This is a genomic window from Acinetobacter sp. Leaf130, assembly GCF_001423205.1.
Lineage (GTDB): Bacteria > Pseudomonadota > Gammaproteobacteria > Pseudomonadales > Moraxellaceae > Acinetobacter > Acinetobacter calcoaceticus.
The window spans coordinates 692056-922741 of record NZ_LMOE01000001.1; the positions used below are offsets into that span (position 1 = coordinate 692056).

At 38.5% G+C, this 230686-nt stretch carries 228 protein-coding genes, 1 tRNA gene and 3 pseudogenes (2 of these 232 running past the window's edge); 120 read left to right on the forward strand and 112 right to left on the reverse strand.

Annotated features, from left to right (window positions below; all coding sequences use genetic code 11):
* Window positions 1-2018: the 5' portion of an indolepyruvate ferredoxin oxidoreductase family protein gene (locus tag ASF86_RS02865; protein WP_056479266.1), read on the reverse strand. The gene continues 1465 nt to the left of window position 1, outside the view; only the first 2018 of its 3483 coding nucleotides appear in the window; its start codon is at window positions 2016-2018; its stop codon lies off the left edge, out of view.
* Window positions 2019-2223: 205 nt separating this feature from the next.
* Here ASF86_RS02865 and ASF86_RS02870 point away from each other — a divergent pair, with 205 nt between their 5' ends.
* Complete coding sequence (locus tag ASF86_RS02870; protein WP_045436204.1) at window positions 2224-3165, forward strand: LysR family transcriptional regulator; 942 nt, start codon at window positions 2224-2226, stop codon at window positions 3163-3165.
* Window positions 3166-3415: 250 nt separating this feature from the next.
* On the opposite strand, the gene ASF86_RS02875 is transcribed toward ASF86_RS02870, so the two are convergent.
* Genes ASF86_RS02875 through ASF86_RS02895 form a run of 5 tightly spaced genes read right to left on the reverse strand, consistent with a single transcriptional unit; the run spans window position 3416 to window position 9929 of the window.
* Entirely contained in the window at window positions 3416-4318 is a 903-nt protein-coding gene (locus ASF86_RS02875; RefSeq protein ID WP_056479269.1) for a hydroxymethylglutaryl-CoA lyase, read from the reverse strand.
* A complete protein-coding gene (locus ASF86_RS02880) occupies window positions 4315-6306 on the reverse strand; it encodes an acetyl/propionyl/methylcrotonyl-CoA carboxylase subunit alpha (protein ID WP_056479272.1) in 1992 nt (663 codons plus the stop codon). Before ASF86_RS02880 ends, ASF86_RS02875 begins: the two co-directional genes overlap by 4 nt.
* 11 nt (window positions 6307-6317) lie before the next feature.
* Window positions 6318-7121 (reverse strand): enoyl-CoA hydratase/isomerase family protein, encoded by an 804-nt coding sequence (locus ASF86_RS02885; RefSeq protein WP_056479275.1) that lies wholly within the window; start codon window positions 7119-7121, stop codon window positions 6318-6320.
* A 9-nt stretch (window positions 7122-7130) separates the two neighbouring features.
* Window positions 7131-8732, reverse strand: a complete 1602-nt coding sequence (locus tag ASF86_RS02890) for a carboxyl transferase domain-containing protein (RefSeq protein WP_004642417.1) — start codon at window positions 8730-8732, stop codon at window positions 7131-7133.
* A gap of 24 nt (window positions 8733-8756) precedes the next feature.
* Window positions 8757-9929: an isovaleryl-CoA dehydrogenase gene (locus tag ASF86_RS02895; protein ID WP_056479278.1), complete on the reverse strand. Its 1173-nt coding sequence runs from the start codon at window positions 9927-9929 to the stop codon at window positions 8757-8759.
* Window positions 9930-10073: 144 nt separating this feature from the next.
* On the opposite strand from ASF86_RS02895, the gene ASF86_RS02900 reads away from it, so the two are divergent.
* The 5 genes from ASF86_RS02900 (at window position 10074) to ASF86_RS02920 (ending at window position 16261) form a co-directional block, all read left to right on the forward strand.
* Window positions 10074-10691: a TetR/AcrR family transcriptional regulator gene (locus tag ASF86_RS02900; protein ID WP_003651165.1), complete on the forward strand. Its 618-nt coding sequence runs from the start codon at window positions 10074-10076 to the stop codon at window positions 10689-10691.
* 110 nt (window positions 10692-10801) lie between these two features.
* A complete protein-coding gene (locus ASF86_RS02905) occupies window positions 10802-12496 on the forward strand; it encodes an AMP-binding protein (protein WP_056479281.1) in 1695 nt (564 codons plus the stop codon).
* Window positions 12497-12569: 73 nt separating this feature from the next.
* Window positions 12570-13241, forward strand: coding sequence for an SAM-dependent methyltransferase (locus ASF86_RS02910; protein ID WP_056479284.1), 672 nt, complete (start codon window positions 12570-12572; stop codon window positions 13239-13241).
* A gap of 280 nt (window positions 13242-13521) precedes the next feature.
* Entirely contained in the window at window positions 13522-14805 is a 1284-nt protein-coding gene (locus ASF86_RS02915; protein ID WP_155860163.1) for a DcaP family trimeric outer membrane transporter, read from the forward strand.
* Window positions 14806-14905: 100 nt separating this feature from the next.
* A complete protein-coding gene (locus tag ASF86_RS02920) occupies window positions 14906-16261 on the forward strand; it encodes an MFS transporter (protein ID WP_056479290.1) in 1356 nt (451 codons plus the stop codon).
* Between the two features lie 47 nt (window positions 16262-16308).
* Here the strand turns inward: ASF86_RS02920 and ASF86_RS02925 are convergent, their stop codons facing one another.
* The gene (locus tag ASF86_RS02925; protein WP_056479292.1) at window positions 16309-17547 is read right to left on the reverse strand and encodes an SGNH/GDSL hydrolase family protein; all 1239 of its coding nucleotides are present in this window, start codon (window positions 17545-17547) and stop codon (window positions 16309-16311) included.
* A 110-nt stretch (window positions 17548-17657) separates the two neighbouring features.
* Between ASF86_RS02925 and ASF86_RS02930 the strand changes: the two genes are divergently transcribed.
* On the forward strand, window positions 17658-18563 hold the full coding sequence (locus ASF86_RS02930) for a LysR family transcriptional regulator (RefSeq protein ID WP_056479295.1): 906 nt from the start codon (window positions 17658-17660) through the stop codon (window positions 18561-18563).
* On the opposite strand, the gene ASF86_RS19975 is transcribed toward ASF86_RS02930, so the two are convergent.
* Window positions 18556-18858: a hypothetical protein gene (locus tag ASF86_RS19975; protein WP_005041466.1), complete on the reverse strand. Its 303-nt coding sequence runs from the start codon at window positions 18856-18858 to the stop codon at window positions 18556-18558. The genes ASF86_RS02930 and ASF86_RS19975 overlap by 8 nt on opposite strands.
* A 1313-nt stretch (window positions 18859-20171) precedes the next feature.
* Here ASF86_RS19975 and ASF86_RS02940 point away from each other — a divergent pair.
* The gene (locus tag ASF86_RS02940) at window positions 20172-20600 is read left to right on the forward strand and encodes a hypothetical protein (RefSeq protein ID WP_005041462.1); all 429 of its coding nucleotides are present in this window, start codon (window positions 20172-20174) and stop codon (window positions 20598-20600) included.
* A 94-nt stretch (window positions 20601-20694) separates the two neighbouring features.
* On the opposite strand, the gene ASF86_RS02945 is transcribed toward ASF86_RS02940, so the two are convergent.
* From ASF86_RS02945 to ASF86_RS02955, 3 genes are all read right to left on the reverse strand, one after another.
* Complete coding sequence (locus tag ASF86_RS02945; RefSeq protein WP_005041460.1) at window positions 20695-21012, reverse strand: hypothetical protein; 318 nt, start codon at window positions 21010-21012, stop codon at window positions 20695-20697.
* Between the two features lie 114 nt (window positions 21013-21126).
* On the reverse strand, window positions 21127-21357 hold the full coding sequence (locus tag ASF86_RS02950) for a hypothetical protein (protein ID WP_005047633.1): 231 nt from the start codon (window positions 21355-21357) through the stop codon (window positions 21127-21129).
* A gap of 280 nt (window positions 21358-21637) precedes the next feature.
* Entirely contained in the window at window positions 21638-22114 is a 477-nt protein-coding gene (locus ASF86_RS02955) for a CinA family protein (protein ID WP_056479298.1), read from the reverse strand.
* Between the two features lie 302 nt (window positions 22115-22416).
* Between ASF86_RS02955 and ASF86_RS02960 the strand changes: the two genes are divergently transcribed.
* Window positions 22417-23829 carry an iron-containing redox enzyme family protein gene (locus ASF86_RS02960; RefSeq protein ID WP_056479301.1) on the forward strand — a complete coding sequence of 471 codons (1413 nt, stop codon included), beginning with the start codon at window positions 22417-22419 and terminating at the stop codon, window positions 23827-23829.
* A 49-nt stretch (window positions 23830-23878) separates the two neighbouring features.
* Complete coding sequence (katE, locus tag ASF86_RS02965; RefSeq protein ID WP_081407529.1) at window positions 23879-26023, forward strand: catalase HPII; 2145 nt, start codon at window positions 23879-23881, stop codon at window positions 26021-26023.
* Window positions 26024-26083: 60 nt separating this feature from the next.
* Here the strand turns inward: katE and ASF86_RS02970 are convergent, their stop codons facing one another.
* Window positions 26084-26962 (reverse strand): SDR family oxidoreductase, encoded by an 879-nt coding sequence (locus ASF86_RS02970; RefSeq protein WP_017389382.1) that lies wholly within the window; start codon window positions 26960-26962, stop codon window positions 26084-26086.
* A gap of 145 nt (window positions 26963-27107) precedes the next feature.
* The gene (locus tag ASF86_RS02975) at window positions 27108-27506 is read right to left on the reverse strand and encodes a DUF6367 family protein (protein WP_035364343.1); all 399 of its coding nucleotides are present in this window, start codon (window positions 27504-27506) and stop codon (window positions 27108-27110) included.
* A 475-nt stretch (window positions 27507-27981) separates the two neighbouring features.
* Between ASF86_RS02975 and ASF86_RS02980 the strand changes: the two genes are divergently transcribed.
* Window positions 27982-29139 carry a KGG domain-containing protein gene (locus ASF86_RS02980; protein WP_056479307.1) on the forward strand — a complete coding sequence of 386 codons (1158 nt, stop codon included), beginning with the start codon at window positions 27982-27984 and terminating at the stop codon, window positions 29137-29139.
* A 59-nt stretch (window positions 29140-29198) separates the two neighbouring features.
* On the opposite strand, the gene ASF86_RS02985 is transcribed toward ASF86_RS02980, so the two are convergent.
* Window positions 29199-29432 (reverse strand): hypothetical protein, encoded by a 234-nt coding sequence (locus tag ASF86_RS02985; RefSeq protein WP_003651181.1) that lies wholly within the window; start codon window positions 29430-29432, stop codon window positions 29199-29201.
* A gap of 287 nt (window positions 29433-29719) precedes the next feature.
* Between ASF86_RS02985 and ASF86_RS02990 the strand changes: the two genes are divergently transcribed.
* Window positions 29720-30331: a LexA family protein gene (locus ASF86_RS02990; RefSeq protein WP_005041445.1), complete on the forward strand. Its 612-nt coding sequence runs from the start codon at window positions 29720-29722 to the stop codon at window positions 30329-30331.
* 76 nt (window positions 30332-30407) lie between these two features.
* Here the strand turns inward: ASF86_RS02990 and ASF86_RS02995 are convergent, their stop codons facing one another.
* Window positions 30408-31019, reverse strand: a complete 612-nt coding sequence (locus ASF86_RS02995; RefSeq protein WP_005041443.1) for a LysE family translocator — start codon at window positions 31017-31019, stop codon at window positions 30408-30410.
* Between the two features lie 156 nt (window positions 31020-31175).
* On the opposite strand from ASF86_RS02995, the gene ASF86_RS03000 reads away from it, so the two are divergent.
* Window positions 31176-31631: an Lrp/AsnC family transcriptional regulator gene (locus tag ASF86_RS03000; RefSeq protein WP_000376211.1), complete on the forward strand. Its 456-nt coding sequence runs from the start codon at window positions 31176-31178 to the stop codon at window positions 31629-31631.
* Between the two features lie 58 nt (window positions 31632-31689).
* Here the strand turns inward: ASF86_RS03000 and ASF86_RS03005 are convergent, their stop codons facing one another.
* Entirely contained in the window at window positions 31690-33306 is a 1617-nt protein-coding gene (locus tag ASF86_RS03005; protein ID WP_004642440.1) for a purine-cytosine permease family protein, read from the reverse strand.
* A gap of 196 nt (window positions 33307-33502) precedes the next feature.
* On the opposite strand from ASF86_RS03005, the gene ASF86_RS03010 reads away from it, so the two are divergent.
* Both ASF86_RS03010 and ASF86_RS03015 read left to right on the forward strand, forming a co-directional pair.
* Window positions 33503-36967 (forward strand): ATP-binding protein, encoded by a 3465-nt coding sequence (locus tag ASF86_RS03010; protein WP_056479310.1) that lies wholly within the window; start codon window positions 33503-33505, stop codon window positions 36965-36967.
* Window positions 36964-37923, forward strand: coding sequence for a response regulator transcription factor (locus ASF86_RS03015; RefSeq protein ID WP_056479313.1), 960 nt, complete (start codon window positions 36964-36966; stop codon window positions 37921-37923). Before ASF86_RS03010 ends, ASF86_RS03015 begins: the two co-directional genes overlap by 4 nt.
* A gap of 37 nt (window positions 37924-37960) precedes the next feature.
* Here the strand turns inward: ASF86_RS03015 and ASF86_RS03020 are convergent, their stop codons facing one another.
* On the reverse strand, window positions 37961-39031 hold the full coding sequence (locus ASF86_RS03020; protein ID WP_056479316.1) for an alpha/beta hydrolase: 1071 nt from the start codon (window positions 39029-39031) through the stop codon (window positions 37961-37963).
* Window positions 39032-39076: 45 nt separating this feature from the next.
* Window positions 39077-39553: a cyclophilin-like fold protein gene (locus ASF86_RS03025; protein WP_056479319.1), complete on the reverse strand. Its 477-nt coding sequence runs from the start codon at window positions 39551-39553 to the stop codon at window positions 39077-39079.
* A 285-nt stretch (window positions 39554-39838) separates the two neighbouring features.
* Between ASF86_RS03025 and ASF86_RS03030 the strand changes: the two genes are divergently transcribed.
* Window positions 39839-40729: a LysR family transcriptional regulator gene (locus ASF86_RS03030; protein ID WP_056479322.1), complete on the forward strand. Its 891-nt coding sequence runs from the start codon at window positions 39839-39841 to the stop codon at window positions 40727-40729.
* Here ASF86_RS03030 and ASF86_RS03035 read toward each other — a convergent pair.
* Entirely contained in the window at window positions 40707-41912 is a 1206-nt protein-coding gene (locus ASF86_RS03035) for an MFS transporter (protein ID WP_056479325.1), read from the reverse strand. The two genes, ASF86_RS03030 and ASF86_RS03035, sit on opposite strands and share 23 nt — an antisense overlap.
* A 261-nt stretch (window positions 41913-42173) precedes the next feature.
* Here ASF86_RS03035 and ASF86_RS03040 point away from each other — a divergent pair, with 261 nt between their 5' ends.
* The gene (locus ASF86_RS03040; protein WP_005047617.1) at window positions 42174-42458 is read left to right on the forward strand and encodes a GNAT family N-acetyltransferase; all 285 of its coding nucleotides are present in this window, start codon (window positions 42174-42176) and stop codon (window positions 42456-42458) included.
* A 95-nt stretch (window positions 42459-42553) separates the two neighbouring features.
* On the opposite strand, the gene ASF86_RS18980 is transcribed toward ASF86_RS03040, so the two are convergent.
* On the reverse strand, window positions 42554-42667 hold the full coding sequence (locus ASF86_RS18980; RefSeq protein WP_081407530.1) for a hypothetical protein: 114 nt from the start codon (window positions 42665-42667) through the stop codon (window positions 42554-42556).
* 64 nt (window positions 42668-42731) lie between these two features.
* On the opposite strand from ASF86_RS18980, the gene ASF86_RS03045 reads away from it, so the two are divergent.
* The 5 genes from ASF86_RS03045 to ASF86_RS03065 all read left to right on the forward strand — a co-directional run bounded on the left by ASF86_RS03045 (window position 42732) and on the right by ASF86_RS03065 (window position 46620).
* Window positions 42732-43391, forward strand: a complete 660-nt coding sequence (locus tag ASF86_RS03045; RefSeq protein WP_001104465.1) for an amino acid ABC transporter permease — start codon at window positions 42732-42734, stop codon at window positions 43389-43391.
* On the forward strand, window positions 43381-44046 hold the full coding sequence (locus ASF86_RS03050) for an amino acid ABC transporter permease (RefSeq protein WP_056479328.1): 666 nt from the start codon (window positions 43381-43383) through the stop codon (window positions 44044-44046). The genes ASF86_RS03045 and ASF86_RS03050 overlap by 11 nt, the downstream gene beginning before the upstream one ends.
* A gap of 2 nt (window positions 44047-44048) precedes the next feature.
* Window positions 44049-44780, forward strand: coding sequence for an amino acid ABC transporter ATP-binding protein (locus tag ASF86_RS03055; protein WP_004642454.1), 732 nt, complete (start codon window positions 44049-44051; stop codon window positions 44778-44780).
* 30 nt (window positions 44781-44810) lie between these two features.
* Window positions 44811-45671: a transporter substrate-binding domain-containing protein gene (locus ASF86_RS03060; protein WP_003651209.1), complete on the forward strand. Its 861-nt coding sequence runs from the start codon at window positions 44811-44813 to the stop codon at window positions 45669-45671.
* Window positions 45672-45753: 82 nt separating this feature from the next.
* Window positions 45754-46620, forward strand: a complete 867-nt coding sequence (locus ASF86_RS03065) for a cysteine ABC transporter substrate-binding protein (RefSeq protein WP_056479331.1) — start codon at window positions 45754-45756, stop codon at window positions 46618-46620.
* A gap of 37 nt (window positions 46621-46657) precedes the next feature.
* On the opposite strand, the gene ASF86_RS18985 is transcribed toward ASF86_RS03065, so the two are convergent.
* Together ASF86_RS18985 and ASF86_RS03070 are read right to left on the reverse strand one after the other, a co-directional pair.
* Complete coding sequence (locus tag ASF86_RS18985; protein WP_081407531.1) at window positions 46658-46777, reverse strand: hypothetical protein; 120 nt, start codon at window positions 46775-46777, stop codon at window positions 46658-46660.
* A gap of 76 nt (window positions 46778-46853) precedes the next feature.
* Window positions 46854-47789, reverse strand: coding sequence for a LysR family transcriptional regulator (locus ASF86_RS03070; RefSeq protein WP_005047612.1), 936 nt, complete (start codon window positions 47787-47789; stop codon window positions 46854-46856).
* Between the two features lie 90 nt (window positions 47790-47879).
* Here ASF86_RS03070 and ASF86_RS03075 point away from each other — a divergent pair, with 90 nt between their 5' ends.
* The 3 genes and pseudogenes from ASF86_RS03075 to ASF86_RS19560 all read left to right on the forward strand — a co-directional run bounded on the left by ASF86_RS03075 (window position 47880) and on the right by ASF86_RS19560 (window position 49396).
* Window positions 47880-48521 carry a hypothetical protein gene (locus tag ASF86_RS03075; protein WP_056479334.1) on the forward strand — a complete coding sequence of 214 codons (642 nt, stop codon included), beginning with the start codon at window positions 47880-47882 and terminating at the stop codon, window positions 48519-48521.
* The gene (locus ASF86_RS03080; RefSeq protein ID WP_005047610.1) at window positions 48522-49160 is read left to right on the forward strand and encodes a LysE family translocator; all 639 of its coding nucleotides are present in this window, start codon (window positions 48522-48524) and stop codon (window positions 49158-49160) included.
* Window positions 49161-49275: 115 nt separating this feature from the next.
* A pseudogene (locus tag ASF86_RS19560) lies at window positions 49276-49396 on the forward strand (hypothetical protein).
* A 160-nt stretch (window positions 49397-49556) separates the two neighbouring features.
* On the opposite strand, the gene ASF86_RS03085 reads toward ASF86_RS19560, so the two are convergent.
* From ASF86_RS03085 to ASF86_RS03100, 4 genes are all read right to left on the reverse strand, one after another.
* Window positions 49557-51518 (reverse strand): family 2A encapsulin nanocompartment cargo protein cysteine desulfurase, encoded by a 1962-nt coding sequence (locus ASF86_RS03085; protein ID WP_056479337.1) that lies wholly within the window; start codon window positions 51516-51518, stop codon window positions 49557-49559.
* Window positions 51493-52425 (reverse strand): family 2A encapsulin nanocompartment shell protein, encoded by a 933-nt coding sequence (locus tag ASF86_RS03090; protein WP_004642462.1) that lies wholly within the window; start codon window positions 52423-52425, stop codon window positions 51493-51495. The genes ASF86_RS03085 and ASF86_RS03090 overlap by 26 nt, the downstream gene beginning before the upstream one ends.
* Window positions 52426-52672: 247 nt before the next feature.
* The gene (gene epsC / locus ASF86_RS03095; RefSeq protein WP_080026793.1) at window positions 52673-53614 is read right to left on the reverse strand and encodes a serine O-acetyltransferase EpsC; all 942 of its coding nucleotides are present in this window, start codon (window positions 53612-53614) and stop codon (window positions 52673-52675) included.
* A gap of 18 nt (window positions 53615-53632) precedes the next feature.
* Entirely contained in the window at window positions 53633-54142 is a 510-nt protein-coding gene (locus tag ASF86_RS03100; RefSeq protein ID WP_004642463.1) for a rhodanese-like domain-containing protein, read from the reverse strand.
* Between the two features lie 339 nt (window positions 54143-54481).
* On the opposite strand from ASF86_RS03100, the gene ASF86_RS03105 reads away from it, so the two are divergent.
* Window positions 54482-55300 (forward strand): AraC family transcriptional regulator, encoded by an 819-nt coding sequence (locus tag ASF86_RS03105; protein ID WP_056479340.1) that lies wholly within the window; start codon window positions 54482-54484, stop codon window positions 55298-55300.
* A gap of 47 nt (window positions 55301-55347) precedes the next feature.
* Here the strand turns inward: ASF86_RS03105 and ASF86_RS03110 are convergent, their stop codons facing one another.
* Window positions 55348-55950, reverse strand: coding sequence for a LysE family translocator (locus ASF86_RS03110; protein WP_056479343.1), 603 nt, complete (start codon window positions 55948-55950; stop codon window positions 55348-55350).
* A gap of 155 nt (window positions 55951-56105) precedes the next feature.
* On the opposite strand from ASF86_RS03110, the gene ASF86_RS03115 reads away from it, so the two are divergent.
* Window positions 56106-56513: a DUF2000 domain-containing protein gene (locus ASF86_RS03115; protein WP_056479346.1), complete on the forward strand. Its 408-nt coding sequence runs from the start codon at window positions 56106-56108 to the stop codon at window positions 56511-56513.
* 77 nt (window positions 56514-56590) lie between these two features.
* Here ASF86_RS03115 and yghU read toward each other — a convergent pair whose 3' ends face one another.
* The 3 genes from yghU to ASF86_RS03130 all read right to left on the reverse strand — a co-directional run bounded on the left by yghU (window position 56591) and on the right by ASF86_RS03130 (window position 59123).
* Window positions 56591-57439 carry a glutathione-dependent disulfide-bond oxidoreductase gene (gene yghU / locus ASF86_RS03120; protein ID WP_056479349.1) on the reverse strand — a complete coding sequence of 283 codons (849 nt, stop codon included), beginning with the start codon at window positions 57437-57439 and terminating at the stop codon, window positions 56591-56593.
* 33 nt (window positions 57440-57472) lie between these two features.
* On the reverse strand, window positions 57473-58099 hold the full coding sequence (gene yfcF, locus ASF86_RS03125) for a glutathione transferase (RefSeq protein WP_056479352.1): 627 nt from the start codon (window positions 58097-58099) through the stop codon (window positions 57473-57475).
* Window positions 58100-58217: 118 nt separating this feature from the next.
* Window positions 58218-59123 carry a LysR family transcriptional regulator gene (locus ASF86_RS03130; protein ID WP_056479355.1) on the reverse strand — a complete coding sequence of 302 codons (906 nt, stop codon included), beginning with the start codon at window positions 59121-59123 and terminating at the stop codon, window positions 58218-58220.
* 110 nt (window positions 59124-59233) lie between these two features.
* On the opposite strand from ASF86_RS03130, the gene ASF86_RS03135 reads away from it, so the two are divergent.
* Both ASF86_RS03135 and ASF86_RS03140 read left to right on the forward strand, forming a co-directional pair.
* Entirely contained in the window at window positions 59234-59665 is a 432-nt protein-coding gene (locus ASF86_RS03135) for a CidA/LrgA family protein (protein WP_056479357.1), read from the forward strand.
* A gap of 12 nt (window positions 59666-59677) precedes the next feature.
* Complete coding sequence (locus ASF86_RS03140) at window positions 59678-60367, forward strand: LrgB family protein (protein WP_056479359.1); 690 nt, start codon at window positions 59678-59680, stop codon at window positions 60365-60367.
* 7 nt (window positions 60368-60374) lie between these two features.
* Here ASF86_RS03140 and ASF86_RS03145 read toward each other — a convergent pair whose 3' ends face one another.
* A complete protein-coding gene (locus ASF86_RS03145; protein ID WP_056479362.1) occupies window positions 60375-61865 on the reverse strand; it encodes a PLP-dependent aminotransferase family protein in 1491 nt (496 codons plus the stop codon).
* Between the two features lie 115 nt (window positions 61866-61980).
* Between ASF86_RS03145 and ASF86_RS03150 the strand changes: the two genes are divergently transcribed.
* From ASF86_RS03150 to ASF86_RS19985, 5 genes and pseudogenes are all read left to right on the forward strand, one after another.
* Window positions 61981-62616 carry an FMN-binding negative transcriptional regulator gene (locus tag ASF86_RS03150; protein ID WP_056479365.1) on the forward strand — a complete coding sequence of 212 codons (636 nt, stop codon included), beginning with the start codon at window positions 61981-61983 and terminating at the stop codon, window positions 62614-62616.
* Window positions 62617-62658: 42 nt separating this feature from the next.
* Window positions 62659-63258 (forward strand): GNAT family N-acetyltransferase, encoded by a 600-nt coding sequence (locus ASF86_RS03155; RefSeq protein WP_056479368.1) that lies wholly within the window; start codon window positions 62659-62661, stop codon window positions 63256-63258.
* A gap of 142 nt (window positions 63259-63400) precedes the next feature.
* A complete protein-coding gene (locus ASF86_RS03160; RefSeq protein ID WP_264753222.1) occupies window positions 63401-64216 on the forward strand; it encodes a helix-turn-helix transcriptional regulator in 816 nt (271 codons plus the stop codon).
* A 64-nt stretch (window positions 64217-64280) separates the two neighbouring features.
* Window positions 64281-64916, forward strand: coding sequence for a LysE family translocator (locus ASF86_RS03165; RefSeq protein ID WP_081407532.1), 636 nt, complete (start codon window positions 64281-64283; stop codon window positions 64914-64916).
* Window positions 64917-64949: 33 nt separating this feature from the next.
* Window positions 64950-65098, forward strand: a pseudogene (locus ASF86_RS19985) (hypothetical protein); the annotation flags it as partial.
* On the opposite strand, the gene ASF86_RS03170 reads toward ASF86_RS19985, so the two are convergent.
* On the reverse strand, window positions 65066-66253 hold the full coding sequence (locus ASF86_RS03170; RefSeq protein ID WP_056479371.1) for an MFS transporter: 1188 nt from the start codon (window positions 66251-66253) through the stop codon (window positions 65066-65068). The pseudogene ASF86_RS19985 and the gene ASF86_RS03170 overlap by 33 nt on opposite strands.
* Before the next feature lie 408 nt (window positions 66254-66661).
* Between ASF86_RS03170 and mdcA the strand changes: the two genes are divergently transcribed.
* Genes mdcA through madM form a run of 9 tightly spaced genes read left to right on the forward strand, consistent with a single transcriptional unit; the run spans window position 66662 to window position 73970 of the window.
* Window positions 66662-68341: a malonate decarboxylase subunit alpha gene (gene mdcA / locus ASF86_RS03175; RefSeq protein ID WP_056479374.1), complete on the forward strand. Its 1680-nt coding sequence runs from the start codon at window positions 66662-66664 to the stop codon at window positions 68339-68341.
* Window positions 68341-69225, forward strand: coding sequence for a triphosphoribosyl-dephospho-CoA synthase (locus ASF86_RS03180; protein WP_056479377.1), 885 nt, complete (start codon window positions 68341-68343; stop codon window positions 69223-69225). Before mdcA ends, ASF86_RS03180 begins: the two co-directional genes overlap by 1 nt.
* Window positions 69226-69227: 2 nt before the next feature.
* Window positions 69228-69527, forward strand: coding sequence for a malonate decarboxylase subunit delta (locus ASF86_RS03185; protein ID WP_056479380.1), 300 nt, complete (start codon window positions 69228-69230; stop codon window positions 69525-69527).
* Window positions 69520-70371, forward strand: a complete 852-nt coding sequence (locus ASF86_RS03190) for a biotin-independent malonate decarboxylase subunit beta (protein ID WP_056479383.1) — start codon at window positions 69520-69522, stop codon at window positions 70369-70371. The genes ASF86_RS03185 and ASF86_RS03190 overlap by 8 nt, the downstream gene beginning before the upstream one ends.
* Window positions 70368-71195 (forward strand): biotin-independent malonate decarboxylase subunit gamma, encoded by an 828-nt coding sequence (gene mdcE, locus ASF86_RS03195; protein WP_056479386.1) that lies wholly within the window; start codon window positions 70368-70370, stop codon window positions 71193-71195. Before ASF86_RS03190 ends, mdcE begins: the two co-directional genes overlap by 4 nt.
* Window positions 71186-71794, forward strand: coding sequence for a malonate decarboxylase holo-ACP synthase (locus ASF86_RS03200; protein ID WP_081407533.1), 609 nt, complete (start codon window positions 71186-71188; stop codon window positions 71792-71794). The genes mdcE and ASF86_RS03200 overlap by 10 nt, the downstream gene beginning before the upstream one ends.
* 12 nt (window positions 71795-71806) lie before the next feature.
* Complete coding sequence (mdcH, locus tag ASF86_RS03205) at window positions 71807-72745, forward strand: malonate decarboxylase subunit epsilon (protein ID WP_056479388.1); 939 nt, start codon at window positions 71807-71809, stop codon at window positions 72743-72745.
* A gap of 48 nt (window positions 72746-72793) precedes the next feature.
* Window positions 72794-73210: a malonate transporter subunit MadL gene (gene madL / locus ASF86_RS03210; RefSeq protein WP_017390471.1), complete on the forward strand. Its 417-nt coding sequence runs from the start codon at window positions 72794-72796 to the stop codon at window positions 73208-73210.
* On the forward strand, window positions 73203-73970 hold the full coding sequence (gene madM / locus ASF86_RS03215) for a malonate transporter subunit MadM (protein WP_004642493.1): 768 nt from the start codon (window positions 73203-73205) through the stop codon (window positions 73968-73970). Before madL ends, madM begins: the two co-directional genes overlap by 8 nt.
* 56 nt (window positions 73971-74026) lie before the next feature.
* Here the strand turns inward: madM and ASF86_RS03220 are convergent, their stop codons facing one another.
* The 5 genes from ASF86_RS03220 to ASF86_RS03235 form a co-directional block, all read right to left on the reverse strand.
* On the reverse strand, window positions 74027-74944 hold the full coding sequence (locus ASF86_RS03220; protein WP_003651250.1) for a LysR family transcriptional regulator: 918 nt from the start codon (window positions 74942-74944) through the stop codon (window positions 74027-74029).
* A gap of 101 nt (window positions 74945-75045) precedes the next feature.
* Window positions 75046-76464, reverse strand: coding sequence for a PLP-dependent aminotransferase family protein (locus ASF86_RS03225; RefSeq protein WP_056479391.1), 1419 nt, complete (start codon window positions 76462-76464; stop codon window positions 75046-75048).
* Between the two features lie 98 nt (window positions 76465-76562).
* Window positions 76563-76697 (reverse strand): hypothetical protein, encoded by a 135-nt coding sequence (locus ASF86_RS18990; protein WP_003651253.1) that lies wholly within the window; start codon window positions 76695-76697, stop codon window positions 76563-76565.
* Between the two features lie 15 nt (window positions 76698-76712).
* Window positions 76713-77720, reverse strand: a complete 1008-nt coding sequence (gene cydB, locus ASF86_RS03230) for a cytochrome d ubiquinol oxidase subunit II (protein WP_056479392.1) — start codon at window positions 77718-77720, stop codon at window positions 76713-76715.
* The gene (locus ASF86_RS03235; protein WP_045436368.1) at window positions 77713-79158 is read right to left on the reverse strand and encodes a cytochrome ubiquinol oxidase subunit I; all 1446 of its coding nucleotides are present in this window, start codon (window positions 79156-79158) and stop codon (window positions 77713-77715) included. Before ASF86_RS03235 ends, cydB begins: the two co-directional genes overlap by 8 nt.
* A 655-nt stretch (window positions 79159-79813) precedes the next feature.
* On the opposite strand from ASF86_RS03235, the gene ASF86_RS03240 reads away from it, so the two are divergent.
* The 4 genes from ASF86_RS03240 (at window position 79814) to ASF86_RS03255 (ending at window position 85273) form a co-directional block, all read left to right on the forward strand.
* On the forward strand, window positions 79814-80632 hold the full coding sequence (locus ASF86_RS03240) for a hypothetical protein (RefSeq protein ID WP_056479395.1): 819 nt from the start codon (window positions 79814-79816) through the stop codon (window positions 80630-80632).
* 117 nt (window positions 80633-80749) lie between these two features.
* Window positions 80750-82045: an acyl-CoA dehydrogenase family protein gene (locus ASF86_RS03245; RefSeq protein WP_056479398.1), complete on the forward strand. Its 1296-nt coding sequence runs from the start codon at window positions 80750-80752 to the stop codon at window positions 82043-82045.
* Between the two features lie 175 nt (window positions 82046-82220).
* On the forward strand, window positions 82221-83612 hold the full coding sequence (locus tag ASF86_RS03250; RefSeq protein WP_056479401.1) for an LLM class flavin-dependent oxidoreductase: 1392 nt from the start codon (window positions 82221-82223) through the stop codon (window positions 83610-83612).
* Between the two features lie 194 nt (window positions 83613-83806).
* Window positions 83807-85273: an MFS transporter gene (locus ASF86_RS03255; protein ID WP_056479403.1), complete on the forward strand. Its 1467-nt coding sequence runs from the start codon at window positions 83807-83809 to the stop codon at window positions 85271-85273.
* A gap of 61 nt (window positions 85274-85334) precedes the next feature.
* Here ASF86_RS03255 and ASF86_RS03260 read toward each other — a convergent pair whose 3' ends face one another.
* A complete protein-coding gene (locus ASF86_RS03260) occupies window positions 85335-86519 on the reverse strand; it encodes a hypothetical protein (protein ID WP_056479405.1) in 1185 nt (394 codons plus the stop codon).
* Window positions 86520-86978: 459 nt separating this feature from the next.
* Here ASF86_RS03260 and tauA point away from each other — a divergent pair, with 459 nt between their 5' ends.
* The 4 genes from tauA to tauD are packed head-to-tail and all read left to right on the forward strand — an operon-like array spanning window position 86979 to window position 90579.
* On the forward strand, window positions 86979-88019 hold the full coding sequence (gene tauA / locus ASF86_RS03265) for a taurine ABC transporter substrate-binding protein (protein WP_081407534.1): 1041 nt from the start codon (window positions 86979-86981) through the stop codon (window positions 88017-88019).
* Between the two features lie 9 nt (window positions 88020-88028).
* On the forward strand, window positions 88029-88823 hold the full coding sequence (locus tag ASF86_RS03270) for a taurine ABC transporter ATP-binding protein (RefSeq protein ID WP_003651263.1): 795 nt from the start codon (window positions 88029-88031) through the stop codon (window positions 88821-88823).
* Window positions 88820-89689, forward strand: a complete 870-nt coding sequence (tauC, locus tag ASF86_RS03275; protein ID WP_056479411.1) for a taurine ABC transporter permease TauC — start codon at window positions 88820-88822, stop codon at window positions 89687-89689. The genes ASF86_RS03270 and tauC overlap by 4 nt, the downstream gene beginning before the upstream one ends.
* Window positions 89690-89697: 8 nt before the next feature.
* On the forward strand, window positions 89698-90579 hold the full coding sequence (tauD, locus tag ASF86_RS03280) for a taurine dioxygenase (protein ID WP_056479413.1): 882 nt from the start codon (window positions 89698-89700) through the stop codon (window positions 90577-90579).
* Window positions 90580-90646: 67 nt separating this feature from the next.
* Here the strand turns inward: tauD and ASF86_RS03285 are convergent, their stop codons facing one another.
* Window positions 90647-91381 carry an aspartate/glutamate racemase family protein gene (locus ASF86_RS03285; protein ID WP_056479415.1) on the reverse strand — a complete coding sequence of 245 codons (735 nt, stop codon included), beginning with the start codon at window positions 91379-91381 and terminating at the stop codon, window positions 90647-90649.
* A gap of 5 nt (window positions 91382-91386) precedes the next feature.
* Window positions 91387-92847 (reverse strand): NCS1 family nucleobase:cation symporter-1, encoded by a 1461-nt coding sequence (locus ASF86_RS03290; protein WP_056479417.1) that lies wholly within the window; start codon window positions 92845-92847, stop codon window positions 91387-91389.
* A 397-nt stretch (window positions 92848-93244) separates the two neighbouring features.
* Between ASF86_RS03290 and ASF86_RS03295 the strand changes: the two genes are divergently transcribed.
* Window positions 93245-93994: a GntR family transcriptional regulator gene (locus tag ASF86_RS03295; RefSeq protein WP_056479419.1), complete on the forward strand. Its 750-nt coding sequence runs from the start codon at window positions 93245-93247 to the stop codon at window positions 93992-93994.
* 38 nt (window positions 93995-94032) lie between these two features.
* On the opposite strand, the gene ASF86_RS03300 is transcribed toward ASF86_RS03295, so the two are convergent.
* Window positions 94033-94923, reverse strand: coding sequence for a LysR family transcriptional regulator (locus ASF86_RS03300; protein WP_056479422.1), 891 nt, complete (start codon window positions 94921-94923; stop codon window positions 94033-94035).
* A 197-nt stretch (window positions 94924-95120) separates the two neighbouring features.
* On the opposite strand from ASF86_RS03300, the gene ASF86_RS03305 reads away from it, so the two are divergent.
* The 3 genes from ASF86_RS03305 to ASF86_RS19000 all read left to right on the forward strand — a co-directional run bounded on the left by ASF86_RS03305 (window position 95121) and on the right by ASF86_RS19000 (window position 98214).
* The gene (locus ASF86_RS03305) at window positions 95121-95807 is read left to right on the forward strand and encodes a hydrolase (protein WP_003651277.1); all 687 of its coding nucleotides are present in this window, start codon (window positions 95121-95123) and stop codon (window positions 95805-95807) included.
* A gap of 313 nt (window positions 95808-96120) precedes the next feature.
* On the forward strand, window positions 96121-97995 hold the full coding sequence (locus tag ASF86_RS03310; RefSeq protein ID WP_056479424.1) for an amidohydrolase: 1875 nt from the start codon (window positions 96121-96123) through the stop codon (window positions 97993-97995).
* 57 nt (window positions 97996-98052) lie between these two features.
* Window positions 98053-98214 (forward strand): DUF1427 family protein, encoded by a 162-nt coding sequence (locus ASF86_RS19000; protein WP_081407535.1) that lies wholly within the window; start codon window positions 98053-98055, stop codon window positions 98212-98214.
* Between the two features lie 69 nt (window positions 98215-98283).
* Here the strand turns inward: ASF86_RS19000 and arsC are convergent, their stop codons facing one another.
* Window positions 98284-98712 (reverse strand): arsenate reductase (glutaredoxin), encoded by a 429-nt coding sequence (arsC, locus tag ASF86_RS03315; RefSeq protein ID WP_056479427.1) that lies wholly within the window; start codon window positions 98710-98712, stop codon window positions 98284-98286.
* An 84-nt stretch (window positions 98713-98796) separates the two neighbouring features.
* Here arsC and ASF86_RS03320 point away from each other — a divergent pair, with 84 nt between their 5' ends.
* Genes ASF86_RS03320 through arsH form a run of 4 tightly spaced genes read left to right on the forward strand, consistent with a single transcriptional unit; the run spans window position 98797 to window position 101361 of the window.
* Window positions 98797-99126 (forward strand): ArsR/SmtB family transcription factor, encoded by a 330-nt coding sequence (locus ASF86_RS03320; protein ID WP_017390488.1) that lies wholly within the window; start codon window positions 98797-98799, stop codon window positions 99124-99126.
* A 4-nt stretch (window positions 99127-99130) separates the two neighbouring features.
* Window positions 99131-99604 carry an arsenate reductase ArsC gene (locus tag ASF86_RS03325; RefSeq protein ID WP_003651285.1) on the forward strand — a complete coding sequence of 158 codons (474 nt, stop codon included), beginning with the start codon at window positions 99131-99133 and terminating at the stop codon, window positions 99602-99604.
* Window positions 99605-99614: 10 nt separating this feature from the next.
* On the forward strand, window positions 99615-100661 hold the full coding sequence (arsB, locus tag ASF86_RS03330; protein ID WP_056479430.1) for an ACR3 family arsenite efflux transporter: 1047 nt from the start codon (window positions 99615-99617) through the stop codon (window positions 100659-100661).
* Window positions 100648-101361 carry an arsenical resistance protein ArsH gene (gene arsH / locus ASF86_RS03335; RefSeq protein ID WP_056479433.1) on the forward strand — a complete coding sequence of 238 codons (714 nt, stop codon included), beginning with the start codon at window positions 100648-100650 and terminating at the stop codon, window positions 101359-101361. Before arsB ends, arsH begins: the two co-directional genes overlap by 14 nt.
* Before the next feature lie 60 nt (window positions 101362-101421).
* Here arsH and ASF86_RS03340 read toward each other — a convergent pair whose 3' ends face one another.
* Window positions 101422-102324: a LysR family transcriptional regulator gene (locus ASF86_RS03340; RefSeq protein WP_056479436.1), complete on the reverse strand. Its 903-nt coding sequence runs from the start codon at window positions 102322-102324 to the stop codon at window positions 101422-101424.
* 101 nt (window positions 102325-102425) lie between these two features.
* Here ASF86_RS03340 and ASF86_RS03345 point away from each other — a divergent pair, with 101 nt between their 5' ends.
* From ASF86_RS03345 to ASF86_RS19565, 4 genes and pseudogenes are all read left to right on the forward strand, one after another.
* On the forward strand, window positions 102426-102986 hold the full coding sequence (locus ASF86_RS03345; protein ID WP_005041294.1) for a chromate transporter: 561 nt from the start codon (window positions 102426-102428) through the stop codon (window positions 102984-102986).
* A complete protein-coding gene (locus ASF86_RS03350; protein ID WP_056479439.1) occupies window positions 102986-103507 on the forward strand; it encodes a chromate transporter in 522 nt (173 codons plus the stop codon). The genes ASF86_RS03345 and ASF86_RS03350 overlap by 1 nt, the downstream gene beginning before the upstream one ends.
* A gap of 179 nt (window positions 103508-103686) precedes the next feature.
* A partial coding sequence (gene ahpF, locus ASF86_RS20225) for an alkyl hydroperoxide reductase subunit F (protein WP_155860164.1) occupies window positions 103687-104930 on the forward strand: 1244 nt, incomplete at its 3' end.
* 1 nt (window position 104931) lies between these two features.
* Window positions 104932-105391 (forward strand): annotated as a pseudogene (locus ASF86_RS19565) (FAD-dependent oxidoreductase); the annotation flags it as partial.
* A 54-nt stretch (window positions 105392-105445) separates the two neighbouring features.
* Here the strand turns inward: ASF86_RS19565 and ASF86_RS03360 are convergent.
* The 8 genes from ASF86_RS03360 to ASF86_RS03395 all read right to left on the reverse strand — a co-directional run bounded on the left by ASF86_RS03360 (window position 105446) and on the right by ASF86_RS03395 (window position 119018).
* The gene (locus ASF86_RS03360) at window positions 105446-107452 is read right to left on the reverse strand and encodes an esterase/lipase family protein (RefSeq protein WP_056479442.1); all 2007 of its coding nucleotides are present in this window, start codon (window positions 107450-107452) and stop codon (window positions 105446-105448) included.
* Window positions 107453-107568: 116 nt separating this feature from the next.
* Window positions 107569-108525: an ABUW_2363 family tetratricopeptide repeat lipoprotein gene (locus tag ASF86_RS03365; RefSeq protein ID WP_056479445.1), complete on the reverse strand. Its 957-nt coding sequence runs from the start codon at window positions 108523-108525 to the stop codon at window positions 107569-107571.
* A gap of 105 nt (window positions 108526-108630) precedes the next feature.
* Window positions 108631-109440: a serine O-acetyltransferase gene (gene cysE / locus ASF86_RS03370; RefSeq protein WP_056479448.1), complete on the reverse strand. Its 810-nt coding sequence runs from the start codon at window positions 109438-109440 to the stop codon at window positions 108631-108633.
* Window positions 109433-110272: an RNA methyltransferase gene (locus tag ASF86_RS03375; RefSeq protein ID WP_056479451.1), complete on the reverse strand. Its 840-nt coding sequence runs from the start codon at window positions 110270-110272 to the stop codon at window positions 109433-109435. The genes cysE and ASF86_RS03375 overlap by 8 nt, the downstream gene beginning before the upstream one ends.
* A 14-nt stretch (window positions 110273-110286) precedes the next feature.
* Window positions 110287-113850 (reverse strand): DNA polymerase III subunit alpha, encoded by a 3564-nt coding sequence (dnaE, locus tag ASF86_RS03380; RefSeq protein ID WP_017390496.1) that lies wholly within the window; start codon window positions 113848-113850, stop codon window positions 110287-110289.
* 199 nt (window positions 113851-114049) lie between these two features.
* Window positions 114050-115117 carry a type II asparaginase gene (locus ASF86_RS03385; protein ID WP_056479455.1) on the reverse strand — a complete coding sequence of 356 codons (1068 nt, stop codon included), beginning with the start codon at window positions 115115-115117 and terminating at the stop codon, window positions 114050-114052.
* 686 nt (window positions 115118-115803) lie between these two features.
* Window positions 115804-117111: a dicarboxylate/amino acid:cation symporter gene (locus ASF86_RS03390; protein WP_017390497.1), complete on the reverse strand. Its 1308-nt coding sequence runs from the start codon at window positions 117109-117111 to the stop codon at window positions 115804-115806.
* Between the two features lie 476 nt (window positions 117112-117587).
* Window positions 117588-119018: a pyridoxal phosphate-dependent aminotransferase gene (locus ASF86_RS03395; protein WP_017390498.1), complete on the reverse strand. Its 1431-nt coding sequence runs from the start codon at window positions 119016-119018 to the stop codon at window positions 117588-117590.
* 239 nt (window positions 119019-119257) lie between these two features.
* On the opposite strand from ASF86_RS03395, the gene msrB reads away from it, so the two are divergent.
* The 4 genes from msrB (at window position 119258) to ASF86_RS03415 (ending at window position 121701) form a co-directional block, all read left to right on the forward strand.
* On the forward strand, window positions 119258-119677 hold the full coding sequence (msrB, locus tag ASF86_RS03400) for a peptide-methionine (R)-S-oxide reductase MsrB (protein WP_056479458.1): 420 nt from the start codon (window positions 119258-119260) through the stop codon (window positions 119675-119677).
* A complete protein-coding gene (locus ASF86_RS03405) occupies window positions 119674-120159 on the forward strand; it encodes a glutathione peroxidase (RefSeq protein WP_003651303.1) in 486 nt (161 codons plus the stop codon). The genes msrB and ASF86_RS03405 overlap by 4 nt, the downstream gene beginning before the upstream one ends.
* Window positions 120159-121004: an AraC family transcriptional regulator gene (locus tag ASF86_RS03410; RefSeq protein WP_056479463.1), complete on the forward strand. Its 846-nt coding sequence runs from the start codon at window positions 120159-120161 to the stop codon at window positions 121002-121004. The genes ASF86_RS03405 and ASF86_RS03410 overlap by 1 nt, the downstream gene beginning before the upstream one ends.
* 64 nt (window positions 121005-121068) lie before the next feature.
* On the forward strand, window positions 121069-121701 hold the full coding sequence (locus ASF86_RS03415; protein WP_056479466.1) for a LysE family translocator: 633 nt from the start codon (window positions 121069-121071) through the stop codon (window positions 121699-121701).
* Window positions 121702-121751: 50 nt separating this feature from the next.
* On the opposite strand, the gene dapC is transcribed toward ASF86_RS03415, so the two are convergent.
* The 6 genes from dapC to ASF86_RS03445 all read right to left on the reverse strand — a co-directional run bounded on the left by dapC (window position 121752) and on the right by ASF86_RS03445 (window position 128545).
* Complete coding sequence (gene dapC / locus ASF86_RS03420) at window positions 121752-122921, reverse strand: succinyldiaminopimelate transaminase (protein ID WP_056481726.1); 1170 nt, start codon at window positions 122919-122921, stop codon at window positions 121752-121754.
* A gap of 25 nt (window positions 122922-122946) precedes the next feature.
* Entirely contained in the window at window positions 122947-125610 is a 2664-nt protein-coding gene (glnD, locus tag ASF86_RS03425) for a [protein-PII] uridylyltransferase (protein WP_003651309.1), read from the reverse strand.
* A 27-nt stretch (window positions 125611-125637) separates the two neighbouring features.
* Entirely contained in the window at window positions 125638-126855 is a 1218-nt protein-coding gene (gene purT / locus ASF86_RS03430) for a formate-dependent phosphoribosylglycinamide formyltransferase (protein ID WP_081407536.1), read from the reverse strand.
* Window positions 126856-126958: 103 nt separating this feature from the next.
* The gene (locus tag ASF86_RS03435; RefSeq protein WP_056479469.1) at window positions 126959-127348 is read right to left on the reverse strand and encodes a tautomerase family protein; all 390 of its coding nucleotides are present in this window, start codon (window positions 127346-127348) and stop codon (window positions 126959-126961) included.
* A 131-nt stretch (window positions 127349-127479) separates the two neighbouring features.
* Window positions 127480-127821 carry an L-valine transporter subunit YgaH gene (ygaH, locus tag ASF86_RS03440; RefSeq protein WP_003651314.1) on the reverse strand — a complete coding sequence of 114 codons (342 nt, stop codon included), beginning with the start codon at window positions 127819-127821 and terminating at the stop codon, window positions 127480-127482.
* Window position 127822: 1 nt separating this feature from the next.
* Complete coding sequence (locus tag ASF86_RS03445; protein WP_017389928.1) at window positions 127823-128545, reverse strand: AzlC family ABC transporter permease; 723 nt, start codon at window positions 128543-128545, stop codon at window positions 127823-127825.
* A 121-nt stretch (window positions 128546-128666) separates the two neighbouring features.
* Between ASF86_RS03445 and ASF86_RS03450 the strand changes: the two genes are divergently transcribed.
* Window positions 128667-129137 (forward strand): hypothetical protein, encoded by a 471-nt coding sequence (locus tag ASF86_RS03450; protein ID WP_201784109.1) that lies wholly within the window; start codon window positions 128667-128669, stop codon window positions 129135-129137.
* Between the two features lie 72 nt (window positions 129138-129209).
* Here ASF86_RS03450 and ASF86_RS03455 read toward each other — a convergent pair whose 3' ends face one another.
* Together ASF86_RS03455 and ASF86_RS03460 are read right to left on the reverse strand one after the other, a co-directional pair.
* Entirely contained in the window at window positions 129210-129506 is a 297-nt protein-coding gene (locus ASF86_RS03455) for a hypothetical protein (RefSeq protein WP_003651320.1), read from the reverse strand.
* Between the two features lie 171 nt (window positions 129507-129677).
* Window positions 129678-130385, reverse strand: a complete 708-nt coding sequence (locus ASF86_RS03460; RefSeq protein ID WP_056479475.1) for a Crp/Fnr family transcriptional regulator — start codon at window positions 130383-130385, stop codon at window positions 129678-129680.
* Window positions 130386-130476: 91 nt separating this feature from the next.
* Here ASF86_RS03460 and ASF86_RS03465 point away from each other — a divergent pair, with 91 nt between their 5' ends.
* Entirely contained in the window at window positions 130477-131004 is a 528-nt protein-coding gene (locus ASF86_RS03465) for a DUF962 domain-containing protein (RefSeq protein ID WP_056479478.1), read from the forward strand.
* 45 nt (window positions 131005-131049) lie between these two features.
* Here ASF86_RS03465 and ychF read toward each other — a convergent pair whose 3' ends face one another.
* From ychF to ASF86_RS03505, 8 genes are all read right to left on the reverse strand, one after another.
* Window positions 131050-132141, reverse strand: coding sequence for a redox-regulated ATPase YchF (gene ychF / locus ASF86_RS03470; RefSeq protein ID WP_017390507.1), 1092 nt, complete (start codon window positions 132139-132141; stop codon window positions 131050-131052).
* A 93-nt stretch (window positions 132142-132234) separates the two neighbouring features.
* Window positions 132235-132894 (reverse strand): methionine ABC transporter permease, encoded by a 660-nt coding sequence (locus ASF86_RS03475; protein ID WP_056479479.1) that lies wholly within the window; start codon window positions 132892-132894, stop codon window positions 132235-132237.
* The gene (locus ASF86_RS03480) at window positions 132875-133951 is read right to left on the reverse strand and encodes a methionine ABC transporter ATP-binding protein (protein ID WP_081407537.1); all 1077 of its coding nucleotides are present in this window, start codon (window positions 133949-133951) and stop codon (window positions 132875-132877) included. Before ASF86_RS03480 ends, ASF86_RS03475 begins: the two co-directional genes overlap by 20 nt.
* A gap of 5 nt (window positions 133952-133956) precedes the next feature.
* Entirely contained in the window at window positions 133957-134790 is an 834-nt protein-coding gene (locus ASF86_RS03485; RefSeq protein WP_056479484.1) for a MetQ/NlpA family ABC transporter substrate-binding protein, read from the reverse strand.
* 13 nt (window positions 134791-134803) lie between these two features.
* Window positions 134804-135634 carry a MetQ/NlpA family ABC transporter substrate-binding protein gene (locus ASF86_RS03490; RefSeq protein WP_005041242.1) on the reverse strand — a complete coding sequence of 277 codons (831 nt, stop codon included), beginning with the start codon at window positions 135632-135634 and terminating at the stop codon, window positions 134804-134806.
* 14 nt (window positions 135635-135648) lie between these two features.
* Window positions 135649-137061, reverse strand: coding sequence for an LLM class flavin-dependent oxidoreductase (locus ASF86_RS03495; protein WP_056479487.1), 1413 nt, complete (start codon window positions 137059-137061; stop codon window positions 135649-135651).
* Complete coding sequence (locus ASF86_RS03500; RefSeq protein ID WP_056479493.1) at window positions 137061-138284, reverse strand: SfnB family sulfur acquisition oxidoreductase; 1224 nt, start codon at window positions 138282-138284, stop codon at window positions 137061-137063. Before ASF86_RS03500 ends, ASF86_RS03495 begins: the two co-directional genes overlap by 1 nt.
* A gap of 12 nt (window positions 138285-138296) precedes the next feature.
* Window positions 138297-139532 (reverse strand): SfnB family sulfur acquisition oxidoreductase, encoded by a 1236-nt coding sequence (locus ASF86_RS03505; protein ID WP_081407538.1) that lies wholly within the window; start codon window positions 139530-139532, stop codon window positions 138297-138299.
* Between the two features lie 344 nt (window positions 139533-139876).
* Between ASF86_RS03505 and ASF86_RS03510 the strand changes: the two genes are divergently transcribed.
* From ASF86_RS03510 to ASF86_RS03530, 5 genes are all read left to right on the forward strand, one after another.
* On the forward strand, window positions 139877-140641 hold the full coding sequence (locus ASF86_RS03510; RefSeq protein ID WP_005041237.1) for a glutathione S-transferase family protein: 765 nt from the start codon (window positions 139877-139879) through the stop codon (window positions 140639-140641).
* Between the two features lie 535 nt (window positions 140642-141176).
* Window positions 141177-142070, forward strand: coding sequence for an amino acid ABC transporter substrate-binding protein (locus ASF86_RS03515; protein WP_005041235.1), 894 nt, complete (start codon window positions 141177-141179; stop codon window positions 142068-142070).
* Window positions 142071-142164: 94 nt separating this feature from the next.
* Entirely contained in the window at window positions 142165-143007 is an 843-nt protein-coding gene (locus tag ASF86_RS03520) for an amino acid ABC transporter permease (protein WP_004642555.1), read from the forward strand.
* Between the two features lie 2 nt (window positions 143008-143009).
* Entirely contained in the window at window positions 143010-143687 is a 678-nt protein-coding gene (locus ASF86_RS03525) for an amino acid ABC transporter permease (protein WP_056479499.1), read from the forward strand.
* A gap of 13 nt (window positions 143688-143700) precedes the next feature.
* Window positions 143701-144444 (forward strand): amino acid ABC transporter ATP-binding protein, encoded by a 744-nt coding sequence (locus ASF86_RS03530; protein ID WP_056479502.1) that lies wholly within the window; start codon window positions 143701-143703, stop codon window positions 144442-144444.
* 52 nt (window positions 144445-144496) lie between these two features.
* Here ASF86_RS03530 and ASF86_RS03535 read toward each other — a convergent pair whose 3' ends face one another.
* Entirely contained in the window at window positions 144497-145807 is a 1311-nt protein-coding gene (locus ASF86_RS03535) for a DcaP family trimeric outer membrane transporter (protein WP_201784110.1), read from the reverse strand.
* Window positions 145808-146152: 345 nt separating this feature from the next.
* Here ASF86_RS03535 and ASF86_RS03540 point away from each other — a divergent pair, with 345 nt between their 5' ends.
* Window positions 146153-146623 carry an Lrp/AsnC family transcriptional regulator gene (locus tag ASF86_RS03540; RefSeq protein ID WP_004642558.1) on the forward strand — a complete coding sequence of 157 codons (471 nt, stop codon included), beginning with the start codon at window positions 146153-146155 and terminating at the stop codon, window positions 146621-146623.
* Between the two features lie 44 nt (window positions 146624-146667).
* On the opposite strand, the gene ASF86_RS03545 is transcribed toward ASF86_RS03540, so the two are convergent.
* From ASF86_RS03545 to ASF86_RS03555, 3 genes are all read right to left on the reverse strand, one after another.
* A complete protein-coding gene (locus ASF86_RS03545) occupies window positions 146668-147417 on the reverse strand; it encodes a YebC/PmpR family DNA-binding transcriptional regulator (protein ID WP_045432830.1) in 750 nt (249 codons plus the stop codon).
* 160 nt (window positions 147418-147577) lie between these two features.
* On the reverse strand, window positions 147578-148123 hold the full coding sequence (locus tag ASF86_RS03550; RefSeq protein WP_005041223.1) for a 1-acyl-sn-glycerol-3-phosphate acyltransferase: 546 nt from the start codon (window positions 148121-148123) through the stop codon (window positions 147578-147580).
* A gap of 187 nt (window positions 148124-148310) precedes the next feature.
* Window positions 148311-148883 carry a TetR/AcrR family transcriptional regulator gene (locus ASF86_RS03555; RefSeq protein WP_056479505.1) on the reverse strand — a complete coding sequence of 191 codons (573 nt, stop codon included), beginning with the start codon at window positions 148881-148883 and terminating at the stop codon, window positions 148311-148313.
* Window positions 148884-149161: 278 nt separating this feature from the next.
* On the opposite strand from ASF86_RS03555, the gene ASF86_RS03560 reads away from it, so the two are divergent.
* Entirely contained in the window at window positions 149162-150025 is an 864-nt protein-coding gene (locus ASF86_RS03560) for an iron-containing redox enzyme family protein (RefSeq protein ID WP_056479507.1), read from the forward strand.
* Between the two features lie 185 nt (window positions 150026-150210).
* Here the strand turns inward: ASF86_RS03560 and ASF86_RS03565 are convergent.
* Both ASF86_RS03565 and ASF86_RS03570 read right to left on the reverse strand, forming a co-directional pair.
* Window positions 150211-150287: transfer RNA gene (locus tag ASF86_RS03565), tRNA-Ile, on the reverse strand.
* A 1017-nt stretch (window positions 150288-151304) separates the two neighbouring features.
* On the reverse strand, window positions 151305-152189 hold the full coding sequence (locus tag ASF86_RS03570) for a LysR family transcriptional regulator (RefSeq protein WP_056479508.1): 885 nt from the start codon (window positions 152187-152189) through the stop codon (window positions 151305-151307).
* A gap of 89 nt (window positions 152190-152278) precedes the next feature.
* On the opposite strand from ASF86_RS03570, the gene ASF86_RS03575 reads away from it, so the two are divergent.
* Window positions 152279-152716 (forward strand): PACE efflux transporter, encoded by a 438-nt coding sequence (locus tag ASF86_RS03575; protein ID WP_056479512.1) that lies wholly within the window; start codon window positions 152279-152281, stop codon window positions 152714-152716.
* A 58-nt stretch (window positions 152717-152774) separates the two neighbouring features.
* On the opposite strand, the gene ASF86_RS03580 is transcribed toward ASF86_RS03575, so the two are convergent.
* The 3 genes from ASF86_RS03580 to ASF86_RS03590 form a co-directional block, all read right to left on the reverse strand.
* Window positions 152775-154190, reverse strand: coding sequence for a purine-cytosine permease family protein (locus ASF86_RS03580; RefSeq protein WP_056479513.1), 1416 nt, complete (start codon window positions 154188-154190; stop codon window positions 152775-152777).
* Window positions 154191-154435: 245 nt separating this feature from the next.
* On the reverse strand, window positions 154436-154900 hold the full coding sequence (locus ASF86_RS03585; protein ID WP_056479516.1) for a hypothetical protein: 465 nt from the start codon (window positions 154898-154900) through the stop codon (window positions 154436-154438).
* A 253-nt stretch (window positions 154901-155153) separates the two neighbouring features.
* Window positions 155154-156083, reverse strand: coding sequence for a DMT family transporter (locus ASF86_RS03590; protein ID WP_056479519.1), 930 nt, complete (start codon window positions 156081-156083; stop codon window positions 155154-155156).
* 94 nt (window positions 156084-156177) lie between these two features.
* Here ASF86_RS03590 and ASF86_RS03595 point away from each other — a divergent pair, with 94 nt between their 5' ends.
* On the forward strand, window positions 156178-157029 hold the full coding sequence (locus ASF86_RS03595; RefSeq protein ID WP_056479522.1) for a LysR family transcriptional regulator: 852 nt from the start codon (window positions 156178-156180) through the stop codon (window positions 157027-157029).
* Between the two features lie 91 nt (window positions 157030-157120).
* Here ASF86_RS03595 and ASF86_RS03600 read toward each other — a convergent pair whose 3' ends face one another.
* The 7 genes from ASF86_RS03600 to ASF86_RS03630 all read right to left on the reverse strand — a co-directional run bounded on the left by ASF86_RS03600 (window position 157121) and on the right by ASF86_RS03630 (window position 164677).
* Complete coding sequence (locus ASF86_RS03600; protein WP_005041207.1) at window positions 157121-157747, reverse strand: sterol desaturase family protein; 627 nt, start codon at window positions 157745-157747, stop codon at window positions 157121-157123.
* A gap of 97 nt (window positions 157748-157844) precedes the next feature.
* Window positions 157845-158849, reverse strand: a complete 1005-nt coding sequence (locus tag ASF86_RS03605) for an AraC family transcriptional regulator (protein WP_056479525.1) — start codon at window positions 158847-158849, stop codon at window positions 157845-157847.
* Between the two features lie 84 nt (window positions 158850-158933).
* Window positions 158934-159113: a hypothetical protein gene (locus tag ASF86_RS03610; RefSeq protein WP_017390526.1), complete on the reverse strand. Its 180-nt coding sequence runs from the start codon at window positions 159111-159113 to the stop codon at window positions 158934-158936.
* Between the two features lie 561 nt (window positions 159114-159674).
* The gene (locus tag ASF86_RS03615) at window positions 159675-160694 is read right to left on the reverse strand and encodes a fimbrial protein (RefSeq protein ID WP_056479526.1); all 1020 of its coding nucleotides are present in this window, start codon (window positions 160692-160694) and stop codon (window positions 159675-159677) included.
* Window positions 160691-163153 carry a fimbria/pilus outer membrane usher protein gene (locus ASF86_RS03620; RefSeq protein WP_081407540.1) on the reverse strand — a complete coding sequence of 821 codons (2463 nt, stop codon included), beginning with the start codon at window positions 163151-163153 and terminating at the stop codon, window positions 160691-160693. Before ASF86_RS03620 ends, ASF86_RS03615 begins: the two co-directional genes overlap by 4 nt.
* Before the next feature lie 134 nt (window positions 163154-163287).
* The gene (locus tag ASF86_RS03625) at window positions 163288-164031 is read right to left on the reverse strand and encodes a molecular chaperone (RefSeq protein WP_056479528.1); all 744 of its coding nucleotides are present in this window, start codon (window positions 164029-164031) and stop codon (window positions 163288-163290) included.
* A gap of 73 nt (window positions 164032-164104) precedes the next feature.
* A complete protein-coding gene (locus tag ASF86_RS03630; RefSeq protein ID WP_004642576.1) occupies window positions 164105-164677 on the reverse strand; it encodes a fimbrial protein in 573 nt (190 codons plus the stop codon).
* A gap of 409 nt (window positions 164678-165086) precedes the next feature.
* On the opposite strand from ASF86_RS03630, the gene ASF86_RS03635 reads away from it, so the two are divergent.
* The gene (locus ASF86_RS03635) at window positions 165087-165437 is read left to right on the forward strand and encodes a hypothetical protein (RefSeq protein ID WP_003651376.1); all 351 of its coding nucleotides are present in this window, start codon (window positions 165087-165089) and stop codon (window positions 165435-165437) included.
* Window positions 165438-165500: 63 nt separating this feature from the next.
* Window positions 165501-165713: a hypothetical protein gene (locus tag ASF86_RS03640; protein WP_003651378.1), complete on the forward strand. Its 213-nt coding sequence runs from the start codon at window positions 165501-165503 to the stop codon at window positions 165711-165713.
* A gap of 48 nt (window positions 165714-165761) precedes the next feature.
* On the opposite strand, the gene bioB is transcribed toward ASF86_RS03640, so the two are convergent.
* Together bioB and queG are read right to left on the reverse strand one after the other, a co-directional pair.
* On the reverse strand, window positions 165762-166751 hold the full coding sequence (bioB, locus tag ASF86_RS03645; RefSeq protein ID WP_056479531.1) for a biotin synthase BioB: 990 nt from the start codon (window positions 166749-166751) through the stop codon (window positions 165762-165764).
* A 93-nt stretch (window positions 166752-166844) separates the two neighbouring features.
* Entirely contained in the window at window positions 166845-167939 is a 1095-nt protein-coding gene (gene queG, locus ASF86_RS03650) for a tRNA epoxyqueuosine(34) reductase QueG (RefSeq protein ID WP_056481728.1), read from the reverse strand.
* 26 nt (window positions 167940-167965) lie between these two features.
* On the opposite strand from queG, the gene ASF86_RS03655 reads away from it, so the two are divergent.
* Complete coding sequence (locus tag ASF86_RS03655; RefSeq protein ID WP_056479538.1) at window positions 167966-169423, forward strand: bifunctional ADP-dependent NAD(P)H-hydrate dehydratase/NAD(P)H-hydrate epimerase; 1458 nt, start codon at window positions 167966-167968, stop codon at window positions 169421-169423.
* Between the two features lie 7 nt (window positions 169424-169430).
* Here the strand turns inward: ASF86_RS03655 and ruvC are convergent, their stop codons facing one another.
* On the reverse strand, window positions 169431-169976 hold the full coding sequence (gene ruvC, locus ASF86_RS03660) for a crossover junction endodeoxyribonuclease RuvC (RefSeq protein WP_003651385.1): 546 nt from the start codon (window positions 169974-169976) through the stop codon (window positions 169431-169433).
* Window positions 169977-170215: 239 nt separating this feature from the next.
* On the opposite strand from ruvC, the gene ASF86_RS03665 reads away from it, so the two are divergent.
* Together ASF86_RS03665 and ASF86_RS03670 are read left to right on the forward strand one after the other, a co-directional pair.
* Entirely contained in the window at window positions 170216-170809 is a 594-nt protein-coding gene (locus ASF86_RS03665) for a helix-turn-helix domain-containing protein (RefSeq protein WP_056479542.1), read from the forward strand.
* Window positions 170806-171351 (forward strand): GNAT family N-acetyltransferase, encoded by a 546-nt coding sequence (locus tag ASF86_RS03670; protein ID WP_056479543.1) that lies wholly within the window; start codon window positions 170806-170808, stop codon window positions 171349-171351. Before ASF86_RS03665 ends, ASF86_RS03670 begins: the two co-directional genes overlap by 4 nt.
* A gap of 77 nt (window positions 171352-171428) precedes the next feature.
* Here ASF86_RS03670 and blaOXA read toward each other — a convergent pair whose 3' ends face one another.
* On the reverse strand, window positions 171429-172250 hold the full coding sequence (blaOXA, locus tag ASF86_RS03675) for an OXA-213 family carbapenem-hydrolyzing class D beta-lactamase (protein WP_056479546.1): 822 nt from the start codon (window positions 172248-172250) through the stop codon (window positions 171429-171431).
* 496 nt (window positions 172251-172746) lie between these two features.
* Here blaOXA and ASF86_RS03680 point away from each other — a divergent pair, with 496 nt between their 5' ends.
* The gene (locus ASF86_RS03680; protein WP_056479553.1) at window positions 172747-173307 is read left to right on the forward strand and encodes an FxsA family protein; all 561 of its coding nucleotides are present in this window, start codon (window positions 172747-172749) and stop codon (window positions 173305-173307) included.
* Between the two features lie 64 nt (window positions 173308-173371).
* Here ASF86_RS03680 and ASF86_RS03685 read toward each other — a convergent pair whose 3' ends face one another.
* Window positions 173372-173566 (reverse strand): hypothetical protein, encoded by a 195-nt coding sequence (locus ASF86_RS03685; protein ID WP_056479554.1) that lies wholly within the window; start codon window positions 173564-173566, stop codon window positions 173372-173374.
* Between the two features lie 258 nt (window positions 173567-173824).
* Between ASF86_RS03685 and ASF86_RS19850 the strand changes: the two genes are divergently transcribed.
* Window positions 173825-174073 (forward strand): hypothetical protein, encoded by a 249-nt coding sequence (locus tag ASF86_RS19850; protein WP_005041172.1) that lies wholly within the window; start codon window positions 173825-173827, stop codon window positions 174071-174073.
* Between the two features lie 123 nt (window positions 174074-174196).
* Here ASF86_RS19850 and metK read toward each other — a convergent pair whose 3' ends face one another.
* Window positions 174197-175363, reverse strand: coding sequence for a methionine adenosyltransferase (metK, locus tag ASF86_RS03695; protein WP_004642588.1), 1167 nt, complete (start codon window positions 175361-175363; stop codon window positions 174197-174199).
* Window positions 175364-175900: 537 nt separating this feature from the next.
* Here metK and tkt point away from each other — a divergent pair.
* A complete protein-coding gene (tkt, locus tag ASF86_RS03700; RefSeq protein ID WP_056479555.1) occupies window positions 175901-177889 on the forward strand; it encodes a transketolase in 1989 nt (662 codons plus the stop codon).
* 58 nt (window positions 177890-177947) lie between these two features.
* Here tkt and ASF86_RS03705 read toward each other — a convergent pair whose 3' ends face one another.
* Window positions 177948-178355 (reverse strand): OsmC family protein, encoded by a 408-nt coding sequence (locus tag ASF86_RS03705; RefSeq protein ID WP_056479558.1) that lies wholly within the window; start codon window positions 178353-178355, stop codon window positions 177948-177950.
* Between the two features lie 218 nt (window positions 178356-178573).
* Between ASF86_RS03705 and ASF86_RS03710 the strand changes: the two genes are divergently transcribed.
* Window positions 178574-179155, forward strand: coding sequence for a YceI family protein (locus ASF86_RS03710; protein WP_005041161.1), 582 nt, complete (start codon window positions 178574-178576; stop codon window positions 179153-179155).
* A 43-nt stretch (window positions 179156-179198) separates the two neighbouring features.
* On the opposite strand, the gene ASF86_RS03715 is transcribed toward ASF86_RS03710, so the two are convergent.
* Window positions 179199-179789 carry a lecithin retinol acyltransferase family protein gene (locus tag ASF86_RS03715; RefSeq protein ID WP_056479561.1) on the reverse strand — a complete coding sequence of 197 codons (591 nt, stop codon included), beginning with the start codon at window positions 179787-179789 and terminating at the stop codon, window positions 179199-179201.
* A gap of 194 nt (window positions 179790-179983) precedes the next feature.
* Between ASF86_RS03715 and ASF86_RS03720 the strand changes: the two genes are divergently transcribed.
* Entirely contained in the window at window positions 179984-180730 is a 747-nt protein-coding gene (locus tag ASF86_RS03720) for a phosphodiester glycosidase family protein (RefSeq protein WP_056479564.1), read from the forward strand.
* 35 nt (window positions 180731-180765) lie between these two features.
* Here ASF86_RS03720 and ASF86_RS03725 read toward each other — a convergent pair whose 3' ends face one another.
* From ASF86_RS03725 to putA, 4 genes are all read right to left on the reverse strand, one after another.
* Complete coding sequence (locus ASF86_RS03725; protein ID WP_056479569.1) at window positions 180766-180996, reverse strand: hypothetical protein; 231 nt, start codon at window positions 180994-180996, stop codon at window positions 180766-180768.
* Window positions 180997-181245: 249 nt separating this feature from the next.
* Complete coding sequence (trmA, locus tag ASF86_RS03730) at window positions 181246-182331, reverse strand: tRNA (uridine(54)-C5)-methyltransferase TrmA (protein WP_056479571.1); 1086 nt, start codon at window positions 182329-182331, stop codon at window positions 181246-181248.
* A gap of 106 nt (window positions 182332-182437) precedes the next feature.
* Window positions 182438-182911, reverse strand: a complete 474-nt coding sequence (locus ASF86_RS03735; protein WP_056479572.1) for a GrpB family protein — start codon at window positions 182909-182911, stop codon at window positions 182438-182440.
* A gap of 104 nt (window positions 182912-183015) precedes the next feature.
* Window positions 183016-186768, reverse strand: a complete 3753-nt coding sequence (gene putA, locus ASF86_RS03740) for a trifunctional transcriptional regulator/proline dehydrogenase/L-glutamate gamma-semialdehyde dehydrogenase (RefSeq protein ID WP_056479575.1) — start codon at window positions 186766-186768, stop codon at window positions 183016-183018.
* 125 nt (window positions 186769-186893) lie between these two features.
* Here putA and ASF86_RS03745 point away from each other — a divergent pair, with 125 nt between their 5' ends.
* Window positions 186894-187382, forward strand: coding sequence for an Lrp/AsnC ligand binding domain-containing protein (locus ASF86_RS03745; protein WP_003651419.1), 489 nt, complete (start codon window positions 186894-186896; stop codon window positions 187380-187382).
* Window positions 187383-187415: 33 nt separating this feature from the next.
* On the opposite strand, the gene putP is transcribed toward ASF86_RS03745, so the two are convergent.
* The 14 genes from putP to ASF86_RS03815 form a co-directional block, all read right to left on the reverse strand.
* A complete protein-coding gene (gene putP, locus ASF86_RS03750; protein WP_056479578.1) occupies window positions 187416-188906 on the reverse strand; it encodes a sodium/proline symporter PutP in 1491 nt (496 codons plus the stop codon).
* A gap of 400 nt (window positions 188907-189306) precedes the next feature.
* Entirely contained in the window at window positions 189307-190014 is a 708-nt protein-coding gene (locus ASF86_RS03755) for an SIR2 family NAD-dependent protein deacylase (protein ID WP_081407542.1), read from the reverse strand.
* Window positions 190015-190113: 99 nt separating this feature from the next.
* A complete protein-coding gene (gene gcvH, locus ASF86_RS03760) occupies window positions 190114-190488 on the reverse strand; it encodes a glycine cleavage system protein GcvH (protein WP_003651425.1) in 375 nt (124 codons plus the stop codon).
* 37 nt (window positions 190489-190525) lie between these two features.
* The gene (locus ASF86_RS03765; RefSeq protein ID WP_056479584.1) at window positions 190526-191551 is read right to left on the reverse strand and encodes an AraC family transcriptional regulator; all 1026 of its coding nucleotides are present in this window, start codon (window positions 191549-191551) and stop codon (window positions 190526-190528) included.
* Between the two features lie 107 nt (window positions 191552-191658).
* The gene (locus tag ASF86_RS03770; RefSeq protein ID WP_003651428.1) at window positions 191659-192099 is read right to left on the reverse strand and encodes a MaoC family dehydratase; all 441 of its coding nucleotides are present in this window, start codon (window positions 192097-192099) and stop codon (window positions 191659-191661) included.
* Window positions 192099-193946: an ABC transporter ATP-binding protein gene (locus tag ASF86_RS03775; RefSeq protein ID WP_056479587.1), complete on the reverse strand. Its 1848-nt coding sequence runs from the start codon at window positions 193944-193946 to the stop codon at window positions 192099-192101. The genes ASF86_RS03770 and ASF86_RS03775 overlap by 1 nt, the downstream gene beginning before the upstream one ends.
* 367 nt (window positions 193947-194313) lie before the next feature.
* On the reverse strand, window positions 194314-194850 hold the full coding sequence (locus ASF86_RS03780) for a DUF2058 domain-containing protein (RefSeq protein WP_056479590.1): 537 nt from the start codon (window positions 194848-194850) through the stop codon (window positions 194314-194316).
* Window positions 194851-194853: 3 nt separating this feature from the next.
* Window positions 194854-195534, reverse strand: coding sequence for a YoaK family protein (locus tag ASF86_RS03785; RefSeq protein ID WP_005041137.1), 681 nt, complete (start codon window positions 195532-195534; stop codon window positions 194854-194856).
* Window positions 195535-195539: 5 nt separating this feature from the next.
* Window positions 195540-196742 (reverse strand): serine/threonine transporter SstT, encoded by a 1203-nt coding sequence (gene sstT / locus ASF86_RS03790; protein WP_017390551.1) that lies wholly within the window; start codon window positions 196740-196742, stop codon window positions 195540-195542.
* Window positions 196743-197154: 412 nt separating this feature from the next.
* On the reverse strand, window positions 197155-197466 hold the full coding sequence (locus tag ASF86_RS03795; protein ID WP_002121379.1) for an ArsR/SmtB family transcription factor: 312 nt from the start codon (window positions 197464-197466) through the stop codon (window positions 197155-197157).
* A gap of 466 nt (window positions 197467-197932) precedes the next feature.
* Complete coding sequence (locus ASF86_RS03800) at window positions 197933-198496, reverse strand: TetR/AcrR family transcriptional regulator (RefSeq protein ID WP_003651435.1); 564 nt, start codon at window positions 198494-198496, stop codon at window positions 197933-197935.
* Between the two features lie 372 nt (window positions 198497-198868).
* A complete protein-coding gene (locus ASF86_RS03805) occupies window positions 198869-200032 on the reverse strand; it encodes a cupin domain-containing protein (protein WP_056479591.1) in 1164 nt (387 codons plus the stop codon).
* 31 nt (window positions 200033-200063) lie between these two features.
* Window positions 200064-200657, reverse strand: coding sequence for a Maf family protein (locus ASF86_RS03810; protein WP_056479592.1), 594 nt, complete (start codon window positions 200655-200657; stop codon window positions 200064-200066).
* Complete coding sequence (locus ASF86_RS03815; protein WP_003651438.1) at window positions 200657-201040, reverse strand: DUF2237 family protein; 384 nt, start codon at window positions 201038-201040, stop codon at window positions 200657-200659. The genes ASF86_RS03810 and ASF86_RS03815 overlap by 1 nt, the downstream gene beginning before the upstream one ends.
* A 138-nt stretch (window positions 201041-201178) precedes the next feature.
* Between ASF86_RS03815 and ASF86_RS03820 the strand changes: the two genes are divergently transcribed.
* From ASF86_RS03820 to fba, 3 genes are all read left to right on the forward strand, one after another.
* Window positions 201179-202366, forward strand: coding sequence for a phosphoglycerate kinase (locus ASF86_RS03820; RefSeq protein ID WP_056479593.1), 1188 nt, complete (start codon window positions 201179-201181; stop codon window positions 202364-202366).
* A gap of 125 nt (window positions 202367-202491) precedes the next feature.
* Window positions 202492-202737, forward strand: coding sequence for a hypothetical protein (locus ASF86_RS03825; RefSeq protein ID WP_017390556.1), 246 nt, complete (start codon window positions 202492-202494; stop codon window positions 202735-202737).
* Between the two features lie 121 nt (window positions 202738-202858).
* A complete protein-coding gene (gene fba / locus ASF86_RS03830) occupies window positions 202859-203896 on the forward strand; it encodes a class II fructose-bisphosphate aldolase (protein WP_005304678.1) in 1038 nt (345 codons plus the stop codon).
* A gap of 119 nt (window positions 203897-204015) precedes the next feature.
* Here the strand turns inward: fba and ASF86_RS03835 are convergent, their stop codons facing one another.
* Both ASF86_RS03835 and ASF86_RS03840 read right to left on the reverse strand, forming a co-directional pair.
* Window positions 204016-205326 (reverse strand): peptidylprolyl isomerase, encoded by a 1311-nt coding sequence (locus tag ASF86_RS03835; protein ID WP_056479604.1) that lies wholly within the window; start codon window positions 205324-205326, stop codon window positions 204016-204018.
* Window positions 205326-207764, reverse strand: a complete 2439-nt coding sequence (locus ASF86_RS03840) for an LPS-assembly protein LptD (protein ID WP_056479605.1) — start codon at window positions 207762-207764, stop codon at window positions 205326-205328. The genes ASF86_RS03835 and ASF86_RS03840 overlap by 1 nt, the downstream gene beginning before the upstream one ends.
* 120 nt (window positions 207765-207884) lie before the next feature.
* Here ASF86_RS03840 and ASF86_RS03845 point away from each other — a divergent pair, with 120 nt between their 5' ends.
* The 28 genes from ASF86_RS03845 to pyrF all read left to right on the forward strand — a co-directional run bounded on the left by ASF86_RS03845 (window position 207885) and on the right by pyrF (window position 229948).
* A complete protein-coding gene (locus tag ASF86_RS03845) occupies window positions 207885-208898 on the forward strand; it encodes an aminoglycoside phosphotransferase family protein (RefSeq protein ID WP_056479607.1) in 1014 nt (337 codons plus the stop codon).
* A complete protein-coding gene (murU, locus tag ASF86_RS03850; protein WP_005047459.1) occupies window positions 208898-209587 on the forward strand; it encodes an N-acetylmuramate alpha-1-phosphate uridylyltransferase MurU in 690 nt (229 codons plus the stop codon). Before ASF86_RS03845 ends, murU begins: the two co-directional genes overlap by 1 nt.
* An 87-nt stretch (window positions 209588-209674) precedes the next feature.
* Window positions 209675-210307 (forward strand): 16S rRNA (guanine(527)-N(7))-methyltransferase RsmG, encoded by a 633-nt coding sequence (rsmG, locus tag ASF86_RS03855; RefSeq protein WP_005041118.1) that lies wholly within the window; start codon window positions 209675-209677, stop codon window positions 210305-210307.
* A 21-nt stretch (window positions 210308-210328) separates the two neighbouring features.
* On the forward strand, window positions 210329-211111 hold the full coding sequence (locus ASF86_RS03860; RefSeq protein WP_003651453.1) for a ParA family protein: 783 nt from the start codon (window positions 210329-210331) through the stop codon (window positions 211109-211111).
* Window positions 211108-211995 (forward strand): ParB/RepB/Spo0J family partition protein, encoded by an 888-nt coding sequence (locus tag ASF86_RS03865; RefSeq protein ID WP_056479611.1) that lies wholly within the window; start codon window positions 211108-211110, stop codon window positions 211993-211995. The genes ASF86_RS03860 and ASF86_RS03865 overlap by 4 nt, the downstream gene beginning before the upstream one ends.
* 50 nt (window positions 211996-212045) lie before the next feature.
* A complete protein-coding gene (locus ASF86_RS03870) occupies window positions 212046-212681 on the forward strand; it encodes a MotA/TolQ/ExbB proton channel family protein (RefSeq protein ID WP_005041113.1) in 636 nt (211 codons plus the stop codon).
* Window positions 212682-212695: 14 nt separating this feature from the next.
* Window positions 212696-213124 carry an ExbD/TolR family protein gene (locus tag ASF86_RS03875; RefSeq protein WP_004642621.1) on the forward strand — a complete coding sequence of 143 codons (429 nt, stop codon included), beginning with the start codon at window positions 212696-212698 and terminating at the stop codon, window positions 213122-213124.
* Window positions 213121-214848 carry a lipid A export permease/ATP-binding protein MsbA gene (gene msbA, locus ASF86_RS03880; RefSeq protein ID WP_056479614.1) on the forward strand — a complete coding sequence of 576 codons (1728 nt, stop codon included), beginning with the start codon at window positions 213121-213123 and terminating at the stop codon, window positions 214846-214848. Before ASF86_RS03875 ends, msbA begins: the two co-directional genes overlap by 4 nt.
* 2 nt (window positions 214849-214850) lie before the next feature.
* Entirely contained in the window at window positions 214851-215861 is a 1011-nt protein-coding gene (gene lpxK / locus ASF86_RS03885; protein ID WP_056479617.1) for a tetraacyldisaccharide 4'-kinase, read from the forward strand.
* A gap of 9 nt (window positions 215862-215870) precedes the next feature.
* Window positions 215871-216632: a 3-deoxy-manno-octulosonate cytidylyltransferase gene (gene kdsB, locus ASF86_RS03890; RefSeq protein ID WP_017390561.1), complete on the forward strand. Its 762-nt coding sequence runs from the start codon at window positions 215871-215873 to the stop codon at window positions 216630-216632.
* A 13-nt stretch (window positions 216633-216645) separates the two neighbouring features.
* Entirely contained in the window at window positions 216646-217626 is a 981-nt protein-coding gene (locus ASF86_RS03895; RefSeq protein WP_056479619.1) for a DNA polymerase III subunit delta', read from the forward strand.
* 10 nt (window positions 217627-217636) lie between these two features.
* Window positions 217637-217978 (forward strand): PilZ domain-containing protein, encoded by a 342-nt coding sequence (locus ASF86_RS03900; protein ID WP_003651467.1) that lies wholly within the window; start codon window positions 217637-217639, stop codon window positions 217976-217978.
* Window positions 217979-217995: 17 nt separating this feature from the next.
* Window positions 217996-218769: a TatD family hydrolase gene (locus ASF86_RS03905; RefSeq protein ID WP_056479620.1), complete on the forward strand. Its 774-nt coding sequence runs from the start codon at window positions 217996-217998 to the stop codon at window positions 218767-218769.
* Between the two features lie 36 nt (window positions 218770-218805).
* Entirely contained in the window at window positions 218806-219414 is a 609-nt protein-coding gene (locus ASF86_RS03910) for a TetR/AcrR family transcriptional regulator (RefSeq protein WP_004642629.1), read from the forward strand.
* Window positions 219415-219423: 9 nt separating this feature from the next.
* Window positions 219424-219978, forward strand: coding sequence for a type II secretion system protein (locus tag ASF86_RS03915; RefSeq protein WP_056479621.1), 555 nt, complete (start codon window positions 219424-219426; stop codon window positions 219976-219978).
* Complete coding sequence (gspI, locus tag ASF86_RS03920) at window positions 219968-220348, forward strand: type II secretion system minor pseudopilin GspI (RefSeq protein ID WP_004642631.1); 381 nt, start codon at window positions 219968-219970, stop codon at window positions 220346-220348. Before ASF86_RS03915 ends, gspI begins: the two co-directional genes overlap by 11 nt.
* A complete protein-coding gene (gene gspJ, locus ASF86_RS03925) occupies window positions 220348-221049 on the forward strand; it encodes a type II secretion system minor pseudopilin GspJ (RefSeq protein WP_056479623.1) in 702 nt (233 codons plus the stop codon). Before gspI ends, gspJ begins: the two co-directional genes overlap by 1 nt.
* Window positions 221049-222008 carry a type II secretion system minor pseudopilin GspK gene (gene gspK, locus ASF86_RS03930; RefSeq protein WP_056479625.1) on the forward strand — a complete coding sequence of 320 codons (960 nt, stop codon included), beginning with the start codon at window positions 221049-221051 and terminating at the stop codon, window positions 222006-222008. Before gspJ ends, gspK begins: the two co-directional genes overlap by 1 nt.
* A gap of 229 nt (window positions 222009-222237) precedes the next feature.
* Complete coding sequence (locus ASF86_RS03935; protein ID WP_003651480.1) at window positions 222238-222834, forward strand: 6-pyruvoyl trahydropterin synthase family protein; 597 nt, start codon at window positions 222238-222240, stop codon at window positions 222832-222834.
* Window positions 222835-222883: 49 nt separating this feature from the next.
* Window positions 222884-223597, forward strand: a complete 714-nt coding sequence (gene ung / locus ASF86_RS03940) for a uracil-DNA glycosylase (RefSeq protein WP_005041081.1) — start codon at window positions 222884-222886, stop codon at window positions 223595-223597.
* The gene (locus tag ASF86_RS03945; RefSeq protein WP_080026950.1) at window positions 223594-224718 is read left to right on the forward strand and encodes an enoyl-CoA hydratase/isomerase family protein; all 1125 of its coding nucleotides are present in this window, start codon (window positions 223594-223596) and stop codon (window positions 224716-224718) included. Before ung ends, ASF86_RS03945 begins: the two co-directional genes overlap by 4 nt.
* Before the next feature lie 5 nt (window positions 224719-224723).
* Window positions 224724-225227 (forward strand): tRNA adenosine(34) deaminase TadA, encoded by a 504-nt coding sequence (gene tadA, locus ASF86_RS03950; RefSeq protein WP_056479628.1) that lies wholly within the window; start codon window positions 224724-224726, stop codon window positions 225225-225227.
* Window positions 225228-225297: 70 nt separating this feature from the next.
* Entirely contained in the window at window positions 225298-225738 is a 441-nt protein-coding gene (locus ASF86_RS03955; RefSeq protein ID WP_056479630.1) for an SRPBCC family protein, read from the forward strand.
* Between the two features lie 10 nt (window positions 225739-225748).
* Window positions 225749-226429 carry a (d)CMP kinase gene (gene cmk / locus ASF86_RS03960; protein ID WP_056479633.1) on the forward strand — a complete coding sequence of 227 codons (681 nt, stop codon included), beginning with the start codon at window positions 225749-225751 and terminating at the stop codon, window positions 226427-226429.
* A gap of 111 nt (window positions 226430-226540) precedes the next feature.
* Window positions 226541-228214 carry a 30S ribosomal protein S1 gene (gene rpsA, locus ASF86_RS03965; RefSeq protein WP_005041073.1) on the forward strand — a complete coding sequence of 558 codons (1674 nt, stop codon included), beginning with the start codon at window positions 226541-226543 and terminating at the stop codon, window positions 228212-228214.
* 156 nt (window positions 228215-228370) lie between these two features.
* Window positions 228371-228673, forward strand: a complete 303-nt coding sequence (locus ASF86_RS03970; RefSeq protein WP_003651488.1) for an integration host factor subunit beta — start codon at window positions 228371-228373, stop codon at window positions 228671-228673.
* Between the two features lie 25 nt (window positions 228674-228698).
* Window positions 228699-229064, forward strand: coding sequence for a lipopolysaccharide assembly protein LapA domain-containing protein (locus ASF86_RS03975; protein WP_005041071.1), 366 nt, complete (start codon window positions 228699-228701; stop codon window positions 229062-229064).
* Between the two features lie 185 nt (window positions 229065-229249).
* Window positions 229250-229948 carry an orotidine-5'-phosphate decarboxylase gene (pyrF, locus tag ASF86_RS03980; RefSeq protein ID WP_005041069.1) on the forward strand — a complete coding sequence of 233 codons (699 nt, stop codon included), beginning with the start codon at window positions 229250-229252 and terminating at the stop codon, window positions 229946-229948.
* Here pyrF and ASF86_RS03985 read toward each other — a convergent pair.
* Window positions 229945-230686, reverse strand: partial view of a lysine exporter LysO family protein gene (locus tag ASF86_RS03985; RefSeq protein WP_056479636.1) — the 3' portion only. It continues 170 nt past the right edge of the window; only the last 742 of its 912 coding nucleotides appear in the window; the start codon falls outside the window, past its right edge; the stop codon is at window positions 229945-229947. The genes pyrF and ASF86_RS03985 overlap by 4 nt on opposite strands.

Genomic DNA, 230686 nt, shown 5'->3' on the forward strand with positions numbered 1-230686 from the left:
TCAATAGATAAACAGTTTGATTTTTTCGAACAGTCGCCACAGCCTTCGCAAATATCACTGTTAATGTATAAACGCTCAGCTGGGTCAGGGTAGGCATCACGTTTACGGCGACGGCGTTTTTCACTGGCACAGGTTTGTACATAAATTAAAGCGGTCACACCTGAAACTTCACGTAACTCACGTTGAACGGCGTCGAGTTCATTGCGGTGGCGAATTTCTACACCCGGTGCAATGCCGTCTTCTTCGTTTAATAGTTTAACTTCATCAGTGACAATAACTTGTTTTTTAATACCTTCAGCAGCAAGCTGGCGAGTTAATTGTGCAACGCTCAAATGCCCATCTACATGTTGACCACCTGTCATAGCGACCGCATCGTTGTAGAGGATTTTGTAGGTAATATTAGTTTTTGCAGCGATAGATTGACGAATTGCTAAGTAACCCGAGTGGAAGTAAGTTCCATCACCAAGGTTAGCAAAAATGTGTTTTTCATTGGTAAATGGCGATGCACCGACCCAGCTTACACCTTCACCGCCCATTTGAGAGAACGTTTCTGTACCACGGTCAAGTGAAACAGCAATATAGTGGCAACCGATACCGCCTAACGCACGGCTACCTTCAGGGACGACTGTTGAAGAGTTATGTGGGCAACCACTACAGAAATAGGGTTTACGCTCAGCAAGATCAATAACACGTTTTGATTCTTGCTCTGCTTTTAGTAATAAGTCGATTCTGCTTTGGATTTGTACTTTTAGGCTTTCTGGAATGTCTAGTTTTAAGAAGCGAGTAGCCAGCATTTTTGCAATAGGTTCAGGCTGAAACTCATAGTGACCAATGAGTGGTGCTTCCTCAATAGAGGTACTCCATTCACCTTTCCCATCGGTGGCTTTACCAATCACATGTGGGCGTTTGCCATCAGGAAGTGAATACAGCTCATCTTTAATTTGTGCTTCAATAATTGGACGTTTTTCTTCAATAACAATCAGTTCTTGCAAACCTTCTGCAAATTCACGAACGCCTTGAGGTTCTAAAGGCCAAATGAGACCAACTTGATAAACACGTAGCCCAAGCTGTTGGGCAGTTTCATCTTCAATACCTAAAATGCGTAGGGCTTCAATCGTATCTAAATAACCTTTACCACTTGCGGCAATACCGATACGGGCATTTTCACACGGCCATGTTACGGTGTTGATTTTATTCGCGCGGGCATAAGCCAAAACAGCAGGTAAGCGATATTTATAAAGACGTTCTTCTTGCTGAATGCCGTGATCTGGCCAACGGATATTAACGCCGCCCTCTGGGAAATTAACATCTTCAGGTATAACTGGAGTAACTCGGTCTAGATCAACATGAACTGAAGCGGAAGTTTCCACAATTTCACTGACCAGCTTCATTGAAGACCATAGGCCAGAAAAACGTGAAACGGCAATGGCGTGTACGCCAAAGTCTAAAATTTGTTGAACGGATGTTGGGTAGAAAATTGGAATACCACAACCAATCATGACATGTTCAGACTGGTGAGGGATTGTAGAAGATTTACAAGAGTGGTCATCACCAAATAAAGCAACGACACCACCACGTTCAGAGGTACCAGCTAAGTTAGCATGGCGGAGTACATCGCCTGAACGGTCAACACCCGGGCCTTTACCATACCACCATGAAGACACTCCATCATATTTCCCTTGGCCTGAAAGATTAACTTGTTGCGTACCCCAAATTGCGGTAGCAGCCAAGTCTTCATTTACACCAGGTTGAAATACAACATTATGGGATTTAAGTAATCCTTGAACTTGCCAAAGGAAACTATCATAGTTACCAACAGGAGAACCGCGATAACCAGAAATAAAACCAGCAGTATGATAACCATTAATCGCGTCACGGCGAGTCTGAGCAAGAGGCAATCGAACAAGTGCCTGAATGCCGGTCATATATGCTGTACCGTTATCACTTATATATTTATCTTCAAGTGACACATCCTTTGTTGCAATAATATTTGGAGTGACTTTTGTAGCTATGTTCATTTATATCTCCTTAGAATTTTTAGTAGCTCGGACTACTTTCTTTTTTCAACATCCAGTTGAATATTTGGAGCAAGTGACATACGAAATAAAAAAAGATCGGTTCCTCTTCTTAAAAAAGAATTAGTGCCAATGTATGTACATTTAGTCATTGTGGTTGATCTAAACTGGTGCAACAATCCGTAATTTAGGAAAACATATTTACGTTATGCGCAAAAATCTCGATGGTGGACTATTGCATGCAATGCATGCATTCCTGAAAGTGATTGATAGCGGGAGTTTCACAGCAGCAGCTGAGCAGATGGATCTGACCACAGCACAGGTTTCACGTCTTATCAGCGAGCTAGAAACACGCTTAGGTACAAAATTAATACAACGCTCAACGCGCCAGCAGGCTCTGACCGATATTGGTGCGACTTATGCAGAGCGCTGTCGCCAAGTCATTTCAATAGTGGATGAAGCAGAATCAGAAGTAACAGGAACGGCATCTAAACCGAAAGGGCGTTTACGTGTATTAAGCATGGGAAGCTTTGGGCATCACTATGTTTTTCCAGTCATGGCCGAGTTTTGCAAAAATTACCCCGAGTTAACGGTGGAATATACGACATCGCAGTACGTTCCGGACCTGTTGGCGAAAGGGGTAGATGTGAGTCTCTATCTCACTGAGTCTTTAACAGACTCCCGCTTTGTTGCACGCAGAATTGGCACTATTTTTTCTGTTTTATGTGCTTCACCTGCGTATTTAGAAAAACATGGTGTTCCTAAGTCACCAGAAGACTTAAAAAATCATGCCTGTTTACGCTTAGTAAACCCGTCGATTACAGCAGATTGGCACTTGTTAAATGCAAATGGTGAGTCTTACCAAATCGATATTGGTGGGCAACTCATTGCAGATAACCCAGAATTATTATTAGATGTTGTACAGCAGGACATGGGCGTGGCGTTATTGCCGATGTTTTCGGCTTTAGAGGCAGTTCAAAATGGAAGATTATGCCATATCTTGCCCGAATGGCGTTCGCCCGATATTGGAGTTTATACCTTACTGCCTTCACGCCATTTTATTGATGCCAAAACGCGTGCATGGTTGGATTGGGTGGAAGAATATATTTCACCAAGAATTGAAATGGATGCATCTTATTTTTATAAATAATGAGATAAATTTTTAAGGACTAAACTAGAAAAGGATGAACAATAATACGGATTAGAATAAAAATAGGGTAGAGAATGCTTCTGTTGAGAGGGGCATTTAATACAGAGATGAATGATAGATTTTAAATAAATTGCATGATGGATTTAGTCCCAATTTCTGAATGAAATGAGATAAAGATGAGATAGGATGATCTGGTACTTAACCTAATAGAGTAAGCCTTATACCAGATGCTGAGTTATTTTATTTATTACTACGCACACTTGGTTTGCCAATAGGCATTTGCATAATTCGACAAGCTTTTTCGGTTTAATACATTGCTAATATTCTGGCTGGCTTGCATCAGTTTTTCTAAGTCAATCCCAGTTTCAAATCCCATGTGTGACAGCAAATAAAACAGGTCTTCGGTTGATACATTACCAGAGGCGCCTTTGGCATACGGGCAGCCGCCAAGTCCAGCAAGGGACGAATCAAAAACACGAATGCCTTGCTGTAGGGACTGATAAATATTGGCAATTGCCATGCCATAGGTATTGTGGAAATGTCCTGCCAAAACCTTGCTATCTAGTTCAGTGAGGCAGGCTTGCCAAACCTTTTGAACTCGATCTGGTGTTGCGGTGCCAATGGTTTCACCTAAAGACACTTCATAGCAGCCCATGTCATAGAGCCGTTTAACAACTTTCACCACTTGCTCAGGTGCAATCGCGCCTTCATAAGGGCAATCGACAATACAAGAGACATAACCACGCACACGTATGTTCTGTGCTTTCGCTGCGCTCATGACATCGCTAAATTTTTCAAAGCTTTCATCGATAGAGCAGTTAATATTTTTACGCGTAAAGCTTTCAGAAGCTGCGGTAAAAACCGCAACCTCTTTGCATCCTACGGCTTGAGCTGTTTCAAAACCTTTGATATTGGGGGTGAGCAGGCTAAATTGTACATCTGTGGTCTGTGGTAACAGCTTAAATAGCTCGTCACTTTGAGCCATTTGCGGTACCCATTTTGCCGAAACGCATGAACCCACTTCAATAAATTTTAGGCCTGCATTTATCAAGTCATTAATAAAGTTTAAGCGTTGTTCAACCGTTAAAGCCTGCTTTTCATTTTGGAGGCCGTCTCTCGGACCGACCTCCACAATTTTGACAAACTCACTCATGCAACTTCCTCCTGTGCAGGTTGAAATTCCACAAGTTCATCGCCAGCTTTGACTTGATCGCCAACTTGGAAATAGGAGTCTACAATCAAGCCATCTTTAGGGGCACGGATGGTGTATTCCATTTTCATTGCTTCAAGCGTCATTAAAATATCGTCTTTCTTAACGCTATGATTTGCACTCACCAGCACTTGCGTGACTACACCCGGCATTGGGGCTTTCAGGTGACCTTCATCGGCTTGGCTATCTGCTTGATTAAAATCTTGACGAATATAAGCAAATTTATAGCTTTGCCCATTTTGGAATAAGGTAATGCCTTGCTGACTTTGATTAAAAGATAGCTTTTGCTGAGTACCAGCAATTTGAACAGAGGCAGTATGCGCATCAATTAATTGACCTGAAATCGGGTAGCTTTGTCCGTTATATTCTGCGGTGAAGCCATCCTCATGTGAGGCAAATTTGATTTGAATATTTTGGTTTAAATAATTCAGTTTAATGCTGTGCTGATAGGCAATATTTAAGCGCCAAAGTGGTTGAGCCTGCCAAAGCTGTTTTTGGCTTGAGCTGTTGTTATTAAGTTTACTTAGAAACTCAATAAATGCCGCTGCCACCACAAGTTCAGGTTTAATCTCTTCAGGACTAAACAAGAAGTTTTGTTCGCGTTGAATCAGGTTGGTATCAAGCTTGGCTTGTTTGAATGAGTCGCTGCGAACAATCTTTTCAAGAAAGGCAATGTTGTTGCCTAAGCCATCCACATGGAATTGGCTTAAAGCGTGTTGCATTTGAATGAGTGCAGCTTCACGGTTTTTACCCCATACAATGAGTTTGGCAATCATGGGGTCGTAATACGTCGTGATTTCATCGCCTTCAACAATGCCGCTATCTACACGCACATATTGGTTCTGAGTTGGGTAGTGCAGATAGTCAATTTTCCCAATCGCAGGTAAAAAGCCTTTTTCAGGTTCTTCGGCGTAAATACGTGCTTCGAGCGCATGCCCGTGAATTTGTAATTCGTTTTGTAGTTTAGGTAACGGTTCGCCATAAGCTACACGAAGTTGCCATTCAACCAAGTCTTCACCGGTAATCATTTCAGTCACTGGGTGTTCGACTTGTAAGCGGGTATTCATTTCCATGAAATACGCCGTGCCGTCTTGTTCCACAATAAACTCGACCGTACCGGCACCGACATAGTCTACTGCATGTGCAGCATCAATAGCAGCCTGACGCATCGCATCAAGCTTCTCACTCGGCATTTGTGGAGCAGGGGCTTCTTCTAACACTTTTTGGTGGCGACGTTGTACGGAGCAGTCGCGCTCAAATAAATGCACATAGTTGCCGTGTGTATCACCAAACACTTGTACTTCGATGTGACGCGGTTGAATCACATAGCGTTCAATTAAGACATCATCATTACCAAAGCTCGATTTAGCTTCGCGCTTACATGAGGCTAAGGCATGTAGAAAATCTTCACTGCGCTCAACCAAGCTCATGCCTTTACCGCCACCGCCAGCACTAGCTTTGATTAAAACTGGATAGCCAATTTTGTCTGCCTGTTGTTTTAAAAATTCAGCGTCTTGGTTGGTTCCGTGATAACCCGGTGTTAAAGGGACGCCTGCTTTTTCCATTAAAGCTTTAGACGTGGCTTTTAAACCCATAGCTAAAATGGCATCGACTGGCGGGCCAATAAAGCAAATATTGTGTTGTTGGCAAGCAAGTGCAAACTGGTCATTTTCGGATAAAAAACCATAGCCCGGATGGATCGCTTGGCTACCTGTGTCAATGGCAGCTTGAATAATGCGGTCAGCTTGTAAATAACTTTGAGTCGCAGGCGACTGGCCAATATAGATGGCTTCATCTGCAAGTTTGACATGTTGTGCATTTGCGTCTGCATCAGAGTAAACAGCAACCGTTGCAATACCTAATTTTTTAGCTGTACGAATCACACGGCAGGCAATTTCACCACGGTTCGCAATTAAAATCTTTTCAAACATGATGATCGTCCTTAATTGTTGTTATTCGAGTTAGAAACCCAAGCAGGCTGTTGTTTATTTAAAAAGGCACTCAGACCTTCTTTTGCCTCGCTACCTTGACGAACTTGAGCAATATGATGCGCTGTCTGTTGTAGCAAATCATTGCTCATGATCTGGTTACTCACCATTTGAATGAGTTGTTTTGATGCAGCCTGAGCGTGGGGGCCACCAAGTAATAGAGCATCAATAATTTCTTGAACTTTTCTGTCTAAGTCTTCCGCATCTGCGACTTCATGTGCCAAGCCAATTTGTTTGGCGTCACGTGCCGAAATACGCTCAGCAGTTAAAAAGTAACGAGAGGCTTGTCTGGCGCCAATCGCACGAATCACATATGGGCTAATGGTAGATGGCGCAAGACCTAAACGCACTTCAGAGGTTGCAAACTTGGCGTCAGTACTGGCAATACAAATATCACAAGCTGATGCCAAGCCCATACCACCACCAAAGGCAATGCCATGAACGCGGGCAATAGTCGGTTGTCTCAGCGTTGCAAGTGCATCTAACATTTGCGCGAGTTTTAGAGCATCTGCTTCATTTTCTGCTGAAGATGCCTGACCTGCCTGTTTCATCCAGTTGAGGTCGGCACCTGCTGAAAAGCTTTTGCCGCGACCAGCTAGAACCACAACACGAATATCATCACGTGTATTGATTTGCTTAAAGCAAGCATGCAACTCTTCAATGACTGTGGTATTGAAGGCATTGTGTAGTTCAGGGCGATTCAGCCAAACATAGGCAACTTGACCTTGTTGTTCGAGTTGTAAAAATTGATAGCTCATATACACCTCTTACATGCGGAACACGCCAAATTTGGTTGGCTGGATAGGGGCATTCATGGCAGCAGCAAGACTTAAACCGAGTACTTGACGGGTTTGCGCTGGGTCGATTACACCGTCATCCCAAAGTCGGGCAGAAGCATAGTACGGATGGCCTTGGCGCTCGTATTGCTCACGGATTGGTTGTTTAAACTCGTCTTCTTGTTGTGCTGACCACTCGGCACCTTTTTGCTCAATTTGGTCGCGTTTTAAAGTTGAAAGTACGCTGGCTGCTTGTTCGCCGCCCATCACTGAAATACGAGAGTTCGGCCAAGTCCATAAAAAGCGTGGTGAATAAGCGCGTCCGCACATACCGTAGTTACCCGCACCAAACGAACCACCAATAATCAAGGTGAGTTTTGGTACATTTGCGGTTGCAACTGCCATGACCAGTTTAGCGCCATTTTTTGCAATCCCTTCGTTTTCATACTGGCGACCGACCATAAAGCCCGTAATGTTTTGCAAAAATAACAATGGAATATTGCGCTGAGTACACAGTTCAATAAAGTGTGCACCTTTTTGTGCAGACTCTGAAAATAAAATCCCGTTATTGGCAATAATGCCGACTGGCATACCATAAAGCGAAGCAAAACCAGTAATGAGTGTTGAGCCAAAACGTGCTTTAAACTCATCAAAACGAGAACCATCTACAATGCGTGCAATCACTTCACGAATATCAAAAGGCTTACGTGCATCACTTGGCACCACGCCGTAGAGTTCAGATGCATCAAACAATGGTTCATCAACTTGTTTATTTAAATCATTTGGCTTTTTATTTAAGTTGGCAACAATGTTACGCGCTATGGCAATCGCATGTTCATCATTTTCGGCTAAATGGTCAGCCACGCCTGAAAGACGTGTGTGTACATCACCACCACCTAAGTCTTCGCTGCTCACGACTTCGCCAGTCGCAGCTTTTACCAGAGGAGGGCCGCCTAAGAAAATCGTACCTTGGTTACGAACAATAATGGTTTCATCAGACATGGCAGGTACATAAGCACCACCAGCGGTACAGCTTCCCATTACGACAGCAATTTGAGCGATACCTAGGCTCGACATGCGTGCTTGATTATAGAAAATACGCCCAAAGTGATCGCGGTCTGGGAAAACTTCATCTTGCATTGGTAAATAGGCACCGCCTGAGTCCACCAAATAAATACAAGGCAAGTGATTTTGTTCGGCAATTTCTTGTGCACGTAAATGCTTTTTAACTGTAAGTGGGTAATATGTTCCACCTTTAACCGTTGCATCGTTGGCAACGATCATGCAAGTGATGCCGTTAACTTGACCAATACCTGCAATCACACCCGCAGCAGGAACATCATCTTCATAAACGTTGTACGCTGCCAATTGACCAATTTCTAAAAATGCCGTTCCGACATCAATCAATTGATCAATACGTTCACGGGGTAAAAGTTTCCCTCTAGCCAAATGTTTTTGACGGGCATTTTCACCACCACCTAAAGCGATACGTTGGGCCACTTGTTTTAGATCTGTGACCAATGTTTGCATGGCTTGCTGGTTTGTTTTGAAGTCTTCACTTCGAACATTAATCTTGCTTTGTAATTGGTTCATAAGATGCGTCCTTATTTATAATTATTATTTGGTTTCATTGAAGAGTTCGCGGCCAATCAACATACGGCGAATTTCAGAAGTTCCGGCACCAATTTCATAAAGTTTTGCATCGCGCCATAAACGCCCAGCAGGGAATTCATTGATATAACCGTTGCCGCCTAGAGTTTGAATTGCTTCACCAGCCATCCATGTTGCTTTTTCAGCAGAATATAAAATGGCACTTGCAGCATCTTTACGTAGGCTGCGGTCATGGTCGGCTTTGTCACAAGCAGCACCAACCGCATAAACTAATGCTTTACAAGCCAACCATGTTGAATACATATCGGCAAGTTTGCCCTGCATGAGCTGGAATTCACCTAAAGCCTGACCAAACTGTTCGCGTTGATGTAAATAAGGAATCACCACATCTAAACAGGCATCCATAATCCCTAAAGGTCCGGCACTTAAAACTGCACGTTCATAGTCCAAACCGCTCATCAGTACTTTTGTTCCATTACCCACGCCACCAAGTACGTTTGCAGCAGGCACTTCCACATTGTCAAAAAATAGGGGATAAGTGTTAGAGCCACGCATACCAAGTTTGTCTAAATGGTTGCCATGACTGAAGCCTTTCATGCCTTTTTCAACTAAAAAAGCAGTCATGCCTTTTGCACCAGCTTTAGGGTCAGTTTTTGCATAAACGACAAGTACATCTGCATCACCGCCGTTGGTGATCCACATTTTTGATCCATTTAAAACGAAATGATCGCCTTTTTGCTCAGCACGTAATTTCATGCTGACCACATCAGAACCGGCATTTGGTTCAGACATGGCAAGGGCACCTACATATTCGCCAGAAATCAGTTTGGGTAAATATTTCTGCTTTTGTTGCTCGTTACCGTTTCGATTAATTTGGTTTACACATAAATTAGAATGAGCACCATAAGAAAGACCAATGGCTGCTGAAGCACGAGAAATTTCTTGCATGGCAATAATATGAGCCAGATAACCCATATTGGCACCACCATATTCTTCAGAAACGGTCATACCTAAAAGGCCCATATCTCCGAATTTTTTCCAGAGATGTGCAGGGAATTTGTTGTCTTGATCAACTTGTTGGGCAATTGGTGCAATTTCCTTTGCACAAAATGCGGCTACTGAATCTTGAAGTGCAATTAAAGTTTCATCTAGACCGAAATTCAAGCTGCGGAGGTTCATGATATTTTCATCCTATTGGTTATATTTGTTGTCCATAAAATATTTTGTGGGTATTTGATATGTACCATACAATGATTTTTTAAAAAAGTGAATACAGATTCATAAAATGATTTACAATTCATTTTATTTGTTAGAGAATAAATTATGAGCTATAAACGATCATCTTTAATGCAAGAGCGGATGGAGCAAAATCGTAAGTCGATTTTGAGTTCAGCCAGAAAATTAATTTCAGAGGGAGGGTTTAAAGACGCACAAATACAAACAATTGCAGAGCAAGCGGGTGTATCAAGTGGTCTGGTTTATCGTTACTTCGATAATAAAAGCCAAGTGCTCATTGAGGTTTTGTCTGAGGCCATTAACACAGAACTATTGGTGATTGATTCGATTACTGAAAGTGATTTATCGGCAAAACAGAAATTACATAAGGCTGTGGCAACCTTTGTAAAACGGGCACTCAATAGTCCCCAGCTTGCATATTCACTCATGTTTGAACCCGTCGATTCAACGGTTGAACATGAGCGTTTTCGTGTGAAGCAATTGATTAAACAAAGTATGAAAAAAATACTTGCGGATGGAAATGCAAGTGGTGAGTTTGTCTTGGATGATTTAAATACAGCAGCACTTTGTGTTGTTGGTGCCATGACCTATGTGGTCGTTGAACCTCTAGATCCAGCTCAAAATACAAAGTTTGATCAAGCACACAGAGACTATTTTTCAAAACAGATTGCTGACTTTTGTGTGGATGCTGTGCAGAAGAAATAGAGCATATAAAGGATAAACATTACAAAGTAGGCGGTTTGGAAAAGTAGTTGCAGTAACAACAATTAGATCAGGTACGAAGAGAATTACAAAGAATCAAGGAGAATGATTCAATGCAACAAGAACGGTTAAGCTACGCCTCGGGACCAAGCACGCAACCCTTATTGGGTATGACCATTGGTGAACAATTTGATCAGGCCTGTCGGCAATATGCAGAAAAGGAAGCAATCGTCAGTTTTCATCAAAACAGACGATTAACCTATAAAGCTTTACAGGATGAAGTAAATGCTTTTGCTTGTAGTTTGTTGAAATTGGGATTAAAAAAAGGCGACCGGTTAGCCATCTGGTCACCAAACTGTGTGGAATGGACGGTTACCCAGTTCGCAGCCTTTAAAGCAGGGATTATTTTAGTCAATCTAAATACAGCTTATAAAAGTCATGAACTTGAATATGTGTTGAATAAAGTCTCATGCAAAGGATTGATTATTGCTTCTCAATTCAAAACCACCGATTACCAAGAATTACTCACAAAAATTGCCCCTGAGTTAACCAACAGTCCTGATAACGTGCTCAGTTCAGAACGACTGCCACATTTAAAATTTGTGATTAAAATTGATGACCAGCAACACACCGGCATTCATCGTTTTAGTGATTTAGTTACAACACCAAACTCCGAGCAGCTTGAACAATTAAAACAGTTAACCAAGCAACATCAATTTGATGAAACCATTAATATCCAATTTACTTCTGGTACAACGGGTAACCCTAAAGGGACCATGTTGACCCACCATAATATTTTAAATAATGGCTATTTTGTTGGCGAAGGCATTCGTTTAACGCCTCAAGATAAAGTCTGTATTTCTGTGCCGTTGTTTCATTGTTTTGGCATGGTGATGGGGAATTTGGCATGTGTTACACATGGGGCAACGATGGTCTATCCATCGGCGGTATTTAATCCTTTAGAAACGTTAAAAGCCATTCATCAAGAACGTTGTACGGCAGCATATGGCGTACCAACCATGTTTATTGCAACTTTAGAACATGAACAATTTAATGAGTTTGATCTGTCGAGCTTAAGAACGGGCATCATGGCAGGCAGTCCTTGTCCGCGTGAAATTATGCAGCGGGTCATAGACCGAATGCATATGTCTGAAATCACGATTTGTTATGGCATGACTGAAACCTCACCAGTCAGTGTACAAAGCTCGGTAAATGATTCAATTGATAAACGAGTAAGTACAGTTGGTCATGTTCATCCTCATGTTGAAATTAAAATTGTCGATTTAGAAGGTCAGATTGTTCCGCAAGGAACTTTAGGCGAGCTATGTGTTCGTGGTTATTCAGTGATGGCTGGTTATTGGGGTGAAGAAGAAAAGACCCGTGAAGTGATTGATGCGGCTGGCTGGATGCATACGGGTGATATTGCAGAAATGGATCAAGACGGTTTTATTAAAATTAAAGGCCGTATTAAAGATGTCGTGATTCGTGGTGGGGAAAATCTCTTTCCAAAAGAAATTGAAGACTTTTTATATACCCATCCCGATGTGAGCGATGTGCAGGTAATAGGCTTGCCAGATGCGAGATATGGCGAGGAACTCTGTGCTTGTATTATTTTGCATGAACATCATCAAATTGATGAAAATAGCATTCGTCAATTCTGTAAAGAGCATATTTCCCATAATAAAGTGCCACGCTATGTTCGATTTTTTAATGAGTTTCCAATGACTGCTTCAGGCAAAGCACAAAAGTTTAAGTTACAAGAAATTATGCGAGCTGAGCTTAATTTAACAGGAAATGTCTTTGACTAAATAAAGCCAAAAGCCCAGTCAAAGTGCAGCAAACTATAAATTGAAAGGTAGTTTAAATAGAGGATAAAACAAAATGGCAAAAGACTTTAATAGCCCAAAAGTAGTCGATGGTTATGATGAACATATCCGTAAATTAATTCCGGGTTATGAAGTGATCCATCAACAGGTGGATGCCATTTTGCAATCAGTGTTGAAACCAAACTCTCACATATTAATTGTGGGATGTGGCACGGGTTATGAACTCGAATATTTACTTAAAAGACATCCGAACTGGAAATTTACAGCAGTTGATCCATCTTTGACCATGCTTCAAAAAGCCCAAGAACAGGTTGAACTTTTAGGTAAATCTTCACAAGTGACTTTTGTACATGGGGACACTTCAGCTTTGCCTCTTGAAAATTGCTTTGATGCTGCGCTGTCTATTCTTGTGGCGCATTTTATTGCTGATGATATAAAACCTACGTTCTTTAAAGATATTTATGATCGCTTAAAAGAAAATGCTGTCTTGCTCACCTACGATTTAATGACGTGTATAAACCCTCAGCAGCTTCAAGCTTTACGTTACTTATGCTTGGCACAAGGCTTAACTGAGGAGCAATGCCAGAAAATGTTAGAGCGTATGGCTCAAGACTTTTTTAGCCTAACCACAGAAGGTTATATAAAACTTTTGCAAAAGACTGGCTTTGAAAGCGTGCAGTCCTATGCACAGGTTCTGACTTATCAGGGTTTTATTGCAAAAAAATAATGCCAGTAGAGACATAGGAATGTTGTCTTAACACCTAAATATTCTCAATGAGGAAGAGAATATGAAAACTGAAAAAAATTAAAAGATTTAGCTTTACTTAAAACAAATTAAAAAGTGGCCCTAATGCCGCTTTAGGGAGGTTTTGTCTAAAAAATATGATGGAAGGTCTTTCTTGAGAAAGAAAGTCAGTTTTTTAAGGGCCTGTTTTAGATAGGCATATAACAAAAAGGATGTCGAGATCTTTAAGTCTATTTAAAGATCAAAAAAGGAAAGTTTTATGATAAATGCTTTAAATACAACGGTTCAAAAAAGCCTATTGGCGGTTTCTGTGGCCCTGTTTGTGTCTTCTGCTTTTGCAGGCAAAACAGATCCTGAAATAGAACAACTTCGCCAAGAAGTAAAAGAACTACGAGCTATGCTACAAGCAAATATACAAGCTCAAAAATCTTTATCGCAGGGAAGAGTGGAACTAGTAACTTCTGCAACTCCTCAAGCTGCGCAGCCAATACAACAAGGATTAACTAAGTCTGGTGCAGAATTTAACCTCTATGGATATATACGGGCAGATGCTTCTTATCAAATGAAGGGTGCATCTACGATGTATAACAACATTAGTGGGGTTCCACTCGAAAATACTCCTGAAGAATCTGCACAAAAAGATCAGTTGCACAGCACAGTTAATGTGACACGCTTTGGTTTGAATTTTAAAACTCCCACAGCTGCGGGTGATGTGGGGGGGAAGTTAGAAATGGACTTCTTTGGGGCAGCCACTCGTGATCAATTTCGAATACGCCATGCTTATTTAACTTTTGATAAATGGCTTATCGGTCAAACGTGGTCGACATTTATTGCACCAGAATATTACCCAGAAACGATTGATGCAGGCACATTTGTAGGTGGAGCATTATTAAGATCGCCGTTAGTTCGCTATAGCGACAACTTAAGTGCAAATACAAGCTTTGCAATATCGGTTGAAGATCCGAAATATACCGCTACATCAGACCCTGATAACAAAATGCGTTTACCAGCTTTGGTAGGGCGCTTAAATCATAAATTTACAAATGGCTCGATGCTATCAGGTCGTAGTTTTGTGGCTGAAAAGAGAACCAATAATGATGAAGAAGTGGCTTGGGGTGTAGGCCTAGGGGGGAAATATCAGATTACGCCAGATACATTACTCAAAGCTGATTATTACCATGTCAAAGGAGATGGACGTTTCCTACTATGGAGTAACAGCGGCTATGCAATAGATGATCAAAACAATATGCATAGCAATGAATTTGACACTGTTTCATTGGGCATAACCCATCAGTTTACGCCACAAATTCGTTCAACCTTGGGTTATGGCTATATGAAAGCCAAAGATGATAACCGTTTTGCCGAATTACAACGTAATAGCACAACCCAAAACAAAGAACTTTGGCAGGGCTGGGTAAATGCACTTTATAACCCTTATAAACCAATTACTTTGGGTGTCGAATATGTTTATGGCGAACGAGAAACTTTTGATGGGCGTAACGGGACCGATAACCGCTTCAACATGATGGCGAGTTACGATTTTTAATTAATTCAATAAGACCTTGAATAATCTGTTTTTTCTTTAGGGTGCAATATGTCGTTTTAAAAAATTGAATATGAATTTATCTCACAGAGGAGGTGGGTAAATGACAACATCTAAATTAAATGTAAATGAAATTATTGATCAGGCCAAATTTAGACCTTATCACTGGAGTATTTTACTTTGGTGTTTATTAATTATTATCTTTGATGGGTATGATCTGGTTATTTATGGTGTAGTGCTGCCTTTGTTGATGCAAGAGTGGTCGTTGACAGCTGTACAGGCGGGAATGTTAGCAAGTACAGCACTATGCGGAATGATGTTTGGGGCAATGTTCTTTGGAACTTTGGCAGACAAAATAGGCCGTAAAAATGTGATTTTAATTTGTGTCGCTCTTTTTAGTGGTTTTACTTTTTTAGGTGCTTTTGCATCAAGTCCACTTGAGTTTGGGGTGCTTCGATTCTTAGCGGGATTAGGTATTGGTGGGGTAATGCCAAATTTAGTTGCACTCACATCAGAATATGCGCCTAAACGTATACGCAGCACCTTAGTAGGTACTATGTTTAGTGGCTATGCGATTGGGGGGATTCTTTCAGCATTAATTGGTAGTTATTTGGTTGAAAGTCAGGGTTGGCAAATCATGTTCCTGATTGCAGGTATCCCTTTATTTTTGTTGCCTGTTATATGGAAGTTTTTACCTGAGTCTTTAACCTTTTTGGTTAAAACTGGTAAAACTGAGCAAGCACAGCGCATTATTCAAAAAATTTCACCTGAACAAAACCTAACGATCAATACGCAGTTAGTGCTTAATGACGATAATGTTCCAACAGGCAGCTCTGTAAAGGGATTATTTCAACAAGGCCGCGCTTTCAATACACTCATGTTCTGGTTAGTGTTCTTTATGTGCTTACTTATGGTGTATGCCTTAAGCAGCTGGTTACCAAAACTCATGCTGGCAGCAGGATATTCACTCGGAAAGAGTATTTTATTCTTGTTTGCCCTAAATGTCGGCGCAATGATCGGTTCAATCGGTGGCGGCATTCTTTCTGATAAATTCCATTTAAAACCTGTAATTATGGGAATGCTGCTGGCGGGTGTTATGGCATTAGTCGGTTTAGGCTTTAACTCACCAGCCTATGTTTTATATGGTTTGGTGACTGTGGCAGGAGCCGCAACCATTGGTACCTCAATTCTCCTTTATAGCTACGTTGCTCAATATTATCCATTAAGTGTGCGTTCTACTGGAATTGGCTGTGCTTCTGGAGTTGGCCGAATTGGGGCAATTGTGGGACCAATCTTAACCGGCATGTTATTAGGCCTACAGTTACCACATAAAATGAATTTTGTGATGATCGCAATTCCTGCAATTCTTGCTTTTTTAGCAGTCATGATGCTTCGACGACCTGCAGTTGAAAAACAGCCGATTGCACCGAAACTTACCGCTGAATTAGAAGGTAGTTAATCGATATTGATACAGGTAGGAGAAAAATTCCTACCTGTACCTACATTTTATTTCTTCAGTAACTGGTTTAAATGAACCAGATTTGCCATTTGTTGATTACCGCGATCATTGGGATGTAAATGATCACCTGAGTCATAAATCGGGTTTAATCGTTCGGGATGTTTTGAATCTTTTAAGCCTTGATCAAGATCAAGAACCCCATCAAATGTTTGACTGGTTCTTATCCAATCATTAATTTTTTTACGTAATTGATCTTTGTTCGGTTGGTAGTAGTTATCTAAAGGGGTATTGGGTAAAGCACCCGAAAATGGAGGTAAGGTTGCCCCAATCACTTGAATGCCTTGTTTATGTGCTTCATCTACGACGCGTTTATAACCTTGAGTTAAGGCTTCAAAAGACGGTATTTCTTGTTTAGGAGCAAAAGCAGTACCCGGCCATGAAATATCATTAATGCCCACCAGAACAATTAACGTTTTCACCCCAGAATATTGAAATACTTCTTTTTTCAAGCGCTCTAAAGCACTGTCGCCCATACCGTCTGTAAGTAGTCGATTTCCTGAAATTCCGCTATTAATCACCGCTACTTGATGCGGTGATAAACGCTTAGCTAAAAAGTCGGTCCATCTCGTGTTTGCATCTAGAGTTGCAGTTGCTCCATCAGTAATTGAGTCTCCAATAACCGCAACAACATGGGCTTTATGTTTTGGTTTTACCTCTATCGCAGAGAGTAATAATCTTGCAGTGGTTGTTTTGGCATCGCTAGGAGCATTTAAATTTGCGGTCTGGTTACCCGTAATCAGCCAACTGGTTTGTTTCGCATCCCAATGAAAAGTTTTAAATGTTGTTGGTTTTTGAATAAAACTATTTACCATTAACTGTGCATGATCAGGAACAGAGAGATGAATTGGGTCACTAATCAATTGTTTACCCGGTAAAATTTGTGCTTTGAGCTTACCCGAGAAGTAAACAGGATAAGCACTCTTAGATTTAAGAGTTTTTGAATTAACTAAGCCTACGGTGGTTTTATCAATGTAAAGCGGCTGTTCGCCATATTGATTGGTGAAAACGAGTCGAACTGCTTCACCACCCAAACTAATTTGACTAAATTGTCTGATCGTTTGATTGGATATTTGTTCGGGAATATGGGTTGGGAAAACAAAATCCTTATTCCAAACCTTTTGTGGGCTGGCTGACCAACTGGTAATCCATTGGCTTTTTTGTACTTCTGCTTGCGTTACGGTAGACAATAAAACTAAAGAGAAAAGGGTAGATTTATAAAGTTTCATCTCATGAATCCTTAAAACGAATTAGAGTTATCTTGAAACAAATTAGTGGCTTGTTATAGCGGTCTAAGCGGAATAAGATTTGTGAATTAGATTCATAAATAGATTTCGTTATGTCATATTTTGATATTAATCGATCTGGCGAGTTGGCAATTTTTATTCGGGTGGTCGAATTAGGAAGTTTTTCAGCAGTAGCGAGAGCATGCGACATGACGCCGTCTGCTGTCAGTAAATTAATTGCTCGGCTCGAAAAACGACTAGGAGTCCGGTTACTAAATCGTTCAACACGCCAGTTTCAGCTCACAAGTGAAGGCTGTCAGTTCTATGAGCAAGGTCTTCAAATACTCAGTGAGCTAGATGAACTGGAACAATCTGTTACTGCAAATCACACACCTAAAGGCCGAATCAGAATACATACCAGTCTTTCATATTGGACCCATTTTTTGTTGCCGTGTATTTCTTTATTTAATCAGCGCTATCCACAAATTGAATTAGAGGCTCATTTAAGTGATGAAGTCATTAATTTAGTTGAGCAAAGAATTGATGTCGCAATTCGGACAGGACCTTTAAAAAGCTCAAATTTGGTGGCTCGCTCATTGGGGAATACTCATAAACATTATGTATGTTCACCTAGATATATTACACAGTGTGGTTGTCCACAGCATCCAGATGAACTCTATGAACATCAGCTTTTAGATGTCAGCTATCAGCGCCAGAATAAGACATGGCTATTTAAAAAAGAGAATCAAGAAATCACGCTTGTACCTACTCAGGTTTTAAGAGTAAATCATGGGGAAGCGATTTTGCAGTTAGCACTTGCCGATGCAGGCATTGCACAACTCAATGAATTTCAAGTTCGAAAAGCGCTAGAACAAAAGCAGTTAATTAAAATTCTTGAAGACTGGAATATTAATGCTTCTGAAGAATTTCATGCTGTCTGGATCGGGCATGATAAATACGTTCCTAAACGTGTAAGAGTCTTTCTAGATTTCTTGGTGGAACATGCAAATATCAGTTAATTGGGTCTTTTCTTGCACTTAACTGACACTGGTGAATTGTTTCATTCATTGTTTCCACAAAGTTCATGTTCGCATCAATATTTTGTAAGCTTACTTTTTCTAGATCTTCTACAAATTGTGGCGAATAATGTTCTTCTAAAGCGTTATAAATACAATTGCATTGTGAGAGCGCATGGCCTGACCACACACAATGTGTATTGAATTCGTTTTTACTGATAGGTCTGCACCCTAATAAACTTATAGAAATTATTAATAGAGTGCACACTAAAACAATACGATATGAAAAAAACATCATTATTGCTCTTCGTTGGTTGTTGTTATCGTTAAGTTATGCTTATAGATGCGCTCATCTTTAACTGGCGTTAAATGTTGAGATCTTTTCCCTAAAAAGATAAAAGTAGGGATAGGTAAAAAGATGGGAGGAGTTCTTTAAACGTGTTTTAAGCTGAACAATAAGATAATGAAGAGTAATAAAAATAAAATGATATAAAATAATAGTCATTAGAGACTCCTTGATAAAAGAAGTTGTGCCCAATCACTGCTATTAATTATGGTGGTGAAACGAAAGAGGGTTAGCAGACTGATACCTAAGAAACCAGCACACCCGAAGGTGTCCCACTCCCGTTCCTCCGTCAAAGGCACGAGGGGCTCCACACCAAAAAACTTGTTTTTAGTGCACTTAGGTAGACGATCTGCTAAAACCGACTGACAAAATAGGTCAGCCGGAGCATCATAAGCTGAGCATTAAAGCGGGTCAATTGCAAAAATAAAAGATTGGTTTATATAAACAAATATTAATATTTTTAAATTTTCATTAATAAAATAACAAGTTATTTAGAATTTAAACAATTGAATAATTATTAAAGCTAATTGCTACAATTGAGTTTTAATGTTTATATATCAAAGATTTATTAATTGTTTATTTATATATTGTTTGCAATCATTGGCTTAATAAGACATAAACTCAGAAAGGATGAGCAATTTTACTTTTATGAGTATGGCAATCTTAAATAATTAGCTTATGCCAAAATTTAATTAAAATATCAATTGCAAGAATGGTATTTTTTAATCATTTGTTTAATTTTGATTTTACAAAAGCTTGCATAACCTACAAAAGTTAAGAGAACCACTGCGGTAGGCCAACATAAGATAATGTTATTCATAAGCCTACATCTTAAAATTTATAAGGGTGACCTCAATGTTAAGAATTTTTTGTGCAGTTAGCATGGTTGTTACAATCGCAATAGGTATGAGCGCTTGCCAAGATCGAGATTCAAGGGATGATGGAACTCATGGTGCTAATGATCCAACTACTCCTCACCAAATTGATAAAAATTCATAAGTATTTTTTCTAAGAAAGCTCACTTTTAGGTGAGTTTTCTTATCGTTATTTTCTATAAAATATGTAACATAATAAAAAAGATAATTATATGAAAATATAAAATTAATCAGTAAATTAGTAGGTTATTGTCTTTCTATAAATTTGTTGTTACTGAATTGTTTCTAGGGTGAGTTATAGTTTCAAAAAATTAATAAAATACACACAATAAATTACTTATATTCATCCAAAATTCATTATAGCGATGACAATTTTATAAAGGTAAGGATATGCCCCAGTATTTAAGAATAGCTGAGAAAATATATCAAAATGTTAAAGAAAAAAAAGGCTTTACAGATGAGCCTATGGAAGATCTTAACAATTTGATGATTGAACTCAGACATGAAATCAAGGGGACAAATCTGAAGCTTTTATACAATTATATTGATTTTGCTGAATTACTGATTAAACCTTTGCAGGAATCTAAAATTAAATTGGATTTAAGTATTATTCCTAAAAGTAAAAATACTCAAGAATTTGTATTATGGCTTGCAGGTTTTATTGAGCGAATTACCACGGGTGGACAAGAAAAATTACCACCAATCCGAGCTAAGGTTGCTTTACCTACCTATGCTTACGACGAAACCTTGCCTTCTTCAGCAACTCCTGTAAATAACGGAGAAGAAATTATTGAATATTTTAAGAAAAATGAAAGTTAAATAGGGGCGTATAAAAAGAGCTTATTTCCGAGGGCCAATAGGAAATAAGCTCATATTTTTTAAATTAATAAATAGAAGATATTACATACAAATACTATCTATCGTTCCATGCATCTTTAATTGCCTGTTTAGCATGTTCCCATTTTAAGCGGGATTCAGCTTTCAGCTCTTCCCATTTTTGTTGAAGGCTACCTTCGACATCTTCAAATTGAGCACCTTCTTCAGATTCGGTACGGGCACGATGACCTAATTCATAGGCTGTCGAGAAATCTCGATCATAATCTAGATCTGGAGTAGTAAGCTGAGCTTCTTGATAATAAGGACGAGTAACGTAACTTTCGCGCCAATAAGTATCAGAATAGTTATGGTCGCCAGCTGGCAGTCGTGCGTGATCGCTATTTTGATCTGTCATCAGTTTTTCCTCATCTATTATTAAATTTTATGCTTATGTTGAATTTAGGAAGGTGAAGGCACCTTCCTAAATAAAATGAAGACCGCATCAAATGACAATTAAATCGGCAATGAATTAACGTTGCTGATTATTGTTATTTGAGTTTTGTTGACTAGGATCTTTTTGATTAGAGCCTTGTTGTTGGCGGCGGTTGTCATTTTGCTGTTGTTGCTGATTGTTTTGTTGCTGTTGATCTTTTTGCTGTTGGTTGCCATTTGGCTGTTGCTGGTTATTACGGTTGTCATTTTGCTGCTGTTGTTGCTGCTGATTATTAGGTTGATTGCTTTGATTATTAGTAGTGCTCATCTTTAATTACCTCATATCATTTATGATGTGTGTTTTATCTGAGAGCTTCAGATAGGTTTATTTAAACATGAAAATTTTAAATGTGAAGTCTAAGGGTGTTACCCTATATTTAACTGTAACTTTAGAAACTAATTAAAACCTTGATTTTTATATAATGAAAATTTTATCGATAAACATAATTAATATGAAGATGGATAAAATTACATTTAAGTACATTGGTGTTAACGAAACACTATGATCATTTCTAAATATGTATTTGTTATTTTTTATTAGTGAGATTCTATTTTTTATTATCTAATATTATGAATTCTATATCTTGAGTAATGTAATAAACAAGTTGTCTTAGCTTAATGTAGGGGAGGCCTTTAAATATACGGCGGAAATTATAAAAATTATTTTTATAATAAATAGAATAAAAGAAAGTACCTACCGGTTTTTCTTTTGTTTCTGATCCACCTTTTTTTAATAATCCCGTGCAAGCAACATAAAGATCTGCCTTTATAAGGTCTTTACCTTTTTTGATCATCTCTACAGTGACTTGCATGGATTCAGGTGTATATTTTTCAATAAGTTCCGAAGAAATATGAAGGGTATTTTCTTTAACCCGTAAGTCATAGCTGACTAAGCTTCCAATAAGTATGTCGCCGGAATACGGGCTTAAAGAAAAGCGGTAAGCTAAATAACCCGCAGAAGCACTCTCAAAAAATGCAATTTTAACTTTTTCTTGTGCTAATAATTTACAGCATGAATTAAACATTTTTTTCTCCTTTCAATTGTTTTTAAATTAGTTATAAAATTATTTTTAATTACTTTATGTTAATTTTTTAATCTTTATAATTTTAAAGGTAACTTAATGTAATAAAAATTTAAAATTTATATATTTTTTATAGAAACAGGGAGTTAAATTATTCTAAAGATGAGAATGTAATTTTGTGTGAGAAGTTATGTTTTTGAATTTTAAAGATTTGTGGGAAAACAATTATTTTTAATAACGCAATATAACAAAGCGATACTTTGATTAAAGTATGGTAATTTATATCTCACAAAAGGAGAATGGAAATGCCTGTTGTAGTGAAAGAAAGATTATTAGACCTATTGCAAGATAATCAACAGAACTATTACGAATTATTTGTTTTTTTCCTTGATCCTGATATTTCTAGTTTTGAAAAAGAAAAGAAAGCAAGAGATTTTCTAACTAAAGAAATAGATAAAATAGATCAAAATGAAATTGATTTCCCTTCAAATATAAATATGGTTAAAGCATGGTGTGAGAACAATAATAAAGAAAATTGTGAGGTATTTCAGTCTTATTTAAACCGCAGACAAAGCGGAGGTGAGAGAGAGTACTTTAATAATGTCGGTCAGGCGTTTGAATTTTTAATTAAAGTTTCTCCAACCAAAAAAGTAGATGGTGCATGGCTATATAGTTGTGTTCACTATTGGAATGACCCAGTTTTCCACGATCTTATTATTACCTATTTGGAAGAGCTTGGGTTAGGTGAGCCTAAGGCAAATCATGTATGTATTTATGATGACTTGCTACGTAGTTTGGGACTCGATAGCTTTGAGCTGCTTTTAGCAGATGAATATTACCATAATGCTGTGATTCAGTTGGCGCTTGGTTATGCTCCACCTGAGTTTATTCCAGAGATTGTGGGCTTTAATTTAGGCTATGAGCAACTCCCACTTCATTTACTTATTAGCAATTATGAGCTTGCAGAGCTTGGCATCGATTCTAAGTACTTCAATCTGCACATTACCATTGATAACATTGATAATGGACATGCAAATAAAGCGATTAAAGTTATAGAAAATATTTATGATAAATATAGAGATAAAGAACTTTTTCTGAGTAAATTAAAACGTGGTTTTGCGCTAAACAATCATGGCGTAGGCTCTTCTAGCATTATAAAAAATTTAAATCTTGAAGATTTTGTTCTTAAAATTTTAAAGAGAAAGGCATTGGTTGGGCAGTTAATTCATAACGAAACCAGAGATTTCGGGTGCAAAACGATTAATCAATGGTTATCTAACCCAGATGATGTTGAGGGGCTGCTATCTCATTTAATTGAAAATAAGTGGATTAAATTTAATGCTGACCCTGAACAGAGTGTTTTCTGGAGATTAATTAATGATGAGAATGGAAAAATGTATGGGGTATTTAACCCTGTAGAGCGTCAGATCATTCATGACTGGATTGCGGGCAATGATCATTCTTCTAATTTCTTGGCATATAGCAGAGCATTAAATACTAGCCAGCGTATTCAAGATTATTTATTTAGCTATATCTCTGATGGCGAGCTTGATGCATTACAAGAGCGTGTGCAGAAATCACATGATCTTGCCATAAAAATATGCAAGCTGACTCCGTTTCTGGGGCCAGATTCACATCATAAAAGTATTGGGCTTTGGAGCACACGTAAATATGTTGAACTCCTTTTCCCATATTTAAATTCTTTTAACAAAAACTAGTTCTTTAATTTTTCTACTTCACCCAAAGTTTAACTTTAAAACATAGGTAATAAACATGACTGATAACGTTAAATTAACAAATAAAACAAGTGAAATGGCTGGTGCTGATGAGGCAAACAAAGCCAATACCACTCAAAAAACTGAACAGTTAGATACAGTAAGAGATGATGCTACAAATCAGGCTTTAACCACAAATCAGGGGGTTAAAATTGCTGATAACCAAAATAGTCTAAAAGCAGGAACGCGCGGATCAACGTTATTAGAAGATTTTATCTTACGAGAAAAGATTACCCATTTTGACCATGAACGAATTCCAGAGCGTATTGTGCATGCTCGTGGCGTAGGAGCTCATGGTTATTTTCAGGCTTATGAAGGTAATGAGCGTCTAACGAAAGCGGGTTTTTTGACGGATCCATCTATTCAAACTCCAATTTTTGTACGTTTCTCGACTGTACAAGGGCCACGTGGTTCAGCCGACACCGTTCGTGATATTCGTGGATTTGCTATTAAATTTTATACGCAAGAAGGCAACTTCGATTTGGTCGGCAATAATGCTCCGGTTTTCTTTGTACAAGATGGTATTAAGTTCCCTGATTTTGTACATGCGGTAAAACCTGAACCAGATACTGAAATGCCTACTGGAGCGAGTGCGCATGATACATTTTGGGACTTTGTGTCTTTAGTACCAGAGTCCGCGCATGCCGTGATTTGGGCCATGTCTGATCGGGCTATTCCTCGTAATTTACGTTCAATTCAAGGCTTTGGTGTGCATACCTTCCGTTTAATTAATGCTGAAGGTAAGGCTCATTTTGTTAAGTTTCACTGGACCCCTAAACAAGGCTTAAGCGCTCTGGTTTGGGATGAGGCACAAAAACTTGCAGGTAAAGATCCTGATTTTCATCGTCGAGATCTTTACGAAGCCATTGAGAAAGGCGTGTATCCTGAATGGGAATTAGGGGTGCAAATTGTTGCAGAAGAAGATGAAATGAAGTTCGATTTCGACTTACTTGACCCAACAAAAATTATTCCTGAAGAATTAGTTCCTGTCACACCTATTGGCCGTTTTGTTTTAAATCGAAATGTTGATAATTTCTTTGCTGAAACAGAGCAGGTTGCTTTCTGTCCGGGGCATATTGTACCGGGTATTGATTTTACAAATGATCCCTTATTACAGGCACGACTATTTTCATATACGGATACACAGTTAAGTCGTTTAGGCGGACCGAATTTCCATCAAATACCAATTAATAAACCTGTATGCCCATTCCATAACAATCAACGCGATGGTATTCATCAGCATACTATTCATAAAGGGCAAGCTTCTTATCAACCAAATTCAATTGATGGGAACTGGCCGGTTGAAACACCTCCAGCGGCAGAAAATGGTGGATTTGAAAGTTACTATGAAAGAGTGAGTGGTCAAAAGATTCGTGAAAGAAGTGAATCTTTTTCCGATCATTTTTCTCAGCCTCGTCTTTACTACAAGAGCCTTGCACCTCATGAGCAAAAACATGTGGTCGATGCGTATACCTTTGAGCTCAGTAAGGTAAAAAGAAAATATATTCGAGAACGTCAGGTTCAACAAATTTTGGCGAATATCGACCTCGATTTAGCACGTCAAGTGGGAGCCAATCTAGGTATAGAAGTACCTGATCTTAGCCTCGATTTTAAACCTCAATCTGTTGAAAAATCGGCTAAGTTATCCATGCTCGCTTTCCCGCCAGCCGATATTCAAGGCCGAAAAATAGCCGTACTCATCCATAATCTGGTGAAGTCTGATGCATTAGAAACCATTAAAAACTGGGCAATTAAGGAAGGGGCTGTTGTTCATTTATTAGCACCGAGCTTAGCACCAGTTAAAGATCATCAAGACAAAATTATTGCAGCTGATGGCATGCAAATGGCAGAACCATCAATTGCTTATGATGCAGTCATCATTCCTGATGGCGATAATTTAAATGCGGTGATACAAGATGGTGTAACTCGTCATTACATATTAGAAGCCTATAAACATTTAAAACCTGTCGTCTTTTTAGGTAATAAATCTGACCTACTTGAACCACTTAATTTGGTTGCAGATGAAGGAACACTAATAGAAGGTGAATTTAAGCATATTTCAGAGAAACTTAAAAACTTGCTTAAAGCTCATCGCGTTTGGTCGCGAGAGAAAATAGCTCAGCACGTTCCGGCTTAAAGTAAAAGCCCTGAAGGTTGTTAACTTTCAGGGCTTTTTTATGCAAATATTTTCTATCTTTTAACCATTTACAATTTGACCGCCATTTACATGAATAACCTGACCTGTAATGTAGCTTGCATCATCTGAAGCAAGGAAAAGATAGGCAGGGGCGACTTCACTTGGTTGACCCATTCTTCCCATCGGTGTGTCTTTACCAAACTTCTCGACAGTTTCAGCATCAAAACTACTTGGAATTAAAGGTGTCCAGATTGGACCCGGTGCTACACCATTTACGCGAATACCTTTTTTCTGTTTCATTAAATTGTTTGATAGGCTACGTGTAAAAGAAGTAATCGCGCCTTTAGTACTTGCATAATCAATGAGTTCATCATGCCCTTGATAGCTAGTAATACTGGTTGTATTAATAATGCTATCTCCCTCTTGCATATAAGGAATAGCTTCTTTTGTTAAGTAAAACATTGCAAAAATATTGGTTTTAAATGTTTTTTCTAATTGTTCATTGCTAATGTCTACAATATCTTTTTGCTGATATTGAACACCTGCATTATTGACCAAAATATTAATCTTGCCAAAATGCTTTAAAACTTCATCAATTTCTTGTTTTGCAATATCTGGATCTGAAATATCGCCTTTCAGTAAAAGACAACGTTGGCCTTCTTTTTCAATAAGTTCTTTAGTGATTTGGGCATCTTGTTCTTCTTCAAGATAAAGTATGGCAATATCCGCACCTTCTCGAGCAAATAATACAGCCACGGACCGACCAATACCGCTATCACCACCGCTGATTACGGCAACTTTACCTTGTAACTTATCGCTACCTTTATGCGATGCTTTTATGACTTCTGGTTCTGGATGCATTTTTTCCTGATCACCAGGTTGATGAGATTGGACTTGTGCAGGGGCGGATGTTGGATATTGATTTGTTGAATTTTCCATGTTTCAAATACCTCTGTTTAAAATCTAGTTTTACTATTCCTATAATGCTTAATTCCTACGTGAATATGAGTAAGTTGTCTTTTTTAAAAGGTTGCCTTTGTTATTTTATATATAGAGATGTAAAAAAATATTTATTATCTAAATATTAGGTAATCTCTAATATTTTAACCTTGTTTTTATCAACCATACTTTCAATAATAGATCTATGACCTGTATCATTTAACCAGTTCTCTATAGGTAAATTTTTAGATAAATCTAATATTTTCTTTATAATTATTTTTGCTGATTCTATCGCTTCTAAATTTTTATTTTCTTTATTTAAGTAGTTGTCTCTCATTAATTTTTCTTCTTCTTTAATCTTTTTTGATTTAATTACATATACATCTCTTTGAAAGGGATGGCTTGCGTAAGGCGGTTCTATTCTATAACTCCATTCCTGATCAAAGCTCTGCCATGTGTTATCAATATTAATATGGCCTAGTAGAATTTCAGGAATTGAAATATGAATGTATTGGGGAGTTGGCTTTTGATTTTTGAATGGCATGATTTCTTCTCATCATCAAATATCTTAAATTAATTTTTAAACATGAAATATTATTGTACAAGTAAATATTTTTTTGAAATGTAATAATATATGTTATTGTTTTTTATTAAAATTAAATGTTTTGCAACTGTTTCTTTAATTAACCCATTGTTTTGGTTTTTTACGATTTTGTTTATATTGAAAGTTTTTGTTATCTAGAGGGATATATAACATATATTTGTAAAAATATATTGTAGTGTTTGTTTGAGTAATAATAAGTATGCTGAGTATTTAAAAAGTAAAAATAATAAAAATTAAAATCTTTAAATTTTTGTGTAAGTAATAAATTTATAAGGTTTTTAACTCTTTTATTTTATATACATTTAAAAAGATTGATACATAGCATAGATAGGAAAATATTATAGATCTTTTATCTTTATTTAGTCCGTTAAATAAAAGCGGTAGTGATTATAATTAAATATAGGAAGATGTAACTATGGCTAATACAAGATATGAAGATCAAGATAATAACAGCACAGGTACTTCAAATCGTGGATTTGCAAGTATGGATCCTGAAAGAGTTAGAGAAATAGCCAGTAAAGGTGGACGAGCTGCGCATGCAAGCGGTAATGCGCATGAATTTACGTCTGAAGAAGCTCGTGAAGCTGGCCGAGCAGCACATGCAAGTGGAAATGCTCACGAATTTACCTCTGAAGAGGCTCGTGAAGCTGGTGCCTTAAGTCATAAAAATAGTGACCGTAACGGTCGAAGCCGCAGTCGTGATGATGAAGACGATGACGATGATCGCGGCCGTTCAAGTGGTCGAGGTCGTAGCCGCAGCCGTGATGATGACGATGATGATGATCGTGGCCGTTCAAGTGGCCGAGGTCGCAGCCGTGATGATGACGACGATGACGATGATGATCGCGGCTGTTCAAGTGGTCGAGGTCGAGGCCGCAACCGTGATGATGACGACGATGATGATCGTGGTCGCTCAGGTGGCCGAGGTCGTAGCCGCAGCCGTGATGACGATGATGATGACGATGATCGCGGCCGTTCAAGTGGTCGAGGCCGAGGTCGTAGCCGTGATGACGACGACGATGATGACGATCGTGGCCGCTCAGGTGGCCGAGGTCGTGGTCGTAGCCGTGACGACGATGATGATGACGATCGCGGTGGCCGCTCAGGTGGTCGAGGTCGTGGTCGCAGCCGTGATGATGACGACGATGATGATCGCGGAGGCCGCTCAGGTGGCCGAGGACGTGGTCGTAGCCGTGACGATGATGACGATCGCGGTGGCCGCTCAGGTGGCCGAGGTCGAGGCCGCAGYCGTGATGACGATGATGATGACGATCGCGGCCGTACAAGTGGTCGAGGACGTGGCCGCAGCCGTGATGACGATGATGATGACGATCGCGGTGGCCGTTTAAGTGGCCGAGGCCGCAGCCGTGACGACGATGATGATGACGATCGTGGCCGTTCAAGTGGTCGAGGCAGAGGTCGCAGTCGTGATGACGATGATGATGACGATCGCGGAGGCCGCTCAGGCGGACGAGGTCGAGGTCGCAGCCGTGATGACGACGATGATTATGATGGCCGTGGACAAAATTCACGAAATCAGAAACGCGATGCCTCTGGACGGTTTACGTCTTAAGCATAGTGCTTTAAAAACAAAGGAGGCTTTTGCCTCCTTTGTTTTTTAATTTATTTACTTTACTGTGGGAGTGGTTGTAGCCCTTTTACAATATCAAGATATTCAGAGCCATTTAACCAAAAAGATTTTTTTAAAAATAGGGTGGTCATAATACTTTCTGCTGCTTCACTTTCCGGATTTTCACAGAAAATTCCATAGCTTTCGCCTAATACCGCATCATTTTCAATGAGGCGGATATAGTAAGCATGTTGCTCATTTGCATAACCTAAAACTGCATCACGTTGATTTTTCATTTCGCATGTCTCCATACCAAAAAACTGAATTTAACCAGAATGTTAAATGTTCAGAATCTCATTTGATAAAAATCATAAAACAGTCAGTAATCAGGACTATCCCATAATAGGTTTTGATTTTCTTCAAATTGCCATTTTGATTTAAACATCCCTGTTAAAAGCAAAATGGATTAAAATCTGATCATGGGATTTATTGTTATGCAAAAAAAATATTTCGTCAACTTGAAAATGTAACTTTTTCAAGTTACATTGTCTGTGTAGGATTTGAACGGTGAAATGGAGGCGAGATGTCAAAGAAAAATGAGTTTGAGCATGGCGGTGCCCGTGAAAATGCCGGTCGTAAAGCACAGTTCAATGAACCCACAAAAGTGATTCGTGTTCCTGAGTCTCAAGTAAACTTTATCAAAAATTGGTTACTGAATAATGTCAAAACCGACAACCGGACAGATTTTAGCTCAAAATTGAAGGTTCAACAGGTCCATGCAAATAACGATAAAATTTACCATATTCCTTTAGCTACTGAACGTGTTGCTGCGGGTTTTCCTTCGCCAGCGCAAGATGATATTGAGCAAGCACTCGATTTAAATGAATATTTAATTCGAAATGAAAATGCCACCTTTATTGTCAAAGCCAATTCTTTATCAATGTTAGACGCTGGAATTGATATTGACGATCCGCTTATTGTGGACCGTAGTCTTCCTGCTAAATCTGGTGATATTGTAATTGCGCTCATTGACAATGATTTCACTGTTAAGCGCTTAATGATTGATAATAATTACCACCCACCTAAAATTTGGCTAAAAGCAGAAAACTCCGATTATCAGAATATTTATATTGAAGAAGGGCAAGAACTGGTCATTTGGGGAGTCGTGACTTATAACCTCAAACGAATGAGATAAGGCGTTGCTTTCATATTTTATGGTTTTAGTTACTGATCCGAGATAGGGACCAGTAACTCTAAGCTAAGTAATATTTTTAAATTTGCCCAATCAATAAACATGTAGCGATAATTACCATAAGACCACCTGAAAACCGTCCTACTAAGCGTGCTGCCTGTGGTCTGCTTTTTAGAATAGCTTGTGAACCGTAACCTACCATTAAGTAAATAATCGCGCAGCTAATCATGTGGACAACACCAAAAGCAACAATTTGCGTAGTCACCGTCCATGATGCAGTGGTGTCAATAAATTGAGGGAGCAAGGCTAAAAAGAGTAGAAAAACTTTCGGGTTTAAGCCACTCACATAAACGCCTTTTGTTGCCCAGCTCAACCATGATTGAGCTTTTTCAGACTCAGACTGATTTGGAGTAGGAGGGGTAAGTAATAAATTTATTCCCATCCATAACAAATAAGCAGAACCTGCAATTGTTAGGATCATGAGTGCAGTTGGATTATTTGCTACAAGCAGACCAACACCAGCCGCGACCAAAAGAATCGTAATAAAGTGCCCCAATAGCATACCTGCAACGGCAGGTACGACGACTTTGCCTTTAATTCCTGCCGAGATGGCATACGCCCAGTCTGCCCCTGGAGTAATAATAAAAAGAATGGAGACACTCCAAAATGCAATAAAAATGTTAAAAGCCATATGCTTATCTCGGCAAACTATTTTCCAAAGGTTTCGCTCGTGGTTTAGAAAAAATTCCTATTCATTCGAACTTGTTGAAAATAATATGCTCATGTATTTAGAATGTGCTTTTAAATGTTTGCTCATATCACACTCATTTGGGGTAAATTTTTCTAAATGGATCGCACAGATAAAAAGATTCTTGCTGAATTGCAGTTAAATGGCCGATTATCTATTACTGAATTGGCAGAAAAAGTAGGCTTAAGCATTTCACCATGTCATCGACGAGTGAAGGCTTTAGAGGAGTCAGGAGCCATCAAAGGCTATCGGGCAGAACTCGACCCAAACTTAGTGGGATTTGAGTTTTCAGCGATTGTTTTTATTACGCTTAAAGAAGGTGATAAGCAGGCAGTTGAGAAGTTTGAAAATGCCGTGATTGATATTCCGCAAATCATTCAGGCCCAGCGCTTATTTGGTGAGCCAGATTATTTGCTGCATGTGGTAGCAAAAGATTTACCCGCTTTTCAACGGCTATATGATGAAAAATTATCGGCTATTCCGAGTGTGCAACGGCTTATCTCAACCATTGTGATGAAAGATGTTGTGCCTGAACGTTTATTTCCGATTGGCTAAAATCTTTAGGGATAAAAAAAGAAGCTTTAAAAAGCTTCTTTTTTAGTCTTAAGGATATTTAGGTATCTAGTGTTTTACACAAAGAGCAGATCGTACCGTTATGTTTATGAGAGAACATAATATCTGGACGCTCGTAACCTTCTTCACATACACGGCAGTGGTAAACTGTTGCAACTGGTGTACCTTCAGCGTCAAAACGTGGTTCTTTAATGCCGTCATCATGTGACTTGATGTAGTATTTTCCTTTGGTTAATAAGCCCATGATTGGTGTTAATACGAAAGCAAGTACAAGCGCGATAAGCGGTGAGTAAGGAGCCAAGAAGCTACCAAGTAATCCGAAGAATGCGGCAATCGATAGTCCTGCTGATACAAGGAACGCAACCATACCGACAGGGTTTACGTTGTAGAGCATGTCGCGACGATATTCTGGTTCTTTTGGTGAAAGCTTTAAAACATATTTGTTGATTGAAATGTCTGTTGCAACGACCACAACCCATGCAATCGCAAAGTTTGAATAGAACCCTAAGATTTTACCCAGTACCGCAAACATGTTGCCTTCCATTAAAGCAAGTGCAATTGCCAAGTTCACCATCACAAAGACAATACGACCCGGATAATGTTTGCTAATACGAGTGTAGGCACTTGTCCAAGCAAGGGAACCAGAGTAAGCATTGGTCACGTTAATTTTAATTTGAGAAATGACCACCAAAATAACCGCAAGTGTTAGAGCAGCCCAACCCGGAAGCATGTCATGAAACGCTGCATTAAATTGTTGAACAGGTTCAGTACTGTTTACACCCGGTAATTTTGTTAATAAGTAGAAACCTAAAAATGCTCCAATAATTTGTTTGATTGCCCCTAAAATTACCCAACCTGGACCTGCTGAAATTACGGCTGCCCACCATGCTTTGCTATTTTCTTTTGTTTTAGCGGGCATGAAGCGCAAGTAGTCAATTTGCTCACCAATTTGCATAATCAAAGATAGGCATATACCAGCACCCAACATGATGGCAGCCATATCTACAGTCGCAAAACCTTCTTTACCTGTAAAAGTAGCAAACTGGCTGACTAAGGTTGGTTCTTGGTAAATAAGATAGGCCACAGGACCAATCATGAGAATGAGCCAAAGGGGAGTTGTCCATACTTGTAATTTACTTAAGGCTTTCATGCCGTAAATCACCAGCGGAATCACCATAACGGTCGAGATGAGGTAGCCTGCCCAAAGCGGAATACCTAAACCGAGTAATAAGCCTTGCGCCATGATTGAACCTTCAAGGGCAAAGAAAATAAATGTGAAACTGGCGAAAATGATACTGGTGAGGACTGAGCCGATATAACCGAAACCTGCACCGCGGGTAATCAAGTCGAGGTCGATGTTATAACGTGCTGCGTAGTAGGCAAGAGGAATACCAGTTAAGAAGATAATAATTGCTGCAAATAAAATGGAGAAAACCGCATTGGTTGTTCCATAAGACATACCAATACTGGCGCCAATAGAAAAGTCAGCAAGATAGGCAATACCACCAAGTGCAGTAATAGCAACAACTTTTGGGCTCCAGCGCCGAAAGCTATGTGGAGCATAACGTAAAGTATAATCTTCTAAGGTTTCATTCACTGCTTTTTGTGAATCTGTACCTTGCACAGTGTCCAGATTTGGATGTTCAGATACACTCATAACATCAATCTCCCAATCATTTTCGGTCAATCAACACAAATATTGATCATTGTTTTTTGATGAATTTGAGTGTGTGATTTTTGATGAAAATTGGAAATACGTTATTTTGCGTATATGTGCGTATTCGAGAAAATCGCGATGATAAATGACTTTTGGCATAAGGATTGCTGGGTTTAATACCAGCCACATGCCAAACATGAGTGTTATGCCAGATTCTTCACGCCCCCAACAAGCACCACAACGTGTGATCAAAACGCGCCGTGAATATAATATTTGGGTGGCAGATGAAAGTATCGAAGATTATGCGCTCCGTTATGCGCCCACATCAGTACGTAAATGGTCGCCTTGGACCGTTACCAATACCGCAATTTCGACCGTTAGCTTCTTGGCTATGGAAGCCATCGGGGCGACCATGCTTTGGCAGTATGGCTTTAGCAACGCGCTGTGGGCGGCAATAGTCGTATGTACCATCATATTTTTAACCAGTTGGCCGATTAGTTACTACGCTGCAAAATATAATGTAGATGTCGATCTGCTCACCCGTGGTGCAGGTTTTGGCTATATTGGCTCGACCATTACTTCTCTGATTTATGCCAGTTTTACCTTTATTTTGCTTGCGTTTGAAGCCGCAATTATGGCGATGGCACTTGAGCTTGCCCTTGGCATTCCACAAGTTGTTGGTTACTTAATTTCTGCATTGGTGATTTTGCCTTTAGTGGTCAAAGGTATTGGTTTTATTAATAAAGTTCAGGCAATCACTCAGCCAATCTGGCTCTTGTTGCTGTTGTTACCGTGGTTTTTTGTACTTTGGAAACAGCCACAAATTTTAAGTAGTAGTCTGCATTTTGTTGGTGCGGTTTCAAACTCGACCGATTTTAATCTGTATTACTTTGGTGCGGCGTGCACCCTTATTTTTTCATTTGTGATCCAAATTGGTGAGCAAGCTGACTATTTACGCTTTTTACCACAACAGGAAAAAAATAGAACTGCATGGCGTTTTGCTGTTTTTTTAGGTGGTCCATCTTGGATTATTTTTGGTTTTCTCAAAGTTTTGATGGGCATGCTGCTGATGGTTTTAGCCTTTCAGCTGTTAATTCCTGTCTCTGAACTAGACAATCCGACTTATCTGTATTGGGTTGCCTATCAACAATTTATTCCAAATCCTCAGATTGCTTTAATCCTGACTTTAGCACTGGTTTGCTTGGCACAGATTAAAATTAATATGACCAATGCCTACGCTGGTTCATTGGCATGGTCAAACTTTTTTGCCCGTTTAACTCATAGTCATCCAGGACGAATTGTCTGGCTTCTTTTTAACGTTTTCATTGCCATTGTTTTGATGGAAATGGGTATTAGCCATGCGGTCGAGCGCATTTTGGGGCTATATAGCAATGTCGCTTTGGCATGGATTGGTGCTGTTGTTGCCGATTTAATTATTTGTAAACCTTTGGGTTTAAGTCCGAAGGGAATTGAATTTCGCCGTGCTTATTTATATGACATCAACCCTGTAGGTGTGGGTGCCTTACTGATTGCTTCAGTTTTATCGATGCTTAGCTATTTGGGCTTTTTCGGATTAATGGCGAAAGGCTTGGCAAGTTTTATTGCGCTGGGAAGTGCGATGTTATGTGTTCCTATCATTGCTTACTTAACCAAAGGCAAATATTACATCGCACGCCAGCCTGAAAAAATTCAGGCGACGTCAGTTGCGAATTGTGTGGTTTGTGAACGGGACTATGAACTGGCTGATATGGCAGGTTGCCCAGCCTATAACGGTACGATTTGTTCTTTATGCTGTTCACTTGAAGCACGCTGCCACGATTTATGTAAACCCGATGCACGTTGGTCGGTACAGCTCAAAAAAGCCATCTGGCATTATTTACCAGAACGTTGGGCTAGTCGTTTAAATAGCAGGGTCAGTTTATATTTATTACTGACTTTAGGACTGTCTATTGTTTTGGCAGTGAGTTTAAGTCTGGTTTATATCCAAGAAAAAGCATATCTGGAAACGATTAATGCTGAAGGAGTTCCTCAGCTATTTACGCTATTTGTCAAAATTTACACCATCTTATTTTTATTAATGAGCGTTGCGGCATGGTGGTTAGTGCTAAACGATGAAAGCCGCCGTAATGCTGAAATTGAGACACATCAACAAACAGCTTTATTGATTGATGAAATTGCTGCGCATGAAGTTACTTCGAAAGACCTGCAAGATGCAAGAATTTCAGCAGAACGGGCAAATGACGCAAAAAGTCGTTATGTCATTGGAATTAGCCACGAACTACGAACACCTCTAAATAGTATTTTGGGCTATAGCCAATTGCTTCAAAAACAAGAGCAACTTTCGGAACAGGGCAAAATGGCGCTCGGGGTGATTAGCCGTAGTGGGCAGCATCTGACTTCACTCATTGACGGGTTACTGGATTTAGCACGAATTGAGACAGGCAAAATTTCTTTAAATGTGGTGGATGTTCATTTCCCAAATTTTATAGAACAAATTATTCAAATGTTTCAGCCACAGTTTGAACAGAAGAATTTACAGTTTATTTATGAAATTGGAGAGAACCTACCGCACTACGTCCGTACTGACAAAAAACGCTTAGAGCAAGTGCTCATCAATTTGCTGGGTAATGCTTTAAAATTTACGACGAGCGGCACAATTACTTTGAAAGTCGAATATCGTTTCCAAACGGCTTATTTTGAAATTAGAGATACGGGCTGTGGCATTGCCGAAGCAGATTTAGAGCGAATCTTTAACCCGTTTGAGCGTGGTAGTAATGTGGTTCAGGGTGGCTTTACTGGAACAGGGCTCGGACTACCGATTGTAAAATTATTGGTCGATTTACTTGGTGGGCAGCTATCTGTGAGTAGCCAACTCAATCAAGGTTCACAGTTTAAAATTAAGTTTTATTTGCCTTCAAAAGAGGTGGTTCATCCAATTTCTAATGTTTATTCCAACCAGATTACAGGCTATCAAGGCGAGCGAAAACGAATTTTGATTGTCGATAATGAAGCTGTAGATCGAGGTTTAGTTGCTAATTTTCTAAAACCTTTGGGTTTCATTATTGAAGAAGCCGAGTCGGGCATTGATTGTTTAAGACGTGTTCCTATTTTTCAGCCTAACCTGATTTTAATGGATTTGAATATGCCCTTGATGGGCGGGTGGGAAACTGCGCGGTTATTGCGCCAGAATAATATTACCAATGTGCCCATCTTAATTATTTCGGCCAATGCAGGCGAACGTGAAGTCAATCCACAAGATGCGGTGTTAAGTGAAGACTTTATGCTAAAACCAATCGATCTCAATTTGTTGCTCAGTAAAATTGGAGACAAGTTAGGGCTAGTGTGGATTGATTCCAAATCAGCTTCATTAGAAGAAAATAATGTGGTTCAAGCACTTCATGTAAAGACGTATAAGCAAGAAAAAGTCACTGTTTATACACCAACAAGACAACCAGAAAACAATGGCCCACAAGATTTAACTCAAGCTTTGCAGCAGTTAAATGATTTGATTGGACAAGGCTATATTCGAGGCATTCAACATGCTTTAACGCATTGTCGTCAAGATTTTCCGGAGCATGACGAGTTATGGGAACCGCTTGAACAGGCTATTCAAAAGTTTGATTTAAAACACGCGCAACGATTAATTCAGGATAAGCAATGAGTACGCAACATGTTTCTTTTCAGCAGGCTTCAACAACTGAGCAGGCTGTTATTCTGATTGTGGATGATGTGCCGGAAAATCTGGGCTTGTTACATGAAAGTCTGGATCAGGCAGGGTATCGTGTGCTTGTTACGACAGATGGATTAAGCGCAATTGAAATTGCACATCGGTGCTTACCAGATATGATTTTGCTCGATGGCAATATGCCACATATGGACGGCTTTGAAAGTTGTATACAGCTTAAAGCAAGTCCAATTACTCAGTTTATTCCCGTCATTTTTATGACAGGCTTATCCGAAACAGAGCATATTGTGCGTGGTTTTCAGGTCGGTGGGGTAGACTATGTAACAAAGCCACTGAATATTGAAGAAGTATTAGCAAGAGTAAAAACGCATTTGGCGCATGCCAAACTATTGCAGCAACAAAAACAGGTCATTGACGCAACTGAAACTGCCATTCTTGCTCTAGATGTTCAAGGTAAAATTGTTTGGAAAACCCAAAAAGCCAGCGATTTATTGAATCAATATTTGCCGGAAATAGAAGGCTTTGAGGCAGGTTTAAAAGCTTGGTTTTCAGACTTGGAACATGAAAAAGACCCAAAAAAATTAACCAGCTGTTCTTATTCAACGCCATCTCAGCAATTACAGCTTTTACTATTAACGCCGTGGCAATCTGAACCAAGTGTGGCGAAAAATTATCTTATACAGATTAAGACTTCTACTCCTGCATTAGACGTCGCTGATATCTTAAAATATTGCCCACAGTTGACTCAGCGTGAAGCAGAAGTCATGCACTGGTTATTGTTAGGTAAAACTAATAAAGATATTGCGGAAATTTTGGAGTTGAGCCCGCGGACGGTGAACAAACATTTAGAACATGTTTTTGAAAAGCTTTGTGTTGAAAATCGAACTGCTGCCGTGGCACATATTAATAGTCTGGTACAAGAGTTTCATTAAATAAATAGAGGCCCGTGTTGAGCCTCTATCATGCCTCTTATTTCAAGTTTTGTTTAAAGAAACTGACCAATTTATCAAATGGAATGAGATCGACACGATCGTATAAATCAACATGTCCCGCACCTTTAACATAGTAAAGTTCTTTAGGTTGGCCTGCGAGTTTATAAGCTTCTTCACTAAACTCTTTTGAATGAGCCTGATCACCTGTAATAAACAGCATTGGGCGTGGTGAGATGGTTTCGATATCGTTAAATGGATAGAAGTTTAAAAATTTGACATTACTTGTCAGTGTTGGATGCGTTGTAAGGTCTTTTGATGAACTTTTCGGCGTATATTCTCCGCGTGGGGTACGATAAAAGTCATAAAATTCACGTTGGATCGGATGTGTATCTGCCGTTAACTCATGCGTAGTCCCGCTAGTATATTTGGTTTCACCACCTTTAAATTCAACATAACGTTGTTCAGCGGCTTCAGCAATAATTTGCTTTCTTTGCTCTAGGGTTTGTGAGTGACGTAAGCCATTGCGGTTTGCTGCGCCCATATCATACATGCTGACAGTTGCTATCGCTTTCATACGCGGATCAATTTTTGCTGCACTAATGACAAAACTTCCACTTCCGCAAATGCCGAGTACCCCAATACGTTCACGGTTAATAAAAGATTGTGTTCCTAAATAATCTACAGCCGCACTAAATGCTTCTGCGTAAATGTCAGGTGCAACTACATTTCTTGGTTGACCCGCGCTTTCACCCCAAAATGATTGATCAATTGCTAATGTTACAAAACCTTGTTCAGCCAGTTTCTGTGCATAAAGCATAGAACTTTGTTCTTTCACGGCTCCCATTGGGTGACCAATTACAATAGCGGGGGCTTTTAGTTTTTTATTTAAGTTCTTGGGGATAACCAGATTACCGACTATATCCATGTTGTATTGATTTTTAAAAGTCACTTTTTGAATAGTCACTTGCTGACTTTGATAAAAATTATTCGCACCATTAGACATATCGGCCGCCATAGCTGAAGTTGAAGAAAATAATCCAATAGTTGCTGCACAAATTGCAGCCGCCGTATGGGTTTTAAGCTTTTTAAAGAAGGGAGATGTAGTCATGGATACCTCAATTTAAATAATTTGAATGGGTGAATTTGCTCATGCTTATTTCATTTGGGAAATTGAAATTTTGATGGGTTGTTTTTGCTTGAACTCTTGGGGAATAGCCTCAAGTTTCCCAAGCAAAATAAGACCATTTGCGTACCCAACAGTTGAGTCTTTATAGAAAAAAGCCAGATTACCCCAAGGGGCGTAATAGGTAAGATCACCAGCTTTTCCTGCATAGCCATTGGGTGCATTCTGTGTAGTTAGCTTGGTGGGTAGGTCGGCTATTTTTTCAGTAGAGTCATAATCTTTAAGGGTTAATGTCAACGGAAGCTGCTTGGCAAAATCTTGAATAGTCGGTGTCATGGGTAATGTTGCAAATAGTGGTTGCTTTGATCCCTCAATATCAATACGGATTTTCATCATCGATAACCTTTGTTGATTGTTGCCCGTAGGCCTTGTGGCATAAGAGATAGATATGGCTGAAAACGAGAAAAAGATGCTGAGTAAAGCGAGAAAAAACTTCTGATTAGCCATATCGAAGAACCTCATGTCTTTAAGAGAGCGCACTTAAATGCAGAGAAGTTATTCAATTTCTAGCGTAAAGGTATGAGCTGAATTTATTAATTTTTGATAATAATAAAATCAGGTACTTTTTATGCTTGAGATCATCTAAATCTTGATGCTCACTGCTTGATATAGAGTTTAATGAATCTTCTTTATAATAATTAGCCTAAAAAACAAACATGGACTTATGAGCAATATTCATAAATAGTTTTATCATTTATAATTAAATTAAACCGTGAAAAGAGACAAAAGCAGATGATAAACAAAGAAAACTATAATGATCTTTATGCTTTTTTAATGGTGGCTCGAGAAGGGAGTTTTACGAAGGCCGCAGGAAAAATGGGAATTTCGCAGTCTGCGCTCAGCCATACCATTCGCGGTTTAGAAGAGCGTTTAGGAATGCTACTTCTGACCCGAACCACACGAAGCGTTTCACCGACAGCCGCGGGTGAAAGATTAAAGCAAACCATTAGCGCCAGCTTTGACCAGATTGATAATGAATTATCGCTTTTAACATCATTTCGGGATCAGCCCGCTGGTACGGTTCGTATTAATGCCAGTAGCCATGCGATACGGGAAGTGCTGATTCCAAAACTTGAAAAGATTGCTGGTGACTACCCTGATGTGCAAGTTGAGCTAGCTGCCAATAGCGGCATGGTAGATATTGTTGCGGAGCGATTTGATGCAGGTGTTCGTTTTGGAAGTCGTGTAGCAGATGGCATGATTGCGGTACGTATTAGCGCAGATGTCAAAATGGCGGTGATTGCAACGCCACAATATTTTGAGAAATATGGGATCCCCACAACCCCCAAAGATCTGGTTAATCATCAATGTATTGGCTTTCGTTTAACCACCCAAGGCAGTGTGTATGCATGGGAGTTTTTGAAGGATGGACACGAAACAAAAATCAAAATTCAAGGACAATGGATATTTAATGAAAGCTACGACATTGTCGAGGCAGTTAGAGCTGGATTTGGATTGGCTTACATTCCGCAAGAGCTGATCCAACAAGATCTGGATCAAGGCAAACTTGTTCAGGTATTGAAAGAGTACAGTATCCAGTTTCCCGGATACCACCTGTACTATCCACATCGTAGACAGCTTTCGCCTGCATTAAGGTTGGTTATTGATGTGTTGCGTGAGTAGCACTTCGCCATGTAATAAAAGCAATGATAGCACCCAATAACAACACAATAGCGCTCATATAAAACGTAGCACTATAGCCTTGTGAATCATATAGCAAGCCTCCCAAAGTTGCACCTAAAGTAATTGCAAATTGGATAATCGCCACCATCAAACCGCCGCCAACCTCAGTATCTTGATGCAACGTCTGTGCAAGCCATGTGTTCCATGCGACAGGTGCCGAAGTTCCAATAAAGCCCCATAAACCCATTAATATTGCGACCAACCACAAATACTGACCACCAAGCACGAAGGCATAAGCAATGCTTGCCATCATTAAAGGAATAAGGATGAGGTAGCGATAGACATGTTGATGAAGAATAAAACTAATCACGAATGTGCCAGCTAAACCCGCGATACCTAATATGAGTAATAAAATGGATAACATGGCCGCATCGACATGACTAACGGTTTCTAGAAATGGGCGTAAGTAGGTAAATAGCGCAAATTGCCCCATAAATAACAATAAAATCCCTGTCATGCCATAAAACACAATCGGACGTTTCAGTAGTCCAAAGGGATTTTTTGACTTTTCAGCAGACATAACTGCTGGAAGAGCGGGCATACTTTTAAATTGCCATACAAGCGCAATAATCGCGATAGGAACGATACAGAAAAAAGCGCCACGCCAGCCAATAATTGAACCCAAAAAACTTCCTAAAGGTGCGGCTATTGTGGTTGCTAGCGCATTGCCACCATTTAACAGACCGAGTGCTTTAGGTACTGACAGAGGTGGAACAAGTCTCATCACAATCGAAGTCGACATGGCCCAAAAACCACCAATCACTACACCTAAAATTGCACGCCCCACCATGAATAAAGCCGCAGAGTGAGCAAATGTAATCAGCATGCCAGAAATGATCATGAGTAGGGTAAGTAACAGCATGATATGACGGCGATCCCATGTCTTAAATACACGGCTAATAGTTAAGCTGGTTACCACAGCAAAAATGCCTGAAATTGCGATTGCCTGACCGACTTGGCCTTCACTCATATTTAAATCTGAAGAGATTGGTGTGAGTAAACTTACGGGCATGAATTCTGAGGCAATTAATACTGCACAGCATAGTGACATTACAAATACAGCACCCCATGCAGGTGTGCTATTCTCATGTGTATCTTGCTCAATTTGATGAAAAGAAGACATAAAAGTTCCGACTTTAAAACCGTTAAATGTTCATAAAAGAAATAAACAAATCTGGTTGCAGAGCTTATCAGCAAGGGTTTGAAAGGATTAGGCCTAGAATTACGAATAGAATTATGAGTTTTATGCATGAATTGTCTTTAAAAAGCATACAGACTCGCTGCTAAAAACAGGCTATTTTTTTACACTTAAATTTGTTCTTATAGTTCAAGATATACAAAGTCATTTTTAAATAAATATGAGTCGTAAGAAGAGGAATTTATTGTGAATATTCAACAAAAAGATGATACAAAACACGGTAGCTTTAGTTTACTTGATGGTGAAACCGTTGCAGGTGAAATGACTTATACATGGGCAGGCGAAGGCATGCTGATTATTGATGCCACAGATGTGAATGAAAATTATCGGGGACAAGGCGTAGGTCGCCAAATACTTGATGCTTTAGTTGCTTTTGTTCGAGAAAAAGAAGTGAAAGTGATTCCGCTTTGCCCTTATGCAAAATCGGTATTTGATAAAGATCCAAGCATTGGCGATGTCCTTAGAAAATAAGCAATAGACTGAAAGTTGTTTCATAAAAATCGGGCGTTGGTGCCCGATTTTTTTATTGGTTTTATTATATATGAACATGTTTTAAGCGGTTATATTCAACTGATTTGAATGCTTTCGATTGCCAAATCAAATTTATCAAACTTATAGAAAAGCTTATCTAATAAAAATAGTTTTAGACCACTTGGGAAAAAAATAAACTCGGTACACAAATATTTGATCGCTGATTAGAGCTAAATATTTATAACGTTTTAATATTATTTTTTGGAATTTTCCTTGAACTGGCAGTATATCCATAGTGTGTTGCCGCAATTTTTCTCTGCAACTTTGACCACGCTGAAAATTTCAATTATCAGCATTATTCTGGCCATTATTGTAGGACTGATTTGCAGCATTTTAATCACATATCGCGTGCGGGTACTAAATAGAATTGCCCAGTTCTATATTGAGTTATCTCGAAATACCCCTTTATTAATTCAACTATTCTTTCTGTATTACGGTTTGCCAAAACTTGGTATCAAAATCGATGGTTTTGCTTGTGGTGTGATTGGACTCACATTTTTAGGTGGAAGCTATATGGCAGAAGCTTTTCGAGCAGGTTTGCAATCTGTTGCAAAAGGCCAGATTGATTCTGCAAAAAGTATTGGTCTGCAACCGACTCAAATTTTTAGATATGTCATTTTTCCTCAAGCGCTTGCTATTTCAATTCCAGCAATTGGAGCAAATTGTCTATTTTTAATTAAAGAAAGTTCTGTGGTGAGTGCGATTGCTGTCGTTGAGCTGCTTTTTGTCACCAAAGACTTAATTGGCATGGATTATAAAACCACGGAAGCTCTGTTCTTATTAATCATGGCTTATCTGATTATTTTATTGCCCGTGTCTATTTTAACCAGTTATTTGGAACACAGAAGTCGGAAGGTGAGCCATGGAACTTGATTATTTATTTCAGGCGAGTCATCTCGAACGTTTAATGTGGGGACTGTGGGCAACTGCAAAAATTGCGTTTATTTCGGTATTTTTTTCTGCAATTTTAGGCACGGTTTTAGGCGTCATTATGACTTCTAAAAACATAGTCGTTAAAGCGCTGTGCCGTCTATATTTAGAAGCGATTCGAATCATTCCAATTTTAGTTTTGCTTTTTGTTTTTTATTTCGGCTTTGCCACATGGTTTAACTGGCAGTTTTCCGCAATGTGGGTTTGCGTTGTTGTATTTGTTTTATGGGGTACGGCTGAAATGGGCGATTTGGTCCGTGCAGCCATTACCTCGATCGATCAGCATCAACGCGATTCGGCCTATGCGCTTGGACTGACTCATGTTCAAGCATTGGCCTATGTCATTTTTCCACAAAGTCTAAAACGTGTAACACCAGGCGCAATTAATTTATTTACCCGAATGGTGAAAACCAGCTCTTTAGCAGTACTGATTGGTGTGGTTGAGGTGATTAAAGTTGGCCAGCAAATTATTGAAAATTCGCTGCTGACTGTGCCGAGCGCCTCGCTTTGGATTTATGGCTTTATTTTTATTTTGTATTTTCTGATTTGCTATCCCTTATCTCGTTTGGCGGCACATCTAGAAAAGGTCTGGGAGTAATTATGCCTTTGTTATCGATACAACAATTACAGAAATCATTTGCACAAAGTCATATTTTACAGGGCATTGATCTGGATGTAGAACAAGGAGAGGTGGTTGTTATTTTAGGCCCTTCGGGCTGCGGTAAAAGTACCTTACTGCGTTGTATTAATGGCTTAGAACCGATTCAAGGTGGTGAAATCCGTTTAACTGGTTCGGGCGTGTTGGGTAAAGATGTTGACTGGACTAATGCTCGTCAAAAAATTGGCATGGTTTTTCAGAACTATGAGTTATTTGGGCATATGAATGTCATTGACAATATTTTACTTGGACCACTTAAAGTGCAAAAACGCCGCCGTGATGAAGCTGAACAAGTTGCAGATGAGTTGTTAAAGCGAGTAGGACTCTTTGAACGAAAACTCGATTATCCGCGACAACTTTCCGGTGGACAAAAGCAGCGTATCGCCATTGTCCGTTCACTGGTCATGCAACCTAAAGTCATTTTGCTCGATGAAATTACCGCTGCGCTTGACCCAGAAATGGTCAGGGAAGTGCTTGATGTAGTTTTGAAACTAGCCAATGAGGGAATGACCATGTTGATTGTGACACATGAAATGTCATTTGCCCGAAAGGTTGCCGACCGCATTATTTTTATGGATAAGGGCAAAATTATTGAACAGGCACCACCTGAAGAGTTTTTTGAACAGCCGAAAACAGAACGAGCTAAAACCTTTTTAAATATTTTGTCGTACTAAATTTTTATTATTTGAATCATGAGGAAGTGAATGTTTAAACGTAATTCAATAAAAATATTAAGCAGTATTGCTGTTGCTGGGGTGTTATTAACGGCATGTAGTAAAACGCCATCAACTGAGCAAGCAAGTAATACTCAAGAAGACCAGTCTTTAGAGCAAGTCAAAAAGAATGGGGTGTTGCGAGTTGCCGTTTTTGCTGATGATCCGCCGTTTGGTTATGTAGATAGTGCTGGCAATAATCAGGGCTTTGATGTGGCTTTAGCAAAACGAGTCACTAAAGATCTGCTCGGTGATGAAAAAAAAGTTGAGTTTATTGTGACGGAAGCTTCAAATCGGGTGGAGTTTTTAAAATCAAACCGTGCCGATGTTGTGTTTGCGACATTTACAGTAACGCCTGAACGTAAGGAAGTTGTAGATTTTGCCGAGCCTTATTTAAAAGGTGCTTTCGGGATCGTCTCTCCTAAAGCCAAGCCGATTACTGATATTGCTCAATTGGAAGGTAAGACCTTAATTGTAAATAAAGGCACCAGTTCAGATACTTATTTTACGAAGCACTATCCGAAAGTGAATTTACTGAAGTTTGAAAGAAATTCGGATGCGTTCAAAGCCTTGACTGATGGTCGTGGTGACGCAATTTCACAAGATAGTACTTATGCTTTAGCGTGGGCCGCGAAGAACCCAAGTTATGTGGCGGGTATCCAGTCTATTGGTGATCAAGAGTTTATTGCACCAGCAGTGAAAAAGGGCAATACCCAATTATTGAATTGGCTCAATACTGAAATTAAGCAGCTAAGAACAAGCGGTGAAATTAAGAAAATTTATGATGAAACCTTAAAACCAATTTATGGTGAATCGGTTAATCCTAATGTGTTTTTAGATGTAGGCCAGTAATTTTCGATATCGCTAGAGCAGTGTCTAAAAGTAGGCACTGTGATTTTAAATAAGACTTTTACAAGAACGATAGGGTGAAATAATGACAACACTAACTTTACAAAATATAAAGCATGTCCTCGCTGCATCTTTGCTGAGTTTAGGTTTGGTTGCATGCGATAAAGGCACGCAATCTAATGAAAAAACAGCTGACAGTACTCAAACTGTGTCGAGTATTGAGCAGATTAAAAAGAATGGTGTCGTGCGTATTGGTGTATTTAGCGATAAACCGCCGTTTGGATATTTAGATGCTCAAGGTAAAAATCAGGGCTTCGATGTAGAGATTGCCAAACATGTTGCTAAAGACTTGTTGGGTGATGAAAACAAGGTAGAGTTTGTTTTAACTGAAGCTGCAAATCGTGTCGAATATTTAAAAGCCAATAAAGTCGATATTATTTTTGCCAACTTTACGGTTACACCAGAACGTAAAGAAGTAGTCGATTTTGCTAAACCTTATTTAAAAGTTGCTTTGGGTGTGGTGTCTCCTAAAACTCATCCAATTACAGATATTGCTCAACTCAAAGACAAAACTTTGTTGGTGAACAAAGGCACTACGGCTGATTCATTCTTCACTAAGGCTCATCCTGAAATTAAACTGCAAAAATATGAGCAAAACACTGAAACCTTTGATGCTTTAAAAGATGGCCGTGGTGCTGCTTTAGCACATGACAACTTGCTGGTTTTAGCTTGGGCTAAAGAAAATCCAAATTACACCGTCGGTATTACCAGTTTAGGTGAGCAGGACTTAATCGCACCGGCAGTGAAAAAGGGTGATAAAGAACTATTGGACTGGTTGAATCAAGATTTAGAAAAATTGGCAAAAGAAGGTGTAATTCATCAAGCTTATGAAAAAACTTTAAAACCAGTCTATGGCGATACGATTAATCCAAAAGATTTATTGGTTGAATAATTCTAATAAAGAGGACTCTAGATAGTATTTGCTCGAGCTAGTATTCATCTACAGCCTGCCCATAATTTATAAAGATAATGTTTTTGCAATATTTTTTATAGATGGAAACAATGGTCAGGTTCTGTAGATGACAAAGTTTTTTGGTTACTTTTTTCAAAAAAAGTAACAGAATTAGCTGATTGCTTTAGAGATAGAAAGGTAGGATTCCATCGTGTTAATTCCTTGATTCTATATTATTTGAACTTAAATAAAGTCGGCTCTGCTGCCAATTTATCTGCCAAATATTGAATAAATACACTTAATTTAGGTGGTACGTGGCGTGTGGGCGGATAGAGTAGCCATAGCCCACCACTGTAATAGGTCTTAAAATCCCAGTCGGGTAAAACTTGAACCAAAGTCTGTTGTTGTAAAGCATGGCGCGCAACAAAGTAGGGTAAGCTGGCTACTCCTAAATGCTGTAGGGCTGCGCTTAAACGTACACCTGTATGATTTGCAGCATAACGACCCCGCACAGTAACACTAATCGACTTATTCCCTTGTTGAAATTTCCATTTTGAATCACTGATTTGTTCACCCAAATAGATACATTCATGCTGTTTTAAGTCATGAGGATGGGTTGGTATGCCATGTTTTTCTAAATATTCAGGAGTAGCACAAATCAAGTGATCGATATCAATGAGTTTTCTTCCCATCAGACCGCCAGAGGGTTGCTCGGTAATTCGAAGCGCTAAATCAACTTCATCATCAATTAAGTCAACGTAACGGTCTTCTAAAAGCATTTGAATATCAATTTTTGGATAACGTTCTAAAAACTCAGGTAAATGTGGATGAATCATAAAATGTCCAACGGCTTTTGGAACACTAAGACGAATGATTCCTTGCGGTTCAACATGAAATTGGCCTGAACTTTCCATCACTGCTTGCGCTGCATTGACCATATCTAAACAACGTTGATAGACCTGTTGACCACTTTCACTCAAGCGAAGCTTTCGTGTGGTTCGATAAAGTAAGCGGGTTCCTAAAGCACGTTCTAAGCGAGCAATCGCACGGCTTATCGCGGAGGGTGTAGTACCGAGTTGTCGAGCTGTTTCAGAAAAACTCCCTGACTCGACCACTTTAACGAAAGTCGCCATTTCATTTAATAGAACTAAACTTTGATTTGTGCTCATGAGGCAAAAGTTATTTGGATTTTGAGTGGATTATCGCGTTTAAGAAATCGCAATACAATCTTTTTCATCTTAACGTGTATGTAGAAAAGTATGACGCAAGCATTGTATTTAACAGGTGCTCTTGCCGCTGAGGTTGAAGTTCTAGCGTGTAATTCTTGTGAAGATGGGCGTTTTGCAGTGCATTTATCGGGAACCCCATTTCATCCTCAAGGCGGTGGTCAACCGAGTGATACGGGTAAAATCGCAGAAGTTGATGTAGTGCATGTAGCGATTGAACAAGGGGAAATTATTCATTACTGCACACAACCTGTTGAGTTGGGAGTGGCTTTTGCACAAGTGGATGAAGCAGTACGTCGTTATCATAGCCGCTTACATTCAGCAGGACATTTGCTTGGACATGTAATGCATCTATTTGGCTGGCAAGCTGTAAAAGCGCAGCACTGGCCACATGATGCACGAGTTCAGTTCATTGCTTTGGATACAGCTCAGCAGTTAGATGCTCAAATGCTTGAACAGCATTGTTTACAATATATTCAGGCTAATTTACCAGCCAATCTTCAGCAACATGCAGATGGTTTTCGTGAAATCGGTTTTGGTGAGTTTTCTGCATTTCCATGTGGCGGGACTCATGTTGCAGCGTTGGGGGATATTGGTTTTGTAGAAATTCAGTCCTATCAGATTAAGAAAGGAAAGCTCAGTGTTAGCTATAGCGTTGCCAAGGAGGCTGAATAAATGTGGCAGTTGTATGGGCATGAGTTTTTAACACTGGCACTCATTCACTTTTTGGCAGTGATTTTACCGGGACCAGATTTTGTGGTTACGGTAAGACAAAGTGTACGTTATGGCTACTTAATTGGATGTCTGACTGCGATTGGTATTGGTGTTGGAATTTCGGTCCATGTGTTTTATACGCTTGTTGGCATTGGCTTTTTGATTCAACAAAGCGAATGGCTCATGTCACTCATCCGAACAGCGGGAGCAGCTTATTTGCTTTATTTAGGATGGCAGTGTTTGCGTAGTCAGCCGAATACTAATATTGAGATTAATGACCAGGCAGATTCAGATGCTCCAAGTTTATTTAAAGCCTTTACGATGGGTTTTTTAACTAATGCTCTTAACCCGAAAGCCACGATATTTTTTCTGGCGATTTTCACTACGATTGTGAGTGTAACAACCCCCATGAAAGTTCAGATCTTTTATGGCGTATGGATGTGTATGGTTAATGCCATTTGGTTTATGGTCGTGAGTGTAATGTTTGCTCATCCGATAGTACGTAAACGATTTTTGGAGTTTGGGGTTTATTTTGAAAGGGTGATGGGGCTGTTGTTAATTGGAATTGCATTGAGATTGATTTGGGGATTGTTTGTTTAATTGCCGAGAGTATTTAGTGGGGTTGCAGAAGTACGATTTTAGATTGCTTATAGTGTTCAAGGCGGAGTCTTATCGTTTATACACCAATAGAAAGTAGCTAATTCTGTTACTTTTTTTGGAAAAAGTAACCAAAAAACTTTGTCATCTACAGAACCTGTTAACTGTTTTCATCTATCAGGAAATGTTGCGAAAACATTATTTTTATAAATGATGGGCAGGCTGTAGATGACTCTTAGCACGAGCCGAAGGTTAATCTAGGAGTCGAAATTAAAATAACAAGACTCCGCTGTGATAGCTACTTTGACTTGTTCCTATATATGAAGTTGAGCTCAAGAAGGTTCAGTAAATAATTTATAAAAAAGACCGCTCGAAAGCAGTCTTTTTTCAAAAATAGATTTAAACAGTACGCTTATTACGTGTTAACTGATGTAAAACAGACACCAATAAATCAATTTCTTCAGTCGTATTATAAAAAGCTAAAGACGGGCGCACGGTTTGTTCCACACCAAAACGACGTAAAATTGGCTGTGCACAATGGTGACCAGAACGTACGGCAATACCATGTTGGTTTAAAGCCTTACCGACCTGTTCGGTTGAATAGCCTTGTAAGGTAAACGACATGACACTGGCTTTGTGATGCGCAGTTCCAATCAAACGTAAACCAGACACACTGCTAAGCGCATTTTGACCATATTCAAGCAAATCATGTTCATAGCGTGCAATGTTATGAATGCCTAAACTTTCTACATATTCAAGTGCCGCACCTAAACCGACTGCATCGGCAATGTTTCCAGTTCCAGCTTCAAACTTGTTTGGTGCAGGTTGGTAAACTACTTGTTCGAAGGTAACATCCTGAATCATGTTACCGCCGCCTTCCCAAACCGGCATAGTTTCTAGCAACTCTGGTTTTGCATAGACCGCGCCAATACCCGTCGGCCCAAATACTTTATGTCCAGAAAACACAAAAAAGTCTGCATCGAGAGCTTGTACATCGGTAGGGATGTGCGAAACAGATTGAGCGCCATCAACCAATACACGTACACCTTTGGCATGGGCAATTTTAATCACTTCAGCAACAGGTGTGACTGTTCCTAAAGCATTAGACACTTGAGTAATAGACAGCAGTTTAGTGCGTTCATTAATCAGTTTTGGCAGCTCTTCTAAAATAATTTGACCCGTATCATCAACAGGAATGACTCGTAATTTTGCTCCAGTTTTTTTAGTGAGTTGATACCAAGGTACAATATTGGCATGGTGTTCTAAGTGAGAAACAATAATTTCATCACCTTCACCAATATTTTGTTCGCCCCATGTTTTTGCAATTAGGTTAATGCCTTCAGTGGTTCCTCGAACAAAGATAATTTCTTTGGAAGAGGGTGCACCAATAAAACGGGCAACCACATTTCTTGCATGTTCATAGGCGTCGGTTGCACGAGCTGCTAACTCATGTGCAGCACGATGAATGTTTGAGTTTTCATGCTGATAAAAATAAGCAATTCGATCAATCACACGCTGTGGTTTTTGCGTAGTAGCAGCATTATCCAACCAGACTAGCGGGCGACCATTGACGCGTTCCTGCAAAATTGGAAAATCACGACGAATGGCATGCACATCTAAGGGCTGAGCACTGCTTGCTACAAAGGTAGGTTGAGATGGTTGATAGTGACTATAACTTTGCCCACTTTGTGGTAAGTCTAAGAAATAAAATCCAGAGCTTGGTGAGGTTTTTGCTGGTGTATCAGCTGCAAAACGATCTTCAATGAGCAAAGACTTTAGCTGGTCGCCATGTGGTAACTGAAAAGACTGCGCAACCGAATAATTATCTTCAACACCAGTAACAGACGGTTCTGCTGCATTTGGGGCAGAAAAATCATTTAAAAAATAATAAGGTGATTCACCAGCACCCGTTGGTAAGTTTGGTTCAATGCGTGGCACGTTTGGTTCACTATGAGCAGCTTGTGGCAAATGTGGTTCAAATGGTGGGCGTGGCAAATTAGCTCCACCAACCACAGGCGCAGACGCTACAATTCGACGTTCAGGGTAGTCTGGCAAATTTGGAATATGCTCAGGATATTCTGGATTGAGACTTTTCTGAAAGGCGATATTGGGCGCACGACCACTCAGTGCAGAAAATGGTTCACCCGGTTGCGGTGGATGCGGTGGCGCTCCGACAGGTAAGTCCAAGTTAAGGCCTGATGGAGAAGCTGAACTGCTTGAGCTTGGCAATGCTGAAAAAAACTCATTAGCAAGTCGAGCAATGGTGGACTCATCAGGGAAGTTGGCTGGTGGGTTAACACCAGTCACTTCAGGCCCCGTTGGACTACCTTGCAGATTACTTGTAGTTAACTGGGTAGTCATGATATTTGTCCACCTCCACATCATCTAATACTGCTAAAGCATCATCAGTCAATACTGCAAGCGAGCAATATAAAGAGATTAGGTAAGATGCAATCGCGTTACGGTTAATGCCCATAAAACGTACTGAAAGCCCCGGTGACTGTTCACCGGCAAGCCCCGGTTGGAATAAGCCGACAATACCTTGACGTTTTTCACCGACACGAAGCAGCAAGATTTTAGTTTTGCCATCTTCTACTGGAATTTTATTAGATGGAATGAGTGGAATCCCGCGCCATGTAATAAATTGCGAACCGAATAAACTCACTGTTGGAGGCGGTACGCCACGACGTGTACATTCACGGCCAAATGCTGCAATTGCATCTGGATGTGCTAGGAAAAATCCTGGTTCTTTCCAGACTTTACGTAATAAATCATCTAAATCATCTGGAGTTGGTGGGCCATTTAAAGTTGGTATACGTTGGTCATCTGTCACACTCGCCAATAAGCCATATTCAGGGTTATTGATGAGCTCACTTTCTTGACGTTCTTTAATGGTTTCAATCGTTAAACGTAGCTGTTCCTTAATTTGATCGTGGGGGCTGCTGTAAAGGTCAGCAACACGTGTATGTACATCCAGAACAGTCGATACACCATTTAAAAAGTATTCGCGTGGCTCTGGGTCATAATCAACAAAAGTTTGAGGTAAAGTTGCTTCATCACGTTGTGTGCAAGCCACTTGAATATCATCGGTATTATTTACACGGTTTAGGCGATAAATACCTGCTTCAACAGGAAGCCATTGAAGTAAGTGAGTCAGCCATCGGGGAGTAATTGTAGAAAGTTGAGGAGCTGTCTTGGTTGCATTGGCCAGTTGGCGAGCCGCATGGTCCCCAAGCGCAAGTTGGGCTTTATCAGTATTTTTCGCCATGAATCATTTTTCCTTATTACAGTGGCTTGGTAAAATCAAAAAATTAAAAACTCTAGTATTGATATAAACTAGAATTAGTTCTGGTTTTAAAAAAATAAAAAGGTTTTATAAACTTTGAATAGGTGGCTTATTAATTAAAAATCTATCTTTAAAATAAAAATATATTTAAATGAGAAATAAGCATTAATTTAATTCAGCTCTTACTATTTATTTGTCTCCTTATCTATTTATTTCACATCTATAGTTTTTAACCGGGAATATGATTTTTTTGATAAGACTCATTTGGTGACTGTAAAATCTGGCTACCTGCGGCAATACTATGTGTCAGCCAGACATTTCCCCCAATAATGGACCCTCGACCAATCGTAATACGGCCTAAAATAGTGGCGCCTGCATAGATCACAACGTCATCTTCAACAATTGGATGGCGTGTATAATCTTTTTTCAAAGCACCATCATCATTGGTTTCAAAGCGTTTTGCTCCAAGCGTTACTGCCTGATAAATACGGACACGTTCCCCAATGACACTGGTTTCACCAATCACTACGCCAGTACCATGATCTATAAAAAATCCTTTACCAATTTGTGCACCCGGATGAATGTCAATTCCAGTTGCAGAGTGGGCTAACTCAGAAATAATGCGAGACAGTAGAGGTACTTGGGCATATAACTGATGCGCAATTCGGTGATGAATAATCGCAAATATGCCCGGATAGCAGAGTAGTACCTCATCCACACTATGTGCCGCCGGATCACCTTCGTAGGCCGCACGCACATCGCCATCTAAAAGACGACGTATAGAAGGCAAGGTATTAGCAAAATCCTGCACAATATTTTGAGCAAGCTCTTGTGGCTGTTGGGCTGTGCTTGAATGACCCAAATGACGCTTTGCCTCATAATTTAAAGCCAGTTGTACTTGAGCATGTAAGGCTGTGAGTACCCGATTTAAAGTATAGGCAATATAAGAATCTTCAGTTTCCTGACGTAAGTCGGCAGGGCCTAAGCGCATTGGAAATAGAATCCCGCAGAGATCATCTAAAATAGCTTTCAAAGCTTCTTTAGATGGAAGTTCACGGCCCCCAAATTCTTTGATTCTGTGCTGTTGCTGACGCCAGTCATGCCTTGCTTGTTGTAAACCCTGTACAACAGCATTAATGTTCCATTGAGTCACAAGCTTTCCTTGATTCACTGAAAATGTGTTGAAGTTTTAGTCTTGTTGCCAAGGGAGTTGATGAATACGCCAGCCGTTTTTTTGATTACGCTGCTGTTGATCATCTAAGTCACCTTCGAAGCCTTCAAGAACGTTATAAATGTGCTCGAAACCCGCATTAAATGCGGCTTCGGCTGCTAATGCTGAACGGTTTCCGCTACGACATAACAAAAGAATGGTTTTATCTTTACCCGTCTTGGTTTCGAGTTCTTTTAAAAAACGTGGGTTGCGATTGAAAGAGGTGCCCGTTGCCCATGCAACATGAATACTTTCAGGAACATATCCTACAAATTTGCGCTCTTCGTTAGTGCGTACATCAACTAAAACGGCCTGTCCTTGTTGTACGAGATGCCATGCATCAGTGGGTGATAAACTTCCACTAAAATTAAGCTCATGGTCTTGGGCATATTGTTGTGCTTTAGAAAGAATCTCTTCATTTGACAAGGATGTATTTGAACCCGATGAAATAAAACCAGAACGGTTTTCTGTATTTAATTTGGCATTCATTAAAAATATCCTTTATCTTCTATCTAGATTGTTATTGTTGAATTTACGCTGATTTGAATATAAGCAGAAATAACGAATATCTATTTATATATATTTTTTTATAAATAGAGCATGTGGGGATTTTTTAGAAATATTATTAATTAATCTTATTAACTATTATTAAAATTAGATAAGTATAAAAATTAAATAAACTTGTTGTTTAATGTCACATCATATTTAGCAATCAGAGAATTCACTGCTAAAGCGAATAACTGGTTGCTTTGTAAAATAAATGGTTAGCGTCTAAGCCATAACTTGTATACTCAATGTTGTCTAGAAATATAAGATTTTGGTGACTATGTGATTGAACTGCCCAATGCAAATGATTGGATTGTCAGAAATTCCGATCCAAATAGTCTGGAGCGAATCGAAGCATTTTTTAATAATCATGCTTATGAGTCGCATCGTCATGATACATTTGCAATCGGTCGGACATTAACTGGTGTTCAAAGTTTTCATTATCGGGGAGAGATGAAACATAGCTTGCCAGGAATGACCATGGTTTTACATCCTGATGAAAAACATGATGGAGAGTCCGGTACACGAGATGGTTTTAGATATCGGATGGTGTACGTAGAGCCTGCAACCCTACAGGAAATTATGAAGGGTAAGCCTCTACCATTTTTTGAGAATGGACTAAGCCAAGATATTCGATTATTTAAGGCAACAGATGTTTTATTGCAAGGGGTAGACCAGCATATAGACCCTTTAGAAAAGCAAGATGCTTTATATGATTTAGCCACGACACTTTACGAAATTTCAGATAAAAAACAGCGAACTTCTCATTCTTATGACTATGTCGCAGCGGAACGTGCCAGAGAGTTTATACATGCATCTTTATTTGAGAATATTTCTTTAGATGATATTGAAAAAAATATTGGGCGTGACCGTTGGAGTCTTTCACGCGACTTTCGACTGCTATTTGGTACAAGCCCACATCGATATATGACCATGCGTAGGTTAGAGGTTGTGAAGTCTTGTCTAATGTATGGAGAGTCATTGACTCAAGCTTCCTTAATTGCAGGATTTTTTGATCAGAGCCACATGACTCGTCATTTTCTAAAAGCATTTGGATTGACTCCAGCCAGATGGCGGATGATCAACAAGTTATCTTCCTAAACAGGTTATTTAAAAGTCAGCCTGTTTAGACTGACATAAACTTTATCTTAAATTAGATTTATACCTTTTAAGAAATCGTAAAGCATAAATATGCCAGAAATGATTAGCATCATTGCCATGGTTTTATTTAAGCGATTAAACCAAATTTTATTTTTAATTTTTTTGCCTAACACTGCACCAGCCCACGAATAAAGACAGGGTGCGCCTGCTGCACCAATCGAAATGAGCAACGATACTAAGAAGATTTGAATGCCGGTAATGTGTGCTGTTGGGTACATAATCGTTGTAACAGGCAAAATAACCAAAATCCCTTTTGGATTTAAAGTTTGTATCCAAAAGCCATTCCAGAAAGAAAGTGTCTGAATTTCAGTGGTTTCATCATTAATATCGATATCCGCCTTTAACATCTGAAACGCAAGATAAAATGTATAACATGCGCCGAGCAAGGCAATATAGTGCAGGGCATTTTGTGGAATGATAGCCGCACCTGCATATCCAAAAATCATGAATAACATCAGCATCGCACAGCCGACACCCATAAAAAAATAAATGGTTTTTTTAAACTGTCCTGTAAGTCCCGCATTCAAACCCATAAAATTTACTGGGCCAGGGCTATACATCACACTTAAGGTATAAAGAAAGATTTCCATAACGCATCTACTGAATCAAAAACAACCCAGCATACTGACTCGTAAATTTAGGGTCTTGTACGTTTGTGATTGCGCTTGCACAAACGTACAAGACGAGAAAAATCGGGATTAGGCATGATGACTAACTTGAGATAAATGATTCAGGATAGAGGTTTATGTTTGACACAAAAATTGCGTTGATTGTCCGTAATGATCTTGTGACTTGGCAAAGGCTAAATGTGGTGGCTTTTTTGGCAACGGGAGTTGCCTCGGCTGTACCTGAAATGTTGGGTAAACCTTATATCGATGCAAATGGTTATGAGTACGGCAATATGTTAGGGCAGCCGATGTTGGTATTTGAGGGTGATTTATCAGGACTACAAAAAGCGCATCGTAAAGCAATTGAGCAAGATCTAACGATTATTCCATATGTACATGCCATGTTTTCTACAGGCAATGATGAGGATAATCGAGCGGCTTTTTTGGCCGACGATGCAAATCAATTAAATTTGGTCGGGGTAGCGTTAAGAGGACCTAAAAAAGGTGTTGATAAGGCAATTAAAGGACTTTCGTTACATCAATAGATTAAATAATTTTTAATATTGAAGATTAATAAAACCCACTATTTGAGCAAAAGTGGGTTTTATTTAAAAAATAACAATTAAAGTTTATCTTGCGTTTTAGTCTCAAAATCACTTGCATCATGACGTTCATGTAACTGTGTTTCTAAATCGCCAAAAGTGCGATTAACCATACGACCACGTTGTACCGCAGGGCGCGCCAGAATCGCATCTGCCCAACGTTTTACATGTTTATATTCATCAACACCTAAAAACTCTGCGCCGTTATAGACCCAGTTTTTAACTAGACCACCATACCAAGGGAATGCGGCAATGTCGGCGATGGTATATTCAGAACCAGCTAAATATTCATTTTTTGCTAGATGCTGATCTAACACATCAAGTAAGCGTTTTGTTTCCATAGCAAAGCGGTTAACCGCATATTCAATTTTAACGGGCGCATAGGCATAAAAATGTCCAAAACCACCACCTAAATATGGCGCGCTGCCCATTTGCCAAAATAACCAATTAAGGCATTCAGTACGCGCAGCAATATCGGTCGGAATGAAAGCTTTAAACTTTTCAGCCAAATAAAGCAAAATTGAGCCAGACTCGAAAACTCTTAATGGTGGGTTTTGGCTATGATCAACCAATGCTGGAATTTTAGAGTTAGGATTAACTTCTACAAAACCACTGCCAAATTGCTGTCCTTCACCGATTTTAATGAGCCAAGCATCATATTCAGCATCTTGATGGCCTAATGCTAAAAGCTCTTCAAGCAAAATAGTGACTTTTTGACCATTAGGTGTTGCTAAAGAATAGAGCTGGAGCGGGTGTTTCCCAACAGGGAGTGTGTGTTCGTAGCGAGCACCTGAAGTGGGCTGGTTTAAATCGGTTTTTTCTCCAGTCCATTGCCAAACTTGTGGAGGAATATAGTTTGAATCACTCATTTTTTTATCTCATGTTTGGTTGAAATATAGGATTTAGTTATGTCGCAAGGCAAGCCATTTTTGAACGCTCGGGCGTTGCCATTGTTGCAGTGCATAATTTTTTAATCGCTCTGGTACAGCATCACCATTTTGGATGAGACGTTGTAACATCAGTGCGAATTCAGCATCCACAATGCTCCATGAACCAAAAAGAAATTCGGCATCAGGCGCTAGAAGTTTTTCTGCAACAAAAAACAGTTTCTCGGCTGCCTTTTGACCTTCTTCTGAAAGTGGGGTAGATGTGGGTTCAATAAAAATAACATCAGTTGGACGTTCAGTTCTTAATGCCACTAAGTCTGATCGGAGCCATGCTTGAATTTGTCGAGCTCTTGCACGTGCCTGAATATCTGTTGGATAAATTGGTGTATTTGGATAGAGCTCTTCTAAATATTCCAAAATGGCAGATGATTCTGATAGAGCAAAATCATTGTGTTCAAGTACAGGAACTTTTGCTGTTAATGACTTTTCGAGATAAGATTTTTCAAACTGGCCTTGTTGTGCCAGATTAATCCTATCTATTTCAAATGGAATTTCTTTTTCATGTAGCCCGACAAAAACTGTAAAAGCGTAAGGGCTTAAAAATTGTGAATCTGTGTACAGTTTAAAATGTTCATTATTCATTGTTATTGTCCATGTCATAAAACGGATGGCATCTAGTCTAAGTGAGCTGTTCCAAGATTGGGTAGCTTTTTTGTGGAAAAGCTTTATCGATTTCTGAATTAAGCAATTTCATTGTTCATTAGGGTTTAATGTGCTGAAAATGCTGACGAACAATGCTCAGCCACGCTTGTACCGCTGGTGAGACAGGAAGATTCTTTTTCCAAGCCATGACTAAGTGCCATTGAATATTTGGTTTTTCAAGCGGTACTGCTGCAAATAAAGTAGGGTCCAGCATATCGGTATAATATTGTGGCAGCAGAGCAATTCCCATACGTTGTAAAACCATATCTGCCAAGAGGTGCCATTGACTGGTACGACAAGCAATAGTTGGATAGAACCCACGCTGTTTACAAGCATCGAGAATAATACTATTTAGAGAGAAGTTTTCTGGAAACATTAAAAACGACTGATGTTGTAACTCTTCTAGATTTATTTTTTTGCGAGTTGCCCAAGTCGCATCGCGACGTAAAAGTACCATTAATGGGTAGTTACATAGCTCAATGCTATTGAAAATTTGTTCATCAAAGGGCTGCAGTAAAACGCCAACGTCTAGCTCGTTATTGAGTAAAGCTTGTTCAATACCGCGTGAACCAACCTCCATAAAAGCCAATTCAATATCTGGCCATTGTTGATGATAATCAAATAGGGCAGTCGTTAGGAGCTGCGAACCTAAAGGCGGAACGCCAAGTTTTAAAGTTCCTGTTTTTAATTGTTGGTAGTTTTCAATTTCAAGAAAGATGTTTTGTTCTGCCTGAAGAAGCTCAATCGCATGTTGATAAATGCGCTCTCCAATTTCGGTCAATTCAATTTGTCTTTTACGGCCGTGATCCGGTTTAACTAAAAGCTGTACCTGAAGCTGCTCTTCAAGTTGTTGTAATATTTTACTAATGGTGGGTTGAGTCAAATACAACTCTTCAGCGGTACGGGTAAAGCTTTTTGTTTTTACCAAGGTAACGAAACACTGTAATGATTTTAAAGAGAGCATAACGAAGAGTAGATTATTCCATTTTGGAATAATATTAACATGAATAATTCATATTTAGCGGTTTTAATCAAGATAGCATAATGGTGTAGTTAACCATTTAATTTCGCAAAATGAGTACTGAATCTGCTTCTGCAACACCCACACCACATCCACTTTTAGAGTTGGTTAAACAAATTCTAATTTTGGCTGGATTTTGGTGGGTGGGATATCTTTTACATCAAAAACTTGGCGTACCTGTTTCAGCAGGCATTTTAGGTATGTTTTTATTGCTTTTATGCCTGTTCTTTAAAGTTATAAAAATCGATCAGGTGGCAATGGGAGCAACCGTTGTTTTAGGTGAGCTGTTACTGTTTTTTGTGCCTGTGGTGGTTGCCGTAGTTCAATATAAAACCTTGTTTATGAGTGAAGGTTGGCAAATTGTTTTGAGCATTGCAGTTGGAACTATTTCAGTCATGCTCAGTACGTGTTTGACCATTCACTATTACAATCGTTTGAAGGCTTATTTACAGGCTCGAAAACGTCTTCAACATAAGCATATCTAAGAGCAAAGCGACATGAATATTTGGTCAATTCTTTGCCTCATCTGGACTTTGGTAGCTTATGTTGTGGCAAAGCGAATCTATCAAAAGCATCCAAAACTTTGGTTGTCACCCGCGATTAGTGTGCCTGTACTCACCATCATTTTGATGACGATTTTTGGAATTTCATATCAAACTTATTCAGAAGATACGCAGTGGATTGTTAATTTATTAGGTCCAGCTACGGTCGCGTTTGCTGTACCGATTTATCGTTATCGGGAAACAATCCGTAAAAATCTCGGTGTTTTATCGATTGCGATTATTGTGGGAATGAGTGTGGGTGTGATGTCTGCCTATGAAATGGCACAGTGGTTCCATTTTAGTCCTGAAGTCACCAATAGTTTGATGGCACGTTCGATTTCAACACCATTTGCCATGATTTTAGCTGAAGATATTCATGGTTCGGCGGCTTTGGTTTCATTATTCACCGTCATTACCGGTTTGGTTGGAATGATTTGTGGCGATGCAATTTTAGCGATTACTAAAATTCGTTCTAATGTGGCAAATGGAGCCGCCTTTGGGAACGCGGCCCATGGTTTTGGTACAGTCCGAGCTCAGCAGCGCAATAGTGAAGAGGGCGTGATTGCAAGTTTAACCATGGTAATTGCAGGTATTTTAATGGTACTGATTGGGCCATTTGCCATTCATCTATGGTTGCTGTTGTAGGTTTTGTTTATGTGGGCTTGTCATGTTGTTGAATGATTTTTGATAGTTTTTTTATGGCTTGTTCCATCAGTTCGGGCTCAAAGTCACCTAAGCCAACAATTAAACCCGAACGTTGCTGTTCTTTTGAAAATGTCGGTGAAATTGCCTTAATCGCAATGCCTGCATTGACTGCCGTGCTCGCGACTTCAACGTCATTAATGTGTTGAGTAAGCCATAACACCATATGCATGCCTTGATCGCCCGGTTGTAACCAAGCCAGCTCTTGAGGTATGTATTTTTCAATCAAACCAATAATGTGTTCTCGAACTTCTGAGTAAACATTCCGAATACGTCGAATATGTCGCTCTAAATAGCCTTCTTGAATAAAAGCAGCCAAAACATGTTGGTCGGCTGTAGGCGGGTGTCTATCAATTAACACCCTCAGTCCACAAAAAGGTGCCACCAGTTCCTTAGGTAACACTGCATAGCCAAGTCTAAGAGATGGAAATAATACTTTGCTGAAAGTACCGAGATAAATCACTTGATCGGGTGCCATGCCTTGTAAAGATGGGAAGGGTTGACCGTTATAACGAAGTTCACTGTCATAGTCATCTTCAATGATCCATGCTTTTTGCTGTTTTGCCCAAGCCAATAAAGCAGTACGTCTTGCCAGACTCATCGGCATGCCAAGAGGATATTGGTGAGATGGCGTTACAAACGCTGCACGGGCATTTGGAGAAAGCTTAACACCAGCTTCAACTTGAATGCCTTCTTCATCGACAGGAACACGCACCATACGGATGTTTTGTACGGCATGCTCAAAAATGGCTGTGGTACCCCGATATGCCGGATCTTCTATCCAGACTTCATCTTTTGCTTCAAATAAAATCTGGCTGCATATATACAGTGACTGCTGAATGCCGGGTGTAATCACAATTTGTTCAGGTTCGCAGTGGACAGAGCGGGATCGACGTACGTAGTCTGCTATAGCAATTCTTAGTGGTAACACACCTTGAGCTTCGCCATAACCCGAAGGAGCACCTGCACCTCGCGATCTAAATTTATTACCGAACTTACGCCAGATGTCACTCGGTTGGGTGCGAGCAATCGGGACAGACACCGCAAAAGGAGCATGAGGAAGCGGTTTAAATTCTTTAAGCACTTGGGCATAGGAGATTGCTGACTTAGTCAAAGGGATTGAGCTAAATATGGTTTCTTTTTGAGAATGTTGCGGCGTATTTTTTTTAACTAAAGCATGAGACACATAGGTGCCAGTTCTTGCTTGAGAATCAAAAACACCTTCAGCTAAAAGCTGATCATAAGCTTCAATAATGGTTCCGCGAGCGACCTCAAGGGTTTGGGCCAGTTCTCGGGAAGATGGCAAAGGGTCTCCTGGCTGCAAATCGCCACTTTGTACAGCTTCACGTAAAGCTTGGGTCAGTTGAGCACTAATCTTTCCTTGGCTTTTATCAATCTTTGCAATAGACGGAAGTTCAACAACTTTTGCCATTCTTGCCATAATTCTGGTCTACTTAAAAAAATACAAAGTGGTCCTTTTTAATAAACCACATAAACCAGAAAATTTACAACACAAAATATAAATAACCCTGATATTTACAACGAGGTTCTTAGCCATGTATATCCCTGATGATTTTGCAGAAAACCGTTTGGACGTATTGCATTCTCTTATTTTGGAGCATCCGTTTGGTGTGCTTTTTACTCATGGGGGCAATGGTTTAGATGCAAATCATCTTCCGTTTGAGTTACAGACAAATGAAGGGAACTTAGGGGTGTTGCATGCGCATGTATCTAGAATTAATCCTGTCTGGCAGGACGTTAAAAATGGAGATGAGGTACTCGTCGTGTTTCAGGCGGGTGATGCTTATATTTCCCCAAACTGGTATCCATCCAAACATGAACAGCACAAACAAGTGCCAACATGGAACTATAGAGTTGTACATGCTTACGGTAAAGTGACGATTCGAGATGATGAGCGTTATGTTCGAGGTGTTGTGGCTCGTTTAACCCGTACACATGAAGCATCTCAACCTGAACCATGGAAAATGTCTGATGCACCAAAAGACTATCTAGAACCCATGCTAAAAGCTATTGTCGGTATAGAAATTGAAATTACCAAGCTTCAAGGAAAATCAAAACTTGGGCAAAACAAAGAGCGTCGAGATATTTTAGGTGCGGCAGATGGTCTAGCGAAATCTGGTCATAAAACTATAGCGGATGCTATGTACAGTGTGGCTGAGTTAAACAAATAGTTTTGAAAATATAAAATTTTAGTATTCATTAAGGAGAAAAACATGTCTTGGACTACACCTGTTGAGTTGGTAGGCGAACACGTTATTTTAAAGCCACTAAATCTAACTCAAGCTGAATCTCTAGCAGAAGCAGTTTGCGATGGTGAGCTCTACAACCTTTGGTATACCCGTGTGCCAAGACCTGAACAGATGACTGCTGAAATTGAAAGACGTCTTGGTTTGCAACAATCTGGAAGCATGTTGCCATTTTATATTGAAGACCGAAAAACAGGGCAAGCGGTGGGTATGACGACCTTAATGCATATTGAAGCAGCTCATCGCCGTGCAGAGATTGGTTCGACTTGGTATCGTAAATCTGCACAGCGCACGCCTGTGAACACTGAGTGTAAAAAACTATTGTTGGCTCATGCATTTGAGTCTTTAGACTGCATTGCGGTTGAGTTACGAACATCTTCTTTAAATGTGCAAAGCCAAGCCGCAATTGTACGTTTAGGTGCAAAGCTCGATGGCGTGCTCAGAAGCCATCAAATTGTAAAAGATGATATTTTGCGGGACACCCATGTTTATAGCATTTTAAAACATGAATGGCCTGCGGTTCGTCAAAACTTGGAATGGTTACTATGTAAGCCAAGATTAAAATGATTTAACAATTCATTTCTTCTAAAAGTATCCTCTCTACCTGAGAGAGGATTGCTGAATGATATGAATTATGCAAAATTAATGCTTTGATCATAATTTCTACGGCTCTTGAAAAAGCATTAGAATAAATAACTATTATTACAGGATGAGTCCATTGTCTAGACCAGTCCATCAGGTTGATCCACTGTGTTCTCAAATTGTTGGAACTGAGGCTCTATCATTATTGACCGAGCATAGTTTTCCACGTCACTCACATGATCATCTCGGTATTGGAATCATTACCAGCGGTGCACAACGTTCATGGAGTTTGGTTGGTCATGTTGAGGCAGGACCGGGTGATGTCATTATTGTAAACCCTAGTGAAATTCATGATGGTATACCGCTTGATGGTCCTCGTGCGTGGCAAATGGTTTATATTCAGCCAGAAATATTAAAACAAGAATTGGCTGCCGAAGGGCGTAGTGCTGATGCCGTATTGCAGCCTTTGGTACGTGATAGGCTTTTAGGCCAGTGCTTATTGCGATTATTTAATGAAATGTCATTGCCCGTTGCTGAAAATACAGCATTGGAGGAAATGCTTTTATTTAGCTTGATGCATGTAAGTCGTTACCACATGCTATCTGAACGTTATCAACACGCCCGTTGTTCTTCTGCTCAACGTGCCAAAGAATATCTTGATGATATGTCGGAGCACGCGGTTACACTCGGTGAGTTGGCTAGTTTATGTGATCTGAGCCAGTTTCAGTTATTGCGAAGCTTTTCTCGTGAGATCGGTATTACGCCACATGCCTATTTACTACAACGACGAGTATGCCATGCACGCCGTTATCTGTTAGAGGGAAATACTCTAATTGAAGCAGCCTTGCGAGCAGGTTTTGCTGATCAAAGCCATATGACAAGAGCGTTTGTCCGCCAGTTAGGCATTACTCCGAGTCGTTATCAGAAAGCTATTTTATCTTAGAAAAACTTCTGCAATTTTGTTCAAGACCACTATTTTGTATCTCTGTAATACTCAGCCAAAATCCATGTTTGGAGTGGCTTATGCAATCAGTATCGAATTTTTAGTTACATCACTTATTGTGGTTATCTCGCCGGGTTCAGGCGCAATTTATACCATTGCCACAGGTTTAACCCGAGGGGGAAAAGCCAGTCTGTTTGCGGCGGTGGGTTGTACTCTTGGTATTATTCCACACATGGTGCTGGCGATTGCCGGTCTTGCTTTAGTGTTTGTCACTAGTCCATATCTATTTACTATTTTAAAATTTCTAGGAGTTTCCTATTTATTGTATATGGCTTGGTCATCACTTAAGGAGAAGGGAACATTTCATTTTGAACAAGAAAATAAAGAACATTCAGCCTTCGAAATTATAAATTATGCTGTATTTATAAATTTATTTAACCCCAAATTACCATTGTTTTTCTTGGCCTTTTTACCTCAGTTTGTTAGAACTGATACGACAACACCTACATGGGATATGTTGCTATTGGGTGCAAGCTTTATGCTCATTACGCTAGTGGTTTTTATGTTTTATGGCACTTTTGCGGCAATGATGCGTCAACATGTAGTAGGCAAACCTGTTGTATTAAAGTGGCTTAGGCGCAGTTTTGCTTTAGGCTTTATTGGATTGGGTATGAAATTATTATTTAGTTCTAAATCGTGAATGAAAAGATAAGGTTCTAAGGGCAGTTAATTTCAAATTGTCAAAGATGATATTTTGCGAGATACCCATGTTTATAGCATTTTAAAACATGAATGGCCTGCGGTTCGTCAAACTTGCAATGGCTGTTAAAAAACCGCGTTAGAAATCATTTAAACAAGCTGCTTTTCTCTTTTTGGGCTTAGCCAGAAAAGAGAAACTGCTGCAATGACTAACCACGGTATTAAAGCCGTATTCATTGCTTTCCAGCCAACTAAGTCGAGTAACGCACCTGCGCTAAAAGAACAGATTAAGCCGACAATAAAAACAGTCATGTCGTTAATGGCTTGGGCCTTGGCTTTTTCAACTGGCGTATACGTTCCTGTTAGTAAAGAAGTACTGCCAATAAATAAAAAGTTCCATCCCACGCCTAATAAAATTAAAGAGATAGCAAAAGATTCGAACTGAATACCAGAGAGGGAAAAACCAATATAGCAAGCAAATAACACAAGACCTGCAAACATGATTTTAAGCACACCAAATCGGGCGATTAAGTTTCCAGTAAAGAATGAAGGTAGGAACATACCGAGTACATGTAGTTGAATGACTGTTGTAATCGATTCAAGTTCATGATGTGAGTGTCGCATGGCGATCGGTGTGGCGGTCATACCTAAAATCATGATGCCATAGCCTGTTACTGCCCCAAACAAAGCAACTAAATAGGTAGGTTTAAATACAATCTCTTGCCATGGTCGACCAGCAGTGAAGTCAGATTTTTGTTCAACTGTATGAGCAATATTTAAGCTGGATAAAATGCCCATTGCCACGAGTGAGATGATGCTGATAATTAAAAATGAACCGATATATTCTAAATGTTGGAATAAAGGACCACCAAAACGTGCCAAAGTTGGGCCAATGAGTGCAGCAACAATACCACCAGCCATAACCCAAGAAATAGCACGTGAACGGAACGCGTCATTTGCAACTTCACTGGCAGCAAAACGATAAAACTGAGCAAAAGATTGATATGCTCCAACACATAGCGTGCCTAATGCAAGAAGGAGTAGTGAGCTATAAAAGATGCCAATTGAGGCAATAATACCACCAAGCACGCCTAAAGAAGCACCGAATAAAAAACCGTTACGTCGTCCTACATGCGCCATGAGCATTGAGGCAGGAAACATCATTAAAGCAGTACCCAAAAACATAGATGCAATGGGTAAAGTTGCAAGCGTAGGAGTATTTGCAATATTAGCCCCAGCCAAACCACCAATGGTCATGACGATCACTGATATCGTTTGAAAAAGTGACTGGGAGCTCGCCAAAATTAGAACTTGGCGATGCATGGTATTTTGAAGCATAAAGAGCCTTTAATTATAAGTATTAATTGATGAGTCTGGATGTTTTTGGTTTTTATATAGCGAAGTATCAACAGTCCAGCTTGAAAATGTTGAGGCGTCTTTGGCAGCAGGTATATGTATATTTCTTTAGCATAAACTATTTTTTATCAAGTAATTGCAGCTGAATAATTAGACTTAATATTCTATCATCTGATAGTTTGATACAAAACAGTTGAAGCACCAGTTTTTATAAATAAGCCTGTTTCTACAGGACATTTAATATGTCTATTCTCTCAAATTCCTTTTTAGCCACCTTAAAATAAATCATTAACCTGAGGTTAATAACTACCGATGTAGGTTGATTGATCAAAATTCCATAAAGCGCTTTTATAGATTCAGAACAAAACTGCGATCTATATAGGTAAGCACATGGAAGGATCAGTTCAGAATAAAGAACGGTTATGGACAAAGCGGCGTCATGCCAAACAACTAAAACTGGAGATGGCAAGCCAATATACCGACGGAGTTGTCATTCCAACTCAAGATATTATTAAAGTCTTAGAAACCTTGATTACACCGGGTGACAGAGTCGTACTCGAAGGGAATAACCAAAAGCAAGCAGATTTCTTATCTCGATCTTTGGCACAAACCAATCCAGATGTTTTGCATGATTTACATATGATTATGCCAAGCGTTGGACGCTCAGAACACCTCGATCTATTTGAAAAAGGCATTGCGCGTAAGCTCGATTTTTCTTTTGCTGGCCCACAAAGTTTACGTATTAGCCAGTTGATTGAAGATGGATTATTAGAAATTGGTGCCATCCATACCTATATCGAGTTGTATTCACGTCTTGTAGTCGATCTTATTCCAAATGTGGTGCTTTCTGCTGGTTTTATGGCAGACCGCCAAGGCAATATCTATACAGGTCCAAGTACTGAAGATTCTCCTGCACTCATTGAACCGGCGGCTTTTAGTGACGGCATTGTGATTGTTCAGGTTAATGAATTGGTCGATGACGTAACTGATTTACCACGTGTCGATATTCCTGCTTCTTGGGTTGATTTTGTGGTTGTGGCAGACCAGCCTTTTTATATTGAACCCTTATTTACCCGCGACCCGAAACATATCAAACCTGTTCATGTGCTTATGGCGATGATGGCAATTCGCGGAATTTATGAAAAGCATAATGTGCAATCGTTAAATCATGGGATTGGTTTTAACACTGCGGCAATTGAGTTGATTTTACCGACCTATGGCGAGTCTTTAGGTTTAAAAGGAAAAATTTGCCGAAACTGGACTCTTAACCCGCATCCAACCTTAATTCCTGCCATTGAAACAGGTTGGGTTGAAAGTGTGCATTGCTTTGGTACTGAACTCGGCATGGAAAAATATGTAGCCGCTCGTCCTGACGTTTTCTTTACAGGTCGTGATGGGGCGCTGCGTTCTAACCGCATGATGTGTCAGCTTGCAGGTCAATACGCCGTTGATCTATTTATCGGTGCAACTTTGCAAGTTGATGGCATGGGGCATTCTTCGACTGTCACTAAAGGTCGTTTAGCTGGTTTCGGTGGTGCACCGAACATGGGGCATGACCCGCGTGGTCGTCGTCACGATACGCCAGCATGGCTAGATATGCGCTTGCAAGGTGCCAATGAAACAGAAACCTATTTGGCCCGCGGTAAAAAGCTAGTTGTGCAAATGGTGGAAACCTTTCAAGAAGGTGGTAAGCCGACTTTTGTGGATCGTCTTGATGCGATTGATGTTGCTAAAACCGCAGGTCTGCCTTTAGCACCGATCATGATTTATGGCGATGATGTCACCCATTTACTGACCGAAGAAGGCATTGCTTATTTATATAAAGCAAGTAGTCAAGAAGAGCGTCAAGCCATGATTGCCGCAGTGGCAGGGGTAACCAGTATTGGTCTAAGCCAAGATCCTAAAACCACAGCACGTTTAAGACGTGAAGGTTTAGTGGTATTCCCTGAAGATTTAGGTATTCGCCGTACCGATGCAACACGTGAGCTTTTAGCTGCAAAAAATATTGCTGACTTGGTGACATGGTCAGATGGTTTATATCAACCCCCTGCAAAATTCAGGAGTTGGTAATGATGGCTCAAATTCAATATCAAACACTCAGCCATAGTCAGCTTTTAGCAGACATGGCGGTCGAGGCTTTAATTGATGAAGTGAATCTGACACCAAAGCCCGCCTTGGTCGACCGTCGTGGCAGTGGCGCACATGATGATCTGACTTTGAAATTAATGGAGCGTTCTGCGAAAAGTCTAGGCCCAATGTTTGATGCGATGGCGCAAGCAGCAATCCAGCACGGAACAGTGTGTCAGGCCTTGCGTGAAGACATTGGTGAAATTGGTCGCCAAGGTGAAAAGGTCATGATGTTGGCAACAGATGGAGTCAACACACACCGCGGTGCAATTTGGGCCTTGGGTTTAATGGTCACGGCAGCGGCACTTGCACGCGCAAATCAACAATATTTATCGGCTGTTGAGTTGTGTCAGCTGGCAGGTCAGATTGCCCAGCTAGAAGATCGTTTTATTCCCAAACAGGCTTTGAGTCATGGTCAGCAAGTACAGAAAAAAATAGCTGTCTTAGGTGCAAAAGAACAGGCGCAACAAGGTTTCCCAACCATTGTGAATTTTGGTTTAAAGCAGCTTTATCAAAGTCGCAGTAAACCGATGAAAGAAGAGTTCGCTCGTTTAGATGCTTTGCTTGCCTTGATGACGAACCTGACCGATACCTGCGTGCTTTATCGCTCTGGAACATCTGGTTTAAAGCGTATGCAACAAGGTGCTCAGCAAGTACTGGATTTGGGTGGCAGCTCAAGCTTAGAAGGCCGACGTGCTTTGCATTTGTTAGAGATTGACCTACTTAGGATGAAAGCATCCGCTGGCGGAGCAGCCGATTTGTTGGCAGCAACATTGTTTATAGATCGTGTTGAGCAGTCATCTTCAAAAAATAAAGAGGGATGTTGATTATGGAAACACTTCATTTTGAGTTTTTGGCGACAGAGCCACCTGTAAAAAAGGCATTAGTCGGATGTGTGGGTTCAGGTGATTTAGAAATTTTGATGGAACCTGGTGAGGCGGGAAAAACCACTATTCAGGTGGTGACTTCGGTGGATGGTAGTGTTGCACGTTGGAAAAATCTTTTTGAACGGATTTTTACAGCGCAGATGCCACCAGCCGTCAATATTGATATTCATGACTTTGGTGCAACCCCCGGTGTTGTTCGCTTACGTCTGGAACAGGCTTTGGAGGAGATTGCGCATGACTGATATCCAAAGTTTATTAAATAAACAAGATTTTATTGAACTCAGTGCAAGAGAACGTGCCAAGGCATTATTGGATGAAGGGACTTTTCGTGAGTTACTCGATCCATTTGCACGCGTCATGTCACCTTGGCTTGTTAAGCAAAATATTGTGCCACAAGCAGATGATGGCGTGGTGATTGCAAAAGGAACTATTGAAGAACGACCAGTAGTTTTGATTTCAATTGAAGGCTTATTTCAGGGTGGAAGCTTAGGCGAGGTTGGGGGTGCCAAAATTGCTGGTGCATTAGAGCTTGCGGTTGAAGACAATCTTAAAGGTATTCCAACGGCTGCAATCTTATTACTAGAAACGGGTGGGGTTCGCTTACAAGAAGCAAATCTGGGTTTGGCTGCAATTGCTGAAATTCAGGCTGCAATTGTGAACTTACGGCAGTATCAACCCGTGATTGTTGTAGTTGCAGGCAGTGTAGGGTGCTTTGGTGGCATGTCTATTGCGGCTGGACTTTGTAGCTATATTGTAATGACACAAGAAGGACGTTTAGGCTTAAATGGTCCGCAAGTGATTGAACAAGAAGCTGGCGTACAAGAATATAACGCCAAAGATCGCCCATTTATTTGGAGCATAACTGGGGGAAATCAGCGTTTTGCCAGTGGTCTGGCAGATGCCTATGTTGACGATGATCGCCAGAAAGTTCGCCAACAAGTAATTGATTATTTATCTCAAGGCGTGCCTCAGCAGCATCGTAGTTCAAACTACTCATTCTATTTAGCGAAGCTACAACAAGTCGATACTGCTGAGCAGATTACCCCAGCACAGGTTCAAGCTTTGTATCAAGGAGAACAAGCATGAATATCGCAGTTGATACATTAAAAGCATCTACGCGAGGTGCACAGTGGTTTAAAGCATTCACACAGGGTTTTAAGACAGTTGAAGGTTTTCCAGCTTCAGTTTGGGTGGCTGATGGTCAGATTGATCAGCAAGCAGTACGTGTGATTGCCGTTGTTCAAGACAGCAATAATTTGTTCCCGCGAGCTAGACAAGGTGAAGTTGGCCTTTTGGAAGGTTGGAGCTTGGCAAAAGCGGTTGATGATGTGATTCAAGCTGATGCGCATGCCGAGATTAAACGCGGCATTTTATGTCTGGTTGATGTACCTAGTCAGGCCTATGGTCGCCGTGAAGAATTATTGGGTATTCATCAAGCTTTAGCGGGTGCAGTAGACAGCTACGCTAGAGCTAGATTGGCAGGCCATCCTATTGTCAGTTTATTGGTTGGTAAGTCGATGTCAGGCGCTTTTTTAGCACATGGTTACCAAGCCAATCGTATTATTGCCTTAAAAGATTCAGGTGTTATGGTGCATGCAATGGGCAAAGAATCTGCTGCACGCGTTACCCAACGGTCGGTTGATGAGTTAGAACAATTAGCTGCAAGCATTCCTCCAATGGCTTATGACATCGAAAGTTATGCAACGCTTGGATTGTTGTCGGAACTATTATCGGTTGAAAATCCTGAACAACCGACAAACGATGATCTGTTGTTAGCGAAGCAGGTGGTTGCTCAAGCATTTAAAGAAATTAATGCTGATCAATCTAGAGGACTGGAACAAAGACTTCACGGCCAAAACCGTCAGATGTCTAAAAAGGTCCGTGAATTATTGCGTGAGCAATGGTCATGAAACTTGATCTCGAAGCCCATGATTTGTTGTGGGGCATGACAGCCGACTGCTTGGCTGATGATGCTCCGCTTTGGGTGAAAGAGGTTTTACTACGAGGCGATCCTGTTGTGGTTCGGCGGGCAATCACTCCTCTAGATCAGGTGGCTGTGGGCGTAAGAGGGCAATTCCGTCATCAACGATATGCAGCTCAAATGCCACGATCTGCTATTACCAAACAACTTAAACCCGAAGCACTAACTCACGTTAATACACAGCAGTTTGAGCATTTGGCAGAACGTTTGCAGAGCATTTCTAACATCATGAAAAGTTTTTCAGGATGTTGGGGCTATACAGGAAGTTTTGGGTTTGAGTTGGCAACTGGTATTGAAACAGTCACCCAACAAAGTGACATAGATTTGTTGATTCGAGCTGAACAGCCTTTTGCCAAAAAGCAAGCAGTCGAGCTACTCGAAAATTTTCAGCAAGCGGGGCTGAATGTGGATATACAGCTACAACTGCCACAGGGTGGTCTGGCGTTAAAAGAATGGGCTAGGAATAGCGGAAAAGTTCTATTAAAACGTGCAGATGGTGCTGTTTTAGTAGAAAACCCATGGAATTAGGGAATAGATATCATGGCTTCGATTTGGGTATATCCGGGACAAGGTGTGCAACGAAGCAATATGTTGCACGACTTACCTCAAAGCGCTCTGGTTAAAGAATACCTTGAGCGTGCATCGGATGCACTCAAGGAAGATGTTTTGATGTTAGACAGTTCGGCTGTGTTGCAATCGACAAGAGCCGTACAGCTTTGTTTGCTTATTTCAGGCGTGGTGAGCTCAGCATTATTAGCTGCTGAAGACTTAAGACCTGATTATGTAGCGGGTCTATCGATTGGTGCATGGTCGGCAGCAGTTGTCGCTGGGGTTTTAGACTATGAAGATGCTATTCGCTTAGTTGCGTATCGAGGGGAACTCATGCAAACCGCCTACCCAATTGGCTATGGCATGACTGCGCTAATTGGTACAGACCGTGCAGCTGTCGAAGCATGGGTGAAACAAATTTATCAAATAACGCCACAGGTTTTTGTCGCAAATATTAATGCACATAACCAAATCGTTATTTCAGGAAGTTTTGAAGCCATGAACCAAGTTGCTGTTTTGGCAAAGCAACAAGGCGTGGTGGCAAAAAAGTTAGATGTATCGGTGCCATCGCACTGTGAATTATTAAGTCAGCAAGCAGAGCAACTTGCAGCGTCTATGGAGGGAGTGACTTTTAAGCAGCCTAAAATTCGATATTTAAGTGGTACAACGGCTCGTACGCTTAGCAGGCCAGAACAAATTAGGGATGACTTGGCTTTTAATATGAGCCGAACTGTAGATTGGGAAAGTACCATCCAAGCTGCATGGGAGCGAGGTGTTAGGTTGCAGATCGAAGCGTTGCCGGGAACGGTGCTTACTACACTTGCACGTCGAACATTTAAAGAAGGAACCGTGTTGTCTTTTCAAGGAACACGCATAGACATCATTCAGATGGCAATGCAAAAAGAACAGGACAATAGTTTTTCTTTTTGAATCTGATTTTACAAAAGCATAAATGATCCAAGGATATGAGGGATTGTCATGATTATATATGGAGTTGGTTTACTCGCACTTTGCACCTTGGTGGGTGTGATTGTCGGTGATCTGTTGGGCATTTTATTGGGCGTAAAGTCCAACGTTGGTGGCGTGGGTATCGCCATGATTTTACTCATTTGCATACGGTTATGGATGGAAAAACGTGGTGTTATGACAGTTGAAACCGAAAAAGGCGTTTCATTCTGGGGCACCATGTATATCCCTGTTGTTGTTGCTATGGCAGCACAACAAAATGTCGTTTCAGCTTTATCTAGTGGACATATGGCACTCTTTGCCGCTGTGGTTTCAGTTATCGTTTGTACGCTCACGATTGCGGGTTTAAGTCGTTATAACAAAGCAACCCCTTTACCTAAGGAAGAAGACACCACATTAAACCGCATTGGAGGCAAAGTTCATGGTTGATCTATTATTAAAAGACTTAACCCATTTAGGTTTAATTACAGCTTTCGCCTTAATTGCTTTAATCATGTGGTTGTCGACCAAGTTATCTAAATATTTAACCAATGGACGCGTGCATGCTTCAGCAATTGCAATTGTGATTGGTTTAATCTTGGCGTGGTTTGGCGGAAAAATGACGGGTGGTGAAAAAGGCATAACTGATCTTGCACTCTTTACCGGTGTAGGGCTCATGGGCGGTGCAATGTTACGTGACTTTACAATTGTAGCAACGGCATTTGAAGTACAAGCCACTGAAGCGAAAAAAGCTGGGTTTATTGGCGCATTCTCTTTATTCCTAGGAACTATTCTGCCGTTTATTGTTGGTTGTATGTTTGCTTGGATTTTTGGTTATCGAGATGCGGTGAGTATTACCACAATCGGTGCAGGTGCTGTGACTTATATTGTGGGACCAGTTACAGGCGCTGCAATTGGTGCAAGTTCAGAAGTAATGGCATTGTCGATTGCAACAGGTTTAGTTAAAGCAATTTGTGTGATGGTCTCAACACCGCTCACTGCTAAATTTATGGGACTCGATAATCCACGTTCTGCCATGATTTTTGGTGGCTTGGCTGGAACTGTCAGTGGAGTGTCGGCGGGCTTGGCCGCGACAGATCGCCGTTTAGTACCTTATGGTGCACTCACAGCAACGTTCCATACGGGACTTGGCTGTTTAATGGGACCAACAGTTTTATTCTTTGCGGTTAAAGCATTGGTAGGTGGCTAAGCGTCCACGGCTTAAATAAAAAGGGCTGTTGTTATACAAAACAACGGCCCTTATTTTTATCTTTTAAAATTAGAAGCAAACATACGACACTCAGCAATCAGTGCGAGTAAGTTTGGATCTCGTTCTTTACTTTTCAAGAAAACCAAACCAATTTCTTGTTGCATATGATATTGCTGTTTTAGGGGAATAAGCTTAACTGAGCTTTCATAAACCGCAGAAATACGACCCGGTAAAAGGGCAAAACCAACGCCTGAACTGACCATACTAATTAAGGTAAAAATATCGTTCACTTGCAAAGCAACTTTAGGGGAAAAACCTGCTTTCTTAAAAATAATATCGCTATCGTTATGGGTTGCAAAGCCTTTGGTTAAAGTGAGGAAGGTCTCTTCTTTTAATAAACTTAAATCAATGTCTTTAAACTCTGCATATTTAGAATCTTTGTTTACCGCCAGAAAAATATCATCTGAAAACATCGGCAAAATTTCAAAGTCATCATCTTGAGTGGTTTCATTTAAAGCCACAATAATCGCATCAAGTTCCGTTGCTTTAAGCTTTTTAACTAAATCCTGATTTGAGCTGAGTAACAATTGAATATCTAGCTCACTACGTCTGAGTTTAAGACCACTAATCACATTTGGAATTGTTTTGACAGTTAAAGAATAAAGAGAGCCTAAATGTAAAACTTTTGCCGCAAAGCCAGCAGCTTCTCTGGTTTTATTAACAGTTATAAAAATGTCCTGTACGATTTTTTGTGCCCGTTCTTCAAATACATAGGCACTTTTTAAAGGAATTAGATTACGTCCTTCATTTTTAAAAAGTGGGCAACGCAAAGCACTTTCTAAAGAGTGCAATGCTTTGTGAACACTGACATTACTAAGCTCCATTTCTGTCGCTGTTTTTGATAAATTGCCACAGCGCATAAATGCTAAAAAAATCTGTATCTTTTTAAGGGTGAGTTCTTCATCAATTTCCATATTAATCCCTTGAACCTGTTTCCTTTAAAAATATAGATTTAAGCTATAAAGTTACCACAAAATCACCACTATAAAATTGTGCTTAGGTCGAAGTGCTTTATTTAAGAAACAGCTTCAACTCTTTGTTGAATTGTCTTAATGATTTGTTCTAATGCACTTTGAATTTTAGGTGTCGATTCAAAAGAACAGTTGATTCTTAAATAATGCTGCTGCGCGGGTAAAACACTAAACAAAGGGCTTGGAGCTACTCCAATGTTTTGTTGAATTAACTCTTCATAAATTTGCATACTATCTAAACTATTCGGCAGCTTAACCCAAAGAAAATAACCACTTGGGTAATAATACACTTCGCAAGATGGTGGTAGATTTTGCTTTAAATAATGATAAAACTGCTTTTTATAACGCTCAAGTGAAAGCCTGAGAATACGTAAGTGCTTTTCATAGTGATGATGAGACAAAAACTCGACTAATGCATTTTGAATGAGTGCATTTACTGAAATGGTACTCATAAGTTGTAAGTGTTGAATATGGTCTGAAAACTTCCCCGCATAGACCCAACCCACCCGAAAACCTGCACCTAACGTTTTAGAAAAAGACGAGCAGTGGAGCACCAGATTTTGTTGGTCAAAATACTTCATTGAAAGTGGTTTTTGTCCGCCATAAAACAGCTCTTCATAGACATCATCTTCAATCAAATAAATCTGGTGCTCATGAAGCAATTTGGCAATTTTATATTTAATGTCATCGCTGACTGTAAACCCAATTGGATTATGGCTATTGAGCATGAGCCAACATACTTTAATTGGATAATTGTTAATGACCTGTTCAAAAGCATCTAGATCAAAACCATGTTGAGGATGTTCAGGAATGGTAATAACTTTTAGCCCTAAACGTTCTGCTGCCTGCCAAGCGCCATAAAATACGTTTTGCTGTAATAAAATATAGTCGCCTGGTTGAGCAACTGCTTGTAAAGAAAGATTGAGCGCATCCAACCCACCAGATGTAATGACAATGTCATCTGGATCGGTCTGTATTCCTTGCATACAGTAGCGTTGAGCAATGAGTTTTCGTAAAGCTAAATTACCCGGAGGTAGGCTCGTAGTCTGGTCGTAACTTTGTTTCTGGCGGGCAAGCTGCCCCATAATTTGAATGAGTTTTGGTGCATATAAAAGCTGACTATCTGGAAAGGCCGAGCCAAAAGGGATGACAGACTCATGTTGAATCGATTTAAGATATTTAAAAACTAAAGAGTTAATTTCAATTTTAGAATTGAGTGAAACAACAGAATATTGTTCTAAAGGTTTAAGCGTAATTTGCTCAGCAACGAAGTATCCCGATTTTTCTTTGGAATAGATCAAACCTTGAGATTCAAGCTCTTGGTAAGCATTCATTACCGTCATTAAACTAAAACCAGAGCGTTGCACCTGATCTCTTAAAGAAGGTAACTTCTCGTGTGCATTTAAAGTGCCGCTCTCAATGAGTTGGCGAATGCTATGGGCAAGTTGTTCTGATTTATACATGTATTGGCTGCACGAAATGACAAAATGAAAGATGCACTTAATCAATAATAAATGCCGTTTGTAGAATCTACAAACGGCATTTGCTTATAAAAATAAGTTTACTTTAGGTAAGGGGCTGCATAAATCAATATCACTTTAAACAAACCAGCAATAACAGCTAATGCTAAAAAACCACCTAGCCATAGCAAAATAAACCATTGGGTTTGAGACAGTTTAGAAGATAAATTTTTCATAAAACCCTCCTAACTTTAATGATAGCCTTCATCACCTACACGTACTTTGTCACGGAATACCCAGTAAGACACAATAGTGTAAGCAATAATGATTGGAATCAGAATGAGCGCACCGACTAAAGCAAACATTTGGCTTGAATGTGGAGCTGCGGCTTGCCAGATAGTGACTGATGGCGGAATAATATAAGGCCACAAACTAATCACAAAACCTGTAAATGCAAGGAAAACGAGGGCTAGCGTATATACAAATGGTTTAAGGTCATGTTGCTGCTTTTTACACGCCGATAAAATCAGGCCAACAAACAATAAAACCAAAATAGGTACTGGGCTAAAATAGAACAGATTTGGTAAAGAGAACCACCGTTCTGCAATCTCTGGATGGGTCAATGGTGTATATAGACTTACACCACCAAAAATAATGAGCAGTGCAATAATGAGCTTTGGCATAAGCTCATACATGCGTTGCTGCAAGCCTTTTTCGGTTTTTAAAATAAGCCATCCACATCCTAAAGTGGCATACATGGCAACTACACCAATACCAGTAAAGAAGGTAAATGGTGTCAACCAATCAAGTGATCCGCCAGAAAAAATACCATTGGTGGTTTTAATACCTTGAATATAGGCACCCAAGATGATGCCTTGAAGGAAGCTAGTTAACACTGAACCCCAAATAAAAGCTAAGTCCCAAAGGTATTTGGTGCGATGAGCTTTAAAGCGGAATTCAAATGCGACTCCACGGAAAATTAAGGCAATTACCATAAAAATAATAGGTAAATACAGTGCCGATAAAACCGTTGAGTAAACTAGTGGAAATGCAGCATATAGACCAGCTCCACCGAGTACCATCCATGTTTCGTTGCCATCCCAGACAGGGGCTACGGTATTCATCATCACATCACGTTCTTGGCTGTTCTTAATGAAAGGGAACATGATCCCGATTCCTAAGTCAAAGCCATCCATGACGACATAAATCATGACACCTAAACCGATAATACCGACCCATATTAAAGAAAGATCAATCATGACGGTTCTCCCCAGAATTTTGTTTACTGTCAATGTTTTCATCGACAGCACTGAGTGGGCGCATTGGTGTTTTAAAGTGTCCAACACCGCCTGCTTCCATATTTGGCGTATCGATAAATACAGGGCCTTTATTAATCAATTTTAAGGTGTAGTAGATACCGCTGCCAAAAACGATGGTATATACCACTACAAAAATAAAGAGGCTAAGGCCGACTTGTTCTGCCGAAACAGTATGAGATAAACCATCTTTAGTTCGTAGGATGCCATATACCACCCATGGTTGACGGCCGACTTCAGTGGTTACCCAACCTGCAAGCATGGCGATATAACCAGATGGCCCCATCACTAAAGCAAACTTATGGAACCATGAAGTTTCATAAAGTTTTCCACGCTTACGTAACCAAAGAGCAATTAAAGACAGCGTGACCATGAGTACGCCAAGCCCGACCATCACACGGAAGCTCCAGAAAACGATGGTTGAGTTTGGTCGATCTTCAGGTGCGAAGTCTTTTAAACCTGTAACTTGGCCATCTAAACTGTGAGTTAAAATTAAACTACCTAAATATGGAACACCCACTTCAAAATGGTTTCGTTCTTCTTTCATATCTGGAATTGCAAAGAGTAACAGTGGCATAGGTTCATTGTGATTCGTTTCCCAATGACCTTCCATCGCTGCTAGTTTGGCAGGTTGATGCTCACGGGTATTTAAACCATGATTATCACCAATTACGACTTGCAAACATGAAGTCACAAGCACCATCCATAGACCCATCGAGAACGATTTTTTTACCAATTCATCACGACGGCCTTTCACTAAGTGCCATGCAGAAGTTCCTACGACTAATAAAGAAGAAACTAAAAAGGCTGCTGCACCCATATGGGCAAAGCGGTAAGGGAAGGATGGGTTAAAGACAATTGCAAACCAGTCTTTTGGCACAATAATGCCATTTTCTATAGCGAAGCCTTGAGGGGTCTGCATCCAGCTATTGGATGATAAAATCCAGAACATGGAAATACAGGTACCAATCGCAACCATAAGTGTGGCAAAGAAATGGGCTCTGGGACCGACACGTCCCCAACCAAACAACATAATGCCTAAGAAACCAGCTTCTAAAAAGAAGGCACTCAAGACTTCATAGGTAAGTAAAGGACCGGTAATACTTCCTGCAATACGAGAAAACTCACTCCAGTTGGTACCGAACTGATAACTCATGACCACACCCGAGACTACACCCATACCAAAGGCAACGGCAAAGATCTTGATCCAGTATTTAAATAGATCTTTATAAATCGGATTTTGAGTTCTTAACCACTTCCACTCTAAAACTGCTAAAAAGCAGGCAAGACCAATGGAGGTGGCTGGAAAAATAATATGAAAGGATACTGTGAAAGCAAATTGTATTCGTGCTAATTCTAAAGCGGTTAGACCGAGGCTCATATACATTCCCCCTGTGAACTAGCTGATGATGATTGATTGTGTTAAATACTTATTTTCAGGCAATAAAGTATTCTGACGATTGAACTTACTTCTGTGATAAATGTTCTTAGCAAGTAAAATGACAGAAGGACGGAGTAATATAATTGCTTGATATTTCAATAGAATAGAATAGATTGATTGTTCTCAATCTGTTAACAAAGCTCATGCTTGATGTTGCATTTGTAAAAATGCATGTTGCATTGAAACATTGATGAAATATCTGACGATGAACCATAGATCGTTTCATGAAAACTACCTACCTTAAGAAGTTTTCATAATCATGCACTCACTCATTTTGTATATGTAGATACAGAAATTTTTTATAAAACTATAACAGTCTGAAGTCATTATTATGGGTGCTATAGTTTTTTTTCAATTATCTGTAGCTATATATCCATTCATCAAAAGTCCAAAATAAAAATGAACAAGGTTTATGGCTGGTCAAAATCAATCTTCAAAAACACCATGAATGCGACTTTGGGTTTACAGATGAGCACCGGATAAATTTCTTCTTGTCTATTCCCTTGTTGTTTTGTATGAGTTCTGGTTGTTAAGTAGGTTATTAAAGACTTTGGTTTAAGTGTCAGCTCTTCTAAAATAGCTTGGATGTTAAAAAATGTTTATCACTTCTCAACTCAATATCCTACATAAAATTATTAAAAATCAAGCTATTCCAGTGCCTATAATGGCTCAATTAGAGCAGGCCTATGTTAATCTTGAAGCAACTTTATTAAGAGCAAAAGTCTTAAGAGACTTTTCTAAATCTCAAACCGTTTATTTAATTCAATCACATATTCATCCACAGCAAAGCAGTTTGGCTTATCTATTTTCACCTTTTGTTTTTGCTAACCTCAATAAGCCTGCTATTTATACAACACCAGCGACAAAGCCCGTTCTTGCTATTCTCAATAAATATTATCAAGCCGAAAAGAAAGTTTTGTTTAAAGCAGATGAAGTTCTTGAAAGTTTAAAAATATATCTAGATTTAGAATTATCAGAGTTGAGTGAGGTCGGGTTTATTTATTTAAGCTTAATCAAAGCACTGTGTCGAAGTGATATCTCCACAATTTTTTTAATTACAAATTTAGATATAGACCTAGAGCATTTAGAAGAGCTTGGGTTGTTTCTAAAAGTCAAAATTTATTGGATTAATCTCCAACAAAATACTGGTTTAAACGATCTAAATGATTTAGATATGCGTCAATTATTATTTAAAAATAAAGATGAAACCTATGTGAAATTGTGTGCCCAATTTGCCCAGCTAAATGCACAGCTTGTAGGCTTATGTGATACTTTTACCGCCTCTCAAATGACCCATTTAATTGATGATATGTTTTATTCGGAACATATTTTTGAGAAGTTATCTGTCTATTCAGAATATATGCAAACCTTATTGCAAAGTCAGCATAGCCTTCAAAAGAAAGAGATCGCTTAATGTTGGTAGGCATTTTCTGGCGTTATATGAAGAATGAATACTGTTATAAAAAAATAATCGTTTTCATGTGAAATAAATATTTTATGGTAAAAGCAAAGCAATATTGGTTTTACTTACATGACAAATCTAAATTTTGAGCATCATCTCGGTTCACTAACTCACGCTGCACTTAGTCAGGCCTCAATTATTTCTCGGGTATGGGGTGAAGGGCCTTCTGAACGTTATGATGAATTGGCAAAAAATTTCAGACCGACATTTGCACGCATTAAAGAAGGGGCTTTAATCCGTGAGCAACAGCACATTTTGCCGTATGAACAACTTCAGTGGCTCAAAGATATTGGTTTTACAAGATTACGACTTCCTAAGGCACATGGTGGCTTTGAGGCAACTATTCCTGAACTATTTGCATTGTTAATTGAACTTTCAGAAGCAGACTCAAATTTACCGCAAGCGTTGCGTGTGCACTTCGGTTTTACTGAAGATGTGCTGGTCAGCAAAAATAAAGAATTTCAACAGCGCTGGTTAAGTCGTATTGCAAATGGTGAAACGGTTGGCAGTGCATGGTCGGAGGGTGGTAAAGAGTCAATCGATCAATTCGAAACTCATTTACATCGGGATGCTGACGGAAAAATTCGAGTTAAAGGTCAAAAATACTACACTACAGGTAGCCTATATGCGGACTGGGTTGACGTTGGTGTAACAGATTTAAATGGGGAGTCTGGCTCAGTTGTTGTCCGCCGTGAAGATGAAGGCGTTGAAATTGTTGATGACTGGAATGGCTTTGGTCAGCAACTCACTGCAAGTGGCACGGCATATTTCCATGACGTATTGGTTGATGAAACCGAAATCTTACCTGATGATGATCGTTTTAAATATTCGGCTGCTTATTATCAACTTGTGCAACTGGCAATCATTACAGGTTTAGGACGAGCTGCAACCTATGAGGTTTCCCAAGCGGTGGCTAAACGTACCCGAAACTATACTCATGCGAATGCCCAATTTGTAAAACAGGACCCACAAATTTTACAAGTAGTGGGACAAATCCGTGGCGCTGCTTACAGTGCAGGGGCGATTGTTGAAAAAGTTGCACGCAGCTTACAGCGCGCTTACTTGGCAGCATTTCAAAATAATGAGCAGCTTGAAGAAGAGCAAAATGCACTTGCCGAGCTTGAAAGTGCGCAGTCTCAAACGGTCATTACCGATTTAATCTTAAACGCATCTACCATTTTATTTGATGCATTAGGTGCCTCGGCGACAGACAAAGATTTAGGTCTAGATCGATACTGGCGAAATGTACGAACTTTATCTTCACACAACCCAAGAGTGTTTAAAAATCGAATAGTAGGTGATTTTAGTGTGAATGGAACATTACCGCCTTATCAGTGGCGAATTGGTAACGTTGCTAAACAATAATTTAAAATTTTAGATATTAAGCTGCTATTTTAGCGGCTTAATATTGTTTTTGTTTTTTAAAATAAACTATAAAAATCTATTAGAATAAAATCATATTTTGTTTGGGATTTATATTATAAAGAATAGATAAAAATTGCTTTAGTATAAAAGTAATTAAAATGTTGGTTGATATTTTATGACTAAGAAGATTAGTTTTAATGCTTTTGAAATGAATTGTATTGCACATCAATCTCCCGGATTATGGCGACATCCTCAAGATCGATCCGTTGAATATAAAGATTTAGAATATTGGACAGATTTAGCACAAATTTTGGAGCGCGGTTTTTTTGACGGTATTTTTATTGCAGATGTGCTTGGGATTTATGACGTTTACCATCAGAGTGCTGAACATGCCTTAACAGGCGCAGTACAAGTTCCGGTCAATGATCCATTACAGATTGTGCCAGCCATGGCGGCAGTTACAAAGCACTTGGGCTTTGGTGTGACCACATCTATTTCCTTTGAGCATCCTTATCCTTTTGCTAGACGGATTAGCACGTTAGACCATTTAACTAAAGGGCGAGTTGGATGGAATATCGTGACGTCTTATTTGGAAAGTGGTTCAAAAAACTTAGGCCTAAAAACTCAGGTCAATCATGATAATCGTTATGATATTGCTGATGAATATTTAGAAGTGCTCTATAAACTTTGGGAAGGTTCTTGGGAAGAAGGTTCGGTCCTGCGTGACCGTGAAAGTGGTGTCTTTGCTGACCATAAAAAAGTACATCCTATTCAGCATGAAGGTAAATACTTTACTGTACCGGGCATCCATATTTGTGAGCCATCACCACAGCGGACGCCTGTACTTTATCAAGCAGGTGCTTCCTCACGTGGGCAGAAGTTTGCCAGCCAAAATGCCGAATGCGTATTCATTGCAGCACCGTCTAAAATTGCTACTAAAAAAGTCGTGCAAGGCATTCGCCAAAAACTGGCTCAAGAAGGCCGCGACCCGTACTCAGTTAAAATTTATGCACTTTTGTCGATTGTCACTGATGAAACCGATGCAAAAGCACAGGCTAAGTTTAAAGAATATCAAAGCTATGGAAGCTATGATGGGGCATTAACATTGCTGTCTGGCTGGTCAGGTGTGGACTTCTCACAATACCAGCCAACGGACAAAGTTGAATATATTCAAACTAACGCGATTCAATCTTTATTAGATTCTTATGTAAATGCAGATCCAGAGCGTGTTTGGACCATTGAAGAAATTGCAAATTGGAACAGCTTAGGTGGTAATGGGCCTGTGTTAGTGGGTTCGGCAGAAACAGTTTCAGATGCTCTACAGCAATGGGTTGAAGATACTGATATTGATGGCTTTAACCTTGCTTACATTTTGGCTCATCAAACCTTTGCTGATGTGGTTGAGTTTATTGTGCCAGAGTTGCAAAAACGTGGGGTATATCAAACTTCATATGCACAAGGAACATTAAGAGAAAAACTATTTGGTGCTGGGCCATATTTGCCTAAAAATCACCGCGGTGCAAAATATCGTAATCTAAAAGAGTTAAAACTTGCTGAAGCGAGTTAATATTTTGGAAAACCTTTAAATAAATAGCTGGTTAAATACCAGCTTTTATTTTGTCTTTTTATATCGGTTTTACTGCTGAGTTAATAATGAAAAGATAATTCTATAATTTAGATTAAAACATCAGATTAATTTGTTTTTGTATTATGTGAATAATCATTATTTTGTTTCTGTTATTAAAATTCAGGAATTATTAAGTGAGCACACAAGAACTCGATCATAACCACCGTTATGAAATTAAATCTCCCGATGATGTTTCACAATTAATTTCCAAATTTGCAGGGAAGGGTAAATCGAATAAAGTTATTTGGTTGGCACTGATTGGGGTATTTATTGATGCCTATGATTTAACAACGCTGTCCTTTGGTATTGAGCAAGTCATCTCAGAGTTTTCTTTAAGCCCTGTTATGACGGGTGTGGTGGCTTCAGCAATTGTCTGTGGAACCATTGTTGGTAACCTGATTGGTGGCTGGTTGACAGATAAAATTGGCCGTTATCGAGTATTTATGGCTGACATGGTGCTCTTTGTCATTGCGGCAATTGTCGCAGGCTTTGCACCAAATGTTTGGGTTTTAATTTTAGCCAGATTTATTATGGGAATTAGTGTCGGTATTGATTTGCCTGTGGCAATGTCCTACTTATCTGAATTTTCCAAGTTTAACGGAAGTAGTAATAAAGCTGCCCGTTTAGCGGCATGGTGCCCAATGTGGTATGCGGCTTCTTCTGTCTGCTTTGGTCTGGTTTTAGCGCTTTATTTTCTTTTACCGCCCGAGCATAGCAACTGGTTATGGCGAGCATCTTTAATTTTTGGAGCAGTACCTGCGCTACTCATTATTTTCATTCGTGGTAAATATTTAACTGAATCACCAATCTGGCTTGCAAACCAAGGTGATTTAAAAGGGGCGGCTAAAGTTTTACAAGAGTCCTATGCAATTAATGCAGTGGCTACAGTTGAAAAAGTAGAAAGAACTGCTGAAAAGAAAAAGCGTGAGGGTTTTGCAGTTTTATTCAATAAAACTTATTTGCCAAGAACCATAGTGGCCATTGTGATTCACATTTCGGTGGCATTTCAGTACACCACCATTGCCTTCTTTTTACCTTCGATTTTGACACGGTTCTTTCATACAGATGTTTTGACGACCATTACTACAACGCTCGGACTCAATTTACTGTTTGCATTTACGGGTGGGCTATTAGGTGTATTTGTCGCCAGCAGATTTAAATCTCGTCATGTATTGCTTTCAGGCTTTTTACTTCAGTTTATTGCCCTCATTGCATTGGCATTGATTGGTGAACCGGGTAATAGCTTTTTACTCTACACCGCTATTGGAATGCTCGGTTTATGGCTTTTTGCTGAAGGTTTTGGGCCAGGTGCGCAAATGATGGTTTATCCAACCATGGCTTATCCAGCTTCGATTCGTGGCGTTGGTGTCGGGTTTAACCGTGCCGTAACTGGAGTGGCTCAGGCGATTGCCTTGTTTGTTTTACCAATCTGGATGGCGGGTTATAAAACGGATGTTTATCTGATTATTTCTATCTTTGCATTTATTCCTCTAATTGTGATTGGACTACTTATTAAGTTTGAGCCTACCGCTCAAGATGTTGATGTGATTGATGAAAACAGTCGAGAACTTCCACTTAATAATTCACCTGTAATTGATTAGTTAAATCTAAATTTTTAGATAAAAAATAAAGGCCAACATGTGTTGGCCTTTATTTTTTGGGTTAGAAATAATAAGCAAAAATCACAAACGCTTTTTTATTCCATTTATCGTTAGTTCCACCAGCTGCAAGACCTTCGCTATCGCCTAAATATGGATCATGTTTGCCAATTAACAACTCGGCTTGTACCGTCAATTTTTGATAGTTAAAAGCAATGCCGGGAATAAAACGGGTGGAGTCTTTAAAGCCATCTTGTTCTTTTCGATAAGAACTATAGTTTAGGTACGGACGAACAGAGGTAATCGGGCCAAACTGCTGAGGAAATAAATAGCTCAGTTCGGCTGAATAAATCTGACCTTTGGTTGCCGAGTTAAATGAATAATCGAAACCACCCAAAGTTAGATGATCTTTATATTGGGTATCGGCATTATCAATGTCTTGATAACCAGCCAAAAGCTGAAAATTCCATTGGTTATAATTGGTATTGCTAAAAACTGAATACACTTGGCGGTCGCCATCTTTTCCTGAACGTTTGTTTTCAATGGTGGAATACCATGCAGAGGCACCAAGTTGGGTAGAGAAATTTTCTTGGCCTAGAACATTTGTAAAGGTGTGGGCACCGCGAACAACAATCGAGTTCTTTTCTTTGGTATTGGTGCCTTGCGGTACTGAGTCATCAGCATTGACAGGGTTGATACTAAATCGACTTGAGTCTTTGCTTTTACCTCTATAGGTGCCACCATCGGTCGGGTAAAAGGCGAGTTGTGCTTCATTGATTCCATCATTGAAGTCATATTTCACCCCAAGGTTGTGCACATCTTCCCAACCTGCACTATTGGCAATGCCTAAATAATAAGTATTTCCCCAAAAGCGACCCAAGCCAAAAGGAACTGGGTTTAAGCCCGCAATAATTTTACTGTTGTCATTAATTTTATAACCCATCCATGCATCGGTCAGCCAATTGGCATCGCCTAAACGCCCGTAATATTCATAAACCCGATAATCTAAACGACCAATCCATTTCGGAGAGTTGTAATCCAACCATAATACTGCGTCGTTAAAGGAGAATTTACTGGTAGTGGGATCCGAGTCAAAATCATAAACATATTTAGCCCGAACAGTACCACTTACTTTAAGTTGGCCTTCTTCAGCATTGCCAAAGGTAAGGGCTGCATAACTTGAGAGGCTGAATGTAATCAAAGTCGTCGCGATGAATATTTTTTTGAAAGTTTTGGGATGTTTAAGCAAAAGATTCTTTCTCCTCTTAAAAAATTAAAATTAAAATTAAAATTAAAATTAAATTTGCCTCATGTATAAACCAGAAAAAGATTTGTCCAAATCTCAATATTTGCAGAAGATTAAAGATAAAAAGATAATAAAATCTGTACTTTATATAAAATAATGAAAATTAATTAGATGCAAAACTCTGGTTGAGATAAGCAAAAACAAAAATGATTAAATGGGTAGGATAAAATAATTAGAGGGCGTGTGTCAGGTGTTCATCATCATGTATTTTTTGAATATCGTTTTTAATTATTGATATATAAGTATTTTAATTTTACCTCTAACCTGTAAGTTTGTTTGATATTTTCTTTTTACCAAAAGATAAAAACTTATAAGGAAAAGTTATTTATAAAAACCTGATAAGCAACTCATATTTTTTTATTTTTCATTATAAGGCCAGCTGCATACCATGAGCTTATATTATTGAAAGATCATGAAATTATGAGCACAAAGACCAAACCGTTGATTATCACGGCAATTGTGGTTGTAGCAATTGTTGCATTTATCGTATGGCAAAATAAGAAAGACAATAATACAAGTGCTTCAGTTCGCGACAGCAAACCCGTAATCATTGCTTATCAAACAGGGGTTGACCCAAGCAAAGTGGCGCAAGCAAATGGGGAATATGAAAAGCATAGTCAACGTACCATTCAATGGAAAAAATTTGATGCCGGCTCAGACGTTGTAAACGCTCTGGCTTCAGGCGATGTTGTGCTTGGCAATATTGGATCAAGTCCACTTGCTGCTGCTGCGAGTCGTGATTTACCGATAGAAGTATTTTTAATTACGTCAAAACTTGGTGCATCTGAAGCATTAGTGGTAAGTAATAAATCAGGCATTAAAAGCCCTCAAGATTTAATTGGTAAAACCATCGCAGTACCTTTTGTTTCAACTACGCATTACAGCCTATTGTCTGCGCTTAAACATTGGAACATTCCAGAAGACAAAGTAAAAATTATTAACCTGCGTCCACCTGAAATTTCAGCTGCTTGGGAACGTGGTGATATTGATGCTGCCTATGTATGGGAACCAGCTTTAAGTAAAGCTAAAGCATCTGGCACGGTTTTAACTGACTCAAAACAAGTGGGTGAATGGGGTGCTCCAACTTATGACTTATGGGTGGTACGTAAAGACTTTGCAGAGAAAAACCCTGATTTCTTAAAAGCTTTTGTCCAAACCACACTTGAGCAACTCGAAAAATATAATCAAGACCCAGCCGCTTACGTTAAAAATGCCGATAACGTTGAGAAAATTGCTCAGTTAACAGGTTCTGATCCAAAAGATATCCCGCTTTTATTAAGTGGAAATATTTACCTTGACCACGCTCAGCAAAAACAAACCTTAGATGGCGAGTTTGCGCAAAATATCTTTGATACTGCGAAATTCTTAAAAGGTCAGGGCAAAGTTGACCAACTTAAAGCCGATTATAAAGGCAATGTGAACTCTTCATTTTTGCAGCCTTAAGGAGTTGTCATGAGTGTATTAGAAGCCAAACATATTCATCTGACTTTTCCTAAACAGCAAAAGCCAGTTTTACAAGACATTAACCTAACGATTGAAGAAGGTTCTTTAACTGTCATTTTAGGTGAGTCGGGATGTGGCAAAACAACTTTGCTTAATATCTTGGCTGGTTTTCAAAAGCCAAGTTCCGGTGATGTGCTTGTAAATCATGAAGTGGTAAATGGACCAGATGTAACCCGCGCTGTGGTGTTTCAGGATCATGCATTACTTCCTTGGTTGAATGTTGCAGATAATGTTGGCTTCGCTTTGCAGTTAAAAGGTTTAAAGCGTGCGGATATCGAAGCGCAAGTGAGCGCAATTTTAAAAATTGTGGGTTTAAGTCACGTTGAAAAAGCCAATATATGGGAACTTTCTGGTGGTATGAAACAACGTGTTGGTATTGCCAGAGCTTTGATTAGTCACGCGCCATTTATTTTATTAGATGAACCTTTTGCAGCACTCGATGCTTTTACACGTGAAAACATGCAGCAGTTAGTGCTCGATTTATGGATTCAGCAAAATAAAAGCTTCTTTTTAATTACCCATGACATTGAAGAAGCATTGTTGCTCAGCAATCAGTTAGTTCTGATGACAGCCCATCCAGGCAAAATTGTAGAAACTCTACATCTCGATTTTGCTAAACGATATCGTCAGGGTGAGTCTATTCGCTCGATTAAATCTGACCCTCAATTTATTCAGCTTAGAGAACAGCTATTTGAAAGTTTAAGGGCACAAAAACAAAGCGGTAAGGAGGCGTTAACCACATGAGCACTAAAGATAACGTCTATGAATATGACAAAGCAGGGCTAAAACTTAAGCCAGATGTGCAAACAGAAAATGCTTCATTTTTATCGTCATTTTTTGAGAAACATCGAACTCTGGCGGTAAGCATAATCAGTGTGGGAAGTGTTATTGCGATCTGGTTTCTCATTACTGCTTTGCATGTGGTACATGAACTGTTTTTACCTAGCCCACAGGCAGTATGGCAAAAATTTATATCGGTAAGCCAAGAAGGCTTTATGAAGGCAACCTTGTGGCAACACTTAGCAGCCAGTATCTCTCGTGTATTTTTAGCTTTGATTGCTGCCGTGGTGATTGGTGTTCCCTTAGGTTTATGGATGGGGCTGAACAAATGGGTACGTGCAGTTTTAGATCCTTTGGTTGAGTTATTGCGTCCAATTCCGCCGTTAGCTTATTTGCCATTACTCGTAATTTGGTTCGGTATTGGCGAAACCACAAAAGTACTTTTGATTTTCTTCTCGATTTTGGCGCCTGTCATCATTAGCAGTGCGCATGGTGTGTTAAGCCATCAGCTTAATCGTGAACGTGCGGCATTGTCGCTAGGAGCAAGTCAGTCACAAGTATTTTGGCATGTCATTTTGCCAACAGCTTTACCTCATATTATTACCGGTATCCGTATTGGTCTTGGGGTAGGTTGGTCAACATTGGTTGCAGCGGAGTTGGTTGCAGCGGACCGTGGTATTGGGTTTATGGTGCAGTCGGCAGCACAGTTCTTAATTACCGATACGGTGATTCTGGGCATTATTGTGATTGCGATTGTCGCAGTTAGTTTTGAGCTGTTTTTACGTTGGTTACAAAAACAGTTTTCTCCTTGGTATGGTCAGCAGTTGTAGTAAAGAAGATGAATACAGTAGTAGCAAACTTAAATATTGAAGTGATCAAGCCTACCATTGGCGCAATTATTCACGATATTGATTTGAATGCGTTAAATGAACAGACAACGCAACAAATCCAGCAGGCTTTGCTTGATCATCAGGTTATTTTTTTTCGAAAGCAACAATTGGCACCGCAAGCACAAGCAGACTTGGCACGTAGTTTTGGCAGCTTACATGTGCACCCGATTTATCCTTCAATTGAAGATGTACCTGAAGTGATGGTGCTCGATAGTTGGAAACAAGATTTGCGTGACAATGAACTTTGGCACACAGACGTGACTTTTAGCAAAAATCCGCCATTGGGCTGTGTGTTGCAAGCCATTAAAATTCCACCTGTAGGTGGCGATACGTTATGGTCGAGTAATACAGCAGCTTTTAAAGGACTTCCGCTCGAGCTACAGGATAAATTACGTGGTTTAACGTCGACACATGATATTCGTAAGTCTTTTCCACTTGAGCGTTTTGCCCATAACGAAGAAGAACGTGAAAAGCTTTTGCAAACATTTAAACGTAACCCACCAGTGGTTCACCCAGTGGTGCGTACCCATCCGGTTACAGGTGAACCTTTGTTGTTTGTAAGTGAAGGCTTTACCACTCGAATTAATGAGTTATCCGAGCAAGAAAGTGAACGGTTGCTTAATTTCTTGTTTGAACATGCGACCCAAGAGCAGTTTCATTTGCGTTGGAAATGGCAAGATGGTGATGTAGCGATTTGGGATAACCGTTGCACGCAACATAAAGCATTATTTGATTATGGCGATGCACATCGCATTATGCACCGTGCAACTATTAACGGTGATGTGCCATTTTATAAAGAAGAACAACAGCCAGAGTTAGCCGAGGTTTAATTCTTTTAATTTCTCTTTGTTTCAATTCCAACGCAGTGTTTTGAGTTGGAATTGAAACAATAACTCTTTAGCGTATTCCAAAACCTGACAATATGCCTGTGTAGTTCTTTACAGGAGGTGAGGCCCAATCGCCAACTTTGCTGGTCTTTAAATTTAACTGAACCAACATTTCAGCTTGTTTAACGGCTGCTGCAACGCCGTCAATAACAATCACTCCCAACTCATTTTGTAGCTTTAGACACAAATCACTCATGCCTGCGCAGCCTAAAACAATCGCATCGCTTTTATCTTCTACTAGTGCTTTTTTGCACTCATCTCGTACAATTCGGTAGGCGTCTGCGTCAGGAAGCTCCAACTCTGCAACTGCGATATCACAAGCTCGAACATTTTTACAAAATGGCGTAGCGCCATAGCGATGAGCCAGATGCCAGCTCATATTCACTGTCCGCTGTAATGTTGTGACCACACTAAACCCAGTACTCACATAACTTGCAGTTCGCATGGCTGCTTCAGCAATCCCAATCACAGGTGCTGAAGTAATTTCACGGGCAGCATAAAGCGCAGGGTCACCAAAACAGGCAATAATATAGGCATCTACATTTAGCTGTTCACCTTGTCGGATTTCCTCCAGCACACCTACTGCACTTAATGCTTCATCATAATAACTTTCAATCGTTGCAGGACCCATTTGAGGACTCACTGCAATAATTTGACTACCAGAACCTGCCACTATCTTTGCAGAAGCAGCAATTTTGTCTGTCATGCTTTGAGTGGTATTAGGGTTAATAATTTTAATTTTCATTGTAGTTATACCTTGGTCATTACAGATTTTGCATGAGTAAGCGGTTGGTTAAGAAATCGGTAGATCACGAAACCAAATCCCATACCAATAAACCATGTGAAATTAGCAAGCCCAGACAGTTGTGGTAAAAGTACGCATAGAATAGGAATTAATGAAGCTGGAATTAAGGCATAGAAGGCAGAACGGTTATAACCATTTTTGTACCAATACAAACCCTTAGGGTCTAAGGTATATAAGTCATCTACTACGATTTTTTGTTTTTTCACGAAGTAAAAATCAGCTAGCAATACGCCAAAAAGTGGGCCGATAAATGCACCTAAAATATCAATGGTGTAGTGAATCACTTGAGGATTATTAAACAGATTCCATGGGGTGATGAAAATCGAACCTACTGCTGCGATCATTCCACCCATACGCCAGCTAATTTTGCTCGGTGAAACATTCGAAAAATCAAAGGCCGGCGAAACAAAGTTAGCGACAATATTAATCCCGATGGTCGCAATCATTAAGGTCAAGCTACCTAAAATGACTACAAAGGTATTATCCAATTTACCAACCATTTCGACTGGGTCGGTAATGAGTTTGCCGTAAACAGGTAGCGTTGCTGCAATACAAACCACGGTAAGTAAAGAAAAGCCTAGAAAGTTAATGGGTAAACCAAGAAAGTTGCCCATTTTAATGGCACTAAAACTTTTGCCGTAACGAGCGAAGTCGCCAAAGTTCAGCATAGGTCCTGAAAAATATGAAACAACAAGAGCAATAGCACCAATCATGACAGGTACAACCGCAAATCCGTCGTATTGAACACCGCTCAAGTTTAAATCAATATTTTGCCATCCAGCTTTCCAGATGAGCCATACTGCCATGGCAAACATCACAACGTAGACCGCGGGGCCAGCCCAGTCGATGAACTTACGAATGCTGTCCATGCCAGACCAAAAAACAATAGCTTGTAGTAGCCAAAGCAGCATGAAGCCGATCCATCCTAAAAAGGACAGTCCAAGAAATCCATAAGTTGAAACATCGGCATAGACCGACCATTCTGGAAAGAACTTTAAAATGACCAATAAGAAGGCACTTGATGCCAAATAGGTTTGAATGCCATACCACGCGACAGCAATAAGACCACGAATAACAGCAGGAATATTTGCACCAAGCACACCGAAGGTTGCGCGGCAAATAACAGGATAGGGTGTGCTAGTTTGTTGACTAGACTTGGCAATGAGGTTTGTAAAAAACTGAACAATTGCAATGCCGATGAGTAAAGATAAAAGTACCTGCCAGCTATTGAGCCCTAGTGCAAAAAGGCTCCCAGCCATGACATAACCGCCGACACTATGAACATCAGACATCCAGAAAGCAAAAATATTATAAGCGCCCCATGTTTGCTTTTTTAAAGGAGCCAAGTCTTGATTTGTCAGTTTTGCATCATAAGAAGGTTTAATTATTGCTTCGCTATTATTCATCTTGAACGCTCACTTCCCTAAGATGGTGGGTACTTTCAGCAGCTTTGGACTTCTGTCTAAAAGAATGAAATTAAGATTGTGCGCAATTTGATATTTAAATTGTGCACAATCTTAATTGAGCAAAAGTTATGCCAAATTCAGAAATCAAAGCTTGTGAGTTTTTCCGTTCAACTAATAGTTTGGGCATTTAGGGATAAATTAATGAAAGTTGGTCTGCTTAATCTGTTATAAAAAAATGAGTAAATTTAAAGGAATGGAAGAATTTTATAATGTTAAATCTTGAATAGATCTTCCAGCATAGATATTGTTCTTATGAGAGAAATATTTCCAACTGGTTAAGTTGGACTACACTGCTCAAATTAAATGATGTTTTAAAAAAGAGGGGGCGTTAATAAAAATGGAGAAATCAATGCCATCGAATGCACCAAAAAAAACCGTAGAAATGAGCAATGATGAAATTGATGACCATATATATAACGCAATTGTAGATGCCATTTTAAATAGGCAACTTACACCTGGAGCACGCTTGGTTGAAGCGCCATTATGCGAGGCATTTGGTGTGACTAGAGGAGTGTTAAGACGTGTTTTTGTCAAACTTGCACACGATAAGGTCATCGAAATTCAGCCCAATCGTGGAGCACTCATAGCAAAACATAGCCTTGATGAAACAAAAGAGGTCTTTGAAGCACGTAGCATGCTTGAAATTGCTACTGTGAAAAAACTAACACAAAAGTCTCAAAGCTTAGATTTTAGTGAGCTTAGAGCTTTAGTCGATCAAGAGTCTCATGAGCGTTTAGCTGGGAATTGGGCCGAGTGGATTAAGCTATCAGGTAAATTTCACCTAAAGCTTGTTGAAGCAAATCAGAATACGATTATGACCAGTTATTTGCAGACACTTATTGCGAGGACTTCGTTATTAATTGGGTTATATGAAATTCCAAAACATAATAATTGCTCGGCAGATGAACATCGTGCAATTTTAGATGCCATTGAACAAGGTGATGAAAAACGAGCAACTCAATTGATGGAAGAACATTTAGAACACTACGCGACGACATTTATTGAAGAAAACAGCACAACTTCAGCAGAACAAAATTTATTAAATTTATTTAAAAATAAGAAGATTGAAGCTACTCAAACAAACTAAAAAAGTGGGCCAATTCTTATGGAAAAGGCCCAGACCACTTATTTTATAGGAACGATTTGATGTGTTAAAAAATCGATAAATAGTTTTACTTTCTTCGACAAAATTTTACGGTTTGGCCATGTGACATATAAATGAAGTGGCTGACTGGTGTAGTCCTCCAAACATTTCTGTAATTTACCTTCTTTGTAGTAAGGCTCTGCAATAAACTCTGGAAGAAAGACAATACCGTGATCTTTTAGGCACATATCTAATAATAATTCACCATTATTACAGGTCATCACAGGGAAACAATTAAAGGACACTTCTTTTTGATCTTTTTGGAAAATCAACTTCTTATGACGGCTATCTTGATAATAAATTAAAAATTTATGATCTTTGAGTTCCTCTAAAGAGGCGGGTAATCCATGCTGATTAAAATACTCAGGCGTTGCGTATAAGTAACGTTGATAGGTATTTAATATTTTACTATTTGCCAAATTTGGAGGAGAGCCATCTACACGAATTGTTAAATCAAATTTATTATTATTCATGTCTAATAACTGATCGGTCATGAACAAATCAATTTTGATACTAGGGTATTTTTCAATAAAGTCTGAAATTATATTTTGAAGAAAAATATTGCTAAAAGACATTGGTGTATTGAGCTTGAGTTCTCCTTCAGGGTACTGCTGATTGTAGCTAATTTCATAGGCAGCCCATTCAAATTCACTTAAAATGACTTTACTATGTTGATAAAACTTTTCTCCACAAGAGGTGAGGTTCATCTGTCTTGTGGTTCTGGTTAATAGTGTGGTTTTTAGGTCATTTTCGAGGTAGCAAACGCGTTTGGCAACCAAGTCACGAGAGATATCGAGTGCTCTGGCTGCACTACTAAAATTACCATGTTCTACGACACTTACAAAAGTGGAAATACAGTCTAATCGATCCATGGATAAGCGAAAGTTAAAAAAATATATATCAATGATTAAACTATAAAAATTAAAAAGCAATCATTGTTTTTATTGTATTCGTGCAGAATACAGATTCGTGCTGATTTGCTGTCTATGCTTTTACATTTTTATCTGTTTTGATAGTGACCAGTAAGCAATTTTAATGCACTACTCATAAGGAATAATGGAGTTTACCCATGAATAAATCACTTTTAGAACAACTATCACCAACGAATTGTCAGGTTATTTTTATTGATCACCAGCCACAAATGGCTTTTGGGGTACAGTCAATAGACCGCCAAGTATTGAAAAATAATACGGTAGGTCTCGCAAAAGCAGCCAAAACTTTCAATATTCCTGTCACCATTACCACGGTTGAAACTGAAAGCTTCTCTGGTCATACCTATCCAGAACTTTTAGATGTATTTCCAGATGCCCCATTACTAGAACGTACTTCAATGAATTCATGGGATGACCAAAAAGTACGTGATTCACTTGCAAAAAATAACCGTAAGAAAGTGATTGTTTCAGGTTTATGGACTGAAGTGTGTAATAACACTTTTGCTTTTGGTGCCATGCTTGAAGGTGATTATGAAATTTATATGGTTGCGGATGCTTCAGGTGGTACATCGAAAGAAGCGCACGATTATTCTATGCAGCGCATGATTCAAGCAGGTGTCGTTCCTGTAACTTGGCAACAAGTGTTACTTGAATGGCAGCGTGATTGGGCACACCGTGATACTTATGATGCAGTAATGGCAATTGTACGTGAGCATTCTGGTGCTTATGGTATGGGCGTGGACTATGCTTATACAATGGTACATAAGGCACCTGAACGTACCACATCAAAACACGAAGTACTTGCACCAGTTCCCGCAAAATAAGAAATAGTTGAGTTAAGGGTATTTCGATATTTAAGTTGATTTATTCGATTTTTGACTATATTTGATAAGTGGAAAAGCCATCTGCAATTGTTCGAGGCAGGACAAAATCTGAAAAAGATTGTAATTGAACGAGTTTTGCAGATGGCAATGGTTTTGGTTACTTTTCCCGAAAGAAAAGTAACAGAATTAACTACCCATTATTGAATGTAAAAACGGTCAGACTCCGTCGTGTTAAATCAAAAAGAATAATGAAATATATATGTTGCTATACCTTTATTTTTTAGAACGATAATTCACAAGAATGGAGTTCAGAATGACCGAAATAAACCTCATACTCAAAAACGGTAAAATCACCACACTAGATCCTAAAAATCCAGAAGTACAAGCAATTGCCATAGCAGATGGTAAAGTCGTACGCACCGGCACAAATGATGAGCTCATGAAGCTGGCATCAGCGACGAGCAAAGTTGTAGATTTAAATGGTCGTCGCGTTATACCGGGTCTAAATGACAGTCATCTACATATTATTCGTGGTGGCCTGAACTACAATATGGAACTGCGCTGGGAAGGTGTGCCATCTGTAGCGGATGCACTACGCTTACTCAAGGAACAAGCCGATAATACACCAGCTCCTCAATGGGTACGTGTGGTTGGTGGTTGGACTGAATTCCAGTTTGCCGAAAAGCGTTTACCGACTTTAGAAGAAATTAATAAAGCCGCTCCTGATACTCCAGTCTTTGTTTTACATTTATATGCTAGCGCTTTGTTGAACCGAGCTGCGCTTGATGTATTGGGCTTTAATAAAGACACGCCAGACCCGCCCGGCGGTAAGATTGTACGAGATGAAAAGGGTGAGCCAACAGGGCTATTGCTCGCAACTCCATCGGCTATGATTTTATATTCGACCTTAGGTAAAGCGCCGAAATTGCCAGTTGAAGATCAAGTCAATTCAACTCGTCATTTCATGCGTGAATTGAACCGATTAGGTATTACTTCTGCAATTGATGCGGGTGGTGGTGGGCAAAACTATCCTGAAGATTATGATGTGATTAAGCAATTGCATGACCAAAATCAAATGACAGTGCGAATTGCATACAACTTATTTGCTCAAAAAGCTGGTCAAGAACTTGATGATTATCGTCGCTGGACAGAAATGACATTTCCTGGCGATGGTGATGAACTATTTAGAATGAATGGAGCGGGTGAGAACCTGACTTGGTCGGCGGGTGACTTCGAAGATTTCTATGAGCCACGTCCAGATTTACCAGAAAAAATGGAAGGTGAACTCGAAGCCATTGTAGAGCATTTATCTGAAAAGAAATGGCCATTTCGTATTCATGCAACCTATGATGAAAGTATTAATCGGTTACTCAATGTCTTTGAGCGAGTAAATGCCAAACAGCCATTTGCAACCCGATTTATTATTGACCATGCCGAAACTGTATCTGAGCGGAATATCGAACGTATTGGTGCATTGGGCGGTGGTATTGCTATTCAACACCGTATGGCATATCAAGGTGAGATTTTCGTAAAACGCTATGGCGCCGAGGCTGCTCAGGAAACGCCACCAGTTAAGAAAATGTTAGAACTCGGCGTACCTGTGGGCGCTGGAACAGACGCAACACGTGTTGCATCTTATAACCCTTGGGTGTGTTTATATTGGCTAAGTACCGGTAAAACAGTCGGCGGCTTACCTTTGTATGATGAAAAGAATCTCTTAGATCGCCAAACAGCGCTTATGCTCTGGACGAAAGGTTCTGCATGGTTTTCAGGTGAAAAAGATGTCAAAGGTTCACTAACAGCAGGGGAACTTGCTGACTTGGTCGTGCTGTCTGATGACTACTTCAAAGTTGAGGCAGATGATATTCAGTGGATTGAGTCTGTGCTCACTGTTTTAGGTGGCAAAGTGGTATATGCCGGAGCAGAGTTTAAGCAGGATGATCCTTCATTACCACCAGCATCACCAACATGGTCGCCAGTAAAACGCTTTGGTGGACAATGGCGTTTATCTGAAAACCGTAATGCACCTTCAAATCAGTCTTTACAGTCAGAAAGCGCGCTATGTGCATGTGCTAGCAGTTGTGGCATGCATGGACATAGCCACTCATGGATGCTTGATGTTCCAGTAAATGATAAAGATAAAAAATCTTTCTGGGGCGCACTAGGGTGTTCTTGTTTCGCATTTTAAATAAAACAGTATGGGAACCTGCCTTTTTAAATGGCTTGGTTCTCTAAGGTATGTACCATGAAAATGTACTTATTATCTTTGGCTGTAGGGTTGCTCGTTGGTGTCTTATATTATGTTTTAAATGTGAAGTCGCCAGCTCCACCTCTTGTTGCATTAATCGGTTTATTAGGCATGGTGATAGGAGAACAACTCCTTCCTTTTATTAAGTCCTACTTTTAACCTTTTTCATTTAACAAAAAAGCTAAATGGTATTGCGCCATTTAGCTTTTTATCTATGAGAATCTTAGATTATTTTATTCGTTGACCTTGTTCATTAATGATTACTTCACCATCTTCTTTTGCAAAATAGCCTAAGTTTTCTGAATCTAAAATATCAAGGACAATTTCAGAAGGGCGGCACAGACGTGTACCTTTTAACGTCACCACAAACGGGCGATTGATTAAAATTGGGTACTGAACCATAAAATCAATTAGCTGTTCATCTGTCCAGCGGTCTTGTTCCAAATCTAAATCTTTATATGGATCAACATTTTTACGAATTGCATCACGAACGGTTAATCCAGCTTGTGAAATGAGTTGAGTAAGCTCATCTTTACTAGGAGGTGTCTGTAAATATTCAATAACAATGGGTTCAATCCCAGCGTGATGAATAAGTGCTAGCGTATTACGTGAGGTTCCGCAAGCAGGGTTATGGTAAATCTTCACTAGCTCAGTCATGGTAAATTCAGGGTCGAATTAAGATATTGCATTTATATATGGATATCCGTATATTTGCAATAACGAATATGAATTGTTGCTGACATGATCACTCAAGTCGATTTTTTTAAGTGTCTTTCAGACCCTACTCGGTTAAGCATTCTTAAATTGGTTTTAAGCAAACAAAACATATGTGTTTGTGAACTGACCGAGCAACTTGATTTAAGCCAACCAAAAATTTCCCGACATTTAGCGCTATTACGTACTCATGGCATTTTACTTGACTCAAGACAAGGGCAATGGGTGTATTACAGCGTCAACCCAGATTTACCAATTTGGGCCGTTGAAGTTTTGAAAATTATAGGAAACCAAGATGAAAGTTTAGTGAATCAATCATCTTCACAGTTTTCTTCTATTTCAACTTATTGTGAGTAAGACCATGAAATTCTTATTTTTGTGTACAGGAAACAGTTGTCGTAGCATTTTGTCGGAAGTTTTATTTAATAGCCGTGCACCAGAAAGTTGGAAAGCGTATAGCGCAGGTAGTAAACCCTCAGGACAGGTACATCCATTAACCATTGAAACTCTTGAAAACTTAGGTCTTTCAACAGATGGGCTATGGAGCAAAACCATTGATGACTGCGAGCAGTATCAACCAGATGTTGTGATTACAGTCTGTGATTCTGCTGCACAAGAAGCATGCCCACTTTATTTAGGCGGTGCAATCAAAGCACACTGGGGCTTAAGTGATCCATCTCATTTGGACTTGCCAAAAGAAGAAAAATTAAAAGCTTTCCAAGAGACTGTAGATCATATTAACCGTCGTTTAGATGCATTGTTTGCACTTGATGTTGCGAACTTAAACCGTTCACATTTGATTGCTGAGATTAATAAAATCTCTCATATTGAGTAAGAGAGCCGAGATGACTAAGCAAAAGCTTTCTTTTTTAGACCGGAATCTGACGCTATGGATTTTTATTGCCATGGGCTTAGGGGTGGCAATAGGTGTTTTCTTTCCTCAAGCCTCGGTTTCTTTGAATCAACTTAGTGTAGATAACGTCAATATTCCGATTGCAATTGGTTTAATTTTAATGATGTATCCGCCTTTGGCAAAGGTAGATTACGCAGCTTTACCGGAAGTATTTAAAGATAAAAAAACGTTGGCTTTGTCTTTAGTACAAAACTGGTTAATTGCTCCAATTTTGATGTTTGCTTTAGCGATTATTTTTCTGCATAACTATCCGGAATATATGACAGGTCTAATCTTGATTGGCTTGGCACGTTGCATTGCAATGGTATTGGTATGGAACGGTTTAGCATGTGGGGATAACCAATATGTTGCTGCTTTAGTTGCTTTTAACAGTATCTTCCAAATTTTATTCTTTAGTACTTATGCATGGCTTTTCTTAACTTTCTTGCCGCCGTATTTTGGGGTGGCGGGCCAAGTCATTGATGTGAATTTCTGGACCATTACCCATGCTGTATTGGTGTATTTAGGTATTCCATTTTTAATGGGTTTTCTAACGCGACTCATTTTAGTGAAAGCAAAAGGATTAGATTGGTATCAAACTAAATTCTTGCCAAAAATTAGTCCAATGAGTTTGATTGCATTACTTTTTACCATTGTTGCGATGTTCAGCTTAAAAGGTGGTGAGGTGGTGAGCTTACCTTTAGATGTACTGCGAATTGCGATTCCACTGACGATTTACTTTGTGGTGATGTTCTTCATTAGCTTCTTTATGAGTAAACGTATGGGAAATAACTACCCACGTACCACTGCTATTTCATTTACCGCTGCGGGTAACAACTTTGAGCTCGCTTTAGCCGTTGCGATTGCAACATTTGGTTTAGCGTCACCTGTAGCATTTACTACAGTCATAGGACCATTGGTTGAGGTTCCGGTTTTAATTTCACTCGTTTCAGTTTCTCTTTGGCTAAAGAAAAAGTATTTCTCACATGAACAGTCTTAACAATGGTTTATCCAATGTGGCATTAAATCTTTTAGATAAGCCTACTTTGGAACAAGTGCAAGCACAGCAGCTTGAACATCCACCACGCATTTTACTGCTATATGGGTCTAATCGTGAGCGTTCTTATAGCCGTTTTGCTGTGTTGACGGCTGGACGAATTCTTGAATATTTAGGCGCCGAGGTTAAAATCTTTCATCCTAAAGGTTTACCTTTACCAGAGGATGCAGAAACAGATCATCCTAAAGTGCAAGAGTTGCATGAGCTTTTGGCTTGGGCAGAAGGTATGGTGTGGTGTTCACCAGAACGTCATGGTGCAATGAGTTCGATTTTAAAAGCTCAGATTGATTGGATTCCCTTAGCTGGTGGTGCAATTCGTGCAACACAAGGTAAAACCTTAGCAGTTATGCAAGTTAGTGGAGGTTCTCAATCTTTCAATGCTGTGAATCAAATGCGCATTTTAGGTCGCTGGATGCGTATGATTACGATCCCAAATCAGTCCTCAGTTGCTAAAGCTTTTTTAGAGTTTGAAGAAGATGGAAGTATGAAACCATCCTCTTACTATGACCGAATTGTCGATGTAATGGAGGAACTCTATAAGTTCACTTTATTAACACGTGGACAAAAACAATATCTGACAGATCGCTATTCGGAACGTAAAGAATCGGCAGAAGAGTTATCAAAACGAGTGAACCAGAAATAGACTGTTTTACTCAATAAAAAGTGCTCCGATAGGGGCATTTTTTATTGAGTAATTTTTTGGTTACGTAATTGTTGGTAATAATTTTTGTAATAAATCAATAAAGTTTGAAACTTTGGCTGAATTTTCATTTTCTCTTGTAATCAAGTAAAGAGGAGCATTAAGTTTTATTGAACTATCAAATTCGCGATAAACAATTTCATGGTCCCAGAAGTTATGCATTGAGGCAGGTACAATAGTTATACCAATTCCAGCAGCAACTAAATTTAATGTTGCTGTAGGACGAGGTGCTTCCTGAATAATACGTGGGCTAAAACCGGCTTGGTAGCAGCTATATAAAATGTTGTCATATAAACCTTGTCCTGAAGAACGACGATATAAAACAAAATTTTCATCTGATAAGTCACTTGAACTAATTTTTTCTTTTTGCGTAAGTGGATGTCCTATAGGTAATGCCACCATCATGGGCTCATCTAATATATGAAGATGTTTTAACCCAATATCACGACTAATCGGAGCTCTTAAAAAGGCGATATCAAGTTTTTCCGAGATTAACCGATCTAATTGCTTTTGGCTGCCTGCTTCTTCAAGTTTGGTTTGTACCCCTGGATATATTTCCCGATAGGAGCGCAATACTAATGAAATCAGTGGATGCAAGCCTGCCGAACTTGTAAAACCTATATTGAGTTGTCCTGTTTTACCTTGGCTGACATCTTGGACTAATTTAGGAATATGTTTGGCATGCTCTAATAAAATTTGTGCTTCTTTAAATAAGGCCAAACCTGCTTCAGTCGGTTCAATCCCTCGTGGTTGTCGAACAAGTAATTGTGTCCCGAGTTCTTCTTCCAGTTTTTTGAGTAAACGTGTTAATGGCGGCTGTTGAATAAATAATCGGTTTGCCGCGTGGGTAATATTTCTTTCTTCAACAACCACAACAAAGGCATGAAGCTTGTGCAAATCTAGCATAGGAATACCTTTAGGGTATGGTTAAAGAAAATAAAAGCATTTGTAGATATGTCATAAAAGTATCATTCTATCTTGGTCAGATAAAGTGAAAAGTAACGAAAATGAACCATGTTGAGATTGCCGTGCAGAAGGAGAGTGTGCCGAGCTGCACAGAACTATTTTTAGGTTTTTTAACATTAGGTTTAATTGGATTTGGCGGCGTGTTGCCTTTAGCACGAAAAGTCGTTGTAGAGCAGAGACAGTGGCTAAGTCCTGAAAAATTCACTGAGTTACTTGGTTTGTGTCAATTTTTACCGGGTGGCAATATTATTAATTTATCTGTTGCGATTGGCATGGAGTTTCGTGGCATTCGCGGTGCAGTAAGCTCACTGATTGGCTTAATCTTTGCACCGACGGTAATTGTTGTACTTTTACATTATGTCTATGAGCAGTTCCAAGACAACCTCATGGTTAAGCATCTTTTTGAAGGATTGGCAGCAGCAGCAGCTGGACTACTGGTTGCAACAGGGTTGAAAATGCTCAAGCCTTTATTACGTAATCCATTAGCGATGTGTGTAGTTGTAGTGGCAATTGTCAGCATCGCTTTTCTGAAAATCTCCTTGCTTTTGACCATGCTGGTTTTGTTGTCATTTTATTCAGCTGTTATTTGGAGACGTGTGTAATGGGCGCAATTCTACTTACTTTAGCCATCATTTTTACTCAGTTATCACTTATTGCTTTTGGTGGCGGCAATACAATTTTGCCTGAAATGCAACGTCAAGTGGTCGATATTCATCACTGGATGACTGCGCAAGAATTTAGTGCCTTATTCGCAATAGCCCAAGCTGCCCCTGGTCCAAACATGATGATTGTCCCGTTGGTGGGATGGCATGTAGCAGGGTTATCGGGGTTACTTGTGACATCAACCGCCAAATTTCTACCTTCATCTATTATTACTGTATTTGTGATGAGAGGTTGGTCAAAATTTAAAGATAAGAAATGGCGCCGTGTTTTACAGCTTGCTTTACAACCCGTCACTGTGGGAACTGTGCTTGCCAGTGCGTGGATTATTTCTGAGGCGGCTGCAATAAATACTTTACTTGTCATTATGGTAGTCATTGCAACTTTATTATCTTTAATTAAAAAGGTTCATCCCTTACATGTCTTGATTGCTGGGGCTGTATTTGGCGTGGTGTTACTCTAGTTTAACCAGTTTGCCGACCTGCGCTGGATGAGTTCAGGTTGGCTTTTTTTGATTGAAGTGAATAATAATTAAATCTAAAAAACCGATCAAATATATAAAAACATACTGTTTTACCTATTCTGTGTTTTAACGTACTATGCATTTATTGAAAGAATTTGGATGCATTGGAGTAAAAACAGATGTTAGATCAAAACATTAAAACTCAATTAAAAGCTTACTTAGAACGTTTAGAAAGTCCAATCGAATTAGTTGCTGCTTTGGATGAATCAGATAAAGCTGCTCAAATTAAAGAGCTGGTTACCGAAATTGCTGAACTTTCTGACAAGGTGACTGCCCGTTTTGATGGCAACAATACACGTCGTCCGAGCTTTGGTGTGGCTAAAGCAGGTGAACAACCTCGTGTGTTTTTTGCCGGCTTACCAATGGGACATGAGTTTACATCTTTGATCTTGGCGCTGTTACAGGTGTCTGGTTATGCACCTAAAGTGTCTGATGAGGTGCTCAACCAGATTAAAGGCTTAAACCTCAAAGCTGACTTTGATGTGTTTGTATCGCTAAGCTGTCATAACTGTCCGGACGTGGTACAGGCGCTTAACCTGATTGCGATTTATAACCCGAACACAACGGCAACCATGATTGATGGTTCATTCTTCCAAGACGAAGTTGAACAACGCAAAATCATGGCGGTTCCAATGGTGTTCCAGAACAATGAACACATTGGTCAGGGTCGTATGACACTTGAAGAAATTGTGGCAAAACTTGACACCAACTCAGCTGAAAAAGATGCAGCGGCATTGAATGCCAAAGATGCTTTTGATGTGTTAGTAATTGGTGGTGGACCTGCGGGTGCAACTGCTGCCATCTATGCAGCACGTAAAGGCATTAACACAGGTATCGTGGCTGAACGTTTTGGTGGTCAGGTGATGGACACCATGGACATTGAAAACTTCACGTCTGTTCAAAAAACTCAAGGTCCTAAGTTTGCTGCTGAAATGGAAGCACATGTTCGTGAATATGATGTTGATATCATGAACCTGCAACGTGTCAGCAAAATCGTTGGTGCAGATCAAACCACAAATGGTCTGGTTGAGGTTGAACTCGAAAACGGTGCAAAGCTTGAATCTAAAACAGTAATCCTTTCAACAGGTGCACGTTGGAGAGAAATGAATGTACCGGGTGAAGCTGAATACCGTACTCGTGGTGTCGCGTACTGCCCACATTGTGATGGTCCTTTGTTCAAAGGCAAACGTGTTGCCGTGATTGGTGGTGGTAACTCTGGTGTTGAAGCTGCAATTGACCTTGCAGGGATTGTTGAGCATGTCACTTTGGTTGAGTTCGACACTAAACTTCGTGCAGACCAAGTCTTGCAAAACAAATTGCATAGCTTGCCAAACACCACTGTGATTATGAATGCCTTAAGTACNAGCTGCAATTGACCTTGCAGGGATTGTTGAGCATGTCACTTTGGTTGAGTTCGACACTAAACTTCGTGCAGACCAAGTCTTGCAAAACAAATTGCATAGCTTGCCAAACACGACTGTGATCATGAATGCCTTAAGTACAGAAGTGTTAGGTGACGGTTCACAAGTGACAGGTCTTAAATATAAAGACCGTGCGACTGATGAAGAGCATGTAGTTGAGCTTGCAGGGATCTTTGTCCAGATTGGTTTATTGCCAAACACTGACTTCTTGAAAGACAGTGAGCTTGAGTTAACCAACCGTGGCGAGATCATTGTAAATGATCGCAACGAAACCAATGTGAAGGGTGTGTTTGCTGCGGGTGACTGTACAACTGTGCCTTACAAACAAATCATTATTGCTACAGGTGAAGGCGCTAAAGCATCACTCTCTGCATTTGATTACATCATCCGTTCTGGACAATAAGATTTAGATCAAGAAACAAAAGAGCCAAAGGTTATCCTTTGGCTCTTTTTATTTTTATGGTTTATATAAACCATGTTCGACTAAATGCTCTCGTAAAATACGACGCAGTTCTAAAACGGCTTGCGGCGTTAACTGAATTGAATGTCCACCTGGAAGAACCTTCTCAGATTTGGCACCCTCTAAGTGAGCACTTTTATAGGGAACAATACCATCTGTAATTACGTTTGGATCATCGCTCTTGGTGATATTTCCCATAATTGAGTGGAAAACCAAGCCCTTATGAGGATTAATATTTTCTGTGAGTTCCATAAATTTGGACTGATGGCTCAAATCACTCGGTCCATTTTGAATCAAACCACTATCAATATTACTCAAGAAATCTTTAACATCTAAATTTTCGGTTGTAAGTGAAGTTGCTACAGCTGATAAAAAAGCACCAGGTAGGCGAATAATTTTACGCGCTGCTAATGTAAACCAGCGATCTGCATAATCTGTACCTCGATGAGGAGAAGCCAAGAAAATTGCACGATCAAAATTATTGATTGAATGCATTTGCAATCGTTCAGTAACCATTGGATGTTTCTTAAAGCGGTTTTGCTGACGTGTCGTCATTAGCTCTAAAGCGGGCTTGGTAATATCGCCATCACTTACCAGTAAACGGCTAATAATACCTCCCATACTATGTCCAACCAGTACGGCATCATGTGCAGCAGGATCATTAGGGTTCAAAGAACCAAAAGCTTGCTTAAGAAGGGCATAAATTTGGAAACGGCTTTCCAGAATTGGCATATTAGTCGAATAGAAAACTTGCCAAACTTGATAATTGTCTCTTAAAACCGTGTCACCCATAACATCATTAGTCAAAGCAATCCATGCCTCAGGACTACTTGCGAGCCCATGGACTAATACAATAATTTTTTTATTTGGATTATAGGGTTCAAGCATGTAGAGATGTGGCATGGTTAAGTGCTGATCACGATCAATCAGACTTAAATAAGCCGCGACACCTAAATTATTCTCGGCTAACCATAGGCCGTAAGGCGCGGAAAAGTTGGCCGCTAGAGGATATTGTTTTCTTGCTACACTAATATTGTCGGTCCGGTATGGATCGTAAACCCGAATCACGAATTCAGGATTATTAATAATTTCTTCAACAGTGGTCGCATGTTTTGGTTCAGCTACAATCGTTGCAGCCAAATAACGTGCATGATGAATATTTGGATTAACGCCATTTTTATAATTGTATTTAAGTGGGTCTAAAATATATTCATTAATATCCTCTTTTCCTGAACTCGGAAAAACCGCTACAAATTCAGATCCAAAACCATCACGACGGTTAATTGTTCTTAAGCCCGAAAAATTTAAATTATAACTAGAAATTAACTTCTCTAATTTTTGCCCAGCAAGCTGCTGGTGAAATTCGAAATCAATCGAATAGACACTTTTACCAATATGTATTTGAGGTTCAACACCATTTTTTTTAGGGTAGCGTAAATCATAAACACTCACCATTTTGGCGATGGCTTGATTATAAAAGTCTCGAATTTGAACTTGTCTATTATCAAAAATACGGTCATTAGGCTGACGTTTTGTTGAGAATAGGTAGGCATAGCTATAACGAATACTTTTATCCAGTAAATTCAATTGCTGGTCTAAGCAATCATCATATTTACTTTGAATATTCGTTTGTTCTTCTTCGGACTTATGTTTAGTAAATCTACTAATTTTACAATTAGATGAATCTGACAAGGCCATTGCTTTTGCCAGATACATTTCACTTGCAGCTGATAAGAACTGTTCATCTAAAATTTGAGGTAAATTTTTGAGTTGATTTACACAGGTATCAGGTGTGTCAGTACAAACTTTAGCTTCCTGACCAGACATTGATAAAACGTTCAGACTGGCTTCACTGAGTTTATCTTGTGTAAGAATGCTATTACGTTCATTTGCAATAGTTACATTCAAAGCTTGCTGTTTAACATTGACGACCTGGCATCCACTCAGAATTGAACCGAGGAGTATGACCGTCAATACTGTTTTGCTTCTTTTTATTGAAAACATTATGGTCAAAATATAGTGGCTCAATGGTAGGTAGATCATACAAATTTTAAAATATTTTTCAAATGATCAAATAAAAAAAAGGGCTGTCAAAACAGCCCTTTTTTATAAAATTAAGCTTATTTTTTTGGTGTTGTACTAGGAGCTGTTGTAATAGGAGTAGTTGCAGACATGGCAGGGTTCGTTAAAACTTGCCATACGTTCCAACGGCCTTGTTTTTCAATTTCTTGAATTAAACGATCAGCAATTTCCGCTTCATCTGGATATTTAACTTTATAGTTTTTAAGCGTTTGGATCGCATTTTTCTTCTGCTCCATTGCAATATAGTTATTTGCAGCAGCTAGATATGCTTCTTGAACATTACCTTTAATTGCTTTATCTAAATATGGAATGGCTTCACGTTGACCACCACCTTCAGATAAGCCAAAACCGAACCAGAAGTTTGCTTCCGCATCATCTGGATTAATTTTTAAAAGTCTTTGAGCATAATCTAAAGATTTAGTGGTATGAACAGTACCTAAATCAAGGTTACGTGCAAGAACACTTGCTTTAAACGCGCGAAGTAAAATATCAAATGATGCATTTTCATTTGCAGCAAGTGTATCAAGCTGCTGTGTTACTTCTTTTAGTTTACTTTCAAAGCCCTTACGTTCTTGGCGGTCAGTAAAGCGAGGTGGGTAGTGACGTGCTTTGCCTTCCACTAACTGTAAGAAGTCATCAATGCTTGTAACATCAATTTCATTCTCACCAGCTAAAACTGCGTATTTCATTGAGCGCTGTGAATTATTTACAGTCGGAACAATCAGTTTATTGGTGTCGAGAGTAAGCTGTTTGGTTGGGTCATCTTGACGGTTAACCACCATTTTCGTTACCGGCTGTGCAGCAGCTTCTTTTAACGCAACTTCAAATGCTGGCGGTTGATCATAGTTAAAAGGATTTAGTGCATAAAAAGGAGGAGTAAGCTCTGGTTCCTTGAAAACAAAAGGCTCAATTTTTTGTTCTTTTACGGGTGCCATTGTACAAGCTGTTAAACTTGAGGTCGCAAGGATGATATATGCCAAAGGCTTAAAATTCATAGGATCTTCCGTTCATTTTAGTAAAGTCAGATTTGGTACTGGTAAGTCTAGGAAAAGCTAAACCGACATGCAAGGGTAAGCGTGTTACATTATGAATCAAGAATATTACGTTTTTGATATCTTGTTTTGTGCACCACATTCACGACGCACTTCTTCAAGAATTTTTAGCTCTTCATCACTAAAAGGTTGTTCATCTTGGCTTTCTTTTTTGAAACTAGGATCTAGCTCTGATAAACGCTGGCATAAATTATTCATACGCGTTTCATTGTGCTGAATACGATCAAGCAAAACGCGCATACCTTCTAAAATAGGGTCTGACTGATCAGCAGTTGTCGCATATGGGGCAAAACCAATACTTTGTGCATAATCACGGCGACGTTCTTCATCTTTATTTTTGTCGGCATCTTTATAAATATAGCGAGCAGGGTTTCCTACAGCAGTCACACCAGCTGGAACAGCTTTAGTCACTACAGCATTTGAACCGACTTTAGCACCTTTACCTACCGTAAATGGCCCCAAAATTTTCGCGCCAGCACCAACGACAACGCCATCTTCTAAAGTTGGGTGACGTTTGCCTGTCTTCCATGTTGTACCACCCAAGGTAACACCATGATAAAGCGTAACATCATCGCCAATTTCAGCAGTTTCACCAATCACAACACCCATGCCATGATCAATAAAAAAACGCTTACCGATTTTAGCACCCGGATGAATTTCGATTCCTGTGGCAAAACGGCTAAATGAAGAAAGTAGGCGAGCTGCACCTTTACAATCTTTTTGCCATAATTCATGTGCAACACGATGCATCATAATTGCATGAATGCCAGGATAAGTCGTAAGAACTTCGAGTGTATTGCGGGCAGCAGGATCTCGCGCAAATACAGCCTTTATATCTTCTTTAAGCTGCTTAAGCATTGGGTTGATCCTCCTTGTCAGATAATGCTTTTTTCCATTTACCACTTGTCAGAGCTTGTACACGACTAAAAATACCGCGAAGTAAATGATATTCCATACGATCTAATTGTATACGACCAAACAAACGACGCAAGCGTAAAGGCAATAAACGTGGATTCTCTGGATCTAAAAATTCAATTTCAGTCAGCATTTTTTCTAGATGAGGATAAAACTCTTCCATTTGTTGCTGAGTAACCAAAGGTTCATCCCATTGCATGCTTTGGCCTTGCACTAATGGCATTTCATCTACATTCTGATCGACGTTGTCTTGTTCCAGAGCAGACATGCGAAGCTCATAACATACGACTTGAATCGCTTGCGCAACATTTAGTACACCATAGTCCGGATTTACAGGAATCGTTAAATGGTAATTTGCCAGTGCTAATTCTTCGTTAGTTAAACCACGGTCTTCACGACCAAAAACAATCGCAATTTGTTGTCCTTGAGTGGTTGCTTTAATGGCTTCTTTAGCCGCAGGTCGCACATCAAGTAAAGGCCAAGGAATGGTGCGACTACGTGCACTTGTTCCAAAAACCAAATGGCAATCTTTAATCGCATCTTCTAAGGTGTCTACAATCTCAAGGTGCTCAAATAAATCTTGAGCACCAGCGGCAAGTGCTTGGATATCTGGATGAGGATATGTTTTGGGTGCTACGAGAACTAATTTAATTAGTCCCATTGTTTTCATGGCACGTAAAGCACTACCAATATTGGCAGGCAAAGTTGTATTTACCATGACAATACGCACTTGTGCTAATTGTTTTGACACGGTGGTGTGGTCAAACGAACTCATAAGATTTCCAGAAATTACGAATATTGAGAAACTTCGCTTTGGTATAAATCCAATGCATCGTCCATAGACATACCCGCAGGAGGAGAGGCAACAGCATGTGGACGAACAGGGTCTGCTGCTTTAGCCGCTTTCGACTTCACTTGATATTCAATATAAATATTATCTTTACCAAAATAATCTCTGAGCTTAGCAAGTAATTCATCTAGAGGAGCGACTTTCCATTGCGGACCAAACAGAAGCTCGGCTTGAGCATAGGGTTGATCAATCTGTAACTGTAGAGCGATATGTTGATGCATATCTACATTGCAAAATGGCAAGATCATGTTTTGCAGATCTTTTGCCAATGTTGGTTGCATGAACTCTTCTGTTAATTTGATTTGAATACTGTTAGCACGTTTTTGTCTTATTTCATTTAAGGTGAAAGCTTTGGTTAAACGTCCCATTGGGCGATCAAAGCCTTCTCGTTCATAGATTTCGCCTTCGAAAACTACAACACGTTCCACTTGAACGATATCTTTAAAACGTTGGAAGCGCTCATGGTTACAGCTGACTTCAATACGTGCCGTACCATCATCAAGTACAATAACAACTCGGTTCGGGAAGTTTGCGACATCAATGACCAAACCTGCATAAACCGTAGTAACGCCACGACGCGTAGCTGTAATTTCATTTAGTTTTACAGGAATAAATGCTTTGAGTTCTTGTCGGTAAACGTCAATTGGATGGCCTGTTAGATATAAACCAAGTGTATCTTTTTCGCCTTTTAAACGAACTTCATCGCTCCACGGTTTTACAGGTTTAGCTGGCTTACGCTGAACTTCTTCAACTTCACCAAATAAATCCATAATACCGCTTTCACGGTTACTTCGAGCTTGTTCAGCAGCTTGAACAGCTTCAGGCAATTGAGCCATTAAGCTTGCACGTTCAATACCTAGGCAATCGAGTGCACCCGCACGAATTAAAGCTTCAAGAGTACGCTTATTGATTTTCTTTAAATCAATACGGTGGCAAAAATCGAATAGATCTGTATAAGGGCCATATTGTCGACGAGAGTCAATAACTGACTGCATTGCTTGTTCGCCGACGCCTTTAATTGCACCTAAGCCGTAAACAATCGTTTTATCATTACTTGCATGGAAGTGATAAGTCGACATGTTGACCGATGGTGGTAAGACATCAAGATTATTATTTCGACAGTCATCAATCAAGAATACAACACTGTCCGTGTTTTGCATTTCCGATGTCATGACGGCTGCCATAAACTCAGCAGGGTAATGAGCTTTCAACCATGCTGTATGGTAGGCAACGAGTGCATAAGCAGCGGCGTGAGATTTGTTAAAACCATAGCCTGCAAACTTTTCCATATAGTCAAAGATATGGTTGGCTGTGCTTTCGTCAATACCTTTTTCAGCAGCACCTTCTAGGAAAATTTGGCGTTGCTTAACCATTTCCTCAGGTTTCTTTTTACCCATTGCACGGCGTAATAAGTCTGCGCCGCCTAACGTGTAACCTGCACAGATCTGTGCAGCCTGCATAACTTGTTCCTGATAAACCATAATCCCGTATGTTGGCTCTAATACACCTTCAAGAAGGGGATGGAGATATTCAAAATCTCCACCATGCATACGGTGAATAAAGTCAGGAATCAGGTCCATTGGACCTGGACGATACAATGATACGAACGCAATAATTTCTTCGAATTTACTTGGGCGTGCTTCTTTAAGCATCCGTTTCATGCCGACGGATTCAAACTGGAATACCGCTGTTGTATTTGCATCGGCAAAGACAGAATATGCTTTAGCATCGTCTAGAGGAACATGCAATATATTGAGCTGATCATTACTGTCGCGGTTTTTATTAATATTTTGGATCGCGTCTTCGATAACGGTTAAGTTACGTAAACCTAAGAAGTCGAACTTGACCAGACCTGCTGCTTCTACATCGTCTTTATCATATTGAGCAACACGGTTTGTTCCATCTGCATCACAAAGTACAGCCGAGAAATCGGTAATTTTACCTGGTGCAATGACTACACCACCGGCATGTTTACCAGTATTTCGGGTTACACCTTCTAATTTTAATGCCATTTCCCAGATTTCACTTGCATCGTCGTTATCTGGATTAGATGGGTTGGTCACAATATCTTTAAGCTGAGGTTCCATATCAATAGCGGTGGCTAAGTCCACACCGAGCGGTTTGGTAGGCACCATTTTTGAAATACGGTCAGCTAAACCGTAAGATTTACCTAATACACGCGCAACGTCACGGATTGCACCTTTTGCTGCCATGGTTCCGAAAGTTGCAATTTGTGAAACGGCTTCGCGACCATAAGTACGCGATACGTAATCAATGACGCGGTCACGTCCAGCAATACAGAAATCGACGTCAAAGTCAGGCATCGATACACGTTCTGGGTTCAAGAAACGTTCGAAGAGTAGATCGTAACGAAGTGGATCAAGGTCTGTAATTTTTAAGCTATATGCGACTAAAGAACCCGCACCTGAACCACGGCCTGGTCCTACAGGAACACCATTATTTTTTGCCCATTGAATAAAGTCCATGACGATGAGGAAGTATCCTGGGAAACCCATTTTTAGGATAATACCGACTTCATAATCAATTCGTTCATCGTAAGGCTTACGAATCTCTGCCCAGTCCTCGCCACGTTTTTCAACTGGGTAAAGATAATTTAAGCGCTCTTCCAAACCTACTTTTGATAAATGTTCAAAATAAGTGTCAATGGTAAAACCATCTGGAATTGGATAGTCAGGTAAAAAGTAAGTGCCGAGTTGTAATTTAACGTTGCAGCGTTTGGCAATATGATAGGTGTTCTCGATAGCACTAGGAATATCGGAAAACAACTCGATCATTTCATCTGAGGTTTTAAAGTGCTGCTCAGGGCTATATGTCCGTGGACGGCGATTATCTGCTAATACATAACCATCAGCGATACAAACACGTGCTTCGTGTGCCTCGAAATCTTCTTTTTCTACAAAGTGCACATCATTATGTGCAACTACACCAACATTATATTGTGCAGCAAGCTTAGCTGCTTCTTGAATAAAGTCTTCTTCACCGGGGCGGTCAGTACGTGTTAAAGCAAGATAAACACGGTTACCAAACTTTTCGAGCCATGCTTCTAAAAGGGGAGCAGCTTTTTGAGGGTTAGATGAGCAAAGCATCTGACCAACATCACTATGCTGGCCAAGTAAAACGATAATGTCTTGATGCTGTTCAAGTACCCATTCTTTTTGTACACATGGAATACTGAGCTGTTGTCCTTCAATAAAACCGCGTGAAACGATTTCGGTCAGACTTTTCCACCCAATATCACTCATTGCAAGTAAGGTGACACGATGTTGAGCATCATCAAGGCGAATTGTGCTACCTAAAAGCGGCTTAATTCCTTTTTTCAAACAAGAATTATAAAACTTTACCGCCGCATGGAGGTTAGAGAGATCAGTTAATGCCAATGCAGGCATTTGGTCTTTAACCGCAGCATTGACCAAGTCAGGTATGCGAACTATCGACTCTGTAATCGAAAATTCTGTATAAATACCTAGATGAACAAACTGCATAAACCAATCCTTAATGCGACCGCAGCATAGTTTAACACGCAAAGTTAAAAGGAAATGGTTAATATTTTGGCAAACTGTTAAGGATTTTATTATTTAAGAAGAATGAGTTGAACATCTATTGTACAGATTTAATATAAAAGACATTATTTTTATAAAATATGACCAGCCCAAACTTCTAGGTTTGAGCTGGTTGAAAAACTTAGTACTGCCAGAACATGCGTTGAATTTCTTTAGCATCGGTAGTCTTGGTAAGAGCTAATGCTGCAAGAAGACGCGCTTTCTGAGGATTTAAATCATGTGCTGCTACCCAGCCATATTTAGAGTCAGGTTGTTCTGCATCACGCACTACAAAACCTTGTTGAACACGTGATGAGCGGATAATTTGAATACCATTCTTGTCGTGAAGATTTTGTAAAGTTGGTACGATATAGTTCGCAACTGAACCGTTACCAGTACCTGCATGGATAATCGCTTTAGCGCCAGCTTTTGCATATGCTTCATAAGCATCTGGAAGCATAGAGTCTGAGCCATAAACGATCTGTACCATTGGAAGTGCATCACCTTTAATATTTTCAATATTAAATTCTGAAGCATTTGTAAAACGTTTTACAGACTGTCTGAACCAGTATGGCTTGCCTTCAACTAATGTACCTAAAGCGCCCCATTGGCTAACAAAAGCATTTGTGTGAATGTTAATGCCTTTAGTTACATCACGCGCAGCAAAAATAGAGTCGTTCATAAGAACCATAACGCCTTTATTTTTTGCATCATCAGAAGCTGCTAAAGCAACTGCACTATAAAGGTTAAGTGGGCCATCTGCTGAAAGAGCAGTTGAAGGGCGCATTGAACCAACAATAACAATCGGCTTATCAGTGTGAACAACCAGATTTAAGAAAAATGCTGTTTCTTCTAAAGTATCTGTACCGTGAGTAATTACAACACCATTAACAGATGGTTTTTTTACCAGCTCATTTACTTGACGAGCAATTTGTAATAATTCCTTGTCAGTAATACTTTCAGAAGCGACCTGTAATGCCTGAATACCAGTTACATTCGCCAAATCTTTGATTTGTGGAACTGCATTAATTAAGGCATCAACTGGAACTTTCGCAGCAGTGTAAGTTGCACTGTTTGTTGAATTTGCGCCAGCACCTGCGATAGTACCGCCAGTGGCAACAACAACTACATTGTTTTTTGCGTAAAGTGGGAGAGAGCAGGCCAATAAGCCCATCGCTAAACCTAAAGATTTAACAGTTTTAGTCAACATCGAAAATATCCTTATGAAGTGACGAAAGTAAAAAAGTTTGTCGAATATGTCTGCTTTTCCTAAGCAAAATACATACCATGTAAAACATATTCGTAACTTGCTGAATAAGAAGCATCCCTGAATAGCATTTTGTTTCACCAACAATTACTTAGTCATTGCTTTTATTCAGCGTTAATAAATATCATGAATAAAATAAAAAATCTATTAAGTTTTTCTAATTTATCTCGATTTTTTTGCTTTTTAATATAAAGAAAGCAAATGATTTTTTTATCTTTATAAAATTAAAAAATAATGGGTGTGACGGGGTTTTATTTACCATTTGGTATTTATATTATATTGATTATAAAAGTTTTTATTTGTAAGTGAAATTATATAATTTTTTTAGTAGGGAAACTAAATAATAATTACAATAGTTTAATATAATTAAGTTTTAATAAAATGAATTAAAATTTAATCACTTGATGTTTATTTCTAAGAATATAAATTCTATTTGGGTAATTTTTATTCTCTTTTTAAGGTTTACTTTAAGAAAATTTAATAGCGGTTAAAGTGCATTTTTTGGTTCATTATTTAATATGAAAATACAGATAAATTTTTATTGTTTAATTTTAGAATAAAAAGAAGAGCAATTTTATAAGGTCATATAAAATTGCTCTTAAGTTGGGAGAGTGGGAGAAAAGAGAAACTTAAGCGGTCGTTTGTTCTTGAGTTGATTTAATTAATACAGGCTCTGGTAGCTCTTCAGTGTCAGCTACTTTATCACCTTCAAGTTTAGCAACTACGGCAGTAGCAATACTGTTACCTACTACGTTTGTTGCAGTACGACCCATATCAAGGAACTGATCGATACCAAGCAATAAGAGAATGCCTGCTTCAGGTAAATGGAACATGGTAAGTGTTGCTGAAATAACCACGATAGAAGCTCGTGATACACCCGCAATACCTTTACTTGTTACCATAAGCGTTAACAGAATTAAGATTTGTTGAGTGAAGCTAAGATCGATGTTGTAAGCTTGAGCAATAAACAGTACTGCAAACGTGGTGTACATCATTGAACCATCTAGGTTGAATGAATAACCCAAAGGTAATACAAAGCTAGTCACTTTTTTAGGTACACCAAATTTATTTAGTGCATCCATTACTTTGGGGTAGGCAGATTCACTTGAAGCTGTAGCAAAAGCAAGCGTTACAGGTTCGCGAATTAATTTGCCTAAGCGGAAAATATCTTTTTTAAGTACGATTGCACCAACAGAGAACAAAATAATCCAAAGCAACAGAAGACCGAAGTAGAACTCTGCGATTAAAATACCGTAGTCAACAATCAAGCCTAAACCTTGTACCGTAATTGCTGAAGCGATTGCAGCAAATACTGCAAAAGGTGCAAACATCATGACGTAATCAGTAATACGGAACATGATTTTGCTAAGTTCTTCAGTCAAACGGATAATGACAGAGTCTTTTTCTTTACCTTGATTTACAAAAGCAAGAGCTGAACCAAAGAAGATTGAGAAAACGAGTACTTGTAGGATGTCATTGTTGGCCATTGCTTCTGCAATACTGCGTGGGAAAACATGGCTTAAGAATGATTGTAGTGTAAAGCCAGTGGTCGCTGGGAGAGAAGCGCCACTAAGTTGTTGAGCTGTTGGTAATGCTAAATCTAAAGCTGCACCAGGTTGGAAGAAGTTAGCTAAACCCATACCGATCGCAAGCGATACAAACGAAGCAGTAATAAACCAAGTCATTGACTTAAGTGTAATACTTCCAATTGATGTAGATTTCCCCATTGATACAATGCCTGCAACAATTGTGGCAAATACCAGTGGAGCAATAATCATTTTGATTAAGCGTAAAAAGATGTCTGAAATAATGCTGAAATAAGAAGCGATTTGCTTCAGTTGTTCACCTTCATTAAAGAAGTGGTGACAAATCCAACCTGTCAGTATGCCAAGTAAAATAGCAACAACAATATACTTGAGCAATTTCTTTTGCTTCATATGAACCTCTATCCATTTGATTCAATCATCCTTTGATGGGATTTGAATGATTGAAAGCTTTCCTTGTTAGTTCAGTCCGGTCGTTTTAACGATTTTATCTTCCTAGATATCTGTATCTGTTTAAACCGAATCGAATATGGTGATGTTGTTATGGAAGGGGATTGTTGCTCGATTTTGAAGCAGTGTGAAATGCAAAAATATATTGATCCATGCATTTTTTGCATAATGAAGATTGAGAAAAATGCGAAATTACACACAAATTTAAACGTATGGTAAAAAATATATAAATGAATTATTAAAGTGAATTTAAAGATAAAAAGAATTAAATTTCCAATGAAAAACATTTAACTTCAAAGTGTTGTTTTAAAATGGGTGGAAAGGTGAAAGTATTTGCGATAATTATTTTTTTTAAATAATAAAATAGAATTATCAAAAAAGGCATCCAATTTAAGATGCCTTTTTTGATATGCATTTTTTTAACGACGGTTGGCTAAGAAACGACCTAAGCGAGTAATTGCTTCTCGTAATTCATTTTCAGCAGGTAAGAAAACCACGCGGAAATGATCTGGAGTTGGCCAATTAAAGCCCGTACCTTGCACCAATAACACTTTTTCTGCACGTAACAAATCAAGCATTAACTTTTCATCATCTTCAATTGGATAGATGTTCGGATCGAGGCGAGGGAAACAGTACATTGCTCCCTCTGGTTTCACGCAGCTTACCCCTGGAATTTCATTTAGCATTTCCCAAGCAATATTACGCTGTTCGTATAAACGGCCACCCGGACGAATCAAGTCATTGATTGATTGATATCCTCCGAGGGCGGTTTGAATCGCATATTGAGCTTGAACGTTTGCACATAGGCGCATAGATGCCAACATATCTAAACCTTCGATATAGTCAGCAGCACGGCTTTTATCACCAGTAATTGCCATCCAGCCTGAACGGAAACCTGCAATACGATAAGCCTTTGATAAGCCATTAAAAGATACGCATAGCTGGTCACCAGCTAATGATGCTACTGAAACATGTTCAATGCCGTCATAAATAATTTTGTCGTAAATTTCATCAGCAAATAAAATTAAGTCATGTTTCTTTGCAAGTGCGACAATTTGTTCAAGCACATGACGTGGATATACTGAACCAGTCGGGTTGTTCGGGTTAATAATGACAATGCCGCGTGTGTTCGGCGTAATTTTACTTTCAATATCAGTAATATCTGGATACCAGCTATTTTCTTCATCACATTTATAGTGGATTGCTGTACCACCTGAAAGATTAACAGCTGCTGTCCAAAGTGGATAATCCGGCATTGGAATCAACATTTCGTCGCCATCATCAAGCAGGCCTTGCATCGCCATGACAATAAGTTCAGATACGCCATTACCGATATACACGTCATTGACATGCATATTTAGAATGCCTTTTTGTTGGTAATACTGACAAATTGCTTTACGTGCTGGAAAGATACCTTTTGAATCAACATAACCAATTGCATTTGGTAGGTTTAACGCAACGTCATTAATAATTTCTTGTGGGGCTTCAAAACCAAATGGAGCAGGGTTGCCGATATTTAGCTTAATGATTTTATGTCCTTGCTCTTCCATTTCATTGGCGGCTCGTAATACTGGTCCGCGAATGTCATAACAAACATGCTCAAGCTTCGATGATTTCTTTATTTCTCGAGAAGTTGGCATGGATTGGAGGGTAGCAGTATTTTTAGACATAGCTGGATTCACTTTTGCATATCGGTATAAATAACTTTTAAATGTTTTAACTGTTACCAAATTCAGATCGTGTTGATCTTTTAGTAATTCAACAATTTTTTCATGGGTAAAGCCCGATTGCTGATACTGTTTGATAACTGGTAATAGTTGCTGGAAAAGCACACTTTTTTTCTGAGACATGTTTTGTCCTATACAACCGTGCCAAACAAGAATAGCACCATCTTTGCTTCCTTGGAAGAAAATAAAACATAATTTTGCTTACTTTTGATTTTGAATTTTGCTTACTTTTTGCTTTCTATTGCTTAGATGATTAAATTCCAACAAATTTTACGTTCAGAGACTAGTGTTTTTGTGATGAATGGCGTAAATATAAAAACTCAATCATCAGAAATGTTTACATCAGAATAAAGGTGCATGTCATGGGAAAAGTCAATAAAACAGACCGGGAATGGCAAAGAGAGTTATCACCAGAAGAGTATCGGATTACACGACAAAAGGGCACTGAACCTGCATTTACGGGGCAATACTGGAATACTAAGCAACATGGTACCTATGTCTGCCGTTGCTGCGGCGCAGAATTGTTCTCATCAGATACTAAATATGACAGTGGTTGTGGTTGGCCTAGCTTCTTTAAACCGATTGAGCCAACTGCAATTGAAGAACATGACGATTCATCGCATGGTATGGTCAGAACAGAAATTGTTTGTCATGATTGCGAAGCCCATTTAGGGCATGTTTTTGAAGATGGACCACAGCCGACTGGTTTGCGCTATTGTGTAAACTCGGCATCATTACAACTGAAATCACAAGAAAAAAATGATGAGGAAACCTATCCATGAGTAATATTTATCAGTTTGAAGCTGAACTGTTAGAGGGTGAAGTTAAGCAATTAGCTGATTACAAAGGTAAAGTTTTACTAATTGTAAATACTGCGAGTAAATGTGGTTTTACACCACAATTTGCTGGCCTTGAAAAACTTTATGAGAAATATAAAGATCAAGGTTTGGAAGTTTTAGGTTTTCCCTGCAACCAGTTTGGGGGGCAAGATCCAGGTAACAATAAAGAAATCGGTACGTTCTGTCAGCGCAACTATGGGGTGAAATTCCCGATGTTTGCAAAAGTTGATGTAAAGGGACCGGAAGCTCATGTAATTTTTAGATATTTAACACGTGAAGCTAAAGGTATTTTAGGCAGTAGCACGATTAAATGGAACTTCACCAAATTTTTGGTGGGAAGAGATGGCGCTGTGTTAAATCGCTATGCTCCTACGACTAAACCAGAAGCTTTAGAAGCTGATATTGAAAAAGCATTAGCAAGTTAATGAATTCAACGAACGCTATTCCCCAAGATTTTGAGTTTTGGCAAGATGGGCGAATGCCTTATGTTGAAACCAGAAGATCTTGTTTTAGCCGAACATGCTATAAGTCTCATAGTCATCCAACATTTTCAATTGGAGCTATAGACGAAGGGAATAGCGTTTTTCAAAGCTCATTTGGTACAGCACAAAAGATTTCTGCCGGCACATTAGTCATTGTGCCTGCCCACATTGAACATTCTTGTAACCCGTTGCCTGATCAGGCTTGGAGTTACCAGATGCTGCATCTGGATATATCTTGGCTTAATCAATGGTACGCCGAATTTCAAAAAGAGGGCTTTGATTTAAATTTGCCCCAGCATAGACCTCTCATTATTAAAGATGAAAATTTATATCAGGCTTTTTCTGATATGAATGAAACTCTATTTGATTCTCAAAAATTAATTCTCGAAAAAGAACAGTCGCTGATCTATTGCCTTACACAGTTGTTATTACCTCATTTTATATTAGAAGAAATACAGAAAACTCAATATTTGTATGAAAGCTTTTTGGACTTAATTCATATTATTAAATCATCCGAACGATTTATTTCTTTAGAAGAGCTTGCCCAGCAGGTGGGCCTTAGTCGATATGCAATCATTCGCCTATTTAAAGTCAATGTGGGCTTAACACCCCATGCATTTCAAATTAATTTAAAGATTAATCAGGCCAGAGCACAATTAAAACAAGGCATTCCACTTGCAGAGCTGGCTGTAAATTTAGGCTTTAGTGATCAGAGCCATTTTCATAAAGCTTTCAAAGCCCATACAGGAATTACTCCTCGTCAGTTCCAACTCGTTGCCGCGCAATAATTTACAAGAAATTATTTTTCTCTATTTTTAAGCTATTCCATACTGTTTTACAGATGAAGCCGTTATGGAAGTTTTTTTAGTTATTGCCTTTACTCACTTTTTAGCTTTGTTATCTCCGGGACCTGATTTCTTTCTGACTCTCACCAGTCTTTTGCAAAAAGGTTCGCGTTATACGTATGGTGTCATTGTGGGAATTACTTTTGGTAATGCCTTGATTTTGATGGCGTGTATGTTTGGATTTATGTTGCTTGGAAATTTGAGTACGAACATTCTTTTAGTACTTAAATGGCTTGGCGCTGGGTATTTGGTTTATTTGAGTTACCTTTGTTTTAGTGCTGCTCGGTCTAGCACCTTAACTTTTGCTATTGAAAAAAATGGTTTGATAGATCAAGAGCATCAACAGCAGGATAAAGTTAAGAGCTTAATGTTAGGAATACAATCTAGTCTTCTTAATCCGAAAAATATTATGTTTTATAGCAGCTTAATGTTGCTCATTCAGCATGACTTTAGTGTGTTTCAAAAATTGCTGATGAGTACGTGGATGACTTGGGTTGTGCTTGGTTGGAACTTATTATTAGTTCGCTTATTGCTTCAAAATCGGGTTCTAGAACAGATTAAACGTTCTGCTAAGGGCCTATATTATTGCTCTAGTTTGGCTTTTATATTTTTCGCAGTACTGTTGGTTATTTATAGTTAATGTAGTGTACAGCCTTTAATATTACTAAAGGCTGTACAATTTACTTATGCTTAGAGAATTGCTTTTAACCGCTTAACCACTTCTTCGCATTGCGCTAAATCGGCAACTAAAGCCATACGCACATGATTTTCCCCAGGGTTACCTTGATCTGTGTCACGAGATAAATAACGGCCAGGTAAAACCTTAATATGTGCTTTTTCCATTAACATCTTGGCAAAAGTTTCATCGTTATCAACTTTTAACCAATAATAAAAACCAGCATCTGGCTTTTGCAGAGGTAATAAGTGACCTAATTCGTTTTGGAATAAATCAAATTTTGCACGATATTGCTTACGGTTTTCTTCAACATGGTTTTCATCATTCCATGCTGCAATTGATGCAAGCTGATGTTGAACAGGCATTGCTGCACCATGATAAGTACGATACTGCAAATATGGTTTTAATAATTCTTCATCACCAGCAACAAAACCTGAGCGTAAACCCGGTAAGTTTGAGCGTTTAGAAAGTGAATGGAATACGACACAGTTTTTATAATCATCGCGACCAAGTTCTGCACAAACTTCTAGCAAACCTGTAGGTGCTTGATCGAACCAAAGCTCTGAATAGCATTCGTCAGAAGCAATAACAAAATTATATTGATCAGACAAGGCAATTAACTTTTTGAATTGCTCTTTAGAAAGTACAGTACCTGTTGGGTTACCTGGTGTACATACAAAAAGAAGGGCTGTTTTTTCCCATACTTCTGCTGGTACAGCATCAAAATCACCTAAATAACCATTTTCTTCGGTGCAATTGATGAAATAAGGTTTTGCACCAGCGAGTAGCGCGGCACCTTCATAAATTTGATAAAACGGATTCGGCATTACTACATACGGCGCGTCTTCACGGTTAATGAGCGCCTGAACAAATGAGAAAATCCCTTCACGAGTACCTGATACGGGTAAAATATGATTTTCTGCACTAATGCTATTCAGTTTGAAGCGTTTGGTTAACCACTCTGCAATACTTTGGCGAAGCTCTGGCAAACCCTTACTATTCGGATAAGTTGATAGATGGTTAAAGTTGTCAATGATTGCCTGTTTAACAAACTCTGGTGCTGGGTGCTTAGGTTCACCAATTGATAGTGGAATCAATGGAAGATTAGCAGGAGTGATATCCTTAAAAAGCTGGTTTAACTTTTCAAATGGATACGGGTGCAATAACGACAAGCTAGAGTTCATTAAACAGTTACCAATTAGTTGAGTTTCAGTGCTGACAAATTTGATTAGATGCTTCATCTAATGCAGCTTTAAGCTTTTCCGAGAAGAGTTTGACCTCTTCGTTATTTAACGGTTTTCCATCTTTTTTCGTGACAAAGAAAATATCTTCGGCACGTTCACCTAAAGTTGCAATTCTAGCTGAATGGATGTCTAAACCTTGCATCATAAATAAGCCACCTACGCGTGCAAGTAGGCCAGGGTGATCAAGTGTTGAAATTTCGACCATGTTCTGTTGTAAGGCTTCATTCAATGTAACGTCGACTGTATTTTCAATATCAAAATGACGTAGTTGACGTGGAATTCGGCGTTGCATGAGTCCTGGATATTGGTCTGGCTGACTAAGCGCTTTTACTAATGCAGTTTTAACGGTTTCTTCGCGTTCAGGGTCGGTCAGCAATGTACCGAAACGATCAAGTACAACATAGGTGTCTAAGCTAAATGCCGTACTTGCCGTGATAATTTTTGCATCTTGAACGTCTAAATTCATTTTGTCCAAAACTGCAACAGTGGTGGCAAAAAGGTTGGGTTGGTCACGCGTATATATAAAGATTTGCACTGCATCTTGGGCAGCTTTACGGTGAGCACGCAACAGTACTAATGGCTCTGGATTATCACCGTGTTTCAAAATTGCTTGAGTGTGCCATGCAATTTCATCTGCTGATTCTTTAATGAAGTATTCATCACCAAGTTCTTGCCATACTTTTTCGACGTCTGCCAATGAGAAGTTATTTACCAGTAATTCACTCGCTGCAAATTTGGTGTCTTCAATCAGCATTTGATAGTCAACAGGACGACTTAAACCTGTACGAATTACATCACGGGCATGCGTATAAAGTTGACGCATAAGTGAGGCACGCCATGTGTTCCATAGTTTTGGATTCGTCGCATTAATGTCTGCAACCGTTAAGGTATATAGATAATCAAGATGTTCCATATCGCCAAGTTTTTCAGCAAAATCTTTAACAACATCCGGATCGGAAATATCCTTTTTCTGAGCAGTCAGTGACATGAGCAAATGGTTGTGGATGAGCCATGCAATTAATTTGCATTCACGCTCTGTAAAGCCGTGCGCACGTCCAAATTCGATTGCATCTTCTGCACCGAGTTCACTATGGTCTCCACCGCGGCCTTTAGCAATGTCATGAAATAATGCAGCGATAAATACAATATCTTGACGTGCGAGACGTTGGAAAACAGAGCTTACAACAGGAAATTCTTTAGCAAACTCGGGTTCTTTAAAACGGTTTAAGTTGCGCAGCAATAATAATGTGTGAGCATCGACTGTGTAGATATGGAATAGGTCATATTGCATAAGACCCATAATTTGGCCAAATGCTGGAATATAGTTTCCTAAAACACCATAGCGCTTCATCGCAACCAAAGTATCGTATAGACGATAGGGTGAGCGAATAATCGACATAAACAGTGCTTGATGTTCAGGATTATCTCGATAGTTTTGATTAATGCGTTTTGCAGCAAGAATAAGTAAGCGTAAAGTACGAGCGCGGATCCCTTCAATATCTGGTCGATTAGCCAAAATATAGAACAATTCTAAAATAGCACTTGGATGCTCTGCGAATATTTTGTGGTGCTGTACTGCAAGCTTGTTATCAACGATTTTAAAATGATTATTAACTTCTTCAATTTTACGTTCGTAATTTGGTAAGCGCGGAGTAATGACCGATTCGCTAAAATAGGCCAACAACATTTCATTCAGTGTTGAAACCTGTTGAGCAGTACGGTAGTAGCGTTTCATGAACTGCTCAACACCGTAATTTACAGGTTGGCCTTCTTGACGGACATAACCAAATTGAGCCGCAATTTCTCTTTGATGATCGAACAGAAGACGGTTTTCATCACGTTTCGCTAAGCGGTGTAAGTGGTGGCGAATTTCCCAAAGAAAACTTTCAGCTTCTTCTAAAACTGTTAATTCAAACTCTGAAATAAAACCTAAATGTACTAAGTCATAAATGCGGTTTACGCGGAAATGACGTTTGGCAATCCAGCCAATCTGGTTAATGTCACGAATGCCACCCGGTGCATTTTTAATATCGGGTTCTAAATTGCTTTCAGTATTGTTGTGTTGGTGGTAACGCTTAGCTTGTTCAGCCATTTTTGCATCAAAAAATGTTTTGTCTGTCCACGTTTGCGAAACAATACGACGCGGCCATTTCGCAAGTTGACTATTGCCTGTAATTAAACGAGCTTCAATGAGTGTAGTTGCAACGGTTAGATCTGTCGCAGCTTGTTCAACACAGCTTTGGATGGTACGAACACTAATGCCGGGCTTGAAATTGCCAACATCCCACAAAGAGGAAATAAATGTAGAAATACGCTTTTCGTTTTCTTCGTTAATTTCATGTTCTGACAAAATCATGATATCAACGTCAGAATAGGGCAACATTTCACGGCGCCCATAACCACCTACTGCAAAAAGACCTAATCCTGTCTGGTCGAGTTCGGCATGTTTCCATAAAAAGATCAGTGCTTCGTCTACAAGGTCTGAGCGCGCTTTAATGACTTCTCGAATAGATTGCCCATTTTCATATGAATCCTGCAATTGCTTTTCTACATCCGTTCGCCATTGATTAATGGCTTTAATATCATGATGGCTTGTAACGTAGTTCAGCAATGGCGATGTATTGATCATGAAAATGGGTCTACCAAAAAGTAAATATTAAGAGTTGGTTTTTACGCTTACTTGATCAGCGGTTTCTTTCGCTAAAATACGAGCAAGATCAGTATTTTCTGCACGAGCAGTTGCCACACCCATACGACGTCGTTTGAAACCTTCTGGTTTACCAAACAGGCGTAGGTCAGTATTTGGATTGGCTAACGCCGTATTTAAGCCACTGTAGCTTAAGTTGTTGGCATCTACCCCCGCATAAATGACTGCACTAGCGGCAACACTATGGCGAGTTGTGTTCACTGGTAATCCTAAAATTGCACGAGCATGCAGTTCAAATTCGCTTTGAAATTGCGATGCTAGAGTCACTAGACCTGTATCATGTGGGCGAGGTGATACTTCACTGAACCAGACTTTATCGCCTTTAATAAACAGTTCTACACCAAAAATACCACAGCCACCCAGTGCTGTTGTCACTTTATTTGCAATACGTTTTGCTTCTTCAAGTGCAGCAGGTGTCATTGGTTGAGGCTGCCAGCTTTCTACATAATCACCTGCATCTTGACGGTGACCAATTGGGTCACAGTAGTGAGTTTCGATTTCACCAGTTTCAGGGTTTTTAGCGCGAACGGTAAGTAATGTAATTTCAAAATCAAAATCAATTTGAGATTCAATGATGACCGTACCTTGGTTAACACGACCACCTTGCATCGCATATTCCCAAGCTGCATCGACTTCATCGAAACTTTTTACACGAGATTGGCCTTTACCTGAAGATGACATCACTGGTTTTACAAAATTTGGATAACCAATATCATCAGAAGCGGCGCGGAAGCTTTCTAGTGAGTCAGCAAAGCGGTAAGCAGAGGTAGGTAAACCAAGTTCTTCAGCAGCAAGACGACGAATACCTTCACGGTTCATTGTCAGGTTTACAGCTTTAGCTGAAGGAATGACAGTTGCAGTTTGGCTCGCTTCAATTTCAACAAGAACTTCTGTAGCGATGGCTTCAATTTCTGGAACAATTAAATTCGGTTTAATTTTTTCGATGAGTTGTTTTAATTGAGTAGGATCAGCCATATTTAGCACATAAGAAAAATGTGCAACTTGCATGGCTGGCGCATGATCATAACGGTCGGCTGCATGTACTTCTACACCAAGGCGTTGTAAGGAAATTACAACTTCTTTGCCAAGCTCTCCTGAACCTAACAATAAAACTTTAAATGCAGAAGATTGAAGTGGGGTACCGAGTGTCACGCTCATGTGAATCATCCTGACAAAATTATTTTTTTAAGCATAGCAGAACTTATGGTGGAGTTAAGCCTTATAACGCATAAAAAATGAATTTTGTCGGACAATTAAGAATGTAGTTTATTTAGACATTAACTTGATAGTTTAAAAGTAGTTCATCTGCATTTTTACCGCGAATACCCCAATTTTCTTTAGGTGTTTCAAAAATTGTAATTTCGATATCTTGAGGCGCTATTTTGCATTGTTCTTCAATATTGCGAAATAACGTTTGGATGAGTCTCTTTTTCGTTTCTGTACTGCGACCTATAAACATTGAAAGCTCAATGATGATGTAGTGTTGGCTACGGTCAGAAGGATAAATAAAGTTTCCCGGTTTAAGACTAATAAAACGTTGAAATCTTTTCTCAACAGGGTATTTCAATTCTTCAATGAGTGCCTGATGTATGGCATGAGAAAGTAATTCTCGATACTGCATAATCGTTTGTTCATTTGCGTAAATTTTAATTTGTGACATTTTTATCTCTAAATGGGTAGATGAAGTTATCTTTTTAATCAATTCAAAAAATTATTTTTTACGCCAGAAGTTTCAATCTTAAACGCTTCTGGCTAGGTTTTAGTTTATATAAGGAAGATGAATTTATCTATTTATAAAGGTAAATAAGTATAGATCAGGCCATAAACAATTGCGGCAGTTAAAGTTGCTGGAACAATTTTCTTAAATTTAAAATAAAGGCCCGCTAAAACCAGAAAACCGATAAGCATGGCGAAACTCTTGTCTGGATTTTCAAGAAGTGGTGGAAGGGTCGCAACCACAAGCATGGCGCTAATTGCAGATATACCAATGCTTCCCAAAGCAATTTTTAACCAGACTGAACCGCGTCTTTGCTGTGTACCTTGCAGCTTTTGTATAACAAAGAATGGTCCAAAACGTGAGGCGAAATTAGCAATACCCACAATTATGCCGACCAGAATAATCTCTAGGTTCATTTTAAACTTCGACCTCTTCTTGTTGTCTTAAAACATAATGTTTAAACAGGCCTGCTAAAATGCCTGAAAGAATGCCAATAAAAATGGCAGCAGATAAGTTAATCCAATAGCAGGCTAAAGCTGAAACGACTAAAGATACAGCGACTACAAGGCTATGTTTTCGCTCAAAAGCCGCTAACAAGAAACTCAAAAATAAAGCTGGAAGTAAAAAGTCTAATGCTGCTTGTAAAAATTTTGGAAGATGAGTGACCTGATCTGCAAATAATCCGCCTAGTAAAGAGCCAGTTGCCCAAGCCATCCAACTAAATAGGCTAAGTCCTAACATCCAAGACTCTGACCATTGCTGACGACGTTGTGAAAGTTGGATCATGCCACTTGCAAAAACTTCATCGGTTAATCCCCATGCCCAAACCGCCGTTTTTTTAAGATTTAACTTGTTGGGAATAAGGTTATATAGTGCTGGCCCATAAAGCACATGGCGAATATCAAGTGCAATCACTGTTAATGCCGTTAACCAGATAGATGAACCACTGGCCAAAAGTGCGACAACCAAGAACTGGCTGGCTCCTGCATACATTGAGCAAGATAGGAAAAAAGCTTCCCATGGTGTAAAACCAAACTGAGATGCAGAAACACCGAAGGCAAAAGAAACGGGTAAATAGGTGAGTACGATAGCTTGACTATCTTTGGCACCTTGCCAAAAAGTTGCCGTTTGATCAGCCATCAATTGTTGTTTGGACACAATGCACCTTGGCAATAAACCAAATGATAAAAATACTTGAAAGATTGAGTATTGTAGCCGAATTTAATAGCATAGTGCCGAAATGTTTAATCGGCAGTTTGATATGTTCAACGCAAAGATTCGTTTAGTTTATATCGCCATGTTGAGTGCAGGTATTTTTACATTGCAGGGCTGTGACAATGGTAATCAGGGTGCAGAAAAAAAAGTAGAAATTAAACCAGCACCGAAACTAACCAATGATGCAACTGTTTATGCTCAAAAAGCATGGACATTAATTAATACGGTTGAGCATTTGGTTTATGAAAAGCAACTGAGTCAAATCGATGACGAAGTTCGTAAACCTTTACGTCAATTGAGTACGGACTGGCGTATTAATGTGAAAATGACGGACTCAGTGACAGAAGGGAAATACGCGCTTTGTCGTAAAGCCCTAACGAGTCTAGATGTGTGGGCTCGTGAAACGCTTGAAAATAATGATTCAGTTGCTAAGAAGCAGGCAGATTATGAGCGAGATAAAGCTCAATGTAAGGATGCAATTGAGAAGCCAAGTCTTGGAAATACTTCTCCAAAATAAAGCAGACAAATATAAAAAGCGAGATGATCAATCTCGCTTTTTTGCTTTTAAACGATAATGAGTGAATGTTAATTAAGGTTTTGTTGCTGGTTTCATTGCGTCATGTTTCATTTGATTTGCATCATGCTGAGCATGCATAGATTTCGTCATGGCTTCATGCTTTTGTTCAGTCATATCTTTTTTAACATCTTGTTTTGCTTTTGCTACTTCTTTTTTAGCAGTTGCTTTGCCGTGTGCAGCAACACATTTTCCGCCTTTATGATTTGGTCCTGTACCGCCTTGTAATTGAGTTCCTTTTGGACATGCAAATGCCGAAACACTTAGCATAGCCAATACGCCTGCTGTAAGAATTGTTGATAATTTTTTCATGTTAATCAGCGCCTTGTTGAGTATTATTGCTCAGCCTGAGTGTAAAATGAAAATATCTGCTTTAAAACATTTATTTTGTGAAATAGAGTTTGAACAATGTTTTGTTTTGCAGCGTTATCTAATTTTTTAATTTAATTTTAAGTTTTTGTTATATAGCTGCCTTAGCAAGAATCACGAATGGGGATGAGCAATTACTTTCAATTTTTCAATATCTAAAATCTCAATTTTTTTAAAAGCAATTTTGATGATTTTTTGTTTTTCGAGCAGGCTTAATTCATGATTGATGGTCTGTCTGGAGGTAGTTAGCATATTTGCCAATTGTTCTTGAGAAATATGAATGTGATGATCTTGAATGAGAATATGATTGCCATAACCCTCTAAAATAAATAGAAGACGCTGGGCAAGCCTTTGAGAAATACTGCGTGTTTGTATAGCAATCTGTTCTAAGAAGACATACCTGAGTTTTTGACTGGTTAAACGAGCAAAATAGTACCAGTAATAGGGATTTTCTTTGAGTAGCTCATTTAAGGGCTTCGCAGGAATATGTAGAACCATACTTTTTTTCAAAGCAATCGCATCGTGCGAGCGCGGTTCATGGTCAATGAGGGATATTTCACCAAACCACATAATTGGTTCAGCAATTGCAGAAAGTGCTTCATTACCATTTACGTCGACATAACCTAAGCTAATTGAGCCTTCAAGCACGGTATAAATGCCATCAAACACATCTTGGACACGGAAAACATAACTATTTTTTTCAAAGGCTCTTTGCTTACCATGTTCTAGAATAAAGTTTTGGAATGCCTCTGGAAGCGCACTAAACCATGTGTTTTCTTTTAATCGATTAATATAAATAAGATCCAATATCAGCCCATCCATGAAAAAATCATTACTTTGTCAAATAGCTGACAACTTTAAGTTTTCCTTATTTGTACAGTATGACTATATGTTGATTAATAGGGAACAACTCATGTCAAATCTGGAGCAACAGCTTAGCAAATATGCGGCTTACCACTTAAATCATAAAAATATTTTGACGCATTTTATTGGTATTCCACTCATCGTGTTTTCAATTTTATGTTTAACAGCAAGAGCTGGGATAGATATTGGTAGTTTTAAACTTACTTTAGCCATGGTGTTGATTGCAGCTAGTACGATTTATTATTTTATTTTAGATAAAGTATTTGGTTTACTCATGCTAGCTCTTTTAGTCGCTGTCTATCCACTTGCGAGCCAAATTGCCCAATTATCTTGGGGAGAATGGTTAGCAGCAAGCGTTGGTTTCTTTGTGGTGGGATGGATCTTTCAGTTTGTTGGGCATTATTTCGAAAAGAAAAAACCAGCTTTTGTTGATGATGTAATAGGGCTTGCGATAGGGCCGTTATTTGTATTGGCAGAATTTATATTTATGCTGGGTTTTAGAAAGCCATTGCATGAGCGAATTTTGAAAGAAGCACGTAGTAAACGAGAGATGATGGATCTGAATCATTCCTTATAAATATAAAAAAAGCCCCAATATGTTGGGGCTTTTTTAAGCTTTAACTTAAACGTTAAAACGGAAGTGCATTACATCGCCATCTTGAACGATGTAAGTTTTACCCTCTAAACGCCATTTACCAGCTTCTTTAGCGCCGTTTTCACCGTTGTATTGTACGAAGTCATCATATGCAACAACTTCAGCACGGATAAAGCCTTTTTCGAAGTCAGTATGAATCACACCAGCTGCTTGAGGAGCGGTTGCACCAACTTTTACTGTCCATGCACGTACTTCTTGTACACCAGCAGTGAAATAAGTTTGTAAACCTAAAAGCGCATAACCTGCACGAATAACCACATTTAAGCCTGGTTCTTCCATGCCCATTGCTTCTAGGAACTCAGCACGATCTTCATCTTCTAATAATGAAATTTCAGCTTCGATTTGGTTGCAAAGAGGGACAACAATTGCGTTTTCTTCAGCAGCAAGTTTTTTTACTGCATCTAAATGCGGATTATTTTCAAAACCGTCTTCAGCAACGTTGGCAATATACATCGTTGGTTTTAAAGTCATTAAACCAAAACCACGAACTAATTTACGTTCGTCATCAGACAAATCAGCCGCACGAGCTGGTTTACCTTCGTCTAGTAATGGTTGGATTTTTTCTAAAACTGCTTTAGTTGCAACAGCTTCTTTGTCACCGCCTTTAGCAACTTTAGTTAAGCGTAAAATTGCTTTAGCAACAGTTTCAAGGTCTGCAAGTGCAAGTTCAGTATTGATGGTTGCGATGTCATCTAACGGATCAATTTTACCGTTTACGTGAATCACGTTTTCATCTTCGAAACAACGTACCACGTGAGCAATTGCATCAGTTTCACGAATGTTAGCAAGGAATTGGTTACCCAAGCCTTCACCTTTTGATGCACCAGCAACAAGACCTGCAATGTCTACAAATTCCATTGTAGTTGGCAAAATACGTTGCGGTTTCACAATCGCAGCAAGTTTGTCTAGACGTGGATCTGGTACAGGAACAATACCTGTGTTTGGTTCAATGGTACAGAAAGGGAAGTTTTCCGCTGCAATTGCTGCTTTCGTTAATGCATTGAAAAGGGTAGATTTCCCTACGTTTGGCAGACCAACAATACCGCAATTAAAACCCATGAAAACCACTCACAAATGTGTAAATTAAAAATTGTCGCTGATTTTACATGAAAGCCATGACAAAGTCATGGCTAGAGCAGGGTTCTGTTAAGTTTAAACTTTACGTTTATCGAGTTGCTGGGCTAATGCATCACCAGTCGCTTGCACTAACATGACTAAAACAATCAACACTAAAATTACAGCGACCATAATTTGCATATCAAAACGTTGATAGCCATAACGATAAGCAATGTCTCCTAGGCCACCTGCACCAATAGCACCAGCAATAGCAGAGGAGTTGATCATAGTCACAATAGTCACGGTAAAGCCAGCCACAATACCCGGCAAAGCCTCTGGTAAAAGCACATGCCAAATAATTTGTTTACGGTTACAACCCATGGCTTGCGCAGCTTCAATTAAGCCCTGATCGACTTCGCGTAAGCTGACTTCTGCAATACGAGCAAAGAAGGGAATTGCAGCAATCGTTAATGGGACAACGGCTGCCCATACACCGTAACTTGTACCTACAATCCAGCGAGTAAGCGGAATCAGGGCAACCATTAAAATAAGAAAAGGTACAGAGCGCGTAATGTTAATGACCCAACCCAAAGCCTGATTAATCTTTTGTGATGGGTGAATGCCGTGCTCAGATGTACTTACTAGAACAACAGCAATCGGTAAGCCAATTAAAAAAGCAATCAATGCAGATGCACCCACCATAAGTAAGGTATCTACAGTTCCAGTAATTAATAGATCAATGAGCTGGTCGGGCATAGCCAAGTACCTCAAACTGTGCAATTGCTGTTAATGCGTCTTCTCGGATGGATGAAATATCAATTTCTACATTAGGGATACCGACTAAAAGTGAGCCAATAATATGCCCTTGAATGGTATCGACCTGACTTTGATATAAATTGACTGGTGCTTTAAATCTAGCAAGTAGTTCTTGTATATCGGGTACTTGATGTGCTTCAGCCTCATATTTAAGTTTTATAATAATATGAGTCGAATTTTCATCGGGTAACGGACTGATCTTAAAAGGCAGGATGATCTGTTCAAGATTCAGTAATTCTTGAGTAATTTGTTGCTCTGGTCGTGAGAACACAGACCAAACTTGTCCAGCCTCTACAATCTCACCTTGATCAATCACTACGACTTGATCGCAAATTTCTCGAATAACCTGCATTTCGTGAGTGATTAATACAATAGTTAAGCCAAGCTCCTGATTAATCTTCTTAAGTAAAGCCAAAATAGTGGCTGTACTTTCTGGATCAAGTGCTGAAGTCGCTTCATCACAAAGTAAAATTTCAGGGTGATGAACCAGTGCGCGTGCGATACCGACACGTTGCTTTTGCCCACCAGAAAGTTGTGACGGATAATAGCTAGATTTATCTGCCAATCCCACCAGTGCCAAAACTTCATTTACACGTTGGTCGATATCTGCTTTGTTGTAATTGGAAACTTTTAAGGGCAATGCCACATTTTCCCAAACTGTTTTTGCAGACATTAAATTGAAATGTTGGAAAATCATTCCAATGCGTTGACGGGTTTGAATGAGTTCGGCATGACTCAATTCAGCAATGTTTTGTTGATGAATATGAATACTGCCAGTATTCACTTGTTCCAAGCCATTTAAAGTACGGAGCAAGGAAGATTTGCCTGCACCGCTTTTCCCAATAATGCCTAAGATTTTACCTTGGGGAACATCAAGGTTAATTTCTTTTAAGGCATGCAGTTTTTGACCCTGCGATTGGTAAAATTTATTTAAACCGCGAATTTTGATATGGGGTAGAGAAAAATCAACTTGTGATCCAAAACTCACCATCGTCATTCTCCTTATTTCCAGCCTTGAAACCACATACCTTTGCCAAAGTCTTTATCCAGAATGTCTTGTGCTTGTTTTGAGTTCTGGAATGCTTTAACAAAGATTGCAAGTTTTTGGTTTTTATCTTGGTAATCGCGACGGGTCACAAACAAAATTGCATATTTTTTATCAATTGGATCTAAAAATAATGCGCTATGCGGGTCGGTTACCTTTGCCATTTTTAAGTAGTGAGGGAAGCCGAAAATTAAATCGACATCGTTATATGCATGTGCTGTCTGCGGGCCTTCAACCTCAACAAAGCTCAGCTGTTTAGGATTAGCAATAATGTCTTGGGTGGTCGAAAGTTCATTGTTGCTATCTTTAAGCTGAATTAAGCCAGCGCGATGTAGCAAAATTAAGGCACGAGCTAAATTGACTGGGTCGTTTGGAATAGCAACGCGTGGCTGTGAAGGTAAATCATCAAGTGTTTTATATTTTTTTGAATATAAACCTACGTGACTTCCTGAACCCACAGCAAATGCGTGTAAGTCATATCCTGTTTCTTTGACAGCATTACGTAAAAAAACGCTTTGCTGGAAAAAGTTTGCATCAATATCACCGTTTTGTACGGCAACATTCGGTGCTCGCCAGTCAGAAAATTCAACAAGTTTGACATGGACACCTTGCTTTTCAACTTCATTGGCAACGTTTTGTAATAGTTCAGCATAAGGTGGGCTAATGCCAATCGTTAAAACATCATCGGTTTGCGTATTTTTAATATAGCGATAACCGATGAGACCCAGAATCACGATTAAAATCGTAATTCCGAGTAACCAAGGCTTATATTGTTTGAACTGAATAGCCATAATCTTTCCGTTATTACTTCCAGCCCGGGAACCAAAGTGTTGGCCCAATCTCAGCGTCTAAGACAGCTTTAACTTTTGGCGAGTTCTGATAAATCTCAACAAATTTCTTCAATTTGTCGCCCTTGTCCTGATAGTCATCACGCACTACAAACAAGATGGCATAACGTTTATTGGTATTGTCATCAAGTAAAAGTGCACTCTCAGGGTCAGCTGTTTTTGCTAAGCGTAAGTAATGTGGGTAGCCAAAAGCCAAGTCAACATCATCAATTGCACGAGCAGTCTGTGGTCCTTCAACTTCGATGAATTGCAAGTTTTTAGGGTTTGAAACAACATCTTTGAGTGCAGATAAATGATTGTTTGAATCTTTAAGCGTAATTAATTTAGCTTGCTGTAAGAGTAGTAGGGCACGACCTTGGTTCACTGGATCATTTGGAATGACTACACGTGCATTTTGTGGCAATTCATCAAGGCTTTTATATTTCTTTGAATAAAGTCCCACATGTGATGCTGCACCTACTGCAAATGCTTTTAATTTAAAGCCAGTTTCTTTAATTGCATTGTCTAAGAACGGTTGATGCTGGAAAAAGTTCGCATCAATATCCCCATGATTTAAAGTAATGTTTGGTGTATTCCAGTCAGAAAATTCAACCAGTTTCACATTTAAACCCTGTAGCTTTGCTTCATCGGCAGCAGCTTGTAACGTTTTTGCAAATGGTGGACTAATGCCAATTACAAGTTCATTTGAGCCACTTTGACGGTGTTTATTCCAAAAGAATAAAGCAACAAAAAGGACTACAACGACTAAGCCTACGCCTAGCCATTTTTTAGAGGCTGTTTGAGCCATGTCTATCTCCAAATTTAAGCAGTTATTTCTTCAATTTTTGTTAAGTTTTTGCTGTTGTTATAGGGACTACATCGGAACGCTTGAACAGGGTGCTGTTTCGGTAATTGATCACCCCGATTAAAGATTTTGTTCCGTAGTGAACCCGTTTTATATGCAGTTTTATAGCGACCACGTTGTTGCAGCTCAGGAATGACCAAGCGAATAAAGTCGTGGTGAGACTCAGGTGCAACAGTACGCGTCAAATTAAAGCCATCAATATCGGTTTCATCTAAAAGATGAATTAAATATTCAGCAACTTCTTCGCCACTACCGACAATAAGTGGATAACGACCACCCAAAACATGTTGAGCTTTTAAATCATTTTTAGTGATTTGCTGTTCTTTAAATTTTTCGGTAATGGAAACAATGCTGTTACTTTTTTGGTAAGGAATTGCTTCATCATCGTCAAACTTACTTAGGTCAATACCTGTTGAACTCGCATAATGAGCTAAGCCTGCTTCAGGACTTGCGTACTGACGATATTCATTAAGTTTCTGTACAGCCAAATCATGTGTTTCAGCAACGACAACGGTTATGCCGACAAAGATTTTGATGTCATCACCTGCACGTCCTTGCTGTTCAGCAAGAGTACGAATCTTTTTTACTTGCTCACGAATTTTTTCGGGCTTGTCACCACCAATAAATACACATTCGGCATGACGAGTCGCAAACTGCATACCTTTTGGTGAAGCACCAGCTTGAAATAATGTTGGGGTGCGTTGCACAGAAGGAGACACCTGAAAAACACCTTCACTTTGGTAATATTTACCGTGATGGTGGATGGTGTGAACTTTAGATGGGTCTGTAAAAACACGCTGAGCTTTATCTTTTTTAACTGCGTCGTTTTCCCATGAACCTTCCCAATATTTATAGCAAAGCTCTAAAAATTCTTCGGCTTGTTCATAACGCGCATCGTGGTCTTTTAAACCTTTTTGACCGATAAGACGTTCCGCACTATCTAGATAACCCGTCACGATATTCCAGCCAATACGACCTTGAGTTAAATGGTCAAGACTCGCAAAGCGACGAGCAAACTGATACGGATGCTCATAGCTCAAATTAACAGTAACCCCAAAACTCAAGTTTTGAGTGACTGCCGCCATAGCTGAAATGAGTGTGGACGGATCATGACTCGGAAGCTGAATTGACTCTTTTAAAGTCAGATCAATGCCATTTTGATAGACGTCATACACACCTGTAATATCGGCAATAAACAAACCATCAAATAGGCCACTTTCTAAGGTTTTGGCTTGTTCTGTCCAATAGCTCAGCTCATTAAAACGGTGTGACTCATCACGTGGATGTGTCCATAGACCATGATTAATATGCCCAACACAGTTCATATCAAAGGCATTCAGCAAAATTTCTTTAGCTTTAAAATCTGTCATTACAATGTCCCCCGACGAGGTGGTAGAACACCGTTTAAAACATAGTTGCCGATAAAGTAATATTTCCAACGTGCAGCATCATGCAACGTATGCACGCGTGCATTGCGCCAGAAACGGTCTAAGCCATCTTGTGCTTGACTACCACGGCTACCAGCAAGTTCAATCAGTTTCGACGACGCTTTTAATGCGATATCGCTACTATGAGCACGTACTTTGGCAACATCAATTGAAGCTTTAGCAATCCTTTCTGGTGTGGTTTCAATTTTTGCGGCATCAATTGATTGAGCAGCTTGTTTTAATAGAACTTCACTTGCTCGTACATCTACGGCAATGCGTCCTAATTCATAAATCGTTAAAGGATCTTGGCTTGCCGTTTCTACTTGTGAATCAATCCATGGGCGAGCTTGATGTACTCTTTGCAAGCTTTCTTCAAAGGCTGCACGTGCAATGCCTACCTCAATAGATGCATGCATAATTTGGGCAAAAGGTCCCACTAAAGTTGGTTGTAAAAATGCAGTATCAAAAGGAATAACATCGTCTGCATCTACAAAAACCTGATCAAACTTAACTGTGCCGCTGCCTGTGGTTTTCTGTCCAAAGCCAGACCAGTCATCGACAAGTTTTAATCCTTGCGAACCACTTTTTACAAATGCCAGATATTCTCGGCCTGCATCATCTAAAACTAAGGTTGGAATACGGTGAGCAAATAAGCTTCCTGTGCAGTAAAACTTTTCACCCTGAATCAAATATCCATTTTCGTGAGGACGGATATTGGTTTGTTTGTGAGTCGAAGTTTTTGTTTTAAATTCAGCAAGCGCATTACCAAAGCGCGTGCCATTTAACACTTCGCCATATAAGCGTTGTTTTTGAGCTTCTGTTCCCGTATTGCGTAAGACTTCCAAAGCATAGAAATGGTTTTGTGGAATTTGACCAATTGAACCATCTGCACCACTTAAAAGGGCAATTACTTTAGCTACTGTATGGCTTGAAACTTCGGCACCACCATATTGCTTTGGCACTGTAATTGCCCATAGCCCAGACTGGCTTAAGGCATCAATTTCGGTATACGGTAAAATTCGCTTTGTATCGCGTTCTACTGCGGTTTTTTTAAATTGCTCAGCAAATTGTTTAGCAATTTCTATAGCTTCAGCATCATTTTGAATAATGTGTGCTTGGTTTGATGCCGATGTTTGTTTAGTTTGAACCGATTGATATGAAGTCATGACAATTTCTCCTTAAATCCAGGCATGGCGGGCAGGGAAATGACCATTAAGGTAATAATTGCCAATGGCATGTAATTTCCAACGAACAGGGTCGTGTAACGTATGTACACGGGCATTTCGCCAATGTTGATCTAAATTGTGTTGGCTTAAACTTGAACGGCTACCGCCAAGTTCCAGCAGTTTTTCAGAGATTTGTAGAGCGGCATCATTGGCATAGACTTTCGCTTCAGCAACCAAAATTGAAGCTTTCGCTACTTGTTCATCAGTCACATTTTCAAGTTGGTCAAGTTCATCTAAATATTCAGCCGCTTCATCAAGCAATAAAATTGCAGCGTCGAGCACAATATTTAACTTACCAACTTCTTGCAGGGTGTAATGCTCAAAGCTGGCTTTTTCAACATTTGCATCAATAATCGGTCGTGCTTTATGAATGGTCGATAAGGTATCTTCAAAAGCGGCTTCTGCAATGCCAACATCAATTGCAACTTGTAATAACTGCGAATAAGCACCGCGATAGGTTGGGGCTTGTGTTAATAAGCGTTCATCAAAAATAAGTTCAGGATTAACTTCAACTTGATTTAATTTAACTGTACCGCTCGCAGTTGTACGTTGACCAAAGCCATTCCAGTCATTAATGACTTCAATGCCTTGAGTATCTCGGTTAACAATCACTAAAACGACATGGCCTTCAGGATGAACGGCTTTAATTGCAAGCCAATGCGCAAAACTTGTTCCAGTCGAATAAAATTTCTCACCGTTTAAAATATATTTACCATTTTCAATGGTGAGCGTGGTTTTTAGTGTTTTTGAGTCATGTGTATTACGTTCTGGGCCACCGTTGGCAAGACGTTTTCCTGCTAATATTTCTGAAAAGATAAATTGTTTTTGTTGTTCTGTACCCAAGATTTCGATCAGGTTTAAAAGGCTAATCTGATTTTGTGGAATCTGACCAACATTCGCATCGCCTTTACTTAAAATACGGAAAACTTGTGCCAGTGTTTTATTGGAAACAAAAGCACCGCCGTATTTTTTTGCAATGCGAATACCACCTAAGCCTTTTTGGCTAAAGCTTTCGATTTGCTCATGAGGTAATAAGCGTTGTTGATCACGTGTATTACGACCCTCTAAAGCATAATCTGCCACTTGATAAGCGGCATTAATGGCTTGTTGATCATTTTGAATGACTTGGACGTATGCCGTCGTTTTAGATAGAGAATTAGACATAATGACACCTTGTATTGCTGTCATTACCTTACAAAAGAAATAATTTTCCACTAAACGAGGACTTATGCTCAGCTTATGAAATAAAGTGCAAAGCATTTTTTTAGATTTTTAAAGGATAAATAAAGATATATAAAGTTTATATTAATCAACACTTTATATTTTTAATGCAAAAAAATAATAACAAAACTCGTTTTAATATGAAAAAGAGCAATAAGTACGGTAAAAAAAGATATAAAAAAAATAGACTTAACTGTCAGCAAAAATGAGCACAATATCCATTGTTTTCACTAAAAATAGCTTCTAAAGTATCTACTTACCATCGACCATTTTTGTACAAATAGTCAAATAAAAATAAACGTGGAGATTTTATGCGGGTTTTGTATCAGTTTCCTTTGTCCCATTATTGTGAAAAAGCTCGCTGGTTGTTAGACCATAAAGAACTTGATTATGTGGCTCATAACTTGATTCCAGGGTTTCATCGTGCTTTCGCACAACTCAAAACAGGGCAAAATTTGCTGCCAATTTTGAAAGATGATCATCAATGGATTGCTGAATCAACCAAAATTGCACTTTATCTGGATGATACCTACCCAGAACACGCGCTTTTGCGCCGTGATGAGCAACTTAGGCAACAAATACTGAAAATTGATAGTTTGGCTGATGATCTTGGGATACATGTGCGCCGTTGGGCATTAGCACATAATTTAGCCCAAGGGGACCATGCTCTAGAAATTATGATGGGTGAACAAGGCTATTTACGTCAGTTTGAAAAAATATCAAAACCTTTTCTCAAAACACTCGTAAAAAAGAACTATAAGCTTGAAGAAGAGTTGGTGAGCCAGTCCAAAAAGCAGATGGATGAACTCATAAATGAATTAAACCAGTATCTAATAGAAAATCAAGCGCGCTATATGGTGGGCGATCGATTAAGTCTTGCTGATATTTCTGTCTGTTCGATGCTTGCACCACTATTAGAGGTGAAAGGTACGCCATGGGAGCGTGAAGAAGCAGAAGAAGTGTCTGAGGAATGGAGCAACTATCAAAAATATTTGCTTGATTTACCTCTAGGCCAATATGTTTTAAGAATATATCAAACCGAAAGAAACGCGCGCGTAGATTGGCGAGGAATTTAAACTTTATAAAATGCCCTGATTTTCTCAGGGCATTTTTGTAATATTTCTAAGTTCAGTCATTAACTTAAATATTACTATCAATTTTCTAAATGATTTTTATTAAAACATTTATATATATTATTTTGCTATAGGAATTTCTTTATTTACCTCATTATTGAACTTTAGTCTAAATACTTAATAATTTTAATTTTTATGATTTTCACAAAATACAATTTTTCTAAAAACAGTTTTTAGCCCAAGTTAAGCCTCTTTATTGTGCATGTGTTTACATTGTAATCAATAATTGCCACATTAAAGTGTAAATAGATGAGCTTAATAATAGACAGAAGATTAAAACATAGATTAAAGTAGAAACATGTTAGCAGTTTTAAAGGTATTAACTCTGCAAAACAGACTGAATAAAATAAGTGAAGCAAATGGATGTGTCCTACTTGGAAAAGTTGGCGCGATAATTGCAATTTATAATAAATCACTCTATTGCTCTATATGAATGATTCTATAGATAAATAGAGAGAATGATCATCAAGGAGTTCTTATGAAACGTTCTGCAACCTCTCTCATTATTTCAACATTTATGCTTTGTACGGTTGGTGCTACTTCTCAAATTCAGGCAGCAGATACATTAGCTAAAATTAAAAGCAGCGGAAAAATCATCATTGGCCACCGAGAATCTTCTGACCCAATTTCATATGTTGTTGCAGGTAAACCAGTAGGTTATGCAGTCGATATCTGTAACCAGTTTGCAAATGACATTAAAAAAGAATTGAAAATGCCTGGGCTAAAAGTTGAGTACAAGGCAGTAACTTCATCAACTCGTATTCCTGAACTTTTAGCAGGCAATATCGATATGGAATGTGGTACGACCACAAACTCTAAGCAACGCCAAGAACAGGTTGGTTTCTCAACAAACTACTATGCGACTGAAGTACGTATGGCAGTTAAAGCGAACTCTGGCATTAAGAGCTTGGCAGATTTAAATGGCAAAGCTGTTGTAACAACTCAAGGTACAACATCTGATAAATACATCAAGATGAATGAAAAAGGCCAAGCGCTTAATATCCAAAACATCTATGGTAAAGATCACTCTGACTCTTTTGCAATGATGGCATCAGGCCGTGCTGCTGCATTTGTCATGGATGATAATATTTTAGCTGGCTTAGTTGCCAAGTCTTCTACACCTAAAGCTTTCGCAATTGTTGGTCCGGTACTTTCATCAGAGCCTTATGGCATTATGCTTGCTAAAGGTGATACAAAGTTTAAAGCGATTGCTGACCGTACTGTAAATAATCTATGGAAAACTGGTCAAATGGACGCTTTATATAAGAAGTGGTTCTTATCGCCAATTCCACCAAAAAATACAAATTTGAACATGCCACAAAGTTCATCTTATAAAAAATTAAAAGCTCACCCAACAGATGCAGGGATCTAACAAGATCTTTTTTGTCCTAAATTTACTTAAGCAAGTGAAACCTCACTTGCTTAAGCGGTCTATTTTCCTAAAGATATTCATTTAAGGGGCAAACATGTCAGTCGGCTCGCTAAACTGGACTATATTCTGTGCGGAGTCTAATGAATATGGTGTCGATAAAGCCGCATGGGCAGAATCAGTCTGTAGAGTAATTGGTAGCTCAAGCTACAATGCTCATGCTGAAGCGCCCACATGGTTACAAATGTTAGGTTCAGGCGTCTTTACTATGGTTTGGACAGCTGTTATAGCCTTTCTTATCGCATTTTTATTAGGTTCTCTCCTAGGGGTAATTCGTACATTACCCAACAAACCTCTCGCATTTATTGGCAATTGTTACGTTGAAATTTTCCGTAATATTCCACTTATTGTGCAGCTATTCTTCTGGGCATTTGTTTTTCCGGAATTTTTGCCGGATAGCATAAGTGCAGGCAGTGGGGATGTTGTTGCTGGTGGATGGTGGAAAAATCTTTTAAATCAGCAACCTGCGGTTATTGGTGTTTTTGCATTAGGTCTCTACACAGCTGCGCGTGTATCTGAGCACATACGTGCTGGTATTAATACTGTTTCAACAGGACAAAAATTTGCTGCTTCCGCAGTAGGTTTTACCACCGCACAAAGTTATCGTTATGTCATTTTACCTGTTGCATATCGTACTGTGTGGCCCACGATTACTTCTGAAGCAATGAACGTTTTCAAAAACTCAGCTGTTTTATATGCATTAAGTGTTTTGAACTTCTTCGCTTATACAAAAACCATGCGGGAAGAAACTTCTCAGGACATCATCATTCTTATTCTCTCTACACCTGTTTATTTGATTATCACTTATAGCATTAAGTTTGTGATGGCATGGATTGAGAAACGAATGGCTGTACCTGGCTTAGGTTCAGGAGGGAAGTAATTATGGATTTTTCTTTATTACAAAATCCTGACGTGATCGCGGCACTCAAAGAAGGTTTTGTTTTTACCCTTACCGTGACTGTATTGGCGATGATGGGCGGTATCCTGATCGGAACTCCATTGGCAATGATGCGTTTATCAAGCAATGCCATCGCAAGTAATTTCGCAAAATTTTATGTCGATCTGTTTCGTGGTATTCCATTGATTCAGGTGATCTTTATTTTCTACTTTTTGTTGCCAAAAATATTTGAGTTTCAATCTGATACATATTGGGGACCGTTGTTTTCGAGTGTTGTGACTTTTGCTATTTTTGAGGCTGCATTTTTCTCGGAAATTGTACGTTCAGGCATTCAGTCTATTTCAAGAGGTCAGGTACATGCAGGCTACGCGCTAGGTTTTACCTATGGTCAATCAATGCGCTACGTGGTTTTACCTCAAGCCTTTCGTAACATGCTCCCAGTATTGTTAACTCAAACAATTATTTTATTTCAGGATATCTCATTAGTGTATGTGATTAGTGCACCAGACTTTTTAGGTCGTGCAGATACATTGGCTAATACATATGGTCCTGAAACCAAAGCAACATTCTATTTAATCGTCGCTGTAGTTTACTTCTGTAGTTCGTTTGTGCTGTCGCAATTAGTCAAACGCTTACAGCAAAAAATTGCCATCATTCGCTAATTGGAGATTTTAAATGCCAATGATAGACATCCAACATATCTCTAAATGGTATGGTGATTTTCAGGTTTTAACAGATTGCACGACGAGTATTGAAAAAGGTGATGTCGTTGTTGTTTGCGGGCCGTCTGGTTCAGGAAAATCAACACTCATTAAAACAGTAAATGCGTTAGAACCATTTCAACAAGGTGACATTATTGTTGATGGAGTTTCTCTGAAAGATCCAAGAACGGATCTTGCTAAATTCCGTTCACGAGTGGGAATGGTCTTTCAACACTTTGAACTTTTCCCGCACATGACTGTCTTGGAAAATTTAACAATTGCTCAAGTCAAAGTGTTAAAGCGTTCAGTTGCCGATGCTCGTGCAAAAGGCCTGAAATATTTAGAACGTGTAGGTTTACTTGCGCATAAAGATAAGTTTCCGGGCCAATTGTCTGGTGGACAGCAGCAACGTGTAGCGATTGCGCGTGGCTTGTCTATGGACCCAATCTGTATGTTATTTGATGAACCAACTTCTGCACTTGACCCTGAAATGGTCGGTGAAGTACTTGAAGTGATGGTACAACTTGCACATGAAGGCATGACCATGATGTGTGTTACACATGAAATGGGTTTTGCTAAAAGAGTATCTAACCGTTTAATTTTTATGGATGAAGGTAAGATTTTAGAAGACTGCCCAACGCATGAATTTTTTGATAATTTAGATGCTCGCCACGAACGTGCGAAGCTTTTCTTAGAAAAAATTCAAGCTATGCATTAATACCGCTAATAAAAAAAGAGCCTTTTTAAGGCTCTTTTTTTACATCCAATTTTTAGAAACTATATTTTGCTAATAAATTAATACGAGAGTAATCACCCTTATCGCCTGCGAAAGTTTCGCGCTGGCCGTAAGTATATTCTGCACCTAAATCAATACTTTTAACTGGATTCCAGATCAAATTGACCAAGGCATTATAAATTTCTTTGTTATAACTGGTACTGGTTAAATTGCTATTTGCGTAAACGTTATCATCTTTATATTGAATACCGCCTATTGCAAAAGTAGAGCGGAGGATAGGGCTCCATTTCCGTTGATAGCCAATAACGGCACTATCAAATTCACCTAAATTAATATCCTGTGTTGTTGTGTCATAGGCATAAGCAGAATTGCTATAAAGTAAATAGCGACCATCTCCTTTAACGTGATAGTAATTAGCAACCAAGCTATCTTGAGGAGTTAAATCATATTTACCACCAACCCCAACACCCCAACCAAATTTTTCTTCAGAAGCACTATCTTTTGGAGCTACACGGTTTTCATGGGCAAGACCATGTAACTGTAATAGGCCTTTATTATTTGCAGTTTTGAAATCATATCGTGCTGTTAAAGCAGGAAAGCGGCTTCCACCAGCAGTATTAGCTTTTTCAACATCACCACCTTCTAAGGCAACTAATATTTTTTGTTGTGCATTAATTGGCTGAGTGTATCTAACCTGTACTGTACGCGTAGTACCTGTACCAATAGCACCATTAAAATCTACTGTTTCTGGCGATGTATCAGTGTTTACAAAAGGTGAGGTCGTTTGACCAGCTAACCATTTTCCTAAAGACATATAGGCATGGCGAACACGGAATGTTCCAACTCCATTATCGCCATTTCCACCCATGAAATCGGCTTCAATTTTGCCGTTTAAATCTCCGTATTGGGTAGGTCGAGTAATGTCTAAACCAATTCTTGAAGTTGCGGCAGATACATTTAGTGAGTCTTGTTTTGGGTCATCTTTATTTAAAGGGTAGTTAGCGCCATTTGAAATGCTTCCATTTGAACCTTTAAAGTCGTAGGTAGCATCTACTCGGACATTACCATAAAGCTTAACTTGGGTTTGCCCATCAGCCATTGCCATCCAACCCGGTTTTGATACAGGAGAGGTAGAAGCCGCAGGTGTTGCGGGAGGTGCTGGTGGAGTACTGACTGACAAAGCTGTTTTTTGTTGATCAGATAGTTTCTGGACGAGTTGTTTTAAATCATTTACTTCATTACGCAACGCATTAACTTCAGCATCTGTAGCTGCATGCACAGGCATTGTCACGCTAATTACACCTAAAGAACTCATTGCTAGCACTAGTGTTTTGATCTTATTCACAGGAATTCCCCGACATGGATAAAAATTTTCCTGTAAATACATAACAATAATAATGCCAACTTTAAGAATTTAGAAAAATAGTCAAATTTCTATTCTTATCATTGCTTTATGTCAAAATAGAAGTGTAAATAGGACCTTTCATTAAAAAAAATAAATGAGAGCATGAAATTGACTCTCTAAAATGAGTCATATGCTCCACTATTTGCACGGTTAAAATGCATAACTGCAATAAAATATGTAAAAGAAATAAATGTTTTAGCTATTTTTAAACCTTCGTATTTTTCAATGCGTGGGAGTTGTATAGGGTATACTGTCCTCATTGTAAAATTCTGGCTGGAGATAGGAATGGAGTTAGATCGTTTTGATAAACAAATTCTAGAAATTTTGTCTCATGAAGACTTAAATTTGAATGAACTTTCAGAACGGATCAATCTGTCAGTCAGTTCTGTGCATCGCCGGATTAAGCACCTGATTGAAGCCAACGTTATGGGTCAGCTCAAAAGGGAAATTAATTTTAGTAAACTTGGCTTTACCTTGCACATCTTATTGCAAGTTTCATTGAGTAAGCATGACACTGAAACATTTGACAAGTTTCTTTCCGAAATAGAAGCAATTCCAGAAGTGACCAATGCATTTCTAGTGACAGGGCAAAGTGCCGATTTTATTTTGGAACTTGTAGCACGCAACATGGATGACTACAGCGAAATTTTATTAAGACGTATTGGAAAAATTGACAATGTGGTTGCTTTGCATTCCAGCTTTGTTATTAAAAAATATAATGTTTTTAACTGCTATAACTTATTAAATAAACTATAAAAAAACGCACCCAATGGTGCGTTTTTTTAATTCAAATGTTTGATTTAGGCATCAAGTTGAGCCAAAACCTCATCTGTGAACTCGACGTTGGTATAAACGTTTTGTACATCATCGAGATCTTCAAACATATCAATCATTTTAAGAATTTGTTTTGCTTGGTCGACATCAGTAATTTCAGCTTTTGTTGATGGACTCATAACCACTTCTGCATTGTCAGATTTTAAACCAGCAGCAGTCAGAGCATCTTGAACTTCACCAAAAGTTTCTGGTGAAGTGATTACCAAAATTTCATCTTCTGAAACTTCAATATCTTCAGCGCCAGCTTCTAAAGCAACTTCCATGATTTTGTCTTCTAAAGAAACATCTTCAAAAGTAATTTCACCACGTTTAGTAAATAGATAAGCGACAGAACCCGCAGTTCCTAGGTTACCATTTGTTTTACTAAAACAGTGACGTACATCTGGTACTGTACGGTTCAAGTTATCTGTCATTGTTTCAACAAGAACAGCAACACCGCCAACGCCATAACCTTCGTAAGTTACTTCTTTTAAATCATCATTATCTTCACCACCAGCACCACGTTGGATTGCACGGTTGATGGTGTCACGTGTCATATTAACTGAAAGAGCTTTTTCAACTACTGCACGCAGACGAGGGTTGCTAGCAGCATCTCCACCGCCAAGTCTGGCAGCAGTCACAATTTCACGAATATATTTAGTAAAAACTTTACCGCGACTTGCATCTTGTTTCGCTTTACGATGCTTAATATTGGCCCATTTAGAATGACCCGCCATGGACGTGAACTCCAAAAAAGAAAATGCAAAAGTGCTGGAATATTAGCATAGGCTTGGTTTTGTTGAAAACTGTTGCCCTGCGTTTTGTTAGTCGATTGAATAAGAATAATAAGCTTAAGGCCTAATGAGTGAGATTAGGCCGAATCAAGTCCAATTTGATTTAGCTAATTTTGATGTCTATGTCAAATTGTGCATATAGCTCTTTAATCGTTTCCAAATCTTTTTGTAAGTCTGTGGGGTAAATTTTGCCTAGAATTCCGCCTTGTTTGCTTCGGGCGTTGGCATACATAAGTACAATAGGAACATTGGCTGCTTTTGCAATATGCCAAAAACCTGTACGGATAGGTTTACGTTCAGAGCCATCTTTGGCACGAGTAGCTTCAGGAGCAATCACCAAGTTAAAAGTTTCATGAGTTTGAAATTGTTCAACCATTTGAGAAACAATATCTTTACTCGCTTTGCGGTCAACGGGAATGCCACCAAGTTTTTCTAGAATTGGCTTAAGGGGACCCTTAAAAAGTTCTTTCTTTATTAAAGTATGAATCTTAATGTCTAAAATTTGGAAGAGAGCAATAGATAGCACTGCATCTAGATTTGATGTATGTTCAAAGCCAATAATAACTTGTTTTTTCTCAAGAATTTCGGGATCTACATTATAGGTCCAGCCAGCCGCTTTAAAGATAGAGTTACCTAGAAATTTTTTCATAGATCAGTGCAAGGTGATAAATTTTCAGGATTCTAATATGAGTTTGTAAAAAAGCCTAGAAAAATTATGAAAGCTAAAGTAGCGCATTCAAAATTAAGATTATCTAAGCTATAAAAGATTTAAAATGTTTATTTATTTTTCTTTTAAACTTAATATTAAAAATAATAAACTTAGATAATTTTAAAACTTAAGATACCTGCTGAGGTATCTCTTCATTAATCAAATATTTAATATATTGCCAAATTTTTTCAGAGTTAATAAGCGTTTTATCTGTTGTTCCATCAATAATCATCCCATCAATAATAGAAATAATAATGTGAGTAAGTGGAGTAGGGTTTTCTATCCCTAATCGAGTGAGTTGTTCTTGTAATAAATGAGTCAACCACTTCGTATATTCATAAAATGGTTCACGAATTGAAGTATATTGTTTAGACACTTCAATAAATGCTTTTTTAAATAAACATCCATTAAATGTTTCACTATTGATCCATTCAATATACCAATTAAAAATAATATGAATTTTCTCAAGTGGGTTAGCATCTTGATGTAAACTTAGTTGTTCATTAATTGAGTTTTGAATATTTAAATTTCGATGTTGCAAACACTCCATAATTAAATTTTCTTTCGAAGGAAAATATTTATAAAATGTCATCTTTGCAACGTTAGATTCAGCAATAATACGGTCAACACCAGTAGCATTGTAACCAATCTGATTAAATAAATTTAAAGCAGTATTTATAATATCTTCTTTTTTTGACATTACTATTCCATATAGTTAGCACTAATTATAACTTAATCTAAAAAATTAAAATTTTAATATGAATTATCATAATAAAAAAAGGGATTAGATACAAGTTTATATTGTGATAATGATTATCATTAACTAAGTTTTTTTAAAATTTTCTATTTGATTTCGTATGATTTTAATTCTAATATTGATTGATAAGGGAACATATTTAAATATTAATTTAAGTCATTGTTTTTATAATAAAAGATGTAAAAATCGATCGGGCTTCAATAAGTTTAATGAGAGTGGATATGCCTAAGAAATTTGAGAATTTTAATAATCCTAGAAAGAAAGCACTCGCAGGGATGAAGCAAAGCATTTCAGCCGAACTATGGAAAAAAAATTCAGACTTTTTGACCCGTTTAAGAACAAAAATTGCTAACCATGCTGTGTCAAATCATCCAGCAATTGATATTTTAAATGACGGAAAAATTAATAAAGAAAATTTAAAAAAAATTCACTTAGAATATCGTCACGCAATTGTGCAAACTTTTACTGATGCACTGCTTATGGCCCAATTTCAAACTAAACAATTAGAGCCAAGATTGCATGCTGGCGCAAAAATGTTTCCACGTTTTCTTTTAAGCCTAAATATTTTTGATGAGTTTGGATTTCGACCCGGTTTAGATAAAGATGGTTATTATCAGGGAAACCCAGAATATGCTCACTATCCTTTATTTGAAGATGTATTAAATGATTTTGGTATTACGGAAGAAGATCGTCTGACTTATCAACCAAGTGACATTGCAGATCAAGTTAGAGTATTTTTAGAAAATGCTTATCATGACTATAAAGCTGTTTCAGCTTTATTAGCAGTCGCTGAAGAAGAAGTTATCCTTTACAGTCCACCTTTACGTAAAGCAACTAAAGCCGTCGGTTTGGAGGTGGAGGGTGGTGGTTACTATCATGTACATGGTATTTCTGAGGATGAGAGTGCCGAAGCCGCGGATGATGATCATGAAGAAGACTTATGGTATGTCTTGATGCAAGCTTGTACAGAAGAAGATTATAACTATATTGAAAAGATATGCTTAGAGTATTGTGATTTATGGGAAAAGTTCTGGGATACTCAATTAGAACATTCGGAACCTATGCAAAAACAAATCTTAGCCTAATAGATGAAGTAGAAATATTCAGTGCACAAAGAAAATTTATTTTAAAAAAACTGAAGTTTGGGAATAAAAATAAATTTTAAAATTTGATAATTAAATTTTAAGTATTGTTTATAACGGTGAACCAAATTCTATTTGAATACATATTAAAAAACCCCATAAACTTTTAGTTTATGAGGTTTGGTATTTGGTGGGCCCACACAGACTTGAACTGTGGACCAACGGATTATGAGTCCGCTGCTCTAACCAACTGAGCTATAGGCCCTATAAGCAAGAAAAGCTTTTAAACTCAAGGCTTTTCAGTGCGTGCAATACTAATCAATTTTTTAATTAAACACAAGTCATTTTCTAAAGTAGGCACATCGTAGCCTAAAAAATATTGTGTTGTTTTGGTTAAATATTACAAGTGATAGTGATTCTATCGTATGAGTACTTCGCGAGTAAAGTGAACTAAGTTATTTATCGATCAATTAGAACTTATTCTAGCCAGCAACTTATTGTGATAGAGGCTTAATTGTCTTTTCGATTCGAATTGTTAATTCTTTTAAAATATATATTGTTTGAAATATAGCCAATTTGTGGGAGGTCATTTGAATAATACTGACAAGATTAAGTTAGATAAGTTTGCCGAAAAATAGTAGAGCACAAGCTGATTTGTGCATGTATGTATCGCACGCAATTCATAAATTTAGGATTAATTATTTTTAGAACCTATAAAGGACTTTTCCTTCAGTTTTTGGAAGTTTGGATATAATCTAAAAATTACTCATAAAATATTGAGAGTCAAAATTTTTAAAATAAATAATCTAATATATAGGATGAATAAAGCTTTAAAGATGAAAAGCGAAAAGAGATGAATAAAGGTGAGCTTATTTTTAAAATTAAGTACTTTATCTCATTTTATTAAAAAAATAGAACTTTTAAGTGGAAAAGTTCGAAATTTTTATCATTGAAATTTCTTTCTTTTCCTAATGTGTTTTCTATATAAAACTTAAAGTGTAATTGCTTTCACGTGGAATACAAATGATTGTATTTTATTAATTTTATTCTTGACTAAAATGCTAAGTTTTAATAAAGTATAAATGTATTTTTCCAAAATAAAAAACTATTGCTTAGTCCTGAAATACAGTAAGAAGCCTGCTTTTTAAGTAGGCTTCTTGCTTTCTATAATATTGACGGAAATAGGGGCTGAACAATAAGCTAAATTTTTAAAGCAAGTATATTTAATCTGAAGTAAAACTATAAAAGAGATTAGATGTACTCAGAACTAAAGTATAAGAAATTATAAATTTTCTTGAATAATTTGGATGAGTTCTCGAGCCGCTTTAGATAATGGGCGGTCTTGAAGCCAAATTAAGTAAATGGATAGAGGTAAATGATTTTTGGTATTTTTAAAATCTAAAAGAACTAAATGACCTTGATCGATTTTTTCTTGTACTAATGATAAAGGGAAATTTCCCCAGCCGAGTCCTGCTTCAACCATATTAATTGCTGTTTGTAGACTATTCGTTTTCCAGTACATTGCACCAATAATTGAACGAGAATCTGTCATTTCATGGTCACTACTCGCTACTACAATTTGCCTAATATTGATTAACTCTTCAATAGAAAACTGCTTTGTTTTTTCTTGTAGAAGATTATGATTAGACGAAATAGTGGCAACTACTGTTTCAGTCATTACCAATTGCAGATTTTCACGCATTTTTATATTTAGGTCTGACCCTGCTAAGCAAAGACTAATTTCTTCCTTATAAAGTAAATTGACGATGTCATCTTGAGGGGCAGTAATAACTTCTATATTAAGTAATGGGAATTTATCAGCTAATTTTTTTATTGAAGAGAATAATAATTTGGTATTTACATCAGAGACAACTCCAATACGTAATTTACTTTCAAGGCCTAAAGAAAGTTCATGGGCATGAGTGCTGAATAGCCTAAGCTGTTCAGAAATAATGCGAGCCTGGGGTTCTAAAGCTAATGCTGTAGAGGTTGGAATGACCTTTCGATGGGTTCGTTCAAATAAGATATAACCCAATTCTGCTTCCAGATTAGCAATGGCCATGCTGACTGCTGAGGGGACCCGATTTAGTTTACGAGCGGCCGCAGAGAAAGATCCCGTATCTAGTACGGTGATGAAGAGTTCAATATTTTCACTGTTAAAATTCATTTTGATATCAGTCAAACTGAAAGCTATTAACTTTATATATGATTTTAACTGAAATTAAAATATAAAGAATTAAGCAGAGTTTATTGATTATGCAAGGTGTAAAGCGTCGAATCGTATATGTTTCTTCTTATGAAGTGATTGGAATGATTATTTCATCAGTAGGATTAGCTATCTTGGCCGGTGATAGTGTGGAGCATACAGGGCCTCTATCTGTCATGATTACGACCATCGCTGTAACTTGGAATTTTATTTACAATGTTTTATATGAGAAGTGGGAAGCTAGGCAAAGTAGTAATATCCGTACAGTCAAACGTAGGATTGGGCATGCAATTGGTTTTCAGCTTACCTTAGTTTTATTTTTGATTCCTCTTATTGCATGGTGGATGGATATTTCTCTGATTGCTGCTTTTTGGCTAGATGTAGCCTTTATTATCATTATTCCCATCTACACTTTTATCTTTAATTGGGGCTTTGATAAGTTGTTTGGGCTTCCTGCTTCAGCACAGGTTAAAGCATTACAAGAATAGCTTTTTATCAATTTCAATAAGATATCAAAGTCATACTTTGATATCTTATGTTTGGGCTTTACTTAACTTGTTCGAGAGGTAACTGTTTTACAAACTTTAGTTGGGCTCTTTTAGCAAAAAAATAGTAGATCAAAGCTGTAGAGATAAGTCCCACAAGCCATGATAGATCTATGCCTCCCAACATTGCCGCGATTTGACCTGTATAGAATTTACTATCAATAAATGGCAGTTGAATCAAAATACCTAAAAAGTAGCAAGTAATACCAATTCGATTCCAGCGACCATACTTACCATTTGGGTCATATAGCGCATCTACATCACATTCTTCTTTAGAGATAAAGTAGTAATCAACCAGATTAATTGCGCTCCATGGAATAAAAAAAGTAAGTAAAAACAAAATAAATGCTTTAAAAGCACTTAAAAAAGTGTGCTCGCCAATAATTGCTATAAAGGTCGAGATCACAACCATAGCAAGGACAATGAGCAATCTTGTTATTTTTGAGATTTGATTTGTCGATTTGAAACTGTTCCAAACCGTAGCAACACACATAAAACTACCGTAAGCATTTAAGGTCGTCAGAGTAACTTTGCCAAAGGCAATACTAAAATATAAGAAGGTAACAACTAAGGCGATGGGGTTCATTCCAACCACATATTGAACCTCATTTCCAACAAAATTCCCGTTTGCAACCTGAGCAATCAAAACGCCTAAGCTCATAGAAATTTGTGAACCCACTAAAGAACCTAAGCCAACGGCCCAGAAAACGCGAGATGAAGACGTTTTAGTTGGAAGATAACGCGAGTAGTCTGCAACATACGGTCCAAAAGAGATTTGCCAAGAAGCAGAAAGTGAAACTGCTAACAAAAATGAAGACCAACTAAAATGACGCACTGCTAAGAGTTCTGAGAAATCAGAAAGAGCTAAAATTTGAGTCAGAATAATCACAAAAGCAATCAAGCCAATAATACTGGCTACTTTGCCTACCACATGAATTAAACGATATCCAATTGTTGCAAATAAGATAATAAAGCAAGCATAAATTAAGATGCCAGTTGTATTGCTGACCTGTGCTAGATGTGCAATAGCTTTACCCGCGAGTACCTCACCAGTTGCAGTAAACCCCAGATACATGAGACAGACGAGTATGATTGGAATACACGCACCATATACCCCAAATTGAACACGACTTGAAATCATTTGTGGAAGGCCAAGTTTTGGACCTTGAGCAGCGTGTAGAGCCATGACAGCAGCACCAAAACACTGTCCCACAAATAAACCAATAATCGACCAAAAAACATCCCCGCCTAATACAACTGCTAGTGCACCCGTCACAATAGCCGTGATTTGTAAATTGGCACCAAACCAGAGGGTGAATTGGGCAAACACTCCGCCATGTCTTTCATTCTCTGGAATAAAATCAATGCTTCGGTTTTCAATAAAACTACTATTTGGTTTCTCAGCCGATGAGTCCATTACACTCTCCTTGTCCTTTAAGAGTCCACTCTATTTTTATTAAGTCTGCATTTGTACAAACAAATACAAACATGTATATACAAGTAATTTTAAAAAGAATCAAATACTTTTTTAGGCTGTAGAACCTAAAAGTGGCTTAAATATTTCATAGATAAATAAAAAAATAATTAGACTGATATTATTTTTAATAGATTTGAATGATATAAAAATAATATATAAAAAAGCCCTCTATTGAGGGCCTGACTTTATACATTCGTGTCTAAGATAGCTTGAAAAAAAGTTGGAAGTTCAGAAAATTGGACGAGTTGGGTTTTATCTTCTTGTTTATAATAATACTGATAGGTTGGAGCTTCTGAATGATTATCGAGATATTGAGTTGCATCGGTAAATTGTGCTTTTGCAACTGGTTTGTCTTTTTTAAATTTCACAATAATAGGGTTTACTGAATTTAATTTTACCGGAACACCATTCTCAAATTTAGCAGTTTCAATTAATAAAGAAATTTTAAAATTTCCGAATGTTACACAACAGTGGCCTCCATTTTCTGTTTTAATTTCTTGATCATGAAAAAGCTCTTTAAATAAATTCTTTAAAGATTCTCTATGCTTATCTAAAGCGATCTGAAAATCATGATCTTGTTGTCCAATTTTTTCTTGCTCTTCTTGCAGCAATTGGGCTTGCTTTTCAATGGCGGTGAAATCCAGCTTCATTTTAATATCTCCTTAGGTTGTTTTAAAACTATATATGGCAATCTTTTATTAAGTTTTAAAGAAACATATATTATTTGTTACAACGCAATAATTAAGATGAGCTTTTGTGATAAATAATTGAAAATGTAAAAATATATTTTTAAAAATAAAACTTATAAAATTAAAGAGTTTATTAAGTAAATATTTTTTCTATTTTTTATTTGAAAATGCTGCTACATGATAAACATATGATTTTAATGTAGCAGCATATTTCCTATTTTGTACAATGTTTTACTATAAGTGGCGTGCCTTTAATTTTAAAAAAACCTCCGCTACTCATTACACCAAACATCACTAAAGCTGTTCCTATTAATTGCCAGATATTGAGAGACTGCCCTGTAAGTAGGGCGATCAGCATACTAAATACTGGTACAAAGTTAAAAAAGACGGAAGCACGTCCGGCTCCTAACTTTTGTATACCATTAAACCAGAATAGATAAGCAATCATTGTAGAGCAGATAATGACATAACCCATGGCCAGATGTGCATTTACAGGCGCAGAAGTGATGGCTGTAAGAGGATCTTCAAATATCATACTTAACACGCCAAGTGTTACTGCCCCGAACATCATAGAAAAAGTCGTTGTTTCTAAAGGCGTGGCATTTTTTACATAACGGCGAGATAGAACATTTGCTAAGCAAAATCCAAAAGCCCCTAATAATATAAATAGATCTCCAATGTCTATTTTCAGGTGAAGTAAAGTTGTTATATGCCCCTGACTAATGACGAGTAACACACCACTTAAGCCGAATAAAACACCTAAAAATTTACTAGGGGTAAGTTTTTCACCGTCCAAAATAATTGTCATTAATAGAGTCATCAACGGTGTGGTTGCCATAATTAAAGCACCATTCACTGCAGATGTAGTCTGTAAGCCATAAAAACAACCTATGTTGAATCCTGCAATGCCGACAACCCCAATAATAAGATAGATAAATAAATTTTGACTTAAGGCTGCCCATCTTAGTTTGCCTGTGATTGAAAAGATCAGAAGTAAGCTTAGGCTTGCAATTGAAAACCGTTCAGATGCGGCAGATAGCGGAGGCATATGTTGAATAATATAAGACATTGCATTAAATGCTGATCCCCAAAAAAACATCGTTAATACAACACCAGCATAGGCATAAGCCACCGTTCTGTTCATCGACAGGCTCCCACTAAGAAAGGTTTTATTCTGGGCAATTATATAAAGGTGTACAATTCCGTATTAATACACTTCTAATGTGAAAATTTGCACAATGATTGATTGGGAAAATTTACATTACTTTTCAGTTTTTACCGAAGAGAAGTCACTGTCAGCTGCCGCAAGAAAGTTGGGGGTAGACCATGCAACTGTATCCAGAAGAATTGCTCAACTAGAACAAAATTTAAAACTCAAATTAGTTGATCGTAGACCACGCACATACATACTTACCCCGGATGGAGAGCGTCTTGCACAAGTAGTTGCTCGTATGATGGAAGAAACGTTTTCTATTGAACGTTTAACTCAGGCTGGTCAGCAAGAAGTGATGGGTAGTGTTTCTATTAGTATGCCTCCTTTAACGGCTGCGCATCTTATCATGCCTCATCTGGGAAGGTTTTATCGTCATTATCCCCAATTAAAATTACGTGTACTCGGCGATGTTCATTATGTTTCTTTGCGGCATAGTGAGGCTGATATTGCTGTACGATTTGGACGTCCTAAAGATGAAAACTTAGTTGCTCGTAAAGTAGGCGAAATTCCTTTTGGAATATATGCTGCTCCAAATTATTTAGCTTCAACTGATTCTGAAAGTTATGAATGGATCAGCGTAGAGGTCGGGGGGGTACATGGTCAAAAACAGCAGAAGTTAAAAGAAAGATTAGGCAATAAAGAACCTGTAATGGTTACAAATCATCCTGAACTTCAGTGGAGAGCAGCATGTGGCGAAGCTGGGTTAGCTGTGTTACCTGATTTTTTAGGAACACTGAGTAACTTGGTCAGATTGCAAGATGATCATCCTATGAGTGCTGAAATCTGGTTGGTAACCCATGAAGATCTACGACATAGTCCTGCAATACGTGTAGTAATGGATTTTCTGGTGGGTTGTTTCGAGTCTTTTAGAACTTAAACTTGGTTAGTTAAATGCTAACGCTTAGAAGTCTGTTTAAAGAAGCTGCCATTTTTCCGCAGCTTCTTTTGAATGTAGTTAGATCAATACGCTAGGTTAGACTAACTTCTATGCCTTCACGTAAATTAGATTGATCTTGACGAGAGTTTAAATCAATTTTGGCAAAAGACTTAGCAAGTAAACGTCTAGCAGCTGAATTAATAGGTTTTTCTACCCACTTAGGTAATTTCATCCCTAAAGGATTAGTTTCGGTTTTAGATACTTCGGTGGTTACTCTTGTTCCCATAATATAGTCAAACCAAGGTCTGGTAACGCACCAATTAGCATTCTGATTACTTGTCATATGGTGATCATAATGCCAAGGAATACGTTTTTTTGCATATTCTGGGTCTAAATGAGATTTAGCATGTACACGCCAATAATTCCATAAACCATAATAGAGTCCAGCTGTAAAAAAAGGAGCTACAGGTAAAAAAATGGTAGCAGCACCTGCTAATCCAATTAAGGCTGTTTTTTCATTATAAATTTCAGCATTTTTAAGCATAGATTCGGCATAGCCTTCATCATGAAAGCCATTTAAACGAGCACGTTTATGATGTGCGATATGTGTGAAAAATGGACTATTACGATACTGGCTTGGAAACTCATGCAGCCAAACTTTATGAAAGTACCATTCCAGGCCATTTGCTACAAAAACACCTACAGGGAATCCAAGCATATTGGTCACTTCTTCTTAATTACAATTTAAAGCCATTGTAGAAGAAGAATGTTTTATCCCTTTGACCTAATAGGCAGTAGACCAATTGCCTTTAGAATCAATTTGATTGTTTTTGTTTACGTTGTCGATAAGCACTTGGAGTTTCATTGGTCCATCGTTTGAATGCACGTGTGAACGCAGAGGGTTCTGAAAAACCGGTTAAATAAACAATTTGATCAATAGTTTCTTGTGTATTAGCAAGCAAACGTCTGGCAAGTTTTTCTCGATGCTGATTTAGAATCTTTTCATAATTTGTATTAATAGCTTGTAAATCAGCGCGAAGAGTACGAGGGTTGCGGTTTAATTGTTCTGCAATCAATTTTTGATCAAATTGCCCAGATTCAAGTAGTCCATTACTAAGTAAACGTTCAATTGCATGAATCAGTTGATGCTTTTCTAATGTTAATAACTGCTGTTCCGCAAGAGTTTCATGGATTTTTAATAATTCTGGCTCAGCAGCTGGCGAGGTCTTATTTAATAGTACACTAGGAAAAACTATAGCACCTTTTGTTTGGCCTAAAATGACGGGGCATTCCCACATCTCTTGATAAGTTTCAGCCGAGGCACCTTGTTGATAAGGTAGAGTAATATGACTAGGTCTGAACTCATTATTAGTAATATATTTAAAAAAATTAAGAAAAACACCAATTCCACATTCTAGATAATGCCTTACGGGGTGCTCAAAACCCGATAATATTGCTTGATCTTCATTAATGGTTAAGGAAAGGCTAAATACATCTGTAAGTAGGGCTTGATATCTTATAGTACGTTGTAATCCTTCACAAAATGTAGAGCTGCTCAAAAATAAATATTCAATGACCAAACCTCGGAAAGGGGGCATTTGCTTACCTACATGTAAGCCAATATCAGGATCTTGGCTAATTTCTTCAGCGGCTGTCCAAAACCGTTGTTGGGTAGAATTATCTCTACGAATATTTTTATCGGGTGGTTGATTGGGCAAATTTACACTTGCAAAAATAGATGCTGCATCTAAGCCCATCTTTTGCATAGTCTGGTAAGTCATCCATAAAAAAATTCCAGCGTCTGAAGAATTTTTAGACATGATTTGATGACAACCCTATAAACTATAGCGCATATTCAATCATGATTTTATTGCTGATTCTATATCTCAGAAACTTATATTAGTTTAATTATCAGGAAAGAAACCCGCATCTTCACGTGCTTGCTTTAAAGCTAAGATAAAGGAGGTTAATAAAAGCAAACCTATAAAAAAAAGAAAAAGATCGATGTTACTAATCGCAAAACCTATACTTGTAGCACCTAGACTTAGTAATAAGATACATAATATTTTCCAAAAAATGAGCATGTTACGTTCTGATAAAAAGTCTAAAACATATTATTTGCAATTGAAGGGGATTTCTAAATTTATTTATGTTTTTTTTATTATAAATTATGTAATTCTTTAAAGTTTAAATTTTTATGATTTTAGTCTAAATATTTGAAGTTAAAGTAAATTTAAGTTTATCCGACTTGACGAGTGTCTTTTAATTTTTCTTAAAATTAAGTTTTTATTAATTAATAGAATGATAATTCTTTAGAAGCACTATAAAATAGCGGTTATAAATTAAATTTATTTTTTTAATTTATTTAAAACAATATGTTATGATGCTTTTTTAAATTTTTGTTAAAAAAAAGACTTGATCTTTAAGCCGAATTTTGAAATTATACCCATGCAAATTGTGATCTATTTCCCACAATTTGTATTTCAGGTTAAGTGGTTATCACTAATGCTCATTTGCTATTTTTGCTTATGAGCATTTTTTTATGTGATTTTTTAATAGAACTACAAAGTTTGAAAAAAATTAGTTTTTTGAGTTCTCTTAGTAGCATTAAGCTTATTTGTTTTTAGTAATTTTATAGAGAATAGTTAATCATATTGAATCGTCACCGTCGCTGTTGCTTTAACCTCACCTGCGGTCACATTAGTGGCAGTCTGATAGTAACGAGCAGTTAAAGGTATATCATATTCAACAGTTTGGTTGGAACTCACCATACCTATACTTAGTTTGCTTGCTTTTTGAATCGGCTGATTTGCTCCATTCATATTCCATAACAGTTCGACACCCACACCGTTGGCTTTGATTGAATTCGCGGCACTGTTGTTAATCACCTGATTATTGGAGATATCAGAATTATAATCAAAACTTAAGCTGACCGTATTGCTCGTAGCGATACCAGAGTTGTTTTCGCCACCATTACATAAGATTGATAGATTAAAATTCTGTTCCCCTTGGGTTGACCCAATCGCTCTAAAGCCTGATTTCATCACGGTTGGAAGTTGAACTGGTGAATCTACACCATTTTGAATTTCACAAGATGAAGACGCAATAAGAATAGGGGCATTACTTAATACAGTAGTAGTTAAAAATGGACGGTTCTGTTGTCCTGATACGTAATAGGTACTGTAACGGCCTGCGACTAGTGCTCCAGAACCTGTTGTCATGGCAGTTTTAATAACCTCCATAACAAAATACCCTGGGGAAAGCGTATATGCTTTATTTGGGGTTAATGTACGTCTATAGGGATAATATCCTGAAAAATCTGAAGCATCGGCAGCTTCACGATAAAGACGAATACCAATACCGGGAATATTAGTCGCATAAACATTATTACCTATAGGACTAATTGGATAATTTAAGGGGAGAGCTGCAATAATTTGATCACTCGCGCGATTACAAGTTGCAGTTGAATTATTAGGAGATATTGTAAAAGTATTCTTTTGTAAGATCGTTCCTATTGGATCATTTGGTTTTACTACGATTTTACCTATAGTCATCGGAATATCGACGGTAGTAAATCCTTTACTTAAATTACAATTTGCATTTGTATGGCTATAAGCAAATAGACTAGCTGCCAAAAATCCAATTTTTTTTAAAATATTATTCATTTACAGACTGCCTTTGTCATAATAATTGGTTGGTTGTTATGCTTTATTTGATCCGCTATATCGTATTCAATTTCGCATTTTTCAGTACTCGTATTTCCCCATTTCACATATAAACGGTCATGGGTTAAGGGTGTTCGTAAATAAATGCGACTGCCTTGTGCGACAATTCCTATTACTTCGTTATTCTGGTTATATACCTGTGCGGCAAAAGGTAGATGTGAGCCATCTAATGTTGTTGTACTAATAAAAAGTGCATAACCTTTTTTTGTTGAGAATTGAACTTTAGTGATCGAACCTGCATAAGGGGCAATCCGTAAACTGCTCTCACCAAGTTCAACTTGTGTGGACATGTTTTGCGGGTCAAGACTGATGTCATTCATACGGTAAGGCGTAACATAGGGAATAACTGCATATCCCTTTTTGTTAATACTGAGCCCTGGTGTATTACCGACTTGTGCTCCCGTAGCATCCGGTGCATAGACCAGCACCATGGTTTGAGCCTGATCTGGCCCAAACAGAATTCCTTGGGAATGTGCAACAACATTGCCACTGAAGTTAAGCATTTCTTGTTGGTATGAATCTGCGTAACTGAATGAAGCACCAAGTGTTGTATAGTTTGTTTTATAGGTACCATTAATATTCAGGTTGGTTTGACCATGGTCCTGATTAGAAATTGATGCGCCGTAGTTTAAGCGTCTTCCTGTAAAGCCACTGAAGCTTAAAGTCTGGCTGTCCTCACCAATAACACTATTAAAAGTTAGAGAATTTTTCTTAAAATCTAATGGAAAAGATAAAGAAGCAAGGTACTGCGTATCTTGACCTGTGCGGGTGCTGCCTTCATCAACTTCGCTGCTAATTGCGGATAAACTATAAGTTAAATCTTTAAATTGATTGCTATAACCTAATTGGAACTGTTTATTGGTCTTGGGTTGATTCCAATAGTTTGTCCATGAACCCACTAAATAAAAATTTCCCCATTGCTTTGGAAGAACTTGATTTAAAGTAATCTGGAGTTCACTTTTTTGTTTTCCTACGGAAAAGCTATCAATATTTTGTTGTTGTAAATCTTGAATTAAAATTGCATCACGCAATTTGAGGTAGTTCTCTGTTGAATAGCGATAAGTAGCTAATGTTAAATTAGTATTTGTTGGAGAAAATAGTCTACTGTAACTTAAGCGATAACTTTGACCTGTCATTTTAGATTGATGATCAAACTCAGCTTTTGATTGAGTGGCATCAAAAGAGACAGCTCCAATGGGTGTTGAAAAAGCTGTACCTAGTAATAATGAGAGATACTGCTGGGTCGCTTGAACCGCACTGTAAGCTGTGAGGTAATTATTAATTCCCCGTTGATACTTACCCTGTATCAGCCATGGAGTTAGGCTAAGGTTTGAATCTCGAAACTGCCCTAAAGTAAAAGAGTATCGACTCATTTGAGGGCGTAGCATTTCGACGACAGAAGCATAGGGAATAGAGAATTTTTGAATTATTCCATTAGATTCAATTACCGAAACTTGTAGCTCGCCTCCAAATCCCGTTGGGTAAAGATCATTAATTTCAAAGTTTCCGGGTGGTACCGTTGTCTGATAAATTAAATTGCCTTGTTGCCTAACCTCGACTTTCGCATTGGTTTTTGCATAACCTCTCACTCTGGGAGCGTAACCGAGCATACTGTTTGGAAGCATTCGGTCATCACTTGAAATGTTTACCCCGCGATACGGTAACGAATCGATAAAATCACTATTAGTAAAATAATCACCTAAAGTCACAACGCCATGAATTTTCGGAAATGCTTTTTGTATATATGTATTTGTTGAAGTATAAGAAGAATTATCAGTTTGAAAATCAGTATGGTCTTGCCATTTCCATTGTCCATTATGGCGAAATTGCCAACTCGCTAAATTTGCTCCAAGATTAGTCCCCATAAAAGCATATGTACTTTCATGTTGTTCGTTAACTATCCGATAAGCAGTCGCGTTATATGTCAAAAAAACTGCATTAATACCTCGATCCCAAAAATGTGGGTCGATATAGCCTTGTGCATTTTTTTCTAATGTGGCTTGGGGGATAGAAATATCAATTCTTAAACGAGAGCTATCAAATAAATAAAAAGCATTATCTATCCAAGCCCCAAGTGTGTCACAAGAAAGAGACGATGCATGAGAATGTTGGCTAAGCACCTCAGCTTTTACGCCGTATTCTAGTAACATGGCTTCTGTGAAACAGGTTTCGGCATTTGCATTGGGAGTACGAGCATAAAAGCGCATACGTCGTTTACCCAGCCATTGACCATTAATATAGACATCTAAGCTATATTCACCAGCTAAGATAGGGTTTCCATATTTGAAACGACCAATATCAATTTTTTGCGCATTACCTACTAAAAAATTACTATCAAACTCTGCTTTTGAAAAACTTGAAACATCGCTACTATTTTCGGCATATGCAGCTAAAGGCATAAATACCGCAATACTTGAGGCCACATAACAAGTAAAAGGGCTTTTTAAACATATATAAGGTATAAACCATTTAGACATAGTTTTAGAGCCTATTCATGATAGGTATTTAGGTTTTCTTAAGTAATACAGTAAGGTTAGAACTTTATTGGGTGCTCAACTCTTCCACCATAATCATTGATATATACAAAGCTTATATCTGCTAAATTTTTATTTTTTAGTTTTATCTTATCTTCGGAAAAAGGGGCAACCATTAATCCTTGCTGTAATAAGTCTGTTTTATGGCCTTCACTTCCTTGAAAAATGGAGCTAATAGTCAGGAAAAAGGGTGTCGGGTTCTTCACTACTAGATATTGATCATTCATTTTCCATTGGACTTTCTCACTTAGTTGCTCAATATTCTCTTTTAGATTTATAGGGCGATAAAAAAATTTAATGCGCGAACGAACAGCAAGCTGTAAAAAATTATTAGAAATAGAAGTGTTTGGGTCTTGTTGAGTTTTTCCTTCCGGTTTAGGAGGTATATCTAAAACATTAAGCCAAAAAATAGATTCTTGTTGCTGATTTAATTGAGACGTATTAGGTAGAGCTGTAATTCTTAAGGTCTGGCCTTTAGTCGCTTCTACTCGTGAAATCGGGGGAGTAATAATGAAGGGCACATTTGCTTCATCAGGAGTCAACTTTGCATTTCCATCATCGATCCAAGCTTGAACAAGAGAGGGAGCTGTACCGTTATTACTCAGTTGCAAGGTGATCTCACGTGCATTTGAAGGATAAATGACACGAGTTCCATGTAAAACAATTTCAGTATGCCCTGTGGTAGTCAGTGCTACCTGTAGACAAACTAATCCCCAAAAAAACTTACGACCACGAAAAAGCATGAGTCATATTCTCAATAATGAATAATAGATAGGAGATAGCTTCTATCTTTAAATAGAAGCTTCAATTTTAATTTTATTGATAAATAATGGTGTATTTTACTTGCGATGTTACCGTACCCGCAGTAGAAGCACCTGTAGCATAGTATTCAGCATAATAGTTAAGGTCAGCATCACCACCTGCCGAAACATTCACCCATTGTGAGTTGGTCTGAGCCGCATTCGTGCCTGTAGCGAGTACAGGGATTACAGCATTATTACTGCCTAGCAACTGGATATTCACGTTTGTTGCGCCGCCTGAAGTTGCTTGGTTTAATAAACGACCAGTATTAAAGTCAACGGTAGCACCCGGTTCAAAATAGGTGGCTACTTTACCAGCCGAAGCACAGTTCGTTAAATTAATTTGAAATGGGGTGCGACCAGCTACATCACCTGCATTTTTTAAGGTTTGAGATGAAACTGTAGGCAGGTTAATTGTTAGATTTTTATCCCCAGTATCAATCGTACAAGTATTATCTGTGACAAGACCATTAATGGTAATTGTGCCATCTGCAGCTTGTGCATTTGTTATATTTAAGAGAGAAACCGCCGCCATAAAAATAAATCTTTTCATAAAATCCCCAGAATAGCCTTTTAAAATAAATTCCATTACTTTTCAGTAAGTTTGTTCTGCTTAAGTAAGGCGAAGAAAATATATCACTTTTCAACCAAAAAACAAGAAAAACATTATATTTATATATATTTTGATTGGTTTTTTTTATTAATAAATATTTTTGAAATATATTTTTTATCAGTTGGTAAAATAATGTGTGATTCATTTTTAAAATAAAATGAAAAAACTCGTAATATTTAAGTAATTGTATTTTATTAAATTAATCTAACGTTAAAGAATTTAAGATGGAAGTTGTCTATATTTTTGATTTAACTTAATGTTTTTTAACAATAAAGTTGTTTTTAATTTATCTTGTTAATATATTTGTTTTTTTAAGAATTTTTTAAGATTCAATTCCTACTGTTTTAGTTGTAATTTAATAAAAGATAATCTGGAGTTCCGTTCCATGAATAGTATGAAGTATAGCTATAAACCTAATTACTTTTTCTTTGCTCATAAGCTAGTTTTGTTTTTAAAGGATTATCTCATTAAGCATCCAACTGAGCAGGAGACAACATTTAACTTACAAACGATTTATGACATCTTTAGTCATGATCTTGCTTCAAGTACAACTAATCTTGAGGGTATCTTAAATATTGCAGATGAATACGTCTTTGAAACAGAAGAAGGTTTACTTCCATTGATCAGTAAACACTCTGTTAATCTCAAGAATCATGTACTTTCTTTGGAATTTTCACCACAAGCTTTGACAAGCTTATTGTCGGGTCGTTCTTTAGTGAACCCTAAAGCAGCTTAGATTCTCTTTTAAGGTAGAGTTAACTCATATAAAATTCATAAAATTTATTTTTAAGAGTTGTTTATGAGTAAAGACTTTAAGGCCTTAACTTATATTGTGGATGATAATATAGCGGATACAGTGACTTGGCTTTTACACCATCAAGATGTTTTTGATTCTTTTAATTTTGATGTATTGAGCCAAGAGCTGTCTGTAACACATGCAGCAGGAAAAGACATTATTCGAGTCGGTACATTTCTTAATGCCACTTATGGAATTTTAGTTACTTCTGTTTAAATAAAAAAGCCCTGATTCTTCAGGGCTTTTTTATTTTACTGCCTTGAGTTATGCGCTCATAGCATTTACTGATAAATCAGCAACTGTTGGTTTTGGTTTTTCTGCGGTTAAACCTAGTTTATTAAACAACGCTTGGTCTTTACCTTCACCTGCATTTGGTGTGGTGAGTAATTTATCACCAGAGAATAATGAGTTTGCGCCTGCCATAAATGCTAATGCTTGATCTGAATTACTTAATGACTCACGACCAGCAGATAAACGAATATAGCTATGCGGCATAATAATGCGCGCAACAGCAATAGTACGTATCCATTCAATTACATCAAGCTTCTCAACATCTGCTAACGGCGTTCCTTCAATTGGAACAAGCATGTTAATTGGTACAGATTCAGGATGAATTGGTAGGGTAGCTAATTCATGTAATAAACCAACACGGTCATCACGGCTTTCGCCTAAACCTACAATGCCACCACTACAAACTTTCATGCCAGCTTGGCGAACATAATCTAGGGTATTTAAACGATCATCAAAAGTACGCGTGCTAATGATGTGTGAGTAGTACTCACGAGATGTATCTAGGTTGTGATTGTAATAATCTAAACCAGCAACTTGTAGGCGCTCTGCTTGAGATTGGTTAAGCATGCCTAAAGTCATACAGGTTTCTAAACCTAAAGCTTTTACTTCACGTACCATTTCTAAAACATAAGGCATATCGCGCTCATGTGGGTTACGCCAAGCTGCACCCATACAAAAACGTGAAGAACCTGAATCTTTTGCAGCTTTTGCTTCGCTAATCACTTTTTCTACAGCAATACGTTTTTCTGCTTCTAGTTTTGATTCGTAATGTGCTGATTGTGAGCAGTACTTGCAATCTTCAGGGCATTTACCAGTTTTAATCGATAAAAGGGTGCTGACCTGAATCGCATTGGCAGTGAAGTGCTCGCGATGTACTTGCTGAGCCTTGAAAACTAAATCCAAAAAGGGTTGTTCATATAAAGCTTGGATTTCTTCACGATTCCAATCATTACGTAGAGTCATTGTCATATCCATGATGATGGCATTAATTCACTACACATAATCATACAGAATTCGTATTAAAGCTATAGGGCAAAAAACATCATTTTTTTAATTTCATGACTGAAGTTGATTAAGTTGTTGTTCAATTGCCCAATCAATATGCACGTTGACAATATCATCATGCAAAATCTTGCCATTTTGTAGTTGAGCTACAATTTCCTTTGAATAAGGAGCATTTCCTAAACCGATGGCAATATTACGTTTAAAAGATTGATAACCTGTCCGGCGGATTGGGCTGCCTTCCGTATTTGCCAAAAACGTAGCTTCATCCCATTGCCAGATATCGAGTAGGCTGATGCTGTCTAAACTATTTCTAGGATTGAAATCGCTAATGGACGCAGTTTTGGCAAAACTGTTCCAAGGGCAAATTAATTGACAGTCATCACAACCAAAAACTCGGTTACCAATACCAGCACGTAATTCTTCAGCAATAATTCCTTTATATTCGATTGTTAAATATGCGATACAACGCCGTGCATCGAGCATATAAGGTTCAACAATCGCTTGCGTCGGACAAATATCAATACAAGCACTACATGAACCACAATGAGAGGTCGTTGGGCCATCAAAAGGTAAATCGAGTGATGTAAATAGTTCACCCAATACAAAAAAAGAACCTGACTTTTTGTGAATAAGCAAAGTATGTTTACCCGTCCAACCCATTCCAGCACTTTCAGCCAATGATTTTTCAAAAATAGGGGCTGAATCAGCGAAAGGACGTGATTCAAAATCACCAACTTTTTCATGAATTCGTGTGGCTAAAGTTTTCAATCGTCCCCGCATTACTTTATGGTAATCACGGCCACGTGCATAACGAGCAATAATCGCAGAATTTGGTTCGAAAGGTACATATCGAGGTTTTGGAGATTCGACAAGATAGTTCATGCGAACGCAGATAATACTTTTTGTGCCAGGAACTAATAATGTTGGATCAGCCCGCTTTTCTAGATTTTCTTCTAAATAGGTCATATCTGCATGATAGCCACGTTCAAGATACTCTAAAAAACGCGGCATTTGCTCTTGAGCATCTGGTTTTGCAATGACACAATCAGCAAAACCCAAGTCTAAAGCTTGAGCCTTGATCCATGCTTTTAATTCATGAAGATCAAGTTGTTGCACCGTAATGCGTGATGTATCGGAAGATGTCATAAACCAAAACAGAAGAGGATAATAATATGCAGACGGTAGTTTACCATAGCGATGATATTCAAGCATGGGAGCAACGCTGGTTTGCTGCGCAAAACTCATCATTAGGTTTAATGCAACAAGCGGCTTGGTCAATTGCTCAACAGTTAATTGAACTTTTTAAAGAGCAGTCTATTAAAAATATTGCTGTTTGGTGTGGGCAAGGCAACAATGCTGGTGATGGTTATTTTATAGCAGCTTATTTAAAGCAAGCAGGTTGGAATGTTCAAATCTTTGCATCCGAAGTAGGGGCTTCAGCAGATTTACATCAAGCTGTGCAATTTGCAAAAGATCAACTGATACAAATTCATCAAGGTTTTGAACTCGCAAAGCATTTTGATTGCCATATTGATGCTTTATTTGGTATTGGTTTAAATCGAGAATTAAACATTCATTGGCAACAGGCTATTCAACAATTTAATGGACAAACGGGCCTAAAAATTTCTGTTGATATACCCAGCGGTTTGCAGGCAAATACAGGATGTACTTTACCTTGTGCAATAAGGGCTGATCATACATTTACAGTTTTAGGACTTAAAGCCGGATTATTTACAGGTCAAGGCAAAGAATACACAGGCGAGCTTCATTTAATTGATTTAATTCCTATAGACCAAGAGCTGAAACCGTTAGCCTATTTAACAGCAACAAATATTAAACTTCCTAAGCGTATGGCATTTGGTCATAAAGGCAGTTATGGGCATGTTTTAGTCGTTGGTGGGCATGAACAAATGGGCGGTGCTGTAATTATGGCTGCCGAGGCTGCTTTTCATGCAGGAGCAGGTAAAGTCACGGTGGTTTGTCATCAAAACCATCATCAGGCTATTTTGGCTCGTTCACCAAATATTATGCTTCGTGATATTAATGGCTTAAATGAAAAGTCTATTAAAGACATTTTATCTCAGGTTGATGCAGTATGTTTTGGGATGGGTTTGGGGCGTGATGATTGGGCAAAGCAGATCTACCAACAATGGTTTAATTTATTAAATCAGAGTGAAGATCTGGAAATTGTTTTAGATGCAGATGCTTTATGGTTTCTAGCAAAGCAACCTCAAAAATTGAATGCACATATTTATTTAACACCTCACCCTGGAGAAGCTGCAACATTGCTTGAGTGTTCTACTACTCAGATTGAGAATGACCGAATCTCTGCGATTTATGCTTTACAACAAAAATATGCAGGGCAGTGGGTGCTTAAAGGAGCAGGTAGTCTGATTTTAGAAGATACTCTTTATATTTGTACCCAAGGGAATGCTGGTATGGGAACTGGAGGGATGGGCGATGTACTAGCAGGAATGATTGCAAGTCTAAAAGCACAATTCCATAAGGCAATTGCATTACATGAAATTGTTACCCTTCATGCTCAGGCCGGTGACCAGCTTGCAAAACAAGGTATGCGTGGTTTACAGGCTTTTGAGATGAATCAGGCAATTATTCAAGTCGTGAACTAATAAAGCTTTAACGTCTACGACTGCTAGAGCGGCTTCGTCCACGTGCCATACCACCTAAGGCATTAAGGACCGACAGTTTGCTCATACTTCCAGATGCATGAGCATGGCAAATTGCTGCTGCTAGTGCATCTGCGGCATCTGCTTGAGGTTTAATGGTCAGGTTAAGTAATCGCATAACCATCATTTGTACTTGTTCTTTGTCTGCGGCTCCATAACCTACAACAGATTGTTTAATTTGGCGCGCAGTATATTCTGCAACTTGCAAATCTAAATTAACCAAAGCGGCTATTGCTGCACCACGTGCTTGACCAAGTTTTAGAGCCGAATCGGGGTTTTGGGCCATAAACACTTGCTCAACGGCAGCTTCAGTTGGACCATGAAATTTAACAATACGTTCAATACCAGCAAAGATACGTTTTAAGCGTTCGGGCATTTCCTTAGTTTCTGTTCGAATAGTACCTGCATCGATAAAACGTAGTTTGCTCCCATCTTTTTCTATGATTCCATAACCTGTTAAGCGTGAACCAGGGTCAATCCCAATAATCAAAGACATGCGAAGGCTTACATAAATAATTTAAAGCTATTGTTACATACCAAAATATGATCTGCATGAGTTATTTAAGCAAGTTACTTATGAATGGTTATTTTTCGTTTTTTTAATAGATTCTATTTGGGTTACTACAAAGAATAGTTTTCAAGATTTCTAAAAAAGATAAAATTCTTTAATAATTGACACGATTCTAGTTTAGTGGAATATTTGTCTATAATTTTGGAATTTGAATTTTGGGGTGTATGGAAGATATTAATATCCGTATTGCACAGCAAGTACGTGAACTGCGTTTAGCTCGTGGATATACTCTTGATGTTCTTGCTACACGATGTCAGGTGAGCCGTTCTGCAATTTCGTTAATTGAAAGAGGTGAGGCCAGCCCAACAGCGGTTGTTCTTGAAAAGCTAGCAAATGGTTTAGATGTACCTTTGACTCAACTCTTCGCTAACCAGCAAGGTAATCAATCACCTCAGCCTATTGTTCTGCGCAGTCAACAATCACAATGGAAAGACCCAGAAACAGGTTATATTCGCCGTCAAATTTCACCTCCAAATTGGAAGTCCTCATTTCAAATTGTTGAAATTGAATTTCCCCCTCACTCACGAATTACTTATGAAATTAGTGAAACTTCCAAGGTGGTACAACAGCAACTTTGGGTAGTTGAAGGGAAAATTGATATTCAATTAGGTGAATCTTCTTATGCTTTAAGCACAGGGGATTGTTTGGCAATGCAACTAAACCAGCCCGTTATATACAGTAATAATTCATCTCAAGTCGCTCGCTATATTTTAGTCGTCTCTAGTCAACTCGTCTCTGTCGTTAAGGAATCTTTATGACCTATGCCCTCGATTCTAATTTTCGTTTAATTGATTGTAATGAAGCAGAACATTCAGTGGCTATATTAGAGATTCTGAATGAAGCAATTATCAATTCTACCGCTCTATATGATTATTTCCCGCGCTCTGAAGAGTCGATGAAAAACTGGTTCTCGGTTAAAAGACAAAATAGTTTTCCCGTGATTGGTATTGTTGATGAGACTGACAAGTTATTGGGTTTTGCGAGCTGGGGAACCTTTAGGGCTTTTCCTGCCTATAAATATACCGTTGAACATAGTATTTATATTCATCATGAGCATCGTGGTTGTGGGTTAAGCAAAATTTTAATGCAAGAGTTGATTAAGCGTGCTCAAGAGGCTGAGCTACATGTATTGATAGGCTGTATTGATGCGACCAATCAGGCAAGCATTGGTTTACATGAAAAAATGGGCTTTATCCATGCAGGTACTTTTAAACAGGTCGGTTTTAAGTTTGGACAATGGTTGGATGCCGCTTTTTATCAGTTAAATTTAAATACGCCACAGCAGCCAGTTGATGGGTAAATAATAAAGCTCAAATCTCTAGTTTAAGAAAATAGCCCAGTTTGTGATGAAATAAAAACAGGGCTATAGAGCCTAAATTATAAAATACCGAGTTGTTCTAATCCTTTATAAGCAATTTCTTTTCGGATAGAACTAGGAGTTCCTTTTTTCATTTCTAAATTAAGTGAAAATGCCACAATTTCTCCTTGTGGTTGAACGACCCAGCCTGTTAGCCAACCAACTTGTGGTTCAACATCCCATCCCCAACCACTTTTGGCATAAATTTTACTTCCATTTTTTTCCTCTATGAACACCATTGATTGAACTTGTTCTTGTACATCTTGGATAAATGGAAGCGTTTTATGGGCTAATTGATAAGCAAATTGGGTTTCTTGTTGAGGTGTAATTTTTAGAGGGCCAACGAGCCAAAAATTATCTACTTTTGAACCAATGTTAGCATTACCAAAACCAACTCGTTTCACCTCTTTGGACATAAGATCTAGACCAATTCGTCGGGCTAATTCTTGGTAAACTGGAATCGCAGAAGCTTTCATGGCATCGCCCAGTGTCATGTCCTTTTCCCAATCAGGAAATAAGCGTTTTTGTCCATCCCATTTAAACACTTCAGTTGTAGTTGCCTTATGATGTTCAAGTCCAATTAAAGCATTTAACATTTTAAAGGTAGAGGCGGGAACATAGGCGGTCGATGCTCTTTTAAGATCATTGCCATAAATTTCTTCTGTTTGTCCTCGCTTAATCACCAAAACACCCGTGGTCTGTGCCTGATCAAACAGTGATTTAATTTCTTCTGAATTTTTATTGGCAGAAATAGAGTGTATTTGATGTTGTTTTACCGTATTGGAAGAACAGGAGGATAAAAATAGGATACTTGTTGCAGCGATAAGGGCTTTTTTATACATAATCTGACTAAGTTTAATTTGAAGTATTGCTAATTAATTTAACTTGAATAAGACTGTCTTTAGATAGGTAAAATGTAAGTTATCTAGAAAGATTGATATATCGGTATTGCTTTTAAAGTCCTCTAAAAGTAACGCATAAACAAAGGAATGCTCCTAACTTTGCTAAGCAAATAAGACTTTATTTGACTAAAGAAGTGCTTTTTTGAACGAATTCTCACTTAAATAAAGTAAAAAAATTAAAATCTGATTGAAGTGGCACTTGATAAAGTTGATACAGCACTCATTAATAATAAAGCATGTTTGTTTTTATCGAGTTAAAATCAAATGTACTCCAGTATTGCAGACTCTTGCCGGTGCGATAGTTTTTGTTAATTTTTAGAAATTAGACAGAACAATCAGAGCTAAGGGGAATGCTTAATCCTTATTTGCAACTTAGATAAGGTTAGGTCAAATAAAACTGCAATGAATTTTCTTTTTGAGATAGATAAAGTTTTACATGAATTTACTTCTTATTGTAGTTCTGGGCGCGATTGTTGAAATTGCCGTATGGATTGGCGTAGCACAGTTCATCAGTGGATGGTATGTGTTCTTTTGGTTCATTATTGCTTTCTTTATTGGTTTGGGGCTTATTCGCAGAAGTACTGCCGGTATTATGCCTCAATTACAGCAAATGCAGATGACAGGCCAGCTAGGTAGTGATCCAACAGTAACTAAAAAACTTGCTTATGCTTTTGCAGGTTTCTTATTAATGTTGCCGGGTCTTGTATCAGATGTTTTGGCTGTTTTAATTTTGATTCCTGGTGTTCAAACCGCATTTCGTAATATAGCGATGAGAACTCTTGCAAAACGCCAACAAGCTATGATGAATAAAATGATGGGTGGTATGGGCGGTAATGCTTCGGGACAAAATCCATTTGCTGATTTAATGCGTCAAATGCAAGATATGCAGAACCAGCAGGGTGGTGGTCAAGGCCAATACCATGATTCAAACATTATTGATGGTGAAGCGCGAGATGTTACCCCAGACCACAAAAAAATAGAGCATAAAAATAAATAAGTGTGTTCTGAATATGAAAAAGCTTAAACCTCATGGGTTTAAGCTTTTTTTTATTCTTAAATTATTATTTATTCTGGCAATCTGAACTCGATGAATTAATATCATCCATTTCTAATTTAGTTTCTTCTTGTGGTTTTGACTGCGGTTGATATTTATTTGAAGGTAGAGCGGTTTGCTTGTTTTCAGATTGTTGATAACCTCGACTTCGGTTGGCTCTTTCGCGAAAGCCACCTTTATTAATGAGCTGTGTATCTGACATACATTGACCTAAAATGTGAGATTATTCGCTTATTTTAGCAAATTTGACAAAATATCAAAATAAGAAAAATAGTGCCAAAAAAATAATATTTAACTTATCTTTTTGTATTTTAAAAATATTTTTTAATTGACTCAATTGTTCATTCAGATTGAATTATCTTTTCATTTCACATAGGATAAATATAAAGGATGTATAAATTAAAAATGTAGCAAACCTATTAAAACAACAACGGTTGAAATGAGGGAAGGAGGGTTACCTATGCTATATCAATACCATTGTGCGTGTTGCGACAAAGTTGTGGCATCAACTGATAAATCATGTCCATATTGTGGTTCGCAACATATTCGAAGCCCGTATGGTTTGTGGATATTTTGTGTGATGGCTTGTCTAGCGGTTGTCGTTGTATTTAAAGTTGTCCATATTTATGTTCAGAACCACCAAGATACTCCGACTCAGTCAACAATACTTGATGTGCTAAATCAGGATGATAAAACGACAAGACAATAATTTTATTCACAGTTACAAATGATATGGCATCAAGGATGGTTGCTATAAGAGTAAACCCTACATACTATGAAATTTGAATTGTAAAAAAGCCCGCTCATTGGCGGGCTTTTTTATGAAATTCTATTAGAGGCCAGCAGCATCTTTAAGGGCATCAACTTTATCAGTTTTTTCCCATGTAAATGCAGTGTCTGATCCTTCGCGACCAAAGTGGCCATAAGCCGCAGTTTGTTTATACATTGGCTGAATAAGGTCCAGCATACGAGTAATACCAAACGGTCTTAAATCGAAATGATCACGTACAAGTTGAATAATCAGCTCATCAGAAACTTTTGCTGTACCAAAGGTATTAATTGAAATAGAAGTAGGTTCTGCTACACCAATTGCGTAACTCACCTGAATTTCACATTTGTCAGCAAGACCAGCTGCTACAATATTTTTTGCAACATAACGACCTGCATATGCAGCAGAACGGTCAACTTTAGATGGATCTTTACCAGAGAAAGCACCACCGCCGTGACGAGCCATACCACCATAGGTATCAACAATAATTTTACGGCCTGTTAAACCACAGTCACCCACAGGCCCGCCAATAACGAACATGCCAGTTGGGTTGATATGGAACTTAGTAGCAGCATGGAACATTTCAGCAGGAATGATCGGCTTGATAATTTCCTCAATGATCGCTTCTTTAAGCTGGCTTTGAGTAATTTCAGGATCATGTTGAGTAGACAAAACGACAGCATCTAGACGTACAGGCTTGCCATTTTCATATGCAAAAGTAACTTGGCTTTTTGCATCTGGGCGTAACCATGGAAGTGCGCCTGAGCGACGAAGTTCAGCCTGACGTTCCATTAAACGGTGTGCATAAGAAATCGGAGCAGGCATTAACACGTCTGTTTCACGGCTTGCATAACCGAACATCAAACCTTGGTCACCTGCACCTTGATCTTCAGGTTTTTGACGGTCTACACCTTGTGCAATCTCTGGTGATTGTTTACCAATCATATTGATTACAGCACATGTTGATCCATCAAAGCCAAGATCAGAGTGGTGGTATCCAATACCGTTAACGGTATGACGAACAACAGCTTCAACATCAATATTAGCAGTCGTTGTTACTTCACCAGCAAGTACAACAGCGCCTGTTTTTACCAGTGTTTCACAAGCAACACGTGCGTATGGGTCTTCTTTTAAGATTGCATCCAAAATAGCGTCGCTAATTTGGTCGGCCATTTTATCAGGATGACCTTCGCTTACAGATTCCGAGGTAAAAACAGCGTACTCGCGCATGAAAGTCCTATCTTGGTTATTTCAAAAGACATAATATGTTACATCGACTTGAGCTTGAGGACCAGTTCATACTGACCAAAAAGCATGAATTTGTTTCATTTATACTGTGTTTTAATTGATAAGTGTATTAGTAAAATTGATATAAAGAGTATTTATTTAAAGTATTGGTATTTTAATAATTTGTTATTAGTGCGTTTTTTAGACATATGACTTAACAAAAAGATGATGCCTTACAAGTCGGATTTTAAAGAAAAGAAACATGATGGACCTAGGTAGAGATTTCAAAATATTTTATCTATATATCAAACTCTAATAGAACTGCCTGCTCGCATATTGGAGCAGTATTTAAGAAATGAGCACTGTTTTGTATAACTTAAAGGTCCAAATGTTTTTTGTGTAACCAAGAAACGGTTAAAAATAAAGAAATATACTATGTTGGGGTTTACCCTCAGCCTTTTTTTTAAGACAATATAGCGGCATTGAATTGTTATTCATCTTCTTCTTTTCATCAATCTATTAAAATTGGATTCTGATCTTATGGCGACCCCTTTAAACGAACGTCGTATTGCAAATGCAATTCGTGTATTGGCAATGGATGCTGTGCAACAGGCAAACTCAGGGCATCCTGGTGCTCCAATGGGGATGGCAGATATTGCTGACGTCGTCTGGCGCGAGTTTTTAAATCACAACCCAACTAATCCACAATGGGCAAACCGCGACCGTTTCGTTTTATCAAACGGCCATGGCTCAATGTTGCAATACGCTTTGCTTCATTTAACAGGTTATGATCTTTCAATTGAAGATTTAAAACAGTTCCGTCAATTACATTCAAAAACTCCTGGTCACCCTGAATATGGTTATGCACCAGGTATCGAAACAACGACTGGTCCTTTAGGTCAAGGTATTGCTAATGCTGTTGGTTTTGCCTTAGCAGAAAAGACTTTAGCTGCCCAGTTCAATAAAGATGATTTAAAAGTTGTAGACCATTTCACTTACTGTTTCTTAGGTGATGGCTGTTTAATGGAAGGTATTTCTCACGAGGTATGTTCTTTAGCAGGTACTTTACAACTTGGTAAATTGATTGCTTATTATGATGATAATGGCATTTCAATTGATGGTGAAGTAGAAGGCTGGTTCAGCGATGACACAGAAGAGCGTTTTAAAGCCTATGGTTGGCAAGTTCTTCGTGTAGATGGTCATGATGCTGATGCGATTCGTCAAGCAACAATCGAAGCAAAAGCTGAAACTCAAAAACCAACCATTATTATGTGTAAAACCATTATTGGTTTAGGTTCACCAAATAAGCAGGGTAAAGAAGACTGTCATGGTGCACCATTAGGTAAAGATGAGATTACTTTAACTCGTAAAGCATTAGGTTGGATTGAAGAAGCATTTGTTATTCCTGCTGACATATATGCTGCATGGGATGCCAAAGCAAAAGGTAGTAAGGCTGAAGCAGCTTGGGATGCGGTATTTGCACAGTATCAAGCAAAATATCCAACTGAAGCAGCTGAGTTACTTCGTCGTATTAGTGGTGACTTACCAGCAGAATTTGCAGCGCAAGCAGATGCATTCATTCGTGAAACAAATGCGAAAGGCGAGACAATCGCAACACGTAAAGCAAGCCAAAACACATTACAAGCATTTGGTCCTTTATTGCCTGAATTGCTAGGTGGTTCTGCTGACTTAGCGGGTTCTAACTTAACGCTTTGGAAAGGTTGCCAAGGTATTCAAGAGAACCCAGCTGGTAACTACGTATATTATGGCGTACGTGAGTTCGGTATGACTGCAATTGCCAATGGCGTTGCATTACATGGTGGTTTTGTTCCTTACGTTGCAACATTCTTAATGTTTATGGAATATGCGCGTAATGCAGTACGTATGTCTGCATTGATGAAACAACGTGTAATTCATGTTTATACACATGACTCAATTGGTTTGGGTGAAGATGGTCCAACTCACCAACCAATCGAACAAATTGCTTCTTTACGTGGTACACCTAACCTAAATACATGGCGTCCTGCTGATACTGTTGAAACTGCTACTGCATGGAAATCTGCTTTAGAGCGTAAAGATGGTCCTACAGCACTCATTTTCTCTCGTCAAAACTTACCATTCCAAACACGTTCTGAAGAACAAATTCAAAATGTTGCAAAAGGTGGTTATGTTCTTGCTCAAGAAAAAGGCGAATTAAAAGCAATTATTATTGCAACTGGTTCTGAAATTTCTTTAGCAATGGAAGCTTATGCTCAACTTGACGGTGTGCGTGTAGTTTCTATGCCATGTGCAGAAGAATTTACGAAACAAGACGCTGCATATCGTGAAGCTGTATTACCAGCTCATATCCGTGCGCGTGTTGCGGTTGAAGCTGCTCATGTTGACTACTGGTGGAAGTTTGTTGGTCTTGATGGCAAAGTAATTGGTATGACAACTTATGGTGAATCTGCACCAGCAAAAGATTTGTTCCAATTCTTTGGTATTACAACTGAAGCTGTTGTTGCAGCAGTAAAAGAATTAACTGCTTAAATATTGAAGTAGTGTAAAAAAGCGCTCCATTAGGGAGCGCTTTTTTATATTTGAAAGGTTAAATGCTAAGTTCGGTTTGAATATTAATTTGAGAAGTGAGTAATTTATGAATAGGGCAGTTCTCGGCAACTTTTAATAAACGCTTGTGTTGGTCTTCACTGAATTCACCTTTAAGCGTGATGTGGCGTTCAATATTATTTTGGCCTTTCTCTGGTTCACCATTTGGGTTTAATACTAAATCAACTTGAACATGATCAAGCTTAATACCTTTAAGATTCGCATACATTTCTAGTGTAATGGTGGTACAAGCGCCTAACGCAGACAGTAAGATCTGAACTGGGTTTGGAGCAGTATCTAGACCACCTTTGTCTGTAGGTTCATCAGCAAACCATTGGTGACCCGATGGGTCGGTCAGAGTTACTCGATATGGAGTGGAAGTACTTTGTGCTTGAGCAGTATTAGCCATGTTTTACCTTGTTATTGATCAATAAAGTCGAAGTAAAAACGAATTAATTTGAGAGTTCGGAAACGGTATGACAACACCGATATCTTATAATATTGTTTTTAAATAATAACTGTAACGCTTTTATTGTTGCATGGATGAAACATATCGTTTTATAAAGAATAGTGAATTAAATTACTTGATGTATACACTAATGACTATATCAATAAAGGATACGAAAAATGCATCTTAAAACACTAAGCTTTGGTTTGGCAGTAGCATTGGCTAGTTCAGTTACTTTAGCTGCGCCAGTGGACTACAAAATTGATCCTACACATACAGCTACTGTTTTCTCGTGGAATCACTTTGGTTTCTCTACTCCAAGCGCTAACTTCTCGGATATCCAAGGTGTAATTAAAGTTGATAATGCTAAACCAGCAAACTCATCTGTAAATGTGACTATTCCTTTAAGCAGTGTAAATACAAACGTTCCTGCTTTGGATAAAGAGTTCCAAGAAGAAGCTTGGTTTAATGCTGCTAAATATCCAAACATTACGTTTAAAAGTACTAAAGTTGAAACTAAAGACAAAAAGCACTTTAAAATTACTGGTGACTTAACCGTTAAAGGTGTAACTAAGCCTGTGGTACTTGACGCTGTTTTAAACAAGCAAGGCGAACACCCAATGGCAAAAGTTCCAGCGATTGGTTTTAATGCTACAACTTCATTCAAGCGTTCTGACTTTGGTCTAGGAAACTATGTGCCTAATGTTGGTGATAAAATCACTGTAAACATTACGACTGAAGCAAAAGTTGATAAAAAATAAGTTATAAGTTTTCTAAAAGCCCTCATATTTGAGGGCTTTTTTATTAAATTGGTTCTTTTTTATCTGGATCTATAAACACTAAGGGGACTGAAGGATCAATATTCCTTTTTTCAGATTTTTCTCTAAGAAATTGATAAGTAGGGACCTTCATTTTTGCCTGATCACGCAATTTCTTTTTAATATAAAGAACAAGAGCAAAACATGTCGTTGCAACAGTGAGCATCATCCCATTCATATAGCTCATGATTGAACTTACATAACCAATGGTCGTTAATCGATGCATCATACGTTCAACTTGGGTGCTACTTTCGATTCCGGTAATTGCCCAACTACATAAATGTTCACAGTTATTAATAATTAGATGGTAGTGGTTTTCATGCATACGTGAACGCATCCGGCGCACGACAGCTCTTCCTTTATAGCGTGGCGTGTCATAAGAGCGAACATGTATTTTTTTATCATGCGAGAATGCATCTATTGAGGTAATTTCAATGGGGCGTTTTTTGATGAAATGCGCTAAGCCTGAATAATGGATGACTCGACCTCTCCCAGCGTATATACCATGATGGCTATAGCCGAGATGCTTTACGATGAGATGAGCCCCTAAAGGGTAGCGCTTATTCGGTTGTTGCATGCTTACGCTGATCCAATAAAGTGTAAAAGGCTTTTATTGAAAAGCTGCTAATTATTATAACCAATATCAGCAATGTGGAGTGTATTGATTACGTCGAATGGATGAGTTTGGTACATATCCAATTATAATTGTGTTTATTGTATATAATTTAAAGATTTAATATGAAGAAAAAATGTCATGTCTGGTGGTATTAAATGAAATGGTTGATGTGGTGCTTAACTATATATGGGCTTTTGATTCAGTCTGTCTATGCGATAGAACACCAGCAAGTTAAAACAGCGGAAGGCGACCAATATGATGTGGTTGCAATTAGCAATTTAAAACAGTTACGCTTGTTTCTTAAGAATTCTAATAATCAGCAGTATTACAAAAGCTTTAACAATGTTCAGGAACATTTAAAGCAATGTGAGCGACTTTCTTTCGCAATGAATGCAGGGATGTTCCATCCGGGATTTTCTCCAGTAGGGCTGTATGTTGAACAAGCTAAGGTGATTCAGCCACTAAATAAAAGTAAAGGATTTGGAAATTTCTTTTTGCAGCCTAATGGGGTGTTAAGTTGGAATAAAAAGCAGGCCTTCATTTTAACAACGCAGCAATACAGTCGCCGAGATTTCAACGTTGATTATGCGACACAATCTGGCCCGATGTTAGTGATTGATGGAAAGATAAATTCCCTTTTTTTACCAGATTCTCAATCAAATAAAATTCGTAATGGAGTCGGTATTCGAAATAATAAACTCTACTTTGTAATATCGAAGAATAGTGTGAGTTTTTACAAGTTTGCTCAGTTCTTTCAAAAAAATCTTAAGGTAGAGCAGGCTTTATATCTTGATGGTTCTATTTCTAGTTTATATGTTCAAAAAGACAAGCGTAATGATCAACAATTTGAAATGGGACCAATTGTTGGTTGGGTAGATCAGACAGAGTGTAGATTAAAGTGAAATATAAAAAAGCCAGTACAAGACTGGCTTTTTAATTAATGGATAGATGGTTTTGGAGTGAGTTCATTCAACTCTTTTCGGCTATAACCACGGGAAATAAGAACTTTCTTTATTCCCTTAATGACATCTTCATCTGTTGCTAGTGCAAGAGCACTTAGAAGTTGTTCATTTGTTTTACATGAGCAGTCATTTTCAACACAAGCAGTTTGGTTTTTATGCTCGTTATGCTGTTGATCTGCTAAGAACAGCTTTTGCCAAAAACTCATAGAGCCTTCATATACAATCTAACATAGCTCGAAATATAGCCAATTTAAAATAAAATACAAGTCTCTATAAGTGATAAATCCACCAATTGAACTCGAGAATTTTCGATAGGAATGCGTGAGTTAAACGAAATTATGACGGATAGATGACTTGATATTTTTTGAAAATTTAAATACTTAAACAAAAAATCATTAAAAAATAAGGAGGTATGTAACCCCCTTTGATTTTAAATTTACAATGAAAGATTTTGTTTAAATCTTCTCAAGTAATACACCTGATTCCACATGATGGGTATATGGGAACTGATCGAATAATGCAAACTTGGTAATACGATGAGTTAAACCTAATATTTTTATGTTCTCATACAATGTATCTGGATTACATGAAATGTAGATAATCCGTTCAAAACCTTGTAAAAGTTTTAAAGTTTCATCATCAATCCCTGCGCGCGGGGGATCAACAAATACGGTATCAAAGTCATAACTTTGGATATCAATATTTGCTTCTTGTAAGCGGCGGAATTCGCGCTCACCCTGATAGGCTTGAGTAAATTCTTCAGCTGAAAGACGGGCTACTTGAATATTATCAATCTGGTTTTGCTCGATGTTCCATTGAGCAGCATAAACGGAAGATTTTGCAAGTTCTGTTGCTAGAACACGTTCAAACTTTAAAGAAAGAGGAAGAGTAAAGTTACCATTACCACAATAAAGTTCTAGTAAGTGTTTTTTCGATCCTTCAGCTGCATCACACGCCCATTGCAGCATTTTTTTGCAAACTTGTGCGTTCGGCTGAGTAAAACTACTTTCGATTTGTTTGTATTTAAATGAACGATTTAAAAGCTCAAATTCTTCTACGACAAAATCATCGCCAATAATAATTTTTTGACCACGACTACGACCCATAATCTTAATGTCTAACTTCTCAGCAAGCGCTTTAGCTGCTTGTTCCCATTCTTGATCAAGTTTACGGTGATAGATTAATGTAACTAACATTTCCCCGCTAAGTGTTGCAAGAAAATCAGCTTCAAATAAACGGCTCGAAAGTTTAGGTTCTGCTTTGAGTTCTTCCAAAAGTTTTGGCATTAAATCATTAATGCTTTCGTCTGCAATGGGGAATTCATCAATGCGTAAAACGGTTTTTTGTTTGTCATCATCGTTACGTTCAAACATGGCATAGAACATGTCATTTTCTGTATGCCAGATACGAAACTCAGCACGCATACGGAAATGTTGTTCAGGTGACTCAAACACTTCTAATGTAGGTGGAGTAAATTCAGAAAATTGGGCAGTAATGCGGTCAATTTTAGTTTGAAGTTGTTGATGATAAGAAGAGGTCATAGACAAAGAAAATTTAGACAGAATCAAATAGTGAATGGTATCAAAAAAAACGGGCTTACAGGAGCCAATTTTAGCTAGATATCAATAAGGATGACTGTCGTTAAAATTATGGATGTTTCAAAATGCGAGTAATAAAATCTGATTTTATTGTTCTATATTGATCGTGATCTAAATGACTACACTGTAATTTTAATTGATTATATTCATCGACCAGTGCTGGAGAAGTGGTAAGCTTATTTCTAAATGTTAAGAAAAATGTGAACTTTGAACCTGTAGCTACAATTTGAAAAGCAACATCATCGTTATTGAGTGACTCAAGCATACAAAGTTCATGTGTTCTTAGCGTATTTTGCTTTTCTATAAAGTTAAGAGTTTTTAACCCTTCAATTGCAACTTCAAACTGCTCAGGCTTAACTTCAATATAAATATCTAAATCACCCTTTGAAATTGCATTCGGTATTGAAGATGAACCAATATGCTCAATTCTGACAAATGGTAGTAGTGTTGAAATATCTTTTTGATATGAATTAAAAAGTTGAGCGCATTTTTTTTGATATTGTTCTGGTTCTAAAAAGATCATTATTAGAATCTCGAATTGATAAAGTTTATATATTTAAGAAAAGATTACTTTATTAAATAAAAAAGCCCAAATGCTAGATTTGGGCTTTTTTAGAAACTTACGTATTAATCAGACATTGTCATTAAGCTTGCATTACCACCAGCAGCAGCTGTATTCACACTAATTGCACGTTCAATTACTAAACGTTCAAGTGGAATAGTCTCATTTGGCTCAACATGTGTAATACCCACAATTGCACCAGAACGAGTAGCAACTTCTTGCTGTAATGAGAAGATTTCTTCGCGGTTACCATGATGTAAAACTGCATCAAAATCATCTGAACTGATGTTTTTAATAACACGAATTGCATCTAATACATCTTTTGGCAATGTTTGTTTATATTTGGCCAATAATGGACTATTTGGCATTACCGCAGCTTGGCTACCAACTGCAAAAATTGCGAGCAATTGATGCAACTGATTTTGTTCTGTGTCAGCGATTGAAAGAACACGATGACGTGGCAAAATAATATATTGGTTACTTTCCCCAGTAGGGCCTTGTAACTCATAGAATTTACCAACACCAAATGGTTCAATTTCGCGATTTTCTTGCGGTAAATGCTGTTTCGCCCAATTTTGTAAGCTCTGATAAACTTCACGGTTAAAGCCTTCAAAAGCAGTTTGTTCATTTTTCATGGCAAACGGGGTTGCCAATACTTTATTTGAACAATGTTGCATTAAGCGATACATGTAAAGCGGACCACCAGCTTTTGGACCTGTACCAGATAAACCTTCACCACCGAATGGTTGAACACCAACAACAGCACCAACAATATTTCGGTTGATATAAAGGTTACCAACTTCAGCATGTTGAATCACTGTTTGGATCGTTTGATCAATACGGGTGTGTAAACCCATTGTTAAACCATAACCTTTGGCATTAATTCGCGAGATGAGTTGCTCAAGCTCGCCATACTTATAGGTAATGATGTGTAAAACTGGACCAAAGACTTCACGTTGTAAATCATCAAGGTTAGGTAACTCAATTGCTGTTGGTACAACAAAAGTTCCTTTATCTAATTCATTCTGGCTCGTTGCGCCAAACATTAGCTGATGTACTGGATAGCCTTTAGACTTCATTTTTTGGATGTGCTGATCAATCGTCTGTTTTGCTTCAACATCAATAACAGGACCAATGTCAGTTTTTAAAATGGCAGGGTTACCTACGCTCAACTGTTGCATTGCACCTTTAAGCATTTTAATAACGGTTGCAGCACTGTCTTCTTGCACACATAAAATACGTAAAGCAGAGCAACGTTGACCAGCGCTATCAAAAGCTGAACTTACAACATCAAGTACGACTTGTTCAGTTAAAGCTGATGAGTCCACAATCATTGCATTTTGACCACCAGTTTCTGCAATGAGGGGAATTGACTGGCCATTTTCAGATAAACGTTTTGCAACTGTCTTCTGTAAAATTTTTGCGACTTCAGTTGAACCTGTAAACATAATGCCATCGATACGATTATCTTGGCTAAGCTGAGCACCAACTGTTTCACCACGACCTGGCAATAACTGCACAGCGCCATGAGGAATACCAGCTTCCCATAAAATTTGCACTGCTTGAGCTGCAATTAATGGAGTCTGTTCGGCTGGTTTAGCAATAACACAGTTACCGCTGACTAATGCAGCCGCGATTTGGCCTGAGAAAATCGCAAGAGGGAAGTTCCATGGGCTAATACAAAGTACAGTACCTAAAGGCTGAATGATTGTATTAGCTGGAAGGTTCTCAACTTGAGTTGCGTAGTAACGTAAGAAATCTACAGCTTCACGAACTTCAGCAATCGCATTGGCATAGGTTTTACCACTTTCACGGCAAAGCAATACCATTAACTCTTCAATACGGCTTTCCATCAGGTCAGCTGCACGTTTTAAGTATTGAGCACGTTGATCTTTAGGAGTATTAGCCCATTCAGACTGAGTTTGTTCAGCTGCATTAAGTGCAACTTCTACATGCTTTAGATCAGCTTCTTGTACATGCCCAACAATTTCATCATTTTGTGCTGGGTTTGTAATTGCAACAGAATTACCTTGTTCTAAAGAACCGTTATCTGCCAATAACGGATGGCTTTGCCAGATACGGTTACGCAGTTGTTGAGCTGTGCTGTCTAAAGCTTCAAGTGGAGCATCATTAGCTAAATCATATCCTTTAGAGTTTTTACGGAGCGAGCCATACATGTCTAAAGGCAACGGAATAGATGGGTGTTTTAAGCCAACTGAACCTTCAAGTTTAGCTGCATTGCGAATATCGTAAATTGGAGACTGAATCAGATCTTCAACTTTAAGTGTTTTATCGGCAATACGGTTAACAAATGAAGTATTTGCACCATTTTCAAGTAAACGGCGAACTAAGTAAGCCAACAAAGTTTCATGGTTACCAACTGGAGCATAAATACGGCATGGTACGCCTAATTTATTTTGCTCACGTGGGCCAACAACTTGTTCATAAAGTGGCTCACCCATACCATGTAAACATTGGAACTCGTACTGACCAGCATAATATTTGCTTGGATCAGCTAAATGATAGATCGTTGCTAACGTTTGAGCATTATGAGTTGCAAATTGCGGATAGATGAACTCTGGTGCTGCAAGTAATTTTTTAGCACAAGCGATATAAGATAAATCCGTATGCACCTTACGAGTGAAGACAGGATAGTCATCCATACCTTCGATTTGTGCTTTCTTGATTTCGCTATCCCAATACGCACCTTTCACAAGACGGATCATGAGGCGTTTTTGGCTGCGCTTAGCAAGATCAATAATATAATCAACTACGAAGAAACAGCGTTTTTGGTACGCTTGAATAACGAAGCCAATACCTTTCCAGTTCGCAAGTTCCGGTTCGAAGCAAAGACGTTCAAGTAATTCAAGAGAAATTTCTAAACGTTCTGATTCTTCTGCATCGATATTTAAACCGATGTTGTATTGTTTTGCTAAAAGAGCGAGTTCGAATACTTTGCCGTAAAGTTCCTGATGAACACGTTCAATTTGCGCGCGTTGATAGCGAGGGTGTAGAGCAGAAAGCTTAATTGAAATACCAGGGCCATCATAAACACCTTTACCGTTAGACGCTTTACCAATTGCATGGATGGCTTGTGTATAATCATTGAAGTAACGTTCAGCATCATGTTCGGTTAGAGCAGCTTCACCCAACATGTCGTAAGAATAGCGGAAACCTTTGTCTTCAAGTACTTTTGCATGGTCTACAGCTTCTTCAATGGTTTCACCAGTAACAAACTGTTCACCCATCATACGCATTGCAACATCGACTGCTTTACGAATAATGCCACGGCCACTACGTGCTAAAAGGCCAGTAAGTACACTTGAAAGACTAGTTTGCTTTGGTGTTTCCATGAGCTTACCAGTCAGCATAAGGCCCCATGCAGCAGCATTTACAAACATTAAGCTGCTTTGGCCAACGTGTTCTTTCCAGTTGCCTTGATTGATTTTATCTCGAATAAGTAAATCACGTGTTGCTGAGTCTGGAATACGAAGCAAAGCTTCAGCAAGACACATTAAAGCCACGCCTTCTTGTGAAGAAAGGGAGAATTCTTGTAGTAACCCTTGAACAATACCTGCTTTACCCGAAGAAGTTTTACGTTCACGTAAGTTATGGGCAAGATTAAAGGCAAGGTCATAAATTTTATGATCTAAATCATCAGATACCGCGGCAGCTTGTAATAACTCTTCTACAGCTTCTGGTTCAGCACGACGCCAAGCTGTGTTAATGCGTTGTTCAAACTCACTTTTATCGTTGAATTCGGTGATATAGCCTTGGTGAGATTTATCCATTTGATGAAAAGTATCCATTGTATTCATATCTGTTTCCGCCAACTAGCTCTCATACTATTTATCTTGAGTAGAGAGGTTTAGATAATTTATCATTACAGAAGAAACACCGAATAACTCACTATATTTATCCCATTTTTTAGAGGAAAATTCAGATGAATGGCCCATTATTAAGCCTTGATCGCACTGATTTAAAAATTTTGGATATTCTTCAAACAGATGGGCGTATTTCGAACAGTAAATTAGCCGAACTTGTGAATTTGTCTCCAACTGCTGTGATGGCACGAGTCCAAAAGCTAACGAAGGATGAATTCATCTTGGGATATGAGGCTAAGTTAAACCCTGTTAAGTTAAATGCTAATTTTTTGGTGTTTGTTGAAGTATTACTGGATAAAACGACACCTAATGTTTTAGATGAGTTTATTGATGCTGTGGTGCATTATCCGGAAATTGTTGAGTGTCATATGGTCAGTGGGGGCTTCGATTTTTTAATTAAATTACGAAGTGCCAGTATGGAAGAGTTTAGACGTATTGCAGGGCAAGTGTTATGGCAGTTGCCTGGGGTAAAAGAAACCCGTAGTTACCCAGTGATGCAAGTCGTGAAGGATACTTCAAAAATTAAAATCAAAACTAAAAATAAATAAAGGGGCCGAAGCCCCTTAGTTTATTTAGATGGATTATATGCTTTCTTTGTAGAGTTTATCTGCTTGTTCAAAGCGTCCAGTTACTGTCGTATTTGGCGCTTTAGTTAAAAGACTCACAACAACGATGCTGATAAATGCAAGGATAAAGCCAGGAATAATTTCGTAAACACCAGTGTCTGCGAAAAGATTTTTCCAGCCAATAACCACAACTGCACCAACGATCATACCTGCTAAAGCACCTTGTAAATTCATACGTTTCCAGAACAATGACAAGATGATAAGCGGACCAAACGCTGCACCGAAGCCAGCCCATGCATAAGCAACAAGACCAAGAACTTTACTATCTGGGTTACCTGCAAGAATAATTGCAAGAACAGCAATGACAAGAACCATTACACGGCCAACCCATACAAGTTCTTTTTGAGATGCATTTTTACGAAGAAAACCTTTGTATAAATCTTCAGTTAAAGCACTTGAACATACCAAAAGTTGACAGCTTAAGGTGCTCATAACAGCAGCTAAAATTGCAGCCAAAATGATACCCACAATCCATGGATTGAATAAAATTTTAGTCAATTCCATAAATACAGTTTCAGGGTTTTTGCTCACAACTGCCGCTAATTCAGGGTGTTGCTCAAAATAAGCAATACCGAAGAAACCAGCACCTACAGCACCCATTAAGCATAAAATCATCCATGTCATACCGATACGGCGTGCAGCAGGAATAGATTTTACTGAATCTGCTGCCATGAAACGTACAAGGATGTGTGGTTGACCAAAGTAACCAAGACCCCATGCCATGGAGGATAAAACTGCTACCACACCAAAATCTGAGATGAGATTAAATGCATGCGGACGTGCAGTTTCAATGAGAGTAACAAAATGAGTTGTGTCCCCGATCGCAAGGTAAGTCACGATTGGCGTTAATATCAGGGCAAAAATCATCAATCCAGCTTGGAATGTATCAGTCCAGCTAATTGCTAAGAATCCACCGATACAAACATAACTGATGGTCGCAATAGCACTAAGCCAAATTGCAGTGTTGTATGACATACCGAATAAATTTTCAAATAAACGGGCGCCCGCCACCATGCCTGAAGCACAGTAAATAGCGAAGAAAACCAAGATGATAACGGCAGAGAAAATACGAAGTACTTTTTTCTGGTCATCAAAACGGCTTGTAAAATAATCTGGCAAAGTTAATGCATTGTTTTGAATTTCAGTATGAACGCGTAATCGACCAGCAACCAGTAGCCAGTTAAGCCAAGCACCGATAATAAGACCAATTGCAATCCAAGCTTCAGATAAACCAGAAAGATAAATTGCTCCTGGTAAGCCCATGAGTAGCCAGCCACTCATGTCTGATGCGCCTGCGGATAACGCAGTAACGAAACTGCCTAAACTACGACCACCAAGAATATAATCTGAGAAGTCGCTTGTAGCACGGTAGGCAAATAAGCCAATAAGTACCATTGCTACGATGTACACCATAAACATGATGAGGGTGGGATCAAAATAACTCATGATGGATGTGTGTCCTTATATCCATAATCCGTGATTGTAACCTAATCCAGGTCGCTGTTTTCTTGTACGGCATTCAAGAGGTTGAGATTCAACCACAAAAGAATTTTTTTGCTCTGTTGTTTTTATATTGTATTTTTTGTAGCTTTGTGTAAATCAATATAATTGAAATTATAACTTGAAAAATATATTATTAATCATGTATTTGTGATTTTTTAATATTTTATTTTTTTGAATTATCTTGAGAAAAATAAGTTTTTTAAAAAAATAACTCTATATTTGGTTACAAAGTGAATGGAGAATAAAATTTTATTGCGCGAAATTAGAACAAAGTTAGAAAATTTTGTCCCAAAAATAATAATTTTTATTCAAATTAAATTTATTTAGTACTTAAAAATAGCAGTCAATTGGTTAAATTCTTAAAAAGTTCATGCATTCCTTGGGTAGCTGACATCTTTAACAATCCGTATTGTTGAGGAACACGGACATGATCTGCTTTGGGATCTATATAGTAAGCTTTACATTGAGCTGCAATTTCATGTACTAAACCGGCAACCGGATATACGCTTAATGTCGACCCAATTACAATAAAAACATCTGCACTTTGCACTAACCTAATTGCTTCTTCATAAGCCGGTACAGCTTCACCAAACCAGACTACATGTGGGCGAAGGGGATATCCCTCTGGGCAAAGGTCGTGTTCTAAGTCTAATTTCCAACCCTTAATCTCATAAAACTGAGTTGTGAATTGTGCCTGTGGCCCCGAGCTTTTTGCTAACCGAATGTTTCCATGCAAATGTAAAACGTTGGAACTTCCGGCGCGTTCATGCAAATCATCAATGTTTTGAGTAATAACTTGTACTTCAAAATAATCTTGTAGTTTGGAAATATATTGATGGGCTGAATTAGGTTGAGATTCTAAAATATTTTTGCGTCTTTCATTATAAAAGCGTTGAACTAAAGCAGGGTTCTTTTGCCATGCTTCAGGTGTGGCAACTTGCTGAATGTCATAATTTTCCCATAGACCATTACTGTCACGAAAAGTGCTAATTCCACTTTCGGCACTCATACCCGCGCCAGAAAATACAACAAGTTTTGTCATATAGGTCACCGAATCAGATAACTGATTTTAAATTAACTGCATAAACAAAGAAAAAAACCAGTCTAAATCTAAACTGGTTTTTATTAAATCTTGAAAACTATACCTATCTTATAGGCCAGCTTCATATTCTGCATTTGTTAAAAGTTTTTCAACATCTGCAATATTGTCTGGTTTGATTTTATAAATCCAGCCTTTGCCGTATGGGTCGTCATTTACAAAATCAGGATCATCTTCAAGGTCAGTATTTACTTCTACTACAGTGCCTGAAACAGGAGCATGGATGTCTGAAGCAGTTTTCACTGACTCAACAACTCCAGCTTGTTCGCCAGCTGTAACTTGACTACCAACTTCAGGAGTTTCGACATACACCAAATCGCCAAGCTCATCTTGTGCGTGGTCAGTAATCCCTGTAATAACAAGATCACCTTCAATTTTTACCCACTCATGTGTACGTGCATACTTCAGTTCCGAAGGGTGATTCATGGTAACTCCTTAAGCTTGTGTCCAATAGTTTTAAACATTATAAGTAGGGGTCTTTACGCCAGTTGCTTGGGCTGCGGCCACTCCAGCGTTTGAAAGCACGGCTAAAATTTGCAACGTCCGAATAGCCAAGTTCATCGGCAATCTGTTCAAGACTATAATCTGTACGCGAAAGCAAAGATGTTGCATGTCGATAGCGTACTTCATCAACTAATGTAGAAAAGGAAGTTCCTTCTGCTGCCAATTGACGTTTAAGTGTGCGGTCCGACATATGTAAGCATTCTGCTACATTTTCTATGCTTAAGTAATGCTGTTCAGAATTACTTAAAATATCACGAACTCGCATTGCTAAACGTCGGCGTTCACCCAAAGCAGAAAGTTCAGCTTCACATTGGTTAATGGCAACTTGACTTGCAATAGGGTCGGCGTTGACTAATTTAAGTCCTAAATATTTTTTATCAAAACTTGAAATTAAATGTGGTTGGTTAAAGCGAATTGTGCTGCTTAGTTTATTTTTATATTTGTCAAAACCTTCTGGCTCTGGAAAATCTAAGTCTACATCTCCAGCTAAATCGTCAATGCCAGTCATAGCTTTCGCCATGCTCATGATACCAATGGTTAAACCTAAAACGATTTCTGTACGTAAAGGCTCAAGTTCAATATCACACTGTAATTGTAAGGTCGCTTTGGGTCCAAAAGTTGAGAAATATAATTGTAAAAAGGGCAAGCGTAGCTGAATAAAACGTGCTGCGAGTGCAATTGCTTCTGTAATATCTTTGGCTGTCATAATTGCATAGCCAATGAAACCATGAATTGAAATACGCATTTGAGTACCAAGATGGTAACCCAAAGTAGTTTCACCAGTTAGTTTAAGAGCGTGTTTAACAAGTTCATTTGCTACTGGTGTAGAAATACGATAGTCAGGGTCAGCCAGTTGCTCGCTTGTAAGATGAAATGGAGCAAATAATGTTTCATCGTTGTATCCCCAACGTGAAACGACATCTAATAGCAATAAGCCATAGACACCCGGAATACCCTGATCTTGACGAGCTGAGGTAATTTTCATATGCGTTCCATTGCTCTCATCAATTTTTCACATGCATTTCTTACACATCTTGTCATGAAATATAATCTGAGTTTATAAAAACTGTTAGACAATCATATCAACCATTTTTAAACATTCTTTTTAAAGACAACAATTTTTGTTGTTGAAATAAGTAAAACATCCCCATGCTGATTTAAGGCTTGTGTAACGTAACTTACAATACCACGATCTAATTTTGTTTTGGATGGGGTGATAGCTGAAATTTCAGTTTCAACATGAATTCTATCACCTGGTCGAGTGGGGCGTGGCCACCGCAAACTAGATTCTGAACCTATCAAACCTCCATGAATAGGCATGCATTCGGTCCATAAACGCATAGTGATGGCAGAAGTGTGCCAACCACTGGCAGCAATCCCTTGAAAAATAGGATCATGCTTAGCTTGCTCTTCATCTATGTGAAATGGTTGAGGGTCATAGGAATTTGCAAATTTTTTGATTTCATCTAAGGTGATTTCATATTCACGACTAATAAAACGATCACCAATTTTCAAATCTTCTAAATAAAGCATTAATCTTGACCCTGTAAAACTTTTTGTTCAATTAGGAAGCCGCCTGTTTGACGTTTCCATAATTGTGCATATATTCCATTTTGCGCAATTAACTCTTCATGTGTTCCTTGCTCAGCAATTTGGCCTTCATCAAGAACAATTAAACGATCCATTTGTGCAATAGTAGATAATCGGTGTGCAATTGCAATAACAGTTTTATCAACCATAAGGTCATTTAAACTTGACTGGATAGCTGCTTCAACTTCTGAATCTAATGCACTAGTGGCTTCATCTAAAATGAGAATAGGAGCGTCCTTTAAAAATACACGTGCAATAGCAATACGTTGTCTTTGACCACCAGAAAGTTTTACACCACGTTCACCTACTTGAGCGTCATATCCATTACGACCCTTTAAATCTACCAATTGAGGTATAAATTCGGCGGCTTTTGCTTTCTTTACAGCATTTTTCATATCGGCATCAGATGCATCTGGACGTCCATACTTAATATTTTCAGCGACTGAGCGATGTAATAAAGACGTATCTTGTGTTACCAAGGCAATATTCGCTCTTAGACTATCTTGAGTCACATCTTCAATATTTTGCCCATCAATTAAAATTGCACCTTGTTTAAGATGATAAAAATGTAAAAGCAACTGAATAAGCGTAGATTTGCCTGCTCCAGAACGTCCAACAATTCCTATCTTTTCACCAGCTTTAATTTTTAAGTTGAAGTGATTAATCACATTTTTATTGTTATAAGCAAAGCTAACATCTTTAAATACAATCTCACCTTGGCTTACTTCAAGTGTTTTTGCATCAGGTTTGTCTTGAATATTAATTTTTTTACCTAATGTTTGCATACCATCTTGAATGGTTCCAACATTTTCAAATAATGCGGACATATGCCACATCATAAACTCAGCCATACTATTAAGTTTTAAAATCATGGCAGTAGTCGCTGCAATTACACCTAATGCTGCTAAACCTTGAGTCCATAGCCAAACTGAGGTGCCAATAACCCCAATAAATAAGACGGCTGATAGCATGTTGATACTTATTTCAAAAAGAGTGCCTAAGCGCATCTGAGCATAGACTGTTGTCATAAACTCTTTCATTGATGCTTTCGCATATTGGCTCTCACGTCCTGCATGTGCAAACAATTTAACAGTTTGAATGTTGGTGTAAGCATCGGTAACGCGACCAGTCATAATTGATCTAGCATCGGCTTGCTGCTGAGATACTTTACTTAAACGTGGAATAAAGAACCAAGCACTTAATAAGAATAAGGTTAACCAAACTAAAAGTGGTATTAGCAAAATTGTTGAAATTGAGCCCAGAACAATACTAACGGTAATAAAGTAAATAGCGACATAAGCCAACATATCGCCCAAAATAATCCAGAATTCACGAATGGCTAGAGCCGTTTGCATAACTTTTGCAGAAAGTCGACCAGCAAAGTCGTTATGGAAAAAATCTAAGCTTTGTTTTAATAAAAGATTATGAAAACGCCAACGCAAACGCATTGGAAAAGTACTATATAAAATCTGATGTTTTACAATAGATTGAATATTTACAAAAAAGATATTGGTAAATAAAACAGCAATTAAAAGTAGTAAATCAGTCGTGTGCTGACTTAAAAAACTTTCAGGGCGACTACTGCTTAACCAATCTACGAGTTGTCCAATCTTTGAAAAAAGTAAGGCTTCAAAGCTTGCCGCACCTGCTGTAAAAAGAATAAGTAAGAATAAGTAAGGGCGTAAGCCTTCCGTTGCTTGCCAGACAAATGGAAAAAAACGAGTTGGTAAAGGTTCATCCAGACCTTTTGTTGGGTAGGGATCTACAAGTTTTTCAAACCACTTCAGCATGAATTACTACCTTTAAGACAAAAGCCACTTAATTAAGTCTTTGCAATTAAATTTACAAAAAAGTCAGTTAGATCAAGATCACTTCAGTTTTCGATCTTTTGAATATGCGCAAATACACATGAACTGATTATGTTGTACGTCATTCATTAGTACATGACGTAAATTTGGATGCCTGAAGAAATCTTCAAGAATGTCGCGAAGACTTAAAAAATTATGATTTATTATATCGGGATTAATAGATAAAGTGGTGAAGGAATTTATTCTTTAAGTATTTTTTCTTACTATTTTGAACATTTGTTAAATTAATACTTTTTAAATCCATTCGAAAAAGGCCTTTATATTTGCATCATAAAGGCCCTTGTATGTGTTACCACATTAAATCATCAGGAATAACATAGGCTGCGTAAGGATCTTCTTCATTTGTGGTTTGTTCATTGGACTCCGCATTGTTCAATAAAATAAACCCTTTCATCTTCTGATCAATTTTTTCAGCTAATGCTTTAGGTAAGTAAGCATATTGATTTTGATCTTTAGCAATGAGCAAACTGCCTGAAACAAGTGCATTATATATTTGCTGAGAAATATATACCTTCTTGATCTTACCCTCATCAATAAATTGATAAACACTATCACCATCAGTATTTGAAATTTTATGATGCTTAATCATTTGAATGATTGATGCTTTGAGGGCTTTTTCCTCAAGTTGTTGTTGTTTTTCTAAGTTTAAAGCCTGGTCTTTAGCTAACTTTTCTTGTTGAGCTTTTTCAATATTCGCTTTGATTTCGGGCTCATTGCTTTGACCGATACGTTGCTCGTGATGAGCTTGTTTTGTTAATTTTTTTGCTTTTTTATTATCCACTAACCCAGCTTTTAGTAGCTGTGCTTGTAAGGCATTTTTAACCATGACTTAATCCTTATGTGAAGTTGAAGGGCTATAAAAGTAAACTACCCAGTAAGAAATACTTAAGACTAAGCTTAAAGTTGCTGGCAATAAAAATGCTTGTAACTTTAAATGCGGATATACCAGCGCGGCAAGAATTCCACCCAGCAGAAAACCCGCAAAAATAAGTAAGTGTAAAACTATACGTCGGTTTTCTACAGGTAAGCCTCTGGCTTTATATCCAAGTGCTAAACCAATATCTGTTAAAACGCCAGATAGATGGGTAGTTCGAATAATGGTTCCTTTATAATGGCTCACCATTGCATTTTGAAGGCCCATTGCTGTACAAGCCCATAATAATCCATAGCGTGGAAAATAAGGAAGTAATAGCCAACAAAGAAAAATGAATAAAGCAACAAGACTCAAGGGTAAGCCATAGCGACGACCTAGTCGAAAATGGCTGCTCCCTAAAATAAAACCACTATAAAATGAACCGCAAACATAACAAATGATCACCAGAAGTAAGAAAATGATATGTTCTGGTTGCCACTCTACCAAACTCATAGCTAGCATACTAACGTTGCCAGTCATATGTGAAATAGATTGATGCAAAAGGGTAATTAGCCCTAATACATTAATCATTCCAGCATTGAATGCCAGTAAAAAGGCCCCAAGTTGGAACCAGTTTGGTAGACGCTGAAATGGCATTTTGTTTAGGAAGTTTGTTTAGAACGAATATCTACAGCTGCGGTAAATAAAACGTCCGTAGAAGAGTTAAGAGCTGTTTCTGTAGAGTCTTGCAATACACTGATAATCATACCAATAGCCACTACTTGCATAGCAATTTCAGTTGAAATGCCAAATAAACTACAAGCTACTGGAATTAGAAGTAAAGAACCACCAGCTACACCAGAAGCACCACATGCTGAAATTGTAGCAACAACTGATAAGATGAGCATTGTTGCAAAATCAACATGAATTCCAAGCGTATGTACAGTTGCTAGTGTGAGTACAGTAATTGTCACTGCTGCACCAGCCATATTTACTGTCGCACCTAATGGAATAGAGACGCTTGCTGTTGATGGATTAACGCCTAAGCGCTCTGCCAGATCTAAGTTAACAGGAATATTGGCTGCTGAGCTTCGTGTAAAGAAAGCAGTAATCCCACTTTCTTTAAGACATTTAAATACGAGAGGGTATGGATTCCCACGTATAGTAAGTGCAACAAGAATTGGATTGATAACTAAAGCAACAAAGAACATCGTACCTAACAGTACTACTAATAATTGCGCATAACTTTCAAGCGTTGCGAGACCAGCATCTGCAAAAGTCACTGCAACCAAACCGAAAATACCGACAGGTGCAAAAGCAATTACTTTATGAATAATAGCACTAACAGCATGTGCAACATCCTGCATGACTTGTTTTGTGGTGTCTGAGCTATGGCGCATCGCTAAACCAAGGCCAATTGCCCACGCTAAAATACCAATAAAGTTTGCTTCACTAATGGCTTGAACAGGGTTGGCAATAAAGCTTAAAAGCAAGTTTTTCAGAATGTCAGCTAAACTTCCTGGTACTTGCAAATCATTGTGCGAAACAGTGTTGAGGAATAAAGTACTAGGAAAAGAAAGACTAACAATCACAGCTGTGAAAGCAGCAAGCAACATACCTACCACATATAAAATCATGATTGGACGTAAATTCGCACTATGACCCACCTGAAAGTTGGCAATAGAAGAAAGTACCAATACAAATACTAAAATAGGGGCAACAGACTTTAATGCTTTAATAAAAAGCTCACCAAATAAACTTAAATATGGCGTGATGTCTGGAAATAGTAATGCAACGCCAATACCTAAAATAATGGCGATAATAATCTTGGCTACCAAGCTTAATCGAGAAAGGAATTCAAGCATATAAAGACCTTATTAACCTATTCATGGCTAAAGGTTGAACAAGCGGAGTATTTTATACTTAAGTTATGGGAATCTTAAGCTTTTTTATGCACACTAGAGGTTTTTATAGTAGATGGTAATATTAAGTCATTGTTTTAGTTTTGGTTAATTTTTAATTTTAACTTTTTTTATTGGAGGCTTTGCTTGTTAATTGTTCATCAAGAAAACGAATTATATCAAAAAGCGGTGAAAGTGCCGAAAGAACTCAAAAAGAAATGAATTGATAACAGAATAAATGGTATCGGTGAGGCTTTGGAAAAGCTACGCGAATTTTCAAAACTTTGTGCTTGGACTAAACTCTAAGCTTTCAAGCTGAAAAATCGCATATTTCAGGAAGTTACTAATATTATTATAAATTTATAATTTAAAGATATTATTTACTTGCACAGTACAGTTGGTGAAGCGTATTTAAAATTGAATGCATATTGTCATCCTTAATAGAATAAAAAATTTGCTTACCATCACGACGAGTTGATACAACATCACTTTTACGTAACATCATAAGTTGTTGTGAAAGAGTGGGCTGTGTAATTTGGGTCTTCTCTTCAATCTGTGAGACATTTAGCTCCTCGTAAGCTAAGTGACATAAAATTAATAAACGATCTGTATTAGCCAAAGATTTTAGAATTCCCACGACTGAATCAGCCGCATTTTTCATTTCTTCAATTTGGAGTCCATCTTTCATACTTTATACCTATATCAATATAGCGGGCATAGTATAGATTGATCTTGCAGAAATGAATGTAGCAAAACTAATCAATCCAATTGTTTTTGTTGAAAAGCAATATAAGGGGAACTGATAAATAAGTAGTATTTTTAATTAAAAACAGTTGTTTGTATTTCTTTTGTGTTTAAAGTGTTGCATTGTGTTATAAGTTTAATTGTTAAGTATAAGTGAATTGAAGCCAGCATCAAATAAGCCTTATTTCATTCCGATAAATAGTTAAATCTAATTTATCTTTGAATGAAACAAAAAAAATGATTGAGTTTTTATTTTTTAAATATATAATCTGTTTTGTACAGACAGGTCTGTATATTTTGGTTTAGTAAGGTCGAAAAAAACGTCTAATTTTGAACCAAAATGACTTTCAGACGCAGCGTGGTAGATAAGAAGAATATTAATATAAGAAGAAGAATGTCACGCTTTATTTTTAAGCAGCTCTTTCAAAGTCGATTAATTTTTCAACTCGATTCCAATAATCATAAATTTTTATTGAGCCATGCTCGACCTGCGCTTGAATGGTCATACCTTCCAATATATTAACGAGTAGTAAAGATAAAGGACCTGGTTCTTTTACATCATATTGGTTAAGAAGGTTTTGCATGAGTTGAGTCAACCAAGCTTTATACAAAGTGGCAGGTTGATGCGTTGACGGATATTGTTTTAAAACCTCTTCCAATGCTTTTTGAAACATACAGCCATTAAAGTCTTCACTATTAAACCAGTCGGAATACCATAAAAATACTGCTTTAATTCTCGCAAGAGGGTCTAACTCATCATGTTTTGATAAGGCCGAGGTAAGAGAGTTCTGTAAAAGCGTGTTTCGTAGAAGTAGACATTCCTCAATTAATTTTTCTTTTGATGGAAAATGCTTGTAGAAAGTCATTTTTGCAACGCCAGATTCATTAATGATGCGATCCACACCTATAGAATTGTAGCTATACGAGTTAAAAAGTCTTAATGCGGTGTTAATAATGTCATCTTTCTTCGACATATTTTTAGCCTCTCACAAATGAATTGCTATTAGCTTGTGAACTGTGATCTGTATTAATGAGAATCTGGATCTTTAATTTTACAAGGTATTGTTTGTTATTGATAGAAAAAAGATATTATTTTTTTAAACTGTAACGTTTAAATTTTAAGGAAAAAGTAAGTGAGAAATATGTCGTTTTTTTAATCATAAAGCTTTTCTATTTTTAATTCTCATTTCAAGATTTCTTTAAAGTTTAATAATTTTAACCACGCACTATTTAAGATTTTTTAGATAGATTTAACGAATAATAATTGAATATATTGTTGAGTTTGCTTGCTAATTTAAAAAGTAGGTTTTTCCCTTTCATGAAAAAACCTACTTTTATTAAAACATTTACTCTGCAGGGGGTAAAAGCATCAGAATAGATTCATTTAATAAGTGAGCAACGTTTTCTAGTGTCTCGTCATCATTAAATTGGCTATCAAATGGCAGACTCTCTCCATTGGCAATCGCTTTTAATTTTTGCTCAAAGGGTTCAGCTATAAATAGAACTTCACCATTTCCCCAAAAGTTTAGGGTTCCGTTTTGTTCTGTATAAAGTAGTCGAGAGGCTGGCTCTAAAAGAACTTCGAATCCTTCGTGTAAAATTTCTTTTAAGTCATCTGCTTCGATTTCATCAGCTTCTGGAATATTATCTGGATATTTAGGTTCACTCATATAAGACATAATAGCGGCATCAAGTGCTGATGAATCTTTTAATTGAGCTAAAACTAAGTCTTTTAAGTGGCTCAGTTCAGTTGCGTTAATTTCACCAATTTGGCTAATCTGTTTGCGTGCAATGTCTACAACAGGATTTTGTAGGAGTGTGTTTGCTGAAAATTGATCACTAATACGTTCCATCATTCCTGCAACGTTTGGCATGCGAAAGCCAAATGAGAAAGTTAAGCAATCATCTTCGGCAACGCCATAATGTGCCATTCCAGGCGGAACGTATAGCAAATCACCTGGTGCTAGAACTTCATCAAACTGCACGTCTATTTCTGGTAAAAGTTTTAATGGTTGATTAGGTACAAATGCAGTATTTACATCGCACATTTGTCCTAATTGCCAACGTCTGTGTCCGTGACCTTGAACTAGAAACACATCATAAAAATCAAAATGTTTTCCAACCGAACTACCTTTAGGTGCATAAGACACCATAATATCGTCACGGCGCCATTGAGGAATAAAAGGAAATTTTTTCCAAAGTTCAGAAAGGTCAAAAGAGTAGTGGTCTACCGCCTGTACTAAAAGCGTCCATAATTTTGGTAGCTTTTGAAAGTCGCCTTTGGTTAGAGGTGAAGACTTGACGTGCCATTCATTTGGATTTCTATCTTTTTGGCGAATGAGTCGGGCACTCGCATGTTCTTCCAAAGCAAGTTCTTGCACATCTTGAGGTTCTAAAAGACCTACAATCTCTGGCAATCCGTTACGTACCAGCAAAGGTTTTTTCTGCCAATATTCTGCTAAAAATTGTTCGGCAGTAATACCGCCTAAAACTGCTAAAGGTTCTGTCATGGAAATAACCTATTTATAAAAATATCTAAAATTAAGGAATTTGTAGACCAAGCTGTCTTAAAATATGGCAAAGTTGAATCATGGGTAAACCCATAAGAGTCGTCTGGTCTTGGCCTGTCATTTTTTCGAACAAACTAATTCCTAAACTTTCACACTTAAAGCTACCAGCACAATGGAGTGGTTGATCTAATGCAATATATCGTTCAATTTCGGCTTGGTTCAAGGTTCGGAATTTAACTTGATAATGTTCAACAAGCGTTTGTTCAAAATTCCCGTCAAGCCATTGCACACTGAGTACGGTACTAAAGTAGACAGTTCGACCTGAGTTTTCTGCTAACTGTAATTTGGCATTTTCAATGGTCATCGGTTTACCAATAAAGTCATTGGGAGCATGTTCTCGCCATGCGACTTGATCGGAACCAATAATAATTGCATGTGGATTTTGTGCAGCAATCACTTGGGCTTTTGTGAAAGCCAGCCTTTTCGCAAGTTCATCGGCATGGGTTTCATTGCGAGGGCTCTCATCAATATCAGGACTCACACAGATATAGTTAATCCCTAAGCGATCCATTAAGGCTTTGCGCGTTTGACTGCTTGATGCCAAAATAATTTGTGGCTGTACCATTACACTGCAAATTCCATTAAAACATCTAAAGGTACATAGCTTAATACAGCTTGATGACATGCATGTATTTTGATGGGAGGAGCTTGACCTGCTTGATAAGCTTCTACCCAACGAGTTACACAGATACACCAGAAATCACCGGGCTTTAGGCCAGGGAAATCTACTTCTGGTAAAGGGGTAATAAGATCATTCCCAATTTTTTGTGAAAAATTTAAGAAATCAGAGGTCATTTGCGCACATACAGTATGCTGACCAAGGTCTGTGACTGCTGTGTGGCAAAAGCCATTTCTAAAATAGCCAGTAATAGGGTCGAAACAACAACTTGCTAAAGGTTCCCCTAAAACATTTAAACGATTGATTTGTGGATCTGGATGAATAGACATAATGGATGAAATATCAAATGACTATCTCTATCATAATCAAAACTGGGGCTTTCTACAGCTTTTATGCAAAAAAACTAACCTTTTTTGATGTAATCATTTAAAATTAGCGCGTTTTTAAAATCATAAAGAGAGCTTTACATGAATTTTCAGCGTATGACTGACCTTAACTTAACAGGTAAACGTGTCCTTATTCGTGAAGATTTAAACGTTCCTGTCAAGAATGGTGTGATTACTAGCGATGCTCGCTTGCGCGCGGCATTACCAACTATTAAAGCTGCTTTAGAAAAAGGTGCAGCTGTGATGGTGTTTTCGCATCTAGGTCGTCCTGTTGAAGGTGAACCAAAGCCAGAACAATCACTTGCGCCAGTTGCTGCTTATTTAACAGAAGTATTGGGCCAAGAAGTTAAATTGTTAACAGATTACCTAGATGGCGTAGAAGTTGAAGCTGGTCAAGTCGTACTGCTTGAGAATGTGCGCTTTAACCATGGTGAAAAGAAAAATAATCAAGATCTTGCACAAAAATATGCTGCATTATGCGATGTATTTGTTATGGATGCATTTGGTACTGCTCACCGTGCAGAAGCATCTACTGAAGGTGTAGCTCGTTTTGCTCCTGTTGCAGCAGCTGGTCCTTTATTGGCAGCTGAATTAGATGCACTTGGCCGTGCAATGCAAACTCCTGAAAAACCAATGGTTGCAATTGTTGCAGGTTCTAAAGTTTCAACTAAACTTGATGTTTTAAACTCACTTTCTAGTATTTGTGATCAACTTATCGTTGGTGGCGGTATTGCAAATACATTCTTGGCAGCTGCTGGTTTTAATGTTGGTAAATCATTATACGAAGCTGATTTGGTTGAAACTGCAAAACAAATTGCTGCGAAAGTAAGTGTTCCACTGCCTACAGATGTTGTGGTTGCCGATGCATCGCAAATTAATTTTGACGATTTCTTAGGTTCGTTAGCAGCAGCGCAAGCAGTTGTGAAGAAAGTAGAAGATGTAACATCAAATGATATGATTTTAGATGTTGGTCCGGAAACAGCTAAAGCATTTGCAAATATTTTAACAACATCAAAAACGATTCTTTGGAATGGTCCTGTAGGCGTATTTGAAGTTGATCAGTTTGGTGAAGGTACTAAAGCACTTTCTCTTGCTGTTGCACAATCTGCAGGTTTCTCGATTGCTGGTGGCGGAGATACTTTAGCTGCGATTGATAAATATAACGTTGCTGATCAAATTGGTTATATTTCTACAGGTGGCGGTGCATTCCTTGAATTTGTTGAAGGCAAGACTTTGCCAGCAGTCGCTGTTTTACTTGAGCGTGCTTAATACTGTTATCTAAAAAATAAGAAGGGATTGGGTTGCCAATCCCTTTTTTCATGGATAGGTCATTAAACTGTCATATATCTGCAATAAAATAGCGAGCATTAAATCACCAACTGTGGACAATAGTGATGAATTTAAAGCTTACATTTGCTGCTTTGTTAATTGTACCGATGATGTTGACTGCTTGTGCTAAGAAAGATGAAGCATCTCAGGCTGGACAAGAATCGGCTGCTTCTACTGCTGTTTCTGACAAAGTAACACCTGAGCAACAAGCAGCAATTGATGCGATTGATAAGCCAGTTTTAGATGAAAAGAATACCGATGTGGTTGAAGGTAGTGCACCAAGTGAGGCTGCTGCTTCAGAAACACATTAATTTGTTGTTTTTTGTTAAAAAATCCCTGCATATGCGGGGATTTTTTTTGAAATACTGTGATTTGTTGCTGAATTGAAATAAATGAAAGGGTAGAATAACCCGCACTACCTGGGAGGATATTATGGCACTCATTTCAATGCGCCAGCTCTTGGATCACGCTGCTGAACATAACTACGGCGTACCAGCATTTAACGTAAATAACTTAGAACAAATGCGCGCAATCATGCTTGCCGCGGATGCAACCAATTCACCTGTAATTGTTCAAGCATCAGCTGGAGCTCGCAAATATGCAGGCGCTCCATTCTTACGCCATCTTATTTTGGCTGCAATTGAAGAATGGCCACATATTCCAGTGGTAATGCACCAAGACCATGGTACAAGCCCTGATATTTGTCAGCGTTCAATTCAGCTTGGCTTTAGCTCAGTGATGATGGACGGTTCATTAGGTGTAGATGGTAAAACACCTACATCTTACGAATACAATGTTGATGTAACTCGTAATGTTGTTGCTTTAGCACATGCATGTGGTGTTTCTGTCGAAGGTGAGATTGGCTGTTTAGGTAGCCTTGAAACTGGTATGGCTGGTGAAGAAGATGGTGTGGGTGCTGAAGGTGTACTTGACCATTCTCAACTTCTAACTTCTGTTGAAGAAGCGACTCAGTTCGTTGCTGATACAAATGTTGATGCGCTAGCAATTGCAGTAGGTACTTCACACGGTGCGTATAAATTTACGCGTCCACCTACAGGTGATATCTTGGCAATTGACCGCATTAAAGAAATTCATGCGGCATTACCAAATACTCACCTTGTAATGCATGGTTCGAGTTCTGTTCCGCAAGAATGGTTAAAGGTAATCAATGAGTTCGGCGGTAATATTGGCGAAACTTATGGTGTGCCTGTTGAGCAGCTTGTAGAAGCAATCAAACACGGTGTACGTAAAATCAACATTGATACTGATTTGCGTTTAGCTTCAACTGGTGCGATTCGTCAATTTTTGGCTGAGAATCCATCTGAGTTTGATCCACGCAAATACTTTGCTAAAACAGTTGATACAATGAAGCAAATTTGTATCGATCGTTATGAAGCGTTTGGTACAGCTGGAAATGCTGACAAGATCCGTCCAATTTCTTTAGAGAAAATGGTTGATCGTTATAAATAATTCCCGTTAGGGTTTAATTTATAGAAACCGGTTATTTATATAACCGGTTTTTTTATTAGTTAAATTTTATTCATAAAAAAACCTGCGATGAACGCAGGTTTTAATGAAGAGAAAAAATCTTACTTTTGTAAGTTCTTTTTGTCTAGACTTGGATCTTTAATTTCTACATAAGCATTCGCACGCACTTCACGCAACCAGCTATCGATTTCAGTGTTAAATTGGCGTTCACCTAAAATTTGACGTGCCATACGCTCTTGATATTCATGAGTCATATCTTTTTCACGTTTTTCAGTTACTTGTAGGATATGCCAACCGAATTGAGTCTGGAATGGTTCGCTGATTTCACCTACAGGAATTTCCTGCATTTTCTTATCAAATTCAGGTACCATCATGCCAGGAGTTACCCAACCTAAGCTACCGCCATCACGCGCTGAACCTGTATCATTAGAGTAGGTAGCTGCAAGTGTTGCAAAATCATCGCCAGCTTTTAAGCGTTTATAGATATTGTCAATAATTTGCTTCGCATTTTCAAGGCTGACCACTTCAGATGGTTGAATGAGAATGTGGCGAGTTTGAAATTGAGGTACTAAAGCTTTTTGCTCATTTTGTTTACGCTCAATAAGCTTTAAAACATGTACACCATCACGTACTGAAATTAAGTCAGTTGTTTGGCCGTCTTGTAATGGGGTAATACGTGCTGCAAGTTCAGCAGGAATGTCTGAAAGTGGACGGAACCCCATGTCAGCACCATCAACTTTTACATTTGCAGTCGAAAGTTTTTTCAATGCGTTTATATCATTACTTTGTGCAAGCTTTGAACGTACTTCTTGAGCCACAGATTGAACTTCCTGTGGATTATCACCAGCAATACGCATATGAATTACATGTGCTTGGTTGCCTAAAGCAGCTTGACCCTGAGGTGATTTTAAGAAGTTTTCTACATCTTGATCACTAATTTTAATACGAGACATGACTTGTTGTTGACGCAAACGACTAATTGCTAAATCTTCAGAGATTCGACCGCGTAAACTTTCATAAGTCCCTGGTGCCATAGCATCTAACTTTTGCTGGAAGGCTTCTAAACTTTTAGTTCCAGATTGACTTGCTACTTTTAATACAGCTTCATTTAAGCTTTTTTCATCAGGTTTGATACCATATTTTTTAACTTGCTCAAGTTGTGCCTGACGCAAGATTAATTGATCTAACACCTGAAATTGTAAATATTGCTGAGGTGGAACCTCTTTTTTTTGTGCTTGTAGTTCGTGAGCGGCTTCAGCCATCCCTTGTTGAAGATCGCTTTTTAAAATTACGCTATTGTCCACAATTGCCACAACTTCATCAGCGGTTTGGGCAAAACTATGCATTGATGAAGAGATTAGGGCAGCAAGGGTAGTTGCTTTAAAAAACTGTTTAAGATGCTTTGTCTTCATTAACGTTGTGTCCAAGATTGATTAATTTTGTTAAAACCTAAAACGCGATTTTCAAGTAAAGACGCGAGTTTATTGTTTAAACCACCTAAACCTTTTAGTGTAATTTCGGCCATAATGGCACGTTTTTCACTAACATCTGAAGTTTTTGGATCATCTAGATCGTTATAATATGAGCGACCATACACAGAAATGCCCCAGCAACATGATTCATAGTTAACGCCTAATAAAATCTCACGCGCAACATCGTTATCCATGTCGTATTGTACGTGGCCCATAATACGCCAATTATCTTTAACTGGTTGTATAAACGATGCAACAACCTGATCGTAAGTAGCTTGACGTCCTTCAATGTTTTTGCGATAGAAATAACCTAAGTTATAAAGATTTCCTTTATCTCCAGTATAATAAACCTGAAAATCGCGCTGAGCATTATCACCATTCGACATCCATGCTGAGTTAGCAGCAATCGTGAAATTTTGGTTTAACTGGCTTGATATGCTAACGACCGGACCAGTATTGCGTTCGGTATCAATCTCGTCTTGTTGCTTTAATGTCACACGACGATCTTCAAAATAATAACTTTGACCAACACTTGCACGTAAACGTTCTAAGCCTACTGTGTCAAAAAGACTGTAGCTTACGCCAAGTGATAGAAAGTTGTTGTCTTCAAGACGGTCATGTCCGTAGAAGCGGTAAGGGTTAAATAATTGATCGTAACTTACTGATGCTGAAGTTGAGTCAAAGTTTGGATAGTTGTCTTGGTTTTTGTATGGAGCATATGCATAAAATGCACGAGGGGTAAGCGTTTGTAAGTACTTGCCCTCACGTTCAAAATTCAGTCCAGTATCTAACGTAAATTGAGGTACAACTACTGATTTATTTTCAGAACCGCCATCTAGACCTTGAGATGCGATACTGTCTTTATCATAGAATGTTTGAATAGAACGTACGGAAACTTCGGGGATCACAAATGCTGCTGGTGTGCGATAGTTGTAGCGTGTTGCAAACTGGTTATAGATACGTGTACCACTACTTTCCTGAGCAGAATCATCATTAATTGATTTCTTAAAATAAGCAGTATCGTTATTGAATTCGTATTGTAAGCCTAATGGATTACCAGTAACGTAATTTAATAAGAATTGTGGCAAGCGTGCATATGGTTTTTTTGCATCTTCAACTTCAGGATCAAGTGTCTGGAAATCTTCGACTTTAAGCTGAGCTTTTAAACCCGGAATACCATGTTGGTAGTTAAGTTCCCATGCTCTACGTAAGTTTAGGTCTGTTTTAGAGTTAGGACTGCTATCTAAATCTGAAAAATAGTCTTTATCTGAAGCGTAGTTATATTCGAGATTAGTTGACCATTGATCGTTGATATCCCAGTTATGTAAGAAATGGAAATCTTTACGATCTTTATCATCGTATTCTTTGTCAGATGGCAACATGCCACCCCACATTTCACCCGCACCAAAACCCTCGGTTAAGTATCGAAAGTCACCTTTTAGCATTGCACCACGGTCTGCTAAATAACGCGGAGTCAGTGTCAGATCATAGTTAGGTGCAAGGTTTAAATAAACTGGAACAGAAAGCTCAATACCACCATCGTTTGAGAAACCAAACTGTGGGTTGAGAATACCTGTAGTTCGGCGATCATCAATCGGGAAGTTAAAGTAAGGAACTGCTAGAACAGGAACGTCTTTAACATAGAGTTTTGTCCCGCGAGTTACACCACGCCCAGTTTCCTGATTTAACTCGATTTTATTTGCCTGAATTTTCCAACCCGGTTTTTGGCCTGGCGGGCAAGTCGTATAGGTTGCATCGTTAAGAACCATGACATTTGGCGATGTTCTTTCGATTTTCCCTGCATGACCATGGGCATGTTGTTGTTCAGAAATATAAAAACTATTTTCTAAATTACCAGTCTGGTTTTTTAGGTTGTAATTAATTTCGTCACTCTGTGAAAGTAATCCACCTTGAGCGAGTTGTACTCGGCCTTGTGCATGTGCAAAGGTTTGTGTCTTATCAATCGTAACCTTGTCAGCACGAACCGTGCGTCCTTCCTGATCAATAACCACGTCGCCTTCTAAAACAGAGTCACCGGCAGGATTATAATGTCCATAGTTAGCCGTAACGACAGAAGTCGTTTTGTCGGCATCTAGTGCTTTAGTATTCGGGTTAATCGGTGTAACCCATGTACCCTGGCAAAATGCCGAGCTTAAATATTTATTGTCACGAAGCTGCGCCTCAGGTGCCGATTTATCAACATAATACTGTTGAAAGAATTCTTGACCTGGGTAGGCTTCTTTGATGCTCGCTTTAAGTTGATTATTGTCTATATTGGAGACAACATCAGCTGACTCAGCATAACTTGATTGTATGGAGCCACATAAGAGCGTAAAAATAGCTGTCGCTAAAGGATTAAATTTAAACTGATGCTTCATTGTCTCATTAACCAAGTATGCTAATTCACAATTAATTATTGTCGCATCATAGAGAAAAAGTTTATAAGTGGCTACACTTAACCCTTCAAAAATCTCAGCTTGTTTTAGATTTTATTGCAAATGAATACACAACGTGAACAATTGATATATACATGGCTTACATCTGTTCTTGAAAATGATCAATTTAAGATCGCTTTTTTGGCAGGTGATGCAAGCTTCCGCCGTTATGCGCGTATCCAGTTACAAAATAAAACGTATATGCTCATGGATGCCCCTCCAGAAAAAGAAGACTGTGTTCCGTTTGTGACCATTGACGAATTTTTTGCAGGCCATGGTGTACGAGTACCTCAGATCGTCGCGAAAGATTTAGCTCAGGGTTTTCTGTTATTAGAAGATTTTGGTGATGTGCTGTTGTCGACATTATTAAATGATGAAACAGTCGATAAATATTATGAACAAAGCTTTAAACAGCTGATTCATTTGCAGTCTGTTAATGGTCAGGAGCAATTTCCAGCATACTCCTATGAGAAATTGTTAACTGAAATGAAGCTGTTGACTGACTGGATGCTACCATCTTTGCAGATTACTCCGAATGCGAACCAGCAACAGGTGATTGACGATGCTTTCGATGTGTTAGCAAAAACTGCATTGGCTCAGCCGCAAGTGATTGTACATCGTGATTTTCACAGTCGTAATTTGATGAAAATTGCAAATGAACCAGAGCTTGGAGTTATTGATTTTCAGGATGCGGTGATTGGTGCAGATACTTATGACCTAATCTCGATTACTCGTGATGCTTATGTTCAGTGGAATGCAGAGCGTGTGTATCAATGGTTTAGAGTCTTTTATGACTTATTACCAGAGTCTGCGAAACAGAACCGTAGTTTTGAACAGTTCAAACGTGATGCAGATTTAATGGCTATTCAGCGCCATATTAAAATTTTGGGCATTTTTGTGCGTCTGTTTGAGCGTGATGGTAAATCAGGTTATTTAAAAGATTTACCACGTGTAATGTGGTATTTGATTGAAGAAAGCCGTGGTTATGCTGAACTTGATGAGTTTATGTTATTCATAAATGACATAGTTATGCCGAAGTTTATCGAGAAATATGGTAACTACGAGGTAGCAGCATAATGAAAGCAATGATTCTTGCTGCTGGTTTGGGTAATCGTATGCGTCCACTTACGCTATATACACCAAAGCCTTTGCTTGAGGTAGGTGGTAAGGCGCTTATTGTGTGGCATATTGAAAAACTTAAGAAAATTGGTGTGACCGAAATCGTCATCAATTCTGCATGGTTGGCCGATAAACTCATCAGCAGCTTAGGCGATGGCTCTCAATTTGGTGTTGATATCCGTTGGACACGAGAGGATGAAGGGCTAGAAACAGCTGGTGGAATTATTAATGCTTTGCCACTGCTTGGAACAGATCCGTTTATTCTGGTGAATGGAGATGTATGGACCACAATGGATTTTGAAGCCCTACGCCATATTAAGCTAAATGATGATTTAGCACATCTTGTGTTGGTTGATAATCCTAAACAGCATCCTGAAGGTGACTTTACATTGTTCGATGGACGCACTTTTACATTCGATCAAGATGTGACGGGTGAGAACCTCACTTTTAGTGGTGTGTCTGTTATCCATCCTAAGCTTTTTGATGGATTGGAACCTGGTAAACGTCCTTTAGCTCCACTGTTGAAGCAAGCGATGCAGAACCAAAAAATATCTGGTGAAAAACTTAAAGGTGCATGGGTGGATGTGGGAACGCCTGAGCGTTTAATGGAGCTAGATTTGCAAATTCGTGAAGGCTTCTACGATTAACTGTGTAATCCCTAATCGTTAACTAGTGTTCCACGATGCATAAATGGGTATACTTTGTTTTAAATTTTACTTAGATGTTATCTGTTTATGCATCCGTTTTTTCAAGAGTTACAACAGGGTAGTCAAAAATTAGGTTTATCGCTTAGCGATGAAGCTTTGGCATTATTGTTAAAGTATCAAGATGCTTTGGTACTTTGGAATAAAGCATATAATTTGACAGCAATTCGTGATCCGAAAGAAATGTTAGTGAAGCATTTGTTGGATAGTCTAAGTATTTTAAATGACTTACCTGAAGGTAGACTACTTGATGTGGGTACAGGTGGTGGTATGCCTGGCATGATTATTGCTCTTTGTCAGCCGCAACGCCAGTGTGTTCTTTTAGATTCTAATGGTAAAAAAATTCGTTTTTTGAAGCAATTTATTGCTGATCTTAAATTGAGTAACGTTGTGGCAGTACAAACACGTGTTGAGAATCAAGATACAATTGATGAGCTTGGCCAGTTTGATGTCATAACAAGTCGAGCTTTTGCTTCTTTAACGGACTTTGTAGATGCGGCTCAGCCATACCTTCATCAGAGCAGTATAATCGCAGCAATGAAAGGTGTAGTGCCAGTTGATGAAATTGAGCAGCTCAAGCAGGACTTTTCATGTAAAGTGATTGAACTGCGCGTACCAAGACTTGATGAACAACGTCATTTACTTTTACTTCAACGTATCTAAATAAAAAGTATTAAGGTTACCATGGCTCAAATTATTGCGATTGCAAACCAAAAGGGTGGTGTTGGTAAAACAACGACTGCAGTAAATCTTGCAGCGTCTCTAGCTGTATTAAAAAAACGTGTATTACTTGTAGATATGGACTCACAAGGTAATGCTACGATGGGGTCAGGTATTCAAAAGAACGATCTTTTGTATTCAATTACAGATGTTCTTCTTGGCGAAGTTCCAATTGAAACAGCCATTCAAAAAGCAGAAGTTGGATATAAAGTTTTAGGCTCTAACCGTGAGCTTTCAGGTGTAGAGCTTGCTATTGCAGAGCAAGAAGGTCGTGAATTTATTCTAAAAAATGCTTTGAATGAAATCAGAAACTCATTTGACTATATCATTGTAGATTGCGCGCCAAGCTTGAGCTTGATTACTGTAAATGCTTTGGCAGCTGTAGATAGTGTAATTATTCCAATGCAATGCGAATATTATGCGCTAGAGGGTTTAGCTGATTTAACTCAGACCATTGATCGTATTCAAAAAGCACTCAATCCTGATTTAGAAATTATTGGTGTATTACGTACGATGTACGATGCACGAAATGCTTTAACACGTGATGTGTCGGCAGAGCTAGAGCAATATTTCGGCAAAAAACTTTATGATACTGTTGTTCCACGAAATGTTCGCTTAGCAGAAGCACCAGCACATGGTTTACCTGTTATCTATTTCGAAAAAAGTTCTAAAGGTGCAGTTGCATACTTAAATCTTGCAGCTGAGATGTTAAAGAGAAGTAAAGTGAAGAAAGGAAGTAAAGTATGAGCATCAAAAAACGCGGATTGGCTAAAGGACGTGGTTTAGATGCATTACTTGGTTCAATTCAAAAAGAAAAACTACAACTGGAAGCACAGGCTTTAGACCACGGACAGTTAAAACAAGTTGATGTGAATTTACTGAAACGTGGTGAATATCAACCACGTCGTTTTATTCATGAGCATGATTTACAAGAGTTGGCATCTTCTATTGAAAAACATGGGGTGATGCAGCCTATTGTCATCCGTCCAGTTGATGATGAAACTCATCCATTTGAAATCATTGCGGGTGAACGTCGTTGGCGTGCAGCACAAATTGCGGGCTTAACTGAAATTCCAGCAATTGTTCGTGATTTAAATGATCAGGTTGCAATTGCATTAGCGTTAATTGAAAACATTCAGCGTCAAGATTTAAATCCAATTGATCAAGCAATCGCTTTGCAGCGCTTTCATGATGAATTTGGTCTAAGTCATCAGGAAATTGCTGACACGGTAGGGAAAGCACGTACTACTGTGAGTAATTTATTGCGATTATTGAGTTTGGCTGATGATATTAAAGATTTCATGCAGCAAGGCCAGCTTGATATGGGGCATGCTCGAGCAATTTTGACATTGAAAGGTAAAGATCAATTAGAAGTTGCTAAAATTGTAATTGAGAAAGGATTGTCAGTTCGTCAAACAGAGCAATTAGTGCGTGATAGAAGTGAGCCTAAGCAGGAGAAAGAAAAAGCGCCTGTAGCACCAGATATTGAGCAATTGACACAAAAATTATCAGAGCGTTTTGGCGCTAATGTAAAAATTGATCATAACCAAAAAGGTAAGGGTAAACTTGTTATTCATTATCATACCTTGGATGAGTTAGATGGCATTTTAAATATTTGTTTGCCAGAATAATTTGCAGTTGGGTCATGTATTTCTAATTTTATATTCTTGGGGAAGAACATATGTGGGAACTTGTGAGAGCGGGTGGCTGGTTGATGCTGCCTTTAATTCTATGCTCGATTTTAACTGTTGCGATCAGTATTGAACGTTTTGTTCGGTTAAGACGTTCACAAGTTCTACCCGAAGCATTAAGCGGTAAGGGCTCTTTAAGAGCTGAAGATATCGTGGAAAGTTTAGAGCAAAATGTAGAAGCGCAAAGTAGCGCATTGGGACACATTTTAAAAGCAGGTTTTGAGCATCGCGAGCATGGTGAGCAATTTGCTCGTGCGCAAATGGAAGTAGCAGCTTCTCAAGAAATTTCTTATTTGGAAAAAAATATTAATTTTTTGGGTACTCTAAGTGCCGTAGCACCGCTGCTAGGGTTGCTTGGTACTGTAGTGGGAATTATTGAGTCATTTCTTGTTATTGATTTTGGATCGGCTGGTAGTCCAAGTTTAATGATCCCTGGTATCTCTAAAGCACTCATTACCACAGCTGTGGGAATGTTAATTGCGATTCCTGCTTTAATTGCTTATCGCTACTTTCAAAGAGTAGTGCAAGATTATATTGCCGAATTAGAACAGCAATCGACCTTATTTCATGCCTCATTGTTCTATAAGCGTTCTTCGTCTGTAGCTGAACACCGCCGTGTTGGTTAGGAGGTGAAAGCCAGATGAAATTTAAACGTTCTCAGGTTGAAGACATTCATATCAATTTAACGCCTATGATTGACTGTTTGCTGTTCATTCTGGTTTTTTTATTGCTGTCGACCACTTTTAATCAGCCAAGTCGCATCAATCTAACATTACCAGATGCACAAGGTGTTCCACCAAAACAGTACGATCATAAAATTGAAGTCGTGGTAGACTCTGCTGGTCATTATGCTGTGAATGGTCAAGCACTTTCGTCTAAAGAGGTTGCTGATCTGAGTACTGCGATTAAGCAAGTTGCTCAAGAGCACCGTGATTTTATGTTCATCATTGCTGCGGATGCCAAAGCATCTCATCAGGATGTAATTCGTGTTATGGATGTGGCAGGACAACTCGGTTTTGTTAACATCAATATTAGTACCAAAGTTCCTTCTAGAGGTTTTTCTGAGTGAATCAAGATTTTAAGGTTTATACGCGTCTCATAGCCTATTTAAAACCTTATTGGGGCGTGGCCTTATTAGTACTTATCGGGTTCGGTATTAACTCAGCAACAGAAGTTTCCGTTGCTAAATTGATTAAATTTATTATTGATGCAATCCAAAATAGCAGTAGAGCAGATTTGGATTGGTTCCCGTTATTAATTATTTTATTAGTATTCTTCCGTGGCTTAGGTCTATTTATGGGCGGCTACTATACTGCGGTCATTTCACGCAGTTTGGTTTTTAGTATTCGTCAGGAAGTTTATGCGAAACTTTTAAAACTCCCAGCACAATATTACTTAGATAATTCATCTGGCCATATTACTGCCAAAATTATGTATAACGTTGAACAGCTAACAGCTGCCTCTTCGGAATCATTAAGAACTATTGTTAGGGATGGGATGATTACTCTTGGACTATTAGGCTATCTGTTTTATACCAATTGGCGTCTTACTTTATGCGTTTTCGTGTTTTTACCAGTGATAGGTGTATTGGTACGTAAAGCTTCGAAACGTATGCGAAAGCTTTCGTTACAGGTTCAAGATACCATGGGTGATGTGAATCATGTTGTCCAGGAAAGTATTAATGGTAATGCTGTAGTAAAAAGTTTTGCTGGTGAGGAATATGAACAAAAACGTTTCTATAAGTCATCGGAAGAGAACTTAAAACGCGGCTTAAAAATGGTAATTGTACAAAACCTGAATAGTCCGGTTGTTCAGGTGGTAATGGCTTGTGCAATGGCCCTTATTGTATGGTTAGCTTTAAGGCCTCAGATTTTGGGTAGTACAAGTGCTGGTGAATTTGTAGCTTACCTTACAGCAGCTGGCCTGTTAGCAAAACCAGTTAAAAGTTTGACTGATGTTAATGAAAAGTTACAACGTGGTTTAGCAGCAGCTTATTCTGTTTTTGAATTACTAGATTTACCTGAAGAGCAGAATAGTGGTCAACTGAAACCTAAATTAAATGGGGCAATTCGTTTTGATCATGTGACATTGAATTATGCTGATGGCGTAGCAGCTATTAAAGATTTTTCTTTAGATATCCGTCCAGGTCAAACTGTGGCATTGGTTGGTCGTTCAGGGGCGGGTAAAAGTTCATTAGTGAATATGTTGGTACGTTTTCAAGAAGTATCGAGTGGACAAATTTATTTAGATGATTTGCCAATTAATGATATTGAGCTTTCTTGTCTGCGCACACAAATTGCAATGGTAAATCAACAAGTTATATTGTTTAATCGTACTGTTCGTGAAAATATTGCATATGGTCAGTTGGAAGGCGCATCAGATGAAGAAATCTATGCAGCGGCCAAAGCAGCCTATGCACATGACTTCATTATGAATTTACCAAACGGTTATGACACTGTTTTAGGGGCACAAGGCCTAAACCTATCAGGTGGTCAGCGTCAGCGAATTGCAATTGCTCGAGCAATTTTAAAGAATGCTCCAATTCTAATTTTAGATGAAGCTACAAGTGCTCTCGATAATGAATCTGAACATTTTATTCAGCAAGCATTTGATGAAGCGATGCAAGACCGTACAACAATCGTTATTGCGCACCGTTTGTCAACAATTGAAAATGCTGATCGTATTGTGGTGATGGATCACGGGGAAATTGTTGAGCAAGGTACTCATCAAGAACTTCTTGAAAAACATGGTGCTTATTATCAATTACATCAGCGTAATTTTGAGGATAACTAAGCATGTCATTGGCCCAGCTGATCCAGAATGCATGGAATAAGCAATCGAGTTGGTTGATTGCTTTACGTCCATTATCTTGTTTGTATCGTGCTGGGTTTCAATTAAATCGTAATTTTTATACAGCGGGTTTAAAGAAAGTCTATAAAGCACCTGTACCTGTCATGGTGATTGGCAATATTACGGTAGGTGGTAGCGGAAAAACTCCATTATTAATACAACTGGTGAATTATCTACAACAGCATAATGTCAAAGTTGGGGTAATTAGTCGGGGGTATGGTGGTACTGGTCCTTTTCCAATGTTGGTTACTTCGGGTGCTCAAGCAACCCAGGTCGGAGATGAGCCTGCATTAATTGTTCAATCGACGAGTGTACCAATGGCGGTGGGTCCTAATAGGCAGGCTGCAATAGAGCTCTTGATTGCATCAACACCACTAGATTTAATTATTAGTGATGATGGCTTACAGCATTGGGCATTGGGGCGACAAATTGAGTGGATTGTACTCGACCAAAATCGAGGCTTAGGAAATCAAAAACTATTACCTGAAGGATATTTGAGAGAGCCAGTTGAGCGTTTAGAAACTGGAACAGTAATTGAACATGCGTATAAACCAGCTACAGAATTAAATATGCATCTTGCGACTGGACAGCCATATTTACTCAATCCTTCGCCAAGGGTCGAACACAGTTTTAATCCTCAAAGTAATTATCATGCTGTAGTGGGTATTGGCTTTCCACAGCGTTTTTATCAAACACTTAAAGATTTAGGCTTGAAACAATTTCAAGAACATGCGTTTCGTGACCATCATGATTACACAATCAATGATTTAATTTTTAATGATGAACTGCCACTTATTACAACTGAAAAAGATGCAGTTAAATTATTACCATTGCTTGAAAAAAATCAGGAATTTAAACAGCCTATTTGGGTTGTTCCTGTTAAAGCTATCCTGTCTATAGAGTGTTATCAGGTTTTAAAGCAGCAACTGCAGCAACTTGATATCCAATTATCTTAGGAAGAAAAAATGAAACACATCGTCATTCCAGCACGCTTCTCAAGTTCGCGTTTGCCAGGTAAACCATTGTTGCTTATTCATGACCGTCCTATGATTTTACGTGTGGTGGATCAAGCAAAAAAAGTCGAAGGTTTTGATGATCTATGTGTGGCAACAGATGATGAGCGTATTGCTGAGATTTGCCGTGCAGATGGTGTGGATGTTGTTCTCACGAGTCCTGATCATCCGTCAGGAACAGACCGATTAAGCGAAGTTGCTCGTATTAAGGGGTGGGCAGCAGATGATATTATTGTGAATGTTCAGGGGGATGAACCTTTATTGCCAGCTCAACTTGTTCAACAAGTTGCAAAACTCTTGGTTGATAAACCAAATTGTTCAATGTCGACATTGTGTGAGCCTATTCATACCTTAGATGAATTTCAGCGCGATAGCATTGTAAAAGTAGTCATGTCTAAGCAAAATGAAGCATTGTATTTTAGCCGGGCAACCATTCCGTACGACCGTGATGGGGCTGCGCAAGCAGAGCCAAGTTTACATAACCAAGCATTTCGCCATTTAGGTTTATATGCCTATCGAGTGAGCTTATTGCAAGAATATGTGACCTGGGATATGGGTAAGCTTGAAAAGTTAGAAAGTCTTGAACAATTACGAGTTTTAGAAAATGGACATCGCATTGCGATTGCTGTCGCTCAAGCAAATTTACCTCCTGGTGTAGACACTCAAGCTGATCTTGATCGCTTAAATAAAATGCCTGTCGAATCTTTTGAATAAGCGTTAATTTTTAATGAATCCGAATGTAACCTCAAAGGTTTATCCTTGGCAAAAAACAACATGGGATACCTTAACAACAAGGTTTCCCAATATTGGACATGGCCTATTATTTTATGGCAAGCAAGGCTGTGGGAAACATGCTTTTGCTAAGCATTTTTTGGCATGGGTGCTTTGTCTTAATAAGCAGCCTCATGGCGCTTGTGGTGAGTGTAGCAGCTGTCAATGGTTAAAATCAGACACTCATCCCAATTATGTCCACATCACAACAGATGAAGAAAATAAAAAGCAGAATGCAAAAATAAAAATCGAAAAGATCCGAGATTTACTGCCTTTCGTGCAACAAACGGGAGAAGGCTGGCGCGTTATTCTTATCGAGCCTGCTGAAGCTCTTAACTTGGCATCATCGAATGCGCTACTAAAAACTTTAGAAGAACCCGGTGAACGTGTTATTTTAATTTTATTGGCCGATCACTACCTTAAATTACCAGCCACTATTCGTAGCCGATTGCAGCATTTTGCTTTAGATCGTATTTCATATGAACAGGCTACTTCATATTTGGATGAGCATTTATCTGAACTTGCAGAAGTACAACCTGATTTATTACTTGGCCTATCTAATGATATGCCTTTGCAAGCAATAGAAATTGCAAAAAGTGATTGGTTTGCTAAACGACAAATTTTCTTAAATGACTGGCTAAAAATTGTAGCCCAAAAAAATATGCCTCTATTTTTCTCAGGAAAATGGCAAAAAGAATTAAGTTTTAATGATTTTATCGTACTTTTTGAATACTTGTTGGGAGATTTAATTTGTGTCAAGCTAAATCAGCCACAAAAGAATACTGATTTAGATTTTGATCAATTAAGTCCATATTACGATTTAGAAAGCTTATTTAATATTTATAGTGAATTACAACAAGCAAAAAAGCTTGTTGAGCAAAATGTACAAAGTCAACTTATTATAGATCAATTATTTATAACGTTAATGAATATTTAAGGGGAAGATTATGCAGCCGCAAATGGGGGGGATTATTCAGGTAAATATTCCTGATAGAGCTACTTTGCAAGCAAGCTATATGGGATATGTGCAAGGTGGAGGCCTATTTGTGCCATCAAAACAAAAGGTAAAGATGGGGCAAGAAATTTTCATTCTAGCTACTTTACCTGAGCAGTCTCAAAAAATTCCTCTCACTGGTAAGGTGATTTGGATATCGCACAAGCAAAGTGGATTTAAACCTCAAGGTTTTGCTATTCAATTAAGTGGAGATAAGGGAATTTACTATAAAGCTGAGGCAGAAAGAGTTTTGGCTGGTAGTATGTCTCTAGATCGTCCAAGTTATACCATGTAATCAAATAGGATAGAAAAGTGTTTGTTGATACGCATTGCCATTTAACGATGTTAGATTTAACGCCTTATAACGGTGATCTGGACCTTGCGCTCGCTGCAGCGCGAGCAGAAGGAGTGTCTAAATTTATGGCAATTTCCGTTGATCTTGATGACCATATTGCACTAGCAGAAATTGCAAATAGGCATGAAGATGTTGGTTACACGGTAGGTGTGCATCCTTGTGAAGATGTAGATACGATGGCACGTGCAACGACCGAGCACTTGATTGAATTAGCTCAGTCGGAAAAAGTATGGGCTTTGGGTGAAACTGGACTGGACTATTATCACAGTACAGATTTTATTGAAGAACAAAAGGCATGTTTTGCAAGACATATCCAAGCTTCGAAAATTGTAAAAAAACCAGTCGTCGTTCATACGCGTTCAGCAAAGCATGATACGGTAGATATTATTCGTGCTGAAAACTCCACCCATGGAATTTTGCATTGTTTTACCGAAGATTGGGAAACAGCTAAGGCTGTACTGGATTGCGGTTACTACATTTCTTTTTCAGGTATTGTGTCATTTAAAAATGCACAAGACTTGCGTGATGTAGCTAAACAAGTTCCGCTAGATCGACTTTTAATTGAAACAGATAGTCCTTATTTAGCACCTGTTCCATACCGCGGTAAAACAAATGAACCAAAATATGTGCCTCATGTAGCCAAAGCGCTCAGTGATGTATATGATAAATCGGTTGAGGAAATTGCAATGATCACCTCACAAAATTTTGAGAACTTGCTAAAAGCGATTTAGGTTATAGAAACTATATAAGAGAGTAATTGCGTGAAGATGGATCGTCAGGCTCAGTTCCGAGCAAGAGAAGTATTAATATTTCAGGTTGCGGAGCAATTATTGCTAGAAAATGGCGAAGCCGGAATGACACTTGATGTCTTGGCTGCTGAGCTTGATTTAGCAAAAGGAACTTTGTACAAACACTTTCAAAGTAAAGATGAATTGTACATGCTATTGATTATTCGTAATGAACGTATGTTACTAGAAATGGTTCAAGATACTGAAAAGGCTTTTCCAGAACATTTGGCCTTTTTCATGTTGCATCATTTACATCATCCTGAGCGGACAGTTTTATTTCATCAAATTGAGGAAAAACTTTCGATTACAGCTCAAGGCGTACATCATCTTTTTAATGAACTTTATCAGGTGCGTAAACAGCGATTACGAATTATTATTCGCATGACAGATCACTATTTAGAATCTATTCAAAGCAATATGCCTACTCGAGATTATTTGGCATCTATTTGGTCATTAACTCATGGTGCAGCAGCTATTCTTAACTCAAGTTTTTACCAACGGTATTTAGGTTCAAGGGACACGTTAAGAGTGGCTTATATTGATCAGGCATTAGCCTTACCTAAACAAGCTGTTGAACAATATGCTTAATAGGTCGATATGAAATCTCCATCACCATCTAAATCACAAAAAGGTTTTACCCTCATTGAAGTGATGGTGGTGATTGTTATTATGACGATTATGACCTCTCTAGTTGTACTTAACATAGGCGGGGTTGACCAAAAGAAAGCGATGCAAGCAAGAGAGTTATTTTTGCTTGATGTACATAAAATTGGTAAAGAATCACTTGATCAATCTCGTGTTTTAGCTTTATCTACTCTGAGTGAGACTGACGTTTCCCCATTTTTCTATGAACTGTATGAATACCACGATCAGAGTAAATTACAGGTCCAAGATTTAAAAAACCGCTGGCAGAAATACCCAGAATTTACTACGCGCCAATTGCCTAAACATGTATCGTTTACAGTACAACCTCTAGATGGCCAAACCTATTCAAAAGCGACTAATACAGATTTAGTTGGTGGACAGGCTCCCCAGTTAATCTGGTTTGGAAATGGTGAAGCTAAAACAGTTAAAATACAGTTTTACTTTGAACAAAAACCAATTGGTTCAGAAATACAAATTGATCATTTGGGTAAAATAAATGAAATCTAAAGGCTTTACTCTATTAGAAGTAATGGTAGCTTTAGCAATTTTTGCGGTAGCTGCTGTCGCGTTAACTAAAGTGGCCATGCAATATACCCAATCTACCTCAAATGCAATTCTTAGAACAAAAGCTCAGTTTGTGGCAATGAATGAAGTAGCCTTAATGGAGATAAATCAAGAATGGCTTCAAGGTACTCAAAGTAAGCAGGTTACTTCTCAAGGGGAAACTTGGCAGATTGATAAATCAGCTGAATCTACAGTCAGCCCTAATGTTCAGAAAGTAGATTTGCAAATTAGCTTATATGATTCTGATAAAGGAAAAGTTCAAAATGGTATTACCCACTTGGTATTTTTTAATTATCCAATAAAAGCAAAATAATGATAAAAAATAAATATTTTCGCTCTCGAAGCACAGCTTCACGTCTTGCAGCACGATCGAACAGGGCTCGATTAACTCGTGCCTCAGGATTTACTTTAGTTGAGCTTTTAGTCGCAATTGCAATTTTTGCTGTTTTATCTTTGTTAGGTTGGAAGATTTTTGATTATTTATTAAAAGTCCGTGATCGTAATGCTCAACATGAAGTGCAGCTATTTGAATTACAAGATGCGTATCAACAAGTTTTGCGAGATACATTACAAATTATACCCTTATCGGCAAATCAAGGGGGGCAGCTTCATCCAGCATTAGAACTTGATAATCAAGTTCTTCGCTTTAGTAAGGCTGGTGTTACTGATCCTTTAAAACAAGGGTTATCACCTTTTGAGCGTATTGAATATCGATATGATCCTGATCAAAAAAAGCTTTATCGTCTTAAATATAGCAATTTAAATACTTCAAACAGAGAGCAACCTTTATCTAGCACTTTGTTGAGTCAAGTTGAACAGTTTCAAGTTATGGTGCTCACGCCACAAGAAGTGACAAAGTGGTCAGAAATTAATATTGATCCCACAAAGCCAGAAGAGTTTAGAAAACTGCCGAAAGGAATAAAAATACAACTCACAGTTGCTGGTGTAAGTTATGAGTGGATTTATAGCTTAAACCAAGGGAATTTATCGCTCTCCAAACAAGGAGGAGCATAATGTTGCACTATAAAAAGAGCCAGCAAGGTGTAGCTTTGCTCACAATTTTAATTATGGTTGCATTGGCTACAATTTTAGCTGCCTCTATTGCAAAGCATCAAACCAATACGATGGAAAACACTGGTTATTTAATGCGTCAAAATCAGTCATTATTATATGCCAAAAGTGCAGAAGCTTTTTTTTCTGAGTTATTAATTCAAGATGCAAACAATGCAGGTGGCGTTGATCATTTAAAGGAAACATGGGCACAGCCAATGCCACCTTTTCCAATAGAAGATGGAGCTGTATCAGGGCGTTTAATCGACGAGTCAGGCAAATTTAACTTAAACAATTTAACAACCAATGAAGGTAAGGTAAATGAAGCTGCCAAAAGCTGGTTTGAGCGCTTACTTGTACGTGTAGGCTTGCCAGCAGAGTTAAGTCAAGCAATTATCGATTGGCAAGATCCAGATGAAGAACCATCTGGACCTATGGGAGCAGAAAGTAGCTATTATGAAGGCCTTGATCCTAGCTATTTAGCTTCAAACGCTAAATTTCATCGTATTGAAGAGTTGAAATTAGTAAGAGGTTTTGATGACAAGAAATACGATTTAATTGCCCCTTATATTTCGGCATTACCCGAGAATACAAAAGTGAATATTAATACTGCTTCACCATTAGTCTTAGCGAGTATTGATGAAAAATTAGATATAGGGGCGGTAGAAAAAGAGCTTCAAATGCGCCAACAAAATTTAAAATTCTTTCAAAATGTTGATGAATTATGGCAATTGAATGCTTTTTCAACAGTCGATACTCAAAAGAGAACTGAGGTGAATAGCCTGTTAGATGTAAAGTCGAGTTTTTTTCAAGCACAAATTGAGGTAGTGCTTAATAATAGAAAAAGACAATTTACAAGTGCACTCATGCGTAATGATAAGCAGGTTTATGTTTATTCTAGAAATATGTCACCATTTAACTAGTTGAAAAATTGTAATTTATTTGTTTGGGGCATGACGTTGAAAAGTCGTTTTTATGAATTTCTCTAATGGACATAATAGAATAAATATAAATTTTCCATATGCTTATCTTCAATATTTCTTCACAAGTCTTATCATACTTTTCGCTAATTGTTTCTAATTGAAAAGTGGTGCGAAGTTTTTGTCTTTTGCTTTATAATAATGTTCTTAGAAGGAATGATCGATTTGGCACATGTTAATTCGCAAGTTATTTAAGTTTGAAAATGCACATGTTGTACGTAACTGTACATCGGATCGTTGTAAGCGATCAATTCATGGACATAGCTATAAAGTCGAATTATTACTTAAAGCCTCGAAATTAGATCATGGACAAATGGTTTATGATTTTGGGCTTTTAAAAGGGGTAATAAAAGACCTTATCGATAGCTTTGATCATGCAATCTGTTTTTGGGAAAAAGATGATTCTCAATATATTGATGCTTGTCAGACTTTTAGTGCTCGCTGGATTTCTTTACCGGTTTCACCCTCAGCCGAACAGTTCTCTCGTATTTTCTTTTATTTAGCTCAGCAAGTTTTGCAATCAACAATCACTCAAAATGGGGAAGGTGATGTTGAGGTTTATTCAGTTATTGTTCATGAGACCGATACTGGATATGCTCAAAGCTTTATTGAAGATATTCAAAACGAACAAATGGGTATCTTAAGTCTTGATGGAATTGTTTTTTCAGAACAAATTCAGATAGAGTGGGCAAATCCGCAAATGTATGAAGACTTGAAAAAAGGGATGAAATTTAATAATCCTCAAGTTGATTTGCAAGTCGAAGTGTAAATCGAATTACTCTATTTGTAGAATTGAAAATTGATCTAGGATGACATTAATGCAATTAACTGAGCAACAGCAAGATAAACTCAGTAAAGTTCAATTAGAAGAAAGCTGGAAAATATCTTTAGCACCTTTTTTGTTAAGTCCTCAAATGGATAATTTGCGTGATTTCTTATTTCAAGAGAAGCAAGCACAAAAAATAATATATCCACCGAGTAAACAAATCTTTAGTGCTCTAAATACGACACCATTGGCTGATGTGAAGGTCGTTATTCTGGGACAAGATCCATATCATGGACCGAACCAAGCGAATGGATTAAGTTTCTCTGTTCAAAAAGGTATTGCATTACCACCATCTTTACGTAATATTTTTCATGAATTGCATACAGATTTGGGTATTCCAGCTCCTCGCCATGGTGACTTAACGAAATGGGCTAAACAAGGGGTGCTTTTACTAAACAGCGTGCTTACTGTTGAAGCTGGGCAGCCAACTTCACATCAAAAGCAAGGTTGGGAAGCATTTACTGATGAAGTCATTGATGTTTTGAATGAGCAAAGAGAACATGTGGTATTTATTTTGTGGGGTGCTTATGCACAGCGCAAAGGACAACGTATAAATAGAGATAGACACTTGGTTTTAACCGCCGCACATCCATCACCTCTTGCTGCAAATAGAGGTGGTTTTTTTGGATGCAAAGTGTTCTCAAAAACAAATCAATATTTGAAACAACATGGCATTGAGCCCATAGACTGGCAATTGGACGCATGATGAACTCTCCCAATGTAAATAACTATCACCCGGACTTGGTGGTTGAAGAAGCAAAAAATGGCTGGCGTATAGTACGTTTGAATCGTCCTAAATCATTGCATGCTTTAGATGAGTCAATCGTAACGGCATTATTGCGTGTATTTGAAGATTTTCGTGATGATGAGAACGTTAAAGCAATTTGGTTAGATTCAACTACACCAAAAGCTTTTTGTGCAGGTGGTGACGTTAGAAAATTACGTCAACTTGTTATAAATCAAGAAGTAGATACTGCGAATAAATTTTTTCAGCAAGAATATGCTTTAGACTTACTCTTACATAATTATGCTAAACCTGTGGTTGTTTGGGGCGAAGGCTATGTTATGGGTGGTGGTCTGGGTTTGTTCATGGCAGCACCATTCCGTCTAGTAACCCCATATTCTCGTTTGGCAATGCCTGAGATTAATATTGGTTTATATCCAGATGTCGGGGCGAGCCGTTTCCTGGCAGATCGTGGTCCAGTAGGTTTGTTTACTGGTTTAACTGGTTCAATCATGACAGCCGCTGGAGCATATAGCATCGGTTGGGCAACACATATTTGTGAAGCACAGCGTGATAATGTTTTGCAAAAAGTTTTAAATATTAATTGGGCTCATTATCCTGCAGGGGATTTCCGCGCAATTGATGATACTTTAAATAGTTTGCATCGTCCTGTTGCGGCAGGTCCATTGCAAAACTCGCTAGATGTGATTCATAGTGTTTGTCGTGGTTTTAATTTTGAACAAGATTACCAAGCTATTGTTAGCTTGCGTGATGCCAGCAGTGATTGGCTCCGCCAAGCGAGTGAGAACTTGCAAAAAGGATCTCCTAGTACTGCGGCAATTACTTGGTTGCTTTGGCAATGGGGTAAACAAATACATTCTTGGGATGAGGTCTTTGACTTAGAAGCTCAGATTTCTGAGTGGAAAATTCGTCATCCTGACTTTGTAGAAGGTGTTCGTGCACGCTTGGTTGATAAAGATTTATCACCAGAATGGAAGCCATGTGAAGACCTAAGCCTAAGAGGCATATTAGCCGATTGTCCGCCAGTTACCTCAATAGATAGCTGGAATGCTTTGCTTAGACAACATGGTGTGATCACCTAAAATACATGACTGAATATAGTGATGAATATTGGATGCAGCTTGCTTACGAGCAAGCTGAATTAGCCGCTCAGCAGGGTGAAATCCCCGTTGGAGCGGTTGTGGTGAGCCAAAATAGAGTGATTGGATCGGGATATAATGCTCCAATTAGTTTGTTAGATCCAACTGCACATGCAGAAATTCAGGCTATTCGTGCAGCGTGTTTATCATTAGAAAATTATCGATTACCTGAAGATGCAACTTTATATGTCACTCTTGAGCCGTGCACAATGTGTGTAGGCGCATTAGTACATGCAAGAATCAAACATGTGGTTTTTGGTACAACAGAACCTAAAGCAGGTTCATTGGTAAGCGCTCGTCAATTACTACAACATGGTTATTACAATCACAGATTTACCTTTCAGCATGGTTGTTTACGAGAAAAATGTGCCCAACAACTCAGTCATTTTTTTAAACAAAGACGTGAGCAAAAGAAACTTGAAAAACAACAAAAAACGTCCTTAAATGATTAAAAAGTAACATGAGCTTATGGCAAACTAACGCGATTTTACTGCCATGATTCTATTTAATAAGGAATATTCAATGCGTAATGTAATTACCGTAAAAAAAGAATTTAATGCTCCACTTGATGATGTATTTAACTTGCTCTCTAAACATTCAACTTATAATACTGCTTTTGCACCGTTACAAGTTGTACGTGTAAAAGACTCAGCAGATTCTAAAAGACCTGATGGTTTAGGCTCAGTTCGTCGTATGGGATTTGGTCCAATCAAACCAATTAAAGAAGAAATTACATTGCTTGAAGAAAATAAAAGCATTGAATATAAATTAATAGACAATCCTTTGATTAAACACCATTTAGGTCGAATCGAGTTTTCTGAAATTACCCCATATATAACTTTAGTTACATACCGTATCGAGTTAACAGCAAAAGCTCCAGTGGTAAGTAAATTAATCCTTGCACAGCTAAAACTAGCCATTACACTAGGCTTTTCGAGATTAGCTAAAGCAATTGCTTCTTAGTGAGAGTTCAATGACAGTTCAAATTATTACTATTGATGGTCCGAGTGGTTCGGGTAAAGGAACATTGGCCGCAAAACTTGCAGCACATTATCAATATCATTTACTCGATTCTGGTGCCTTATATCGTTTATTAGGGTTGTCATTACATAAACACGATTTATTAGAGAAATTAGACAGTCAGCTCGATGAATGCGTTCAATATGCACGTCAACTGGATATTAAATTTGAAACTTCCGCAACAGGGATTTTAGTTTTTCTAGATGGTGAAGATGTATCTCAAACAATTCGTACAGAACGGGTTGGTGAATATGCATCGAAAGTTGCAGCAATTCCAGAACTTAGACAGGCATTATTTGAGCGACAAAGAGCTTTTGCACAAAATCCTGGTTTAGTTGCAGATGGTCGTGACATGGCAACAGCTATTTTTCCTGAAGCAAATGCGAAAATTTATCTAACGGCTTCAGCTGAGTCGCGTGCCGAGCGAAGAGTAAAACAGTTGCAGGGCATGGGCCTAGATGCTAAAATAAACGACATTTTAGCTAATATACAGGCGCGTGACAAAAGGGATATGGGGCGAGAAGTTGCTCCACTCAAGCCAGCCGAAGACGCTTATATCATTGATAGTTCGGAATTAACGATCGATCAGGTATTTAAGTTGATGGTTGATTATGTCGATAGCCGTACCATTTAGCAAATAGAATTATCAGTTGACGCATAGCTTGATCAGTTTATAAAGACTATGTTGATACTTAACTAAACCGGCCTTGTCTGATCCAAGACCGCTGAATTTATCAGGTATATCATGACCGAATCTTTTGCAGCCCTCTTTGAAGAAAGTGAATTAAACCTCAACGTTGAAAAGGGTGCAGTCATCCAAGGTGTTGTTGTAAACATCGATAGCGACTGGGTAACTGTTGACACTGGCCTAAAGTCTGAAGGCATTGTTGACCGTGCTGAATTTTTAAATGAACAACGTGAACTTGAAGTTCAAGTTGGCGATACTGTTGACGTAGTTGTTGAAGCTCTTGACAACGGTATGGGTCAAACAGTTTTATCACGTGAAAAAGCTAAGCGTGCTGAAACTTGGACTAAACTTGAAAAAATCTTTGAAGATGGCGAAATCGTTACTGGTGTTATCTCTGGTAAAGTTAAAGGCGGTTTCACTGTTGACATCGGTCCTGTTCGTGCATTCTTACCAGGTTCATTAGTTGACACTCGTCCTATTCGTGACACTACTCACCTTGAAGGTAAAGAGTTAGAGTTTAAAGTAATCAAACTTGATGCTAAACGTAATAACGTTGTTGTATCTCGTCGTGCTGTTATGGAAGCAGAATCTTCTGCTGACCGTGAAGCATTACTTGCTCAACTTGAAGAAGGTCAAACAGTTACAGGTACAATCAAAAACCTTACTGATTACGGCGCATTCGTTGATCTTGGTGGTATTGATGGTCTTCTCCATATCACAGATATGGCTTGGAAACGTATCAAGCACCCTTCAGAAGTTGTTGAAGTTGGTCAAGAAGTTACTGTTAAAGTACTTAAATTTGACCGTGAGCGTAACCGCGTATCTTTAGGCCTTAAACAATTAGGCGAAGATCCATGGTTAGCGATCATGAGCCGTTACCCTAAAGGTTCTATCGTTAAAGCTCGTGTAACTAACTTAACTGACTACGGTTGTTTCGCTGAAATCGCTGAAGGCGTTGAAGGTTTAGTTCACGTTTCTGAAATGGACCACACTAACAAAAACATCCACCCATCTAAAGTTGTTCAGATTGGTGATGAAGTTGATGTTATGGTTCTTGAAGTTGATGAAGAACGTCGTCGTATCAGCCTTGGTATCAAACAAACTCGTGCTAACCCATGGGAAGAGTTTGCTAAAGCTCATGAGAAAGGCGAAAAAGTATCTGGTACTATCAAGTCTATCACTGACTTTGGTATCTTCATTGGCTTGAACGGCGGTATCGACGGTTTAGTACACTTGTCTGATATTTCTTGGAACGAGCAAGGTGAAGAAGCTATTCGTCGTTACAAGAAAGGTGACACTGTTGAAGCTGTTATCTTGTCTGTAGACGCTGAAGGTAACCGTATCAGCCTTGGTATCAAGCAATTGAACAGCGATCCGTTCAATGATTTCTTAGCTGCTAACGAACGCGGTGCTTTAGTTAAAGGTACTGTAACTGCAGTTGATGCTCGTGGCGCAACTGTTAAGTTAGCTGATGAAGTAGAAGCTACTCTTAAAGCTTCTGAAATCAACCGTGACCGCGTTGAAGATGCAACTAAATTCTTAGAAGTTGGTCAAGAAGTTGAAGCGAAAATCATCAACGTTGATCGTAAATCTCGCTCTATCAACTTGTCTGTTAAAGCAAAAGACGAAGCTGAAGAGAAAGAAGCAGTTGCTACTTTACGTACAGCAACAACAAGTCAAGAAAATGGTCCTAAGACTATTGGTGACTTGATTAAAGCACAAATGAAGTAATAGGTTAACAAAGTACAGTTTCATGTAACGGAATTGTACTTTTTATACAAATTACTGTAAACGGTAGCCTAGTATTCAACATACTGCGCTACCGTTTTGTATTTAAACAGGTTATTATCAGACGACATAGAGTAGCAATAAATAACGAGGTCGTAGATGACTACTGAAGCTCTTAATAAGTCTGATTTGATTGAACGCATTGCGCTAAAAAACCCACACTTAGCTGAACCTTTGGTGGAAGAGGCGGTTAAAATTATGATTGATCAAATGATAGAAGCACTATCAACTGATAATCGAATTGAAATCCGTGGTTTTGGTAGCTTTGCTTTACACCACCGTGATCCAAGAGTTGGTCGCAATCCTAAAACAGGAAGATCAGTTGAAGTGGCAGCTAAAGCTGTTCCGCATTTCAAACCCGGGAAAGCACTGCGTGATGCAGTCAACGAATCCGGAAAATAAATAAAAATTTATAAGTGGGGTGCCTATGCGTTATATTTTAATTGCATTGCTTATTGTTGTATTTGGTTATTCTTTAGCCCTTGTATTGCAAAATCCAACAGAGCTTTCTGTTGATTTGCTATTTACTCAAGTTCCAGCTATGCGATTAGGCTTATTATTGCTACTCACATTAGTACTTGGAACGGTGGTCGGTCTTTTGCTAGGTGTACAGGTTTTCAGAGTGTTTCAACAAAGCTGGGAAATTAAACGTCTTCGTAAAGATATTGACCATTTGAGAAAAGAACAGATTCAAAGTGCTCAATTAGCAGCAGCAGAAGCCGCTGCAAATGTAAGACATGAAAAAACCGTTTTAGATGTTTATCCTCAAGATAAAAACTCTACTCCGCTATAATTCGAACACTACTCTTTATTCACGAATAAAGAGTAGTATATTCCTTAATTTATCAGTGTTTTCTTCTTTTTATTTTTCTAAAAATTAGTCCCCGTGACATTATTGTCTCTAAATTTGAAAGCCTTCCTTATACATTCCTTTATTACTTGATGACTTGTCTATTATAATGACGCTGATTTTATGTGATGGAAGAAAGTCTCTTGAGTATCATTGTTGCGTTAGATGCAAAAAGCCAATATGACGCTTTAAAAATTGTTGAACAACTTGATCCTACTTTATGCCGTGTAAAAGTGGGTAAAGAGCTTTTTACTCATGAAGGCCCATCTGTTGTAAAAAAACTTCAAGAGCAAAATTTTGAAGTTTTTCTTGATCTTAAATTTCATGATATCCCAAATACTACCGCTCAGGCTGTTTGTGCAGCAGCTGATCTAGGAGTGTGGATGGTAAATGTCCATGCTTCAGGTGGCCGTAAAATGATGGAAACTTGTGTAGAGCGTTTAAAAGCGGGTAACTATCAAACTCAGTTGATTGCTGTGACAGTACTCACATCAATGGGTCGAGAAGATTTAAAAGATATTGGTTTGGATGTTGAACCTGTAGAACATGTAAAGCGCTTAGCTAAACTCACTAAAGAAAGTGGCTTAGATGGTGTAGTTTGTTCTGCTCAAGAAGCTAAGATTCTTCGTGAATTAATTGGGCAAGACTTCTCTTTGGTAACACCAGGTATTCGCCCAGAGGGTTCTAATGCAGACGACCAAAAACGTATTGTAACTCCAAAGCAGGCTATGCTTGATGGTTCTACACATCTGGTAATTGGTCGACCGATTACTAAAGCAGAAGATCCAACAGAAATGTTGAAATCTATTCTTGCTTCAATTGCCTAAAAATTTAGAAATAAGCTAATTAATAATGGGGCGAGTAGGCTTAATAATAAGCCACTCATCATGGCATGTGGTACATAATGTGTACCGCATGACTGTTTTACCATTGCTAAGGTAACATCCATTGACGTTGCGCCAGCACTTGAGATAGCAGGGCGAGGAAAACGCCATCCCATTGTATACATTAAAAATATAGCAACAATTTCTCTAAATAAATCAGTCAATAGCGCGATGCCACCTAGTTCTGCCGAATGTAATTGCGTAAATAAGATTCCTGACATTGAGTACCAGCCATAACCTTGTGCTAATGCTAATGTTTCGTTCAGCGCAAAATGCTTGTTAAGCAAAAAGTAGTTGAAGAAGCTTGCAATACATGACCCTATAAAAGCAGCTAAAGGTACAATTAAAATTTTCCAGCTTAACCACGTACGGTTGAAATGAGTGAAGGCAAGTTCAATACCAATTAAGAAAATAAACAGTAATAATAAATACCAACTATTAAATGCCATATGTGAATTGAATTGAGTGACAATAGCTCCCAATAGAACACCGACGCCTAAGGCAAGAAAGGCTTTTGCAATATTCTTTAAAGCATTTACAAAAAGTTGAAGTGAGATTTTTCCTTTTACACTTTGTTTATCAAAAATTGTATAAGCCAATAAACACGTAAAAAAAGAACCAAAAGATGTGGTAAGTGCAATGATTATAGCTGGTGGAAGTATCGTAGAAGGATTCTCAATT

Coding starts and splice junctions, on each gene's coding strand:
- ASF86_RS18990 (WP_003651253.1), bottom strand. CDS start 76,697: ATGAAAAATTTATCTTCTAAACTGTCTCAAACCCAATGGTTTATTTTG.
- ASF86_RS03670 (WP_056479543.1), top strand. CDS start 170,806: ATGACCTATGCCCTCGATTCTAATTTTCGTTTAATTGATTGTAATGAA.
- ASF86_RS03455 (WP_003651320.1), bottom strand. CDS start 129,506: ATGAAAAAATTATCAACAATTCTTACAGCAGGCGTATTGGCTATGCTA.
- ASF86_RS03640 (WP_003651378.1), top strand. CDS start 165,501: ATGAGTAAAGACTTTAAGGCCTTAACTTATATTGTGGATGATAATATA.
- ASF86_RS03310 (WP_056479424.1), top strand. CDS start 96,121: ATGACCGAAATAAACCTCATACTCAAAAACGGTAAAATCACCACACTA.
- ASF86_RS19850 (WP_005041172.1), top strand. CDS start 173,825: ATGCTATATCAATACCATTGTGCGTGTTGCGACAAAGTTGTGGCATCA.
- ASF86_RS02885 (WP_056479275.1), bottom strand. CDS start 7,121: ATGAGCTATCAATTTTTACAACTCGAACAACAAGGTCAAGTTGCCTAT.
- ASF86_RS03510 (WP_005041237.1), top strand. CDS start 139,877: ATGCGGGTTTTGTATCAGTTTCCTTTGTCCCATTATTGTGAAAAAGCT.
- metK (WP_004642588.1), bottom strand. CDS start 175,363: ATGCGCGAGTACGCTGTTTTTACCTCGGAATCTGTAAGCGAAGGTCAT.
- ASF86_RS02880 (WP_056479272.1), bottom strand. CDS start 6,306: ATGTTTGAAAAGATTTTAATTGCGAACCGTGGTGAAATTGCCTGCCGT.
- ASF86_RS03705 (WP_056479558.1), bottom strand. CDS start 178,355: ATGGCTAATACTGCTCAAGCACAAAGTACTTCCACTCCATATCGAGTA.
- fba (WP_005304678.1), top strand. CDS start 202,859: ATGGCACTCATTTCAATGCGCCAGCTCTTGGATCACGCTGCTGAACAT.
- ASF86_RS03270 (WP_003651263.1), top strand. CDS start 88,029: ATGAGTGTATTAGAAGCCAAACATATTCATCTGACTTTTCCTAAACAG.
- bioB (WP_056479531.1), bottom strand. CDS start 166,751: ATGACTCTACGTAATGATTGGAATCGTGAAGAAATCCAAGCTTTATAT.
- ASF86_RS03915 (WP_056479621.1), top strand. CDS start 219,424: ATGAAATCTCCATCACCATCTAAATCACAAAAAGGTTTTACCCTCATT.
- ASF86_RS03745 (WP_003651419.1), top strand. CDS start 186,894: ATGAATGGCCCATTATTAAGCCTTGATCGCACTGATTTAAAAATTTTG.
- ASF86_RS03185 (WP_056479380.1), top strand. CDS start 69,228: ATGGAAACACTTCATTTTGAGTTTTTGGCGACAGAGCCACCTGTAAAA.
- yghU (WP_056479349.1), bottom strand. CDS start 57,439: ATGAGTGATTCAAACTATATTCCTCCACAAGTTTGGCAATGGACTGGA.
- ASF86_RS02955 (WP_056479298.1), bottom strand. CDS start 22,114: ATGTTTAATTCATGCTGTAAATTATTAGCACAAGAAAAAGTTAAAATT.
- ASF86_RS03340 (WP_056479436.1), bottom strand. CDS start 102,324: ATGCTAGATTTGCACAAGCTTCATGCCTTTGTTGTGGTTGTTGAAGAA.
- ASF86_RS03160 (WP_264753222.1), top strand. CDS start 63,401: ATGAGTCCATTGTCTAGACCAGTCCATCAGGTTGATCCACTGTGTTCT.
- ASF86_RS03300 (WP_056479422.1), bottom strand. CDS start 94,923: ATGGATCGATTAGACTGTATTTCCACTTTTGTAAGTGTCGTAGAACAT.
- ASF86_RS03085 (WP_056479337.1), bottom strand. CDS start 51,518: ATGACTACCCAGTTAACTACAAGTAATCTGCAAGGTAGTCCAACGGGG.
- ASF86_RS03390 (WP_017390497.1), bottom strand. CDS start 117,111: ATGAAGCAAAAGAAATTGCTCAAGTATATTGTTGTTGCTATTTTACTT.
- ASF86_RS03015 (WP_056479313.1), top strand. CDS start 36,964: ATGAGTACGCAACATGTTTCTTTTCAGCAGGCTTCAACAACTGAGCAG.
- ASF86_RS03530 (WP_056479502.1), top strand. CDS start 143,701: ATGCCAATGATAGACATCCAACATATCTCTAAATGGTATGGTGATTTT.
- ASF86_RS03860 (WP_003651453.1), top strand. CDS start 210,329: ATGGCTCAAATTATTGCGATTGCAAACCAAAAGGGTGGTGTTGGTAAA.
- ASF86_RS03970 (WP_003651488.1), top strand. CDS start 228,371: ATGACTACTGAAGCTCTTAATAAGTCTGATTTGATTGAACGCATTGCG.
- ASF86_RS03600 (WP_005041207.1), bottom strand. CDS start 157,747: ATGCTTGGATTCCCTGTAGGTGTTTTTGTAGCAAATGGCCTGGAATGG.
- msrB (WP_056479458.1), top strand. CDS start 119,258: ATGGGAAAAGTCAATAAAACAGACCGGGAATGGCAAAGAGAGTTATCA.
- ASF86_RS03065 (WP_056479331.1), top strand. CDS start 45,754: ATGACAACACTAACTTTACAAAATATAAAGCATGTCCTCGCTGCATCT.
- ASF86_RS02910 (WP_056479284.1), top strand. CDS start 12,570: ATGGCAAAAGACTTTAATAGCCCAAAAGTAGTCGATGGTTATGATGAA.
- ASF86_RS03615 (WP_056479526.1), bottom strand. CDS start 160,694: ATGAATAATATTTTAAAAAAAATTGGATTTTTGGCAGCTAGTCTATTT.
- ASF86_RS03900 (WP_003651467.1), top strand. CDS start 217,637: ATGCAGCCGCAAATGGGGGGGATTATTCAGGTAAATATTCCTGATAGA.
- ASF86_RS03955 (WP_056479630.1), top strand. CDS start 225,298: ATGCGTAATGTAATTACCGTAAAAAAAGAATTTAATGCTCCACTTGAT.
- ASF86_RS02940 (WP_005041462.1), top strand. CDS start 20,172: ATGCCCCAGTATTTAAGAATAGCTGAGAAAATATATCAAAATGTTAAA.
- ASF86_RS19000 (WP_081407535.1), top strand. CDS start 98,053: ATGAAAATGTACTTATTATCTTTGGCTGTAGGGTTGCTCGTTGGTGTC.
- ASF86_RS03715 (WP_056479561.1), bottom strand. CDS start 179,789: ATGCAACAACCGAATAAGCGCTACCCTTTAGGGGCTCATCTCATCGTA.
- ASF86_RS03620 (WP_081407540.1), bottom strand. CDS start 163,153: ATGCCTTTAGCTGCATATGCCGAAAATAGTAGCGATGTTTCAAGTTTT.
- ASF86_RS03540 (WP_004642558.1), top strand. CDS start 146,153: ATGGAGTTAGATCGTTTTGATAAACAAATTCTAGAAATTTTGTCTCAT.
- tauC (WP_056479411.1), top strand. CDS start 88,820: ATGAGCACTAAAGATAACGTCTATGAATATGACAAAGCAGGGCTAAAA.
- ASF86_RS03725 (WP_056479569.1), bottom strand. CDS start 180,996: ATGAGTTTTTGGCAAAAGCTGTTCTTAGCAGATCAACAGCATAACGAG.
- ASF86_RS03525 (WP_056479499.1), top strand. CDS start 143,010: ATGGATTTTTCTTTATTACAAAATCCTGACGTGATCGCGGCACTCAAA.
- ASF86_RS03190 (WP_056479383.1), top strand. CDS start 69,520: ATGACTGATATCCAAAGTTTATTAAATAAACAAGATTTTATTGAACTC.
- ASF86_RS03795 (WP_002121379.1), bottom strand. CDS start 197,466: ATGAAAGATGGACTCCAAATTGAAGAAATGAAAAATGCGGCTGATTCA.
- ASF86_RS03840 (WP_056479605.1), bottom strand. CDS start 207,764: ATGAAGCATCAGTTTAAATTTAATCCTTTAGCGACAGCTATTTTTACG.
- ASF86_RS02895 (WP_056479278.1), bottom strand. CDS start 9,929: ATGAACCTCCGCAGCTTGAATTTCGGTCTAGATGAAACTTTAATTGCA.
- ASF86_RS03460 (WP_056479475.1), bottom strand. CDS start 130,385: ATGGATGGGCTGATATTGGATCTTATTTATATTAATCGATTAAAAGAA.
- ASF86_RS03685 (WP_056479554.1), bottom strand. CDS start 173,566: ATGTCAGATACACAGCTCATTAATAAAGGTGGCTTTCGCGAAAGAGCC.
- ASF86_RS03775 (WP_056479587.1), bottom strand. CDS start 193,946: ATGCTGAAGTGGTTTGAAAAACTTGTAGATCCCTACCCAACAAAAGGT.
- ruvC (WP_003651385.1), bottom strand. CDS start 169,976: ATGTCTTTGATTATTGGGATTGACCCTGGTTCACGCTTAACAGGTTAT.
- ASF86_RS03475 (WP_056479479.1), bottom strand. CDS start 132,894: ATGCCCGACCAGCTCATTGATCTATTAATTACTGGAACTGTAGATACC.
- ASF86_RS03350 (WP_056479439.1), top strand. CDS start 102,986: ATGGGCGCAATTCTACTTACTTTAGCCATCATTTTTACTCAGTTATCA.
- ASF86_RS03290 (WP_056479417.1), bottom strand. CDS start 92,847: ATGAATAATAGCGAAGCAATAATTAAACCTTCTTATGATGCAAAACTG.
- ASF86_RS03405 (WP_003651303.1), top strand. CDS start 119,674: ATGAGTAATATTTATCAGTTTGAAGCTGAACTGTTAGAGGGTGAAGTT.
- ASF86_RS03500 (WP_056479493.1), bottom strand. CDS start 138,284: ATGACTTCATATCAATCGGTTCAAACTAAACAAACATCGGCATCAAAC.
- ASF86_RS03170 (WP_056479371.1), bottom strand. CDS start 66,253: ATGCTTCAAAATACCATGCATCGCCAAGTTCTAATTTTGGCGAGCTCC.
- ASF86_RS03140 (WP_056479359.1), top strand. CDS start 59,678: ATGAATATTTGGTCAATTCTTTGCCTCATCTGGACTTTGGTAGCTTAT.
- ASF86_RS03505 (WP_081407538.1), bottom strand. CDS start 139,532: ATGACAGCAATACAAGGTGTCATTATGTCTAATTCTCTATCTAAAACG.
- ASF86_RS02950 (WP_005047633.1), bottom strand. CDS start 21,357: ATGAGCACTACTAATAATCAAAGCAATCAACCTAATAATCAGCAGCAA.
- gcvH (WP_003651425.1), bottom strand. CDS start 190,488: ATGAATCACCCTTCGGAACTGAAGTATGCACGTACACATGAGTGGGTA.
- gspI (WP_004642631.1), top strand. CDS start 219,968: ATGAAATCTAAAGGCTTTACTCTATTAGAAGTAATGGTAGCTTTAGCA.
- ASF86_RS03520 (WP_004642555.1), top strand. CDS start 142,165: ATGTCAGTCGGCTCGCTAAACTGGACTATATTCTGTGCGGAGTCTAAT.
- cysE (WP_056479448.1), bottom strand. CDS start 109,440: ATGCTTAAGCAGCTTAAAGAAGATATAAAGGCTGTATTTGCGCGAGAT.
- ASF86_RS03415 (WP_056479466.1), top strand. CDS start 121,069: ATGGAAGTTTTTTTAGTTATTGCCTTTACTCACTTTTTAGCTTTGTTA.
- ASF86_RS02930 (WP_056479295.1), top strand. CDS start 17,658: ATGTCATATTTTGATATTAATCGATCTGGCGAGTTGGCAATTTTTATT.
- ASF86_RS03035 (WP_056479325.1), bottom strand. CDS start 41,912: ATGTCTTCTTTTCATCAAATTGAGCAAGATACACATGAGAATAGCACA.
- ASF86_RS03445 (WP_017389928.1), bottom strand. CDS start 128,545: ATGGCTGATCAAACGGCAACTTTTTGGCAAGGTGCCAAAGATAGTCAA.
- ASF86_RS03580 (WP_056479513.1), bottom strand. CDS start 154,190: ATGGACTCATCGGCTGAGAAACCAAATAGTAGTTTTATTGAAAACCGA.
- ASF86_RS03070 (WP_005047612.1), bottom strand. CDS start 47,789: ATGAGCACAAATCAAAGTTTAGTTCTATTAAATGAAATGGCGACTTTC.
- ASF86_RS03560 (WP_056479507.1), top strand. CDS start 149,162: ATGCCTAAGAAATTTGAGAATTTTAATAATCCTAGAAAGAAAGCACTC.
- ASF86_RS03465 (WP_056479478.1), top strand. CDS start 130,477: ATGTCAAATCTGGAGCAACAGCTTAGCAAATATGCGGCTTACCACTTA.
- ASF86_RS03055 (WP_004642454.1), top strand. CDS start 44,049: ATGCCTTTGTTATCGATACAACAATTACAGAAATCATTTGCACAAAGT.
- ASF86_RS03485 (WP_056479484.1), bottom strand. CDS start 134,790: ATGGCTATTCAGTTCAAACAATATAAGCCTTGGTTACTCGGAATTACG.
- ASF86_RS03245 (WP_056479398.1), top strand. CDS start 80,750: ATGACAAATCTAAATTTTGAGCATCATCTCGGTTCACTAACTCACGCT.
- ASF86_RS03130 (WP_056479355.1), bottom strand. CDS start 59,123: ATGCTCTCTTTAAAATCATTACAGTGTTTCGTTACCTTGGTAAAAACA.
- ASF86_RS03110 (WP_056479343.1), bottom strand. CDS start 55,950: ATGGAAATCTTTCTTTATACCTTAAGTGTGATGTATAGCCCTGGCCCA.
- ASF86_RS03235 (WP_045436368.1), bottom strand. CDS start 79,158: ATGAGCCTCGGTCTAACCGCTTTAGAATTAGCACGAATACAATTTGCT.
- gspK (WP_056479625.1), top strand. CDS start 221,049: ATGTTGCACTATAAAAAGAGCCAGCAAGGTGTAGCTTTGCTCACAATT.
- ASF86_RS03630 (WP_004642576.1), bottom strand. CDS start 164,677: ATGGAATTTATTTTAAAAGGCTATTCTGGGGATTTTATGAAAAGATTT.
- ASF86_RS03820 (WP_056479593.1), top strand. CDS start 201,179: ATGAATTTTCAGCGTATGACTGACCTTAACTTAACAGGTAAACGTGTC.
- ASF86_RS02985 (WP_003651181.1), bottom strand. CDS start 29,432: ATGAAAAATCAACGTGATGCAGTTTTAGGTTATGCAAATGAGCAACAT.
- ASF86_RS03480 (WP_081407537.1), bottom strand. CDS start 133,951: ATGACGATGGTGAGTTTTGGATCACAAGTTGATTTTTCTCTACCCCAT.
- ASF86_RS03810 (WP_056479592.1), bottom strand. CDS start 200,657: ATGGTACAGCCACAAATTATTTTGGCATCAAGCAGTCAAACGCGCAAA.
- ASF86_RS03060 (WP_003651209.1), top strand. CDS start 44,811: ATGTTTAAACGTAATTCAATAAAAATATTAAGCAGTATTGCTGTTGCT.
- ASF86_RS03665 (WP_056479542.1), top strand. CDS start 170,216: ATGGAAGATATTAATATCCGTATTGCACAGCAAGTACGTGAACTGCGT.
- ASF86_RS02925 (WP_056479292.1), bottom strand. CDS start 17,547: ATGAAACTTTATAAATCTACCCTTTTCTCTTTAGTTTTATTGTCTACC.
- ASF86_RS03910 (WP_004642629.1), top strand. CDS start 218,806: ATGGATCGTCAGGCTCAGTTCCGAGCAAGAGAAGTATTAATATTTCAG.
- ASF86_RS03030 (WP_056479322.1), top strand. CDS start 39,839: ATGATAAACAAAGAAAACTATAATGATCTTTATGCTTTTTTAATGGTG.
- ASF86_RS03345 (WP_005041294.1), top strand. CDS start 102,426: ATGAACCATGTTGAGATTGCCGTGCAGAAGGAGAGTGTGCCGAGCTGC.
- ASF86_RS03000 (WP_000376211.1), top strand. CDS start 31,176: ATGGATCGCACAGATAAAAAGATTCTTGCTGAATTGCAGTTAAATGGC.
- ASF86_RS03285 (WP_056479415.1), bottom strand. CDS start 91,381: ATGAAAATTAAAATTATTAACCCTAATACCACTCAAAGCATGACAGAC.
- kdsB (WP_017390561.1), top strand. CDS start 215,871: ATGAAACACATCGTCATTCCAGCACGCTTCTCAAGTTCGCGTTTGCCA.
- ASF86_RS03135 (WP_056479357.1), top strand. CDS start 59,234: ATGAGTACTGAATCTGCTTCTGCAACACCCACACCACATCCACTTTTA.
- ASF86_RS03610 (WP_017390526.1), bottom strand. CDS start 159,113: ATGCTCATTTTTTGGAAAATATTATGTATCTTATTACTAAGTCTAGGT.
- mdcE (WP_056479386.1), top strand. CDS start 70,368: ATGAATATCGCAGTTGATACATTAAAAGCATCTACGCGAGGTGCACAG.
- ASF86_RS03295 (WP_056479419.1), top strand. CDS start 93,245: ATGGAGAAATCAATGCCATCGAATGCACCAAAAAAAACCGTAGAAATG.
- ASF86_RS02970 (WP_017389382.1), bottom strand. CDS start 26,962: ATGGAAAATTCAACAAATCAATATCCAACATCCGCCCCTGCACAAGTC.
- dapC (WP_056481726.1), bottom strand. CDS start 122,921: ATGAACTCTAGCTTGTCGTTATTGCACCCGTATCCATTTGAAAAGTTA.
- arsB (WP_056479430.1), top strand. CDS start 99,615: ATGACTAAGCAAAAGCTTTCTTTTTTAGACCGGAATCTGACGCTATGG.
- ASF86_RS03765 (WP_056479584.1), bottom strand. CDS start 191,551: ATGAAAATTACCTCAGCTCGTCAAGATCAGGGTATTCCGGGTGTCTAT.
- ASF86_RS03090 (WP_004642462.1), bottom strand. CDS start 52,425: ATGGCGAAAAATACTGATAAAGCCCAACTTGCGCTTGGGGACCATGCG.
- ASF86_RS03495 (WP_056479487.1), bottom strand. CDS start 137,061: ATGACAGATTTTAAAGCTAAAGAAATTTTGCTGAATGCCTTTGATATG.
- putP (WP_056479578.1), bottom strand. CDS start 188,906: ATGAGTTATTTTGATCCCACCCTCATCATGTTTATGGTGTACATCGTA.
- ASF86_RS03825 (WP_017390556.1), top strand. CDS start 202,492: ATGAATTTAAAGCTTACATTTGCTGCTTTGTTAATTGTACCGATGATG.
- ASF86_RS03250 (WP_056479401.1), top strand. CDS start 82,221: ATGACTAAGAAGATTAGTTTTAATGCTTTTGAAATGAATTGTATTGCA.
- lpxK (WP_056479617.1), top strand. CDS start 214,851: ATGTCATTGGCCCAGCTGATCCAGAATGCATGGAATAAGCAATCGAGT.
- ASF86_RS03545 (WP_045432830.1), bottom strand. CDS start 147,417: ATGGCGGGTCATTCTAAATGGGCCAATATTAAGCATCGTAAAGCGAAA.
- ASF86_RS03435 (WP_056479469.1), bottom strand. CDS start 127,348: ATGTCACAAATTAAAATTTACGCAAATGAACAAACGATTATGCAGTAT.
- ASF86_RS03805 (WP_056479591.1), bottom strand. CDS start 200,032: ATGACAGAACCTTTAGCAGTTTTAGGCGGTATTACTGCCGAACAATTT.
- ASF86_RS03835 (WP_056479604.1), bottom strand. CDS start 205,326: ATGAAGACAAAGCATCTTAAACAGTTTTTTAAAGCAACTACCCTTGCT.
- ASF86_RS03005 (WP_004642440.1), bottom strand. CDS start 33,306: ATGAGTGTATCTGAACATCCAAATCTGGACACTGTGCAAGGTACAGAT.
- ASF86_RS03625 (WP_056479528.1), bottom strand. CDS start 164,031: ATGCTTTTTCGTGGTCGTAAGTTTTTTTGGGGATTAGTTTGTCTACAG.
- ASF86_RS02945 (WP_005041460.1), bottom strand. CDS start 21,012: ATGACAGATCAAAATAGCGATCACGCACGACTGCCAGCTGGCGACCAT.
- ASF86_RS03945 (WP_080026950.1), top strand. CDS start 223,594: ATGATGAACTCTCCCAATGTAAATAACTATCACCCGGACTTGGTGGTT.
- ASF86_RS03800 (WP_003651435.1), bottom strand. CDS start 198,496: ATGTCGAAGAAAGATGACATTATTAACACCGCATTAAGACTTTTTAAC.
- ASF86_RS03935 (WP_003651480.1), top strand. CDS start 222,238: ATGTTAATTCGCAAGTTATTTAAGTTTGAAAATGCACATGTTGTACGT.
- ASF86_RS03895 (WP_056479619.1), top strand. CDS start 216,646: ATGAATCCGAATGTAACCTCAAAGGTTTATCCTTGGCAAAAAACAACA.
- ASF86_RS03575 (WP_056479512.1), top strand. CDS start 152,279: ATGCAAGGTGTAAAGCGTCGAATCGTATATGTTTCTTCTTATGAAGTG.
- ASF86_RS03975 (WP_005041071.1), top strand. CDS start 228,699: ATGCGTTATATTTTAATTGCATTGCTTATTGTTGTATTTGGTTATTCT.
- ASF86_RS03410 (WP_056479463.1), top strand. CDS start 120,159: ATGAATTCAACGAACGCTATTCCCCAAGATTTTGAGTTTTGGCAAGAT.
- ASF86_RS03490 (WP_005041242.1), bottom strand. CDS start 135,634: ATGGCTCAAACAGCCTCTAAAAAATGGCTAGGCGTAGGCTTAGTCGTT.
- ASF86_RS02900 (WP_003651165.1), top strand. CDS start 10,074: ATGAGCTATAAACGATCATCTTTAATGCAAGAGCGGATGGAGCAAAAT.
- ASF86_RS03590 (WP_056479519.1), bottom strand. CDS start 156,083: ATGAACAGAACGGTGGCTTATGCCTATGCTGGTGTTGTATTAACGATG.
- ASF86_RS03365 (WP_056479445.1), bottom strand. CDS start 108,525: ATGAATTTTAAGCCTTTGGCATATATCATCCTTGCGACCTCAAGTTTA.
- dnaE (WP_017390496.1), bottom strand. CDS start 113,850: ATGCAGTTTGTTCATCTAGGTATTTATACAGAATTTTCGATTACAGAG.
- madM (WP_004642493.1), top strand. CDS start 73,203: ATGGTTGATCTATTATTAAAAGACTTAACCCATTTAGGTTTAATTACA.
- ASF86_RS03770 (WP_003651428.1), bottom strand. CDS start 192,099: ATGCTTTATTTAGAAGATTTGAAAATTGGTGATCGTTTTATTAGTCGT.
- ychF (WP_017390507.1), bottom strand. CDS start 132,141: ATGGGTTTTAATTGCGGTATTGTTGGTCTGCCAAACGTAGGGAAATCT.
- ASF86_RS02870 (WP_045436204.1), top strand. CDS start 2,224: ATGCGCAAAAATCTCGATGGTGGACTATTGCATGCAATGCATGCATTC.
- ygaH (WP_003651314.1), bottom strand. CDS start 127,821: ATGAACCTAGAGATTATTCTGGTCGGCATAATTGTGGGTATTGCTAAT.
- trmA (WP_056479571.1), bottom strand. CDS start 182,331: ATGACCTCTTCTTATCATCAACAACTTCAAACTAAAATTGACCGCATT.
- ASF86_RS03680 (WP_056479553.1), top strand. CDS start 172,747: ATGAATTTACTTCTTATTGTAGTTCTGGGCGCGATTGTTGAAATTGCC.
- ASF86_RS02920 (WP_056479290.1), top strand. CDS start 14,906: ATGACAACATCTAAATTAAATGTAAATGAAATTATTGATCAGGCCAAA.
- ASF86_RS03570 (WP_056479508.1), bottom strand. CDS start 152,189: ATGAATTTTAACAGTGAAAATATTGAACTCTTCATCACCGTACTAGAT.
- ASF86_RS03595 (WP_056479522.1), top strand. CDS start 156,178: ATGATTGATTGGGAAAATTTACATTACTTTTCAGTTTTTACCGAAGAG.
- sstT (WP_017390551.1), bottom strand. CDS start 196,742: ATGCTTGAATTCCTTTCTCGATTAAGCTTGGTAGCCAAGATTATTATC.
- purT (WP_081407536.1), bottom strand. CDS start 126,855: ATGATTCACATGAGCGTGACACTCGGTACCCCACTTCAATCTTCTGCA.
- rsmG (WP_005041118.1), top strand. CDS start 209,675: ATGCATCCGTTTTTTCAAGAGTTACAACAGGGTAGTCAAAAATTAGGT.
- tauD (WP_056479413.1), top strand. CDS start 89,698: ATGAATACAGTAGTAGCAAACTTAAATATTGAAGTGATCAAGCCTACC.
- ASF86_RS03635 (WP_003651376.1), top strand. CDS start 165,087: ATGAATAGTATGAAGTATAGCTATAAACCTAATTACTTTTTCTTTGCT.
- madL (WP_017390471.1), top strand. CDS start 72,794: ATGATTATATATGGAGTTGGTTTACTCGCACTTTGCACCTTGGTGGGT.
- ASF86_RS03325 (WP_003651285.1), top strand. CDS start 99,131: ATGAAATTCTTATTTTTGTGTACAGGAAACAGTTGTCGTAGCATTTTG.
- ASF86_RS03865 (WP_056479611.1), top strand. CDS start 211,108: ATGAGCATCAAAAAACGCGGATTGGCTAAAGGACGTGGTTTAGATGCA.
- ASF86_RS03845 (WP_056479607.1), top strand. CDS start 207,885: ATGAATACACAACGTGAACAATTGATATATACATGGCTTACATCTGTT.
- rpsA (WP_005041073.1), top strand. CDS start 226,541: ATGACCGAATCTTTTGCAGCCCTCTTTGAAGAAAGTGAATTAAACCTC.
- pyrF (WP_005041069.1), top strand. CDS start 229,250: ATGGAAGAAAGTCTCTTGAGTATCATTGTTGCGTTAGATGCAAAAAGC.
- ASF86_RS03550 (WP_005041223.1), bottom strand. CDS start 148,123: ATGAAAAAATTTCTAGGTAACTCTATCTTTAAAGCGGCTGGCTGGACC.
- ASF86_RS03875 (WP_004642621.1), top strand. CDS start 212,696: ATGAAATTTAAACGTTCTCAGGTTGAAGACATTCATATCAATTTAACG.
- tadA (WP_056479628.1), top strand. CDS start 224,724: ATGACTGAATATAGTGATGAATATTGGATGCAGCTTGCTTACGAGCAA.
- ASF86_RS03155 (WP_056479368.1), top strand. CDS start 62,659: ATGTCTTGGACTACACCTGTTGAGTTGGTAGGCGAACACGTTATTTTA.
- glnD (WP_003651309.1), bottom strand. CDS start 125,610: ATGATCAATACATCGCCATTGCTGAACTACGTTACAAGCCATCATGAT.
- ASF86_RS03225 (WP_056479391.1), bottom strand. CDS start 76,464: ATGTATAAATCAGAACAACTTGCCCATAGCATTCGCCAACTCATTGAG.
- ASF86_RS03710 (WP_005041161.1), top strand. CDS start 178,574: ATGCATCTTAAAACACTAAGCTTTGGTTTGGCAGTAGCATTGGCTAGT.
- mdcA (WP_056479374.1), top strand. CDS start 66,662: ATGGAAGGATCAGTTCAGAATAAAGAACGGTTATGGACAAAGCGGCGT.
- ASF86_RS03450 (WP_201784109.1), top strand. CDS start 128,667: ATGTTCAACGCAAAGATTCGTTTAGTTTATATCGCCATGTTGAGTGCA.
- mdcH (WP_056479388.1), top strand. CDS start 71,807: ATGGCTTCGATTTGGGTATATCCGGGACAAGGTGTGCAACGAAGCAAT.
- ASF86_RS03320 (WP_017390488.1), top strand. CDS start 98,797: ATGATCACTCAAGTCGATTTTTTTAAGTGTCTTTCAGACCCTACTCGG.
- queG (WP_056481728.1), bottom strand. CDS start 167,939: ATGACATCTTCCGATACATCACGCATTACGGTGCAACAACTTGATCTT.
- ASF86_RS02875 (WP_056479269.1), bottom strand. CDS start 4,318: ATGAGTGAGTTTGTCAAAATTGTGGAGGTCGGTCCGAGAGACGGCCTC.
- cydB (WP_056479392.1), bottom strand. CDS start 77,720: ATGATTGATCTTTCTTTAATATGGGTCGGTATTATCGGTTTAGGTGTC.
- ASF86_RS02905 (WP_056479281.1), top strand. CDS start 10,802: ATGCAACAAGAACGGTTAAGCTACGCCTCGGGACCAAGCACGCAACCC.
- tkt (WP_056479555.1), top strand. CDS start 175,901: ATGGCGACCCCTTTAAACGAACGTCGTATTGCAAATGCAATTCGTGTA.
- ASF86_RS03080 (WP_005047610.1), top strand. CDS start 48,522: ATGTGGCAGTTGTATGGGCATGAGTTTTTAACACTGGCACTCATTCAC.
- gspJ (WP_056479623.1), top strand. CDS start 220,348: ATGATAAAAAATAAATATTTTCGCTCTCGAAGCACAGCTTCACGTCTT.
- ASF86_RS03385 (WP_056479455.1), bottom strand. CDS start 115,117: ATGTTGACTAAAACTGTTAAATCTTTAGGTTTAGCGATGGGCTTATTG.
- ASF86_RS03150 (WP_056479365.1), top strand. CDS start 61,981: ATGTATATCCCTGATGATTTTGCAGAAAACCGTTTGGACGTATTGCAT.
- putA (WP_056479575.1), bottom strand. CDS start 186,768: ATGAATACAATGGATACTTTTCATCAAATGGATAAATCTCACCAAGGC.
- ASF86_RS03780 (WP_056479590.1), bottom strand. CDS start 194,850: ATGGTTAAAAATGCCTTACAAGCACAGCTACTAAAAGCTGGGTTAGTG.
- blaOXA (WP_056479546.1), bottom strand. CDS start 172,250: ATGTATAAAAAAGCCCTTATCGCTGCAACAAGTATCCTATTTTTATCC.
- murU (WP_005047459.1), top strand. CDS start 208,898: ATGAAAGCAATGATTCTTGCTGCTGGTTTGGGTAATCGTATGCGTCCA.
- ASF86_RS02995 (WP_005041443.1), bottom strand. CDS start 31,019: ATGGCTTTTAACATTTTTATTGCATTTTGGAGTGTCTCCATTCTTTTT.
- ASF86_RS03240 (WP_056479395.1), top strand. CDS start 79,814: ATGTTTATCACTTCTCAACTCAATATCCTACATAAAATTATTAAAAAT.
- ASF86_RS03305 (WP_003651277.1), top strand. CDS start 95,121: ATGAATAAATCACTTTTAGAACAACTATCACCAACGAATTGTCAGGTT.
- ASF86_RS03050 (WP_056479328.1), top strand. CDS start 43,381: ATGGAACTTGATTATTTATTTCAGGCGAGTCATCTCGAACGTTTAATG.
- ASF86_RS03870 (WP_005041113.1), top strand. CDS start 212,046: ATGTGGGAACTTGTGAGAGCGGGTGGCTGGTTGATGCTGCCTTTAATT.
- ASF86_RS19975 (WP_005041466.1), bottom strand. CDS start 18,858: ATGATGTTTTTTTCATATCGTATTGTTTTAGTGTGCACTCTATTAATA.
- ung (WP_005041081.1), top strand. CDS start 222,884: ATGCAATTAACTGAGCAACAGCAAGATAAACTCAGTAAAGTTCAATTA.
- ASF86_RS03025 (WP_056479319.1), bottom strand. CDS start 39,553: ATGGCTAATCAGAAGTTTTTTCTCGCTTTACTCAGCATCTTTTTCTCG.
- yfcF (WP_056479352.1), bottom strand. CDS start 58,099: ATGAATAATGAACATTTTAAACTGTACACAGATTCACAATTTTTAAGC.
- ASF86_RS03375 (WP_056479451.1), bottom strand. CDS start 110,272: ATGAGTTCGTTTGACCACACCACCGTGTCAAAACAATTAGCACAAGTG.
- ASF86_RS03815 (WP_003651438.1), bottom strand. CDS start 201,040: ATGTCTATTCATCCAGATCCACAAATCAATCGTTTAAATGTTTTAGGG.
- ASF86_RS03395 (WP_017390498.1), bottom strand. CDS start 119,018: ATGTCTCAGAAAAAAAGTGTGCTTTTCCAGCAACTATTACCAGTTATC.
- ASF86_RS03555 (WP_056479505.1), bottom strand. CDS start 148,883: ATGTCAAAAAAAGAAGATATTATAAATACTGCTTTAAATTTATTTAAT.
- ASF86_RS03360 (WP_056479442.1), bottom strand. CDS start 107,452: ATGTTTTCAATAAAAAGAAGCAAAACAGTATTGACGGTCATACTCCTC.
- ASF86_RS03165 (WP_081407532.1), top strand. CDS start 64,281: ATGTTTGGAGTGGCTTATGCAATCAGTATCGAATTTTTAGTTACATCA.
- ASF86_RS03515 (WP_005041235.1), top strand. CDS start 141,177: ATGAAACGTTCTGCAACCTCTCTCATTATTTCAACATTTATGCTTTGT.
- arsC (WP_056479427.1), bottom strand. CDS start 98,712: ATGACTGAGCTAGTGAAGATTTACCATAACCCTGCTTGCGGAACCTCA.
- ASF86_RS02975 (WP_035364343.1), bottom strand. CDS start 27,506: ATGCCATTCAAAAATCAAAAGCCAACTCCCCAATACATTCATATTTCA.
- ASF86_RS03585 (WP_056479516.1), bottom strand. CDS start 154,900: ATGAAGCTGGATTTCACCGCCATTGAAAAGCAAGCCCAATTGCTGCAA.
- ASF86_RS03605 (WP_056479525.1), bottom strand. CDS start 158,849: ATGTCTAAAAATTCTTCAGACGCTGGAATTTTTTTATGGATGACTTAC.
- ASF86_RS03655 (WP_056479538.1), top strand. CDS start 167,966: ATGCAGACGGTAGTTTACCATAGCGATGATATTCAAGCATGGGAGCAA.
- ASF86_RS03020 (WP_056479316.1), bottom strand. CDS start 39,031: ATGACTACATCTCCCTTCTTTAAAAAGCTTAAAACCCATACGGCGGCT.
- ASF86_RS03075 (WP_056479334.1), top strand. CDS start 47,880: ATGACGCAAGCATTGTATTTAACAGGTGCTCTTGCCGCTGAGGTTGAA.
- ASF86_RS02990 (WP_005041445.1), top strand. CDS start 29,720: ATGTCAAAGAAAAATGAGTTTGAGCATGGCGGTGCCCGTGAAAATGCC.
- ASF86_RS03115 (WP_056479346.1), top strand. CDS start 56,106: ATGTTTGACACAAAAATTGCGTTGATTGTCCGTAATGATCTTGTGACT.
- ASF86_RS03735 (WP_056479572.1), bottom strand. CDS start 182,911: ATGATCTTTTTAGAACCAGAACAATATCAAAAAAAATGCGCTCAACTT.
- ASF86_RS03180 (WP_056479377.1), top strand. CDS start 68,341: ATGATGGCTCAAATTCAATATCAAACACTCAGCCATAGTCAGCTTTTA.
- ASF86_RS03785 (WP_005041137.1), bottom strand. CDS start 195,534: ATGCCATTTCAGCGTCTACCAAACTGGTTCCAACTTGGGGCCTTTTTA.
- ASF86_RS03220 (WP_003651250.1), bottom strand. CDS start 74,944: ATGGAAATTGATGAAGAACTCACCCTTAAAAAGATACAGATTTTTTTA.
- ASF86_RS03100 (WP_004642463.1), bottom strand. CDS start 54,142: ATGAATGCCAAATTAAATACAGAAAACCGTTCTGGTTTTATTTCATCG.
- cmk (WP_056479633.1), top strand. CDS start 225,749: ATGACAGTTCAAATTATTACTATTGATGGTCCGAGTGGTTCGGGTAAA.
- ASF86_RS03010 (WP_056479310.1), top strand. CDS start 33,503: ATGAGTGTTATGCCAGATTCTTCACGCCCCCAACAAGCACCACAACGT.
- ASF86_RS02960 (WP_056479301.1), top strand. CDS start 22,417: ATGCCTGTTGTAGTGAAAGAAAGATTATTAGACCTATTGCAAGATAAT.
- ASF86_RS03145 (WP_056479362.1), bottom strand. CDS start 61,865: ATGGCAAGAATGGCAAAAGTTGTTGAACTTCCGTCTATTGCAAAGATT.
- ASF86_RS03200 (WP_081407533.1), top strand. CDS start 71,186: ATGGTCATGAAACTTGATCTCGAAGCCCATGATTTGTTGTGGGGCATG.
- ASF86_RS02890 (WP_004642417.1), bottom strand. CDS start 8,732: ATGAACCAATTACAAAGCAAGATTAATGTTCGAAGTGAAGACTTCAAA.
- arsH (WP_056479433.1), top strand. CDS start 100,648: ATGAACAGTCTTAACAATGGTTTATCCAATGTGGCATTAAATCTTTTA.
- ASF86_RS03720 (WP_056479564.1), top strand. CDS start 179,984: ATGAAATGGTTGATGTGGTGCTTAACTATATATGGGCTTTTGATTCAG.